Origin of the sequence: Chlorobium sp. (assembly GCF_036528655.1) — a bacterium.
In the GTDB taxonomy this organism is placed as follows: domain Bacteria; phylum Bacteroidota; class Chlorobiia; order Chlorobiales; family Chlorobiaceae; genus Chlorobium.
On the sequence record NZ_JAIGND010000006.1, the window covers coordinates 171301 to 333423 of the forward strand.

General features: G+C 52.5%; 159 protein-coding genes, 3 tRNA genes and 1 pseudogene (1 of these 163 only partly in view). 68 read left to right on the forward strand and 95 right to left on the reverse strand.

Annotation, left to right across the window (positions count from 1 at the left end; translation table 11 throughout):
* Positions 1–1002, forward strand: partial view of an o-succinylbenzoate--CoA ligase gene (gene menE / locus K4305_RS02830; RefSeq protein ID WP_331560822.1) — the 3' portion only. Its footprint begins 432 nt before the window's first position; 1002 of the gene's 1434 nt are visible here — the last part of the coding sequence; its start codon lies beyond the left edge, outside the window; the stop codon is at positions 1000–1002.
* Here the strand turns inward: menE and K4305_RS02835 are convergent.
* The 4 genes from K4305_RS02835 to K4305_RS02850 form a co-directional block, all read right to left on the reverse strand.
* Positions 999–1556 (reverse strand): hypothetical protein, encoded by a 558-nt coding sequence (locus K4305_RS02835; protein WP_331560823.1) that lies wholly within the window; start codon positions 1554–1556, stop codon positions 999–1001. The two genes, menE and K4305_RS02835, sit on opposite strands and share 4 nt — an antisense overlap.
* An 8-nt stretch (positions 1557–1564) precedes the next feature.
* On the reverse strand, positions 1565–2311 hold the full coding sequence (gene dapB / locus K4305_RS02840) for a 4-hydroxy-tetrahydrodipicolinate reductase (RefSeq protein ID WP_331560824.1): 747 nt from the start codon (positions 2309–2311) through the stop codon (positions 1565–1567).
* Positions 2312–2378: 67 nt separating this feature from the next.
* Positions 2379–3263, reverse strand: coding sequence for a ParB/RepB/Spo0J family partition protein (locus K4305_RS02845; protein ID WP_331560825.1), 885 nt, complete (start codon positions 3261–3263; stop codon positions 2379–2381).
* A gap of 26 nt (positions 3264–3289) precedes the next feature.
* Entirely contained in the window at positions 3290–4087 is a 798-nt protein-coding gene (locus K4305_RS02850; RefSeq protein ID WP_331560826.1) for a ParA family protein, read from the reverse strand.
* A 175-nt stretch (positions 4088–4262) separates the two neighbouring features.
* On the opposite strand from K4305_RS02850, the gene K4305_RS02855 reads away from it, so the two are divergent.
* From K4305_RS02855 to K4305_RS02895, 9 genes are all read left to right on the forward strand, one after another.
* A complete protein-coding gene (locus K4305_RS02855) occupies positions 4263–4940 on the forward strand; it encodes a DNA-3-methyladenine glycosylase (protein ID WP_331560827.1) in 678 nt (225 codons plus the stop codon).
* Positions 4941–5073: 133 nt separating this feature from the next.
* Positions 5074–6456: a magnesium transporter gene (gene mgtE / locus K4305_RS02860; RefSeq protein WP_331560828.1), complete on the forward strand. Its 1383-nt coding sequence runs from the start codon at positions 5074–5076 to the stop codon at positions 6454–6456.
* 39 nt (positions 6457–6495) lie between these two features.
* The gene (locus K4305_RS02865) at positions 6496–8172 is read left to right on the forward strand and encodes an electron transfer flavoprotein-ubiquinone oxidoreductase (protein ID WP_331560829.1); all 1677 of its coding nucleotides are present in this window, start codon (positions 6496–6498) and stop codon (positions 8170–8172) included.
* Positions 8173–8175: 3 nt separating this feature from the next.
* On the forward strand, positions 8176–9264 hold the full coding sequence (mnmA, locus tag K4305_RS02870) for a tRNA 2-thiouridine(34) synthase MnmA (RefSeq protein ID WP_331560830.1): 1089 nt from the start codon (positions 8176–8178) through the stop codon (positions 9262–9264).
* A 5-nt stretch (positions 9265–9269) separates the two neighbouring features.
* Positions 9270–9947, forward strand: a complete 678-nt coding sequence (locus tag K4305_RS02875) for an alpha/beta hydrolase (RefSeq protein WP_331560831.1) — start codon at positions 9270–9272, stop codon at positions 9945–9947.
* Positions 9948–10024: 77 nt separating this feature from the next.
* The gene (gene metH, locus K4305_RS02880) at positions 10025–13711 is read left to right on the forward strand and encodes a methionine synthase (protein ID WP_331560832.1); all 3687 of its coding nucleotides are present in this window, start codon (positions 10025–10027) and stop codon (positions 13709–13711) included.
* A 157-nt stretch (positions 13712–13868) separates the two neighbouring features.
* Positions 13869–14324: a peroxiredoxin gene (locus tag K4305_RS02885; RefSeq protein WP_331560833.1), complete on the forward strand. Its 456-nt coding sequence runs from the start codon at positions 13869–13871 to the stop codon at positions 14322–14324.
* Positions 14325–14541: 217 nt separating this feature from the next.
* The gene (locus tag K4305_RS02890) at positions 14542–16059 is read left to right on the forward strand and encodes a tetrathionate reductase family octaheme c-type cytochrome (RefSeq protein WP_442880418.1); all 1518 of its coding nucleotides are present in this window, start codon (positions 14542–14544) and stop codon (positions 16057–16059) included.
* Entirely contained in the window at positions 16056–16661 is a 606-nt protein-coding gene (locus tag K4305_RS02895) for a cytochrome b/b6 domain-containing protein (RefSeq protein ID WP_331560835.1), read from the forward strand. Before K4305_RS02890 ends, K4305_RS02895 begins: the two co-directional genes overlap by 4 nt.
* 11 nt (positions 16662–16672) lie before the next feature.
* Here K4305_RS02895 and K4305_RS02900 read toward each other — a convergent pair whose 3' ends face one another.
* The 10 genes from K4305_RS02900 to K4305_RS02945 all read right to left on the reverse strand — a co-directional run bounded on the left by K4305_RS02900 (position 16673) and on the right by K4305_RS02945 (position 27276).
* Entirely contained in the window at positions 16673–17731 is a 1059-nt protein-coding gene (locus K4305_RS02900; protein WP_331560836.1) for a phytase, read from the reverse strand.
* A gap of 78 nt (positions 17732–17809) precedes the next feature.
* Positions 17810–20578, reverse strand: coding sequence for a TonB-dependent receptor (locus tag K4305_RS02905; protein WP_331560837.1), 2769 nt, complete (start codon positions 20576–20578; stop codon positions 17810–17812).
* A gap of 139 nt (positions 20579–20717) precedes the next feature.
* On the reverse strand, positions 20718–21212 hold the full coding sequence (locus K4305_RS02910) for a putative molybdenum carrier protein (protein ID WP_331560838.1): 495 nt from the start codon (positions 21210–21212) through the stop codon (positions 20718–20720).
* Positions 21178–21648, reverse strand: coding sequence for an SRPBCC family protein (locus K4305_RS02915; RefSeq protein ID WP_331560839.1), 471 nt, complete (start codon positions 21646–21648; stop codon positions 21178–21180). Before K4305_RS02915 ends, K4305_RS02910 begins: the two co-directional genes overlap by 35 nt.
* A 3-nt stretch (positions 21649–21651) precedes the next feature.
* Entirely contained in the window at positions 21652–23337 is a 1686-nt protein-coding gene (locus tag K4305_RS02920) for a L,D-transpeptidase family protein (RefSeq protein WP_331560840.1), read from the reverse strand.
* A 34-nt stretch (positions 23338–23371) separates the two neighbouring features.
* Positions 23372–24097 (reverse strand): murein L,D-transpeptidase catalytic domain family protein, encoded by a 726-nt coding sequence (locus K4305_RS02925; protein ID WP_331560841.1) that lies wholly within the window; start codon positions 24095–24097, stop codon positions 23372–23374.
* Between the two features lie 215 nt (positions 24098–24312).
* Positions 24313–24930 carry a hypothetical protein gene (locus tag K4305_RS02930; RefSeq protein ID WP_331560842.1) on the reverse strand — a complete coding sequence of 206 codons (618 nt, stop codon included), beginning with the start codon at positions 24928–24930 and terminating at the stop codon, positions 24313–24315.
* Between the two features lie 43 nt (positions 24931–24973).
* A complete protein-coding gene (locus K4305_RS02935) occupies positions 24974–25705 on the reverse strand; it encodes an SIMPL domain-containing protein (protein WP_331560843.1) in 732 nt (243 codons plus the stop codon).
* A 93-nt stretch (positions 25706–25798) separates the two neighbouring features.
* On the reverse strand, positions 25799–26455 hold the full coding sequence (locus K4305_RS02940; protein WP_331560844.1) for a hypothetical protein: 657 nt from the start codon (positions 26453–26455) through the stop codon (positions 25799–25801).
* A 164-nt stretch (positions 26456–26619) separates the two neighbouring features.
* Positions 26620–27276: a YukJ family protein gene (locus tag K4305_RS02945; RefSeq protein WP_331560845.1), complete on the reverse strand. Its 657-nt coding sequence runs from the start codon at positions 27274–27276 to the stop codon at positions 26620–26622.
* A gap of 131 nt (positions 27277–27407) precedes the next feature.
* Here K4305_RS02945 and pgl point away from each other — a divergent pair, with 131 nt between their 5' ends.
* Positions 27408–28241, forward strand: coding sequence for a 6-phosphogluconolactonase (gene pgl, locus K4305_RS02950; protein ID WP_331560846.1), 834 nt, complete (start codon positions 27408–27410; stop codon positions 28239–28241).
* Here pgl and zwf read toward each other — a convergent pair.
* From zwf to K4305_RS02995, 9 genes are all read right to left on the reverse strand, one after another.
* Positions 28212–29657: a glucose-6-phosphate dehydrogenase gene (gene zwf, locus K4305_RS02955; protein ID WP_331560847.1), complete on the reverse strand. Its 1446-nt coding sequence runs from the start codon at positions 29655–29657 to the stop codon at positions 28212–28214. The two genes, pgl and zwf, sit on opposite strands and share 30 nt — an antisense overlap.
* Positions 29654–30553: a phosphogluconate dehydrogenase (NAD(+)-dependent, decarboxylating) gene (gene gnd, locus K4305_RS02960; protein WP_331560848.1), complete on the reverse strand. Its 900-nt coding sequence runs from the start codon at positions 30551–30553 to the stop codon at positions 29654–29656. The genes zwf and gnd overlap by 4 nt, the downstream gene beginning before the upstream one ends.
* Before the next feature lie 19 nt (positions 30554–30572).
* Positions 30573–30986 (reverse strand): Hpt domain-containing protein, encoded by a 414-nt coding sequence (locus K4305_RS02965; protein ID WP_331560849.1) that lies wholly within the window; start codon positions 30984–30986, stop codon positions 30573–30575.
* A 404-nt stretch (positions 30987–31390) separates the two neighbouring features.
* Positions 31391–32110, reverse strand: a complete 720-nt coding sequence (locus K4305_RS02970; protein ID WP_331560850.1) for an SIMPL domain-containing protein — start codon at positions 32108–32110, stop codon at positions 31391–31393.
* Between the two features lie 118 nt (positions 32111–32228).
* A complete protein-coding gene (locus tag K4305_RS02975; protein ID WP_331560851.1) occupies positions 32229–33371 on the reverse strand; it encodes a glycosyltransferase family 4 protein in 1143 nt (380 codons plus the stop codon).
* Positions 33372–33518: 147 nt separating this feature from the next.
* Positions 33519–33983, reverse strand: a complete 465-nt coding sequence (locus K4305_RS02980) for an aminoacyl-tRNA deacylase (protein ID WP_331560852.1) — start codon at positions 33981–33983, stop codon at positions 33519–33521.
* Between the two features lie 79 nt (positions 33984–34062).
* Positions 34063–34650 (reverse strand): outer membrane protein, encoded by a 588-nt coding sequence (locus tag K4305_RS02985; RefSeq protein ID WP_331560853.1) that lies wholly within the window; start codon positions 34648–34650, stop codon positions 34063–34065.
* Between the two features lie 134 nt (positions 34651–34784).
* Complete coding sequence (locus tag K4305_RS02990; protein ID WP_331560854.1) at positions 34785–35537, reverse strand: patatin-like phospholipase family protein; 753 nt, start codon at positions 35535–35537, stop codon at positions 34785–34787.
* Positions 35538–35580: 43 nt separating this feature from the next.
* Positions 35581–36930: an aldehyde dehydrogenase family protein gene (locus K4305_RS02995; protein ID WP_331560855.1), complete on the reverse strand. Its 1350-nt coding sequence runs from the start codon at positions 36928–36930 to the stop codon at positions 35581–35583.
* Positions 36931–37124: 194 nt separating this feature from the next.
* Here K4305_RS02995 and K4305_RS03000 point away from each other — a divergent pair, with 194 nt between their 5' ends.
* From K4305_RS03000 to K4305_RS03010, 3 genes are all read left to right on the forward strand, one after another.
* Positions 37125–37874: a TerC family protein gene (locus K4305_RS03000; RefSeq protein WP_331560856.1), complete on the forward strand. Its 750-nt coding sequence runs from the start codon at positions 37125–37127 to the stop codon at positions 37872–37874.
* Positions 37875–38012: 138 nt separating this feature from the next.
* Positions 38013–40424 carry a Lon protease family protein gene (locus tag K4305_RS03005; RefSeq protein ID WP_331560857.1) on the forward strand — a complete coding sequence of 804 codons (2412 nt, stop codon included), beginning with the start codon at positions 38013–38015 and terminating at the stop codon, positions 40422–40424.
* Positions 40425–40426: 2 nt separating this feature from the next.
* Positions 40427–41308: a universal stress protein gene (locus tag K4305_RS03010; RefSeq protein WP_331560858.1), complete on the forward strand. Its 882-nt coding sequence runs from the start codon at positions 40427–40429 to the stop codon at positions 41306–41308.
* 9 nt (positions 41309–41317) lie between these two features.
* Here the strand turns inward: K4305_RS03010 and K4305_RS03015 are convergent, their stop codons facing one another.
* From K4305_RS03015 to K4305_RS03025, 3 genes are all read right to left on the reverse strand, one after another.
* A complete protein-coding gene (locus K4305_RS03015; RefSeq protein ID WP_331560859.1) occupies positions 41318–41956 on the reverse strand; it encodes a MarC family protein in 639 nt (212 codons plus the stop codon).
* An 86-nt stretch (positions 41957–42042) separates the two neighbouring features.
* Complete coding sequence (locus K4305_RS03020; protein ID WP_331560860.1) at positions 42043–42843, reverse strand: TrmH family RNA methyltransferase; 801 nt, start codon at positions 42841–42843, stop codon at positions 42043–42045.
* The gene (locus tag K4305_RS03025) at positions 42840–43616 is read right to left on the reverse strand and encodes a hypothetical protein (RefSeq protein WP_331560861.1); all 777 of its coding nucleotides are present in this window, start codon (positions 43614–43616) and stop codon (positions 42840–42842) included. The genes K4305_RS03020 and K4305_RS03025 overlap by 4 nt, the downstream gene beginning before the upstream one ends.
* Before the next feature lie 376 nt (positions 43617–43992).
* Between K4305_RS03025 and K4305_RS03030 the strand changes: the two genes are divergently transcribed.
* The 5 genes from K4305_RS03030 (at position 43993) to K4305_RS03050 (ending at position 49463) form a co-directional block, all read left to right on the forward strand.
* The gene (locus K4305_RS03030) at positions 43993–45231 is read left to right on the forward strand and encodes a peptidase U32 family protein (RefSeq protein WP_331560862.1); all 1239 of its coding nucleotides are present in this window, start codon (positions 43993–43995) and stop codon (positions 45229–45231) included.
* A 235-nt stretch (positions 45232–45466) separates the two neighbouring features.
* The gene (locus K4305_RS03035; RefSeq protein WP_331560863.1) at positions 45467–46546 is read left to right on the forward strand and encodes a 4Fe-4S dicluster domain-containing protein; all 1080 of its coding nucleotides are present in this window, start codon (positions 45467–45469) and stop codon (positions 46544–46546) included.
* 53 nt (positions 46547–46599) lie between these two features.
* The gene (locus K4305_RS03040) at positions 46600–47424 is read left to right on the forward strand and encodes an FAD/NAD(P)-binding protein (RefSeq protein ID WP_331560985.1); all 825 of its coding nucleotides are present in this window, start codon (positions 46600–46602) and stop codon (positions 47422–47424) included.
* Between the two features lie 10 nt (positions 47425–47434).
* A complete protein-coding gene (locus tag K4305_RS03045; RefSeq protein ID WP_331560864.1) occupies positions 47435–48199 on the forward strand; it encodes an NADH:ubiquinone oxidoreductase in 765 nt (254 codons plus the stop codon).
* On the forward strand, positions 48189–49463 hold the full coding sequence (locus K4305_RS03050) for a Ni/Fe hydrogenase subunit alpha (RefSeq protein ID WP_331560865.1): 1275 nt from the start codon (positions 48189–48191) through the stop codon (positions 49461–49463). The genes K4305_RS03045 and K4305_RS03050 overlap by 11 nt, the downstream gene beginning before the upstream one ends.
* A gap of 8 nt (positions 49464–49471) precedes the next feature.
* On the opposite strand, the gene K4305_RS03055 is transcribed toward K4305_RS03050, so the two are convergent.
* Both K4305_RS03055 and K4305_RS03060 read right to left on the reverse strand, forming a co-directional pair.
* Positions 49472–50278, reverse strand: a complete 807-nt coding sequence (locus tag K4305_RS03055) for an SDR family NAD(P)-dependent oxidoreductase (RefSeq protein ID WP_331560866.1) — start codon at positions 50276–50278, stop codon at positions 49472–49474.
* Positions 50279–50453: 175 nt separating this feature from the next.
* Positions 50454–50930 carry a four helix bundle suffix domain-containing protein gene (locus K4305_RS03060; RefSeq protein ID WP_331560867.1) on the reverse strand — a complete coding sequence of 159 codons (477 nt, stop codon included), beginning with the start codon at positions 50928–50930 and terminating at the stop codon, positions 50454–50456.
* A 245-nt stretch (positions 50931–51175) separates the two neighbouring features.
* Here K4305_RS03060 and K4305_RS03065 point away from each other — a divergent pair, with 245 nt between their 5' ends.
* On the forward strand, positions 51176–51349 hold the full coding sequence (locus K4305_RS03065) for a type II toxin-antitoxin system TacA family antitoxin (protein WP_331560868.1): 174 nt from the start codon (positions 51176–51178) through the stop codon (positions 51347–51349).
* Positions 51350–51525: 176 nt separating this feature from the next.
* Entirely contained in the window at positions 51526–51786 is a 261-nt protein-coding gene (locus K4305_RS03070; RefSeq protein ID WP_331560869.1) for a GNAT family N-acetyltransferase, read from the forward strand.
* A gap of 507 nt (positions 51787–52293) precedes the next feature.
* On the opposite strand, the gene K4305_RS03075 is transcribed toward K4305_RS03070, so the two are convergent.
* The gene (locus K4305_RS03075; protein WP_331560986.1) at positions 52294–52674 is read right to left on the reverse strand and encodes a four helix bundle suffix domain-containing protein; all 381 of its coding nucleotides are present in this window, start codon (positions 52672–52674) and stop codon (positions 52294–52296) included.
* 42 nt (positions 52675–52716) lie between these two features.
* Entirely contained in the window at positions 52717–53058 is a 342-nt protein-coding gene (locus K4305_RS03080; protein WP_331560870.1) for a four helix bundle protein, read from the reverse strand.
* 639 nt (positions 53059–53697) lie between these two features.
* Here K4305_RS03080 and K4305_RS03085 point away from each other — a divergent pair.
* Together K4305_RS03085 and K4305_RS03090 are read left to right on the forward strand one after the other, a co-directional pair.
* Positions 53698–54834, forward strand: a complete 1137-nt coding sequence (locus tag K4305_RS03085; RefSeq protein WP_331560871.1) for an AAA family ATPase — start codon at positions 53698–53700, stop codon at positions 54832–54834.
* Positions 54827–55501 (forward strand): DUF4276 family protein, encoded by a 675-nt coding sequence (locus tag K4305_RS03090; protein ID WP_331560872.1) that lies wholly within the window; start codon positions 54827–54829, stop codon positions 55499–55501. The genes K4305_RS03085 and K4305_RS03090 overlap by 8 nt, the downstream gene beginning before the upstream one ends.
* 234 nt (positions 55502–55735) lie before the next feature.
* On the opposite strand, the gene K4305_RS03095 is transcribed toward K4305_RS03090, so the two are convergent.
* The 7 genes from K4305_RS03095 to K4305_RS03125 all read right to left on the reverse strand — a co-directional run bounded on the left by K4305_RS03095 (position 55736) and on the right by K4305_RS03125 (position 62062).
* Positions 55736–56599 (reverse strand): DUF4349 domain-containing protein, encoded by an 864-nt coding sequence (locus K4305_RS03095; RefSeq protein ID WP_331560873.1) that lies wholly within the window; start codon positions 56597–56599, stop codon positions 55736–55738.
* 58 nt (positions 56600–56657) lie between these two features.
* Entirely contained in the window at positions 56658–57344 is a 687-nt protein-coding gene (locus tag K4305_RS03100) for a DUF3307 domain-containing protein (RefSeq protein WP_331560875.1), read from the reverse strand.
* 87 nt (positions 57345–57431) lie between these two features.
* Positions 57432–58199 (reverse strand): hypothetical protein, encoded by a 768-nt coding sequence (locus tag K4305_RS03105; protein ID WP_331560876.1) that lies wholly within the window; start codon positions 58197–58199, stop codon positions 57432–57434.
* A 107-nt stretch (positions 58200–58306) separates the two neighbouring features.
* A complete protein-coding gene (locus K4305_RS03110; protein ID WP_331560877.1) occupies positions 58307–58735 on the reverse strand; it encodes an FKBP-type peptidyl-prolyl cis-trans isomerase in 429 nt (142 codons plus the stop codon).
* A 284-nt stretch (positions 58736–59019) separates the two neighbouring features.
* Positions 59020–60114, reverse strand: coding sequence for a mechanosensitive ion channel family protein (locus tag K4305_RS03115; protein ID WP_331560878.1), 1095 nt, complete (start codon positions 60112–60114; stop codon positions 59020–59022).
* 26 nt (positions 60115–60140) lie between these two features.
* Positions 60141–61334: a protoporphyrinogen/coproporphyrinogen oxidase gene (locus K4305_RS03120; protein ID WP_331560879.1), complete on the reverse strand. Its 1194-nt coding sequence runs from the start codon at positions 61332–61334 to the stop codon at positions 60141–60143.
* A gap of 200 nt (positions 61335–61534) precedes the next feature.
* Positions 61535–62062, reverse strand: coding sequence for a gamma carbonic anhydrase family protein (locus K4305_RS03125; protein ID WP_331560880.1), 528 nt, complete (start codon positions 62060–62062; stop codon positions 61535–61537).
* Positions 62063–62145: 83 nt separating this feature from the next.
* Here K4305_RS03125 and lptB point away from each other — a divergent pair, with 83 nt between their 5' ends.
* The 5 genes from lptB to K4305_RS03150 all read left to right on the forward strand — a co-directional run bounded on the left by lptB (position 62146) and on the right by K4305_RS03150 (position 66089).
* Complete coding sequence (gene lptB, locus K4305_RS03130) at positions 62146–62880, forward strand: LPS export ABC transporter ATP-binding protein (RefSeq protein WP_331560881.1); 735 nt, start codon at positions 62146–62148, stop codon at positions 62878–62880.
* A gap of 202 nt (positions 62881–63082) precedes the next feature.
* Positions 63083–63355: an RNA recognition motif domain-containing protein gene (locus tag K4305_RS03135; RefSeq protein WP_292000818.1), complete on the forward strand. Its 273-nt coding sequence runs from the start codon at positions 63083–63085 to the stop codon at positions 63353–63355.
* A gap of 167 nt (positions 63356–63522) precedes the next feature.
* Positions 63523–64926 (forward strand): HD domain-containing protein, encoded by a 1404-nt coding sequence (locus K4305_RS03140; RefSeq protein WP_331560882.1) that lies wholly within the window; start codon positions 63523–63525, stop codon positions 64924–64926.
* Positions 64927–64967: 41 nt separating this feature from the next.
* Complete coding sequence (locus K4305_RS03145; protein WP_331560883.1) at positions 64968–65294, forward strand: YtxH domain-containing protein; 327 nt, start codon at positions 64968–64970, stop codon at positions 65292–65294.
* Positions 65295–65297: 3 nt separating this feature from the next.
* On the forward strand, positions 65298–66089 hold the full coding sequence (locus K4305_RS03150) for an alpha/beta fold hydrolase (protein ID WP_331560884.1): 792 nt from the start codon (positions 65298–65300) through the stop codon (positions 66087–66089).
* 39 nt (positions 66090–66128) lie between these two features.
* Here K4305_RS03150 and aroA read toward each other — a convergent pair whose 3' ends face one another.
* The 10 genes from aroA to gltX form a co-directional block, all read right to left on the reverse strand.
* On the reverse strand, positions 66129–67433 hold the full coding sequence (gene aroA / locus K4305_RS03155; protein WP_331560885.1) for a 3-phosphoshikimate 1-carboxyvinyltransferase: 1305 nt from the start codon (positions 67431–67433) through the stop codon (positions 66129–66131).
* An 88-nt stretch (positions 67434–67521) separates the two neighbouring features.
* Positions 67522–67719 (reverse strand): 30S ribosomal protein S21, encoded by a 198-nt coding sequence (gene rpsU / locus K4305_RS03160; RefSeq protein ID WP_292000813.1) that lies wholly within the window; start codon positions 67717–67719, stop codon positions 67522–67524.
* Between the two features lie 30 nt (positions 67720–67749).
* Positions 67750–68310 (reverse strand): hypothetical protein, encoded by a 561-nt coding sequence (locus tag K4305_RS03165; protein ID WP_331560887.1) that lies wholly within the window; start codon positions 68308–68310, stop codon positions 67750–67752.
* 217 nt (positions 68311–68527) lie between these two features.
* Positions 68528–69901 carry a pyridoxal-phosphate dependent enzyme gene (locus tag K4305_RS03170; protein ID WP_331560888.1) on the reverse strand — a complete coding sequence of 458 codons (1374 nt, stop codon included), beginning with the start codon at positions 69899–69901 and terminating at the stop codon, positions 68528–68530.
* A gap of 94 nt (positions 69902–69995) precedes the next feature.
* Positions 69996–70145, reverse strand: coding sequence for a hypothetical protein (locus tag K4305_RS03175; protein ID WP_331560889.1), 150 nt, complete (start codon positions 70143–70145; stop codon positions 69996–69998).
* 22 nt (positions 70146–70167) lie between these two features.
* A complete protein-coding gene (locus K4305_RS03180; RefSeq protein ID WP_331560890.1) occupies positions 70168–71454 on the reverse strand; it encodes a cytochrome b in 1287 nt (428 codons plus the stop codon).
* A gap of 38 nt (positions 71455–71492) precedes the next feature.
* Positions 71493–72038: a QcrA and Rieske domain-containing protein gene (locus tag K4305_RS03185; protein ID WP_331560891.1), complete on the reverse strand. Its 546-nt coding sequence runs from the start codon at positions 72036–72038 to the stop codon at positions 71493–71495.
* 141 nt (positions 72039–72179) lie between these two features.
* Positions 72180–73310, reverse strand: coding sequence for a carotenoid 1,2-hydratase (locus tag K4305_RS03190; RefSeq protein ID WP_331560892.1), 1131 nt, complete (start codon positions 73308–73310; stop codon positions 72180–72182).
* 140 nt (positions 73311–73450) lie between these two features.
* A tRNA-Phe gene (locus tag K4305_RS03195) sits at positions 73451–73526 on the reverse strand.
* Between the two features lie 117 nt (positions 73527–73643).
* Complete coding sequence (gene gltX / locus K4305_RS03200) at positions 73644–75152, reverse strand: glutamate--tRNA ligase (RefSeq protein WP_331560893.1); 1509 nt, start codon at positions 75150–75152, stop codon at positions 73644–73646.
* Between the two features lie 271 nt (positions 75153–75423).
* Between gltX and ftsH the strand changes: the two genes are divergently transcribed.
* Genes ftsH through K4305_RS03215 form a run of 3 tightly spaced genes read left to right on the forward strand, consistent with a single transcriptional unit; the run spans position 75424 to position 78133 of the window.
* On the forward strand, positions 75424–77385 hold the full coding sequence (gene ftsH / locus K4305_RS03205; protein WP_331560894.1) for an ATP-dependent zinc metalloprotease FtsH: 1962 nt from the start codon (positions 75424–75426) through the stop codon (positions 77383–77385).
* A 39-nt stretch (positions 77386–77424) separates the two neighbouring features.
* Positions 77425–77790 (forward strand): sulfite exporter TauE/SafE family protein, encoded by a 366-nt coding sequence (locus tag K4305_RS03210; protein ID WP_331560895.1) that lies wholly within the window; start codon positions 77425–77427, stop codon positions 77788–77790.
* Positions 77791–77824: 34 nt separating this feature from the next.
* Positions 77825–78133 (forward strand): HU family DNA-binding protein, encoded by a 309-nt coding sequence (locus tag K4305_RS03215; RefSeq protein WP_331560896.1) that lies wholly within the window; start codon positions 77825–77827, stop codon positions 78131–78133.
* A 69-nt stretch (positions 78134–78202) separates the two neighbouring features.
* Here the strand turns inward: K4305_RS03215 and K4305_RS03220 are convergent, their stop codons facing one another.
* The 4 genes from K4305_RS03220 to K4305_RS03235 are packed head-to-tail and all read right to left on the reverse strand — an operon-like array spanning position 78203 to position 82010.
* Positions 78203–78598: a hypothetical protein gene (locus K4305_RS03220; RefSeq protein ID WP_331560897.1), complete on the reverse strand. Its 396-nt coding sequence runs from the start codon at positions 78596–78598 to the stop codon at positions 78203–78205.
* Between the two features lie 13 nt (positions 78599–78611).
* Positions 78612–80000, reverse strand: coding sequence for a sodium:proton antiporter (locus K4305_RS03225; RefSeq protein WP_331560987.1), 1389 nt, complete (start codon positions 79998–80000; stop codon positions 78612–78614).
* Between the two features lie 57 nt (positions 80001–80057).
* The gene (locus tag K4305_RS03230; protein ID WP_331560898.1) at positions 80058–80591 is read right to left on the reverse strand and encodes an adenine phosphoribosyltransferase; all 534 of its coding nucleotides are present in this window, start codon (positions 80589–80591) and stop codon (positions 80058–80060) included.
* 54 nt (positions 80592–80645) lie between these two features.
* Positions 80646–82010 (reverse strand): MiaB/RimO family radical SAM methylthiotransferase, encoded by a 1365-nt coding sequence (locus K4305_RS03235; protein WP_331560899.1) that lies wholly within the window; start codon positions 82008–82010, stop codon positions 80646–80648.
* A 160-nt stretch (positions 82011–82170) separates the two neighbouring features.
* Between K4305_RS03235 and K4305_RS03240 the strand changes: the two genes are divergently transcribed.
* Positions 82171–82626 carry a hypothetical protein gene (locus K4305_RS03240; RefSeq protein WP_331560900.1) on the forward strand — a complete coding sequence of 152 codons (456 nt, stop codon included), beginning with the start codon at positions 82171–82173 and terminating at the stop codon, positions 82624–82626.
* Positions 82627–82746: 120 nt separating this feature from the next.
* On the opposite strand, the gene rodA is transcribed toward K4305_RS03240, so the two are convergent.
* Positions 82747–83970: a rod shape-determining protein RodA gene (rodA, locus tag K4305_RS03245; protein ID WP_331560901.1), complete on the reverse strand. Its 1224-nt coding sequence runs from the start codon at positions 83968–83970 to the stop codon at positions 82747–82749.
* Between the two features lie 96 nt (positions 83971–84066).
* Here rodA and era point away from each other — a divergent pair, with 96 nt between their 5' ends.
* A complete protein-coding gene (era, locus tag K4305_RS03250) occupies positions 84067–84984 on the forward strand; it encodes a GTPase Era (protein WP_331560902.1) in 918 nt (305 codons plus the stop codon).
* Positions 84985–85100: 116 nt separating this feature from the next.
* On the opposite strand, the gene rpsA is transcribed toward era, so the two are convergent.
* Positions 85101–86861 carry a 30S ribosomal protein S1 gene (gene rpsA, locus K4305_RS03255; RefSeq protein ID WP_331560903.1) on the reverse strand — a complete coding sequence of 587 codons (1761 nt, stop codon included), beginning with the start codon at positions 86859–86861 and terminating at the stop codon, positions 85101–85103.
* 110 nt (positions 86862–86971) lie between these two features.
* Positions 86972–87685 (reverse strand): (d)CMP kinase, encoded by a 714-nt coding sequence (cmk, locus tag K4305_RS03260; protein ID WP_331560904.1) that lies wholly within the window; start codon positions 87683–87685, stop codon positions 86972–86974.
* Positions 87686–87806: 121 nt separating this feature from the next.
* Here cmk and ychF point away from each other — a divergent pair, with 121 nt between their 5' ends.
* The 4 genes from ychF to K4305_RS03280 all read left to right on the forward strand — a co-directional run bounded on the left by ychF (position 87807) and on the right by K4305_RS03280 (position 92820).
* A complete protein-coding gene (ychF, locus tag K4305_RS03265) occupies positions 87807–88898 on the forward strand; it encodes a redox-regulated ATPase YchF (RefSeq protein ID WP_331560905.1) in 1092 nt (363 codons plus the stop codon).
* A 4-nt stretch (positions 88899–88902) separates the two neighbouring features.
* A complete protein-coding gene (murI, locus tag K4305_RS03270) occupies positions 88903–89721 on the forward strand; it encodes a glutamate racemase (RefSeq protein ID WP_331560906.1) in 819 nt (272 codons plus the stop codon).
* Positions 89722–89836: 115 nt separating this feature from the next.
* Positions 89837–90802, forward strand: coding sequence for a 4-hydroxy-3-methylbut-2-enyl diphosphate reductase (locus K4305_RS03275; RefSeq protein ID WP_331560907.1), 966 nt, complete (start codon positions 89837–89839; stop codon positions 90800–90802).
* Between the two features lie 41 nt (positions 90803–90843).
* Positions 90844–92820 (forward strand): FAD-dependent oxidoreductase, encoded by a 1977-nt coding sequence (locus tag K4305_RS03280; protein ID WP_331560908.1) that lies wholly within the window; start codon positions 90844–90846, stop codon positions 92818–92820.
* Positions 92821–92836: 16 nt separating this feature from the next.
* Here the strand turns inward: K4305_RS03280 and K4305_RS03285 are convergent, their stop codons facing one another.
* Positions 92837–93115 carry a hypothetical protein gene (locus K4305_RS03285; RefSeq protein WP_331560909.1) on the reverse strand — a complete coding sequence of 93 codons (279 nt, stop codon included), beginning with the start codon at positions 93113–93115 and terminating at the stop codon, positions 92837–92839.
* A gap of 7 nt (positions 93116–93122) precedes the next feature.
* Entirely contained in the window at positions 93123–94265 is a 1143-nt protein-coding gene (lpxB, locus tag K4305_RS03290; protein WP_331560910.1) for a lipid-A-disaccharide synthase, read from the reverse strand.
* A gap of 110 nt (positions 94266–94375) precedes the next feature.
* Here lpxB and K4305_RS03295 point away from each other — a divergent pair, with 110 nt between their 5' ends.
* From K4305_RS03295 to K4305_RS03315, 5 genes are all read left to right on the forward strand, one after another.
* Positions 94376–95758 carry a phosphoglucomutase/phosphomannomutase family protein gene (locus K4305_RS03295; RefSeq protein WP_331560911.1) on the forward strand — a complete coding sequence of 461 codons (1383 nt, stop codon included), beginning with the start codon at positions 94376–94378 and terminating at the stop codon, positions 95756–95758.
* Between the two features lie 160 nt (positions 95759–95918).
* Entirely contained in the window at positions 95919–96527 is a 609-nt protein-coding gene (locus tag K4305_RS03300; RefSeq protein ID WP_331560912.1) for an RNA polymerase sigma factor, read from the forward strand.
* 75 nt (positions 96528–96602) lie between these two features.
* Positions 96603–97007 (forward strand): hypothetical protein, encoded by a 405-nt coding sequence (locus K4305_RS03305; RefSeq protein ID WP_331560913.1) that lies wholly within the window; start codon positions 96603–96605, stop codon positions 97005–97007.
* A 53-nt stretch (positions 97008–97060) separates the two neighbouring features.
* Positions 97061–97642, forward strand: a complete 582-nt coding sequence (locus K4305_RS03310) for a Spy/CpxP family protein refolding chaperone (RefSeq protein WP_331560914.1) — start codon at positions 97061–97063, stop codon at positions 97640–97642.
* A 118-nt stretch (positions 97643–97760) separates the two neighbouring features.
* Complete coding sequence (locus K4305_RS03315; protein WP_331560915.1) at positions 97761–98306, forward strand: periplasmic heavy metal sensor; 546 nt, start codon at positions 97761–97763, stop codon at positions 98304–98306.
* A gap of 24 nt (positions 98307–98330) precedes the next feature.
* On the opposite strand, the gene K4305_RS03320 is transcribed toward K4305_RS03315, so the two are convergent.
* The gene (locus tag K4305_RS03320; protein ID WP_331560916.1) at positions 98331–99851 is read right to left on the reverse strand and encodes a lipopolysaccharide biosynthesis protein; all 1521 of its coding nucleotides are present in this window, start codon (positions 99849–99851) and stop codon (positions 98331–98333) included.
* A gap of 20 nt (positions 99852–99871) precedes the next feature.
* Positions 99872–100219 (reverse strand): hypothetical protein, encoded by a 348-nt coding sequence (locus K4305_RS03325; RefSeq protein WP_331560917.1) that lies wholly within the window; start codon positions 100217–100219, stop codon positions 99872–99874.
* Positions 100220–100337: 118 nt separating this feature from the next.
* On the opposite strand from K4305_RS03325, the gene K4305_RS03330 reads away from it, so the two are divergent.
* Positions 100338–101318 (forward strand): KpsF/GutQ family sugar-phosphate isomerase, encoded by a 981-nt coding sequence (locus tag K4305_RS03330; RefSeq protein WP_331560918.1) that lies wholly within the window; start codon positions 100338–100340, stop codon positions 101316–101318.
* A 97-nt stretch (positions 101319–101415) separates the two neighbouring features.
* Here the strand turns inward: K4305_RS03330 and sucD are convergent, their stop codons facing one another.
* Positions 101416–102315, reverse strand: a complete 900-nt coding sequence (gene sucD, locus K4305_RS03335; RefSeq protein WP_331560919.1) for a succinate--CoA ligase subunit alpha — start codon at positions 102313–102315, stop codon at positions 101416–101418.
* A gap of 46 nt (positions 102316–102361) precedes the next feature.
* Positions 102362–103786 carry an Asp-tRNA(Asn)/Glu-tRNA(Gln) amidotransferase subunit GatA gene (gene gatA, locus K4305_RS03340; RefSeq protein WP_331560920.1) on the reverse strand — a complete coding sequence of 475 codons (1425 nt, stop codon included), beginning with the start codon at positions 103784–103786 and terminating at the stop codon, positions 102362–102364.
* Between the two features lie 220 nt (positions 103787–104006).
* On the opposite strand from gatA, the gene K4305_RS03345 reads away from it, so the two are divergent.
* Genes K4305_RS03345 through K4305_RS03355 form a run of 3 tightly spaced genes read left to right on the forward strand, consistent with a single transcriptional unit; the run spans position 104007 to position 108260 of the window.
* On the forward strand, positions 104007–104849 hold the full coding sequence (locus K4305_RS03345) for an isoprenyl transferase (protein WP_331560921.1): 843 nt from the start codon (positions 104007–104009) through the stop codon (positions 104847–104849).
* Between the two features lie 30 nt (positions 104850–104879).
* Positions 104880–107369, forward strand: coding sequence for an outer membrane protein assembly factor BamA (bamA, locus tag K4305_RS03350; protein ID WP_331560922.1), 2490 nt, complete (start codon positions 104880–104882; stop codon positions 107367–107369).
* A 30-nt stretch (positions 107370–107399) separates the two neighbouring features.
* Entirely contained in the window at positions 107400–108260 is an 861-nt protein-coding gene (locus tag K4305_RS03355) for an outer membrane protein (RefSeq protein ID WP_331560923.1), read from the forward strand.
* Positions 108261–108413: 153 nt separating this feature from the next.
* On the opposite strand, the gene K4305_RS03360 is transcribed toward K4305_RS03355, so the two are convergent.
* From K4305_RS03360 to rpsT, 9 genes are all read right to left on the reverse strand, one after another.
* A complete protein-coding gene (locus tag K4305_RS03360; protein ID WP_331560924.1) occupies positions 108414–109022 on the reverse strand; it encodes a bifunctional nuclease family protein in 609 nt (202 codons plus the stop codon).
* Between the two features lie 88 nt (positions 109023–109110).
* Complete coding sequence (locus K4305_RS03365; RefSeq protein WP_331560925.1) at positions 109111–110085, reverse strand: electron transfer flavoprotein subunit alpha/FixB family protein; 975 nt, start codon at positions 110083–110085, stop codon at positions 109111–109113.
* Positions 110082–110858 (reverse strand): electron transfer flavoprotein subunit beta/FixA family protein, encoded by a 777-nt coding sequence (locus K4305_RS03370; protein ID WP_331560926.1) that lies wholly within the window; start codon positions 110856–110858, stop codon positions 110082–110084. Before K4305_RS03370 ends, K4305_RS03365 begins: the two co-directional genes overlap by 4 nt.
* Positions 110859–110923: 65 nt before the next feature.
* Positions 110924–111005 (reverse strand) — tRNA-Leu (locus K4305_RS03375).
* Between the two features lie 32 nt (positions 111006–111037).
* Positions 111038–111110, reverse strand: a tRNA-Lys gene (locus tag K4305_RS03380).
* Between the two features lie 248 nt (positions 111111–111358).
* Positions 111359–112648: a transcription termination factor Rho gene (gene rho, locus K4305_RS03385; RefSeq protein ID WP_442880419.1), complete on the reverse strand. Its 1290-nt coding sequence runs from the start codon at positions 112646–112648 to the stop codon at positions 111359–111361.
* Between the two features lie 299 nt (positions 112649–112947).
* Positions 112948–114219 carry a bifunctional folylpolyglutamate synthase/dihydrofolate synthase gene (locus K4305_RS03390; RefSeq protein ID WP_331560927.1) on the reverse strand — a complete coding sequence of 424 codons (1272 nt, stop codon included), beginning with the start codon at positions 114217–114219 and terminating at the stop codon, positions 112948–112950.
* Between the two features lie 13 nt (positions 114220–114232).
* A complete protein-coding gene (gene ruvA / locus K4305_RS03395) occupies positions 114233–114847 on the reverse strand; it encodes a Holliday junction branch migration protein RuvA (RefSeq protein ID WP_331560928.1) in 615 nt (204 codons plus the stop codon).
* Positions 114848–114952: 105 nt separating this feature from the next.
* Entirely contained in the window at positions 114953–115228 is a 276-nt protein-coding gene (gene rpsT, locus K4305_RS03400) for a 30S ribosomal protein S20 (protein WP_331560929.1), read from the reverse strand.
* A 222-nt stretch (positions 115229–115450) separates the two neighbouring features.
* Between rpsT and glmM the strand changes: the two genes are divergently transcribed.
* Positions 115451–116872 (forward strand): phosphoglucosamine mutase, encoded by a 1422-nt coding sequence (gene glmM, locus K4305_RS03405; protein WP_331560930.1) that lies wholly within the window; start codon positions 115451–115453, stop codon positions 116870–116872.
* A gap of 21 nt (positions 116873–116893) precedes the next feature.
* A complete protein-coding gene (locus tag K4305_RS03410; RefSeq protein WP_331560931.1) occupies positions 116894–118708 on the forward strand; it encodes an ABC transporter ATP-binding protein in 1815 nt (604 codons plus the stop codon).
* Between the two features lie 76 nt (positions 118709–118784).
* Here K4305_RS03410 and K4305_RS03415 read toward each other — a convergent pair whose 3' ends face one another.
* Positions 118785–120053, reverse strand: a complete 1269-nt coding sequence (locus K4305_RS03415; protein ID WP_331560932.1) for an ABC transporter permease — start codon at positions 120051–120053, stop codon at positions 118785–118787.
* A 102-nt stretch (positions 120054–120155) separates the two neighbouring features.
* Here K4305_RS03415 and fni point away from each other — a divergent pair, with 102 nt between their 5' ends.
* The 7 genes from fni to K4305_RS03450 all read left to right on the forward strand — a co-directional run bounded on the left by fni (position 120156) and on the right by K4305_RS03450 (position 125958).
* On the forward strand, positions 120156–121241 hold the full coding sequence (fni, locus tag K4305_RS03420; RefSeq protein WP_331560933.1) for a type 2 isopentenyl-diphosphate Delta-isomerase: 1086 nt from the start codon (positions 120156–120158) through the stop codon (positions 121239–121241).
* Complete coding sequence (locus K4305_RS03425) at positions 121238–122236, forward strand: polyprenyl synthetase family protein (protein ID WP_331560934.1); 999 nt, start codon at positions 121238–121240, stop codon at positions 122234–122236. Before fni ends, K4305_RS03425 begins: the two co-directional genes overlap by 4 nt.
* Positions 122237–122246: 10 nt before the next feature.
* Positions 122247–123395, forward strand: coding sequence for a DNA-processing protein DprA (dprA, locus tag K4305_RS03430; RefSeq protein WP_331560935.1), 1149 nt, complete (start codon positions 122247–122249; stop codon positions 123393–123395).
* A gap of 250 nt (positions 123396–123645) precedes the next feature.
* Complete coding sequence (locus K4305_RS03435) at positions 123646–124206, forward strand: OmpH family outer membrane protein (RefSeq protein ID WP_331560936.1); 561 nt, start codon at positions 123646–123648, stop codon at positions 124204–124206.
* Positions 124207–124224: 18 nt separating this feature from the next.
* Positions 124225–124767 (forward strand): LPS export ABC transporter periplasmic protein LptC, encoded by a 543-nt coding sequence (lptC, locus tag K4305_RS03440; protein WP_331560937.1) that lies wholly within the window; start codon positions 124225–124227, stop codon positions 124765–124767.
* Positions 124768–124794: 27 nt separating this feature from the next.
* A complete protein-coding gene (panD, locus tag K4305_RS03445; RefSeq protein WP_331560938.1) occupies positions 124795–125181 on the forward strand; it encodes an aspartate 1-decarboxylase in 387 nt (128 codons plus the stop codon).
* 27 nt (positions 125182–125208) lie between these two features.
* Complete coding sequence (locus K4305_RS03450) at positions 125209–125958, forward strand: sugar phosphate nucleotidyltransferase (RefSeq protein ID WP_331560939.1); 750 nt, start codon at positions 125209–125211, stop codon at positions 125956–125958.
* Between the two features lie 6 nt (positions 125959–125964).
* Here the strand turns inward: K4305_RS03450 and K4305_RS03455 are convergent, their stop codons facing one another.
* The 17 genes from K4305_RS03455 to K4305_RS03535 form a co-directional block, all read right to left on the reverse strand.
* On the reverse strand, positions 125965–126462 hold the full coding sequence (locus K4305_RS03455) for a VOC family protein (RefSeq protein WP_331560989.1): 498 nt from the start codon (positions 126460–126462) through the stop codon (positions 125965–125967).
* Positions 126440–126793 (reverse strand): DNA-directed RNA polymerase subunit omega, encoded by a 354-nt coding sequence (locus tag K4305_RS03460; protein WP_331560940.1) that lies wholly within the window; start codon positions 126791–126793, stop codon positions 126440–126442. Before K4305_RS03460 ends, K4305_RS03455 begins: the two co-directional genes overlap by 23 nt.
* Before the next feature lie 12 nt (positions 126794–126805).
* Positions 126806–127387: a guanylate kinase gene (gmk, locus tag K4305_RS03465; RefSeq protein ID WP_331560941.1), complete on the reverse strand. Its 582-nt coding sequence runs from the start codon at positions 127385–127387 to the stop codon at positions 126806–126808.
* Between the two features lie 6 nt (positions 127388–127393).
* On the reverse strand, positions 127394–128281 hold the full coding sequence (locus tag K4305_RS03470) for a YicC/YloC family endoribonuclease (RefSeq protein WP_331560942.1): 888 nt from the start codon (positions 128279–128281) through the stop codon (positions 127394–127396).
* A 78-nt stretch (positions 128282–128359) separates the two neighbouring features.
* Positions 128360–128629 (reverse strand): 30S ribosomal protein S15, encoded by a 270-nt coding sequence (rpsO, locus tag K4305_RS03475; protein WP_331560943.1) that lies wholly within the window; start codon positions 128627–128629, stop codon positions 128360–128362.
* A gap of 45 nt (positions 128630–128674) precedes the next feature.
* On the reverse strand, positions 128675–129643 hold the full coding sequence (locus K4305_RS03480) for a bifunctional riboflavin kinase/FAD synthetase (RefSeq protein ID WP_331560944.1): 969 nt from the start codon (positions 129641–129643) through the stop codon (positions 128675–128677).
* A gap of 7 nt (positions 129644–129650) precedes the next feature.
* Positions 129651–130382 carry a tRNA pseudouridine(55) synthase TruB gene (truB, locus tag K4305_RS03485; RefSeq protein ID WP_331560945.1) on the reverse strand — a complete coding sequence of 244 codons (732 nt, stop codon included), beginning with the start codon at positions 130380–130382 and terminating at the stop codon, positions 129651–129653.
* A 27-nt stretch (positions 130383–130409) separates the two neighbouring features.
* Positions 130410–130769, reverse strand: coding sequence for a 30S ribosome-binding factor RbfA (gene rbfA / locus K4305_RS03490; RefSeq protein ID WP_331560946.1), 360 nt, complete (start codon positions 130767–130769; stop codon positions 130410–130412).
* A gap of 17 nt (positions 130770–130786) precedes the next feature.
* Complete coding sequence (infB, locus tag K4305_RS03495; RefSeq protein WP_331560947.1) at positions 130787–133564, reverse strand: translation initiation factor IF-2; 2778 nt, start codon at positions 133562–133564, stop codon at positions 130787–130789.
* Between the two features lie 66 nt (positions 133565–133630).
* The gene (nusA, locus tag K4305_RS03500; RefSeq protein WP_331560948.1) at positions 133631–135166 is read right to left on the reverse strand and encodes a transcription termination factor NusA; all 1536 of its coding nucleotides are present in this window, start codon (positions 135164–135166) and stop codon (positions 133631–133633) included.
* Between the two features lie 56 nt (positions 135167–135222).
* The gene (rimP, locus tag K4305_RS03505) at positions 135223–135753 is read right to left on the reverse strand and encodes a ribosome maturation factor RimP (RefSeq protein WP_331560950.1); all 531 of its coding nucleotides are present in this window, start codon (positions 135751–135753) and stop codon (positions 135223–135225) included.
* A 131-nt stretch (positions 135754–135884) separates the two neighbouring features.
* Positions 135885–136109 (reverse strand): hypothetical protein, encoded by a 225-nt coding sequence (locus tag K4305_RS03510; RefSeq protein WP_331560951.1) that lies wholly within the window; start codon positions 136107–136109, stop codon positions 135885–135887.
* A gap of 21 nt (positions 136110–136130) precedes the next feature.
* Positions 136131–136427 (reverse strand): glutaredoxin family protein, encoded by a 297-nt coding sequence (locus K4305_RS03515; RefSeq protein WP_331560953.1) that lies wholly within the window; start codon positions 136425–136427, stop codon positions 136131–136133.
* Positions 136424–137716 carry a histidine--tRNA ligase gene (gene hisS, locus K4305_RS03520; RefSeq protein WP_331560954.1) on the reverse strand — a complete coding sequence of 431 codons (1293 nt, stop codon included), beginning with the start codon at positions 137714–137716 and terminating at the stop codon, positions 136424–136426. The genes K4305_RS03515 and hisS overlap by 4 nt, the downstream gene beginning before the upstream one ends.
* Before the next feature lie 131 nt (positions 137717–137847).
* Positions 137848–138318: a PTS sugar transporter subunit IIA gene (locus K4305_RS03525; RefSeq protein WP_331560955.1), complete on the reverse strand. Its 471-nt coding sequence runs from the start codon at positions 138316–138318 to the stop codon at positions 137848–137850.
* A gap of 125 nt (positions 138319–138443) precedes the next feature.
* Complete coding sequence (locus tag K4305_RS03530; RefSeq protein ID WP_331560956.1) at positions 138444–139265, reverse strand: phosphatidate cytidylyltransferase; 822 nt, start codon at positions 139263–139265, stop codon at positions 138444–138446.
* A gap of 34 nt (positions 139266–139299) precedes the next feature.
* Positions 139300–140199: a CPBP family intramembrane glutamic endopeptidase gene (locus tag K4305_RS03535; protein ID WP_331560957.1), complete on the reverse strand. Its 900-nt coding sequence runs from the start codon at positions 140197–140199 to the stop codon at positions 139300–139302.
* 156 nt (positions 140200–140355) lie between these two features.
* Here K4305_RS03535 and K4305_RS03540 point away from each other — a divergent pair, with 156 nt between their 5' ends.
* Positions 140356–141426 (forward strand): glycosyltransferase, encoded by a 1071-nt coding sequence (locus tag K4305_RS03540; protein WP_331560958.1) that lies wholly within the window; start codon positions 140356–140358, stop codon positions 141424–141426.
* A gap of 37 nt (positions 141427–141463) precedes the next feature.
* Here K4305_RS03540 and K4305_RS03545 read toward each other — a convergent pair whose 3' ends face one another.
* Positions 141464–142072 (reverse strand): YrbL family protein, encoded by a 609-nt coding sequence (locus K4305_RS03545; RefSeq protein ID WP_331560959.1) that lies wholly within the window; start codon positions 142070–142072, stop codon positions 141464–141466.
* 157 nt (positions 142073–142229) lie between these two features.
* On the opposite strand from K4305_RS03545, the gene K4305_RS03550 reads away from it, so the two are divergent.
* Positions 142230–143309: a glycosyltransferase gene (locus K4305_RS03550; protein ID WP_331560960.1), complete on the forward strand. Its 1080-nt coding sequence runs from the start codon at positions 142230–142232 to the stop codon at positions 143307–143309.
* Entirely contained in the window at positions 143306–144436 is a 1131-nt protein-coding gene (locus K4305_RS03555; RefSeq protein ID WP_331560961.1) for a glycosyltransferase, read from the forward strand. Before K4305_RS03550 ends, K4305_RS03555 begins: the two co-directional genes overlap by 4 nt.
* Before the next feature lie 74 nt (positions 144437–144510).
* Here the strand turns inward: K4305_RS03555 and K4305_RS03560 are convergent, their stop codons facing one another.
* The 3 genes from K4305_RS03560 to K4305_RS03570 form a co-directional block, all read right to left on the reverse strand.
* A complete protein-coding gene (locus tag K4305_RS03560) occupies positions 144511–145278 on the reverse strand; it encodes a hypothetical protein (RefSeq protein ID WP_331560962.1) in 768 nt (255 codons plus the stop codon).
* Between the two features lie 361 nt (positions 145279–145639).
* Entirely contained in the window at positions 145640–145792 is a 153-nt protein-coding gene (locus K4305_RS03565) for a hypothetical protein (RefSeq protein ID WP_331560963.1), read from the reverse strand.
* 12 nt (positions 145793–145804) lie between these two features.
* Positions 145805–146566 (reverse strand): hypothetical protein, encoded by a 762-nt coding sequence (locus K4305_RS03570; RefSeq protein ID WP_331560964.1) that lies wholly within the window; start codon positions 146564–146566, stop codon positions 145805–145807.
* A gap of 314 nt (positions 146567–146880) precedes the next feature.
* Between K4305_RS03570 and K4305_RS03575 the strand changes: the two genes are divergently transcribed.
* From K4305_RS03575 to K4305_RS03615, 10 genes and pseudogenes are all read left to right on the forward strand, one after another.
* Complete coding sequence (locus tag K4305_RS03575; protein ID WP_331560965.1) at positions 146881–147918, forward strand: glycosyltransferase family 9 protein; 1038 nt, start codon at positions 146881–146883, stop codon at positions 147916–147918.
* A 204-nt stretch (positions 147919–148122) separates the two neighbouring features.
* Positions 148123–148332 (forward strand): hypothetical protein, encoded by a 210-nt coding sequence (locus K4305_RS12275; RefSeq protein WP_442880420.1) that lies wholly within the window; start codon positions 148123–148125, stop codon positions 148330–148332.
* Between the two features lie 402 nt (positions 148333–148734).
* Positions 148735–149709, forward strand: a complete 975-nt coding sequence (locus tag K4305_RS03580) for an ATP-grasp fold amidoligase family protein (RefSeq protein ID WP_331560967.1) — start codon at positions 148735–148737, stop codon at positions 149707–149709.
* Between the two features lie 59 nt (positions 149710–149768).
* Positions 149769–150785: a hypothetical protein gene (locus K4305_RS03585; RefSeq protein WP_331560968.1), complete on the forward strand. Its 1017-nt coding sequence runs from the start codon at positions 149769–149771 to the stop codon at positions 150783–150785.
* The gene (locus K4305_RS03590; RefSeq protein WP_331560969.1) at positions 150775–151521 is read left to right on the forward strand and encodes a 7-cyano-7-deazaguanine synthase; all 747 of its coding nucleotides are present in this window, start codon (positions 150775–150777) and stop codon (positions 151519–151521) included. Before K4305_RS03585 ends, K4305_RS03590 begins: the two co-directional genes overlap by 11 nt.
* Positions 151522–152519: 998 nt before the next feature.
* Positions 152520–152905, forward strand: a pseudogene (locus tag K4305_RS03595) (glycosyltransferase); the annotation flags it as partial.
* A 638-nt stretch (positions 152906–153543) separates the two neighbouring features.
* Complete coding sequence (locus tag K4305_RS03600) at positions 153544–154545, forward strand: glucosamine inositolphosphorylceramide transferase family protein (RefSeq protein ID WP_331560970.1); 1002 nt, start codon at positions 153544–153546, stop codon at positions 154543–154545.
* 11 nt (positions 154546–154556) lie between these two features.
* A complete protein-coding gene (locus tag K4305_RS03605; protein ID WP_331560971.1) occupies positions 154557–155870 on the forward strand; it encodes a nucleotide sugar dehydrogenase in 1314 nt (437 codons plus the stop codon).
* 63 nt (positions 155871–155933) lie between these two features.
* Entirely contained in the window at positions 155934–156971 is a 1038-nt protein-coding gene (locus tag K4305_RS03610; RefSeq protein ID WP_331560972.1) for a glycosyltransferase, read from the forward strand.
* Between the two features lie 384 nt (positions 156972–157355).
* Positions 157356–158369, forward strand: coding sequence for a GNAT family N-acetyltransferase (locus K4305_RS03615; protein ID WP_331560973.1), 1014 nt, complete (start codon positions 157356–157358; stop codon positions 158367–158369).
* Between the two features lie 77 nt (positions 158370–158446).
* Here K4305_RS03615 and K4305_RS03620 read toward each other — a convergent pair whose 3' ends face one another.
* From K4305_RS03620 to K4305_RS03635, 4 genes are all read right to left on the reverse strand, one after another.
* Positions 158447–159274 carry a glycosyltransferase domain-containing protein gene (locus K4305_RS03620; RefSeq protein WP_331560974.1) on the reverse strand — a complete coding sequence of 276 codons (828 nt, stop codon included), beginning with the start codon at positions 159272–159274 and terminating at the stop codon, positions 158447–158449.
* Positions 159275–159369: 95 nt separating this feature from the next.
* Positions 159370–160527 (reverse strand): glycosyltransferase, encoded by a 1158-nt coding sequence (locus K4305_RS03625; protein WP_331560976.1) that lies wholly within the window; start codon positions 160525–160527, stop codon positions 159370–159372.
* On the reverse strand, positions 160527–161684 hold the full coding sequence (locus K4305_RS03630) for a DegT/DnrJ/EryC1/StrS family aminotransferase (RefSeq protein ID WP_331560977.1): 1158 nt from the start codon (positions 161682–161684) through the stop codon (positions 160527–160529). Before K4305_RS03630 ends, K4305_RS03625 begins: the two co-directional genes overlap by 1 nt.
* Before the next feature lie 267 nt (positions 161685–161951).
* A partial coding sequence (locus tag K4305_RS03635) for an LpxL/LpxP family acyltransferase (protein WP_442880421.1) occupies positions 161952–162123 on the reverse strand: 172 nt, incomplete at its 5' end.

Consider the following 162123-nt stretch of genomic DNA (forward strand, 5'->3'; position numbering starts at 1 on the left):
ACCATAATCCACACCTCGGCCAGTTCGGGTAAACCGAAAGCTGCGGCACACAGCTTCGGCAACCACTGGTACAACGCTCTCGGAGCCCTCAGCAACATCCCTCTCGGCCCCGGAGATTGCTCGCTGCTGTCGCTGCCTCTATTTCACGTCGGCGGATATGCCGTTCTTTTCAGAGCACTCGCTTCAGGGTCCGCTGTAGCGGTTCCCGAACCCGATGAACCGCTTGAACGATCGCTCGAACGTTTTCCTGTAACCCACCTCTCGCTCGTACCGACACAGTTGCACCGCCTGCTTCGCAACCCGGCAGTACTGCAGCAGCTCAGAAAGCTCAAAGCCGTTCTGCTCGGAGGCAGTGCCGCGCCCCTGCCGCTGCTCGAAGAAGGTCTTCGTCTCGGCCTCCCCCTGTATCTTACGTATGGCTCAACCGAGATGAGCTCCCAGACCGCAACGGCTGACAGGCCGTATTGCGCAGACCGGAAAACCAGCGTCAGGCCCCTTCCCCACCGTGAACTTTCCATTGCCGATGACGGGGAAATTCTGGTCAAGGGCCCCTGCCTCTTTCAGGGCTACCTGATCGAAGGCAAACCGGTACTCCCGGTTGACGCTCAGGGATGGTTCCATACAGGCGACGACGGAACCATTGACCGGAATGGAAACCTCTCGGTACTCGGTCGCAAGGATAACATGTTCATTTCAGGGGGCGAAAACCTCCATCCGGAAGATATCGAGTGTGCGCTTGCCTCGATCGAGGGAATCGAAGCTGCCATCGTGGTGCCTGTCGCTGACAGGGAATTCGGCTGGAAGCCCGCGGCATTCATTAAAACAACGCTGCCGGAACAACCCGCGGACAGCATTATTACCGAAGCGATGCTCAGAACCGTCGGCAGACTGAAAACGCCCGTGCGCTACATAAGGATCTGCCAGTGGGTGACGCTTCCGGGATCGCAGAAAATCGACCGGAAATGGTATATCGGGCAGATCGGCAAAGAATGCTCCTGTTAGGACGTCTTCCTGCTCTTCGCAGCCTTGCGTTTCAGCCTGAACACCATGAAAATGCCCCCCAGACCGGCTACCGGAGCGTAGAACATCGCGGCTAAAAACATACCGGTCAGAAGATCGGCAAAAGTAAGCTGCACCGGAGCGAGGGCAAGCGCCTCCATTTCGGCAAGCACCCGCATCTGCTCTGCCAGCTCAGGTTTACCTGCCGCCATGCCACTTGCCCAGTCAAGCAGCAGCGTCAGACTTTCAGTGCCCGGGCGGTACCCCGTCAGCACGACAAGCAGATAACTGATGGTCTCCGACAGCATTCCGCCTGCCAGACCGCTGAAACTTCCGAGAAGAAAAGCCTCGCTGAAGGAGAGCCGAACCTGATAATTGATTACCGCGTAATAAATTGCCGCCATACCAGCAAGAAAAACGCCGGAAAAGAAAAACGCATTGAGCAGGGTGAGATATGGCACCGTGCTCGTCAGGGAGATCAGCACGGCTCCGATCGCAATGGCTGTCAGTTTTCCCGAAAACGGCAAAGACGAACCTGACGCCGACTCTGTACCCATCTTTTCCTTCATGCAAGCATCTCGTCAAGAAAATCGTCCATGGTGTAGAATCCGGGCGAAGTGGTATGGCGTGCCGCAAGCCATTTCGCAGTCTGCACTGCCCCCGACGCGAACCCCTCGCGATTCTTTGCGGTATGCGACACGGTGATTTCATCCATATCGGAATCGATATACGCCGTATGTTTTCCGAAAACACTGCCCAGACGGAGAGCCGATACCTGCAGTTCTTCGGGCGCTATTTTCCGGTCTTCGGAAAGTTCGCGGACAACGGATTTCTTCCTCTGATTGACGGACATAATCATATCCGCAGCCCTGAGCGCGGTACCGCTGGGAAAATCGGCCTTGCCGGTATGATGATGCTCGGAAAATGCGATATCGAAATGATCGAAGGGAGCGATCAGTCGCGCCGCCTCCCTGACCGTACGCAGAAAAATGTTGACACCAAGGGAAAAATTCGCAGAATACAGCAGCGACGAACCGCTATCCTGCACCCTGAGTCTGACATCCCCCATCACATCATCCCATCCCGTGGTACCCACGACAACCGGTACGCGCGACTGCAGTATGGCCGAAAGGTTCTGCAGAAACGCATCCCTGACGGTAAAATCGATTATGGCGTCGCTGCCCAGAAAACTCTCTGCACTGATGCTGTTCCGATCATCAAGCATCGAAGCGATTTCATGGATTCCGGAGCGCTTGATCACTCCGGCGACCTGCTGCCCCATCCGTCCGCTGCCAATCAATGTGAATTTCATAAAACCTGAAAATCGTCCTTGTAATTAACTGTATGCAATGAAAATCCGGCAATCTTTCCGGAAGACTCTACCCTTCCCCCATGATGTCGAGAATACGTTCGAGATCGTCATGGGAGAAATACTGGATGTGTATCTCACCTTTACCGGCTTTTTTTTCGACGATCTTTACTTTGGTCGCCAGCCGGGAACGCAGTCTCGATTCAAGCTGATCGATATGCGGAGCGCTCTCTGCTGCTGCAGGCGGAAGTTTAGACTGCTCCTTGAACATCCGGTTCACCAGCATTTCAGTCTGGCGAACTGAAAGCTGACGAGCGAGAATCTGTTTCCACGCCTTGATCTGCTGCTGTTCCCCCGGAAGATTTACGAGCGCGCGGGCATGACCCGAAGAAATCTCCCGATTGCGGATACTGTCCTGGATAGCCATCGGCAGCTTCAGAAGCCTGAGAAAATTGCTCACCGTAGAACGGTTCTTGCCTACTTTCTGAGCAATCTCGTCCTGGGTAAGACGGCATTTCGTGGTAAGGCTTTTCAGGGCAAGAGCCACCTCGATGGCATTCAGATCCTCGCGCTGGATATTTTCGATGAGGGCGAGTTCCAGCTTGCTGGAATCCTCATGCACTTCGATAATATAAGCGGGTATATACTTGAACCCCGCCTGAGTGACCGCGCGGAGGCGCCGCTCGCCGCTGATGAGCTGGTAGGCATCGCCGTCACGGCAGACCGTCACGGGCTGAATCACCCCGTTTTCGATAATGGAGTTCTTCAGTTCCTCCAGAGCGGTTTCATCGAACTCTTTTCGGGGCTGGAAGGGGTTCGTCCTGATTTTCTCGACAGGAAGGCTGCCGACAGACCCCTCACTTGCCGGTGCTTCCGCTTCTTCCTTCGGGGAAGCGACAAACCCTTCATCCGGAATAAGGGCTTTGAGGCCTTTTCCTAACGCTTTCTTTGTCATACCATCCATCATGCTTCCATGGCCGGCTACTGCTTCCGTACCTTGAATTTTTTAATATTGCCGTCCCTTTCAAATATCTCCCGTGCCAGATCGAGGTAATCCTTGGAACCGAGGCTCTGCGCATCATAGAGCAGCGCAGGCTTGCCGTGACTCGGCGCTTCGGAAAGACGCACGTTCCTGCGGATATAGGTTTTGTAGACCTTGTCCTTGAAGTACTTCTTCACCTCTTCTGCCACCTGCGTCGCAAGTCTCAGGCGTGCGTCGAACATGGTAACCAGCACTCCTTCGATTTCGAGCTTCGGATTCAGGTGCTTGCGCACGATGCTGATTGTATTGAGCAGCTTGCCAAGCCCTTCGAGAGCATAGTATTCGGCCTGCACCGGAATGAGTACGGAATCCGCTGCCGTAAGAGAGTTCAGGGTTATGAGGCCGAGCGACGGAGGACAGTCGATTATGACGTAATCATAGCGGTTCCGTACATCCCGGAGCGCTTTCTGCATCACATACTCGCGTTCCCGCATGTTCACCAGTTCGACCTCCATGCCGACGAGATTCACGTTCGAGGGCAGCACGTCGAGATATTCCAGGCTCGACTGGTGAATGGCGTCTTCGATATTGCCGCCCTTGACCATCACCTGATAAAAGGTATTATCGATCTCGTCCCCCGTTTCGATGCCGAATCCGGAGGTTGCGTTTGCCTGGGGATCTATGTCGATAAGAAGCGTCCTGAACTCGGAAATGGCAATCGACGCGGCTATATTTACAGCGGTGGTTGTTTTACCAACCCCTCCTTTCTGGTTTGCAATCGCAATAACTCTGCCCATGTAACAAGCAGGTAATTTTACAGCTGTTAAAGGGAACCCTTCCCGCTTTTTCATCTGTGCGGCATCGCAAAAGGCCGGACAATGAAACAAAGCATCGGGGATCTCCCGAAGATCAGTCATGACTTGTTACATTATAATACTTACCCGCACTTTTACAAACAGGAATAACCGATGCATGAGGCGCCTTGAAAAACCCTTCTTCGATCGTCCGACTCTCGAGCTTGCAGAAAAGCTCCTCGGCAAAATTTTCGTGCGACGGCTGAAAGGCGGACTTGAGCTCAGAGGCATGATCGTCGAAACCGAAGCCTATCTCGGTATCGGGGACGAAGCCTGCCATGCATGGCGGGGTAAAACGGAAAGAAACAGCATGATGTTCGCCGAACCGGGCAGACTCTACGTCTACTTTACCTACGGCAGCCACTACATGCTCAATATCGTCAGCGAACCCGAGCACACCGCTGGCGCCGTGCTGATTCGGGCCATGGAACCGCTTGCAGGAGAAGCGTTCATGCAGGAACGGCGCAAAACTGCGCTTGCCGCCAACCTCATGAGCGGCCCCGGCAAGCTGACGCAGGCAATGGCAATCGATCTGAGCTGCAACGGCAGTTCGCTTTTCGGCGACGAATTCCATATCGGGAACGCTCCGGAACTTCGGGAGGATGCCATAGGAAAAAGCCCGCGAACAGGCATTACCAGAAGCCGCAACCTGCCCTGGCGGAGATTCATCATCGGCAATCCGCACGTATCGAGAGCAAAGATACCGGAGTACCGGAGCCGTCCGATTGACTCCTCCGGTACGTCCGGCGTCGATAGAAAGACGGGCCATGGAAAAATCGGTTCCGGCGGATTATGAAAAAAACGTGAAAATGTTCTGAAAATCGATTATAAATCACTATAAATAAGGACGCTACGGCATCGAAGCCTCTGCTGTTGGAAAGTTCGGAAAAAGTTTCTTTTTTTCGGCTGAACTCTAAACCCTTTACAGCATGATCGGGACCCCTATACTTCCGGAAATCAGGGAACTGATCGAGCGCCGCAATTTCAGCGCGCTTCAGCGGATTTTCAATGACTGGATGCCTGCCGATCTGGCGGAGCTGATCTCCGACCTGCCGGAAAACGAACAGGCCATCCTCTACCGACTGCTGCCCAAGGAACTCGCTACGGAGACGTTCGAATACCTCGATTTCGATTCGCAGCAGAACCTGCTCACCGCGCTCACGAAGAAAGATGTCACCCATATCCTCAACAGCATGTCGGCGGACGACCGTACCGCCCTGCTCGAGGAACTGCCCGGTCCGGTAGCCCAGGAACTGCTCAAGCTGCTCTCGTTCAAGGAGTTCAAGATCGCCAAGACCCTGCTGGCCTACGCGGAAGGCAGCGTGGGAAGGCTTATGTCGCCGGACTACCTCAGCGTCAAGAAAGACTGGGACATGAACCAGGTGCTCGAGTATATCCGCACCTACGGCCATGAGAGCGAAACCCTGAACGTCATATACGTGGTCGATGACCATGGAAAACTCAAGGGGGAACTGCTGGCAAGGGAGCTGCTGCTCTCCCAGCCGGACAAAAAGGTGCGCGATATCATATCCGAGGATAAAATCGTCACCCTTACGGCAACGCAGGACCAGTCGGACGCCCTCGAAGCCTTCAAGCGTTACGACAACGTGGCGCTACCCGTAGTGGACTCGAACGGATACCTTATCGGTGTGGTCACGGTAGATGATATGCTCGATGTGGCTGAGGAGGAAGAGACCGAAGATATCCAGAAGTTCGGCGGTATCGAAGCTCTCGATGAACCCTATATGGACCTGCCGCTCCACGAAGTTATCAGAAAACGGGCGGTCTGGCTTGTTGTGCTGTTCATCGGCGAAATGCTCACGGCTTCGGCCATGGCCTTTTTCGAGGATGAACTCTCCAAAGCAATCGTGCTGGCCACCTATATTCCGCTTATCATTTCCAGCGGCGGCAATTCCGGATCTCAGACGGCTACGCTCATCATCCGTTCACTTGCGCTTGGTGAAATCACCATCAGGGACTGGCTCGCCGTCATGCGCAGAGAGATCGTTTCGGGACTTGCCCTCGGCAGTATTCTCGGCCTCATCGGATTTTTCAGGGTGATAACATGGTCTCATATCCTCGGCATCTACGACCCTTCGTGGCTGGCCGTAGGCATAACGGTCGGGGTCGCGCTTATCTGCATCGTGCTGCTCGGAACCCTTGCAGGATCGATGCTGCCGCTGCTCCTGCAGCGCGTCGGGCTCGATCCGGCAACATCTTCGGCTCCGTTCGTAGCCACCATCGTCGATGTGACCGGAATCGTCATCTATTTCAGCGTCGCATCAATGCTCCTGCGCGGCATCCTGCTGTGAAAGGGACGAAACCCGCTGATAATGAAAACGGAGCTACCCTTGAAAGAAGAACGCGAATCACTTGCCTTCGATATTGTTTTTGCCGGCGGCGGCCCCGCAAACCTCGCTTCGGCCATCCGCCTGAAACAGCTCGTTTCCCTCCATAACGAACAACACCCGGCAGAACCGCTCGATCCGGCAATAGCCGTAGTCGACAAGGGCAGACATGCAGGCTCTCACCTGCTGTCCGGCGCGGTGCTCGATACGAAAGCGCTGACCGAGCTCCTGCCTGATTTCCGTGACAGAAATTGCCCTCTCGATACAATCGTATCCCGAGACCGGATCCTGTTCCTTACCGCAAAAAGATCTTTTTCTGTTCCAGCGATTCCCGAACCGTTCCGTAACAGCGGCCACCCTCTCGTCTCGCTCAGCCGACTCGGCTACTGGATGGCGGGAGAGGCTGAAACAGCGGGAGTCGAGCTGTTCACGAACACGGCAGCCGTGAAACCGATCGTTGAAAACGGCTCTGTATGCGGACTGCTGACCGGCGACCTCGGCATCGACCGTCTCGGAAAACAGAAGCCGGATTACCTGCCGGGCGCCGAACTGAGAGCAAAGATCACGGTAATCGGAGAGGGGGTTGCAGGAACGCTCGCAACCGAACTGCAGAACATATTTTCTCTGCGGCGCGGGTCGGCGCCGCAGCATTATGAAACCGGAGTGAAAGAGGTATGGAAAATACCGGAAGGCACGATCGAAGCCGGCGAGGCATGGCACACCTTCGGCTATCCCCTCGCTCCTGATACCTACGGCGGAGGCTGGCTTTACGCATTTTCCCCTACGGAGGTTTCTGTCGGCTACGTAACGGCTATAGACCCGCAAGCCCCGGAATCCGACCCGCACGCAAACCTCCAGCTCTTCAAACAGCATCCGGCAATCGCAGCCGTGCTCAAAGGCGGCACGCTTCTTGAGTACGGCGCAAAAACCATCACCTCGGGCGGGCTCGATGCCATGGGACAGATGTCCGGACCGGGGTTTCTTTTCACCGGTGAATCCGCAGGGATGCTGAACATGCAGCGGCTCAAGGGTATACACCTTGCCATGAAGTCAGGCATGCTGGCCGCCGATACCATCTTCGAGGCGCTGCTCCGCAACGACTTTTCCGCTTCTGCGCTTCAGGGTTACGAGGAACGGTTCAGATGCTCCTGGGCATACGATGAACTGCATGCCGCAAGACATTTCAGGCAGGCTTTCGATAAAGGACTCTATCATGGACTCCTGCAGACAGGGATGCAGCTGAAATTTCCCGGTCTGTCTCTCGCATCCCCCTTTCTCTTTAAAAAAAACAACTCCACCCGGTCCGGACACGCAAAAAAAACAAGACAGGAACCCCCGCAACCTCCTGTTCGTGCCGACGGACAGCTCTCCTTCGGCAAGGAGGAGTGCCTCTTCCGTTCCGGAACCAAGCACGAGGAAAACCAGCCCTGCCACCTGCGCATCGCCCCTGCCGATATGGCGGAAATATGCCTTCGAAAGTGTACGGAGGAATACGGGAATCCCTGTACACGGTTCTGCCCGGCAAACGTCTACGCATTCACGCGGACGCCGGAACCGGCACTCAGGATAAGCGCATCGAACTGCCTGCACTGCAAAACCTGCGCCCTTGCCGATCCTTACGGCGTCATCACCTGGATACCTCCTGAAGGCGGCGGGGGGCCAGGATACAAACTTGGTTAGATCATGCCAGAAGAACAAACCGTCGTAGCCGGAATATCAGGCGGTGTCGATTCCGCCGTAGCCGCCTGCCTGCTCAAACAGCAGGGGTACAAGGTCATCGGGCTGAACATCAGGGTGCTCGACGCTCCTGTTGCGGAACCATGCATCGAACCCTCGCCGCTCGTCATCAGCGACCACCCGGACTTTCAGATTCCGGTATACAGCCTGAACCTGAGCTCCCGGTTTTTCGACGAGGTCATCGGCTATTTCCGTACTGACTACCTTGAAGGAAGGACGCCGAACCCCTGTATGGTCTGCAACAAACGCGTCAAATGGCATGGGTTGCTTGAAGGCGCCGGGATGCTCGGCGCAGAATTCATCGCTACCGGCCACTACGCCCGCACCGCATTCAGCGAAGGACGGCACCGGCTTTTCAAGGGCACCGACCGGCAGAAAGACCAGAGCTACTTCCTCTGGATGCTTGCACAGAAAGAGCTTTCGAAAACCCTCCTCCCGCTCGGCGGTCTCTGCAAGCCGGAAGTGCGCGAGCTTGCCCGGCAGTTCGGAGTTCGGGCTGCCGAAAAAAAGGAGAGCCAGGAGATCTGCTTCGTACCGCACGACGACTACTGCAGCTACCTCTGCAACTCGATTCCCGGGCTCGAACAACAGGTTGCGGGAGGCGAGATCGTCGACCGGAAGGGCAACGTACTCGGACGGCACCGCGGTTACCCGTTCTACACCATCGGGCAGCGCCGGGGGCTCGGCATCTCCGCTCCGGAACCGCTCTATGTAACGGGGCTCGATCCTCTCGGAAATCGCATCACTGTCGGCCCGAAATCCGATCTCGAATGCCGCACTCTTCTGGCTGCCGGACTCAACTGGATAGGGATCGATCCCCCGTCCGCATCGTTCGAATCGCTCGCCAGGATCCGGTATCGCGACCGGGAGGCCCCATGCATCATCGAACCACAGGAAAAAAACCAGGCTCTCGTCACCTTCCTCGAACCGAAACATGCCGTAACTCCGGGACAGGCAGTAGTCTTCTACCATACCGACGAAGTACTCGGGGGAGGATTCATCAGCCATGTACATCAACCCCTGAAATCACGATAGCTCCTATGATCCAGAGAAAACAACGGTCGCTCGTCAGTCTCGACCTCGCACCTCGCGAACCCGAAAACGCAGATATCATGATCATGCTGCACGGTTACGGCAGCAACGAAAAAGATCTCATTCAGCTTGGCCCGATACTGAACGAAAAACTCCGGTACGTCAGCGCAAGAGCGCCTCACACGCTTGACTTCGGCATGTTCGGCTGGTTCCCCATCGAATTCACGGCCAACGGCATTACCGTCGATTACCAGGCCGCAAAGGAGGCCGGAACGCAACTGATCGGCTTTATCGAAGAGATTCTCGAAGAATACCGCCCGAAAGGAAACCGCGTCTGGCTCATGGGATTCAGTCAGGGATCGGTGATGAGCTATCTTGCGGCATTCGAACGCCCCGACCTGCTGCACGGCGTGATAGCCTGTTCAGGCCAGTTGCCCCGACGCGAAACGGTTCCCGAAAGCAGCATCGAACAACTCCGGCAGTTGCCTTTCCTCGTGATACACGGCCTGTTCGACGATGTGCTGCCCATTGCGAAAGGAGAAGAGGCGAACAACTTCCTTAAAGAAATCGTCGCCGACCTGACCTATCGGGAGTTTCCGATGGCACACGAAATCAGCCCCGCCGCACTCAGTCTCGCTTCGGAGTGGCTCCGGGCAAGGGCCGGAAGAGCGAACAGGGAAGTATGAATGCGTTCCCTGAAAACCGATTCTCCCGGGAGAATCGTATATTCTTCTTTTTTTCTAACGCCGCTATGCCGTAACGAATGAAGGACACACTCTTGAACCTGCTCGAAGAGCGCATTCTCGTGCTCGACGGCGCCATGGGCACCATGATCCAGCGCCACAAACTCCAGGAAGCCGATTACCGGGGCGAGCGGTTCGCTGCGCACGACCATCCGCTCATCGGCAACAACGACATGCTGGTGCTGACCCAGCCCGACATCATCCACGCCATCCACTGCGACTTTCTCGAAGCGGGCTCGGACATCATCGAAACCAACAGTTTCAATGCAAATCCGATTTCCCAGGCCGACTACAACGCCGTCGGCCTGGTAAAGGAACTGAACCTCGCCGCAGCCCGGCTTGCACGAAAAGCCGCCGACGAATACACTGCGAAAACCCCGGACAAACCGCGCTTCGTGGCTGGTTCCATCGGTCCGACTAACAAAACCCTCTCGCTCTCTCCGGACGTCAACAACCCCGGATACCGGGCGGTCACCTTCCGCGAAGTGGTCGACAACTATATCGTGCAGCTCGAAGGGCTCATGGAAGGCGGCGTCGATCTGCTGCTCATCGAAACCGTTTTCGATACCCTGAACTGCAAAGCCGCGCTTTTTGCCGTCGAGGAATATTTCAACGCAACCGGAAAACGGGTGCCGGTCATGGTCTCCGGCACTGTGGTTGACGCCAGCGGCCGTACGCTCTCGGGCCAGACCACCGAAGCGTTCTGGATATCAATCGCGCACATGCCCGACCTGCTCTCGGTCGGCCTGAACTGCGCGCTCGGCTCGAAACAGATGCGCCCTTTCATCGAAGCGATGTCCGCCGTAGCGGAAAGCTACGTGAGCGTCTATCCCAACGCCGGACTCCCCAACGAGTTCGGAGAGTACGACGACTCGCCTGAGTACATGGCCGCGCAGATAGCCGGCTTCGCCCAATCGGGCTTCGTCAACATTGTAGGAGGCTGCTGCGGCACCACTCCCGACCACATCAGGGCGATTGCCGAAGCCGTAAAAACCCTGAAGCCGCGACGGAAACCCGAACCGAAACATGAACTCCAGCTATCCGGACTCGAACCCCTTATGGTCAACCGGACGACCGGATTCATCAACGTGGGCGAACGCACCAACGTGACCGGATCGCGAAAATTCGCCCGTCTCATCAAGGAAGGCAATTACGACGAAGCGCTTTCCATCGCCCGCCAGCAGGTCGAAAGCGGAGCCCAGGTGATCGACGTGAACGTTGACGAAGGCATGCTCGACAGCGAGAAGGTGATGAAGGAGTTCCTTAACCTTATCGCTTCAGAACCCGAAATAGCGCGTGTACCGGTCATGATCGACAGCTCGAAATGGTCGGTTATAGAAGAGGGACTGCAGTGCGTGCAGGGAAAAAGCATCGTGAACTCCATCAGCCTCAAGGAAGGCGAAGAACCTTTCAGGGACCGGGCACGCAAAATCCTGCAGTACGGAGCGGCAACCGTGGTGATGGCCTTCGACGAACAGGGCCAGGCCGACAGCCTCGAACGTCGCAAGCAGATCTGCGGCAGGGCATACGACATTCTGACCCGCGAAGTCGGCTTCCCTCCCGAAGACATCATTTTCGATCCGAACGTGCTGACCGTGGCGACCGGAATAGAAGAGCACAACAACTACGCAGTTGACTTCATCGAGTCGGTACGATGGATCAAGGAGAACCTTCCTCACGCGAAAGTCTCCGGCGGCATCAGCAACGTCTCATTCTCTTTCCGCGGCAACGAGCCGGTACGCGAAGCCATGCACGCAGCATTCCTGTACCACGCCATAAAAGCCGGACTCGACATGGGCATCGTCAACGCCGGCCAGCTTGCGATCTACGAGGATATCGAGCCAGAACTGCTCCTGCGCGTCGAGGATGTGCTGCTGAACCGGCGCGAGGACGCCACCGAACGGCTGGTAAGCTTCGCCGAAACCATCCGTGAAGGCGGCGAGAAAATCGAAGCCAAAGCCGCGGAATGGAGAAGCCTGCCGGTCGAGGAACGGCTGCGCCACGCGCTCGTCAAGGGTATCGTCGAGTACATCGACGAGGATACCGAAGAAGCTCGCCAGCTCTACCCCAGCCCGCTGCAGGTGATCGAAGGACCGCTCATGGACGGCATGAACACCATCGGCGACCTCTTTGCCGAAGGCAAGATGTTCCTGCCGCAGGTAGTCAAGAGCGCCCGCGTCATGAAACGCTCGGTAGCATGGCTGATTCCATACATCGAAGAGGAGAAAACCCGGCAGAAAAACAGCAAACCTGCCGCCAGGGTGCTGCTTGCCACCGTCAAGGGCGACGTGCACGACATCGGCAAGAACATCGTCTCCGTCGTGCTCTCCTGCAACAACTACGAGGTTATCGATATCGGCGTCATGATGCCTTGCGAAAAGATCCTCGAAGCCGTGGAACGCGAAAAAGCCGACCTTCTCGGTCTGTCGGGTCTCATCACCCCGTCGCTTGACGAGATGGTGCACGTTGCCCGCGAAATGGAACGCCTCGGTATGAAGATCCCCCTCCTGATCGGCGGCGCAACAACGTCGCGCATGCATACCGCGGTAAAGATCGCTCCGGCATATTCCGGCGCCGTTGTGCAGGTGCTCGACGCATCACGCAGCGTACCCGTGGTGAACAGCCTGCTCAACCCCTCGCTTTCCGACGACTACATCGGCAAACTGAAAGCGGATCAGGCCGCCCTCCGGGAGAGCCACGCCTCGCGCATGACTGAAAAAAAGTATATCTCGCTTGAAGCCGCGCGCGCCAACCGCCCCTCGCTCGACTGGAACGACGAATCACTGCAAACGCCCCTGAAACCAGGAATCACCCTCTTCGAAGAGGTGACGGCGGAAGCTCTCAGGCCCTACATCGACTGGACGCCGTTCTTCCTGACCTGGGAACTCCACGGACGCTACCCGCAGATTTTCGAAAACGTGAAATTCGGCGACGAAGCAAGAAAACTGTTCGACGACGCATCGAAGCTGCTCGACCGTATCGGCAGCGAAAAGCTGCTCGCTTTCAGAGGTGTTGCGGGCCTCTTCCCGGCCAACAGCACCGGAGACGATATCGAAGTTTACGTCGATGAAACCCGCTCAACGGTGCTCATGACCATCCACACCCTGCGCCAGCAGCAGGAAAAACCGGCCGGAGAACCCAATCTCGCGCTTGCCGATTTCATAGCCCCGAAAGAGAGCGGCAGAAAGGACTACATCGGCGGCTTCGCCGTTACCGCAGGACTCGGTATCGAGCGGCTGCTCAGGAAGTTCACCGACGAACACGACGACTACCACCGCATCATGGCGCAAGCGCTTGCCGACCGCCTTGCCGAAGCCTTCGCTGAAATGCTGCACGAAAAAGTGCGTCGCGAACTATGGGGATACGCCCCCGACGAAATCCTCGGCTCGGAAGAACTCCTTGCAGAGAAATACCGCGGCATCCGTCCGGCACCAGGATATCCGGCATGCCCCGACCATACGGAAAAAGCCGAACTCTTCACGCTGCTCAACGCCGAAACAAACACCGGCATCACCCTTACCGAAACCTGTGCGATGAACCCCGCGGCCTCGGTGAGCGGCTTCTACTTCGCCCATCCCCAATCCCGCTACTTCATGCTCGGCAAAATCGGAAGGGATCAGGTCGAAGATTACGCAGCACGCAAAGGCATGAGCGTCCATGAAACCGAAAAATGGCTCGCACCGGCGCTCAACTACGACCCGGAGTAAAGGAAAAGCACTGACGCACACGGACAGGCACGCACAACCACCGTTGCCTGTCCACATCGTCCAAAAGCTCCATCACGCTTTTTCCGCGCCGCTGAAACCACGAAGCCCTCGATGCTGTTTCAACTGAAACACTCGGTTCAACTCAAATAAAACACCGATGATCGCCGAAAACACCAAGGCCCCGGATTTCACCCTTCCCGATTCGGAAGGAAACATGATCTCACTGTCGGACTATACAGGCAAAAAAGTTCTGCTTGTCTTCTACCCCGGCGACGACACGCCGGTCTGCACAACGCAGCTCTGCAGCTACCGCGACAACTATACAGAGTTCACCAAACGGGATATCACCATACTTGCCGTCAGTACCGACACCATCGATTCGCACAAGCAGTTCGGCGAAAAGAACAGCCTTCCTTTTACCCTGCTCAGCGACCATGACAAACAGGTAAGCCGTCTCTACGACGCAATGGACTTCCTCGGCATGTCGAAACGGGCATACGTTCTCATCGATGAACAAGGCATGGTACGTCTTGCGTTCAACGACCTCCTGCCCCTTTTTTACCAGTCCACCCGGGACCTGCTGGCAAAAATTGATGCGATGAAACCGGAATAACCCTACAGGCAATAATCGGAAAACAGCGGCATAACAATCGTTAAGTGTCGATATTTCATAAAGTTAATTGTACATTACAGGAGTAGGTTCGGTCTATCCTCTCTGAAACCTGACTCCTGGTGCCATGAAAAAACTGCTGTTCTCCGGGATCTGTCTTCTTCTTGCCGCCATTTATGCATTTCCGCAGACGCTTCCGGCAAAAACCTTCCACCTCCAGATGGATTCTCTCATGATTTCAACTGCGGACCACACAAAGTTCAAGGTCCTGCAGCAGGAGTTCAAAAACGGTCCGGAGGTCACGAAAGCCTGCCTTACCTGCCATACCGAAGCCTCGAAACAGTTGCATCGCACCAAGCACTGGACCTGGGACGTGCCGATGAAAGACGGCAAGCGGCTCGGAAAAAAACATGTGGTCAACAACTTCTGCATTTCAGTCGAAGGCAACGAGCCGAGATGTACCTCTTGCCATATAGGCTATAACTGGAAGGATAAAAGCTTCGATTTTAAAAGCGAACTCAACGTAGACTGCCTCGTGTGCCATGATATGACAGGAACCTACAAAAAGCTGCCCGCAGGAGCCGGTCATCCCGCCTATGAGGTTACGGTATTCGAGAAAAAAACCTTTCCGAAAGTCGATCTCTCCTTCGTGGCTCAGCATGTCGGACATCCCGACCGGCATAATTGCGGCATCTGCCATTTCGAGGGCGGCGGCGCCGATGCCGTCAAGCACGGAGACCTTGACAACTCGCTGCTCAAACCCGGTAAATCGCTCGACGTGCACATGGCCGTCGGCAAGAACGAGCTGAACATGACCTGCACCGACTGCCACAAAACCGAAGGGCATCAGGTTCCCGGAAGCCGCTACGAACCTCAGGCCCGTGACGTGCATGGATTCGACTATCCTCTTCCTGACGACTACCCGACCACATGCAGCTCTTGCCACGGACTGAAACCGCACAAACAGAACAAAAAGCTCGATGACCATATCGACAAGGTTGCCTGCCAGACCTGCCATATACCGGCCATCGCAAAGGAAAGACCGACAAAGATGTGGTGGGACTGGTCGAAAGCCGGAAAGTTCGACAGAAGCGGCAAGGAAATAACACGCAAGGACGTTTCGGGAAATCCTGTTTACGTCACTAAAAAAGGCGAGTTCAGATGGGCTGAAAACATCGAACCGGAATACCGCTGGTTCAACGGGGAGATGAACTACATCACATTCCTCACGAAAATCGACGACAAAAGCGTTGTAGCCATCAATCACCCGGACGGGTATTCCGGAGATACCTTGTCAAGAATATGGCCCTTCAAGGTGCACCGCGGTCTGCAACCCTACGATCCGGTACACAAACGGTTCGTCAAGCCGAAACTTTTCGGCCCGAAAGGTTCAGGGGCCTACTGGTCGGACTTCAACTGGGGAATTGCCATACAGAAAGGCATGGAATATGCCGGAATGGAGTACAGCGGAAAATACGGATTCGTGGAAACCGAAATGTACTGGCCGATTTCCCATATGGTTTCTCCCAAAGAGGATGCCCTCGGCTGCGTTGAGTGCCATGCCCGCGACGGCAGACTCAAGAACCTCAGCGGCTTCTACCTTCCCGGCAGGGATACAAACCCGATCGTAGAAATCACCGGCCTTCTGGTCATAGTTGGTTCGCTTTTCGGGGTTATGGCCCATGCGATCATGAGATATCTTGCCAACAAAAAATCCCTCAGCGGAGGTGCAGCATGAGAAAAGTCTACCTTTATGCCAGATTTCAGCGCTTCTGGCACTGGATGCAGGCCATCATCATCTTCGCGCTGCTCTTCACCGGACTCGAAGTGCACGGACTCTTCAAACTCATGGGTTACGAGACCGCATTCAATATCCATAATTTCTTCGCATGGGGGTTGATGGGATTCATCCTGCTGGCTTTTTTCTGGTATATCACAACCGGCGATTTCCGACAGTACCTGACCGAAGGAAACCTGCTCGAAAAGATCATGATGCAGGTTCGCTACTACATGGTTGGAATTTTCATGAACGAACCGCACCCTTTCAAAAAAAACGAGATATCACGACTCAACCCTTTGCAGAGAATAACCTATCTGATGCTCACGCTTGTCGGTTTGCCGCTGCAGATCATTTTCGGGTTTGCCTATTACTATTTTAATGAACTGGTGGCGCTCGGCATGAATCCGGGCTGGCTCGAGCCCATAGCCCTTATCCATACCCTTCTTGCCTATATGCTGATAGGTTTCGTGATCATGCACGTCTACATGACAACCACAGGCCATACACTGACATCAAACATCAAGGCCATGATAACCGGCTGGGAGGAGGTTGACGACTGAAGGATAAATGTCTATAATCCCAGGTCCCTGATCGAATAATAGTGAAACGTACTGTCGTCAGACATGGCAACAAACAGTCCGTCGGGAAAATCCGCCGTCCGGATGACAGATGAAGCATCGATTCCGTCGGTATTTCTTGCGCTTATCGTTACGTTATGAACGAAACGGTGCAACACCCTGGTGTCCCCGTCACTTCCGGCCCCGCTGAAAAATTGCAGTTTTCCTGCCCCCTGATCGGAAACCGCAACAATCCGTTTGCCGTCGTTTCCGGAAAAAACGGCAATACCTTCATGGTCTGCAGCGAAACCCGTCTCTGCAAACAGGTCAAGCTCCCTCTCGGCATCGTTACTTCGCGGATCAGCATGATATACCCTTACGCCATAACCCTCATCAGAATAATAGACGTAACCGGTACTATCGTCAACGGCAACTGCCTCGATCTCCTTTTTTCCGCTCCAGTTACCGAATTTCCTGACCAGGGTGGCCCGTACTCCCCCTCTTCCATTATCTTCAAGCCGATACTGCCAGAGATAACCCCCATTGACAGGCCCGTTTTTTCGACTAACCACGGCATAGATCGCTCCATCCTGCTGACGTTTGTACAATGCCACCCCCATCGGAGCATCATCCTTTTCTCCGGCAAAGACCGGAATCCCTCCCGAATCGACAGCCTTCATATCCGGTAGAGTGAACACACGCAGCTTGCCGGCAAGTCTTTCGGTAAAGACCGCGATATCGACAGACTTGCCATCGAGCAGAAGGCCGTATTCGACATCGATATTGTTCGGACGCTTTATGCCATGAATGCACTTGTGTTTCAGTATTCGCCCCTGAAGATCAAAAACACAGATCGCGCCATCCTCATCCTTGTCCGTTCCGAGAATCAGGCTCCGGCTGTGATCGGAGAAATCGATCCATATGGCCGGATCGTCAGAATCATGGGAAACTTTTTCGGTTATGACTACAGGCCTTAAAACCCCTTCTTTTTTCTCCCTCTCATTTTCGGAACAAGCCGAAACAGTGCAGCAGATCAGGGCCAGAAAGCATGCCTTCAGTTGTTTTCCCGTCATAGCAGTAATCGAAAACCATTAATAAAAAGGGCGGAACAAAGGGACGGTTCCGCCCTGAGATCAATCGAATGTCGGCGTTCAGAAATCCGCTTTCAGACCAACCAGGAATTTCCGGTCGTACCACTCTTCCTGGGCCACATACTGCTTCTCTCCCTGATAAAAACGCATTGGCTGGTTGGTAAGGTTACTGATTTCAAAAAACAGCTGCAACTCCTTGCCGAGACGATAGGCTCCATTGAAGTCAAGGGTGAACGAGCTGTCGTAGTAGCGATCTTCCCAGCTCTCCTCTCCGATCGAGCCCTCTTCGGAATCGATGAAATCACTATGGTAATTACCCGAAAGCCTCACGGTCAAGGGGCCTGTTTCGTAGGAGACCGAAGCGTTGAACAGATGCTCGGGACTGCCGGGAAGCGGCAGATCGTCATCCTCCCGTCCATCGATATTGAAATTGTCGATCTCCGATTGTGTCCAGGTGTAGTTCAGGTAAAGACCGAGCCCTTTCAGAAAGGGCATCTGGAACTGAGCCGCAAGTTCGATGCCTGTGAGCGATCCATCCCCGCCGTTGACCGGCTGATAGAGATCGTAACCGGTTGCCGTATCTTCTGTTTTGCGGGTAACTATGAAATCGGATATATCCTTGTAAAACAGACCCGCCGAAAGCACGCCTACATTGCCGAGGTACCGTTCGACCATAACATCGATATTCTTCGAAAGCGTCGGTTCGAGCGACGGATTGCCGATATAAATCTCCTCATCGTCTCTTATAAGCTGACGATACGGAGCAAGATCGAAATAATCCGGCCTTGCCAGCGAGTGCGTGTAAGCCAGCCGGATATTGGTGCGATCGTCGATACGGTAAAGAAAATGAATATAGGGCAGAATGCTGGTATACTCCTTCGGCGTGCCGGAAACAGGAGTCAGGGATTCATCTTCGTCATCGTAATAAAAGGCGTCGTACTCGTTGCGGGTATGCTCCATCCTGACGCCGCCGATAATGCGAAGCTTGTCGGTAGCATCCCAGGTTGCCATGGCGTAAGCCGCCTTGATCTGCTCAGTAGCCGTAAAGTTTTCCGCAAGCTCTTCGGGAGCATCTTCTTTTTCGAAATCGTCCGAATCGAGATCGAGGGAACCAACGAACTCGCTGCTGACAAAATTGCCTGGCTGGTATATCTCTCCGGGCAGGAAATGATCCTTGTCAAGATCGGAAAGATTGTCATAGACGGAATCCATGAATGCGGCATCATCAACAGGTTCATACTCGAAAAACTCGTTGTCACGTTTCTTCGATTTGTCCCGTATACGCCCGCCGAATTTCAGCTGTAGGGCATCGGATACCTTGTACTTGAGATTCAGGGCGAAATTCGTATCGATATCCTCGGTGTACTGGTACTCTTCCGTCAGTTCGTCGAGCTCCCACTCTCCATTATCCGAAATGCCTCCGCGAAGGGCATCGGAAACGGAAACGAACGGCTTTCCCGGGTTCGACGCATCGACGGAGAAATCCCCGGTTTTCGCAACCATTTCGATATACCGCTCGTTTGGGCGCTCTTCTGAAGCCTTTGCATAGGATGCCTGCCAATCGACCGAAAGGCGACCGAATTCGTGTTCGCCGCCCAGAGCGAACGACATCATCTTCTGATCTTCGAGTCGGGCGTTCTTGTCGACTCCCGCCTTGTCCTGATAAACGATTTCCGCTTTTTTTTCAAGAAGATCCTTGTAGGTTACACGATACCGGTTCTCCCAGTCTTCGCGCCAGTTGTAGATGCCGGTAAATTTCAGAACGTGGTTTTCGTTGAAGCGATAGTCGAGTCCGGCAGAGAGGCTCCTGCGTATGCGCTGAATCTCGTAGGTTCGGATTTCGAATTCGTCGAGAACGGGCTTGTCGTCTTCGTCCCTGTCCCAGACCGCTTCAATATCGTCCGAACCGAAAGAGTTGTCGTAATACGAGGCGCTCACCACGACGCCGAGCTTGCCGTCGAAAAAACGATCGCCGTAGGTGCCGGCGAACTGGTAGCGACCACCGCCGTTTTCCTCGATCAGGTTAGCGCCGCCTGCGGCAAGGACTGAAATGCGTTTTCCTGCGGGAACCTTGGTGACAAGATTGATCGAACCACCGATTGCATCGGCATCCATGTCCGGCGTCAATGTTTTATTGACTTCGATTGTCTGAATCATATCGGCAGGCACAAGATCGAGCTGTACGCTTCGGCCTTCGGCTTCAGCCGACGGAATTCTTTCGCCGTTGATCATCACCGAATTGAATCGGGGTTCAGTACCGCGGATATGAGCGAACCGGGCTTCGCCCTGGTCGCCGAAAACGCTTATACCCGGAATTCGTTTCAGGGCGTCGCCTGTATTGGAATCGGGAAATTTTCCGATCTGGTCGGCAGCAATGATATTGGCGATATTATCGCTGTTTTTCTGCTGGTTAAGCGCCTTCGCCTGACCCTTGAGCTGCTCGCCGATAACGACAACCTCCCGGCCCATCAGCACTCCGGGTTTCAAGCCGACAGCAAGCGTCGATGGATTGCCCGACAGAAACGAAACCGGATACTCCGCAGAAACGTAGCCAAGATAGGAGACCGCTATGATGGCCGAACCGCCTGCAATATTGTCTATCCTGAAATACCCGGCCTGATCGGTGACGGCGCCCTGACTTGTTCCCTTTACCGTTACGCTGACCCCTGGCAGCGGCATGCCGTCCGACTGATCGAGCACCCTGCCGGTAAGCACATGACGCGATACAACACCGGTTTTCGGCTCCGCGGCCTGAACCGTTCCGTTAACAGTACCGCCGATAAGCGCCAGAAAACAGAAGGCGAAAACCTTTCGCATTTTTTTCTTCATGAAAAACCCCTTTTCTTTGTTGAGCAACCACCGGGAGACCATTGCAAGACCGGCAGAATGTTAGGATTTAAAAGGGGTTAAAAAAAGAAGCGGCGAGTTACGTTTCTGTAAATTTCGGGCGTGAAAAAGGGCTGACGGTTCAGAACTTTCGGAAAAGATCGCTGATCCAGCGAAAAGATTCTTCGTAAATGCCGGGTTCCGAACTCTCCCTCGGACCGGCAACATTAAGAACGGTAATAGCATGGTCGCTCATCCAGCCGATAGCAGCCTCGACCGGCAAAGCTTCAGGCAGGCGGATCATCAATAAGGGTTTTCCGGCTTTTTCAGCGCACCGGACGGTATAGAGCGTTCCTCCCTGCAGTCGATTGCGCAGAATCACCAGCGTTCCGTCCGAATCGCGAACATTCCTGGAAGTTCTGATATGGTATGCCGTGGCTGATGTTTCGCTTAAAAGGTAGCGCATCGGAAGGGGACCATCCTCGGCTCGCCGGTTTTTCGGGCACCAGCCGCCATGAGGCAGGCCTGCCTCAAGAGCCGCATCTAGAGCCGCCCGATCAACTCCGGTCTGGCCTCCGGAAATAATCCTGTGCGGCAGAATACTACCGGGCAGAGAAAGTTGTCCTGAGGTTTTCAATATAGCGGTCGACCATTCCGGTAAATTCCATTACAATAAGCGGAGAAAGCATAAACTGCAGAAAAGAGGGAAAGTCAACGGAAAGAACTCCTCTGGTCTTCAGGGTAACCGCCGTACCTGCACCATCGGGCCGAACAATCCATTCCCCTTCGACAGCGGCATTGCCGACGCCATCAACCGGAACCCAGGAAACCACGCCTGCAGCCTCGTCAGCACGATACCGGCAGGCATAGACCGTCTGCTGGAGGGTATAACCGGCGATGCCGATTTTATGCATCTCCCAGCGAAACGCATTTTCCCCGAGATCGACAAGAGTCTCAACATTCGGAAAATGCGATGCTGAACGGGGAACATCGGCCAGAAGCGAAAACACCCCCTCCGGACTTTCCGGAACAGCCATATCGCGCGTAAGCGCTATGTCAACGGTAAATGCCATGGTTCAGAGTCTGCAACTTTCTATTTTATATTCAGGTACAGGCGTATCGAGTGCATTGAGAAGCCTGCTGTCGCGATTGTAGACATCCTGGCGGAACAGCACAGAATCCCCCTCGGCGAACGCAGTGAGATAGAGAAGAAATACCGGAATCCTGCGCGGCAGCCAGACCGTGCCTGTTTTTCCTGAAGCAATGGCTGATTCGATAGCCGACCGGCTCCATTTCACGCTGTCCTGCAGCACGAGTTCGGCGAGTTCGAGAGGATTTTCGACCCTGATGCACCCCGAACTGAACGTACGGCTGCTTTTTTCGAAAAGATCCTTCGTCGGCGTATCGTGCAGGTAAATAATATGTTTGTTAGGCATCATGAACTTGATCCTGCCCAGCGCGCCATGGTCTCCTGCCGACTGCTGAAGACGGTAGGGAAAATTCGAGCCGGTATACTGCGACCAGTTAATGGATGCGGGATTGACCACCCTTCCTTTCGAATCGATTACCTGCAGCCTTTTCCTGTCGAGATATGAGCGGTTCTTGCGAATTGCAGGCAGCGCATCCTTGGCAAGAATGGTTGGCGGAATGACCCACTGCGGATTAAAGACGATATACTGCATATCCGCCTTGAAAACGGGAGTCTCCCTGTAGGGCTGTCCGACAATCACCCGCGTAACCCAGCGAATTCGGCCGTTTTCAACGTACTGCAGCGTGAATCCCGGTATGTTGACCAGCAGATGGGTCGGCGCGATATCGCCGATAAACCAGCGGTATCGCTCAAGATTGAGCCGGATCTGCCCGACACGCTCTGTTGCGGAAATATTCAGTTCATGTACCGTTGCCGGACCGGCGATACCATCAACCTCAAGCCCGTTCCGCTTCTGAAAACGCTTGACCGCCCCGACCATCGCCGCGCTGTAGACGTTCGATGTATCGACGAGAGCGGACGAGAGGTCGCCGGACGCACGAAGACGCTTGCGCAGGAGAGGAACGCGGCTGTCAGTTGTTCCTTCCCTGAACGATACTCCCTCGGGAATTCGCTGCCAGCCGCCCGCCTTCGCGATCGAGCGATACAGGGCAAGGCCTTTTTTCAACTGCGTATATTCCGGATGCCGGGGTCGAAGTTCGTCGAGAGCCCCCCTGACGCGTCCTCCGGTTATCGCCTGTTGCAGCCTGTATTCAATAGCTGCGCGACGTACCGATACGTCGAGATTCCAGTCAGGATCTATGCGTTCCGGATCGACCTTTCCGAAACGCAGATGATAGGCCAGGGTAAGAAAGGCATCGGTCAGAAGCAGATCGTCGCCAACCTGCTCTGCGGGCGTCCGGGAAGGGTTTCCGTAAAGTCGGCGCAATTTGCCGATATGATAATCGTCAGGATTGAGGCCATCGTCGCCGGCATCCTCAACAGCCTGAAGAAGTTCGACTATCATTCGCTGATCCGTCCATACCGGCAGGTATTGCCGCGTAGCGTAAAAACGTCCAAGCTGGCTCTTGAACGACTTTGATGAGGTTGTACCGGACCCGACGCTGCGGGTACGATCCTCGAAATGGCACCGCAGCAGGGCAGCAATTGCAGAACCCGCTTCGGGGGACCTGACGGCCGTGCTCCTGACCTTACCCTGATCGACCGCTCCAGTCTCAGCCTGGATGGCAGGAGATGGAACAAGTACGAGAAACAGCAGAAAAATAATAGCCATGGAAACGACGCCGGTTAAAAAACGCATGATATTTCTATGATGCCGATCGTCCGAACACTCTTGTTCCTGAGGCAAAATCAGGATTGGCAAGTCTGGAGAAGGACGAATAATCGGTATTTCTGTGATAGATGAACAGGCAGCTTCCGTCCTTGATAAGATCTATGACATGCTGTGAATTATCGAACGAAAGTGCCGGACAACCCTGACTTCTGCCAAGACGGCCATGCTGCCTTATAAAATCGTATGAAACATAGTTGGCTCCATGGATGACAATGCTTCTCGATTCGGCATTATCGTTGATGCCGGGTTCCATACCCTGAAGCCTGAGCGAATAACCGTGTTTTCCGTCATAAGTCACGCCTGTGGTAAAGAATCCGAGACTGCTTTTATGAGAACCCGGGGTATTCGAAAAACTGTAAGCATAATTCTCGCCGCTGCCGCTGCCATGAGCCACAAGACCGGAATAAAGCAATCTGCCTCGATTAAGATCGATAACGAACATGCGCTCATCGACAGACGGCTTGTTGAAATCGATCACGGTCAGAATGCCGTCGCGGCTTACCTTGCCCTGCTCTTTGAGCGAATGATAGCCGACAAGCGCCATATTGAGCACTTTGGGATCTATTTTATGTCTGATTTCGGGAGACTGGGAAATAGTGGTAATCTGGTGACGAAGCGAGGGCTTCCGGAAAGGGTATGCATGCCCGGGAACCGGGAGCAGCGCAACGATAAACAAAAGCATGACAATAGAACGAATCATAAGCAACCTCTTCTGGTTTTCAGCCTGCGTTACAGTAACGATCGGCACTTGAATATAAACAACACATGATACGGAACCGGATAATATGCCCGTAAGCGAAACGATAGCATCGCCCGCAAGGCATAAGAGAATGGAAAACCGAAAAACAGGAACCCGGTCCGATTTGAACACATTTGCAATACATAAAACAACTGATAAAGATAGGCCTTTTTTCGTTAAGGGCAAACACGAGGAAGGAGATCGATGCCATCCTGGCCGGTATGACCCGATGGGCCGATACTTACGGGCGCTGCCGCAAGCCACCGGAAAACACGGATACGGTAAAGGTGGGGAGTAAAGTTCAGAAGAAACGTTGCCAAACCTTCCCAGATGGAGACCCAGGCAACAATGGTAAGGCCCTCAAAAAAAAACCTGTCAGAAAATGAACCATTTCCGTTCAGCAAAAAAACACGGCTCACCCAAAGGGATACGGCAAGAATGACAATACCCGAGAGAAGCAGCAGCGCGGATGTGCGGATCATCTTTTTCATGGCCGCATATTCAACTTCCATCCTGTACAAGAAAAAGGAGTGCATGCCGGAACGCACCATCTCCATAAGCTCCTTTGAAAGACCCTGCTCGATCGTGAAACGTACGATAAACGCAGGTCCCCCGATTTCACGGACGCATCCGGCAAGATACTCAACAAGATCGTCATCGAAGTCCTTGCGATGATAAGGGGCGCGTTTGTCGAAATTCTCGTAGAGATCTTCAACGCGACGGGCTGCGACATCGATGATGACATTGCCGTCCGGCATCCTTTCATAGCGATCGAGAATCCGCTTCTTCACCATCCGCTCCTTTAATGAAGGGAAAAAAGGGCATGACAGCCGACAGCTACTTTACAGCCCCCCGAACAAATCGCCACCGCGAGCTGACCGTAACCTCGATATCCTGCTCGGCTGGAGCTATCTCCGTAGGAGGAGCCGCCTCCGGAGCTGCAGCTTTCAATGACATCATATCCATTGCTGGCAGGGGCCTGTAGTGCGGCTGAGCGACCGTCAGCTCTATAACGCCGCCAAGACGCCCGCCGGCAGCTTTCGCCATTATTTCAGCATCACCCCGGGCATTCGACACCGCTGCTGCAAGCGCCTGTCGCCGCAGCTCGTCATACCGGCTCGACGAGAAGCTGATCTGATGCACCTCATCGGCGCCAGCCTGCACCGCAGCATCGACCGCCTTGCCGGTAAGCGCGAGATTACGCACTTTTACCATAACAAGATGCCGGGCAGCATACCCTTTCAGAACGCTTCTGCTTTCCGATTGCACCCATTCCCACTGAGGAGTGACGGTATAACTCGCCGTTGGTGCATCCTCCGCAGGAATACCTGCGGCACGAAGCGCCTGCTGCACAGCCCTGTATTTTTCGGCAGTACGAACAACCGCCTGATCGGCATTTTTTTCAACCGTCTTCACCATTACGCCGAACTCCGCCGTATCGGGCTTGACCGAAACCCTGCCCGTCGCCGATACGACGAGCTGGTTCTCTTCAGGCTGTGCCGCATATGAACTCCCTGCTGATAGCGCATAACAGCAAATCGCAAAAAACAACACTCTGAACGACTTCATGATTACCCCCATTGTTAACATGCTTATCATTTCCGGCTCACTGCACTATAACATTCCTTCCCGGCGCAACCTTCGCAAAACCTCTCAACTACCCTACCACTCCGAAGCGTGCAATCCGGCAATATCCCTGTAAGCGACGGCAGCCGCACAGGAGGTAACCGGTATGGTTACCAGCAGGCCGACCACAAGAGCCAGCATGCCGAGCAGATTAACTGCAAAAAGAGCGAACGCAAAACCGAAAACAGCAAACCAGTTTTTCGTTACGATCTTGCGGCTGGTTTCCATGGCATCCCAGAACTCCATCCGGTGATCGATAATGAGATGCATCACGAACATATAACAGACCGCAAGATAAATACCGGGCAGGATAAGCAGGAACAAACCGATGCTGACAAGAACACCGGTGGCCAGACCAGCAAGGAACAGCGGAAGAAAATAGTTGAAGCCTTTGAAAAAATCGCCAAACTGCAGCGATTTTCCCGTAAGAAGATTGAATGCCACAATGGCAAAACCTGCGGAAAAAGGAGCAGCTACTGCCGTACCGAGAATCGAGCCGAACGTTCCGAATTTGGAAAAGAGCGCCGATACCGCAAAAATAACCAGGGTGAACCCTACGAATTCCCCTATATGCTGTTTGAACATCTCCCACCCCTGACGGATAGACCCCTGCACATCTATCTGGTAATCGCCGGCCATCGGCTTTTCAAACAAAGCCGGATCGGCCTTTATTCCGTAATCGAAAGCTGCCATTATTTTCTCCTGTTTATTGAGGATTAAACGAAACAGAACACCATTTTACCGACCGTTAGCATAGTAATTTGCCCTGCAAGTTACACAAGGACTGTATATGCAGCAACAGAAAAATCCATAACCCGCAATCAATAAAACAGTTGCAATTTTCATTCCCGGGCTTCTCAGGAAAGGCGCGGCTGATCGGCAGCGAAACGCTGGGTTTTGAATTTGCAGAGGAAAGCCGCCAGAGTGCGGTTCCATCGTTCGGAGACAACGCATCCATCCTGCCACACGCCGTTCTCGCCATGCCATCTGCTCTCCGGCGGATCTCCCTGATTCTGGTGAATATTGTGCACCCCTTTTCCGTTCCTGAACGGTTCGCCGAATACATATACTCTGCGGGCATGTTTAAGAAGCGGTTCCAGATCCCGAAAAGCATCAGCGCCGGTTCCAAAAAACCATGGCATACATCCTGATCGCACATGGTCCTTCACCTGGCCGAACCTCGACTCATCGGCCTCTACGCACTCTTTTGTGGGCATCAGCTCATCCGTCCGATAATAATCAATCGCCCCGGAATGCGGGTTTGAACGCAACGCATGCCATCCGTCCTTCAGTCCGGTAATTCCCTTCAGCGACGTCCTGCCGAGTTCCACGACTCTCCATTGAATGCCGTCCGAAGTATTCTTGCTGTCAAGATCCACAGGGCAGCGATAGAACACCGACCCTGCCTTTACCTTGAGATTGCAATGGTAGTACTCCCTCTCCTGCCGGGGCCGATCGCATGAATAGCTGTGCAATGACCCGACAAGAACACCATAACCGTCATGAAGCGGCATATATTGCTGTTTGATTACATAAAAATACGCATTATTGCAAGATAGCGCAGTTTCGGCGGGATGGCAAATGAGGAGAGAGGAGGTTTGCTCCGGGAATCAAGCATCAATAAACCCGAACAGGAAAGAAGATCATGAAACACGACGATGATTTTTTCACAGGAAGCGAAAGCGATATTACCGGTCATGCGGCGGCGTTTGTCGTCAGCGAAGCATGGAGAGCCGTTGCCGAACGCGGGCGCTTCACGCTCGCGCTTTCAGGCGGACGCACTCCCGCAGGATTGTATCGTAAACTCGCTTCGGGTATAGAACCGGAATTACCGGATCGGCATGGCATTCCAACCCCGGAACCTGCGGAAGCATTTCAGGGGGGGCTGATTGTCATGCCCTGGACGCAAACATTTCTTTTCTGGGGAGACGAGAGATGCGTGTCCGGGGATCATCCCGACAGCAACTACAGAATGGCCAGAGAAGCTCTCCTCGACGCACCGGCTACGGAAGGCGTAAAGGCATTCAGGATGCCATGCGACGACCTTCCGCCCCACGAAGCGGCAAAAAAGTATGAACACACGATACGCACCATACTGGGCGATACACAAACCCCGGAATCCGATAACATCCCGGTTTTCGATTTCATCCTGCTTGGTCTTGGAGAAGACGGACATACCGCATCGCTCTTTCCCGGTGATCGGGGCGCTCTCGAAGAAACGCGGTGTCTGGTGGTTGCCGTAACACCTGCTCTGGCTACACCGCCGGTATCCCGACTGACCATGACCCTTCCGCTCATCAACAGGGCAAAAACGATCTGTTTTTTCACATCCGGAACAAAAAGAGCTGCTATGGCAGAAGCAATACGCAGGAAAACGGCGCATGTTTCGTGGCCGGCCCGGCTCGTACGACCGGTGAACGGCAGAATGGTATGGTTCATATCGCTCCCGTCACCCGACAGTCCGCGCCGGTCCCCATGATCCTGCCGGATATATTTCAGGCATTTTTCCGCTGACGGCATCGCGTATCGCATCGATGACAGCCCAGGAATATTCCACGCTGTCCTGACGGATGAAATTCATCTGATTACCCTCGACAGCATCGAGCAGCAGCCTGTGATAGGGCGTCATACCGGGGTTCGTAAACGAATCCCGATAATTGAAACGCATGTAAACCGGATCGGTAATGACCGATTCCCCCGGTCGCTTGGCCCCGAACCGGATGGCGATGGTCTCTTCAGGCTGGATGCGAAGAATAACCTGGTTGGCTGTATAGCTGCAGCTTTCCGGAGGCCCGAAAAAGTTCTGAGGAGGGCAGGCAAAGGTTATGACGATCTCGGTAAGGGTCTCTGCAAGATTCTTTCCGGCCCTTATAAAAAAAGGCACCCCTTTCCATCGCCAGTTGTCCACAAAAAAATCAACGGCGGCGAAGGTTTCGGTCATGGAGTCCTCAGCCACCTGCCGCTCGGCACGATACCCTTCATACTGCCCCAGCACAACAGATCGTTCAACGCTCCCGGGTGACACCCTGCGGATCGAACGCAGCACCTTGGCCTTTTCATCGCGAACCGAGTCCGCAGAAAGATCCACCGGGGGCTCCATTGCGATGGACGCGAGCAGCTGCAGCCCATGGTTCTGTACGATATCCCTGAGCAAACCGGTCTGGTCGTAGAAGGCTCCCCTGTCCCGGATACCGAAATTCTCGGCTATGGTAATGTCGACACGCGCAATATGATGCCGATTCCAGAGCGGCTCGAAAATACCGTTCGAAAACCTGAATACAAGAATGTTCTGGACGGTCTCCTTGCCGAGGTAGTGGTCGATGCGGAAAATCTGTTCCTCGCTGAATACCGAACCTATCTCCGCATTCAGTTCCTTTGCAGAACGCAGGTCAGTCCCGTATGGCTTCTCGACGACAATCTTGCGCCATCCGCCGCACTCCATGTTCTTTCCGCCGAGCCCGGCCTCCCGGAGATGACGAACAATGACGGAAGCGAGAGATGGCGGCGTGGAAAGATAGAAAAGCAGATGACTGCAGAGACCGGGCTCTCCCGAAACACGCATGATCTCTTTCTGCAGGCTGCAGTAATCCTCAACTCTTTCGATATCGAGCCGCACATGAAAAAATCTGCTGCAGAAATATTCCAGGTGACCCATGTCATCAATGGCTCCCGAAGAAAACATGAGAATCTTCTCCCGAACCTGACGGCGGAACTCCTCATGAGTCAGATCCCGCCTGCCAACGCCTATAATCCTGTAGGCGCCGGGCAGATGCCCCCAGAGCACCAGCTGGTAGAGCGACGGATAAAGCTTGCGTGCGGCCAGGTCTCCATTGGCTCCGAAAAGCACCATGGTAAAATTCAGAGGCTCATCCTTTACAGGCTCAAAACCGTTCATGATTCAGGAGTAAAACCATGGCCGCCGAACTCATGGCGAAGAGCCGCAACGACCTTGTCAGAAAAATTATCGTCGCTTCGTGAGCGGTAACGCCGGAAGAGCGAAGCCCCGATAACCGGTATGGCGACCTGCTGCTCGAGCGCAGTTTCCACCGTCCAGCGGCCCTCGCCGGAATCGGCTATCCTGCCGGCAAGATAGCCGAGCCTGCTGTCTTTTCTGAATGCCTGAGCGGCAAGCTCCATAAGCCAGCCCCTGATGACCGAACCATGTGACCATACCGAGGCTATCTGTTCATGATCGAGCCTGAATTCGCTTGTTTCCAGAAGATCGAATCCTTCTCCGATCGCCTGCATCATACCATACTCGATACCGTTGTGGATCATTTTCACGTAATGGCCGGATCCGGACGGACCCATATGACCGTAACCTCCGGGAACGCACATGTCCCTGAGCAGCGGCTCTATGACGGCAAAACCTTCAGGATCGCCGCCAACCATGATGCAGGCTCCGTGCCTGGCGCCCTCGATACCGCCACTCGTGCCCGCGTCGAGAAAATAAATCCCGTTTTCGAGCAACCGGAGGGATCTTCTCTGCGAATCGCTGAAGCGGGAATTCCCGCCGTCAACGACTACATCACCCGGTTCGAGAGAGGGCACGAGAGTCTGCAGTACGTCATCTACCGGCCTCCCTGCCGGAACCATGATCCAGACGACCCTCGGACGCTGCAGAATGGCCGCAAGATGATCAAAGGAATCAGCAGGCACCGCTCCCTTTCGGGCCAGTGCATCAACCGCCTCCGACGAAATATCGTAAACAGCGACTTCACGGCCCACCTCCAGGAGATGCTCCGCCATATTGAAGCCCATTTTTCCAAGACCAACAAAACCAGTATTCACTCGGTAACCTCCAAAAGTGTTACTCCGGACTCTCACGATACCAACCGCTTGTCGAAACCTCATCGGCATAACGGATGAATGCGGCCGGCAGTTCCCGAAGCTCGCTCCGAGCCTCTTCGACATTGCCGTTTTTGGCCGACTGCTCGATCGTGGAAGACAGCGCCCGTAACTCTTCAGCCGCCACCGTCGCTGCGGATCCCTTGATGGTATGGGATATATGACGAATCCGATCGGTCTGGCCACTCGTTACAGCCTCCTGCAGTTCGCGTATCTGCACTGGAGTATCGAGCATAAACTGAGCAATGATGATCCTGATGATCTCCTCGTCGTTCTGAAGGCGCAATAAAAGCTCGTCGATCTGAAAAACCGGCCCGTCATATACGCTGCCCCCTCCGCCGGATGAACCGGTCTTACTCTGGTTTTGATTCTCCATATGCCTGCACATGATAAATGTTTAACATACAACCAGCATCCCCGCTCTGTTCGGGCCCGGCAAGGTAATCAGTCAACAGATGGCCACGGGATCCTTTTGCCTGGCAGTACCTTGAGCGACAGCCCTCCATGAGGAGTTTCCCGACGGAACGAAACGTCCGGAGTGAATCAAAGCAATGAGGTCTATCGCTTTCATGTCTGCCGAAAACATGATTTTCATGAGGGATAATCCGCGGGTGCGGATTTTAAAACCAATATACACATGGAGTTGCTGGAGGACAAAAAAACGGCTTATTTTCTATAAAAAACAGAGCGCCCGGTAATATAAAGGAACTATCGGCGACAAACCAGAGTAAACATATCCGTCACATATCCGTCACCCGGAAATAGGAACAGCTCTTTTTCTCAGTCTGTCAGGTAATATTCGAGTGTCGATACCACCCTGATTTTCTTGATATGCGGCGTATTGCTGTCGCGATTCTCTATGGTGAACTGACCCTGAGTCGCACTTTTTATCTTCCCGAGGCGGCTTTTGGAGTCGCTGGCGAATTTTTCGGCAACCGCGCGGGCATTCATGGTCGCCTCCTCGATCATTGCCGGCTTCAGTCTGTTCAGTCCGGTGTAGAGAAACTCGGTTTTCGCGTCGTAATTCTCTCCTGAAACCGCAACCCCGAGCTTGCCGAGATCGACAAGCTTCCTGATCGTCTTTCGAACAAGCTGGACCTCCCCGGTATAGACGCTGACAGTAGAGCTTCCCGCATATCTGAACGCAAAGCGGTTCGCATCGCCATATCCCTGCGCCTGCCGGTCGATAACCGCTGGAGCCGATATCGAAATATCCTTCGCGTCGAATCCGGCGGAGATCAGAAAATCGTACACCAACCTGTTTTTTTCCTCGATAGCGCTTACCAGGGCGCCGAGATCGTCTGCGGCAACTTCGAACTTGATCGGCCATATGGCTACATCCGCAGTAACTTCCTTCTCGGAAAGCCCCTTTACGGATACGGAACGCTCGAGCGATTTGAGTTTGGTAACCCCTGATGAAAGGAGAAATCCTGCAATCACAAGACCGGCGCAAAGAAAAGCGCCGAGAATGAATGCTTCAGCAGTGCGTCTGTTATTCATCGATCGTCTGTAATTGATTTTTTATTGCGCTTGTGCCCCGGTTCTGCCTTACAAGGCTTCCGGCAAGGAAAAAGTTCCTCTGCTGGCAAGGACTGCGGATATGCTGTCGAAGGAACAATTATCCTGCATTGACGGATCCGCGATTTTCGACAAGCGAAAGATAACGGTCTATCAACGCGCCGTTCACCGCAGCCCATGACTGTCCGTCGGCATAATCGAGACCTTTCTGCCGCATGACCGAAAAGTTCATGGTATCTTCGAGCAGATTCCGGCAGTGAACATAGAAATGATCGATATCGCCTGCTCTGGCAACCTGTCCGGCTCCCGATTTTCTTACCAGTTCCATGCATCCGCCGACATCGGAAACGACTGCAGGCAACCCTGTTGCAAAGGCTTCAAGCACGACGTTGCCGAATGCCTCTGTCGTTGAGGGAAAAAGAAAAACATCACCGCATGCGTATGCTTCAGGCAGCGATACGCCTGTCAGATAACCGGTGAATACCGCATCAGGCATCCTTCTGCGCATCTCGGCTTCTTCAGGACCTGAACCGATCATGACAAAACGCACCCTGTCCCCATACCCGTCTTTCATGAAACGTTCGTAAACGCTCATAACCACCTCGATATCCTTGTACAGCACGAACCGTCCGGCATAGACGAACACGGTTCTGCCCGGAGCACCCCATTCCCGGCGAAGCGCTTCGGAGCGCCGTAACGGATTGAACAGCTCCCTGTCGATACCTCTCGACCATATTTCCACATTCCGGATGCCCTGCCGCTGCAGGTTCTGCCTGACGATATCGTTTGGCGCAAAAAGCAGATCACATGTATTGTAGAACCAGCGGAGATACTTCCAGACAGGTTTTTCTGCCAGTCCCAGCTTGTAATAGCCGAGATAGGAAGGGAAATCGGTATGATAAACCGATACAACGGGAAGCTTTTTCTTCTTCGCATAAAGCAGGAACCTTCGGCCGACAATATCGGGCGTGGAGATGTGCACGATATCCGGAGCAAATGCGTCGAGCTGCTTTTCAGTCGCAGAACCGAAAAAGCCGAATTTATAATCGGGATAGAGCGGAATGGGAACCGAGGGAAGGCGGTTGACTTTCAGGGAGCCATGACTGTCCTGTTCCGATACGTCCGGAGACCATACGACAACCTCATGGCCGTGTTTCCTGAACGAGGCGACAAGCTGGTAAATGGAGCGTACCGCGCCGTCCTTGTCCTTGACGTATGTCCCCGCATACAAGGCAATCTTCATGGCATTCCGGAAAACCGGATCATAGCAGTTTACCAGGCACACCTATTCCATGGTGTCATCAGTGACAACATGATCGGCTGCCGGCAGTAAAAAAGCTAAAGTAACATTTCCGCGGAAAAAACCATCGTGCCGCAGCAAGAGGAACCATCACTTCATGCAGAGATCAACCACCACCGGATTGACCAGTCGCTTGAAGTCACGGTAAGCAAGTCTGACAAGTTCGGTATGAAAACCGGCATTGAAGGCTATATCGTCGTCTTCTTCAAGTTCTTCGGCAACATAAACGTCCAGACCGTAAAGATTTCCGAAGGGAGGCATTGCGCCTATCTCGCATTCCAGAAAAAGAATGGCGAACTCCTGCTCTCCGGCAAGTTCCACATCCCTCGTACCGATGAAATCCCTGAGACGTTCAAGATCGAGCTGCCTTGAAGCCGGAAGCACCGCCATGGCCAATTTCCCTTCAATGGAAACCATAACCGTTTTTGCGAGTTCTTTTCCCGGCACATGAGCCGCTGCGGCAATCTCCTGGGCGGTATACGCTGGAGAGTGACTCACCACGAAGTATTTCACGCCATGGCTGTCAAGAAATTCCCTCAATCTGCGAATAGGCATGTTCATGCTCCTGGTTGAAGTTATATTTGGATTTGCGAACAACGATACACTCCTCCTGAAGACACCTGTCGGTTTCTCTTCAGAAGCTCACCCTGAATCCAAACAGCAGATTGTGGCTGTTTATGTCCATTTCGTATGTTTTCGTACCAAGCTCGATGTCAGGATCGGCAGAAGCGAAGTAACGATATTTGGCATCGATTGTAACATGGGAGGAGACCTGAAAACCAACCCCGGCACCAACCTGAACCGCAAGAACACCGTCGCTGCCGTCCTCTCCGAGAGCATCTACGTCAACCTTCGCATAGCTGAGACCGGCGCTCACGAACGGAACGATTCTGCTCCGCTCGAGCTGAAAATCAAGGTAGCCGTTAGCCATGAAAGAGAGCACTGAAACGTCGCTGCCGAGATTGTCGATCTCGTTTTTCTGGTATGCAACCTCACCTTCTACCCGATACCCGTCGTAATCCATGCCGAGAGCGCCGCTGAAAGCCGCTCCGGAATCATATTCCGGATCACCGAGATACGGCCCGTTAATGGTGAGCTTGTCGCCGCTCAGAAAAGCGAAACCGGTCGATCCCCCCACATAGGGCGTGGCCGCCCGGGCATGTGAAGAAAAGAATAAAACAAACGCTGAAATGAAGAACAACCCCCGAAGAACCCGCATCATAATTGACTCCAGTTAGTATTAGTTAAGGGGTAAAACACATTTGAAGCACAATAGAGATAAAAGCTTCGTAAATGAAAGTTACATATTTCAGATACAAGCCTCAACTGCTTTTTTAACAGGGCACCGGCTGAATGCTATCGGCACAACGTCCGGAGAAGAGGCAATGCCGCATCATAGCCCGCCTTGATAATATCGGGAACCTGCGCTGTATCGACAAGGTTGAACGCCGACAGGTCCGGGGTAATGCAGAGATCAGCATCTTCGATCTGTACTGCGGTAGCACTCGCTATAGCGCTGTAGAACGCATTGAGCAGCACGGCAACGATATGCTGCGGCTGCCGGAAAACATGCTTTCCCAGTAGATCAACGCAGATCGCCTTCCTTGCTCCGATAGAACGGACTGACGATACAGGCACATTTTCAACCAGAACGCCGTCGACAAGCATTCTGCCGTTATACTCCACCGGCCTGAAAACTCCCGGTATGCAACTGCTCGCCATCACAGCCGACGCGACATCTCCTTCGGTGAAAACGACCTTGTCTCCGGTAGATATGTCGGTCGCCACAATGGCAAGAGGTACAATGGCGTCCTCGATATTTTTCCGTCCGAGAAGGTCCGTTACGATTCCTCCGAACTTCCTGTTGGAAAGAAGTCCATACTGGGAGAGCGAAATACCCGACAGATTCAGCCAGTCAAGATCGAGTGCGACCTCCCGGATCTCCAGCGGTGACTTGCCGAAGGCATAGAGAGCGCCTATAAATGCACCTATACTCGTTCCGCTTACAAATTCAACGGGTATGGCGAGCTCTTCTGCAGCCTGCAGGACTCCCACATGCGCAGCCCCGAGAACAGCGCCGCCTCCAAGCGCAAGACCGTATGCTTTCATCCGTCAAAACAACATGTTACGAACAATGCCAGCTTGCTGCGATTCAGCCCAGATAACGTACAATCTCTTTCAGAAAGAGGTATTTTTTCCGGTTGTACGGCGGATAGCGCAGTCCCGGGTCGGGAAATACTGATTTAACAAGAACGCTTCTCGATACCGAAAAAGTTTCAAAACCGGCTCTGCCATGGTATCTGCCAAAACCGCTCACGCCGGAACCTCCGAAAGGCAGCGTATGGATTGCCGACTGAAAAAGAATGTCGTTACAGCAGAAACCGCCGGATCGAGTCTGGCGAAGTACCTGTTCAATCACGGCCCGGCTTCGCGTAAAAAGATATACGGCAAGAGGATCGCTCCGTTGCCGTATACAGGCAATGGCCTGATCGATTGCCGTATAGGTCATAACAGGAAGCAGCGGCCCGAATATTTCCTCCTGCATCAGCGGCGAATCAGCTGAGACCCGAAGAATAGTCGGGGCAATAAAACGGTCAGACCGGTCGCGTTGCCCCCCCGAAACAATCTCGTCAGACTGCATCAGGCTTTCGAGCCGAAGAAAATGCCGATCATTGACGATCCTCGAATAATCAGGGCTTGAGGCGGGATCGGGACCGTAAAACTTTGAAACGGCCTGCTGCATGAGCGCAAGCAGAGGCTCCCGGATCTTTTCATGCACAAGCAGATAGTCGGGGGCGATGCATGTCTGCCCTGCGTTGAGGAACTTCGCCCACACGATACGGCGGGCTGCGGCAGCAAGATCGGCATCGCATTCGACAATACAGGGGTTCTTGCCTCCCAGTTCAAGAACCACCGGAACGATATGGCGGGCTGCGGCAAGCATTACATCGCTCCCGCCCGACCGGCTTCCCGTATAAAAAATGAAATCGAACGGCAGTTCGAGCAGGGCGCGAGTTTCCTCGATCCCCCCTTCCACAACCCGTACCGCCCTGCCGTCGAGATAGGTTCCGAGAAGCCCTGCAATAAGCGCAGAAGTATGCGGCGCAGACTCCGAAGGCTTCAGCACAGCGCAATTTCCCGCTGCCAGCGCTGAAACCAGAGGGGCAAGCACCAGCTGCAATGGATAGTTCCATGCACCGATGATCAGTACCACGCCATGCGGTTCGGGGCATACCGACGCGCGTCCGAAAAGATAGTGCAGCGGCACGCTCCGGCCTTCAGGCCGCATCCAGCGCCTCAGATGCCTCAATGCCTGGCGGATTTCACCGGAAACAAAGGAGAGTTCCGTAAGATATGTCTCCTCTGCCGATTTGCCGAGATCGGCAGAGACCGCAGCGTAAAGTTCCTCTTCCCGCTCGACGAGAAGTCGTCGAAGAGCAAGCAACTGACCGCGGCGCCACGCATAAGAGCTGAAGAGGCCGCTCCTGAAAGCCGATCTCATCCCATCGAGAATCGGTCGAAAACAACTGTTTTCCATAGGTTTCAAAGACTATAAAAATGATTCCCGGTACACCGGAAACATCAGAGGCGTCCGTTACCGGACTTTCGAAGCGCCCGGAAGACACACTTGGCAATCCCGCCGCTTTTTCGCTACATTACCACAATTTTTCTTATCAAATAATAACAACACTTCTCATGGACTGGATAACCCGGCCTGAAGCATGGGCCGCACTGGCTACGCTTACGGCTCTCGAAATCGTGCTCGGCATAGACAACATCATTTTCATCTCGATCATTTCCGGACGGCTGCCTGAATCTCAGCGAGACAGAGGAAGGGTGCTCGGCCTCGGCATCGCCATGATTTCGCGCATCATCCTTCTGCTCTCGATCACCTGGGTCATGAGCCTCACGGTCTCCCTCTTCACCGTTGCGGGACACGATATTTCAGGCCGCGATATCATTCTGCTTACAGGAGGCCTCTTCCTGCTTGCAAAAAGCACCCATGAAATCCACCAGAGTCTCGAAGGAAGCGAATCCGCACGCAAACAGTCCGCAACTGCAGGATTTCTCGTAACGCTCCTGCAGATAGCTGTCATAGACATCGTATTCTCCCTTGATTCGGTCATCACGGCAATCGGACTTGCCGAAGATGTGGAAGTCATGATCATCGCCATCGTCATATCGGTAGGCATTATGATGCTCGCGGCAAAAGCAATCAGCGAGTTCGTCGAACAGCATCCTACCATCAAGATGCTCGCGCTCAGCTTCCTGATCCTTGTCGGCGTCACCCTGCTTGCCGAAGGCGCCGATTATGAAATCCCGAGAGGGTACATCTACTTCGCCATGGCGTTCTCCGTAACCGTCGAAATGCTCAATATACGCCTGAGAAAAAAAGAAGCTGAGCCTGTACACCTGCACCACAGAAACCTGGATATGGAAGGGTGAACGGCATACGTCGCAGAAACCAGTCAAAGGCGACCTCAGACATACCCATGTAATACGCACGGATGTTGCCGGGGTTTTGTACATTTGAATGTTAGCCATGAGCCCGGCGCAACAGGTCAATGCAACAAAGCGATCGATATGCCCATACCATCCGCACTGCCCCCCGAGAAAGTCTACAGGAAATGCGATCCTGCAGAATTTCGCTTCGACACCACCGAAGAACTCGACGGAACCCTTGAAATAACAGGTCAGGAGCGCGCGCTCGACGCCATAAGCTTCAGCATCGGCATGCTTCATGACGGATTCAATCTCTTTGCTCTCGGCCCGAACGGCACCGGCAAGGAAACCGCCGTCATGCACTATCTCGACACAATTGCGCCCGATGCCGGCATACCCGATGACTGGTGCTATGTCTACAATTTTGAAAAACCGCGGCACCCGTCAGCGCTCCAGCTGCCTCCGGGAAAAGCCTGCAAGCTCTCTTCCGATATGGACCGGATGGTAGAAGCGCTCTTCAGCGTCCTGCCGACAGCGTTCAGCAGCGAAAACTACCAGGCGCAGGAAAAAATCATCAGGGAAACGTTCCAGGATCAGCAGTCATCCTCGATCGAAGAGATTGAAAAACGCGCTGCCAAAAGCGATATCGCGCTCATCCGTACCCCTGCAGGCTTCGCCTTCGCTCCGGTAAAAAACGGCGAAGTGCTCAAGCCTGAAGAGTTCATGCTGCTCGGCGAGAACGAACGGGAAAAAATAGAAAAAGAAATCGAATCACTCAAAAACGCCATGCAGTCCGTCATGGCGCAGATACCGAAATGGCAGCGTGAAGCTCAGGATAAAATCAAGGAACTCAACCGTCAGATCGCGGGTTTCGCCATCCGGCCGCTGTTCACAGAACTTAAATCCGGTTTCGGCTCAATCGAACAGGTCTCGGCCTATCTCGACAAGGCTGAAAAGGATATCATCGACCATTTCGACCACTTTCTTGAAAAAGAAAGCACGCACCAGGAGTTCCTCCCCGGCATTTCGGCCATGAAAGGCAGTTTCTTCAACCGCTACAAGGTTAACGTACTGGTCGACAACGGAACGGCAACAGGAGCGCCGGTCATCATCGAGGAGAAACCAGCCTGTCAGAACCTGCTCGGCGACATAGAACATCTCTCGCAGATGGGTACACTCGTCACCGACTTCACGCTCATAAAACCGGGTGCTCTGCACCGGGCCAACGGAGGCTATCTGCTCATCGACGCACGAAGGCTGCTCATGGAACCTCTCGCCTGGGAAACGCTGAAAAAAGCCCTGCGCACCCGGCAGATCCGCATCGAGTCCCTTGCCCAGCTCTACAGCCTGATCAGTACCGTATCTCTCGATCCCGAGCCCATTCCACTCAACGTGAAGGTGATCCTGCTCGGCGAACGCATGCTCTATTACCTTCTTTCGAACTACGATCCGGACTTCGGCGAGCTGTTCAAGGTTGAGGCCGACTTCGAGGACGACCTCAGAAACACTCCCGAAAACCGAATGGGCTATGCCCGCATCATTGCCGCTGTTGCCATGGAAGGAAAGCTGTGTCATTTCGAGCGCAGCGCCGTAGCGCGAATCATCGAACACGGAAGCCGCCTGTCGGGCGATGCCGAAAAAGTGAGCGCACATATGCAGAGCATCGCCGATCTTGTCCGCGAAACCGATTTCTTTGCCAGAAAAAACAACAGACAGCATGCAACGGCCGAAGATGTACAGAAAGCAATAGATGCCCGTATCATGCGGGCATCCCGCACCCGTGAACGCATTCGCGAAGCCACTCTCCGAAACACCATTCTCATCGACACGGACTCTGAAAAAACCGGTCAGATAAACGGTCTCGCAGTGTACGGCCTCGGTGGCCTGAGCTTCGGACACCCCGGCAGAATAACGGCAAGAGTAAGCATCGGCAAGGGCGAAGTGCTCGATATAGAGCGGGAGGTCGAAATGGGCGGACCGATCCACTCGAAAGGGGTACTGATCCTTTCGGGCTTCCTTGCCGCACGCTTCGGCATCGAGCTACCGCTCTCGCTCTCCGCCACGCTGGTTTTCGAACAGTCTTACAGCAGTGTTGAAGGCGACAGCGCCTCATCGGCCGAACTCTACGCGCTGCTCTCCGCCCTTTCGGAAACGCCCATCCGGCAGTGGCTTGCCGTAACAGGATCAGTAAACCAGCACGGAGAAGTTCAGGCCATCGGCGGCGTCAACGAAAAGATCGAGGGATTCTTCGACCTTTGCCGGGCTCGCGGACTCAACGGCAGACACGGCGTGCTCATACCGGCCTCGAATATCGATAACCTCATGCTCCGCTCCGACGTAGTCGATGCCGTCCGGCAGGGCATCTTTTCAATCTATCCGGTTCGTCATATCGACGAAGGCATCGAACTGCTTACCGGAATACCCGCCGGAGAACCCGACAAGAACGGCCTGTACCCCGAGAAAAGCATCAACGGCAAAGTCAGCTTCCGACTGAAAGAGATGGCGCTGAAGATGAAAAAATACAGTTCGGAATACAATGGAAACGGAGAGTGATCATGCAGGAAAGAACGCACAGCAACCTGAAAAATCATGAAAATCCCGGCCCGCCTGAAATACGGAGCATCGCCGTCGGCATCGACTGCTCTCCTCACAGCCTGGCGTCACTGAAAACCGCAGCAGACCTTGCATCCAGAATGCACGCCGAGCTGCTCGGAATCTTCGTCGAGGATATCAATCTTCTCCGCCTGACCGAACTGCCCTTCTGCCAGGAAATACGTCAGTACAGCCCTGAACCTGAAAAGATCGAGAGTATGGAACTCGAAAGAATGCTCCGTTCGCAGGCCAGACAGGCTGAAGCGTCGCTGCAGCGCGAAGCGGAAATCTTCAGGGTCCGCCATACATTCAGCGTCCGAAGGGGTAATGTTCCCAAAGAGGTCGTAGCCGCCGCTCTCGAAGCTGACCTGCTCGTACTCGGAAGGAGCGGCCGATCGCCAACCTGCCGCAAGGGACTCGGCTCGACAGCAAGAAACGCACTGTCCGGCAGCCTGAAAAACATTCTGCTGATGCGCACGGGTTATGCTGCGGAAAACGAAGCCGTACTGGTGCTCTGCGACGGATCCGACGCTTCGAAAGCAGCCCTTGCCATTGCCATCAGGATGCTGCATCCCGGCAACACTCTGCATATATTGCTTTTGCCGCAATATGAAGGACATGAACATCTTCTTGAAACCGAACTGGCCCGACAGCTTCCCCCCGGTATGCTCCGGGTTGAATACCATGTGCTTCCGCCCGTATCCGACAGCCGGATCCTTGCAAGATACATCCGTATGGCCGATTCCGGCCTCCTGGTACTCAGCGACCGCATGAACCTGCCTGCCGAAACCGTGCACAGCCTCATCAACGATATCGATTACCCGATTCTGCTGGTGAGAACGTAGAATATGGTTTCAGGCAGCCGGAAACAATCCGCTTTCGCGCAATCCGTCGATCATGAACTGGACGGCAAGCGCCGAGAGGATAATGCCGATAGTCCGGCTGATAACATGAAGCCCTGTCACGCCAAGCAGTTTCCGCACCTGCCCGGATACCATAAGGAAAAGCATGGTAAGAAAAAGCACCGCAATCAGCGCGGCTGTAACCGATGCCTGCCGCTCCAGGTCTCCGCCGGCATCGGCCATCAGGAGCACTGTCGCGCCGATGGTTGCAGGGCCGGCGATAAGGGGCATGGCGAGGGGAAAAACCGACAGATCGCTTTTCTGCATAGCCTCCATTTTCTCCTCGTCCGACGACCGGCCCCCTCCGCCTGCCCCACCTCCGAACACCATGTCGATAGCGAACAGCAGAAGCAGAACACCGCCCGAAATCCTCAGTGCAGCAAGGGATATGCCGAGATAGTCAAGCAGCGCCGTACCGAATAAAGCGAAAAAAAGCAATATCACCGCAGCGATCAGGGTGCCCTTGAACGCTGCAGCCCGTCTTTCGGTTTCGGAATAGTAAGGAGTGAGCGCCGCAAAAAGCGCGGCCAGATCAAGAGGCCCTATAGTGGCGAAAAACGTCGCAAAAGCAACAGCAAAACTCTTCAGCATAACCATCCCCCCATCTGTAAGTGCGCCGTTAACCTCCCATCATAACTCATAACGCCTCACGTCTCACCGCTCACAGCCAACGCCCGTCAACGCATCGCTATCCGCTCCATCAGAATCGCCGCGGATACCGATGCGTTGAGCGATTCGACGCGCGGCTTCTCGCCTGCATGGGGTATTCTCACCAGCCGGTGAGCAAGCGCCTGAACCGCAGGACTCACCCCGTTAGCTTCGTTACCGATCACCAGCACCACTTTCCGGGGCCAGGAGCCGTACTCGCGAAAATCGTGCCCGTCGAGAGACGAAGCGGCAACAGAGTAGCCTGCGTCGGCAAGCCGTTGAAGTTCAAGATATATTGAATCCACGCCGTAATGCGGTAATGCATAAATGCTTCCTGCAGAAGAACGCACCGTTTTCGGATTGTATCGATCTGCGCAACCCGGGCTGCAGATCATTGCATCGGCGCCGAACCAGGCCGCGGTTCGCAGAATCGTACCCACGTTACCGGGATCCTGAACCTCGTCGAGAGCCACGATCAAAGAACATCGGGTTATTTGTTCAGGTTCGAAAGGAACAAACCGCTGCTTGCGGAAAACGCCGAAAATCCCGGCAGGCGTTGCGGTCTGGCTCAACCGGGCGCACTCCTTTTCAGTCAGCACGAATACTTTGCCGGGATATCTTGAATGAAACACCTCGGCGTTTTGTTCCTCCAGCCTGAACAGCAGGGCATGCAGAAGATCGGGATCCGGCAGGTGTTCAAGAAGTTCGCTGACTGTACGCAATCCTTCGGCAAGAAACAGTGCTTCGGCATCGCGATGTCTTTTCTGGTGCAGTTTGCCGTAAATCTTCAATTCAGCCTTGCTTACAGGCGGCACGTCTTGCTGTCTCACGGCCTTGCCCCAGGCTTCTTCAGCTTCGCAATTACGGATTTCGGATCATGCGACCAGTCGGAGGGCGGAGCGCTGCTTCCCTGCGAAAGTCCGGCGACATCGAGGTCGACTGTAAACCCGTCATCGCCGGCTTCATCCCCGCGATCCGGAGAGGTCATGCACCGCCGTATATAGTCGTCGAAACTGCCGCGATCAAGCGAAAAAGCCTTGATGGTATCTTCGAGCGAACGGCTGACGTTCTCGCGAATCTCCTCCTTCTCCCCGCATGCCATCATGCGGATTTTTTCCATAACCTCGACCCGGCTCACGCCGCTGATGCCCGCTTTTCCGGCAAGCTCCTGAAACGCCTTCTCATCGAACCGTTCGATGGCCTCATGCAGCTTTTCGAGCCCTCCGAACAGATCGGCATGCGCCCTGATGGCCTGCTCGAGCGGCATGGAGGAAGGGGCGGCATTCGGTTTGCCCTCCTGCGGTTTTGCCTGCCTCCCGCGAAGAAACTCTTCGTCAACCTCGTAACCCGCCAGGAGGTCCTTCATACCCTCCTCGCGCATCGCTCTTGCACGCCGCATGGAAACCGACTCTATAGCCGCTCCGCCTCCCTGTTCCCTCATCATGCCAGCTGAAAACATCATGCCGCAAAGCGCGACGTATATCACCAGAGCGAGCAGCATCCATCCGGTATCCATGCCGCCGAAAGCCGCAACGGCAAGCTCCGCGACAAGCAGAACAGCCGAAAGCGCAAAAAGAAGTTTTCCCGTGAGGCGTTCGTCCATAGACTGTAATCCTTGTTTTCGGTTCTTCGTAATAAAATGAATGTACATGTTATGCGGGAAAATAACACAACCTCTCCGGAAAGGCTGCTACTGGTTGTGACGATGAGAAGAACGCTCGCGGTACAGTCGCCCGGTGAATCCCCCGTCTCTTTCGAACGATTGCGCAAGCGCCTGAATCTGCCGGTGGAAGAGCGCAGGCCACCGCAATGAGCGTCAATGCAGCGTTGGCTGCGATTTCCGGAAGAATCGACGAGGTTGACCTGGTGGGCGTTGTGGACAGAACTTTTTCTCTTCGTCCACCTCGTCGATTCTTGCTCCTAAAAGTTACAATAACCACCATCATTTTGCTATTATCCCCTGAATCCACAACTACACCATGCACAGGAACACCATAGAACTCATCTCCCCGGCAGGCGACTGGACCTGCCTTCGTACTGCGCTGCAGGCTGGCGCCGATGCCGTCTACTTCGGCGCTGAAGGGTACAACATGCGCGCGGCGAGCCGCAGTTTCACGCCGGAGGAGTTGCCCGAAGTCGCGAATGCCTGCCGCGAGTATGGCGCGAAGGCGTACCTTGCGCTCAATACGCTGATCTACGATAACGAAATATCGGGTATGCTCGAAACCGTAACTGCCGCTAAATCAGCCGGTATAGACGCGGTAATCTGCTGGGACATGGCGGTGATCGAGACATGCCGCGCAGAGGAAATGCCTTTCCACATCTCTACGCAAGCTTCGATCAGCAACTACGCTGCCGTGCGGCACTTTGCCGCTCTGGGGGCATCGATGATCGTGCTTGCCCGGGAACTGACGATTGAACAGATAACAGCCATCACGGAATCTATCCGTCGGGACGACCTGCCGGTAAAGATCGAATGCTTCGTACACGGCGCGATGTGCGTGGCAGTCTCTGGCCGGTGCTTCATGTCGCAGGATCTCTTCGGCAAGTCGGCCAACCGCGGCGAGTGTCTGCAACCCTGCCGACGCAAGTACAGTATCACCGATACTGATGAAAAATTCGAGCTGGAGCTCGGCGAGGATTACGTCATGAGCCCTGAAGATCTATGCGCAATCGAGTTCATTGACGTGCTCGTCGATGCCGGCATATCAGGTTTCAAGATTGAAGGCCGGAATCGCAGCCCGGAGTATGTTCAGTTCACTACAGCTGCATACCGCAGGGCTATCGATGCCTTTTTTGCTGAAGAAAACACGGCTGAAGGCAGGAAAAGGTTCAGAAAAACGGCGGAAAAATTCAAAGAGGATCTTTCGCGAGTCTACAACCGGGGATTTTCCGAAGGTTTCTATTTCGGTCAGCCGTTCGATGCCTGGGCAAAACGATACGGCTCTCTGGGTACCGAAAAGAAAACCTACATCGGCATCGTGCAGAAATACTACCCGAAAGCAGAAGTGGCGGAAATCCTGATCCATGCGCGCGGCCTGCAATCGGGCGAAACCCTCTCGATCCAGGGACCCGAAACCGGACTGGTGCTTTTCGATGATACACGGTTCTACTGTAACGAAGAGCCTGCGGAACAGGCCGGAAAAGGTGACCTCGTCACCCTCAGATGCGACCGCGTCCGCAAGGGCGACAAGGTGTATGTTATTGAAAAGAGGTGATCGATAATCAGTGGGCAGTGGGCCGGAAAGCAGTGCAGCGCTGTTTATGTTTTTTTGTCCTTTTGGCCCTTTTTGTCCCTTTCATCCTTGATATCCTTTTTCTCCTTTTTCCGAAAACCGCAACTACAGCTTGCTTTGCCGGGCTGCTTTTCCGTAATTTGACTGAAGACCTCCCGAAAGCGAAACGCCATTCGCACCATTCAGGCATAACGTAATAAAGAGGAGCCGCTGGATCATGATCTACAAAGTCATTTCCAAGCCGGAGTTCAGAAAGTTCATCGACGCGCTCGTCCGAGAGAACACGTCGTTCGGACCGCGCCAGGTGGACACTGCGGCCAACGGCGATCCGGTATACAAGTTCATGCCGGTTGCCTCCGCAGACGAAATCGAGTTCGATTACACGGCTACAGCCTCGTCCGCCAAACACTTTTTTCTGCCCTTCCGCGAAGAGCTTTCCCGGTTCTCCTTTCACGATTGCAGCTTTGAACAGCATATCGCCTACAACGCCGATCCGGTTGTGCTTATCGGGCTCAGACCATGCGATATCAGCGCGCTGAACATCCTCGACGACGTGCTGCTCAACGGCCGCTACCCGTCGCCCTACTATCTGGCAAAGCGCAAGAACACCTTCGTGATCGGCATGGACCATCTGCCGCTTCCCGACTGTTTCTGCAAATCGCTTGCCCACCATACGGTGTCAACCGGCTTCAACCTCTTCTGCTCGGACATCGGCGAGAAATACTATCTTTCCATCAATTCATCGAAAGCGTTCACCTATCTCGAGGAATTTCAGACCGAAGAGCCTTCCTACGAAGACAACTGCCTCATGACCCGGAGGCGCAAACTGATCTCCGAAAGCTTCAGAACCGAAGTCGACGTCACCAGCCTGCCAAGCATCCTCGACATCGAGTTCGAATCCCCTGTCTGGGATAAATGGGGAGCCAAATGCCTGAACTGCGGCACCTGCGCCATGGTCTGCCCTACCTGTTACTGTTATTCGGTAGATGAACATTTCGACATCGACCTGAAAGGCGCATCGAGACACCGGCAACTCTACTCATGCAATCTCGTGGATTTCGCCGTGGTGGCTGGCGGGCACAACTTCCGTCCGAAAAATGGTGACCGGCTTAAATACCGATACTACCACCAGCACCGGGGATTTGCCGAAAACGCCAACCAGCAGATCTGCGTCGGCTGCAACCGATGCGGCAGAGCATGCCTCACCGGCATAAACCCGAAAGCGGTTATCAATGACCTCAGAATGGAGAAAGAATCATGCATGACTTGCGTTTCACCATCCCCCGACAGGACCTGAACCGCGAAGCGTTTGCCTCTTCGGTGCCCGATTTCAACCTGAAATCGGATCTCATGAAAACCGATATGGGCTATAAATGCCGAATCACCAACATCGTCAGTCTGACGGAACAGGAAAAACTCTTTCGACTCCGCATCGTCGATCCGGAGGAACGCCGTATTTTCCGGTTCAAACCCGGCCAGTTCATCATGCTCGAACTTCCCGGGTTCGGCGACGTGCCGATTTCCATATCGAGCTCCAACAGCAATCACGAGTTCATCGAACTCTGCATCCGTAAAGCGGGACATGTAACTTCGGCACTCTTCAGAATCGAACCCGGCATGCACGTAGCCATCCGCGGCCCCTTCGGCTCCTCGTTTCCCATGGACGAGATGGCTGGTCACCATGTACTGCTCATCGCAGGAGGCCTCGGCATAGCACCGCTTCGTGCGCCGCTCTTCTGGATCAACGAGCACCGCGACCGGTTCCGGGATGTACACCTGCTCTATGGAGCCAAAGAACCATCGCAGCTCCTTTTTTCCTACCAGTTCGAGGAGTGGAAAACCATCAGCCATATCCGGCTGCAAACGATCGTCGAACATGCGGATGCGGAATGGAAGGGCAGTACCGGCATGATCACCGAACTCTTCGGGGATATCAGCATCGACGCGAAAAACACCTATGCCATCGTTTGCGGGCCACCGGTCATGTTCAAGTTCGTCTGCAGCTGCCTCGACCGGCTCGGCATACCAATGAACAGGATGTTCGTTTCTCTTGAACGGAGGATGCACTGCGGAATGGGCAAATGCTGCCGCTGCATGGTAGGCTCGACCTTCACCTGCATCGACGGCCCGGTTTTCGACTACTGGTCGGTCATGAACCTCAAGGAAGCCATTTAACGTAACCGGTATGAACCAACAGGGCATGCATTTCGAAAAACTGAAGATCGCCTCGTTCGACTTCACCTGCTGCGAAGGGTGCCAGCTCCAGCTCGCCAACAACGAGTCGTCGCTTCCCGCGTTCTTCGAGCTGCTTGACGTGCGCGCCTTCAGGGAGATCTCATCGGAGAAGCATGACGACTACGACATCGCGCTCGTGGAAGGCAGCATCAGCCGAAGCGACGAAATCGATCGGCTTCTGGCCATAAGGAAGCAGGCGAAAATTCTTGTGGCATTCGGAACATGTGCCTGTTTCGGCGGAGTCAACAGCCTGAAAAACCGCATTCCCATAGAAGAAAGCGTCGTTGAAGTCTACGGAGAGCACCAGGTTGAAACCCTTCCGGTACGTAAAATAAGCGACATCGTGCAGGTGGACATCTCCATCCCGGGCTGCCCTGTCGCAAAGGAGGAGGTCGAACGGATCGTGGTGAGCCTCGTAACCGGCTCTAAAGTCAACCTGCCTAAATACCCCGTCTGCGTTGAGTGCAAGCAGCAGATCAATACATGCCTGTTCGATCTTGGCGAAATCTGCCTCGGCTCGATCACGAGAGCGGGCTGCAGCGCCGTCTGCACATCCGGCAAAACCCCCTGCCTCGGATGCCGCGGTCCGGCGGAGGACATCAACTTTCCCGCGTTCACGGAACTGGTGAAGGAGCGAGGACTCAGCGAAAGCGATCTTCAGGAAAAACTCGGATTCTACAATGCATTCGAAACGTACCGCACCGATGAAACTTGACTGTTCCATTGATATACACCATCTGACCAGAGTTGAAGGCCACGGAAACATCCATATACGGGTGGAACAGGGAATGCTTGCGGAGGCTCGCTGGGATGTTGTGGAAACGCCGAGATTTTTCGAGGTCATGGTAAAAGGCATGAGCGCCGAGCGCGTGCCGTTTCTCACCTCGCGCATCTGCGGCATCTGTTCGATCAGCCACGCCCTTGCAAGCATCCGCTCACTCGAACGCGCCATGCAGGTGACGCCTCCTCCCGCCGCCGAAGCCGTAAGGCTGCTGGCCATGCACGGCGAAACCCTGCAGAGCCACGCCCTGCATCTCTTCTTCCTTGCAGCGCCCGATTTCGCGGGCACGCCGAGCGTCTTGCCGCTCTTGCAGTCGCATCCCGAACTCGTCAAGGCAGGACTGCAGCTCAAGGAACTGGGCAATGAAATCAGCATTGTAACTACGGGCCGGTGCACCCACCCGGTCAGCCTCGTCGTTGGAGGGCTCAGCAAGGCGCCGGACAAAGATCGGCTGAAGCTCCTGCTCGGTATGATCGGCGAACGCAAAACCGCGCTCGCGGTTGCCTGCGACTTCTTCGCCTCTCTCGATATTCCGAAATTCGAGCGTGAAACCGAATTCATCTCGCTCCACAACGGCGTCAGCTACCCCTTCATCGGCGGCGATCTCCGCTCCACCGACGGAGTCCTCCGGAATGAAAACGACTACCTCCTGATGACCAACGAGTACCTCGCGGAACCCTCCACCTCGAAATTCACCCGCTGCAGCCGGGAATCGTCGGCAGCAGGCGCGCTCGCCCGTTTCAACAACAACAGCGCCTTCCTGCATCCAGAAGCACGAAAAGCCTCTGAGCACCTTGGTCTTCGACCGGTATGCCACAACCCCTTCATGTGCAACATCGCGCAGCTCGTCGAATGCGTGCACATCCTCAACGATGCGGAAACACTCATCGCGAAATTGATCGACATGGATCAGCCGGAGATCCGCACGCAGTTCACTCCGAAAGCCGGCTCGGCAACGGGAGCCGTCGAGGCACCGCGCGGCATTCTCTACCACCACATGGAAACCGATGAGGAAGGCAAGGTAGTGAAAGCCGACTGCATCATTCCCACCACACAGAACAACGCCAACATCCACTACGATCTCGGGGCCCTTGCCCGGCAGGCGCTCGAAGAGGGAAAAAATGACCGGGAAATCGAAAAGCTCGCAACCATGCTGGTGCGCTCTTACGATCCCTGCATTTCATGCTCGGTGCATTAGGGGCTTTGTCAGAATCCAAAGCGCTTCAGCATCCTGCCGGTCAGTGCCGCAAGCTCCTGTCTGGCCCCGGGATCTCCGGCGACCGAAGAGTAGCGTGCAGGCCGGAGGTTCTCGAAATACTCGCCGTTACAGCCGCCCCGTGCAATCTCAATGACCGTCCCGTACACCTCTTCGCCGCCCTGCGAAACATCGTCGCCGCCGAGTGACCATCCCGCATGCAGGAGCTTCGTGGCAATCACGCCGGGATCGAGCGAATTCGAGCGCAGCGGATCAGCGCCGCAGGCAGAGTCAATCGTGAACATGATATTGAACAGCTTGCTCCGCGCATAGGCGTCGTACCCCGACCAGCTCCGCTCGCCCTGCATGTTGCCGGGATCGAACCCCGCACTGTGGTGATCAACGGAGCTGACGTTGAGAACCGAGCCGCAGTTTGCAAGCAGCACCGGCCTGACAACGTTCGTCAGCAAAACATGTGCGAGGTAATTGACCGAGAACGTCGTCTCGTACCCTTCCTGCACAAGCGTCCGAACGGGCATATAGACCGCCGCGTTGTTGATCAGAAGATCGATACCGGAGTAACGTTCGCACAGCTTTTGACCCATGGCATACACAGCGTCGAGATCGGTAAAATCGGCTTCGATCGCTCCGAACGGCTCCCTGCCTGTGCTCCGTAAAATATCCGCGCATGCAGCCCGGATTCTCGAAGCACTGCGGCCATGCACGATCACCCGGTGACCCGCAGAAGCGAACCGCTTCGCCGCGGCAAGCCCGATACCGTCGGTGCTGCCGGTTATGCAGAGTGTCAGCGCTTTCATACTATTTGCTCCTCATGTATGCACAGTCAGGGGTCATTCCTGACGGTGCAGGTCTACTGAAAACGATACCCGAAATTTCCCGCCCCATGGACGATGACACCGGCAGACATGATACGGTTGTTATTCTCCGTCTCCGGTACAGCAAAGAAAGCAGAATGCAGCGCCTTATCATCGGTCACACCTTCACCACCCCACGGCACTCGGGATAGCCTGTACAGCCCCGGAACTGCTGCCCCTCGTTATTGCCGGCCCTGGCCGTTCGCAAAACCATGGGACCGCCGCATTGCGGACATGATGGTATTACAGTTCCAGGTTCAGGTTGCCGGGAGATCTCCCTGCGCCTGCGTTCCCGCTCGGCGAGACGGGCTGCAGCAAGTTGCTCGCTGTACCCACCCTCTTCAACAAACGCCGCCTCCAGCGCGGCAATCTGTCGGTCGAGCAGATAGTTCGCCTGATGGATCAGGCAGATGATAGCATTTGCCCGAACATCGGCACTCTCATGCTCCAGCCAGAAAGCATACAGCGCCCAGCGCTCCTGATCGGTCAGATCAGTCAGATCCGACTGATTTGACTGATCTGACCGATCTCTTCTGAACCGCTGCGGAACTTCGCGAACAGCACTCGCTTCAGCGCTCGAGGATGCCCACTGCATCAGATGCTGATGGCGCAGGAATATATGGATGACCAGTGGCAATATGTTCAGCTTCTGACTTTTTCAGATCAGCATAGATAGCCCGCAAGTCATGGCCAAATTTGGCTGCGTGACGCCGAACCATTTCCCTATCTGCATCGCTCTCAGAGGTAATCTCTTTTTTGCCGTTTGCACCCTGAGAAACAAACGTGAGGCACAGCTCCTTGTGAATAGTTTATGTATCGTAATTCGTATTTTCCGTTAAATTGCCGTACAAAACAAGAGCCGCCATAAAGACAATAGAAGAGAATTTTGTCGTTCAGTTGTCAGTGGAAGGGCAAGAGGCTTTTGCCGAAGCCCTGCTGAACCCACCGAAACCAAATAACGCTCTTCGACGAGCATTCGAAAGGCATTCGGCACTTACAGGCAGACACGACTGACCCGCCTTTTTCGATCATCCCCCCGTCAACCGGCGAACATCAGAAATCCGGATTCTGCTGCGGTTCAAGCCTGCTTGACCGATATTTTTTCCAGTCACGAACGAATTGCAGGTTTCTACACGCTTTCAGCAGCCCAGATCCCGTTGCTGTAACTGCCTGAAAAACTGGCCGACAAGATGCCCCATTATCATGCAGTACCGGCATCGAGACCGGGACGACTCGCCATCGATAAAAACTATCAGGGAGAGGGACTTGGGAGCACGCTCATTGCAGACGCACTGATGCGCTCATCAAGTTCTTCAATGGCTGTTTATGCCTTGCTGGTCGATGCAAAAGACGAAAGTGCAGCGAGGTTTTACCTGCACCATGGATTCATTCCCTGTGTCGGTGCACCTCATACATTGTTTCTGCCAATAGGCACACTCAGAAAACTCTGACAGCTCATCAGCAGCAACCGTCAACTACGGGCCGAACCGTTTCGCCACCGGCATCAGTCTCAAAGGTTGCATCTTTTTTTCGGCTATTTTTATACTCGATGATAAAATCAGCCGAACCGGGCTGTACACAACAACCTCCCATCATGCTGCTGACCGGACCTCGCCAAATCGGCAAGTCCGGGAAAAGATGCCACTGGCCATTTTAAGGCCCTTCAAACCCTGAAACAACCGATCGGGCAGGGATGCATCGTCTCGCTTACCCCCATGTATCTCCCGATCACATCTACCATCGATAACGGACCTGCAGGAATGGTGTAACCCGAAATCAGCAATACAGGTCATGATTGCTATGTGAACCGCGCCAGCATGCAGTACCTGTTATTGGTATGGAACAGGAAAAGCGAGAGATGTGTGACAAGGAACGGTGACAGTGTGCCCTTCGTCATTCTTCCGGAGATTTTCATGGATCAGTCCGATCAGTCGGCTCCATCGGATCCGACTGATCTTTTACACCTTCACCACCCCACGGCACTCGGGATAGCCTGTACAGCCCCAGAACTGCTGCCCCTCGTTTTTGCCAGCCCTGGCCGTTCGCAACACCATGGGGCTGCCGCATTGCGGACACGAGGGAATGGCCCCGGCTGGCATCAGATGTCGGGAGGTCTCGCTGCGCCTTCGTTCCCGCTCGGCGAGACGGGCTGCAGCAAGTTGCTCGCTGTACCCACCCTCTTCAACAAACGCCGCCTCCAGCGAGGCAATCTGCCGGTCGAGCAGATAGTTCGCCTGATGGATCAGGCAGATGATAGCATTTGCCCGAACCTCGGCACTCTCATGCTCCAGCCAGAAAGCATACAGCGCCCAGCGCTCCTGATCGGTCAGATCAGTCAGATCCGACTGATTTGACTGATCTGACCGATCTCGTCTGAACCGTTACGGAACTTCGCGAACAGCACTCGATTCAGCGCTCGACGATGCCCACTGCCTCAGATGCCGATGGCGCAGGTAGTCTTCATAGTCAAGAAGAAGCTCTTCGAGGCTCGATCGCGCAACATTGACCAATCTCAGTTCAGTCTGCGAAGAGGTCGCCGCAGCGCGACTGCCTTCCGCGATGTTCTGCCGACCTGAACGTGCGGTCTGAATCATCTGGTCGAGCGTCCGCGATCTCGAATCGATGAACTTCTCGCAAAACCAGTACGTGGCATCGTAAATCAGAGTAGCCGTCTGAAAACTGGCAGCTTTACGATAGCCGCCGCTTGGTCTCAGCTTCTTCATGGTATTCCGTGAAAAATCGTCCCTTTTCGCATACCAGGTTTAACGGTACAGGATTGCGCAAAGAACGTCAGGTTTTGAACGATTATACCTTGTAAAGGTACAGGTTTCTCCTCGGATTTTGAACCGGCGCAGCATCTCGCCGGGCAAGCAGATCTCCGGCGACCGATGAGTAGCGTGCGAGCGGAGGTTCTCGAAATACTCGCCATTCCAGCGGTTTTATGCAATCTCCCTCACCGTCTCATAAACCTCTTCACCGACGGGAGACCATCAGGCGAAATGAAAAACTTCTGAGTCTTTCAAACAGTTTAAGCCGTTGTGTGCGTCTCGTCATCTCGCTCAAAATCAAGCGATTATCGAAGCTTTTCGTTACTTTTCCTTTCAGATGAGCAAAAGAACCTGAATACCGGGCCACTCACGACTTTTCGGATTACATCGGACTGAAAAAAACACCGGAACCGCCATTTTACCGTTCATTAACCCAATGCTGAAAGCCATTTCGCCACATATTCACGAACTGACGCCAATGCGCCTCAACGTGCCTGTCAACGAACGACCAGAGCCCTTCCATCTTCGGCAGGTCGGCACTCATGATATCGGCAACTCTTCTTCCTGTGAACAACGCCTCCAACCACATGCGACATGAAAGGAGCAATCAGAAAAATAAGCATCAACGGATATAAGTCGATTCGTGAGTTGAAGGAGTTTGAACTCCGTGATCTGAACATCATCATCGGGGCCAATGGCTCCGGAAAAAGCAATCTTGTACAGGTTTTTCAGTTGCTGATGGCGATGTCCCGCAAAGAGATGCAGAAGTTTGTCCTTGAAAACGGAGGGGCTGACAATTTTCTCTACAATGGCCCCAGGAACACTCCCGCAATACTGATGGAGTTTGAATTCGAATCCCATAGTGAATACAGACAAGGATCGAACTTCTACCGTTTAGAATTGACTCCTACCGTAGAGGATACATTTCTTGTCAGTGAAGAACGAAAATATGTTACGACGAATTGGCGGCCTTATGGCAGCCCGTCACTCGAAAGCCGACTGGAGGACGAGCGGGAAGAGCCATCCGCTACGGGAGGACATGGGGTGGGCTATTTCGTTTATGAGTCGATTGCAAACTGGATGGTCTATCACTTCCATGACACCAGTTCCACGGCTCCTATGCGCCGCTACCAGGCCATCGAAGACAATGCAAAACTCAGAAGCGACGGCGGCAATATCGCCCCGTTTCTCTTGAAATTGAAAACCGGCAACAAATTTCCTTCCCCTTCATATTATCGGGATATAGTCAATTCCATCCGACTGGTCATACCTTTTTTTGACGACTTCCGTCTTGATGTTATCAATAAGGGTGATAAAGATATGGTCAGACTGAGTTGGCAACAAAAAGGCTCCGATTTTCCGATGCAGCCCTATCATTTTTCCGATGGCTCCATTCGGTTCATCTGCCTGGCTACTGCATTGTTGAATCCATATCCGCCTTCCGTCATTGTCATTGACGAACCGGAACTGGGCCTGCATCCGGAGGCCATAAGGATTCTCGGAGAACTGATTCGTGATGCGGCCAAACGAACGCAGATCATTGTCGCAACGCAGTCCCCCCTGCTGCTCGATCAGTTTTCCATCGAAGATATCGTGGTGGTAAACCGCAAAGAAGGACAATCGGTATTTGAACGCTTGCAACGTGCCGATTTCGATGAATGGCTGAATAATTATTCTGTCGGGGAGCTCTGGTCAAGGAATATCATTGCCGGGGGCACTTGTCATGAATGAGTACGCGGAAGTGATTGTGCTTTCAGAGGGGCTGACAGAGATGCTCTTCGTCAAGCAGTTACTGGCTCCGTATCTGGCTCAGCAAGGTATCTATATCACCCCTGTCATTCTTGATAAACCCGGTGAAAAAGGTGGTGACGTGAAATTTGCACGTGCCCGGAACGACATCGGGAAACATCTGAAACAAAGAAACAACACATTTGTGACGCTCTTTGTCGATTACTATGGCATTGACAGTGATTGGCCGGGATACGCGGAATCAAAAAAGCAAGCGCAGCACACCCGTAAGGCCCAGATCATGAACCAGGCTACGGCTGAAGAGATCAATACCCTGTTTTCAGGGTTCGATGCCGCCCGGCGTTTCATTCCTTATCTCTCCATGTATGAGATCGAAGCCCTCTACTTCAGTGACCCGCCTGGTCTTGCCGAACAGTCTGGAGTGCCGCAAAAAGCTATCGAGCAGATTCTGGCCGCATGCGACGAGCCGGAGAACATCAACGATCACTCAACAACCGCTCCTTCAAAAAGGCTGGAAAAACTATCGAGCCGGTTCAAAAAAACCACAACCGGCATTGCCATAGCAACTGCTATAGGCATCCCTAAAATGCGGGAATCATGCCCGTTATTCAATAACTGGGTAACAAAACTCGAAAATCTCTCGCACTGACAATTCAGGGCACATCTGAGTAATATTCCATGATCCGAACGTTACTTTTTCGATGTAACCTTGAATCAGAACCTGAAGCAATGCAGCATGCTGCCGGACAATAACGCAAGCTCAATTATCAGAAGCACATCTCTGGTATGAAATCAATCAACCGAAATGGCCGAATTCTGATGAATTTATTTTCGATACTGTTGCACGCATATCGCCTCTGATTTAAAATGGATTGTTACACCCTCACTTCCTCAGTTTCAGAAGAAACCTGACAACCCCGATAATCGCCGCGCCGGCAATGAGGAACGGCCAGAGAGAGATGGCGCCAAGCAGAAACGAAAGGAAGTTGTTCCACCCTTCGCTGAAGGCCAGGCCGAAGCGGGATGCGAAGCCCTGCATTTCGGGTTTGAGCTGGTAGAAGGTAACGGTGAGGGTACTGAGGCCGATGCGGTTCCGGAGGTATTTCAGGCGACCTTCGAGGGATTCGATTTCAGAACGAACCTCCGAGATATACTTTTCGGTTTCAAGCACGTCGCGCACCGAGGCAGCTTTCGCAAGCAGGGCAATATAGCGTTCCTCGGTGGCTTTCTTGACCTTGAGCCTTTGGGAGATATCGATGAACTCTTCGGTGACGTCGGTAGCTGTGATGCTCTTGCTGTCGAACCGGACGACTCCTTTTTCGAGGTCACCGAGAAAAGCGTCGAACCTGTCGGCGGGAATGCGGAGCGTCATGCGCTGTTCGATGCGGTCCGAGCCCTTGTTCTGCTCGTCATTGGAAATGTACGCCTTGTGACTCCTGACAAGGCTCTCTATCCATGTTTTCGTCTTTTTCAGATCGGAGGTTTCGAATACGGCCTGCCCTTCTCGGATGATCTGCTGGGCGACCTGAGGAATAGCGGCCGGTTGCGTCGATCCTGCGCTGACGTCCTCGGCTGCGACCTCGGGAGAGGGCGCCACAGGCGACTCGGCTGCCACCCTGCTCTCCACAGCCGATCCGGCTGCCGGCATGTCGGAGATCGCAGCCTCGTACTGTTTGTCCTGTCCGCTGCAGGCCGTCATGGCGAGCAGGAGAAGCAGGCTGAGGAGATATCTGAACGGTGTTTTCATATCGGAGAAGTGGCAATTATTTGGTTATAGCAAGTATTGTTCAGGTTCACGAACATATTCAGAGCCCCATCGCATACTGAGTGAGTGACGAGAGGGCAATGGCAATCGAAAAGCTCAGCAATGTACCGATAATGATGTATTCGGCCTGTTTCTGTTTTTTGGCTTCTTCGAAGCGCAGTATCGATTTTGCCGCGACGAGAAAGCCGATGCCCTCCGGTTGCCCGATCATGGTAAGAAGGAAAATCAAGGCACGTTCGAGGTAACCGATATACCTGCCGCCCCCTGGCAGCCCGTCGAAATCCAGATTATTGTTGCGAAGAAGGTTGCCACAGAACCAGGCTACAGGAAAACCGCCACCTCTGACAACTGCGAAAAACCCGGCGACTTCGACGATATACCTGTACCCGATTCCCGAAAACTCCGGAATAATAGCGTTCTTAACCAGTAACGAGGCGAGAATCAGGAGGCTCATGAGATGCAGCGCCTGATCGATGAGAAACATGTTCAGGTCTTCCCGCTGATAGCGCTGTTTGAACAGGTCGATCGCGCCGTGGGCGAGCATGACGAAGAGAGGCACCTGCCAGCATCCGAAAGTCTGCAGCAGCAGCCAGGCAAGCAGTCCGTGAATTGCCGCATGCAGCAGCATGGGAAACGGCTGCCGTTTGCTCCTTACCATATGGTCCGGCTGAAAAACAAAATCCCCAAGTATATGAGCGGATATGAGGATGACTGCTATCTTTTCCATCTATCAGATATGAATCCATCTTGTTCATCCGACAGGACAAGGCCAGAAAAGCAAGCTTTTAAGCTTTCTTTCGATGTTTGCAAGCCCTCATGCTTGCACATATCCAGCATGCAATGATCCGGCAATCTTCTTTTCCAGCCGCGCCAGCACATCATGCACCGTACCCCAATGCGCTCTCGACAACGAATCGCCTATTGCCTGCCGGGTAGGAACAGCCTCCTGTTTTGAAAGCAGATAATCAGCAGTTTGAACCTGCGTTTTTCCAAGAAGCGCTGCCGACACCACACCGGATTCGACTGGAGTCCAATCGGTAACCACGCAGTCGAGAAGCGGTACGACGCCAAGCGAAACGTCATGCCAGTCGTCCGCATCCGCAAATGATCCATCGAAAGCAAGATGTGCGGTTTTCATTCCGTCCAGGCCCCTGCCTGAAAGAGTAAATGCGATACCGCGAGAATCAGATATCCGGTTTTCCGCCACGAAATCGACGGAACCGATGCCGATTGAAATGCGGGTATCATACTTGATGCCGGCACTGGACTTCATTTTGAGTATGCAACGGAGAAAAAGGGCGACCCTGAAAGCTAAAACAGGATTATTGAGCAGGAGTTGCCAGCTGTCGTGCCGGAAGGTATCCATTTCCTTGTGGATTGCTCCGGGATAAACCGCATTGAATGTGCATGCGGCGGATTTCAGCCCGTCCATGGCCTCACGGCTCTGATCGCTCGTCAGACGCGACGATCTGACCAGGTCGCCGGTCAGAACGGCATGGATATTTCCGGTAACGATCATAGGAATAAAACATGAAAATTCTTTTGCTTCAAGATACGCAAAAGAGACGATGGTCAAATGCATTCCGGCTTGCTGGAACAGGAGGTGGGCAGGAAGAAGAGCAGAAAGTTGCACGTCCACTCTGTCTTTGGCATAAATCGTGAACAGAGTGGACGGCTCTCATGAAAAGCTCAGGCAATCTCGACCAGCTCTATCTCGAAGGTCAACTGCTGGCCTGCAAGCGGATGGTTGGCGTCAAGCGTAACGGCTTCGTCGGAAAGATCCACAATCATCACGATTGCCTGCTGGCCGTCTGCAAGCCCTACCTGCAGCTGCTGGCCGACTTCAAGTTCCATATCCGCTGGAAACCTGTCGCGGCCGACTTCAGTTACAAGCTCGATACTGTGCTGACCGTAGGCGTCATCAGGCTCGATAACGGTCGTGCGGATCTGACCGGTTTCCATGCCGAGCACCGCGATATCGAATCCAGGAATGACCTGTCCTCCTCCGATGGTGAACTGCAAGGGTTCGCGGTTTGCCGACGTATCGAACATGGTGCCGTCATCGAGCGTGCCGGTGTAATGGACTTTGACGGTATCTCCCTGTTTGGCTTGAGCCATATCTACTCTCCTTTTGAAACAATGATCGAAATTTTTCATACGGTGCCGAACCATCACCGGTAGCTTATGGGAACCTCTAAAAAGTGTGATGAGCGAACAAAGTGCAAGGCGGACGGAGCGGAGAAACCGGAGTGTACACCACAGTACATGAGGATTTCGAGCACCGACCAACCCGAGCAATTTGAGTGCGTAATACTTTTCAGAGGTTCCCTTATGTAACAGCAATGCCCCCGACAGCCAGTAAAGCTATGGAAAAAAGTACAAAAATCACACCAGGAAAGAGTTCACATCTCCCCGGCAGCTGCGGCGGCGGCCTCCGTGCCGCCTTCACCCACATCCATTCGCACTTTGGGAAGCCCGCCGGGAAATTTCGTCCTTATGAATTCGATAAGGTGTTCCCTTACCAGACAGCGCAACTCCCAGGCATCCGAAGAGTTTGCCGCGCTCATCAGCGCACGCACTTCGACGGATTTTTCCGTCGTATTGGTAACATGCATTTTCACCACACGGCCGTCCCATAGGGATGAAGCAGCCACTATGCGCTCCAGTTCGCGTCGCAATGCGTCGATCGGTATTGCGTAATCCGTGTAGAGATAAACCGTGCCGAGCAGTTCGGCCGAAATCCTTGTCCAATTCTCGAAAGGACGATCGATAAACCAGGTGATTGGCACGATGAGCCGCCTCTGATCCCACAGCTGTACAACGACATAGGTCAACGTAATCTCCTCGATGCGTCCCCACTCGCTTTCGACCACCACGACATCGCCGATCCTTATTGGCTGCGTAATCGCTATCTGGATGCCTGCTATCAGAGTGGCGAGACTCTTCTGCGCGGCAAAGCCGAGAATAACGCCGGCGATACCGGCCGAAGCAAGAATGCTGAGTCCCACCTGCCTGACGGTATCGAAGGTCATCAGCACGCCCGAAACGGCAATCAGTACTATCAGCACATTGAAAATCTTTCTTGCAAGGCTCACGTGCGTCGCAATTTTTCTCGACTCTTCTGTCAGGCCGTCGTCCGCTGAATAATGCTGCAGCATGAACTGCTCGCCGACCATGAGCAGACGCAGGAGGAACCAGGCAAAACCGATGATGGAAACGATCAGGAGCGCATGACGGAGAAGATCTCCGAGATCCGTTGAAAGCGGAATGTAGTGCAGGAACGCGCCGAGACCTATGAGCGCTGTAAAGAGCCTGAAAGGCCAGACCAGCAATTCGAACGGAATGCCGATCTCCCTGATCGAGGACCGGACTCTCCTGATCACCTTTCCGAATACCGAATTCGATACCAGATAGAAGAGTACCGCAAGCGCCACAATCAGCAAGGGCACCAGATAGGTGCCCCGCATCAGATCACTGAAAAAATCTGCTCTATCCATCTCCATGAAGTTTCAGAAATGAACGGTTACCCTTTGAGTCGCTCACACTCGGCTTTTGAACGGATGACGCAATCCTCAATGGCCATGCCGCCGAAATAGTTGCCGCAGAGAAGCAGATTCTTTTTACCCTGAAGAAGGGCATTGGTTTTCTCAAGCCATTGCGCATGGGTCATGCGCAGCGACGGCACCGTATTGACTCTGGTGACAGTATGCTCGATTTTCGAAAAACCGACGCCGAGAACGCTGGTGATCCGATCGCGTTTGGTTTTCTCGTCGAGCCCCGGCCTGAAATGGAATGCGAACCCGCGGAAGGTATCGTCCGGCACCGTATCGCGGGAGACTGCGGAGAAGAAAACGTCGCCCGGCGAGATCAGCGCCGCTACCGGCTTGAGAGAAATATTCTCCTTGCGGACGATGACGCCGACCGAATCCACCGTAGCCGCCTTCAGTTGGCCGAGATGGTTGGCGATATCGGGATTGACGTCCCGCAGCAGGAAAGAGGAGATTGCCGATGGCATGGCAAGGGCGAGGGTAGAAGCAATAAACTCACCACCCCCGGCGGTTCTGAGCAGATACTTTCCACTCTCGAGCCGAACGTTCTGCACATCCATACCGGTAAAAATGCTGATGCCCTTCCGGGCGGCAATGGCATAAGCCACGCTCTGCAGACCATCCTGGAAAGTATAGTTTTTCAGCACGTCCTTTCGCTTTTCACGGCTCTTGAACATCATGTCCGCCGGAAAATCGTCGGTCGGCTGTGAAGGTACGGCATTGAAGAAATGGCTGACGACATCCCGGTAATTGTGTTCGCCGACTATCTTCGAATAATACGACTTCACGCTCTGACCGGTCTTCTTCAGCTTGAAGAGGTTCGGGGCCGACATGAGCAGTTCGGGAATGCTCAGCTGCGAAACGATTGACTTGATCTGACCGTCGATCATCAGGGAAAACGGTACCTTGGCCCTCGGTATGATGGCATCCATCATGCCGCATCCTTCGACGATATCGAGCAGGTTCTGATAGGAACTGTAGCAGGTATGGGCTCCGAGTTCAAGCCAGAAATCTCTTCCCGACGAAGAATATTTCGGAGAAGCGAACGAACCGCCGACCTCGCTGTTCTTTTCAAGCAGGGCGGTCTTCATTCCGGCCTGAGCGCAGTACCAGGCAAGGCTCAAGCCGCTTATACCGGCTCCGACGACGACAACATCATGTTCCTTCATGGCAGAATAAATATTCAGGAAAAGCATTAAAGAGACTGCCGGCGACCTGGCAGAAGCCTTTCAGCAGAATGCCCCGGCAACAACAACCGGGACAATTTAGCTAAAACGGGCAAGAACGCCAGTGAAAAAAACGGCAGAGCAACCCGGAGAGGCCATCGGCGCAAAAAAGAAAGTCAGTTGAAACAAGGCAGAAAAACCCGTTATGATCGAACTTCGCCGATGCGATAGTTCTCTGCATAACGCACATAATTCTCGGGAGACTCCTCAATGTTCCGTCGTTCCGCATCGGTAACCGGACGGATCACTTTGGCCGGAACGCCGGCTGCCAGCATTCCGGAAGGCACCCTGAACCCCTGCTTCACCAGCGAGCCCGCCGCGACTAACGACCAGGGTTCCACCACGCAATCGTCAAGCAGCACCGCGCCCATGCCGATCAGCACGTAATCCTGCACCGTGCAGGCATGAAGCACCGCCCCATGGCCGATCGTAACGCAATCGCCGATGTTCAGAGGCCCGGTATCATGGGTCACATGCAGCGTCGCATTGTCCTGCACGCTGCACTTCCGGCCAATGCGGATCGGACATACGTCGCCCCTCACCACGGCATTGAACCAGATGCTCGACTGCTCGCCGATCTCGACGTCACCTATCACGAAAGCGCCTTCGGTCATGAATACCGATTCATGGATCCGGGGCCAGACACCCTTGTAAGGCATTACTTTTCCCATGCTATTGCACCGATTAATTGTAAATTCATAATCATCGACACAGTATAGCAAAATAGAGCTAAAGACACTCACATCGCACGACAATGAAATCCGTACTGAGCTGCAGCGGACTGAAAAAAATATATAACAAGCGAGAAGTAGTTAAAAGCTCCTCGCTGGAAGTCCGGCAGGGAGAAATAGTCGGCCTCCTGGGACCGAACGGCGCCGGAAAAACCACGACGTTCTACATGATCGTCGGCCTTGTGAAACCCGACGGCGGCAAGGTAATGTTTGACCAGGCGGAAATAACCCTGCTGCCCATGTACAAACGCTCCCGGCTCGGCATCGGATACCTGCCTCAGGAAGCATCTGTCTTCCGCAAACTGAGCGTCGAAGAGAATATCCTCGGCGTACTCGAGTTCACACCTCTCTCCAGAGCCGAAAGGAAGGAAAAAACCGAAAAATTGCTCGAAGACCTCGGCATTGCGCACATCCGCAAAAGCATGGGCTACGCCCTTTCAGGCGGCGAGCGCCGACGGACCGAAATCGCCAGGGCACTTGCGCTCGATCCGAAATTCATCCTGCTCGACGAACCGTTCGCCGGCGTCGACCCGATTGCGGTTGAAGACATCCAGGATATCGTCGAGGGACTGAAGAAGCGCGACATCGGCGTACTCATTACCGACCACAACGTGCACGAAACCCTCTCGATCACCAATCACGCCTATCTGCTCTTCGACGGCAGCATCTTCATGCAGGGCACCCCTCAGGAGATCGCAGACAACCCCGAAGCCCGAAAACACTATCTTGGCGAAAAGTTCACCCTCGAACGCTACTGAACAGAATCAGCCGGCACCTGCATGCGTCTTTTACACGGCAGAAAAAAGAGTTGGATATTTTATATTTTTTTCTTCGAAAAATAAAGGGTATCATGTCCTTTCAGACCAACAGTTGGCCTGAAAGCTTTCAAGTGATTTGTGCTTTTGGTTATTTGACAGCCTTTCTCTTTTCGATCAAAGCACGAATACTATTTGCTACACTATGAACATTTACATTGGCAACCTTGATTACGGCGTAACCGAATCCGATCTCCGCGAAACTTTCGGCGAATTCGGCGAAGTATCAAGCTCAAGCGTCATCACCGACAAGTTCACCGGCCGCTCCAAAGGTTTCGGCTTCGTTGAAATGCCCAACAATGCGGAAGCTTCAGAAGCTATTTCGGCACTGAACGACACCGACATGAACGGCAGAACCATCAAGGTAAACGAGGCAAAACCCCGCGAACAGCGTCCGATGTCACGCCCGAGGTATTGAGCCATACCGTTTGATAAAAAAGCCGCCGTTTCAACACAGCGGCTTTTTTATTGTCCTCCCGCCGCATTACCGGAAAATACCGTCTGTAACTTTTCTTGCCTCCTCCAGTCCGATGGTGTATCTTTCCGTAAAAGCTGATTTCAGCATACGTTTCCATATTGAGTCCTATGATTGCCGAACAATTCCTGTTCCGCGCCGAAGGGGAGTTCATCCGGCTCCCGGTATGGGGGCACATCCCCCTGAGCAACCCGATGAAACATATTCTCTCCCACCCCTCGTTTCTCCGGCTCAAAGGCATAAGGCAGCTTTCGTTTTCGCAGCAGGTATACCCGGGAGCGACGCATACCCGATTCGAGCACTCGATCGGTGTCTACCACCTTATGAAGCTGATACTGCAGCGCATGGTAAGCAATCCGCTGGCCGGAAACCTGCAGGACGATCGGCTCCGTTTCGACGACCGGAACTGTCGCCTGCTGCTTGCAACCTGCCTCCTGCACGATATCGGCCACTACCCGCATGCGCATGTGATTGAGGAACGGATACCTTCCGGCGGTTCCGGCCCGGTATTCGAGCATCACGAAAATCTCTCCGCACGCTTCATCTATCAGGAAAAACCGGGATTTCCCTCTATAGCGGAAACCCTGCTGGAAGAGTGGAAGGTTGACCCGGAAGAGGTAATCGCGCTGATCCGGGGCACATCGCAGAGCGGACCGGGAAAGCTTATCAGCGGCACCCTCGATCCCGATAAAATGGACTACCTGATGCGCGATGCGCATCATTGCAACATCCCCTACGGCAGCATCGACATCGAACGACTGATCGAGTCTTTCGTACCCGATCCCGAACGGCAGCGATTCGCCATTACGGAAAAAGGTATCGCGCCGCTCGAAAGCCTGCTGTTCGCCAAATACATGATGATGCGAAACGTCTATTGGCACCATACCGGGCGCGCGCTTTCAGTCATGCTCCGCCGTCTGCTTCAGGCGGTAATCGACGAAGATCTGCTCGATAGCCGGCAGCTTGGAGATCTCTTCTACGACAATGCGGACGACCGGGTGCTCTTCGAACTCAAAACGCTGCTGTCCGGCAGATCGACAGAGATACACCGTCTGCTTGACGACATCCTGCAGCGCAGGGTATACAAACGGGCAATAACCATTCAGCCATACACGGACGGCATTCCGGATGAACGCTGGTTTGCTTTCGCCTCTGACAATACGCTATGCAGGCAGAAAGAACTTGAAATATGCGGCCTGCTCGAAAAGCGATGCGGCATCAGTCTGAGCGGTCTCGAAGTACTGATCGACGCTCCTTCGGGCAAGGACATATTCGACTACAATGATCTCCGGGAATTAAGGGTCTACCCTACCCGATCGAAACATCTGCACTATTCGCTGGAGCTCACCTCCGAATACTGCCGTTTCGACGATTTCGGCGAATCGGTATTCCGCTCGGATTTTATTCTCTCGTTCGAACGTTACACTAAAAAATTCCGGTTGCTCTGCCGCGACGATCTTGTCGAAAGGGTATCGCAACACATGAACACGATTGTCGACATCCTGCAACCGTAATTATGGTATATTGCAAAGATAAACTCAAACACATACCTGATATGGAACAGCAACAGGACAAATTCTACAAGGGACTTTTCTTCGGAGCAGCGCTCGGAGCCGCAGCAGGGACCATCATGGGACTGCTTTTCGCCCCGCACAAGGGAACGGAAACCCAGCAGATCATCTCGGGAAAAGTAAAACATGCGATCGACAAGGCATCGGACTATTACGAAAGCTCCGAACCTGACAGCACCTACTCAAACGAGGCAAAGAAACGCTCTCAGGAGATCATCGATACGGCACGCGACGAAGCGAAAAAAATCCTTAACGAGGCGAACAATCTCATCCGCGAAATCAAGGGTCACGCAAAACAGGAAAACGACTGAACGATGCTGACCTGCAAAAAAACAACAGCCGCTCAGGACTGCAACCACGGTTACGCTGTCATGCTCCTCCATGCCTTTCCGGTATCTTCAGACATGTGGGTTCAGCAGCTCGATGCGCTTGAAAAGGATAAAACAGCCGCAATCGCGCCCAACTCCTACGGCATAGAAGGATCTGAAGAACGCGCCTCATGGAACTTCAGGGAGTATGCGGAAGAACTTGCCGGAATGCTCGACGCCATAGGATGCCGTAAAGCCACAATCGTCGGACTCTCCATGGGAGGCTATCAGGCACTCGCCTTTTACAGGCTGTTCCCTGAACGAACGGCATCGCTCGTACTCTGCGATACCAGGGCGGAAGCCGATGCTGCCGATGCCGCAATACAGCGGCAGGAGTTCATCGATGCCGTGGAGCGCGGAGGCCCGGAGGAAGCCGTGAAACGCATGATTCCGAACTACTTCACTCCCGAAACACACAACGGCAATCCTCAGCTGGTGAAGCGAGCCGAAACGATGATAGCCGCACAGTCCGTTACCGCCATCACTTCGGCTATGAAAGCCATCATGAGCCGCGAGGATTCGAGAGCGCTTCTGCCTCAAATCTCATGCCCGGTTCTGGTGCTGAACGGACTGGAAGACCGGCTCACCACGCCTGAAACCGCCGAAGGGATTGCTGCAGGAATCCCCGGAGCCGCTATAGAGCTGATCGAAAATGCCGCTCACCTCTCGAACATGGAACAGCCCGATCGCTTCAACCGGGCGCTGCTCGATCATATCCGGCAGGTAACGCGAGGCTGAAGCATCTGTCGAATCATGAACAGTTACCCCGGGCGCATGTCAGGCCTCGAGGGAATCGATGATTTCGAAGAAATTCGGGAAGGAAACTCCTACGACAGCGCTATCGGAAAGCTCGATTGACTCACCGGAAGCCCGGGCAGCCACGGCAAAGCTCATTGCGATGCGATGGTCGTCGAAACACTCGACAGTTACCGTTCCGGACGGCCTGCTCCTGCGCCGGATAACCCTGAATCCGTCGGGAAACTGCTCGCACTCGAAGCCGAGTCGTTCGAGATTCACCACGACGGCATCGATACGGTCGCTCTCTTTCGTGCGCAGCTCTTCGGCATTATGCAGCTCGAACTCGCCAGTCACAAAAGCAGAGAGTACCGAAAGCATGGGCAGCTCATCGATCACCCCCGCAACGACAACCTTGTCGCCGATAACAAGCGGCTTCATGTCCGCCGTACTGCGAACGAGGATATCGCCGATATATTCTCCGCCGATAAGTCTGCCGTTTTCGATGGTAATATCCGCTCCCGCTTCCGAAAGCACCGAAATGAATTCGACCCTTGTCGGGTTGAGGCAAACGTCCCTGATTATAATTTCAGAGTTGCGGCCAAGCAGGCCGAGAGCGACAAGAAAACATGCTGCCGAAGGATCGGCGGGAATATAAAACGGTTTCGCATCAATGGATTTCCTGCCGGGAATCACAATCACCCGACCGCCGTCAGGCCGATCGATGGTTTCGAGGCCAAGCATCAGCTCGGTATGGTCACGCGAACGGACAGGTTCGATAATGCGCGTTTCACCATCGGCATGCAAGGCGGCAAATGCCACAAGCGACTTTACCTGGGCGGAAGGAACCGGCAGAGCGTACTCTATCGGCTTCAGGTCCCTGGTACCCCGGATGCGTACGGGAGCCGTTCCGGATGGAGAAAGCTCTATACCGGCGCCCATCATGCGCAGCGGTTCGGCAATTCGCTTCATGGGACGTTTCATCAGGGAACTGTCGCCAACAAGCTCGCTTTCGAAAGGCTGTGCAGCAAGAATTCCGGCAAACATCCTCATGGTACTTCCCGAATTATCGCACATCAGCTGTTTTTCCGGTGCCGTAAAGCTCCAGAGCCCCCCTGACCTGATAACGACCTTTCTGATAGAGCGCCCATAGGCACCCATAATCTCTTCCTGACCGACAACAATGCCGGCAGCACGAAGAACCCCGAGCGTTGACTGGTTATCGAAACCCGCAGAAAAGTTCGTAATCTCCGTAACGCCCGCAGAGAGCGCGCCGATAAGCGCCGCACGATGTGAGATCGATTTATCGGGAGGCAATGCCGTCACTTCACCAGTAAAAAAGCCCATCTGTCTGTTTTTTTATCTTGCAAAAAAAAAGCAGCCCCCTTTTTCGGAAAGGAGCTGCTTGTAACACTCACCCTGCAAACCTTTACGATCAGGAATTGCGCTCTTCATTCGCTCTCTGAGCTCTGCGCTTGCTTCTCGAACGTTTCAGACGGCTGTCCACCGACGGTTTTACAAAGTATGCTTTCTTACGGAACTCCTTCAACACGCCCGCTCTTTCGTACTTCTTCTTGAAGCGTTTGAGCATTTTGTCGATGGATTCGTTATCATTAATCTGCACACTGACCAAAAGAAATCACCCCCTTCGATAAAGATAAGATCAACGTCTTAATTTCAGTTTGATAAGATCGGTCAGGCTTTCGGCGCTTTTATGCTTTCCGGAATTCACCTGAACGTTTTCAAGCAGCTGCTTTCTGCCGCTTTTACAAAATTCCACTATAATCACATAGGCTCCGCTTCCTGTCGCCTGTTTCTCGCGGACGACGCCGACTTCATCAAGAGCCTGATGATAAAGGGCATCTCCTTTGGCGTAGATTCCGTGAGGAGAATAGACCTGGCAATCTTCGGGATTCAGCTCGTCGGGATTCAGTTCCCTGTCGATCTGTATCTGCCACTCCTTAAGCAGATGCACCTGATTGCAGACCGAACACCGGATCCAGTACTGATTCTCGGCAGAAGACGGAACTTCTTCTGCCCCTGATTTCGCTTCTTTCGACTTTTTAGCGGGTTTAGCAGAGAGAAGATCGTCAACTTTCGGCTTGTCACTCGGTATCCATTCGCCAACAAAAACCTTATCCGTCACCTGCCCGCACCCTTCACAGAATCCGGGCTTTATTTTACCCTCCAAAATATACTGCCTTTTTCTGGACTCTGCCTTCATAACACTTCGCTGATTGATACTGTACCACGAGAAAACGGTGCATTTAAAAACCGCACCGAAGGAAACGCCAGTTTACGCCGATCGTACCTGATGAAAACCCGAGATCCGGAAACTTCAGGACAGCTTAAATAAGTAAATATCCAAAAAAAAACAACCAGATAATGTCACAATTTTCAACCCGGAAAAAGAGACTGAAACAACCCTGTCTCATCTCTCCTCACTTATGCGTCAGCGCATCGATAAGGTCGGATTTGGTCAGCAACTGCAGCCTGCCGTCAGAAAGGCCGATAAGCACGCCTGATGAACTTTCCTGCAACCTGCCCGAAAGCTCCGATATCGTCGCGTCCGGCTGACAGACCGGAAACGGCTGCTCCATGAAACCGACCACCTTCGAATTCATGGCATCGTCGTTCTCAATGAGAATCGAGAGAATCTTGTTCTCACTGATGCTGCCGATAGGTGTTCCGTATGAAACAATAGGAAGCTGCGACACGTCGTTCTGCTTCATCATCTCAAACACTTCGGCAAGTGTGGATTCAGGGTTTGCCGAAATCAGATCCTTGCGTGCCTTAAGCTGCAGGATATCTTCGGCGGTAATCTTTTCAAGAGCGGTTTTTGCCTTCCGGTAAAATCCTTTCTGTTTCATCCATGCATCCCTGAACATTTTGCTGAGATAATATCCCCCGAAATCGTTCAGCACGGCAACAACACAGTCTCCTTCGCCATATCCGGCTGACGAACGAAGCGCTGCAGCCATAACCGCTCCCGACGAACCACCGGCAAAAACGGCCTCGGCCCTGAACAACTCGCGTCCGCAATTGAAGGCTTCGTCATCGGAGACCTGTACGATTTCGTCAATAACAGAGGGATCCCAGAATCCCGACGGTTCCGGAGCGCCGATCTCTTCAAGTTCGTATACCGAGGGTCTGATCGGACCTTCATTCATGAACAGGCCGCGATAAACCGATCCTTCCGGCTCGACGCCGATAATTTTAACAGATGGCTTTTCCGCCTTGAGATAACTGCCGATACCGGAAATCATCGCGCCGGAAATCATAGGCACGAAAACATGCGAAACCCTGCCTTCCGTCTGCCGCAGTATCTCGTCGCCGGTAGAGGAGGCATGAACATCGCGACTGACAGGATTTTCATACATGTTGGCAAAAAATGCATTGGAAATATTCCTTACGAGGCTTTCTGCGACTTTAACGCAGCTTCGGGGTTCACCCGGCAGCGCATCGGAAGGAGTAATCACCAGTTCGGCACCAAGGGCTCTGAGAACATCCTGTTTTTCCCGCGATATTTTATCCGGAGCTGCAAGGAGCAGTTTGTAACCGCGGCTGACTCCGGCCATGGCGAGCGCAATGCCGCTGTTGCCATATGTCCAGTCAACAAGCGTCATGCCGGGGTGGATGAGCCTCCGATCCTCTGCATCGCGGATCACCGCCGATGCCGCCCGGTAGTAATGCGAACAGGCGGGGTTCATATACTCAAGTTTCGCCATCAGTTGAGGCTTGATATTGCGCGCCATCTGCCCTATCAGCACCAGAGGAGTCTCTGTTGAAATTCCGAAGATATCGTGGTTCGACATAATTATGGTAGTAAGAAATTGCGTCCGTACCCTCGAGTAGCATGCTTCCGCTTAAGATAGACATTAATTGACGAATACAAGATATGCAAGAGCGTTAGCAAAGCTGCCGCAACAGTCCGAAAAAAAGTCGATCCCTGAGCAGCAGGAATGCCACGGTTATCTCCCGCCACTCCATCCGACTGTTGTAAAAAGCGAAAGGGCCGCCTTTCAGGCAGCCCTTTCGCTTTATCGGTACAGACAGCAATCCACTCTGCCTGTATACATCCTTATAACTGGCTGTACTCGGCGTAAACCCTGTAGGTATTGATAATAAGGAACGCAAGTACGAGAAGGCCAAGAATGGTGAAGATCGGGCTTCTCTGTTCTTTCGACGCCTGGCGATCGAGGAACGGAACGAGAATCCATACGATTGCGCCGACCGTGAAGAGTACAATAGCCAGCAACTCGCCGCCCTCGAACGTGAAGTCCTTGAGCAACTGGAACTGGGCCCAGAAGTACCACTCAGGCTTGATGCCGACAGGTGCAGAACCCAGAGGATTGGCTTCCACGCCGATTTCCCAGGGGAACACTGCAGCCAGATAAATCAGGAGAGCGAAACCGATCATCCAGCCGATAGCATCCTTTGCAAGGAAGGTCGGGAAGAATTTTTCGTAACCCTTGATAAGACCGGCTTCCTTGTATCCGATAGGAGAAGAAGTGCCGAGAACCTGAACCAGCAGGAGGTGGGCGGAAAGCACAAGCAGCAGAAGGCCGGGAAGCAGCACGACGTGCAGGGAGAACATTCGGGTAAGGGTTTCAGCGCTGACATCCTTGCCGCCGCGGAGAATATCGACAAGCAGAGCTCCGCCAGGCATAACCTTGGGCACTTCGGTACCGACCTGGGTAGCAAAGAAAGCAAGCTCGTTCCAGGGAAGAAGATATCCGGTGAAACCGAAACCGAGTGCGAGCACGAGCAGTACGAAACCGCTGACCCACATCAGTTCACGCGGTTTGCGATAGGACTTCATGAAGAAGGTGCTGAACATGTGAATGAACGCCATGCCGATCATGAGATTCGCCGACCATGCATGCACCTGACGTATCAGCCAGCCGAAAGGCACCTCTTTCTGAATGAAGACGAACGAAGAAAACGCTTCCGCGCCGGTCGGTTTGTAGTACTGCAGAAGAAGAAGACCGGTGACGACCTGGATGATAAAGAAGAAAAGTGTAAGACCGCCGAAATAGTACCAGAAGGAAAGGCGATGCAGAGGAACCTCTTTCTTCTTCAGGTAATCGATGACGGGAATAAGGACATAGAAACGCTCCTGGAACCACGAGCCAAGCGCACTGACCCTGTTATCGCCGTAAGGATTGGGATCCGGACGATCTACTGGCGGCTTGTAAACGCCGCTACTTGCGGCCGCGGATTTACCGGCTGCAGGTGCTGCTGGCTTGGCGGCGCCGGCAACTGGTTTTGCTGCAGCAGATGCTGCCGGCTTGGCGACGCCCGGTGCAGGAGGTTTCGGCTTGGCAGGAGCTGTTCCTGCGGCAGCGTTCTGATTGTTCTCGGCCATATTTTCTGACTCCCTTGGTTTTCAACAACGTTTTATAATTAAGCTTTGGATACAATGAGATCATCACCTTCGACTCTGACACCGTACTGCACAAGCGGCAAGGGCTGCGGTCCGGAAATAATCTCGCCGGTCTGTTTGTACTTTGCGCCGTGGCAGGGGCAGAACAGAATATTATCCTTATCCTCCCAGCGAACAAGGCAGCCGAGATGGGTGCATATTGCGCTGCACGCGGTCAGCTGGCCATTGTCGTTGACGACAATAACCTTATCCTGGTTGAAAGGATAGATTTTACCGGTATTTTCAGGAACTTCGGAAGCTTTGCCGACAACCATTTCGTTTACCTCTTTCACTTCTTTTACGGGAGGAATGATGTACTTCACTACAGGATAAAGCGTCGATACCGCAACTGCGGCACCGACGCCGCCGACAACCTTGCCCAGAAAACTGCGACGTTCGAAATTTACGCCCTTAAGCCCATCTTCCCTCGGTTTCCCGCCGGAAACCGCCCCGGAAGAAGAAACTGACGCACCCTCTTCAAGTCCGCCCATTCTGGCCGGGCTCTTGAAATTACCTTGTTGTGCCATTACGATCTATCTCCTTTTTTTAAAGCGATTGTTAAGAAGTCAATGCCTGGTCGGCAACGCCTGTCTGAAAATCCTGCCGAGACAGGTACCCGTACCTTTCATATCAAGGGCAGTACAAATAAATTCTGAAGATATTATTTTTTACCGTTTAAACCAATCAGAACGGCTTTTAAAATAATTATAGGAATCATACATGAACGAAGGCTGCCCTTCTCTCCATACCCTGCTCCGGGTAAAAAACCGCATGAATCGCGACTGCAGCCTTACCGGATTCAGATACTCGGATATGCCGCTGATGCCATTGAGTTGTTCTCCGCCGATCCTTAAAGAGATGTTCGATGCAAACCTGAGATAGAAAGGACCGGCATCGAGCGCTTTTTTCTGGGAAATGGTTACCGACGCAACGCTGGAAAAAAGTTCGAGCGTCCTGCCATGAGGGGGCGAAAACAAACCGACAGCATAATCCCGCTCATTGAACTGCAGCGAATCTATGACGGATGATTTTCCTTCCATGTTATCATGCAGCATCAACAGGCTCAATGGCCTGAAACCGCCGTTCCTGAAAAAAACCATGTAGTAGATGAGATCGTACCGATCGGAAAACGCCCTGCCCCAGTACCACCGCGAAATGTATTCCTGCATGGGCATGGTACCGAGATTATGATCATGGTATCCGTCCCCCGAGAATACGATATGCCGCGAACCGCCTCCGTTTTCGCCGACTATGTCGATAAAACCGCTCACATCGGCTTTCGGAACGCTCAGAAGCCACTGGTGACACGATCCCGGCTCAACGCTGTTTCCGTCTTTTTTTGAATATCGAACGCGACGTCGCGTCCTGAACAGCAAACCGGCCCGTACCTGTCGATTCCTTGAAGGAAAGGAAAAATCGATATCGAGCCGATATTCGTCCCTCTCTTTATCGTAGCTGAAACGGTTGTTTTCAAACCCGATACCGATACCCTCACGGTCGGCATGAAAAAGGCCACTGCCTCCCTCTCTGATGAAATTGAGCGTTTCCCGACCCTGTTCATAAAGCTGAAAACTGAAACCCGCATGATCGGAAGGCAAGGGTAATGCGTTGCTCCCGCTGCGTTTCCACTCATCATAGCGATGCATGTAGTATGGGGAGAACGGAAAACCGGAAAACCAGATAAGTACTACGGATATGCCCCTGACCTTATCTTCCGCGTCGAAATACCACCACTCATAGGCGCCCGGCTCCTGCATGTCGTGCCAGACTTCCTGTTGTGATTCGGTGGTGATATTCATACAGGAAACAAAACGGTTCTGTCATGAAAAGCGACTGCAACCCGTACAGGCTTTGCCGGGAACATAAATGATAACGAGAAGGAAATGAAGGCGGATATGTTTTTTTTGTACCGGCAGCAGATGACCTCTGCGGGAACAACTGGTGGACAGAGAGGGAATCGAACCCCCGACACAAGGATTTTCAGTCCTTTGCTCTACCAACTGAGCTATCTGTCCGTGTTTGTGACGCTTATAATAACAAAAGCGAACTACAATTCAAAAAAGAAAAAAACGATTCATGCGGAAACCGCAAACAGCGCCGGGAAGAAGGATTCCCTCCCGGCATACATGCGGTTAAGCGGAAACAACGATCCGTTCCATCCCTCTTTCAATCCTGCGAAACACGGTTTCCCGGCCAAGAACTTCGAGCATATGATAGAGGCTCGGACCGAAACTCACGCCCGAAGCGAGTATTCTCAGGGGGTGAATGAGCGCCGCGGCCTTCAGCCCGCGAGGAGCGACAAACTCTTTAAGTGCCGCCTCGATCGACTCCGCGGTGAAAGGCTCCAGCGTTTCGAGTACCGTCATAAACTCGCGAAGCAGATCATTTGTCTCGGGCGTCCAGCGCTTTTTCACCGCTTCCTCCTCATAGGCATCGGGTTCGAAGAAAAAATAGGAGGAAAAGGTCACAAACTCATGCTCAAAACCGACCCGCTCGCGCATCAGTTCGATAACCTGGCTGAGATAACTGTCGCCGGTTATCGTTTCGCGTTTCATGAGCGTCTCTTTTTTATCGAGCTCTTCGGCAAGAATTGGCCTGATGGTGTCGATGATCTGAGCCGCGGGGCGGTTCTTGATATACTGTTTTTCAAGCCAGTTCAGTTTTTCCGTATTGAATACCGCTCCAGCCTTGCCGACCCGCTCAAGAGAAAATTTATCGATCAGTTCCTGGAGACTGTAGACCTCCTGTTCGGTGCCTTCTCCCTCGTTCCAGCCGAGCATTGCCACGAAATTCACGATGGCGTCGGCGCTGTACCCCTTGCGTATATAATCCTCTACAGCCACATCGCCCTGTCGTTTGCTGAGTTTGGAGCGATCCGGATTCAGCAGAAGGGGAAGATGCGCGAATTTCGGAGGTTCCCAGCCGAAAAACTCGTAGAGAAGCAGGTGTTTCGGCATTGAAGGCAACCACTCTTCTCCCCTGATGATATGGGTAAACTCCATAAGATGGTCATCGATGACGCTCGCAAAATGATAGGTGGGAAAACCATCCGATTTCATAAGAACCTGATCATCGATAGTAGAGGAATCAAACTCTACCGGCCCCCTGATCATATCCTCGAACCAGACGGAAACATAATCCGGCACCTTCATGCGAATTACATAGGGAGCCCCCTCTTCAAGCTTTCTGCGGATCTCGCCGGAAGGCATGGAACCACCCATCTCTTCGGGAAGCCATTTCCGGTTGTATTTCGGCTGGAGCCCCTGTTTGAGCTGCAACTGGCGATTCTCCTCGAGTTCCTCTGAGGTCGAGAAACAGTAATATGCGTTGTTATCTTCGAGCAGCCGGGTGCAGTATTTGCCATAGATATGCAGGCGTTCCGACTGGACATAGGGACCGAAATTCCCGCCGCGCTCCGGACTTTCATCCGCGACGATACCGGCCCATTCAAGGGTCTTGACAAGATTCTGCTGCGCACCCTCCACTTTCCGGCTCTGATCGGTATCTTCGATCCTGATGACGAAATCCCCTTTCATCCTTTTTGCAAACAGGTAGTTGTAAAGAGCGGTACGAAGACCGCCGACATGAAGATAACCTGTCGGTGAAGGCGCAAACCTGGTTCTGACCCTATGACCAACCATAATGTGACGTGAATACTGTTTAATAAATGTTATTGACAGGAATAATGACCGGTGTCAGGAGCACGGAATTTAAAAAAAAACGCTGTCTTTTGAAGTGACAAAATCTCATGGCGCCTCGGCAGAAAAAAAACGCCTGAAACCCGTAAAAGCCCGCTGACGGTATTCGTTTATGGATAAACTTTTTGCATTCGATCGCAGTTTACTTTTAATTACTTTTAAAGTAGCAAGTTACCTCAAGAGCGCCATTTTGCCTCAACCACTCAGTCATCTTATGTCAGAAACGAAGAAAAAAATCGCAGCAAAAGTTAAAGATCCGGTCAGAAACGTATTCAAACCAGTGCGCGACGAGGACAACCCTGGACGTGATCCGCAGCAGAACAACCCCAATCCTGTGAGGTTTCCGGGTTTTCTTGTCGTCATGATGCTCGGTCTTCTGTCGCTTTTCGTGTTCCAGAGATTTTTCGCATCAGCCCAGAACCCTGAAATCACCTATAACCAGTACAGAACGGTTCTTGAAAACGGTCTCGTAACAGATATAAAGGTAAAGACATATGCCGACAGATCGGCCGTACTCGAAGGGGTACTGAAAGCTCCTTCGCAACTGGAGCTCAAGAACAAACGTTTCCTGCAGACAGACCGTTTCAGCGTTACGATTCCCGCCTTCACTCTCGAACAGGCCGACCTGCTCGCGACAAAAGGCATACAGGTAACCGTCGAGGAAGGATCAAGCGGCGTTGATACCTTTTTGATTCTGTTCGCCCCATGGATTATTTTCGGACTGATCTACTTCTTCATGTTCCGGCGCATGGCCCAGCAGAATGGAGGAGCGGCTAAAAACATGTTCAGCTTCGGCAAAAGCCGCGCAAAGATGATCAGCGAATTCGACGTGAAGGTAACCTTCAAGGATGTTGCGGGAGTTGAAGAAGCCGTAGAAGAACTCAAAGAGACGGTCGAATTCCTCACCAATCCGGAAAGATTCCAGAAAATCGGTGGAAAAATCCCCAAAGGCGTACTGCTGCTCGGCCCTCCGGGAACAGGCAAAACCCTTCTTGCAAAAGCGATTGCAGGCGAAGCCAGGGTACCCTTCTTCTCGATTTCAGGAGCCGATTTCGTCGAGATGTTTGTAGGCGTCGGCGCCGCACGGGTGAGGGATCTTTTTGAGCAGGCAAAGAAAAACTCGCCGTGCATCGTCTTCATCGACGAGATCGATGCAGTCGGCAGAAGCCGGGGAGCCGGCCTCGGCGGCGGTCATGACGAGCGCGAACAGACACTCAACCAGCTCCTCGTCGAAATGGACGGATTCACCACCACCGACAATGTCATTCTTATTGCCGCGACAAACCGCCCTGACGTGCTCGACAGCGCATTGCTCAGACCCGGACGCTTCGACCGGCAGATAACCATCGACAAACCGGATATCCGCGGCAGAGAGGCCATTCTTGCCATACACACACGTAAAACGCCCCTGGCTGAAGACGTTAGCATCTCCGTGCTGGCCAAAAGCACCCCGGGGTTTTCCGGAGCCGACCTTGCCAATCTCGTCAATGAAGCGGCATTGATCGCATCGAGAAGCGATCAGGAAACCATCACTGCTGAAGATTTCGAGCAGGCGCGCGACAAGGTGCTGATGGGACCGGAACGCAGAAGCATGTTCATTACTGAGGAACAGAAAAGGCTTACCGCCTATCACGAGGCCGGACATGTGCTGGTTGCAGCCTTTACGCAGGGCTCCGATCCCATCCACAAGGTCACGATCATTCCGAGAGGCCGCAGCCTTGGCCTTACTGCTTACCTGCCTATCGAAGACCGGTACACGCAGAACCGTCAGTACCTGCGCGCAATGATCACCTATGCCCTCGGAGGAAGAGTTGCTGAAGAACTGGTTTTCAACGAAATCACGACCGGAGCAGCCAACGATATAGAACGCGCAACCGATCTCGCCCGAAGGATGGTCAGGCAATGGGGCATGAGCGAAAAACTCGGGCCGATAAACTACGGAGACAGTCATAAAGAGGTCTTCCTCGGCAAGGATTACTCGCACATCCGGGAATACAGCGAAGAAACCGCGATGCAGATCGACAATGAAGTCCGGAAAATAATCATCGAGTGCATGGATAATGCAAAAGCCATTCTCCATGAAAAAAAGGAACTGCTCGACAGACTCGCCGTTTCGCTCATTGAAAAAGAAACGCTGAACGCGAAGGAAATAGAAGCTATCATTGGAACCGCATAACGCCAGACCGTTGCTTCAGCGTATACAAACGTCACCTGTATGCATACGGTAATGATGTTTTTCATAGGCATTGCCGCCGGCCTGCTGTCCGGAATGTTCGGCGTGGGAGGAGGCGTCATCATCGTACCTGCGCTGGTTCTCATGCTTGGCATGAACCAGCACAGCGCAACAGCCACATCGCTGGTCGCGCTGTTATTGCCGGTGGGGATTCTCGGGGTGCTGGAATACTATCGGGCAGGAAAAATCTCGGTCGATAACATCTGGATCGGGCTCGTCATCGCAGCCGGGCTTTTTGCCGGAGCATTTTTCGGGGCAAAAATAGCAGGATCACTGTCTGGAGACATCCTTCGAAAAGCTTTTGCTGTTTTTATTGGAATTGTTGCCCTTCGTTTATGGTTTAAATAACTACATACACCACAACAACCTAAGCCACATCACCATGGGAAACACAACCACAAAAGCTGATCTGGTCAATGTTATCGCTCACAAAACCGGCATGACGAAAAATGAAACCGAATCCGTGGTTGACTGTCTGTTCGAAAGCATCATAGAGTCTCTGAAAGCAGGCAAAAGAATCGAAATAAGAGGATTCGGTTCGTTCAATATCCGTCATAAAAACCTGCGTCAGGCCAGAAACCCGAGAACAGGAGAAAAGGTCACGGTAGATCCCAAGAACGTGCCTACTTTTAAAATCTCCAAGGAATTCAAACATGCGGTCAGCGAGAGCCTGAAAAACGGCGTCGTCTGAGTGTGCGCGACTCAGGGTTCACCCCGATGGACGGCCAGAGGCTTTCTCATCGGGGAGATGCGGATAATCTCAAAGCGAAAAAGGATCGTCTATCAGTTCGAAGACAACATCACGGTAGGTTTTCGTATCCCGAAAGCACACTTTGATGTAATGGAGGTTATCCTTGTTGAAAATATCATCGCCCTTCTCTGCAGCATGCAGGATGACGTGCCCCTTATGATGACCGAGCTCCTTGCCGAGATCGCCCCATCTCCTGAATACGATATTGGTATATCCGGCCCCTTCCCTTATTGCGAGTAAATGGGGATCGGCAATATCGGTGATAAGTTCAGGAGCCGAGAGCAGCGACATCTCCTTGCCGAGCCATATGCTGATCAACTCGAAATGAAAAGGAAAAAAAAGGGAATTACGGATATAGAACCCCTTGTTCCCGTTCCTGACAGCATCGGTGAAACGTTTCGTCATACCACAGGAATAGTTAATAGTTGAAAAACAGGAACCAGAGCACGCCAAAAACAGGTATCAGCACCGGCACTGAATATTTATAGACATACTCAAGAAAATCAGGCACGTTGACGCCTGACTGTGCCGCGATATTCTTGACCATGAAATTCGGGGCATTGCCGATATAGGTCATTGCGCCGAAAAACACCGAGGCAATTGAAATCGCCATCAGATAGACTCCGGACTGCACATCGCCCTCGATGGACGAAGCCTTGCCCGAGGCAAATTCAATGACATGTTGCGGATCGGTCATCTCGAGACCGAACTTTCCGAGCGCGCCGGCTAAAAAGTTCAGATAGGTCGGCGCATTGTCGAGCACGCCCGAAAGCGCGCCGGTCATCCAGTAAAACGTCGTTACCGAAAACTCGGCCGCATGAGTTGCTGCGTATGCCCCTATAAGTTCGAGAGCCGGAATCATGGTTGCAAAAATGCCGACAAACAGGAATGCGACCTCCTTGATCGGCTCGAAGTTGAATTCGTTGCCACCGAGGGCGTCGGGATTCGCGGTCCTGTATGCGGCTATGGCAACGCCGAACATGATCAGTTCGCGAATGCCGAGCGGCAGATGGAAAAGCTCCTGCAGACTCGGAAATCCGTTGATGACTGCAGGATCGAGAAACACAGAAACGATTATGATGCCGAGATAGACGAAATTGGTTTTACCGATAATTGAAATCCCCCGTTCAGCCGATTTTTCGGCACCTTCCGACTTTTCCGCCCTCGCATCGAGGAGCATGAAAACAGAGACAAGACAGATAACCGTCAGAAGCCACGGCAACCATACTTTGGATATCACCCAGAAAAAAGGAACCCCTTTGAGAAATCCGAGAAAAAGAGGGGGATCACCGATAGGTGTGAGTCCTCCACCGATATTGCTGACAATAAAAATAAAAAACACGACATGAAACGGCTTCAGGCGACCCGCATTCATCCGCATGAACGGCCGGATAAGCAGCATTGAGGCACCGGTCGTACCGATAAGGTTGGCAAGTACCGCACCGAACGCCAGCAGCATACCGTTCACGAGCGGCGTTCCCCGCCGCTCGATCCTGATGAGAATGCCGCCGGAAACCACAAACAGCGATGAAACCAACGCGATAAAAGAAAGATACTCCTCGAGGGTATGTTCGAGAACATGCCATCCATGGTCCATCATAAACCCGTAATAGACCGCCACAAAAGAGGCAAGCCCCAACGAGACCCTGGGATAGTTATGCTCCCAGAAGCGATGGTAAAACAACGGACCGGTTGCGATCATCAGCAGAAGAAGCACAAAAGGGATAACCAGCCAGACCGGAGGAAGTTGTATTGCCGCCGCTTCATGTCCACCGGCGGCAAACAGCGGAGTGCTGCAGGCTGCCAACAGAAAGAGACCCGCGGGGATGGAAAGAAGAACAGTCGTATATTTTCTCACGTTATATCATTCCCCCTCGAATTCGGTGAGCGAATAGAGTCTGTAGCCCTTTTCCCTGATTTTCCTTTCTCCGCCTACATCCGGGAGATTGACGATGAATGCCATTTCGGCAACAACGCCGCCTACTTTCTCAACCAGAGCGGCAGCGGCAAGAGCCGTACCTCCGGTAGCAAGAAGATCATCGACCAGCAGCACCCGTTTCCCTTTTTCCAGCGCATCCATGTGGATTTCGATCTTGTCGCTGCCGTACTCGAGATCATACTCCTGCGAAACGACATCCGCAGGCAGCTTTCCCGGCTTTCTGACAGGAACGAACCCCTTGCCCAGCGTATAGGAGAGAGCCCCTCCGATAATGAACCCGCGAGCCTCGATGCCGACTATAGCATCGAAATCGACGCCGTTCTGCAGATAGTGCTGCGTGAGGCTGTCGATCACGAGGCGAAAACCTACCGGATCCTTGATAAGGGTGGTAATATCGCGAAACATGATACCTTTCTTCGGGTAATCCGGAATCGAACGGATTCGTGACTTGATATGCATGGAGCAGATGGATTAAAGGGTTGCGGGCAACAGGAGCGAAACAACTCGAAGGTATTAAAATAACAGTCTCCCGTTCAAATTCAAATCATTGTCCGCCTCGCCGGCGAGCACCCGGAGCACCCTGCCCTTAAGACTTGGCACATCGGCAGGAGCACTCTCGGCCACGGCCGTAACATGCAGATAATTTCCTGTATATCCGGCGCATATCACCGCTCCTCCCGGCCCTTCGGAGCACTCCTCTACGAGTATGGAACACTCCTTTCCGGCAAAACGCGAAAGAAAAGCGGATCGTTTGCGCTTGTCGAGTTCCATAAGCGCCTTGCTTCTCCGGTCAGCCTCCGAAGGAGGAACAATTTTCCTCAGACCGGTAGCCACCTGATGCGCAAGCCGCGTTCCGGGACGGACAGAACATGAAAAGACGTGGAGATAAGCCGCCGGCAACTCCTCCAGGAAATGGTACATATGCAGAAACTCCCCGGGTGTTTCACCGGGATATGCGGCAATGACATCGATGCCGACGGCACAATCCGGAATTGCCTCGACGGCCGCTCTGATGCGATGCCTGTAACCCTCAACGCTATAGCGGCGACCCATGGCCTTCAGAACGCTGTCCGAACCGCCCTGCAAGGGAACATGAAAATGCGGCGCAATTATTCTCGACGATGCGACAACCCGCAGCAAGGAATCATCGAGAATATCGGGTTCAAGAGAACTTATTCTTATCCGCTCGACCGCCACCGCTTCGAGTCGCTGCAGCAATCCGGCCAGCCCCTCGCCATTGAAACGGTAATCGCCTATATTGACGCCTGTCAGCACGATTTCGCGATAACCGGAAGCCGCGAGAAAATTGGCCCGATCGACAATCATGTCCGGCGAGAGTGAACGCGAACGGCCTCGCGCAAGAGGTATCGCGCAATAGGCACAGCCATAATCGCACCCATCCTGAATCTTCAGAAACGCCCTCGTCCTTGCCTCGGCATAACTGCCGGCGAAGGAGTATCCCGGATGAATCTCTCCGCTTTCCGGGACGCAGGAAACCCTTACGAGAGCCGGATCGGGCCGGGTTTCAACCGCATGGCGGTAAGAATCGATCCTGAATTTATCATTACTGCCAAGCACGGCATGCACACCCCGGATGCCCGCAAGATGTTCCGGGCGAAGCTGCGCATAGCAGCCGATAACAACCACGCAGCTCCCGGGATAACGTCTGATCATGCGCCGTATTGCCTGACGGCATTTCTGTTCCGCCTGTCCGGTCACCGCGCAGGTATGGACAATGATCAGATCCGCGCCATCTTCAATCGAAGAAATCCGCCAACCTGCGGAAGAAAGTCTGTCGAGTATAGCCGACGTTTCCGAATAATTCAGTTTACATCCCAATGTTACTGCAGCAACACTCGGCATATGCCTTCCAGTCATAATAGTATCAATGATGTATATCATTAAAAAAGAAACACAGGAATAGAATCATTACCATGAAACAAAAATCTCATCATGGCCATTTGCATACATATCGCGATTAAATTATATTTCCCGTTGTATTCATATCCGATTATCATTTCAATCCAAAAGACAATATATGAACATGCTGAAAAAAGATGCCACATCTCCGGACAAGTATGATCTTTTTGTTCAGAAAATCGATCATTTTCAATCGCTTGTAAAAGAGAAACAAAATCTCCAGGAACAGATCGCTTTCATGTATCAGCAGTTCCAGGAAAAGATGAAACCTCTTGAAGACGAGCTTGCCGCAGTCATGAGGAAACTCGAGCAGAACCTTCCCAGGCTTGAAGAAACCGTACCCTCGTCAACTGGAACGGCCAAGTACGCAAGAGGCCAGCTCGGCGCATCCATCAAGGAACTTCTGCGATCGAATCCTGACCGCGCATTCAAACCAAAAGATATGGCCGACGCACTCAATACCAAAAGCACCACGGTAAGTCTCTGGCTTAACAAATACGGTATGTCGGATGAAGAAATAGAACGCATTCCGGCCGGCGCAGGCGGAAAACGATTTGTTTACAAAATCAGGTAACCATTTCGCACGATTTATCATTCAAAACAGAAAAAGCGCATCCTGCGCTTTTTCTGTTTTATTCCCATGATATCCACAAAAATACAACGTAGAAAACCCCTGCATCAAAAGCAATAGCGTTCAATAGCCGATATTCCGTCTGTTCCTGACGAAATTCAATCCAAGCGCGACCATAATCATATTTCCCAGCAGCGAAGAACCGCCATAAGAAACAAAAGGCAGCGGCACGCCGATAACCGGAATAAGGCCAAGCGTCATACCGATATTAATGACGACATGCACCATCAGCAGAGCCGCATACCCGGCAAATGTCAGCTCGACGAACCGGTTCTTGATAGAAAAAACAATGGAAATGAACCGAAGAATCAGTACAAGAAAAAAACCTATCAGGAGAGCCGATCCTATAAAACCAAGCTCTTCGGCAATAACGCAGAATATGAAATCGGTCCACTGCGCAGGAATAAAACGAAGCTGGGTCTGGGTACCCTCAAGAAACCCCTTTCCGAATAACCCCCCCGAACTGATGGCGATTTTAGCCTGAAGCGCATTGTAACCCGCTCCCTGGGGATCCGACATGGGATCGAGAAAGGTCTGAATCCTTTTCAACTGATGCGGCTTCAGGATTTCCGCAGCAAAACGGTGCGTAAGCAACGCAGCCGCGAGCCCGGCCGATGTTACCGCAAACTGATGGAAATGAACCTTTTTCTTCATGTAGACAAGCGAAAAAAACAGCAGCAAAGCAAAACCGAAAATAAAAAACAGGTTGAAAAAGCCGCTGAGCATAAGCACGACGGGAATGGCCAATAAAAGAAGCAGATAGAAATTGAATCCGGCCATAATGATCATAGGCGCAATAAAAGACAGACAGGTAAGAGCCGTACCCATATCTGGCTGCAGCATGATAAGCATCGCCGGAAAAATCGGTATGGCAAGAGCTATCGCAAGATGGGGAATGGAACGGATGTCGGTCTCATCGTCCGAAAGAAATCGCGCCAGGGCGAGAATAGTCGTCATCTTGGCAATTTCAGAAGGCTGAAAACTGAAAAAGCCTATACGAACCCAGCTTGTCTGCCCGGCAATTTTTTTACCGAAAACAAGCACCGCCACAAGCAGTATCACGCCGATGACATAAAAGATATAGGAATTGTCGCGGATAAACCGGTAATCGTTGAAATACACGAACAGCATCACAACGGCGCCTATGCACCCCCATGCCAGCTGCCGGTAAAACAGGACGGTCTCGCCGGCGCCGTTTGTGGCGCTGTAAATGGCCATCAGTCCGAATACGATCAGACCGGTCATCGAACCGAGAAGCCAGAGATCAAGTTTGCCTTGTTGTTCCATGCTCATCTTCCGTTACATCTTTTTCTTCACCATCCGCAAGGATTTCTGTATTGTACACATAGATGCACCCGACACCATTCAAACGTTGTTCCGATCATGGACACACCAGCATTTTCCTGCGGTTTCGCCGTTATTGCCGGACCGCCCAACGCAGGCAAATCGACCCTGCTGAACAGGCTGCTTGACTGTAAACTCTCTATTGTAACACCTAAACCACAAACTACAAGAAAAAAAATAACCGGCATCTATCACGACGACCGCTGCCAGATCATCTTCCTTGACACACCGGGCATCATGCAGCCGCAGCAGAAGCTTCACGAATCCATGCTCTCCATCGTCCGCCAGACACTCCAGGAAGCAGACATCGTTATAGCTCTTATACCCTACTGCAAAGGAACGGAGCATATCGACCGCGACTTCGTTACGGAACTTTTCGAAAAATGGATCAGGCCCGCCTCGAAACCGGTCGTCGCCGTACTCAATAAATCGGATCTGGTCATCCCCGAAACGCAGCGGCAGATCGAAACCTGGATCTCCGGCACATTTTCACCCCTGTCGGCCATATCTGTTTCGGCAAAGGAGGGAACCGGCCTTGAAGAGCTGATCGACGCTCTTATTCCCTTTCTGCCAATGGATGAACCGCTTTACCCCGAAGAGATGCTGAGCACTGCTCCGGAACGGTTTTTCGTCTCGGAAATCATCCGGGAAAAAATCTTTCTGCAATACGGTAAAGAGGTTCCATACGCTACTGAAGTGGTTATCGACGAGTTCAGAGAGCAGCACGAAAACGATCCTTCCAGAAAAGACCTCATCCGCTGTTCGGTCATCGTCGAACGCGATACGCAGAAACAGATTCTCATCGGCAATCGCGGCAGCGCCCTGAAAAAACTCGGCCAGGCAGCAAGAAGTGACATCGAGGAGCTGCTGGGGCGTCCGGTATTCCTTGAAATATTCATCAAGGTACGTCCGGACTGGAGAAAAAAACAGCATCTCCTGAAAAGCTATGGATATTGAAAGGAAGATGCGGACAAGTACGATAGAATAGTGTACCTGGCTGACGATTTTCAGGTAACAGAAAACCCTTCCGCAGAGGAAGGGTTTTCTGTTGGTTTTTTCCTGCCGGAAGGCGGTTACTTGCTGCCTTTGGGCTGAGGCTCAAGCTCTGCGGTTGCATCCTCGATCTCTTTCTTTTCGTTCGGATGTGCCTGCAGGTAGGCTTCGATCTCCTCCTTGCTCTTGTCCTTGAAATATTCGAGGGCCGAAAGAATGATGCGCTTGTTCTCCTTGTCGAACTCGATGACCCGGAGCGGCAGGTCATTGCCGACGGCGAACGAAGAATGAATATCCTTCACGCCGCCCTGAAGCAGGTGCGATACCGGCACAAAGCCGTCAACATCTCCGGGAAGGATAACGATGACGCCTTTCTCGATGATCTGCGAAATGCTGCCGGGAGTTTCCGCGCCTACGGCATACTTCTGCTCGAATTCGTCCCACGGATCCGGATTGATCTGTTTATGGCCGAGCGCTATGCGGCGTGCATTGACGTCGAACTTGAGCACCTTGACGTCGAGCTCCTGATTTTTCTTCACCAGTTCGCTCGGATGGCGAATCTTCTTGGTCCAGGAAAGATCGGAGATATGCACAAGACCGTCGACTCCTGCTTCAAGTTCCACGAACACGCCGAAATCGGTGATATTGCTGACGGTACCTTTATGCAGCGAACCTTCAACATATTTTTCGGAAAGCGCGATCCACGGATCCTCGTTCACCCGTTTCATGGAGAGGGAAAGCTTGGTGTGATCCTTGTCGATGTTCAGGATCACGCACTCCACCTCCTGGCCGAGAGTGACGAACTGACCCGGATGCTTTATATGCTGCGTCCAGCTCATCTCTGAAATATGGACCAGACCTTCGATGCCTTTCTCGATCTCGACGAATGCGCCGTAATCGGTGATTGACACCACACGGCCGTTGGCTTTCGAACCGACAGGATATTTGATTTCGATATTTTCCCAGGGATGCGACTCAAGCTGCTTCATGCCGAGCGAGACACGCTTGGTATTTTCATCGAAGCCGACAACAACGACCTTTATCGGCTGGTCGAGTTCGACGACTTCAGAAGGATGGTTGATGCGACCCCAGGTGATATCGGTGATGTGCACAAGGCCGTCGAGACCGCCGAGATCGACGAAGATACCGAAATCGGTGATATTCTTGACAGTACCTTCGAGCACCATGCCAACCTTGATATTGGCCAGCATCTCCTCGCGCCGCGCCGCATACTCCTCTTCGAGGATGACCTTGTGGCTGACGACGATGTTCTGGGTAACGGGATTGATCTTGACGACCCTGAAGTCCATGGTCTGGCCGACGAGAGCGTCGAAGTCGCGCACAGGCTTGACATCGATCTGCGAACCGGGAAGAAAGGCCTCCACACCGGAGAGAGAGACCGTCATGCCGCCCTTGACGCGATTGATGATCTTGCCGCTGATGATGGTATCGTTTTCGATTGAATCGTAAATCTTGTCCCAGATTCTCAGGACGTCGGCTTTCTTCTTGGAAAGAATGAGCTGACCCATCTTGTCCTCGATATTCTCGAGATAGACCTCCACTTCATCACCGACTTTCACTGCCTCGGCGTCCTCGTCGCGGAACTCAAGCAGGGAAACGATACCCTCCGACTTGTATCCCACGTCGATGGTGACGTCCTTGTTGGAAATCGAGACAATGCGTCCCTTCACGATTTCATCTTCGGTGATTTCGCTCAGCGTGCTCGTGTAGAGCTTTTCCATCTCGGCAAGTGCCGACGGCTCGTAGTGCGCGAATACCTTGACCTTCTTTCTTGCAGGCCGTTCCTGAATCTTCTTCTCCAGCGTTACTGTTTCTGCCATTAAATGTTTTCCTTCCTCTCTTGTGATTTACCCTCGGCGCCGCGAGAGATTTCAGCGCCCGGTTTTATGGTTGATAAGAACTGCAAACAAAAAAATCCTGACATCCGGGCTCAGTTCCCGCATCCGGGAATCCGCATCGCAAGATCGAGAACCATCGCCACCTGTTCATCGATGCCGAGGGTCGAAGTGTCGATCTCCACCGCATCGGGATGCTTTTTCAGAGGGGCGAGAGTCCTTTCGGCATCGGCCCTGTCGCGCTCGACGATCTCCTTTTCAAGGGTGGCAAGATCCGGCAGGCCGTTCCCTGAGGCCCCCTTTGCCGCAAGCTCGGCATAACGCCGTTTCGCCCGTTCATGCGCGTCTGCGATCAGAAAAATCTTCAGTTCCGCCTCAGGAAAAACGACGGTGCCGATATCCCGCCCATCCATCACGACACCCTTCTGCCGGCCCATCTCCTGCTGCAGCAGCCGGAGCTTTTCCCGTACGGAAGCAAGCGAACTGATAAAGCTCACCTCCCGGCTTACGCGGTTCTCCCTTATGGCTGATGAAACATCGGCTCCGTCGAGAAAAATCCGGTCGTCGTTGAACGTGATATCGATATCCTTCAGCAGAGGTTCGATGGAATCGGGATGAAGCCTGACGCGGTCGATCAGGCCCAGTTCCAGTACCTTCAGGGTAACGGAACGGAACATTGCGCCGGTATCGATATAGGTGTAACCCAGCTGTTCGGCCACCTTTCGGGCCGTCGTACTTTTACCCGAAGCCGCCGGGCCGTCGATGGCGATGATGATGCGTCTGTTCCCCGATATCTGTTTCACAAGCATTTTGACTTAGCCTGCAATTTTATAAAATAAATTTGCTTTTTCCAAACTTAATGATTACATGTTAACAACCCGCGCCTGTTGGGCGCGAATTCATCCAACACCTCTTTTCACTATAGCTGCCATGTCTCTCCGCTGCGGGATCGTCGGTCTGCCGAACGTCGGAAAATCAACACTTTTCAACGCCATTACCGCCAAACAGGCCGAAGCTGCGAACTATCCGTTCTGCACCATCGAGCCCAACGTCGGCACGGTACTCGTTCCGGACGAACGGATGCCGCTGATCGCCGCAGTCGTCAAAACGCCCACCCTCGTACCGACGACGCTCGAGATCGTAGACATAGCCGGCCTGGTCAGGGGAGCGAGCAAAGGGGAAGGCCTCGGCAACCAGTTCCTGTCGCATATCAGGGAGGTCGATGCCATCGTGCATGTCGTTCGCTGTTTCGACGACAGCAACATCATTCATGTCGAAGGGAAAATCGATCCTGCCGACGATATAGCGACCATTGAAACCGAACTCATGCTCGCCGATCTCGACAGCATGGAAAGAAGGATCGAAAAGCTCCGGAAAAACGCGCGAAAGGAAAAAGAGCTGCTTCAGCAGGTCGATCTTGCCGAACGCATCATCGAGGGACTTTCCGAAGGTGTTCCTGCGAGGAACATCATACAGACCGCGGAGGAACAGGCGCTTGCCCGGCAGTTCTTCCTGCTCACCACCAAACCCATTCTCTACGCAGCCAACGTATCCGAATCCGACCTGCCGGACGGCAACGCCTATACCCGGCAGGTGGAGGAAATTGCTGCCGGATCAGGCTCGAAAATGCTCATCATCAGCGCGAAAACCGAAGCTGAAATCGCCGAACTGCCCGAAGAGGAGCGCCCGGAATTCCTCGAAAGCCTCGGCCTCGACATGTCAGGCCTCGACAGGCTCATCAGAACTGCCTACGATCTGCTCGGCCTGCAGACATACTTCACCGCGGGCGAAAAGGAGGTCCATGCCTGGACCATCCGCAAAGGCGCTGCAGCTCCCGAAGCCGCAGGCGCCATCCATTCGGATTTCGAAAAAGGGTTCATCCGGGCCGAAGTCATGTCATACCGCGACCTTATCGAACTCGGCTCTGAACTGAAAGTGAAAGAGGCCGGCAAGCTCCGGTCGGAAGGACGCGACTATATCGTAAAAGACGGCGACGTCATTGTTTTCAGGTTTAACGTCTGATCAGGTGCACCAGCATAAAACAACGCCGGAGAGCCCTATAGGCATTTTCGACTCGGGAGTGGGCGGCCTGACTGTCGTCAGGGCGATCCAGTCAATCCTGCCATCCGAACGGATCATCTATTTCGGCGATACCGCCAGGGTTCCCTACGGCTCCAAGTCGCAGGTCACCATAAGGAAGTATGCGCAGGACGACACATCGATCCTGATGCGATACCAGCCTAAAATGATCATCGTCGCCTGCAATACCGTTTCAGCCCTCGCGCTTGACGTCGTCAGGAAAACAAGCGGCAGCATTCCGGTCATAGGCGTTCTCGAAGCCGGCGCGGAACTGGCCGTCGGCATGACGGCGAAAAAACGCATCGGAGTCATCGGCACCCAGGCCACCGTCTGCTCGAACGCTTATGCATGCGCCATCAACGATCTCGATCCCGACATAGAGGTATACTCCAAAGCATGTCCGCTCTTTGTACCGCTTGCCGAAGAAGGATTCGTCGATCATCCCGCGGCACAACTCATTGCCGGCGAGTACCTCGCGGATTTCGACGAACGACACATCGATACGCTTGTGCTCGGCTGCACCCACTACCCTATCCTGCGGCGTATGATCGAAAACACGGTCGGTCCAGGCATCGCCATCATCGATTCCGCGGAAGCCGTCGCCCGTCGGGCAAAGGAGACGCTTCAGGAACGAGGCATGCTGAACCCATCGAGCGCAACCGGAACGCCGCACCTTCTTGTCAGCGACCTCCCGCAGAAATTCAGCACACTCTACAGGCTTTTCATGGGCGCCGACATGCCCGATGTCGAACTTGTAGACGTCTGAAATGACGCGCACATGCCGCAGATGGCGGCCGGTCTTTGACTTGATGCCGGAGGATGTTACCTTTGACAATGCGGGAATGCATCCCTGAACAGTTACCATAGATTCCGTTATCAGCGTGAAAATCAACCTCGACAGGACATCATCGGGATTCTGCATAGGCGTGCAGGGCACCATCCATGTTGCCGAAGAAAAACTCTCGGCAAAAGAAAAACTCTTCTCGCTCGGCGATGTGGTCCACAACGAAGTGGAGGTCAGAAGGCTTGAAAACCTCGGACTCCGCACCATCGACGAAGCGGCATTCGAGGCGCTGCGGAATTCCAGCGTCCTGATACGGGCTCACGGAGAGCCTCCCGAAACCTATGCCAGGGCGAAAAGAAACAACCTCGAAATAACCGATACCACCTGCCCCGTCGTCTCGAAACTGCAGAGGACGGCCCGGCTGCTGCACCAGTTGGGATACCAGATCGTCATCTACGGAAAACGCACACACCCTGAAGTCGTCGGAATCAACGGCCATTGCGGAAATCAAGCCGTCATCATCAAACATGCCGACCTCTCCGACCCCGAAGAGCTCCGGGATCTCGATACCCGAAAAAAAACCGCGCTGATCTCCCAGACAACCATGGACGTACCCGGGTTCCATGAGCTGAAAACCAGTCTCGAAACCCTCTTTGCCGCCGCTGCCGAACAGAGCGTCCGTCCCTGGAGACCCGTTCGCGATATAGACATCACAGCCGCCATGACCGGTCAGCAGGAGATGGAGCGCAACGTATTCAAGGACACCATCTGTCGGCAGGTATCGAGCAGAAACCGGAAACTGCACGATTTCGCGCTCGCCAACAGCTGCATCGTATTCGTCGCAGGAAAAAAAAGCTCGAACGGCCAGGTACTCTACGGCATATGCCGCGCAGCCAATCCGCGGAGTTATTTCATCGAAGATATCCAGGACATCGAAGACTCCTGGTTCGAAGAACGCCCTGGTGTAACAGTCGAAAGCGTCGGCATCTGCGGCGCCACCTCCACGCCCATGTGGCTCCTCGAAAAGGTAGCCGGATTCCTCGACAAACGATTCAACCACTGAAAACCCTGTGCGGGGCTTTCCCGAAACGCGCTTCACCAACCATGAACAATCTGACGCTTACCATAAACGGCACCACCCTCACGGCACCTGTCGGGATGTCGATTCTTCAGGCAGCACATTCGGCGGGCATTTCCATTCCTACCCTCTGTTTCGATAAAACCCTCGAATCGACCGGCTCCTGCTGGATGTGCATCGTCGAACTCAAGGGAAAAAACCTTTTCGTACCCGCCTGCAGCACAGCCGTTTCACCCGGAATGGTCGTAGAAACCGAAAACAGCGAACTGCAGGCCATGCGTCGCCAGAACCTCGAACGCATCATAGACGAACACTGCGGCGACTGCCTGGGCCCCTGCGAAATCTCCTGCCCGGCCGGATGCAACATTCCGGGATTCATAACGGCAATAGCCGAAGGAAACGACCATGAAGCGATCCGCATCATAAAGGAGAGCATTCCGCTGCCGGGCATTCTCGGCAGGGTCTGTCCCGCCCCCTGCGAAGACGAATGCCGGCGGCACGGTCTGGACGAGCCGGTCTCGATCTGCGCGCTAAAACGCTACGCAGCCGATCGCGACATGCAGAACGAGCCTCGCTGCATGCCGGAACCAGCCGAAAAAACCGGCAGGCAGGTCGCCGTAGTGGGCGCCGGCCCCGCCGGTCTTACGGCCGCCTATTACCTGCTGGCTCTCGGTCATGACGTCACGATATTCGACGCCCATCCGGAACCCGGTGGCATGATGCGCTACGGCATACCCCGCTTCAGGCTGCCCGAAGCGGTCATAGAAAGCGATATCGGACCGCTCCGCAGCATGGGAGCCCGCTTCCGGATGAACACCCGCTTCGGCAGAGAAATTTCTCTCGATACCCTCAAAGCGGAATACGATGCCGCACTCCTCGCTCTTGGCGCACAGAAAGCCTCGCCGATGGGCATACCGGGCGAAGAGCTGCCCGCAGTGAAAAGCGGCATAACCTTTCTTCGCGATGCGGCATGCGGCATCGCGGCAAAACCCGGAAAAAAGGTGCTGGTTGTCGGAGGCGGCAATACCGCTATCGACACCGCACGAACAGCCCTCCGGCTGGGAGCGGACGAAGTGTCCATCCTTTATCGGAGAACTCGCCAGGAGATGCCTGCCAACCGCGCTGAAACAGAGGACGCGCTGCGGGAAGGCATCGAGCTTCTGACGCTTGTCGCTCCGTCAGCAATATCGGCCGACGGTCAGGGCATCTCGGTAACCGTGCAGACCATGCGACAGGGAGAGCCCGACGGCAGCGGAAGAAGACGACCGGTACCGGTTCCCGGCGCGATATACACGATACTTGCCGACACGCTCATAACCGCTACAGGGCAGCATGTGGACTGTCCGGCGGAAACGGCCGGGGAACTGGGCCTGAATACAGACCACACTGTTGCTGTCGATCCCGATACCCTTGAAACCGGCGTCGCCGGTATTTTTGCAGGGGGAGACTGCGTTACCGGCGCCGATCTTGCCATCCGCGCCGTCGAACAGGGAAAAAAAGCCGCGCAAAACATCGACCGTTACCTGCGAAAAATACCGGCGACGCAACCGGCACCGGCATTCAACTCATCCTGCGGCCCGAAAGAGAAAACTCCTGCCGCATTATACGCCGGCAGGGTGCCGATGCCCAGAATAGGGGTGCCTGAAATTCCCCCGGAAATGAGAGTTCCCGGATTCCTGGAAATAGTTTCCGGATACAATCCTTCCGATGCCCGCGCCGAAGCATCGCGCTGTCTCCGGTGCCGCTGCATAGCCGTGGAGAACTGCCGCCTGCGGGAACTGGCCGCACGCTACCTCCCCGACCATACGTGCCGGCATGAGGATCACCCGGAGTTCGGCATTGCAGCCACGGCAAACATCCGGCTTGAACGGGAAAAATGCGTTGACTGCGGAATCTGCGTAAGAACGCTTGAAGAGCTGGAAAACAGAGAAACTCCCGATTACCGCAAACTGGCGGCATCATGCCCGACAGGGGCCATGAGCGAACCGCTGCAGCAGAGATGATCGCTGCAGGAAAATCTCACTGCAACAGTTTCAGAAGCTCGAACAGTGGCCGGATGGCGGCCATAAGACGCTCGAACGATTGCCGGAGCACATCGAGCACATGGCCGAACGTTTCAGCAAAATCGCCGCCGCCGCTTGCCTGAAGCCAGCCGGCATACAGCACGACTGCCGCAGCAGCAACGACCAGCAGTTTCAGCGCCGTCCTGAAAAACGAGAGAAGAAGCATCACTGCCGCTATGGCAACAAGAGCAGTCACCAGCGGATTGCCTGAAAAAAAACCTGTAACCTGTTCCATAATTATCTTATAAGTATTCCAGAACAACCGAGGAGACCGCTTTCGATGGTACCCTGCCGGCAAGCGTTCCCCTGGCTTCAAGCAGTTCGGCACGCATCGCATCGAGCTTCGGGCGATCATCGAGCAGCTGCATGGCCAACTCTGCCATCCGCCCGGCGGACGCCTCATGCTGAATCAGTTCAGGCACAGCCTGTCCTTCAGCCCCGAGCCCCCTCGCAACGATATTTGCGAGCGAAATGTTCCGGAGTCTGACAAGGCGCTTGCCGATCTGATAATTCAGCCATCCGGTTCTATAGACGACAATCATCGGAAGTCCGAAACAGAGCGCTTCGAGGGTCGCGGTTCCCGAAGTCACGAAAGCCAGCGAACTGCAGCGCATCACCTCATGGCTGCCACACTCTACAACCCTCAGGGAACTCTTCTCCGGCGCATGATCCTGCCAGCGATAATCCAGATGCGGCGCCCGACCGAGCAGAAAAACGACCTTGCGGCTTTCCGCAAGCATGGCGGCAGCGCCGAGCATTTCAGGCAGCAGCATCGATATCTCCTGCCTCCGGCTGCCGGGCAGCAGACCTATCAGGAGATCGTCATCCCCGATGCCGTGCTGCCGTCTGAATACTTCCGAAGGAGGAATAACCGCCTCGCCAAGTTCTTCTATAACCGGATTGCCGACAAATTCCGCTTTCATCCCGTGCCGTCCGTAAAAATCCACCTCGAAATCGAAAATAACCAGCAGCCGGTCGACGGTTTCCCTTATCTTCCTGACCCGCCCCTCTTTCCAAGCCCAGACCTGCGGCGCGATATAGTAGATCACCGGAACGCCGAGATCGCGAAGGAAGCGGGCCATTATAAGGTTCATGCCCGGATAATCGACCAGCAGGGCTGCATCGGGTTTTTCCTTAAGGATAAGAGCCCGCATCTCCCTGATGACCCTCCTGAGAAAACCGGCATGGCGCAGCACGTCGACAAAGCCCATGATACTCATACTCCGCGTATCGTATGCCAGCTCCGCTCCGAGCGCGCGGAGCTTCTGGCCGCCTATACCGAACACCCGCAAGTCCGGTTTCCGTTTCAGCAGTTCCGCCACCACTCCCGCCGCATGCATATCGCCGGAAACCTCTCCGGCCAGAATAAAAAGCTTCCTCGACATCGGGAGCTGCAGATAATTGGATGAACGAAAACGAAAGAGTATTTTACAACTCATTCAAACATAAGGTCCCGGGCACTATTCAAACCCCATTATATCAAAAACAGAAAAGAATGCAAGTTAAATTCGGTACCGACGGATGGCGCGCGATTATCGCGAAAGACTACACGTTCGACAACCTGAAACTGGCCGCGCTGGCTACCGCGCGATACATCCTCACCCGACCCGAAAAGTCCGAAGGGGTCTGCATCGGGTACGACACCCGCTTCATGTCGAAAGAGTTCGCCGAATTCACCGCCGATGTGATCTCCTCGCAGGGAATCAGGGTATTTCTTGCAGACAGCTTCGTCTCCACGCCGGCTGTTTCGCTCTTCACGAAAGCCATGCAGCTTGCCGGAGGCATCGTCATCACAGCATCCCACAACCCGCCGATCTACAACGGGTTCAAGGTCAAAGCCGCATACGGAGGGCCGGCGCATCCCGAAGCGATAGCAGAAATCGAAACGTACATCGCAGAGATCGATCCCGCCGCGGAAATAGTCCCGCAGCGAAATCTCATCGAAACCGCCGACCTCAGGACCTTCTATCTGAACCATCTCAAGGCAAGCATCGACCTGCAGCTCATCCGCGATTCGCATATAAAAATAGCGCACAACGCCATGTACGGAGCCGGACAGGATATCATCACCAGCCTGTTCGACGAATCCATGGTCAACTGCTACCACTGTTCTGTAAATCCAGGTTTCGGCGGCATCAACCCTGAACCGATGCCGCAGTATATAGGCGAATTCGTGGAATTCTTCCGGGAGGTCGAAACGGACGTCGCCATCATCAACGACGGCGATGCAGACCGGGTCGGGATGCTCGACGAAAACGGCGAATTCGTGGACTCCCATAAACTCTTCGCCATTCTCCTCAAATACCTCGTCGAAGAGCGGAACCAGCGAGGAGAGGTGGCAAAAACCTTCGCGCTCACCGACCTCATCGACAGGATATGCCGCAAACACTCCCTTGTCATGCACGAACTGCCCGTCGGATTCAAGTACGTCAGCCAGCTCATGGCCTCCCGCGACATCCTGATAGGAGGCGAAGAGTCGGGCGGCATCGGCATTACGGCATTCCTGCCGGAACGCGATGGCGTATACATCGGGCTGCTGACCCTTGAAATCATGACCCGCAAGGGAAAAAGCCTTTCGAAACTCGTTCAGGAGCTCTACGACGAATACGGCTTCTTCTGTTACAGGCGCAACGACCTGCATGTAAGCGAAGAGAAAAAACAGGCAATCATCGCCCGTGCGGCTGCCGGAGATCTCGCCGATATCGCAGGATACAAAGTGCTCGGGTTCAACGATCTCGACGGATGCAAATATCACTTCGAAGGCGGGTGGCTGCTCATACGGGCATCCGGCACCGAGCCGGTTCTGCGGCTCTATTGCGAAGCGGACGCTCCCGAAAAGCTCGATCAGGTTCTGGCCTTTGCCGCTTCGCTTGCCTGACCGGTTTATTTCAAAAAAAGCGAGCAGGAATAACGCGCGTTTTAACGTCTGACTCCTTGAGTGTGCGCTTATTTCAAGGACACCGTGCCCGGGGACCTCTTCGAAGGTCCCCGGCACGGAGCCTCAACGCTTAACCGGATCTGCAGGTTAGTATACGTTCATGGAGGAATCGGCACAGGCGGCCGCACTGGCCGCTGCAAAAATCGGAAGCTTGGAAAACAATCCCGCAACATCGGGCGACAGGCTCTTCAAAGCCCTTGTAAGCGAACATCAGGACATGGTGCTCAATACCTGCTACCGTTTCGTAATGAACAGGGAAGACGCCGAAGATCTCGCCCAGGAGGTATTTGTCGAAGTCTATCGTTCTCTCGATAAGTTCCGGGAGGAATCGAAGCTTTCGACATGGATCTACCGGATAGCCGTAACCAAATCCCTTGACCACCTCAGGCGAATGAAAAGAAAAAAACGGTTCTCGTCGCTCAAACGCATCATCGGCATCGACGACCCGGCAGAAGATCTTCCCTCGTCTTCAAGCGATAACCCCGAACAGACTCTTGCGGAAAAAGAAAACCTCGCAGTGCTGCAGCATGCGCTCAACGCCCTGCCCGAAAACCAGAAAACGGCATTTCTCCTGAGCAAGCAGGACGGCTACAGCAACAGCGAAATCGCCGAGATCCTGCAAACCTCCGTATCGGCTGTAGAATCTCTGGTGCACCGTGCCAAGAAAAACCTGCATGACAGACTTCATGACTACTATCAGAACAGGTAACTGAAAGAACGCCCGACAACCCCGCGCAAGGTTTTCCCAAGGCTGTCGTCATAATAACTGAAACGGATAAACACGATGAAACGATACGACAAACAGATAGAAGAACAGATCGGAGAAACCATGCGGATTCTCGACAGCCTGCCTTCGCTGAAAGCATCGCCCCTCTTCAGGGTTCGCGTTATGGAGAGAATCGACGCCCTGCAGCGCAAAGAGTTCGAATCCGGAGGCATAAGAGGAGGCTTCAATGTCCGTCTGGCGCTCGGAGCGATGCTCGTTGCCGTAAATATCGGATCCGCAGCGCTGTTTTTCACCTCTTCCGGTCATATCGGGGGAATATCGGACGCTTCCGGTACGATAGAACAGCTTCGCGACGATTACGCCGGACCGGAACTGGCATACTATGTGGAAACGGTCGATCAATCCGGTGCCTTATCCGGCAGCAAAGACAATCCGAAAGAAAGCGGGCAACCGCGACGTTAGAGTTTTTTTCCGGGACAACGTAAACGATGACGACATAACAAAACGATACCACGATGAAAAAACAGATGATGACGATGATGGCCGCACTGCTCATAGGAAGCGCCGGCACGGCTTCAGCCGCAGACTACAGCCGTTATTCCAACGATGAACTTTCGCGGATGAGGGGTACAATGCAGAATGCGGATGCACAGGAACGCGCATCTTACCGCACGGAGTGGTGTAAAAGAATTGCTTCGATGAACCCCGAAGAACGCCGGCTGCAGGCAAAAAAGAACTTCCGGCAGTATAACCGTTGCGGGCCCGCGGCAATGAAAGATGCTCTGGGCCTCAGCGACGCCCAGCAGAACAGGCTGCAGAAACTGCGCGACAAGCAGTTCGCAGCGGCGGCAAAAGAACGCAGCAAGCTCATGTCGCTCAGGGAAGAAATGCTGAACGAATCGATGAAAAAGCATCCCGACAACCGTAAAATCGACATGCTGACCCAAAAAATCGGCACGACTCATGCCGGTCTTGCACGCATGCGCAGCGGCCATCTCCAGGATATGGCATCTATCCTCACGACGGACCAGATGGAAAAAATGAAAACCTTCATGCAGAACAAGCCGGGGAAAAAACACGGAAGAATGATGCTCTGAACACTCCGATCGGATTGCAGGGTCGCGGATTTCCGACTTTCAGCTTCCGCGACCCGCACCAGGGACCCGTTCTTCACAACAATCAGCGGCCCGATGCCGCAAGCAATCGAAAGCAGCCATGGACTTTCTGACATCAAAACGATTCATAACCATAACGCTCGCAATACTTGTCGTGCTCAATGTCACATTGCTCGGCATACTCTGGTGGCAGAATATCCGTAAACCCGAACCGCCTCCATACCGGATAACCCGCCAGTACAGCAAGCATATCTATTTCACCCGGCCGCTCTCCCTTTCCGAAGAACAGGCGCTTGCATTCCGGGAGCTCCGCAGAAAGCACTTCAACAAAGTAACGCCAGAGCTGCGATCCATTTCGGTACTGAAAAAAGAGCTGATTGCGGAATCTGTCAGGGAAAATCCGGACAGCGCAAAAATCGCTGCCCTTGCCGGAGCGATCGGAGTCCGCCAGACCGCGATCGAAAAAGAGCAGTCGGCGCATTTCCATGAACTTGCCATGGTCTGCACCCCCGCACAGCGCGATTCGCTGCGCACCGTTCTCGAGCAGATTGCAGTCAGAAAAATTCGCTTCCGAAACAATCGGACACATGAAGAACCAGGTGCCTCAAGAGAACTCGCTCCCGCCGGCATCAGGGAAGACCGATAAAAAACCGGCGCTTGTCGAGTAAGCCTATCTGCGATCTCGCAGCATCCTTCCGATCCTGCCGATAGCAGCAATGCTCTCTTCCCTGAAAAGCGCCGCCGCCAGAAATGCATAGAAGAACAGCAAAAGCAGCCGCCAGAGAACGCCCGTCAAGGAACCATCGCCGAATCCGGCGGCAACATGATTCCCCAGCGGAACAGCGGCAATACCACCAACAAGCAGAACCAGCAACCTGCCCCAATGGTAGCTGTTGGGAAACACCCTGAGCGAATAACCGGCCATGACGAGACACATGGCGGCCGTACCGGCCACGATCGCGTAAGCAGCCCCATCCATCCCGCTGACGGGAATCAGCAGCCAGCATCCCAGCCCGGTTACCGCTGCGCCCGTAAACGTAACGACCGGAAGATACCGGGTATTGCCGGTTACAAGTATCCCTGAAGAAAGATTGGTGGATACCATGTCGAAAACATAACTCAGGAAGATCCAGGGAAGCACCGATAGCCCTATCCAGTATTTCGGCGGCAGGATATGGAAACTTCCCCCGTAATGGTACCGGACGAGATCGGGCACGAAAAAAGTCGCCGCCAGTGCAGCAAACATGGTGACGACGGTTGAAATGCTCAAAACATAGCGGAACAGCCGTTTCACGTCAGGATCGCTGGAATGCTGAAGGAAAAAGGGCTGCCAGGCGAACCTGAAAACCTGGATAAGAAGCTGCAGAATAATGCCGAATGCCGCCACCCGTCCGTAAATACCCACAATGTCCGAAGCGACATACCCGTTACCATAGATCCTCTCGATATCGGAGGGCGAAATCCTTATCAGCAGGTTGCGGTCGATCAGGTGGATCAGAAGCCCTGCTATGCCGGCAGGCACGTAAGGCAGGCCGATGCGCAGCATTTCGCGCAGATAGGCAAAAGAAAAAAACGGCTTCAGACCGCGCAGAAGCGGCAGTACAACGACAAAGCTCACCAGAGAACCGAGGATATTTGCATAAAACGCCCCGGGAAGGCCTGCCTCGAAAGGAACGAGCAGAATGACCGCGCTGACGACGACCGCGACCACGCCGATAATGCGGGCTGCAGCGAACCGCAGCGCCTTGCGTTTCAGGCGAAGCTCGGCAAACGGAATCACCAGCAGCGTATCGATCCAGAGTATGAGCGCCGCATAGGTAACGAACTCCCCTTCCGTCGGCCCGAGTCCGATAAGCCGGGCGATCGGCTCCGAAAAAAACGCCATAACCGCCGCAAAAATCGTCGATGTAACAAGCAGGCTGAAAAACGCTGTCGAAAAATATCCTTTCGCGTCGCCCGAGCGATGCAGCATATCGGACGCCGACTTCAGGTAGGAGGTTTCGAGCCCGTAAGAAAAAAGCACATTGGCAAGCGCGATATTGGCATACACCAGCGTCTGAACACCGTTATCGAAGGTGGAAAGCGTATTGGCGTAAAGCGGAACGAGAAGATAGTTAAGGCTCCGGGCGATGATGGTGCTCGCACCATAAATGACCGTATCCTGGGCAAGCAGTTTTAACTTCGCAAGCATGAATCTCCGCTGCGGATAACTTACCGGGGATCCTTTCCGGCCTTATCGGAAGCGCCGTTTACCAGCCCGGAAGATTTTCTCCTCCGGATCTCCTCCTCATCGACCTGAAAACGGCCATCCTTCTGCACCACCGGAATCCTTGCGATAACCTCACGGAGATGGCGCTGAGCCTCCGCCTGCTGATCCTTGAGCTTCTGCAGCTCCTCCCCCGTCAGTCCGACCGGGTTATCCTTGTCGATAAGGGTATCCCTGAACGACTCGATTTCCATATTCTGCTCTTTTTTCATATATCCGACAAAACGTGAGAGCAGAAAAAGCAGCACGAAAAAAAAAGCGAGAGAAAAAACAAAAAGCACGACCCAGCTCATAACCAAAGGTTTAAACGTGGACAAAGATACTCAGACGTATAGTAATTTACTTGATAGTATCGTTTATTAAAAGACCATTCACCCCTTAAAAAAGCACGCGCGCAAAAGAACGAGCAGCATGAACACAATACCTGCACCAACGGACCTCGTAAGCCGAGGCAGAACCATTCTCGAACAGGAAGCCGCGGCACTCATGCAGATAGCCGGCCGTCTCGATGGAGCATTCAGTCAGGCGGTACGGGCCATGCAGGCATGTCAGGGCAAAATCATCCTTTCCGGCATGGGAAAATCGGGCATCATCGCTCAGAAAACAGCCGCATCCCTGGCATCGACCGGCACAACCGCACTCTTTCTGCATCCGGCAGACGCAGCCCACGGCGATCTCGGCATCGTCTCTGCGGGAGACGTCGTCATCTGCCTCTCGAAAAGCGGCACCACCGAAGAGCTGAACTTCATCATACCCGCACTGAAGCGGATCGAAGTCACCATCATAGCCATGACCGGAAACCCCCGCTCCTATCTCGGTCAGAACGCCGACATCCTGCTCGACACCGGCATCGATCAGGAAGCCTGCCCCTTCGACCTTGCTCCGACGACCTCGACGACGGCCATGCTGGCCATGGGCGACGCCCTTGCCATCACGCTCATGCAGGAAAAACGGTTCACTCACCGCGACTTCGCCCTCACCCACCCCAAAGGTGCGCTCGGCAGGCGGCTTACCATGAAAGCATCGGATATCATGGTTACGGGCGAGGCCATGCCTGTCGTTACGGAGGACGCGCCCATCAGCAGGGTCATTCTTGAAATGACTTCGAAGCGTTACGGCGTTACGGCTGTCGTCGATGAAGACGGCCGGCTCAGCGGCATCTTCACCGACGGAGACCTGCGGAGGATCGTCCAGAAAGGTTCAGAATTTCTCCACCTTCCGGCACGCGCCGTCATGACAGCAAAGCCGAAAAGCATATCGCCGGAAACCATGGCTACAGAGTGTCTCGAGCTGCTTGAAACCTACCGGATAACCCAGCTCCTGGTCTGCGATTCCGGCAACAGGCCGATCGGAATCATCCATATTCACGATCTGGTAGCCATGGGCCTGTAAGTCCGGCAAAAGCGGTTCATGAAATGACGAAAGGGCGCTCCGCGGCGCCCTTTCTGTCATTGTCTGAACCGAAGCGTCCGATACGGGCGCATAGCTGTTATCGCCCCAGCGCCTTCAGCATGGCTTCTCCGATATCTCCGGGGTTGTCCACAACATGGATACCCGCCGCCTCCATGGCCCGGATCTTGTCCTCGGCAGTCCCTTTGCCGCCCGATACGATAGCGCCGGCATGGCCCATCCGGCGGCCAGGAGGCGCAGTCCTGCCGGCAATGAAACCTACCACCGGTTTCCTGAAATACTTCCTGATGTACTCTGCCGCTTCCTCCTCCGCGCTACCGCCTATCTCGCCGATCATCACAAGCCCTTCGGTGTCGTCATCCTTTGCGAACAGTTTGACGGCATCTATGAAACGGGTACCGATAATGGGATCTCCGCCGATACCGATGCAGGTGGACTGACCGAGACCGACAGCCGTCAGCTGGTGCACGGCTTCATAGGTAAGAGTTCCGCTGCGCGATACCACGCCGATGGTGCCCTTCTTGTGGATGAAACCCGGCATAATGCCGATTTTGGCCTCGCCGGGCGTAATCACGCCGGGACAGTTGGGACCTACGAGCACCGCGCCTTTCTCCCTGACGAACGCATACGCCTTCATCATATCGTTCACCGGAACGCCCTCGGTAATGCAGATGATCACCTTCAGACCGGCATCGGCCGCCTCCATGATCGCATCGCCCGCAAAAGGAGCCGGCACGAAAATAACCGACGTGTTCGCTTCGGTTTTTTCAACAGCCTCCTTCACGGTATTGAACACCGGCACCGGACGGCAGAAACGGTCCTTATCGTTGCCGTGATAAAGCACGCCGCCCTTGCCAGGCGTCACGCCGGCAACGACATTGGTGCCGTACTCGAGAATCTGCGAAGTGTGGAAGGTGCCCTCGCCTCCGGTAATGCCCTGCACGAGCAGGCGCGTATCCTTATCGACTAAAACGCTCATAGAAGTGGTGGTATTTATATGTTAAGGTGGAAACTGTACGGGAACGCTACCGGCGCTGCATGTGACGGGCAATACCCATGAGCTTTCCCTCTTCGAAGAAATCGCAGATCAGATGCATGCCCACAGGCAGATTCCGGCTGTCGAGCCCGACAGGCACGCTTACGGCGGGCATCCCGACGATGCTGGCCGGCACAGTGAACACATCGGCAAGATACATCTCGAGCGGATCGGAGGTTTTCTCTCCGATGCCGAAAGGCGGAAACGGCGATGTGGGACCGGCAATCACATCGACCTTCTGCAAAGCTTCGCGGTACCGATCCTGGAAAACGCGCCTCACCTGCTGAGCCTTTTTGTAGTAGGTATCGTAGTACCCGGCCGAAAGCACGTAAGTGCCGAGCATGATGCGGCGCTTGACCTCCCTGCCGAAACCCTCTGTTCTCGAGTTCACGTACATGGCCTGCACATCCGGACAATCGTCCGAACGATAGCCGTAACGGGCGCCGTCGAAACGGGCAAGGTTAGAGGACGCCTCCGCCGTTACGAGAATATAATATGCGGCGATCGCATAATCGCTTTCGGGAAGCGTAATATCGACCAGTTCCGCTCCGCGATCCCTGAGCTCGCGCAGCTTGCCCATAACGATGCCGCCTACTTCACGGTTGAGGCTCTCATGGAAATACTCTTTCGGAACCCCTATTTTCAGCCCTTCGACCACCACGCCATCCATAGCCGCAGCATAATCCGGAACGGCATGAGCAGAAGAGGTCGCGTCATGGCCGTCCTTTCCGGCCATTACGCCGAGCACAAGCGCAGCGTCGTCGCAGGTACGGGCAAGCACACCGATCTGATCGAACGAAGAGGCGAAAGCCACAAGCCCGTAACGGGAAATCCTGCCATAGGTAGGCTTCAACCCGACGATATCGCAGAACCCTGCCGGCTGGCGTACCGATCCGCCCGTATCGGAACCGAGAGCAACAAGAGCAAGGTCTGCGGCGACGGCCGCCGCGGAGCCGCCGGAACTGCCTCCCGGAACCCTTGTTTTATCGAACGGATTGGGCACGGCCCCGAAGGCCGAATTCTCGTTCGAGCTGCCCATGGCGAACTCGTCCATATTGGTCTTGCCCAGAAAAATCGCGTCTTCGGCATCGAGCCTCCGAACCGCGGTGGCATCGTAGACGCTTTCGTAGGATTCGAGAATCTTCGACGCGCAGGTCAGCCGGGCCCCTTTCATGGAAATGTTATCCTTTATGGCCATCGGCATGCCGAACAGCCTTCCTGGCTCGCCGCCTTCGGCGAGCTTATGGTCGAGTTCCCGGGCCCTTGCGAGGGCTCCTTCATGAAAAACCGTTATATAGATATTGTCCCCGCCATGCCGGCCTATCCGTTCGAGATAACCGGACACAACCTCTTCGCAGGTGACGCGACGGGAGATCAGCGCCTCGCGCAGATCCTTATAGCTACTGAATTGCACGTCTGTACTGTATTGTTTTTGAGAAAGACAGGAAAACCGGACGGCAGGTCCGGGTCATGAATCGCCGGCAGGCGGAAGCCTCAATCCATGTAAGGTTTGTATAATAAGAAATAACTGCATATTATTCAATTTGAAGTGTTTTCTAATTCTTGCGGCTGAACGCATCTGTACGTGCAGAGCAAACTGCTCCTACGGGGCTGTCAACAAGCGATTTCACCCTATGTCCCGCATTGCAACAATGGACCTCTCATCAGCCTTCAAGCCTCACTGGTTCTCATCGGACATCGATTCGCTCGACACTGAAGCCCAGGCCGATCTGAAAAACACCTGCGAACTTCCGCGTCACATAGCCGTCATCATGGACGGCAACGGACGCTGGGCGCGACTCAAGGGGAAAACGCGGGTCGAGGGACATGCCGCAGGGGTGGACTCGGTCAGGGACGTGGTCGAAGCCTGCGCCCAGCTCGGCATCGGCTATCTCACCCTCTTCACCTTTTCGACCGAAAACTGGAAACGGCCCGAAAAAGAGGTATCCGCGCTCATGCAGCTCCTCATCCGGGTACTCCGCAAGGAGACCAGGGAACTGCACGACAACAACATCCGGCTGAACGTGATCGGGAACCTGAACCTGCTGCCCGATAAGGTTCGTCACGTACTCAGGGAAACCATGGAACTCACCAAAAACAACAGTCGCCTGGTGCTCAGCATCGCCCTGAGCTACAGCGGCAAATGGGACATCGTACAGGCCTGCCGTTCGATAGCCTTCGACGTGCAGAACGGACGGCTCGAAGCGAAAGATATAGACGAGCAGTTATTCAACTCATGCCTCTCGACGGCATCCATTCCCGATCCCGAACTCCTTATCCGCACCAGCGGAGAATTCAGAATCAGCAACTTCATGCTCTGGCAGAGCGCATACACCGAAATCTACTTCACCAACACCTACTGGCCCGATTTCCGCCGAAGCCAGCTCTACGAAGCGATCCGGGACTTTCAGAGCCGGGAGCGCAGGTTCGGCCAGACCAGCGAGCAGATCAATACAAAAAAAACAGCAACCAAGTAAGACTTTAAACCTGACCGACACGGAAGTTCAATGAAAAAAATGCGCAAACTGATAGCCCTGGTTCTTGTTGCTCTCGCTCTCGACGCAACCGGCACGCCTGTTGAAGCAAAAACGATGAATGCTCCGAAAGCTCCGGCATCGCTGCAGCGGAACAACGCCCCGGCTCCGCAATCGCTCTACACGGTAACCGGCATCACCTTCAGTGGCCTCGAATCGCTCAAACCCGAAGAGCTGGCCGCCAGTCTCCCCGTCAAACCGCTTGACAGAATCGCAATTCCCGGTCCGGAACTCACAGCCGCCATGCAGTACCTCTGGCAGCTGCAGCTCTTCTCGGATATCAGCGTAGAAAAAACCGAGCAGGCCGGAAGAAACGTCACCCTGAACTTCGTGGTTCGCGAACTCCCGCTGCTCGAATCGGTTTCGTTCGAAGGCAACGACAAATTCGACAGCGATGAACTGCAGCGTACGGCAGAAATAAGAACCGGCAAAAAAGTCAGCGAACAGGAACTGCTCACCGCTGTCAACAAAATCGAAAAACTCTACGCAGGAAAGGGATACCTCACGGCAGGAGCCGAATACCGTTTTGAGGAAACCGGAAGGAACAAGGTCAAGGCAATCGTAAGCATACGCGAAGGCAGCAAGGTTGCCATCGAAAAAATCCGCTTCCACGGCAACAACGCATTCAGCCAGGGTAAACTCAGGGGAGTCTTCAAGGAGACCGCGCAGAACTCATGGTGGAGGAAAATTTTCGGCTCGCCGAAACTCGACAAAGACAAATTCGACGAAGACAAAAACCTCCTCGTCGATTTCTACCGCGAAAACGGCTATCGCGACGCTAAAGTCGTGAGCGACTCGATCTCCTACACCGACGACAAAAAGGGTCTCTTCCTCGATATCCATATCGAGGAAGGGCCGCTCTACTCCATCGGCAACGTCACCTTTACCGGCAACACCAGGGATTTCGCCACGACGGAAATCCTCGAAAAAACATTCAGAATCAAAAGCGGCGACCAATACAACGCAAAACTCATCCAGGAAAGGCTTAACTTCTCGCAGGACAACTCCGACGTCAGCTCCCTCTACCTCGACCGCGGCTACCTCGGCTTCAGAGCGAACCTCGAGGAACAGGTCACCGAACCCGGCAAGGTCGATCTTCTGATCTATTTACGCGAAGGAGAACAGTTTCAGCTTAACTTGGTAAACATCAAGGGAAACACCAAAACGAAGGACCATGTCATACGCAGGGAGCTTTACACCATTCCCGGCGACATGTTCAGCCGCAAGAACGTGGTGCGCAGCATCAGGGAGATCAACATGCTCGGCTATTTCGATCCCGAATCGCTCAAGCCGGACATCCAGCCCGACGAGCGAAACAATAGCGTGGACATCACCTACGCCGTCACCGAAAAACAGACCGACACCTTCAACGCGTCCGTCGGCTACAGCGGTTCGAGCGGATTTACCGGCGCTCTCGGCGTCACCTTCAACAACTTCTCGCTGCAGGATATCTTCAACCCCGAAGCATACCGTCCGCTGCCGCACGGCGACGGACAGAAGCTCTCGCTGCAATGGCAGTTCGGAAACGACGACTACAGCACCCTCGGCCTCTCGTTCACCGAACCCTGGGCTTTCGGCGGCCCGACAGCCGTAGGATTCTCGGTCTTCAAGACGCACCGCACCTACGACTTCACCGACGACGGCATCGAAGAAAACGAAAAAACCATCGACCAGTACGGCGCAACGCTCAGCGTCGGCCGCCGCCTCACCTGGCCCGACAACTACTTCACGATCAACTGGAGGCTGAAATACCTGCACAGCGAAGGCGGTTTCGTGAGCTTCATCGAAGACGAAGGCGATGCTCCGGAAGAGGCGGACGAGTTTTCGATCACGCAGACCATTTCGCGCAACAGCATCGACAACCCCATCTATCCGCGCCACGGCAGCAAAAATTCGCTCACTGCCCAGCTCGCCGGCGGACCGCTGCCCGGCACGATCAACTTCTATAAATTCACGCTCAACTCGAGCTGGTACCTGCCGGTAACAAGAAACCTGATCTTCAACTTCTCGACCCAGCACGGCTACCTCTCAACCTTCGACAAGGACGACTACCTGCCCTACACCGACTACTTCTACATGGGCGGAAGCGGACTTTCGTCGCTGCCGACCATTCCGATGCGCGGTTACGACGACCGCAGCTTCGGCACGCAGCTCGACGACGACTCGGAGCTTTACGGCGGCACCGTCTATTCGAAATTCAGCACCGAATTGCGATACCCGCTGACGCTCTCGCCCTCCGTCAGCGTCTACGCGCTCGCATTCTTCGAAGCCGGCAACCTCTGGGAAAATATTGAGGCGGTCAACTACAGCGACATGAAAAAAGCCGCGGGTCTCGGCCTGCGCCTCTACCTGCCGATCATCGGCCTCGTCGGTCTCGACTACGGCTACGGCTTCGACCAGGTGCCCGGCGACGACGAAAAAGGATGGAAGTTCATGTTCACCTTCGGCACGAGCGCCGAGTAGGCAACAATGCGGCATCCGGCACGCAGTTGCATGCCGGATGCTAATACTTTGAGATGTAATGGAAATAGTGTATCTTTATTTTATATAGAGCATGCTCTTGCGAGCATAGCTGCTCTGTGTTTTTTTGTACAGCATTCCTACGTAACAAAACCTAAGGAGGAAACAATGAAAAAAACTCTCTCTCTCTTGGCAGTATTCGCCGTTGCCGGCATGATGAGCGCACCCGCACAGGCTGCAGACCACTACATCAGCGGTATGGCCGGTATGTCCTGGTTCCAGGATTATACTGCCAATGAGTCAAACGACTGGTCAGTCGGACGCGAAGAGCTTGGCATGAAGTTTGACGGCGGCTTGAGCCTGGCTGGCGCTATTGGATGCGATTATGGCTCGACCAGACTCGAAGCTGAAGTTGGCTACCAGAGCGGTGACCTCAAAAGCGGTTCTTTTACTCAAAGATGGGCAAGACAAGAATCTGTAGGAGAAGATATTGATACCGCTGATTTGACCGGTGACATGAGCGTACTTACTCTTATGGGTAACGGCTACTACGATATCGATCTCGGCGGCGTTGATCTTTATGTCTTTGCCGGTGTCGGTATCGCGCAGGTCAGCCTTGATGATGTAGCCGAGGTTTGGGAAGGCGGCGAAGAAGATGATTACAACTGGAACGTTGCTGAAACAACTCTGGCCTACCAGCTCGGTGCAGGTCTTGCCATTCCGATCAGCGACGGTGTTATGCTCGATGCACGCTACCGCTACTTTGCAACCACCGACTTCACCATGAGTGATGATCTCAGCGAGAGATATAATGAATCTCCTGGTTATGACAGAGAGTGGACCGGCAACGTATCCAGCCACAGCGCTCTGCTCGGCCTGAGAGTCAGCCTCTGATATCCGTCACAGGATTGAAGACAACAGAAAAAGGAGGCAACAGCCTCCTTTTTCTGTTATATACACCGATGTTTCATTTCCAGACCCTGACCCGCACGCTCTTCCCTCTTCGTCATTCACCTCTTCAGGCCCACATCACTCATCACTCATCACTCATCCAATCCCCTTCAATCGCGATATCTCGTCGCGCACTCTTGCAGCCTCTTCGTAATCCTCCCGCTTCACCGCATCGTCGAGACGGGCCTGAAGCTCTTCAAGCTTGCTTTCGGGCGAGTTCTGCATAGCGACGGACTCTTCTGGTTCAGGCTCCTCTTCCGGCTCTCCCGGAACGTCGTCGCCCTCATCCTCCTTCTGTTCCTCCTTTATGCCGGCTTCGTCCATGATCTCCTCCGAAACGAATACCGGGGCGTTGAAGCGTACGGCGATGGCGATGGCGTCGCTCGGACGCGCGTCTATTTCGTGTGTTTCGCCATTGAGCTCGCAGATGACCTTGGCGTAGAAGGTTTCGTTGTGCAGTTCGTCGATATAAATTTCGTTGACGCGCAGTCCGAAAGCGTCGGAAATGTTCTTGAAAAGATCGTGCGTGAAGGGGCGGGGCGGCTTGATGTTCTCGAGCTTGAGCGCTATGGCCTGCGCTTCGAAACCGCCTATGATGATGGGAAGCTTGCGCTTGCCTTCGACTTCGTAAAGAATGAGGGCGTATGCCCCGTTTGTATGCGGACTTGTTGAAAGACCGAGTATGTCTACCTGTAATTTACGCATTGCTGGAATGAAAATAGTGAAATACCGCTTTCCGGCTTCCGGAGGATAATGCAATCCATGAACCAGTATAACCGCAAAGCCGGGTTAATCATTTCTTCTTCAGCAGATCCCTCGCGGCGGCGATAATGCCGGGCAGAATCGCCTTCACGTCGCCAATGATGCCGTAATCGGCGACGCCGAATATCGGAGCGTCCGGATCGCTGTTGACGGCAACGACGCTGCGCGCCGCGCTGATGCCGGCAAGATGCTGCAGGGCGCCGGAAATGCCGCAGGCGATATAGAGGTCGGGTGCTATCCGTTTGCCGCTCTGGCCGATCTGTTCGCCATGCGGCCGCCACCCTTCGTCGACCGCCGATCGGCTCGCCCCGACGCCCCCCCCGAACAGGGCGGCCAGCTCTTCGAGCAGGCCGAACGCCTCCGCGCCTCCCATGCCGCGCCCTCCGGCAACGACAACCGAAGCTTCGGCGATATCCCTGCCCTGCATGCTCTTGCAAAGGGCAACTGCCATCGGGTTGATTCCTGAAACAAGATAAGGAGCCGCATCGAACGCTTCGATACGCGGTTTTGCGGCAGAAGTGAAACCGGAAGCTGCAAGTTCACGACCCTGCAGATATACCGTAACCGGAGAAGCGGACGAATATGATGCCACGACGGCGCCCGAGTGAATCAGGCGGCGACATACCCCTTCATCGGCATCGAAATCGGTGCATCCGCCGAAAAGCGCCGCGCCGAGCCGGCCGGCAAGCAGCGGTGCGAGCCGGCGGCCCATCGCCGTCGAAGCGAAGGCAATGCCGGTTATCTCCTGCTCTCCGGCCAGCGTTTCGATCATGCCGCGCACCGCCTCGTCGCAGGCAAAGCCGAAAGCCTCCGCTCCGGCATGGTGGAGGGTGCCGCTGCCCTGCAGGAGATCGAACGCGCCTTCCGCAGCCGGACCTGCCGCAAAACCCGAAACCCTTCCGCCTCGTTCCGAGGCGAGTTGCTGAAAGCGGTTCCAGACTCCAATGGAGGGTTTTGCTATCGCTCCGCTGCGCAGTTCGAGAAAAACCAGATAGTGTTTCGTCATGCTCTCAGCTCCTCCCGATCGGGTATACGGCCGTCGTTCTGAAGCATCCGCAGGAGTTCGGCGGAATCTGCCGCGAACCGGCAGCTCTTTCTGGCCGATGCCTGTTCGACGCCGCAGAGGTTGATGCGCGGAGCCGGCAGCTCCCCGGCTGAAATGGTTTCTATCGGTTTTTTACGGGCCTCCATCACCTGCCTGATACCGGTTTTTCGCGGCGTGTTCAGCCCTTTCCCGGCGCTGACAACCACCGGAAAGCTTGCCCGAAGGCATTCCATGCCGCATTCGGTCTCCCGTTCGAGTTCGAGGCCCCCTTCCTCGGCCCTGAGCGCCGCCACCGGTCCGGCAAAGGGGATATCGAGCAGGGAGGCAAGCATGGCAGGGACGGCTCCGTTCTGATGGTCGAACGACTCCTTACCGCACAGCACCAGGTCGGGCGGCATTTGCAGATACCGATTCCGTATGGCTCCGGCAAGCGCTGAAGCTATACCGAACGAGTCCGGAGCCGATGGAGCCGATAGGGCAAGGAGTTCTACCGCCCTGTCCGCACCCATGGCAAGAGCTTTCTGCAGCAGCTCCCTGGCAGGCCCCTCCGTTACCGTCATGACAACGACTTCGGATCCGGTAAACTGCTCTTTCAGCCTTACGGCCTCTTCCACGGCGTACTCGTCGTATGGGTTCATGACCCATGAGACTCTGGCAAGGTCAAGCTCGCCTTCTGCCACCGCAATGGCGGCGGCGGTATCGGGAACCTGGCAGATACAGACAACGATGCGCATAGGCTATCGCTCGATATTTATCAGAAAAAAAAAGCCGCTTGAAAGCGGCTTTCTGTATGACGATGTGCCCGAGAGGAGATTCGAACTCCTACACCTCGCGGCGCTACCCCCTCAAGATAGTGTGTCTACCAATTCCACCACTCGGGCATCGATCAATAATAAAAGAACCATATGGAGCGTGAGAATAGAAGGACTCGAACCTTCGACCCACTGCTTAAAAGGCAGTTGCTCTACCGACTGAGCTATATTCTCGACCTGAAACAACAGTACGGAAGCAATCCGGAACTTACTTGTTCTGGTAGCGCAGGCGCTTCTTATGCCTGTTCTTCCGGCGCATCTTCTTGCGCTTGTGTACGGCCATCTTATGGCGTTTTCTCTTTTTTCCGCAGGGCATAGAGCAAAATTCCTCTTGTTTTAAAGGCTGATAATATAGGATTAATTTTCAAATCTGCAAACACTTCCTTGTTTTTCTTTCCTTTTTCTCCGCTCTTCTGTTCTCATCAGGCGTTCATGTGCTTGAAAAACTCCTTGTTGTCCCTTGTCTCCCCCATCTTTTCGCGCATGAACTCCATGCATTCGATCGGGTTCTTGTCGGCAAGGTATTTCCGCAGCAGCCATGTCCTGGAGAGTTCCTCCTGGCTGAAGAGCAGCTCCTCCTTGCGGGTGCCGGAACGCAGAATGTCGATAGCGGGAAAAATCCGTCGTTCCGAGAGCCTGCGGTCGAGCACAAGCTCCATGTTGCCGGTCCCCTTGAACTCCTCGAAAATAACGTCGTCCATTCGCGAGCCGGTATCTACCAGCGCCGTGGCGATGATGGTGAGGCTTCCTCCCTCCTCGATATTGCGGGCCGCACCGAAAAAGCGTTTCGGCTTGGTTAGCGCGTTGGCGTCTATACCGCCGGAAAGAATCTTGCCGGAGTGCGGAATGATGGTATTGTGCGCGCGTGCAAGCCTGGTGATGGAGTCGAGCAGGATGACGACGTCGCGTCCGACCTCGACGAGGCGTTTCGCTTTTTCGAGCACCATATCGGCAACCTGCACGTGGCGTTCCGGATCCTCGTCGAAGGTGGAGCTCACCACTTCGGCCTCGACGCTGCGCGCCATGTCGGTAACCTCTTCGGGACGCTCATCGATCAGAAGGACAATGAGAAACACTTCCGGATGGTTTTTAATGATGGCATTGGCTATCATCTGCAGAAGCATGGTCTTTCCGGTTTTCGGCTGCGCCACGATCAGTCCGCGCTGTCCTTTGCCGATAGGAGTGAATATGTCCATGATCCTGCCGCAATACTCGTTGTGCCGGGTTTCGAGCTTGAGCCGTTCGTTGGGAAACAGAGGGGTGAGATTTTCGAAGAACGGACGCTCCTTGGTGATTTCGGGATCGTTGCCGTCGATGGTGTTGATCTTGAGCAGCGCAAAAAAGCGTTCCCCCTCTTTCGGAGCCCGCACCTGGCCGGAAACCGTATCGCCGGTGCGCATGTTGAATCGCTTTATCTGGGAGGGCGATACGTAAATATCGTCCGGGGAGGAGAGGTAATTGTAATTGGCCGATCGCAGGAATCCGTATCCTTCGGGAATAACCTGCAGCACGCCTGTATTGACCATCACATGGCCGCTCTCCTGATCGGCGTTTTTCTGCGACTGCGCCTCGATAATCTTGAATATAAGCTCCTCTTTCCTCAGGCCGGCTGCGGACACTCCTATCTCTTTGGCAAGAGCGTTCAACTCATAGACCTTTTTCTTCTGGAGCACATTGATGTCCAGGCCCTTGGAAACCGAATTGTTCGACATGGTATTGGTAATTGTATTCACATCATGGTGGTTAATAAATCGGCTGTATGCGGCACGAAGCCGTGCGGCAGCCTGTACGGCGTTGACCGTCCGACGGCTTCAAAGGCGGAATCCCGCTATTCGACATGAAAGCCACGAATGGATAAACGGAGCTGACGGCACACCGCAGAGGAAACAGAAATGTAAATGGGATCTGTCAAAAGGGTCGTTCCGGACGGATACACGAAGATTTCTTGTAGTTAGCACAAATATATAATTTTTTCCGATAAAAAAATATCGGCGCTTTGCCGGCTTGTAAACTATGGCATCCCGAGACGGAGAATCTCTCCGGCAAGATAAAACGATCCGGTTACGAGTATCAGGTCATCGGAACCTGCCTCCCGCATAATGCGGCGCAGGGCCTCTCGAGGCTCGTCGAAAACCGGCGCTTCGAGGCCTTCGCTTTTCAGCAGCGCACCGAGTTCCGCCGGAGGAATGCTCCTGCCGGAAGGAATGGCCGCTGCGGTGAAGCGCGCATCGAGCGGCAGAAGAGTGCGTATGACGGCACGGGCATCCTTGTCGGAAGCCATGCCGACAAGCACGTGCACTCTCCGGTACCGATTCCGGAAAACCATGATGGCCTCGACTGTTCGCTGCATGCCGTCAGGGTTATGGGACACGTCGAGAAGCAGATCGGGTTTCGAACCGATTTTTTCAAGCCTCGCCCTGTAACCGGTCCGCAGCATACCGGCAAGCCCTTCGCGAATGACATCCTCTCCTGCTCCCCACCGCTCGGCGACCATGACTGCCAGCGAGAGATTCGAGGCGTGGAAAGCCCCGGTAAGAGGCGCCTCCAGATCGACGTACCTGCCGGCTGGAGTCGAAAGCGAGAAACAGAGCCTCCCGGGATCCGCAGAGGCAACCGTTGCGAACGCATCGTTGCCAAGCATAAAAAGAGGGGCGCCACAACTTGCGGCGGCACGGGTGACCACTTCGACGGAGTCAGGATCGCCGAGGGAAGCATAGGCCGTCGAACCGCTCTTGATGATAGCAGCTTTTTCGGCGGCGATGAGGGCGGTCGTGCTGCCAAGCCACTCCGTATGGTCGAGGCCTATGGAGGTGATGACCGCATAGGTGGAGGCGACGACATTTGTTGCGTCAAGCCTGCCGCCCATCCCGGTTTCGATGACGGCCGCATCGACACCTTCGTCGGCGAACCATGCGAAAGCAAGCGCCGTGGTAGCCTCGAAAAAAGTTGCGCGAAGTTCGATGACGGCATCCTTCATCATCGTGCAGTAAGCAGCGACCTTTTGAGGGGATATCGGAACCCCGTCAATGCGCATCCGCTCGGTAAAATCCAGCAGATGGGGTGAGGTGTAGAGGGCTGTCTTTCTGCCTGCAGCCTGAAAAATCGATACAAGTGCCGCAGCGGTCGTGCCTTTGCCGTTTGTGCCGGCAATATGCGCAATGGTGCCGAGCCGTTCCTGGGGCGCGCCGAACACGTCGAGCAACTGCCGTACACGGTCCAGACCGGGTTTCATGCCGAACCGGTGCAGCGGAAAGAGAAAATCGAGAGCTTCCTGGTAGTCCAACGTGATCCTGAGGCTAACTGTTGCGGATGGCGACAAGCGCCGATTTTATAACTTCTTCAGCAGTGAAGTGCGGATGCTCTGCAAGAATGTCCGTTACGGCATTCTGCGCCGCCTGCCTTGCAAAACCGAGGGTCAGAAGAGCACTGAGAGCATCGTCCCTGACCTGCGCCGAAGAAGCTGCAGGAGCGCCCGCCACGGCCGTGAGACCGGAAGAACCGGGCGGCAGCTTCAGAATCCTGTCCCTCAGTTCGAGAATGATTCTGGCCGCGGTTTTTTTGCCGACACCTGTGATGCCGTAGAGTTTTTCGGGAGCGTTTGTCATGATGGCCTCATGCACCTCATGCACAGGAAGACCGGAGAGCACGGCAAGAGCGAGTTTTGGCCCTACCCCGGTAGTCAGGAGGAGAAGACGGAACAACTGCCGTTCGGCCTCGCTGGAAAAACCGTACAGATGCATGGCGTCCTCCCGGACGGACAGGTGCGAGTAAAGAAGAATCTCTTCGCCCGGAAGGGGAAGCTGGCGATAGGTCGATGTGGAAATCAGGAGCCTGTATCCGACGCCGGATACGTCGATGACCGCTTCCTCAGGCACCGCCGAAGCGAGCCGGCCGCGAAAATATGCGAACATGGGTGGTGAGTCTGAACCCGCCCGGCACGCGAGAACGCGGATGCCGGACGGATACGTAACAAGGTGAACCTTTATGGACGGCAGAAGGAACGGATATGATCCCTCTTACTCGCCCTGGGCGTAACTGTTGAACAGCCGGGTCAGCTGCGCCTTCTTGCGGGATGCTTTATTTGCATGGATGTAACGCTTCACGCCAAGGCGGTCGAGCTTCTGTACCGCGGCACGGTATGCCACCTCGACTGCGCTCTTATCCGCGCGCGAGTCGATCAGCTTCTGCATGTTTTTCAGAAGCACTTTCAGTTCTTTCTTTCTTGCCCGATTCCTGGCGTTTCTTCTCTCTGACTGACGGAGTCTTTTCTCAGCCGATTTGTGTAGAGGCATAAACGGATGCTGTTAGAGTATTGGTCTGCAACGTTGCTGATAATCAAAAGGCATATAATATACAGGAAAAGCGGATATTTCAAAAAACTAAAAACATCCCGTCCTCGGGACGCGCGTCTTTCTGCCCGGGGTCGGGAGTGGAAAGGCGCAACGGAATGAATGGCGGGTTTTTTATTTATATTGCGGCAGTTTTTTTCTGACCGAAATGATAAACATCCTGCTATGAGCCTGATGATCAGCGTCTCCGGTATCCGGGGAGTAGTCGGCGAAAGCCTTACGCCTAAAAACCTGACGGCTTTCGCCATGGCCTTTGCCGCATGGACGAAGCGTTCGATGCAAAAGCGGACGGAGCGGACCGGAGAGAAACCCCGGATCGTGATCGGCAGGGACACCCGGCCTACCGGCAGCCGGATTGCCGGACTGGTCGGCAATGCTCTCGTGCTCTGCGGATGCGATGTGCTCGACCTCGGCATCGCGACGACGCCTACCGTAGAAATCGCTGCGGCAGCCGAACATGCCGACGGCGGACTCATCATCACGGCTTCGCACAATCCGGTCGAATGGAACGCCCTGAAAATGCTGAACCATCGAGGAGAATTCCTTACCGCCGAAGAGGTTGACGAACTGCTCGAAATAGCCGACAGGGAATCGTTCAGTCCTGCACGCTGGGACGGAATCGGGACAATCGCATCGAATGACCGTTACGATGGGGCACACATCGACAGCATTCTTTCCCTTCCCTGCATCGATACGAAAGCCATCGCCGGCGAAGGCTACCGGGTGCTCGTGGATTGCGTGGAAGGCGCGGGTTACAGAATCGTGCCTGAACTCTGCCGGAAGCTCGGCATCGGCCAGCTCACCCTCTCTGCCTGCAACGGTACCGGACTTTTTCCGAGAAATCCCGAGCCGATAGAAGAGAACCTGCAGGAGACCATCGGGCTCATGCGGAATGCCGGCTGCGATTTCGGTCTCGTGGTCGATCCGGACGTCGACCGGCTTGCCGTAATCTGCGAAGACGGAACGCTCTTCGGCGAAGAGTACACGCTGGTGGCCTGCGCGGACTTCTGGCTGGGCATCAGCAGGGGGCCGGTCGTAAACAATCTTTCGAGCAGCCGCGCGCTCGCAGATATTGCGGCAAAACACGGCGTAAGCTGCAGCAGCGCAAAAGTCGGAGAAGCAAACGTTACGGCCGTGATGAAAGAAACCGGCGCTGTTATCGGCGGCGAGGGCAACGGGGGAATCATCCTTCCGGATCTGCACTACGGCAGGGACGCTCTTATAGGTATCGCGCTCTTCGTTCAGGCGTTCACCGCATGGCGGATGAAGCACAAAGGCGGCAGATTGTCCGAATTCCGGCTCGGGTTTCCGAACTATGCCATGGCAAAGGAAAAAATCCGTCTCGGTTCGCTCGACAGCAAGGCCCTCGACGCACTGTTCGAAAGTATAGCGGCTGACTACCCCGACGCGACAGCGAACCGGCTTGACGGACTGAAGCTCGATTTCCGGAACAGCTGGGCACATCTCCGCCCGTCCAATACCGAACCGGTCGTTCGCATCTATACCGAGGCGCCGACAATGGAGGAAGCTCAATCCCTGGCGGCGGAGATGATGTCGGAAATCGCCCGACGCTCTCCCGCCCGCTGAGGCAATTCCCGGGCAATCCTTATGAGCACCGTTCCGCGAGCAGCAAAAAGCTTCACGACGCAGCAGGACGAAACCCTGAAAAAAAAGAAAGGGTCGATCGACCTCTATATCATAGCAAAGCTGCTGGGCTATCTCAGACCCTACAGAGGGCTCGTCACCGCGGCAATCGTCATCACGCTTGCCGGTTCGGTCTTCGGACCGCTTCGCCCCTACCTCACCAAGGTCGCGATCGACGACAACATTCTCGGAAACGACCTGAACGGGCTCTTCGTTACCAGCATGCTGCTTCTGGGCGTCATCCTGCTCGAGGGAATCAAACAGTACGCAGCCACCTGGATCACGCAGATAATCGGGCAGAAAGCCGTGTTCGACATCAGAATGGATGTGTTCGGCCACCTGCAGAAACTGCCGGCAAGGTTTTTCGACCGGAACCCGATCGGAAGGCTGATTACCAGAACGACCAACGACGTCGAATCGCTCAATGAAATGCTCTCGAGCGGGGTGGTCTCCATTATGGGCGATATCGCCCAGATCTTCTTTATCGTGGCGCTCATGTTCTGGCTCGACTGGCAGCTCACGCTCATCGTGCTCGGCGTACTTCCGCTGATGATCTATACGACCGTCACGTTCAAGAACCGGGTACGCAAGGCGTTTATGGACGTTCGCACGCATCTTGCCCGCCTGAACACGTTTTTCCAGGAACATATCGCCGGCATGAACATCGTGCAGCTTTTCAGTCGCGAGCAGCATGAATTCAGCGCCTATGCGACAATCAATGCCGACCATCGCGATGCCAATATCCGGACGGTGTTCTATTTCTCGCTCTACTATCCGGCCATAGAACTGCTCAGTGCGGTTGCTGCCGGCCTGGTCATCTGGTACAGCGGCGTCAGGCTGCTCAAAGCCGATCTCACCATCGGCGTGGTTATTTCCTTCGTTCAGTATATCTGGCTTTTTTTCCGACCGCTGCAGCATCTCTCCGACAAATTCAACATTCTGCAGACTGCGCTGACGAGTTCCGACCGGATTTTCAGACTGCTCGAAGAACCTGTCGAACAGGCAGATTCCGTGGACCGGGCCGTCGATGCCACCTTCAGGGAGAGCATGGCGTTCCGGAACGTCTGGTTCGCCTACGACGACGAAAACTGGGTGCTCAGGGATCTGTCGTTCGACATCCGCCATGGAGAGAAAATCGCCATTGTGGGGGCTACCGGAAGCGGAAAAACCACCATCATCAATATCCTCTCGGGCCTCTACCCCTACGGCAGGGGCTCGGTGCAGATCGACGGCGTCGAACTTCGCGACATACCGGTTCATAAGCTGCGCAAACTCGTCGGTGTCGTCATGCAGGACGTCGTCCTTTTTTCAGGATCGCTCAGGGAGAATCTCGCATTCGCCAACCCCGGAGTCACCGACGAAGAGATAGCCGAAGCCGCACGCATAGTAGGAGCTGACCGATTCATCAGCCGGTTGCCGGGGGAATACTCCTATATGGTGAGGGAAAACGGCAGCGGGCTCTCAACCGGACAGAAACAGCTGATTGCATTCGTTCGCGCCCTACTTTACAATCCGCAGGTTCTCGTGCTCGACGAAGCCACCAGCTCCGTCGATACGGAAACCGAACAGCTCATCGAAGCGGCGACCGCCCAGCTTATGGAAGGAAGAACCTCGATCATGATCGCCCACCGACTCTCGACCGTCCAGAAAGCCGACAGGATCATCGTGCTGCATAAAGGCCGCATCAGGGAAACCGGCAGCCACCAGGAACTGCTCGCCCGGAAAGGACTGTACTACAAACTCTACCTGCTGCAGCACCCTGAAAGAAAGCAGGAATAGCACCGATAGAACAAAAAACTCCGCTTCATGATCTTAACTCTTCCATTCGTCCCATAAGTCCCATTCCTGAGGCTCCCTACAAACTGCTGTCGCGCAGCACTTTTACCGGCTCCAGTCTGGCGGCTTTGGCGGAAGGCAGGATGGCCGCGATGGTGCTTATAAAGACGGTTACCCCGATAACATAGAAAAAATACATCGGGTTCCGGGACATGCTGAATCCCGTTTTTGTGATGGGGCCCTGGGCGTTCTCGACCGGTATGCTGGCGAAGAGATCGATCGATCCGACAGCCAGCACTCCTCCGGCAAGCGCTCCGGCAAGGCCGACGAGAAATCCTTCGAGAATGAACATGGCGACCAGTTGCAGGGCAGAGAAACCGAGCGACTTCATGATGGCGATATCGCGGCTCTTTTCGAAAACCGTCGTCACAAGAATATTGGCCACTCCGAAACCCGACACGACGCCGACGAAGGCTACCAGCGAAAAAACGATATAGCCTATCCGGGTAAAAAGGGAAAGCACGCTCGCGTTCTGTTCCTGCCAGGTCACGGCCCGATAACCGGTAATGTTCTGCAGATCCCCCGCAAGCCTGCTGTTGTTCATGGGATCTCTCACTTTCAGGGCTATGCCTGTAACCTTGTTCGAAGGCATGCCTTCGATGATCTGGCCGAGTTTGAGCGATCCTACAATGCTGTTATCGACGGCGTTGACACCGGTAAAGAAGATTCCCGCCACCTTGCACTGACGGCTTTTTCCCGATGCCGGAATGATGATGACTTCGTCGTTTATGGCAAGTTTCATGTCTCGGGCAACGGTCCTGCCTACAAGCACCGCATTCGCGGTATTCCTGAATATGCCGATATCGCCGCTTTCGAGCTTTCCGCCAATGCCGCTGATCCGGTCTTCGCGATCGATATCGACGCCTTTGAGAAGCACCGGTTCGTTTCGGTTTCCCTTGAGGGCCATAACCTGCGATTCGACATAGGGCGAAACGGCAAGCACTTCGTCACGATAAAGCGACGAGGCGAACAGATCCTGAATCTGGCGGAAGTTGCGAACCTCCTCCCGCTCCTGTTTTTTTATATTGTCCTCGACAATCGCGGTACCGCCGGCCACCGCCAGACCGGGCAGCTCTACCGGAACCGGATCGATCCGTTCCCCCCTGATGGTAATATGGGGAGCCACATTGACGATAATTTCCACAAACGAATCCAGAAGACCCCGGGTTAGCGAAATGGTGGTTATGAGCACCATGGTGCTCACCGCCACGCCGGCGACGGTGGTCAGGGTCTGCCGGCGGCGGCCTGAAAGATGGCGCAACGCAATATCGAACAGCGTTTTCAGCATGACGGCAAGCCAATGACTGGCTGAAAAGTTGGGATATTTTTATTAAGTTTTATTTTTATGCTCACGTATACAAAATCATGAAGGAACCAGATGCAGAACCGCATGAACGACGCACCCTCCAATATAACAATTGAACGCAAGCATAACCATGTGGAGCTGTGCCTTCGGGACGATGTCCTGTTTGACGGGACAACATCGGGGTTCGAGACGCTCGGATTCCGCCACAACGCATTGCCGGAACTGCGTTTTTCCGATATCGGGCTGACGGCAACCTTTCTCGGCAGAAAAATAGGCGCGCCGCTCATGATCTCGTCCATGACCGGCGGCTTCGACAAGGCGGTCATGCTCAACCGCCGATTTGCCGAAGCCGCCGAACATTTCGGCATCCCGCTCGGTATCGGCAGCATGCGCCAGGCTCTGGAAAACGGCTCTCAGCGCGAAAGCTATGCCGTCGTAAGAAAATATGCTCCCTCAATCCCGGTGCTGGCCAATATCGGTGCGCCGGAAGTTGCCAAAGGGTTGAGCGCCGCCGACATCCTTACCCTGCTTGAGCTGGTTGAAGCGGATGCGCTGATCATACACCTGAACCCCGCGCAGGAGATGTTCCAGCCCGAGGGCGATACCGATTTCAGACGAGTACTTGACGAAATAGCAAGACTTGCCGCTGCCGTTCCGGTCCCCCTCATCGCCAAGGAGGTTGGTTGCGGCATCTCCGGCGATTGCGCAGGAAAACTGCTCGATGCCGGAGTCAGAGTAATCGATGTTGCGGGTGCGGGAGGCATCAGCTGGCAGAAAGTGGAAGAATTACGCTATATCCGCCAGTCGGGCAATGAAAACCGGTTCAGTCGCGAAGCACTCGGAGAACTCCTGAACTGGGGTATACCTACCGCCCGATGCATTGCCGAAGTAGCGAAACTGAAAGAACTGCCGGCATACGGATCATTCGAAATCATCGCGTCCGGCGGTATCAGAAGCGGTATCGATATAGCCAAATCGCTTGCCCTCGGCGCCGGCATTGCGGCATCGGCTGGCCAACTGCTAAGGGCTTTGCACGAAAACCGTCTCGAAGAAACCATAGAAACCTGGCTGAACGATCTGAGGGCTGTCCTGTTTCTGACCGGAACGCCGTCGCCCGGACAGCTTGGCCAACAGCATCTCATCTATAAACACCGACCGATCCTCTCATGACAATCACCCTCGAGCAGACACTCGTCGAAGAAAAATATCGCCGCTACCACAAGCGCATCAACGAGGCACTTTCCGGATGCTTCAGCTCCGACAATCCGAAAACCCTTTACGCTCCGGCAAGGTACATTCTCGAAGGAAAAGGAAAAAGAATCCGGCCGTTTCTTACCCTGCTTGCCGCGGAATCGGTCTGCGGCTCCTCTGAAGAGGCCCTCAACGCAGCGCTGGCCGTCGAAATCCTGCATAACTTCACCCTGATGCACGACGACATCATGGATCAGGCCGATCTGCGGCACGGACGCCCGACCGTCCACAAGCAGTGGAATACGAATGCCGCGATCCTGTCGGGAGATATGATGATCGCCTATGCCTATGAACTGGCCCTGCAATCGAAGACCCTGCGGCACAGGGAACTTATCCACATCCTCAATCACGCCAACATCACGATCTGCGAAGGCCAGGCTCTCGATATGGAACTCGAGGAGAAAAAAAACGCCACGATCGCCGACTATCTCGACATGATCGCAAAAAAAACCGGCCGGCTGATCTCTGCAGCCCTCGAAGCAGGAGGAGTAGCCGGAAACGGAACAGAGGAGCAGCTGAACTCGCTGGTAACCTTCGGCGAAAAAATCGGAAGGGCGTTCCAGATCCAGGACGATTTCCTCGACATTATGGCAGATAACGGGAAGTCAGGCAAAATAGCCGGAGGCGACGTGATAAACGGGAAAAAAACCTACCTGCTCCTGCGCTCCATAGAGCTCTCCTCCGGCAGCGACAGGGAGTTGCTGCAGTCCATCATCGACAACAACGGAATCGGAGCCGAACGCGTAACCGAAGTGCGCGAAATATTCGAAAAAAGCGGAGTACTCGACGAAACCCGCGCGATGATCAACCGCGACACGGAGGATGCGCTTGCGGCGTTGGAACCGTTGCCCTATGCCGAGGGACGAGAATATCTGAAAGGGTTTGCAGGTATTCTCATGAAGCGCGATTTCTGACATCCAGCCGATGAAGGAGCCGCATGAGGGACTGGAGGCCGGGCTTTTTCTGCTGACGCTCTCCGGCATTCCGGGACTCGGTCCGGCAAGAATCAAAGCTGTCATCGACCGGTTCGGCTGCCGGCCCGATCTGCTTCGGGCATCGGCTGATGTTTTTCTGGAGGTTCCCGGTATCGGACGCTCGCTGGCCGAAGAGATAGCCGGATTCCTTTCCTGCGCCGGGAAAAGACGGGAAGCCGAAGAAGCCGCTCTTCTCCAGCTTGAAGAGCTGGAACGCCATCAGGCCGCGCTGGTGACGATTGTCGATCCAGCTTACCCGGCCCTTCTGAAAGAAATTTACGATCCGCCGCCCTTTCTGTTCGTACGGGGATCCCTTTCCGATCCCGATCATCCGTCGATAGCGGTGGTAGGAACCAGGCGGGCATCGACATACGGAAAACAGGCTGCCGCGCAGTTCTCTGGCGAACTGGCTGCCCGTGGAGTGGAAATCGTCAGCGGTCTTGCTTACGGAATCGATACGGCTGCGCATGATGCCGCAATCAGGGCCGGAGGACGAACCATCGCCGTGCTTGCCTCGGGCGTCAACCAGATCTATACCGATCCGAAGGGAAAAATCTGGCCTGAAATCGTTGAACGGGGCGCCCTCGTATCGGAAGAGCGGTTCGGCTCCGAACTGCTCCCCGCAAAATTCCCCAAACGGAACCGGATAATCGCGGGCATGACGCTCGGCACCATTATCGTGGAATCCGACCTGAAAGGAGGCGCGCTCATCACGGCCTCATGCGCGCTTGAACAGAACAGGGAGGTATTCGCCGTACCGGGAACCATCTACTCTCACAATTCGCGAGGAACGAACCGGCTGATCCAGACAGGTCAGGCAAAAGCGGTTCTTGCAACGGAGGATGTGCTTGATGAGCTGAACATTCCCGCACTCAGAGGTACGGCCATTGCCTCAACCCGTACCGGCAGCGCGGCTCTCGCTATTTCCGAAGAGGAGCGACGACTGCTCTCAAGCCTGGATACCGATCCGGTACACCTCGATGCCCTTTCCATGCTGACCGGATACGACACTTCTGAACTGCTCGTCCTGTTATTCGATCTTGAACTGAAAAAGGCCGTCGTCCAGCTGCCCGGCCAGTTCTTCTGCAGGAACAGATAACAGATGAAAAGAATAGTCATCATCGGCTTGCGAAACGGTATCGCCTGTTTACTGCGGCACAGGAACTCATGCCATATCGTGCCATGGGATCGGCAATGCTGATAATGCCGTTTTTTGGTCATCCTGTTTCGGCTTGTTGCGTTTCTCTGCCTTTTTATGGATTTTATCGGGGAATTATTACCTTTGATGGGTGTAAACTACCCTTACCGGGTCTTCCCGGCAATAAATAACAACCAAACAAAGAAGGTACATGATGAACATGATGCATTGCGCAGGAAAAGTGATGAAGAGGACGCGCCGATTTGTGCCGGCAATGGTTCTCGGCTTGCTCCTTGCCGCACCATCGGCTTTCGCGGCCCCGGGCGCGGAGCGGATAGGCGTGGTTGATTTCGGAAGGATCATGCAGCAGATGCCGGAAACCAAACAGGCAGAAGCAAGCCTGCAGGCAACAGCTGCCCCCTTGCAGAAAGAACTGGAGCGCATGAAAAGCGACTTCGAAAAAGCAGTTGGAGCATACAAGCAGCAGGCGCCTTCCATGGCAAAAGCCGCAAGAGATCAGAAAGAAAAGGAACTGAACCTGAAAGGCCAGGCAATACAGAAATATCAGCAGGACAAGTTTGGACGTGGAGGCATCGTGGACAAGAAAGAACAGGAACTGATCGCTCCGATCCGACAGAAAGCTCTCGGCGCCGTACAGTCACTTGCACAGAAAGACGGGTTCACGCTTGTGCTCGACAAATCCGTCATGATCTACGGTACTGCCGACCACGATCTCACGTTCAAGGTGATGAATCAGCTGAACATTAAATAATTTCCTGTTGATTTCGCGTTGAAACGCTTTGCAATTTTTCTGAACCTGACGGCTTTTCTGCTCTCAGGCGGCTGCGGCGCTCCCCCTGAGGAGCGCCGTTCGCTTGAGACGCCTTTCGAGGCAGATAAACAACCCGTACAGGAGAGCTGGAACCTCGATCTCGCGCTTACGGACGCCGGCATTAAAAAAGCATCCCTCAGGGCCGCACATGCCGAGGAATTCCAGAGAGAGGGAAAGAGCGTCTATATCCTTGAGGGCGGAGTTGCCGTTGCGTTTTACGGCAATACCGGCAATCCCCCGACCACCATAACGGCCGACAGGGCTGTGGTACATGAAAATCAGGATATCGAAGCATACGGCAACGTGGTCGCCACGTCCGGACAGACCGTGCTGAAAACGACTTACCTCAAACGTACGGCTGAAGACAGGCTGATCCGTTCGAACAGCCGCGTCGCCATATCAGATCCCGATGGAACCGTTCAGGGCATCGGTTTCGAAAGCGACGAGGCCCTGAAAAAGTACAGAATTTTCAAAGCCAGCGGCGAAGCTCTTGTCAAGTAACCGATAAACCAACCGTCTAATCTGTTCATGAAATTACATCTGCTGAAATCAAAAATACATAACGCGATCGTAACAAGCGGAGACCTTGAATATGAGGGAAGCATCACCATAGACAGCGAACTGCTCGAGCTTGCCGAAATGATTCCGAACGAAAAGGTTCTCGTCGTCAATAACAACAACGGCGAACGCTTCGAAACCTACATCATAAAGGGGGCTCACGGTTCAAGAGAGATACAGCTCAATGGCGCTGCAGCGCGTTGCGCGCTGCCCGGCGATGAAATCATCATCATGACATTCGCCCTTATCGATCAGGAAAAGGCGTTGCAGCATAAACCGATGGTGCTTATCGTAGACCGGAGCAATAATCCGAAACGCAGGCACCGCGTCGGCGAAGAAGACGAACCGCTGTCGTAACCCCCTTATAAACGAAATGTAGCGACTATGGCGCTTGCAATCATCATCATGGCGGCAGGAAAAGGAACCCGTATGCAATCCGATCTGCCGAAAGTACTGCATCCTGCGAATGGAAAACCGATAGTAGAATATGTGATTCATACTGCGGAAAGCCTCATGCCTGAAAAAACGGTACTTATCGTCGGCCATCGGGCCGAACAGGTTATTGAGGCGATGGCTATGTTTCCTGTCGTCCCTGTCCTGCAGCAGCCTCAACTCGGCACAGGACATGCCGTCATGCAGGCTGAGCCGGCTCTTGGCGGGTTTTCGGGCGACGTGCTGATTCTTTCGGGTGACGCACCGCTTGTGCGAAGGAAAACGCTTGCGGAACTGATCGCATTCCACCGTCAGGAGCAGGCAAGGGCAACCGTGCTGACGGCAGAACTTGACGATCCTTCCGGATACGGAAGAATCGTGAGAAACCCGGATAACGGCGAGGTCTTGCGAATCGTCGAGCACAAGGATGCAACCGCTGAAGAACGCATGGTGCATGAAATCAATTCCGGCGTCTATGTATTCGATGCGGAGGTGCTGTTCGAAGCGCTGAAAGAGATCAGGGCCGATAACGCCCAGGGTGAGTACTATCTTACCGACGTTTTCGGCATCTGTTTCGACAAAGGCAGAAAGGTATGCGCATGGAAAACGGGGCATGCCGATGAAATCCGCGGCATCAATACGCCGGAGCAGCTTCTCGAAGCGGAACGGATCCTGAAGCTGCCCGGATACGAAAGAGGGTGATTCCTGTTATTTTCTTGAGCGACGGGGCTTTTTCACATCCGACTCGTCGGCTATTTTCTGCCTGCTGCCGGCGGCCAGACGCGACGGAGAGGCATCTTCGACAGCCCTGTCGTCGATCTGAATTCCGGTAGTGTGCATGGAGTAGAACTCGATGAGGTTGCCGTCAGGATCCATGACGAAAAATGCCCTCCCCTCGCGTCTCTGAGCCGGACGGGTAATCAGGTGCACGCCGCGGTCGTCGAGATAAACCGCCGCCTCATCGACCTCCGAATCGGAAGCGAGGCGAAAACCGAAATGGTCTACCCTGATGTCTCTCGCTTCGGGAGCTCCGGGCGTTTCGGCCTTGACAAGCACCAGCATATCAGAATTGAGCCTCAGGTAGGTGATATTGGCGCCGACCCTGTGATCGATTTTCATCCCGAGTATGCCTGCATAAAAATCCTCGGCGAGCCGCAGGTCGTTGACGCGCAGGGTTATCTGGTTAATCCCCGTCAGTTTCATCATCATCTTCAACCTGCACCGGTTTTTGTTCTGCCGCCTTTTCGATAGTATAGTCGTACCTGCCGTTCAGATACTCTGAAACCGCCTTGTGCGAGGCTTTCTCCCGGCCTTCGAATTCAAGGCTTATGGCGATCTGCTCCGGGAAAATCCTGTCCGATTCAGACTCGCTTGCCGGATTGCGGATCATCTCCTTGTATGGCAGCAGTTTTTCTTCGAGTTCGGAGCGTTCATCTTCATGTATCTGGCGCGCTCTTTTCGAAATAGCGACCACCGTTTCGTAGAGGTTTGCATGCGCGCTCCTCAACCTGTTCAAATCAACGGGTTTAACCGACATGTATCTTGTGATTTACGTAGTTGAAAGGAATTTCGTGATTATTGCCGTCACCTCGTCGGCAGCTCTTTGCAGATCGTCGTTCACGACGACCTCGTCGAACGATGAGGCATATCCAAGCTCGAGTTCCGCCCTCTGGAGCCGCTCCTGGATGCCGACAGGGTTTTCGCCGTCCCTCGCCGTCAGCCGGGTTTTGAGCGTTTCCATATCGGGAGGCCTGATGAAAATCAGGAGAGCATTGCCGGGAAACAGCTTTTTGAGGTTCATAGCCCCCTTCACATCGAGATCGAGCAGAAGATTGCGTCCGGCATTGACCGCTTCGAGAGTTTTGTCAAGCAGCGTACCATAGTAATTGCCGAAAAAGTACTCGTACTCGATAAATCCGCCGTTTGCGATACGCTCTTCGAAATCCTGCCGATCAAGAAAATAGTAATGCACGCCATGCTCTTCGCCTGGACGTTTCGGGCGAGTCGTAGCAGAAACGGAAAAAGCGAGTCCGGCGATCCGCTTGAGAACTTTTCCCGCAATCGTTGATTTTCCGGTACCTGACGGTGCCGAAAACACAATAAGTTTTCCGTTCGCGATACACTCTGGCATGGCTTGTCACTCAATATTCTGCAACTGCTCGCGGATCTTTTCGAGTTCCTCCTTTATATGGACTACCCGCTGGGATATATCCGCGCTCTGCGATTTGGACGCAATGGTATTGGCCTCGCGCAGTTGTTCCTGAAGAAGGAAGTTGAGCTTCCTTCCCGTACCGCTTTCGCTGTTATGCAGTTCTTCGAGAAAAAATTTGTTGTGGCTTGCAAACCTGGTCAGCTCCTCGGTAATATCGAGTTTATCCGCGGCAAGCACCAGCTCCATTTCAAGACGATCGCGACTGTAAGCCATATCGCGAGCCGCAAGGCTTTCGACTTTTGCTGCAAGCCGTTTCCTGGTCTGGTCGAGATTATCGGCGGCCATCCGCCTTATATCAGCAAGCGTGCCATCAATTCCGGCTATGCGGGCGGAGAAATCCTGCGAAAGCTCCTCGCCCTCGCGACGCCGCATGCTTTTCAATGCATCGGCAGCCTCCGGCAGAAGCTCCCGAACTATCGACCACAACCACTCGACGTTCTCTTCGCTGCCGGTTTCGGAATCGAATATTTCCGAAAACCTCAACAGGTGCTCCAGCGAAACCGGAGCCGCAATGCCCGCTTCGGTCCTTACGGTTTCGAGCAGTTCTCTGTAGGCTCTCACTTTCGAAGCATTGACTACAACGGGAATGGACTGGTCGCGTTCCGTCTGCAACTGAATGAATACCGATATTTTTCCACGCTGAAACCTCGAACGCACAAGATCCCTGACGTCGAGCTCGTAGGCCGATAGCTGACGGGGAAGCTTGACGCTGATTTCCGCAAACCGGTTATTGACCGAACGAAGCTCGGCAAGAATCCTCACACCGCCTTCCACACGTTCTGCGCTGCCGTACCCGGTCATGCTTTCCAACATGGCATCTCCCTCGCTTCGTACTTTTTATTAAGAGCCGCTGCAGGGAACACCCCTGCAGGAATCAGGCAAAAACAGGGATTACTTGCGAAGATCGAGCTCGGCAATGACTTTGCGGTAGCGGTCGATATCGACGTTCTTGAGGTAGTTAAGAACTTTTTTGCGCTTTCCGACGAGCATGAGCAGGCCCCGACGGGAGTGCTTATCCTTGGGATGCTGCTGCAGGTGGCCGGTAAGATCGGTAATCCTGCGACTGAACAGCGCAACCTGAACCTCGGCTTTGCCGGTATTCCCGGCAGCTCCGCCAAACTGGGCAATAATTTCGCTCTTGTTCTCTTTTGTCAGACTCATATCGATGCATTTAGTAAGTTAAATCAACTGACCTGTAATATAATATTATTCAAAAAACAACTCGACGGTTTTTTTATCTTTTTCAAGCTGTTCCTGCAGCTCGGCAAGAGACCCGAATTTTTTTTCGTCGCGAAGAAATGCATGAAGGCTGAACCTGAGATCCCTTCCGTACAGCAGCCCCGAATATCCGAGAATGTGCGCTTCGATCTGTTTGCCTCTTTCTCCCGGTATGGTCGGCTGGCTGCCGATGTTCATCATGGCTTTGTATCGCTGAGCGGCGATTATTGTTGTCGCAGCATAGACCCCGGTATGGGGAAGCAGCTTCCTCGGGTCGGGAATCGAGAGATTGACGGTAGGATAACCCAGTGCGCGACCAAGTTTCCGACCGTCGACAACCTGCCCGCTCACCATATACGGCGCGCCGAGAAAACTGTTAGCCTCGACTATCGCTCCATTATGGAGCAGGGTTCGTATTCTTGTGCTTGAAATATGTGCACCGTCGATACGCAGCTCGCCGACAACCTGAACGGCAAAACCATGAGCCACGCCAAGCTCGGCAAGTGTGGCGCCGCTGCCTCTGCGGTTCCTGCCGAACCCGTGATCGTATCCTACCGTCACCTGTTTAGCAGAAAGCGTCCGAACCAGAAGCTCCCCGATAAACTCTTCTGAACTCCAGGCGGCAAGTTCCGGTGTAAAACGCACAACCACAAGCAGGTCCACTCCGAGCGAGCCTATCTGCCCGATCTTCTCGTCGATCGTCGTCAGGATTTCGAGTTTTTCGCCGTCTCCTCCTTTAAGCACCAGTCTCGGATGCGGATCGAAGGTCACGACCACGCTCCTGAGCGACTGCCGGCGAGCAGTTTCGAGCATGCTCGAAATGATTTTTCTGTGCCCCAGATGCACGCCGTCGAAAGAACCGACGGTCACGGCGGAATCCTCCCTCGCGTCAGATATGAGCGCATCGGGCGTACCGTACGGACACAACTGGCGATTATGGTAAACTAAAACCTGCATGGGACAATCAACTCCTTTGTACAGACGGAAGCGCGCAACCGAAAAGAATGGCTGCGACCGTTTCTTCTACGCTCAGCGAACCGCTGAGGGCATACGAACCGATCGAGGTTCTGCGGAGCGAAGCAAGATAGCCCCCGACGCCGAGCATGCGGCCGAACTCATGGGCTATCACCCTGATATAGGCTCCTTTCGAAACTTCGAGCACGAACGAAACATACGGAAGATCGACGGCGGTGATTTCAAAACGATGTATCACGATCTCCCGTGCCTTGCGCTCATTGACAACCTGCCCTTTCCTGGCCAGTTCGTAAAGACGTTTGCCGTTATGCCGGACAGCCGAATGCATGGGCGGCTGCTGGAGAGACGGGCCTGTAAAAGCCGCGGCTGCGGCATGTATGGAGCGTAAATCGAGATGTGCCGTATCGCAATGGCCGTATTCCGGCGTTTCGGTATCGTGGCTTTCGGTTTGAGCGCCAAGTCTGATAGTACCTTCATAGACCTTGTCCAATGCCTCCAGCCCGGATATTTCGCGTGTTTTTCTGCCGGTGGCAAGAATAAGCAGCCCGGTAGCCCTGGGATCGAGCGTACCGCAGTGCCCCACCTTGCGTTTCATCCCGCTTTTACGGTATGCGTTTCTCACTTTGGCCACGACATCGAACGATGTCCAGTCCAGCGGCTTGTCTACCAGAAGAAACGCTCCGTTATCGCTGTTCAGCTGTTCGCTGCCATGTTCGTGCATCCCGCCGTCCTGTTTTTCCGCAAGCGTTCATTCATGCCCTTCCGGCGATTTTCTGACCTCTCTGAGCAACTGCTCGATGCGGTTTGCTTTTTCATAGAGCCGGTCCTCATAAAACTCTATCTCGGGTATTCTTCTGAAATGATGGCGGATAACCGTCGAGAGCGACTTTCGGATATTTTTAGTCTCATCGTGCAGCCATGCCATGATATCCGCCTGCTGCTCCGCGGATCCGATAATGGAAACATAGATGCGGGCGATACCGAGATCGGCGGTGACTTTGACATCGACAATCGTCAGAAGCGCACCGCTCCTCGGAAGCTCTTTTTCGAGAATGGCGCCAAGCTCATGCTGGAGCAGCGAAGCAACTTTTTCGGTTCGTATCGACATTACCCGTTTCCCGATGTTCAGAGTTTACGTTTCTTTTCAACGATACGGTATGCCTCGACAATATCGCCGTTCTTAATGTCGTCGTAATTCTTCAGTGAGACGCCGCATTCGTAGCCTGCATCGACCTCCTTGACGTCATCCTTGAAGCGCTTGAGCGTATCGAGCTGCCCGTCGTATATCTGCACGCCTTCACGCAGCAGCCTGACTTTCGAATCCCGGATAATTTTGCCTTCGAGCACATAACATCCTCCGACGTTGCCGACTTTCGGAACCCGGAATACCTGACGGATTTCCAGCGAGCCGAGACTCTCCTCGTGAAGTTCCGGAGAGAGCATGCCTTCGAGCGCTTTCTCCACGTCTTCGAGCACATGATAGATGACGCTGTAGAAGCGGACATCGAGATCCTCTTTTTCCGCAAGCTTTTTGGCATTGACGTTCGGACGAACCCTGAATCCGATGATGATGGCATCCGAAGCCGCGGCAAGCAGCACGTCTGTTTCGGTGATCTGACCGACCCCCTGGTGGATGATCTGCACTTTCACCTCTTCGTTCTGGATCTTCATGAGGCCGTCGGCCAGAGCCTGGATCGAACCGTCCGTATCGGCCTTGATGATCACGTTCAGCTCTTTCATGAGGCCCTCCTTGATCTGGCGGGCAATGCTGTCGAGCTTCACGCGGGTACTGCGGCGGAACTCGTGCTCACGGCGGATGATCTGGCGTTTCTGGGCAAGCTCCCGTGCATCCCGGTCTGAGTCCATGACGGTCAGTACATCGCCGGACTGGGGGAGATCTTCGAACCCGAGCACTCTGACCGGCTGGGAAGGACCGGCAAAAAGAATCCGTTTGCCACGTTCGTCCATGAGTGCGCGAACCTTGCCCATCGTGTTTCCGGCGACGAAAGGATCGCCGACCTTCAGGAAGCCGCGCTGCACGAGCACCGTTGATATAACGCCCTTGCCCTTGTCGAGCTCGGACTCCACAATAATACCGTGGGCGTTGACCTCTCGCGAGAAATTCCCCCGCAACTCGCGGATTTCCGCCTCGGTCAGCACCTTTTCCATCAGTTCGGATATACCGATTCCCTTCTTTGCGGAAATCTCCTGGCACTGGTGCTCTCCGCCCCACTCTTCGACAAGCACTCCGGCTTCGGAAAGCTGGGTCTTGATCTTGTCGGGGTTGGCTTCGGGTTTGTCGATCTTGTTGATGGCAACAACAATCGGGACGCCGGCAGCCTTGGCATGATTGATCGCCTCGATGGTCTGCGGCATAACGCTGTCGTCCGCAGCTACCACGAGAATGACGATATCGGTTACCTGGGCTCCTCGCGCCCTCATGGCGGTAAAAGCCTCATGACCCGGAGTATCGAGGAAGGTAATCCTGCGCCGACCTTCCACGGTCACCTCATACGCTCCGATATGCTGGGTGATGCCGCCCGACTCGCCGGCGACGACATTGCTGTTGCGAATATAGTCGAGCAGCGAGGTCTTGCCGTGATCGACATGGCCCATGATCGTCACGACCGGTGGACGTACCTGCAGATCTTCGGGCTCGTCCGCCTCTTCGACAACAGCAGTTGCCTCTACTTCGGAAATGAACTCGGCTTCGAAACCGAATTCAAGCGCTATCAGCTCGATGCTTTCCTTGTCGAGGCGCTGATTGATGGTAACGAATTTGCCGAGCTGAAAGCATTTCTGGATGATATCCCTTGCGGTGACACCCATAAGTTCGGCAAGTTCATGCGGAGAAGCGAACTCGGTAACCCTGACGATCGTCTGCTGCGACTCGCGAAACGCGTCGGCAGCTTCCTGCTCGCGCTCGCGCTCGATCTTGCGCATCTTGCGGAATTTCTGACGGGAAGCTGATCCTCCGCTGTCGTCCATGCCGCTGATGGTAGTCCTGATATTGGCTGATATAACCTTGTCATCCACCTCAGGCTTTTTCTTCTTCTTGCCCTTCTTCTTTTTCGCTGCATCGTCGGTCGCCGCAGCCGCAGCGCCCTCTTCGCCGGCAGGCTTGACCACTTTCTTTTTTACGGTACCGTCTTCGGCGACGGTCGTTTCGAATTCCCCCTTGAGCTCGTCGGCCTGTTCCTGGAAATTCTTTTTACGGCCCTTCTTTTTCTTGTCGGCCTCGCTGCCGCGCTCGAAGGGGGACTGCATGTCGAGAGTGCCGATGACCGTGAGACCTCCGATATTTCTGGGAGCGGCAAAAGAAACAAGCTGCTCGTTCACCGAAGGAGTTTCGGGAACAACAGGAGCAGGTGCGGGTTCCTGAACCGCAGGAGCTTCAGGCTGCACATCCTCGATAGCGGCCGCAACGACCTCCTCCGGCCTGGCAGGCTCTTCATCAGCAGCCTGCGCTTCAGGCTCGGCATGAAAGAGTGCCGCGGCAAGGGCATCCAGTTCTTCCGTTCTGACATGTTCGGGCACGACCGGCTTTGCCTGCAGAACGGCTCCCTCTTTTTTAACGTCCTGGCCTGCCGCCGAAGTCACTCCGCTGCTGAGAGTTTCCTTCAGCTGGCGTTCCTTTTCATAGGTTTTCCTGGACTGCTCTTCGAGCCTTGAAAGCCTGCGCTGCTTTTCCTGCCTGATTTTCAACGTCTCATCGACCATTTTCTTCTCATCGCTGAAATGGCCGAAAATCAACTCGCGAGTACCCTGATCGACCATAGAGGATGTAGACGCCACGCGGCCCCCTTCCTGTTTGACAAACTGCAGGACTTCCTGGGGACTGACCTGAAGTTCCCTTGCTATGTCGCTGATACGAAATCGTTTTTCCATCTCCTCAATGGCCATTACATCCTCCTGTCGATTTTATAGACTCTTAATCCTCTCTCTGTTATCTCCGGGGTACCGCTCCGCTTACTCTTCCGTATCCGGAAAAATCGACTCCTTTTCGTCGAACAGGTCGCACAGATCGGCATCTGTGAACTGATCCCTGACCGTACGGTAGATATTGTCGGCGATCTTCTTCCAGTATCGCTTTTCCTCGTCGGTGACTTTGCGTTCTCTCGGTTTGAGCGGCGTCTTCCGGCTGCTTTTTCCGAAAACCAGCACCTCCTCGATCCTTACCGGTCCTACAAGCGCCTGCTCGATCTCTTCGACGCCGGCTTTGAGCACTTTTTTGGCAGTATCGAGTCCTGCATCGAGAAGCTGGTAAATCATGTCGTCGCCAAACTCCTCGCGGAATTCGATGATATCGATATCCGTGGGATCCTCCATCGACTTGTCGATAACATCCCGGTAGACGTCGATCTCGTAACCCGTAAGTTTTTCTGCCAGATGGATATTGTTGCCATTCTTGCCGATAGCGTACTTGATCTGATCGGGCTTGAGCATCACCCTTGCCTTGCGTGTTTTCATGTCTGCATGCACCGTAAGCGGATCGATCTTTGCCGGCTGCAGCGCCCTGGCAATAAAGATCTGCGGCTCGTCGGTATAGTAGATAACGTCGATATTTTCGTTATTGAGCTCTTTGACGATGCTCTGTATGCGCTTGCCGCGATATCCGACGCTCGCGCCAACCGGATCGATACGCGAACTGGTCGATTCCACTGCGACTTTAGCGCGTTCTCCAGGCACGCGGGCAATTCCCTTGATGACAATGAGTCCATCGAGAATCTCCGGAACTTCGTGTTCGAACAATTTATACAGGAACCTGTCGTCAACCCTCGAAACGATCACTTTCATGCCGCCGTCCGGCTTTTCGCGCTCTACTATTTCCCCGTCATCGAGGCGAACCTTGACCTTCTCGCGCTCTATCCGCTTGACGTAGAGCTTCATCCTCGGAGTGCGGCGCGGATTATCCTTCTTCATCATTTCCGATTTCGGAAGCACCAGCTCGACCCGATGGTCCTTTGAGGTATTGTAGGTGAAAATAACCTCGTTAGACCGGACCTGATAGACCTCGCCGGCTACAACCTCCCCCACTTTTTCAAGGCACTCCTCGTAAACGACGAGACGTTCGAGATCGCGGACTTTCTTCTGAACGGACTGCTTGATGATCTGTATTGATTTTCTGCTCAGATAATCCTCAAGACGAATGGGCCCCTCTTCATAGTAATCCCCGAGTTCAAGGGAATCGTCGATTTTCCTTACTTCGTCCAGACTGATTTCGATAGCGGGAATATCGACTTCGCTGACAATCTTTCTGAGAATATAGACTTCGAAATCGCCCCGTTCAGGATTGATGAAAATATTGGCCTCGACCTCAGGATCATAATCCTTGCGGAGCTGCTTCTGGATAATATCCTTGAGAAGATCAGCAATATCCATCTTGACAGCCGCACTCTCCACTTTCTTGTCAAGAAAAATCTTCGACTGCTCGATCTCGCCGAACGCACCTGCAATCTGCGCCCTCCTGTCCTGACCTTCCGCTTTTACCTGCTTTCTCGCCATCTCATTTGCTGATTGTGCTTATAAAAAGTAAAAATTCTCCCGTTATGCCTGAACCGCTACCATTCAACTTCCGGAACCGCCCTGACGATGCGCCCGAGCGCAAGCTCAATGAGCTCCGGCCTGACGCCTGTCTTTTTTTTACCTGTTTTCAACAAGGCGAGTTCCAGCGACGTCACGCTATCGGCAGCCATAATAACCCTGACCAGCCGACCGGTAACTGTTGCCTCTTCACCCTGCTCTCCGGTATAAACAACCCGCAGCAGCCTGCCGGTATGCCGGATATACTGCCTTGGATTAATGATAGCTTCGCCAAGTCCCGGAGAAGAAACTTCAAGATCGAAATCCTCGCCGGTCAATAGCGGTAGCTCAACATCGGTTTCGAGCAGTTCCCGTATCCTTCGGCTGAAAAATGAACACTGGTCAATGCGTATACCCTTGTCGCTGTCCAGCAGCACCTCGATTTTCCTGTGCCTTCCGGCCCCTTTCACCTGCAGCCGGACAAGGTAGACGCCCTCGCCCCGGGTACCGGCAGACGATTCCAGCACCTGATGAATACAACGTTTGATTTTTTCTTCCACCCCTTGCATCGCCGCCTTTCGCCCTTTCTCGTTTTATCCTGAAAACAAAAAAGTGGGGTTAGCCCCACTTGTCACCTCTTTCGATCGATCTGCGCCTGTTCGAACCCTGATATGTAATGTAGCAAAAAATGGCTGAATAGTCAAGCCTCCTTGCGTGAAGAAGAATCGCTCTCTCTCAACTGCGTTCCGATCACTTCATAATCGGCGTCCTCTGTTTTTTTCCGGAAATCCGGACGCGAAACCCTCCCGTTCCCTTTTCCGGGAAGATCGACGCGATACCTGATGAAGAAACTCCTGCCCAGCAACTTAAGCACCAGGCGGACCAGAAGAATGAGCACCAGAGCGAGCAGTATGAATTTAAGCATATCGAGTAATGATGATTGCATTCAGGAAATAATGCCGCGTTCCTTTCCGGTATTATTTCCTGTATAGGGAACATTGCCGGAAAGCAGCTCGAGAAGCCGTTCTTCACGAATGCGGTAACGGAACGCCTCGACGCCGTCGACAGCAATGACGGGTATTCTGGCGCCGTAACGCTCAAGGAGATCCTCCCTGTACGAAATATCGACTTTTTCAAGGACGAAAGGCTCTGCCGACTGTACTTTATACAACACAGCCATCGCCTGATCGCACAGACAGCAATCCGGTTTTCCGTAAACCGTTACCGTATGCAGCCGGCTCATGGCTGTTGGGTTTTTATTATCGAAGCATGACGCAGACGCCCGATCACCGCATCCAGAGAAAGCGCCTCCTGGGTGGATGAAGCGAGATCCTTGAGCGGGAACAGCCCCGATGCGATTTCGTCGCCCCCAACGAACAGCGCCGATGCTGCCCGCATTCTGTTTGCTTCGCGCAACTGAGCCTTCATGCTTCTTCCTGCCAGATCGATCGTCGTGCCGACTCCAGCGCTCCGCAATCGAGCCGCTATATCGAACGCCTGGTCGAAATACTCCTGCTGCGGAACAATAATAAATACCTCCGGACCCGGCGGCACCGCCTCGGGCAGAAGCCTCTGCTTCTGCATGGCAATCAGCAGTCGCTCCATACCGACAGCGAACCCGGCGGCAGGAACCTCTTTCGGGCTGCCGAGTTCCAGAGCAAGGGAATCGTATCTTCCTCCGCCGCCAAGCGCATCCTGCGCGCCAAGCGCCGTACATGAAACCTCAAACGCAGTATAGCTGTAGTAATCAAGACCGCGAACCAGAAGATGATCGATACTGAAATCGATACCCCGTCCGGCGAGGTAACCGAGGACCTGATCGAAATCCCTGCGAGCCTCATCGCCCAGATGCTCATGCAGTTTGGGAGCGCCGGAAACGATCTCCTGCATATCGGGATTTTTCGAATCGAGTATCCTCAGCGGATTCTTTTCGAACCGTTCCCTGGATGCCTGGTCAAGCATTCCGTAATGCGGCGCCAGGTATGAACGCAGCTCCTCCCTGTACATCCTCCGGTCATCGGCGCTTCCAAGCGAATTGATCCTCAGCCGCAGACCCGAGAGGCCAAGCTCACCGAATACCTGCATCATGAACATGATAACCTCGGCAACGGCCGCAGGAGATGATGCCCCGAGCAGTTCCGCGCCGAACTGCGTAAACTGACGCTGACGTCCCGCCTGGGGTCGCTCCTTCCGGAACAGTTCGCTGATATAGTAGAGCTTCTGTACCGGAGCCGAAACAAGCAGATTTTTCTGCAGCACCGCACGCATCACGCCTGCGGTCATCTCGGGCCTGAGCGTTATCGAGCGTTCGGAGCCATCGGGACAGAAGGTGAACATCTCCTTGCCGACAATATCGGTAGAGGCGCCTATGCTCCGCTGAAACAGCTCGGTATACTCAAAAACCGGAGTGCGTATCTCGCTGAAACCGAAAACACCGGCAAGCCGGCGTATCACTTCCTCGACATATTTCCATTGCACCATCTCATCGGGAAAAATATCCCGCGCTCCCTTTACGACCTGATAACTCGACATACGATTCTCTGGCAAACCTGTTCTGTTAATCCACTATTCAATTCCATCACGAAATCTTTCCTCCGCCATTCCCACATTTCCCTCCCATCTTTTATCTCCTGACTCCCATCTCCTATCTCCTGTTTCCTTCCTCATATCTGCGGAAAATCCTTCTCTTCCTCGCGGAACAACGCCAAAACGCCATCCGGAGAACCCTCGGCGATAAGCCGTTCCCTGAAATCGTTGCGACCCGCAAGCCTCGTAATGCGTCCGAGCAGCTTCAGGTGCTCGGCAAGCATCTCTTCCGGCGTGGCAAGAAGAAAAACGATCCTGACCGGTTCGTTATCGATAGCATCGAAATCGAGATCATGCTTCAAGGTGGCAAGGGCGAGCACCGGCTGCGTAACCGAAGCGGTTTTGGCATGCGGCAGGGCGATCTTCTTGCCGATCCCTGTCGACATTTCCTGCTCACGACGCAGGACATCGCTGCGCAGCCTCGCGGCATCCTTCACGCCGGGATGGCCGGAAACAATCGAGAGCATGGCATCGATAACCTGGCTTTTTGTTTCCAGTTCGAGATTCAGGGCGATATAGCCGGCGGAAAGAAGAGTTTCGATTTTCATTGTCACACAACCTTGCAATTATGATCCAGTCCGTTTCGAGTCCGGATCACTCTCCAGCCTCGTGAAAACAAGCTTGTAATATAAAAAAAATTGATCGGGTACTGTACAACCCTTTCTGTGGATTGCTAAAGCCGGGAAGATAAAAAATAAACAATCGGGGAAACGAACATGATGGTGTCGAACCGGTCGAGCACGCCCCCATGGCCGGGAATAAGCGAAGAGGAATCCTTGACCCCGGCGTCGCGCTTGAACATCGATTCGATAAGATCGCCTGCGGGACTTACCGCGCCGATCAGAACGCCTGTAAAAAAAACTGCTGCCGGAGAAAGCTGCGTCATCAGCTGAAAGCAGACCGCCGAAGCCGCAACGCTTCCGGCAAGCCCCGCCATATATCCCTCCCACGTCTTGCTCGGGCTGAGCCGCTCGAAAAGTTTCCTTCTGATAAACCGTCCCCCGAGCATGCTCCCGCCGAAATAAGCCGAAATATCGGCAGCCCAGACGCAAACGAACATCAGCAGAACCAGCGCTTCGCCCTCGCCGTCATGCCCATGGCGACGCAGCTGCAGCAAGGCTCCGAAACAGAGGTTCACGTAAAGAAGTGCCGTCAGAACGGAACCGAGATTGAGCAGAGGGGAACCATCCTTTCGAAACAGCTCGATCACGAAAAGCAGCAGAACAACTCCGAGCAGCAGTTCCCAGGTATCTACCGTACCGGTATAGAAATTAAGCTGCAGAAGAACCGTCAGAAACAACGCGAGCCAGAGCGGAGGAGGCGCCGCCTTGTGCATTGCGAGCCGGTAGAACTCATAGGTAGCCGCAAGCGAAAGCACAAGAAGCAGCAGAAAAAAAGCCAATCCTCCGAGTTTGATTACCCAGACCAGAACCGGTATGCCTGCAATGGCCACCAGAACACGCTGCAGAAGATTGATGCCGAGAAGCTTTCCCATAGAAATCGATTAACGAAAAAAACTGCTTGCCGATTCAGGAGCACGAGGCCCTGAACCGGCGCATGAAAAACGCAAATAGAAACAGACTGCCGGCAACGGCAGACCACCACCAGAACGACAAAACCAGCCCGTAGGGCTCTTCCGGTGACGGCCCGAAAGCATGAATAACGGCAAGTGCCGCAATATTATTGAAAAGATGTACGAAAACCGGCACGGCAAGGTTATCGCTTTTCAGGAAAATATACCCAATATACCACCCCAGAATCGTAAGCGGAACAAGATTGGCCGCACTGAGGTGAAAAACCGCAAAAACGAATCCGGTGAAAAGCACGGAACCTGACGGGGTAAGCGCCTTATACCAGTTCTGCTGCAGATATCCCCTGAACAGCAGCTCCTCGCATAAAGCCGGCGTCAGGGCAAGCACAATGGCGACAACGGCGGCCTCGCCGGGCGAATGCACTCCCGCGAGCCTCTGAATTACGGCATCGAGCAGCTTGCGGCTCTCGACCACCCCCGCGCCGGCCGGGCCGAGAGCAGGCCATAAAAAAAGATCCTGAAGTTCGATAACGGAATAAAGCAGCGGCTGCAGCGAAATCATTCCGAGAACAGCATACAGAACCTGCCGAAGGGAAACCGTTTCCTTTACGCCCAGAAACTGCAGCGATGTCCTCGATACCGGCAGCGGACTCCGCGTATGCACCCATGCAAGCAGCAGTACCGGCAGCCCGAGAACAAGCACCTGAGCGGCAACCTGTGAAAAACGCAAAGCCCCAACCATCCCGGCTCCACCCTGCACAGGATCGTGAACCGCCGATATGCCGCCGGGCAGAACCATCAGCAGAACACTGCCGGCAATTGCATAAAACGCCATCAGGGCCAGCAGCACGAAAGCGCTGAACAGAAACGACGGCCTGTCATCCAGCTTAAGCAACATGCAGATGAACGGAGGATAATTGAAAAAAACATCTAATTTTAACGAAGGCCGGTTACGGCGAACCGAAGCTGAGTATACGAAACACCGGTATCAAACCTCCCGAAAAATACGCAAGGCATTTCCGGTTGCCCGCACAACAAACAATATGGTTTCTCCATGAGAATTCTCCTCATGAACTCCGCAAGAACCTGGGGCGGAACGGAAAAATGGACCTGCATGGCGGCAGAATCGCTTGCAGAAGCAGGCCATCAAACAATGCTGGTCTATCGGCGCGAGGTCGTCGGGAACCGGTTCAGCATAAAAAAATACCGCCTTCCCTGCCTGAGCCATATCGACATGTATACGCTCTACAAACTTGTGCGCCTGATCAGAAAAGAGAAAATCGAAGTCGTCATTCCTACAAAGCGAAAGGACTATTTCCTGGCCGGCATAGCTGGGCGAATCACCGAAACGCCTGTCATCGCCCGACTTGGGGCAGACCGCAGACTTCGCTGGCCATGGCAACGATTCATGTATGCCACCCTCCCCGAAGCTCTCATCGTAAACGCAGAAAAAATCAGGGATACCCTTCTCCGTACCGGCTGGTTCCGGAAAGCGCGGATCAAGGTCATATATAACGGACTTGACACGAAAGAAATCGATCGCCTGAAGCATGAACCCGCTGAAAAACCTTATCCGTTCACCATAGGAGCGCTCGGCCGGGTAACCAGAAACAAAGGATTCGACTATCTGATCCGCTCCTTTGCACTTTTCATCAGGAGCAACCCGAATGCAGATGCAGGACTCGTTATCATGGGAGAAGGAGCCGATCAGCCGGAATTCGAAACTCTGGCAAGTAAACTTGGCATAGCAGACCGGGTACGTTTCACCGGCTTCATCGCAAATCCTTACCCGATGCTGCGGCAATGCGACATCTTTGCCATGACGTCAACGAATGAAGGGCTTTCCAACGCATTGCTCGAAGCCATGTACCTCGAATGCGCTCCTGTCAGCACATTTGCCGGCGGTGTACAAGAAGTCATTGATGAAGAAAGTAACGGCTTTCTGGTTGACTACGGCAACGAAGAACGCCTTGCCTCCATCATCGAACGGCTTTACCGGAACGAAAACGAAAGGCAAATCATTGCCCACCGGGCAAAAGAGACCGTCATCCGACAATTCAGCATCCCTGTCATGACTGAAAGCATTGTAACATTCTGTAAAGAAATCTATGACCAGGCAGTGTAAAATCAACAAAAACCTGCCGACATTAGATCGCATCATATCAAAGATACAGCAGCAGGGTACCAGAGAAAGAACTGCCGGAATAGAGTTCGCGAAGATCACGTTCAAAAGTAGCCCACTTACGATTGATAACCCTGCGACCAAATCGTTTGAGGTATGTCGCGACTGAAATAAACTGGTTATTGCCGATCCCGTCGGCCAGAATGAATCGACCGTGACATTCACCTGCTCGACACCAGACAAGATTCTCCGGTTTCAACTCTCTGATGATAATGTTCTGTTTCAACAGGTATCGCTTAAGATCCATAAGTGCCGACGCCATGATAACAGCAATCCGGGAGTTGCTCTCGTCCGACAGGAGATAATGATGCAAAGTTCGTGAAACGTTGCCATCGAAGTCGCGAGGCATATCGAAAACTGCTCCAGGCCCCTGGTCTGTCAGTACCGTTTCATGGTACCTTGCGACCATCTCCCAGGATATCCCTCGCCGGATGAACTTTCGATAATGTTTCACCTCCTCGGAAGTAATGTTCAGGGCAGGGTTCTTCTGTATCTTTATACATTTACAGCGGTCGGACGGATGCTGATAACAAAAACGGGAAGATCCTTTCCCGATGAGCCCGGCTTTGTCAAGTGAGATAAAACCCATTGTAAAACAGACAAGTAAATCAATGTTTAATGGTAAGAAATAGTAAAATTAATTTTCAAAACCGCAACAATTCCTGAGCAGTTGAAGCATACTGACCGAAAATCAGTATTTTTCGCACGATGTCATTTTTTATCATGACGAAGCGCTCGTTCACAGAATGAATATCCTTTTCCTGAATTCCGCCAGGCGCGGCTGGGGCGGCAACGAAAAATGGACCCTGCTTGCCGCTGAAACGATTGCCGGAAAGCACAACACCTTTCTTGCGTATCGCGACACGCGAATCGCAAGAAGATTCGGCATCAGAACGTTTCGGCTGCCCTTTATAGCCGAAATCGATCCCGTTACCATCGTCAGGCTTATAGGCATCATCAGGAAAGAGCATATCGATATACTGATACCAACAAAGCGGAAGGATTATGTTATTGCCGGCATTGTCAGCCGGATATGCGGTACCGTTAACATCCTGCGGCTCGGCATCAACCGGCCTCTCAAGGACACCTTCTGGCATAAACTTGTCTATCGAACCCTGGCCGACGGCATCATCGTTAATTCACGCAAAATCAGGGAGACACTTGCTGTCACAAAATGGATTGAACCGGAAAAGATACGGGTAATCTACAATGGTCTTGATTGCCGCCAACTCGACATTCGTTCCAACGAACCCTTTCCAAAACCCGCATCATTCATTATCGCAGCAGCAGGCTCCCTGACCGCCCGAAAAGGTTTCGATATGCTAATCCGCTCATTCGCGGCATTCCTCAGGAACTCTCCTGACGCGGATGCAGCGCTTATCATTGCCGGTGACGGCCAGCAACTCATAGAACTGAAACAACTTGTCAAAACGCTCAACATAGATGACAAGGTCGTGCTGACCGGATTTCTTGACAATCCCTACCCACTCTACAAGACATGTGATATATTTGTGTCTACATCGAGTTCCGAAGGCATTTCAAACGCATTGCTCGAAGCCATGTACCTCGGCTCAGTACCGGTAAGTACGCCATCAGGAGGAATTGAGGAAATCATATTGGATGGCGAAAACGGCTTTCTGGTGCCTTTCGCCGACGAAAAAAAACTTGCAGCAGTCATCGGCAAACTGTACCATAACCCGCAACACCGGAACGCTGTCGGTTCGGCTGCCCATATAACAGTCACACAGCTTTTTTCGATACCCCGTATGGATAAGGAACTGCTCGAATTCTTAACTGAAATGACCCTGAACAGGCAACGCTCATGAACGTTCTTTTCGTCAACTCCATAGGCCGCAACAAGTTCGGCGGCGGCGAAAAATGGATGGTCAATGCCGCCAGGGGGCTGGGAGCAAGAAACCATAACGTCGTTATCGCAAGCAAAAAGAACTCCCGAACTATCGAGTACGCCAGATCAAAAGGCGTCAGTACGAAAGTCTTCGAAATCCGGGGAGACCTGAGCCCGCTGACCACACTGAGAATCGCACACTACCTCAAACAGCACAACATCGATATTCTGATCTGCAACCTCAACAAGGATGTTCGCGTCGCCGGCCTTGCCGCACGATTGGCAAAAACCCCTATTGTTCTTGCCCGCCATGGCATGCTGCTCTGCAGTCGCAAATGGAAACATAAAGTAACGATCACCAACCTTACCGACGGCATCATCACCAACAGCAGAACCATCAGGGACACCTACTCGCAGTACGGCTGGTTCCCCGCCGATTTCGTCAAGGTGATATACAACGGGCTTGATATTCCCGAAAAGGTCGAACCGTATAATTTTGCCGCCCGTTTCTCCAGAAAAAAAATCATTTACAGCGCAGGACGCCTCTCCGGGCAGAAAGGGTTCAATTATCTGATCGAAGCGGCTGCCATCCTCAGAAAAGAACGCAGCGACCTGCTCTTTGCCATCTCAGGAGACGGCAAGCTTGAGGATGATCTCACTAACCAGATCCGTCGGTTGAAACTCGAAGATACAGTCGCATTGCTGGGCTTCAGCGACGATATTAACCCCATGCTCAAAGGTTGCGACCTGTTCGTCCTGGCATCGCTTTTCGAAGGCATGCCTAACGTTGTCATGGAGGCGATGGCCATGGGAAAACCTGTCGTCGCCACGGATGTCAACGGCGCCCGGGAGCTTATGGGAACAAACGAATCCGGTACGGAGTGCAATACAGGCATCATCATCCCTCCAAGGGATCCACAGGCCATTGCAGATGCGATCAGATCCATCATCGATAGCCCTTCAGCACTCTATACCCTCGGCCAAGCCGGCTATGAGCGGGTTAAGAACACGTTCACTACCGAGGCTATGGTAAGCAACCTCGAACGCTATCTCTTGCAGACACTGTCTGAAAAAACAGCTCCCATATCAGGACTTCGCTCGTATTGATCGATCGGAAAATGACCAGAACATGAGAGAAATCATCACGACTCAGCATTGACCAGGAAACAATGATGCATATTTTATGTATCGTCTCGAGTCTGGTAAGCCGGGAGCATATGCATAATTTCTGGCTCTGTCGTTGAAAGATGGTAACGCCGAGACAGTTTTTTCAGTACCTTGCTATCGGCAAAGACATGCTGGGGAAGGTCTCGCTTGTGTTTATTGTTTGCTCCCAGATATTCACTCCTTTTTCGTATACCAATGCCGCAAATGACATATTCGGCATCAGCGCCATAATCAGCGATAGCGAATAACAGAGCCAGAATACCAGTTGATGGCCTGAATGCAGAGCCGCAATCCTTTCGTTTGTTCAGTAACCTTTTCAGAAATGTACTTGTCAATGAACCTGCATACCTGAATTTTTTTGCAAGCGGCAAGTAAAAAAAATCATGTGTCAAGATCGGGTCATAACAGCCGCTGAGCTTGCCGACAAGCATTCGTCGATCTTCAACTGAAATCGCCGTCAACTGTGGATTGAACCCTGCATCAGCAAGCACATCCCTGAGCAACCCGAAACTGCCCGTTCTTGTCAGAATAACCCGTTCAGGCTTGGATGCAATAATCATTTCGAACTGTCTCGTAAAAAAATCCCTTCCCGAAGCGCCCTCCTTACGTTCTTTCGGGTGAATCACGTCAGGATTGAGCACACTGACCACGATCGGGAATCGACAAACTGTTTCTGCATAATAACCAATGGCAGCATTGGCGCAGTAAATTGCATCACCGTAAGGAATTACAGCGCCAGGCTTTGAGCCGAGCACAACGACCAGCTTTTTCTTCCCACTCATTATCTAACTTATTACCCCCATATTATATATGGCAGGCTCGGTTTATCCGGCCACGCAGGTAGTGACCGTTAAAAATCTTAGCGTTATGACCGTTTCAGGATTTTCATCGATTAGCAGTATAGCCAATTGCAACGGCAGAATCGAACAGTATGTATCACAAAATATACGCATCCGATGAAATTGATTACTTATCTCATCAGGAGTATTATGCTTTGAGATTGTACTATTGCTTTTCAGCCGGAACGAGATATGAATCTCAACACAAACTACAGGATGAAGCTGATATACGCCAATAGGCACGACACGCATGCTGTGATGTTTCATCACTTTCATAATAAACATCACCCCCGTATCCCAGGGATCAATCTCCGGCAAAGAGTTTGGCCTGATGATCGACTGACTTTCGGAACGATACCGGATGCTGAATGCTGATGAATACATCGACAAGCTTGGCCGTAATTCGCTGAAACCATACGACATTTGCCTCATCTTCGACGACGCATTGCTGTGCCATCGCAGCCCATAATCACCGGCGTGTAAATTGGCGCAAAATGCTTGCCAACTCAGGTTCCGTTGTCGTGATGCGGTATTTTGTCGAGAGCATCCTCAGAATTTTGCGATCCGCAAATACATGATGCGGAATGGATGTATCGGAAGACCGTATTGCCGAAGATAGTTTGGTATGAATATACTCGCTCCGATTATTCAGTCCGATGCCTGCGACGACATACTCACAGTCAGCTCCGTTTTCTGCGATGGCGTACAATAAAGAGATTACACCTGTCGATGGCCTGAAGATAGCATTGGAGGTCTTGCTCTGATCGAATATCCTTTTCAGAATGATACTTGTGGCGGAACCGGCATACCTGACTTTCAGTTTTGGCGAAAGACGGATAAAATCGGCAGATAAAATCGGATCGTCACATCCGGAAACCTTAGCAACAAGCTTTCGGCGCTCCTGGTCGCTTATAAGGGTTATCGGAGCATCGTATCCGAAATGTCGTAAATCATTGATCATATTATCTGCGTCACTGCTCTTCAGAATAACAAGTCGAGCCCGACTTGTTTTTAACATCATTTTCCACTGTCTACGGTATAGGGAACTCTTGCTGAAGCTGTTTTGTGGCACCTGATCTTCGATGGCCTTGGGCGTGATGAGATTTACTATCTGTTTGAAACGGGATACCTGGCCGGCATAATACACTATTGAGACATTAGCACAATAGATCGCGTCTCCATCAGGAATAAAAGCATTCGGCTTTGATCCGATAACTATAATTTTTTTCATACTTTGACTTTATTTTCCGATGTTGAAGCACAAGGTTTTTGAGGGAAAAATTACTTTTTTTTCAGAAATTTCAGCAATGCATCAACAAATCAATTTCAGTACCTCCCATGACCCTGACATAAGGCCTTCATATATCGACCGTGAAGACGTCTTTCGCACAGTGCAGATTCGCTTTCGAAAAGCCATTAAAGCATACAAAAGAAAAAATGATGTACATTGCGTCCTCAAGATCTCTGTTGACTAACATACATTCTATGCAGAACAAACACGAAAGTCCATATCAATAGCCGTTCTCAAAAACAAATAGCTCGGAAATGAAACCCCGAAAGAAAAAAAAACGTCAGTTTCGTCAGGCTTTCGCCCGTTTTCTGCAGTTGCTGCTTCCAAGCAGAAATGGCGCAACAACATTCAATGGCAAGCTTAACTCTGTAGCAATCCTTGCCCAAGAAAAACTAGGTGACTGTGTTTTACTCACACCACTGATCCGAAACCTGCGCCGAGCATACCCCGACCTTGAAATTCACATCATCGCCTTCAGCCGGGAATCGGCAACGTTTTTTATGAATGACCCGGATGTCACAGCCATACATCTGGCAAAAAAAAAGCCGACAGATTTCATCAGGAACGTACTTTCCCGAAAGTTCGACCTGCTGTTTAACACGAAGGATCACCCATCAGCACATTTTCTGCTTCAGTCCGTACTCATTCCGGCAAATTTCAGGGTCGGCCATAGAAATCCTTTCCATGAACATCTCTATGACCGGTTGATCGATTTGGACTATCACACCCACATGTCACTGAAAAATTGCGCGCTCCTTGACGTGCTGGGTATACATTACGGTCTGGAAGAATGTCGTCCGTCCCTCTCACCTCAACCGCTATCTGATGCACTGCATCATTTCCTCAGCCAACTCAGTGATAAAAAGGTTACAGGTATCAACATAAGCGCAGGCGAACCTAACCGAACATGGCCGGAAAAAAACTGGACACAACTCCTGGAACGTTTTCCGAACCGTATGTTTGTAGTCCTCTCTGGTCCAACTGAAACAGAACTGAAAATAAACATTGAACGGAAGTGCCGCAATACGCTTGCATCACCTCCGACGGCAAACCTCTTCGAGGTTCTTCGTATTGTTGAAAAGCTTGATCTGCTCATTACTCCGGACACCTCTCTCATTCATATTGCATCCGCGACAAAAACCCCCATCGTCGGACTCTACCGCCAAGCGCCACATGATATTACACGTTTCGGACCTTACCGCATTCAGAATGAACTCACCATATCGAACACTGGCGATGTCTCTGGAATTCAAATCAGCACCGTAGTAAGTGCCATTAAAAAAATGGTTTAGCTTTTTTTGGAAAACAACCTTAAAATCGGCTTAATTTAGGCCAAGCTGCCAATGACGAAACATACGATCTGTTATGGAAGCTGAACTAATGATAGCGTTTTTGATTACGTTTTTCGCATTGCTGATAGCTGAAGGATGGCTTGTTCATGAGAAAATGAAGCTCCTACGGAGGATAATCTGCGAAAGGGATGTGAAATCTGGTCTATCGGCATTTATGAAGGCCCTGATCCAATCACGCTCGTTCCCGCTTCAGGCATAACCAATCCGATCCTGACAGCTCATGACGTGACCGAAGCAAAAACGCGCTTTGTCGCAGACCCGTTTATGACGATTCATGAAGGCAGATACCATCTCTTTTTTGAACTCCTCAACATCAATATGACAAGTCGGATAAATAGGACACGCCATAAGTGAGGATCTCAAATCATGGAAATACACCTGCGTTGTCCTGGAAATGGGGAGGGCTCATATTCTAAGCGTAATGTCATGGCGAAAATGGATTAACTTCGAACACTTTTTATATTTTTTTCTGCAGAAAGAATGATGAGCGTTTAATGTTCGATGTTTTCCGGACAACCTGTTCGAACTCGCCGGATGATAGATCTTTTAATTATTTGTGGCGCTCAAGAAGAGCCATATTCGTCAAAAAGACCGAGAGGATTGATATCTTTAATGACAGTACAGGCAAAATGATGACAATTGACATAAAATACTGCTTGCCAGTCTTTTATCAATACCATATGATTTTTTTTAATACTTTATAGTGTTTAAGACTTTTTCGAGATTGCCGTTTTTATCACACTTTTATAATAGGCCATGATTTATACATTTAGTTTATTCAAGGAATTATTTCGATACGCAAACTGGATTATCTTTTCCGCAAGAGAGAATATGACTTCCTTCCAAAAAGAAAAAAAACGTTTTTTTGATAAACTTGGCTATCAACTTGATATTGACAATCCAAAAAGCCTGAATCAGAAAATTGTCTGGAAAAAACTATTTGACAGAAACCCACTATTAACAATTACATCTGACAAATATAGAGTCAGAGAATATGTGCGATTAATCCTTGGTGATAAAACTGCAAACGAAATCCTTGTTCCGTTATTATATGTTGGTAATGATCCCACAAAGATTCCTTTTCAGAGACTTCCTGAAGAATATGTCATAAAAACAAATCATGCATCAAAAACTAACATCCTGATTGACAGAAAGCATCCGGCTGAAATAAAATTATTAACAAAACAACTGCATCATTGGCTTACAAAACCTTATGGCCTTTTTGCATATGAATGGGCTTATCAAAAAATCAAACGATTGGTCATTATAGAAAAGTTCCTTCGGGATTCTTTCGGCAAACCCCCGAAAGACTATAAATTTCTGATGATACACGGCAAATGCGAACTTATCCAGGTTTACACCAATCGAGAGGATGAACTATCTTGCAGTTTTTACGATACTGACTGGAATCACCAAGATATTCAATGGAAAAACACTTATGGACCAGTCATAGAAAAACCGGAAATGCTTCAGATAATGATCGATATATCTGAAAAGCTATCGGCTCCATTTGACTTTGTAAGAGTTGATCTTTATACTCTTGATGGCAGAATATTTTTCGGTGAGTTAACACATTATCCTGCATCAGGCAGACTTGAATTATCACCTATAAGTGTCGACTTTTTTCTTGGCTCAAAATGGATAAACAAAAAAAATTACTGGAAAGATAACAACAACTCCTCTATAAACATTTACAAAAGATATACAAACAATCTTATCTACAATAAATAATGATCAGGAGCACGTTGCTTCCCATATTTTTTTCATCCTCTTCAAACCCGATTAAATCAATGCTTAAAAAGCTCAATGCCTGGCTTATATCGGGCACAGAAAAAGAATGTGGGGCAAATATATGCATATTATATATTGGAGAAGAATCAACAAAGAAATATATCACAGAACTCATTTTCAGAAGAATTCATAAAGAAATATTCTACCAAAATAAAACAAAAACAGAACTATTTACTTTATATTTTATAAACAAAGAAAATATTGATATTCTATTCATTGAGGCCATCGGGGATCTATTTAAAAAAAGTCACCATAAAAAGTATTTCTCTACTCCAATATGGATTAAAAGCAAGACAGATCTCCCACTTGATGAGTCAACAAAATCAATAAAAAGCGACATAAGAAAAATCCATAAATATCGACTCGGCTATAGAATAACCACAGACATCGAAGAAATTATAAATTTTTACCATGAAATGCTTATACCTTATATGCAATCTCGTCATAATGAAAAAGCCATCACATTAGATTTTAAAACAATACAGAATAAAATCGATAAAAAGGAGTGCTCGTTATTACTTATAGAGATGGGAAACGAAAGCATTTCAGGTGTTCTGATTATACAGGAAGACAACAAAACTCCTATATTATGGCGAAATGGATTAAAAAATGGCAATACAGCATACTGGAATACAGGAGCAATTTTTGCCACTTATTATTTCTCGTCCAAGTATCTTCACAAACTTGGACATAAAGATTTGAATTTAGGAAACACACGAAGTTTTCTCAATGACGGAGTTCTTAATTTCAAGAAAAAGTGGCCTCTCACCATAAAAAGCTCCAACAAAAGCCATCTCCTTATCATTCCATTCAAAATCACAGAAAGCACTATATCTTTTCTTATAAAGAATCCCTTTATTATTCATATAAACAAAAATAAGCTTGCATGCGCTATTTTTCACGCACAAATTATGGAAAAAAATTTTTCATCGCTTGGAGACATTAGTGAAAATCGGTATTTTTTAATTAAAAACAGCAAAATAACATTGAAGCAAATTCAAGTTCATGACAGATAATAAAAAGGCAGACCTTTTCTGGTCGGGAGGTTGGGATTCAACATACAGATTATGCGAGCTAATAAGATCTGGCTATACTGTTCAAACCTTCTATATTTTGGATTATACCAGAAAATCGATTCGTTACGAACTTAAAGCAATGGATAAAATTAAAACCGCATTATCAGAAAAATATCCAGCGCATCACAAGCATATATTACCGACAAAATATATCGACAAATCCGATATAATTATCGACACAGAGACAAGTACCAGATTTAGAAATATCTCTTCAGTACATCATATAGGCAGACAATTTGAGTGGCTGGCATCATATGCAATAACAAATAATCTATCCCAAATAGAAATTGCAGTTGAAAAAAATAACTTCAGACAACGAGATCCTTTTTTCTTCTATCTTGGACAACACCTGACAACAATATCCGGCAATACTGTTTTATCTGTAGAATGTCCAGATCATGACCTTCATTTATTCAATAACTTCAGCTTTCCTGTATTCAATATCACAAAAATTGAAATGCTTGCCGATGCAAAAAAACACAGTTACGAAAACATTATGGGGTTGACCTGGTTCTGTCATAACCCTATTTATGACAAACCATGCGGCATGTGCAGCCCTTGCGTTGATGCAATAGAAGAAGGTTTTGCTTATCGTGTACCGAAATTGGGATTGATTCGCTATCACATTAAAAAACATCACAAACTCATAAAATCGAGAGTGAATATAAATAAATAGATATTTGAAAATTATAAGACCGTGATCGCTAATTATTATGCAAACGACTCAAACCTCATAATTCCAAGCCCCTCAATGATTGGTTTGAAAAACACAGAGACAAGATCGAAGATTTCAGTTTGCCTGCCTTTTACCTGAATTGAGTTCCAATGAATATCTGAACAACGGGTTCTTCCCAGAATTTAATGACGATTAAAATCTCGCATTCCCTGGAAGCAATTTTGTGTTGCACGCACATAATATACGATTCAGAAAAAGACCATTTTGCATTTGAGGCATCTGCAGTAAACACCGAAAAAGGATGAATAACTATTTAATCACCCAGGTATCCGGTATGAGAAGGACTGAGTCCTTTAATAACCGCAGTAATAAACATATTTGATGATTTCCAAGTAATTGATCCGTATATAGAACAAAATCTGTACTTTTAGCACTATATCATTTTGTCCCGACGAAACACTCGTTCACAAAATGAATATCCTTTTCCTTAATTCCGCCAATCGAGGCTGGGGCGAAACGAACAATCGATTGTTATTACAGCTGATATTCTCTGAAACAGGCATCGGGTAGTACTCTCCTATCGCAATGAAGATATCGGAAACCATTTTTCGTATAAAAAATATCGTCTGCCATTCCTCTTCGAGGGCGACCTCTATACGATCGCATACTTGGTGGCCATATTCAGAAAACATCATTTCGACGTCATCATTCCTTCTAAACGCAAGGATTAAGCCATCGTGGGCGTAGTCAGCCGTATTTGCGGAATCATCAATATCGTCTGGATCGGGGCACGACGCGAGCTGAAAAACAACTGTTTAAACACGCTCGTTTACCGATCACTGGCAGACGGTATGATCGTCAACGCTTGGCAAATCAGGGAAATAGTGACCTCTGACGGGCTCATTTCCGAACGGAATATCAAGGTACTTTACCGTGGAATCAATTCAACAATGCTTGACAGGTACCGCATATCACCCCCACAGAAATGCGGAACAATGATGGTGATTACGACGATAGGACGTTTTGATAGAAACAAAAGCCATGATCTGCTGCTGCGCGGATTTGCGCGCTTCCTCATCCTGAGGCCCGGCATAGAAGAACGGCTGCAGATCCTTGGAGAAGGAAACGAGAGAACCAGGCTCGAACAGCTTATCGGTAAACTGGGCATCGGTGAGCAAGTCCAGCTTCGAGGATTTATCTCCGATCCATATCCCGTCTGGCAAAAAGCGATGTATTCGCCATAACCTCAGAAAGTGAGGGACTCTCAATCGCCCTTCTTGAAGCAATGTACCTTGGAAACGCGCCTGTCAGCTTCTTTGCCGGAGGAGGCGTCACCGAAATCATAACCGACGGCCATAACGGCCTCCTCTTCGAGTACGGTGACGACGAAGCCCTTGCAAATCACTTCATAAAACTCTACATTGATCCGGAATGGCGGCAAATGATTGTGTAAAAGCGGCCTAAAGCAGTGTATCGGAAAAATATTCAGCAACCCGGATAGAACAGTAATTCGTGACATTCTGCAAAGAAATCAAAGCAACCAGGCACAAATAAACATTATCTTATCAACTCCATCAGGAGGAACAAATTTGATGGAGAGTGGTCCTATTGATGGCAAATTCCAGCAGGCTAATTTCAAAGGAAAACGTAGCGTACCATACTGTATGGTTATAACGGTTTCCGCATCATCGATTACGTCAGTCACAGGGCATCAATAGAGAAATCATCGAAATCCGGGCCACCTGTTCGATCCTGCCGGATCACACATCCCTCAGTTGGGAATTTTGGGAAACAACCTTAAAATCAGCTACATTGAAAACTGAAAGGAACCTCTGAAATGTGTTTAGAGCTATCAATGATTCAAACTCCACCACACTGGTGAGCGAGTATTGAAATGCGGAAAAGCACAGAAACAGGATTGTACACCACATCCGAGCTTCCAACAATGAAGCAATCTGGGAGCGCAATAACTCTCAGGAAAAGTCCCCTGAAATCAATACTGACGAAACATGCCATCGGCCAATGGCTCCTGAAGTGATCCTCACACTCTTTGCTCTGTTGCTTGCTCTCGGGTGGCTTGTCAATTACAGATTGAAACGGCTACATCTGAAAACAAAGCGCAGGGAAAACCAAATCTGGTCTATCGGCATCTATGAAGGCCCTGATCCAATCACGCTCGCTCCCGCTTCAGGCATAACCAATCCGATCCTGACAGCTCATGACGTGACCGATCCAAAAGCTCGCTTTGTCGCAGATCCGTTCATGACGATTCATGAAGGCAGATACCATCTCTTTTTTGAACTCCTCAACAGCAAAAGACAAGTCGGAGAAATAGGACATGCCATAAGTGAGGATCTCAAAACATGGAAATACACCGGCGTTGTCCTGAAAGAAAAATTCCACCTCTCCTATCCATATGTATTCAAGCATGAAGGGACAACCTACATGCTGCCGGAATGCGCCAAATCGAATGCCATACGCCTTTACAAAGCCCTCGTATTTCCGGAGCGGTGGGAACTTGCAGCTGTACTTCTGAAAGGAAACAAAAAACAGGTTCCGCTTCTCGACCCCTCAGTCGTATTCCATAATGGTTACTGGTATCTTTTCAGTTACAAAAGAAAAGCCAACAATCTTCACCTCTTTGTTGCTGAAAACATTACAGGCCCCTGGAAAGAGCATCCAAAAAGCCCGATAGTACAAGGCAGCGATCATTTTGCCAGGCCTGGAGGACGAATTGTAAAAGCTGACGAAGTACTCTACCGTTACACACAGGACGGAGTCCCGCGATACGGCAGCAAAGCGTGGGGATTCAGGATCACTGAGCTCACTCCTGCAAGCTATCGCGAGGAACCTGCCTCCGAAACCCCGGTAGTGCAGGCAGGAAACGACTCATGGAATAACCTGGGAATGCACACGGTAGACCCCCACAGAATGCCGGATGGAAGGTGGATTGCCTTCGTTGACGGGCTTGAACATCGCACAGTCACAAAGGAAAATGATACGACGCCTATCGTTAACCCATGAAGAAAAAGAACATGCAAACAATTAATGCCTTACCTGATCTCCGGCTTGCAATTATCGGGCTCGGCTACGTCGGCCTGCCTCTGGCCGTCGAGTTTGCAAAACACTATCCTGTCGTCGGCTTCGACATCAAGCAGCACAGGATCGAAGAACTACGAAATGGATACGACTCCACGCTTGAAACAGAAGAAGCCTCCCTTCGCGATTGTACCCTGACGACAAACCCGTTCACAACCCGTAACAAGGGATTGTATGTCACCGCCGATCTGCAGGACCTAACGGAAGCAACGATCTATATTGTCACCGTCCCCACCCCGACAGACAGACACAACCGACCAGATCTCACGCCGCTTGTAAGCGCAAGTCAAAGCGTTGGTAACGTACTGAAACGCGGAGACATTGTCATCTACGAATCGACCGTCTATCCCGGAGCAACGGAGGAGGACTGCGTTCCTGTTCTGGAACGGATTTCGGGTCTGAAAATGAACAAAGACTTTTCAGTAGGCTATTCTCCCGAACGCATCAATCCGGGCGACAAGCTTCATACGGTGACAAAAATCAAAAAGATCACTTCCGGCTCCAACCCTCATGCGGCAGAAACGATCGACACGCTTTACCGTTCTGTCATAGAGGCAGGAACGCACCTCGCACCGTCGATCAAGGTCGCCGAAGCTGCCAAGGTCATCGAAAATTCTCAGCGTGACATCAACATCGCTTTCGTCAACGAGCTGGCAATGATCTTCAACCGCATGGGCATCGACACCCTCGACGTGCTTGAAGCAGCAGGCACCAAATGGAACTTTCTTCCTTTCAGACCAGGGCTGGTAGGCGGCCATTGCATCGGCGTCGACCCATATTATCTGGCACAGAAGGCTCAGGAATATGGATACCACCCCGAAATCATTCTGGCTGGACGTCGACTGAACGACAACATGGGCAGATATGTCGCTTCTGAGGTGGTAAAACTGATGATCGCCAAAGATCTCAGGGTCAAAGGATCGAAAATACTCATGCTCGGCATCACTTTCAAGGAAAACTGTCCGGACATCCGCAACACCAGAGCAGTCGATATCATCAGCGAGCTGCGCCATTACAACGCTGATGTGCATATTTTCGATCCCTGGGCCAATCCGGCAGAATTACGGGATGAATATGGCCTTGACTGCATCGAGTCTCCCGTCGATACAGGTTACGATGCGATTATCCTTGCGGTAGCACACAAGGTTTTCCTCGAACTGAATATCCGTTCACTCTGCTCGACCAACAAATCCGTGGTGTATGACGTCAAAGGAGTGCTCAGAACTTCTGATATAGACGGCAGATTATAAACTCCAACTTGTCAGTTTTCTGAATAAATATATCTCTTCGCAACAAGACCACAACCTCATTTCATGATCAGGATACTATGTCTGCACATTGCCGAAAATCAGGCCAGTTACCGTTACCGCGTCGAGCAGTTCCTTCCCTACTGGAAGAAGTACGGCATCGATATGCAGCCACTTCGCATCACCAGCAAAAGCTATCCTGAAAAACTCTCGATTGCGCTGCGAAGCGGCAAATACGATTATGTCTGGTTGCAGCGCAAACCACTCGCGCCTATCTTCATCTCGATCATCGCCAGAAATACCCGGCTAATCTACGACTATGACGACGCGCTTTACGCCATTGAAAGCTATCTGAAGAGAAAACCAAAACCGACCCAGCCTGGCTCAAAGCAGATAATCCGGCGACTGAACACCACGTTGAAAAAATCGTCGATCATCTTTGCCGGTAGCCCCATTCTGGCGAACTATGCCCGCAGTTTCAATCCTGTCAATACATTCATTATCCCGACATCATACTCCAAGCTTCCCGAACAATCGCCGACTGCAAAAAATGGACAAACGCTCACCATCGGCTGGATCGGAAACAGCGGAAACCTCTATTTCCTCTCAATGATCGACCATGCTGCATCGGCGATACAGCAGCGCTACCCCTCGGTCCGTTTTTCGGTCATGAGCGGAAAAGCGCCGGAAGGGCTTAAAACGAAATGGGAGTTCGTCAAATGGTCGAAAGAGGGTGAAAACGCATGGCTCGACGCTATCGATGTCGGCATCATGCCGCTGGAGGACGACGAGTGGAGCCGTGGCAAATGCGCCTTCAAACTGCTTCAGTACATGGCCCACGGAAAACCAGTAGTAGCATCTGCGGTAGGAGCGAATCTATATGCCGTGCTCAACGGAAAAAGCGGATTTCTGGCAAGTACCGAAGCTGAATGGGAAACAGCATTCGAATCGCTCGTTTCCAGCCAGCAACTCCGACTCGACATGGGAGAAACGAGCCTTAAGCACTTCCTCACAGCCTATGAACGTCAGCAGGTGCAGGAACAGATGGCAACCATCCTGCACAAGCATTACAAGCAAATCGTTCAAATTCCCGGAAACAGATAATAATCAGACCTGCTTGCTTCATATTGGCAAAAAAACCACCTTGACTTTGCAATAAGCCGGTTGCTTACCACCAAAGCACCTCGCTGGTAAAAATAATTTTTATTCGGTTGCATTATATTTAGTCATGAGGCCAACATCACCAGAGCGAGCGCACTTTACAACGCATCTGAAAAAGTGTTTCAGCAAGCCACCGGTTATGCTATGAAAAATCCTACGGAGTCGGTTGTCGCCCTTCGCCGTTCAGCTATTAAAAAAGCTACATGACATCCGGTTTGCAAATAAACTGGTGGAACAATTGGCATCACCTCGGCTTAAAGAATCTCCTAACGTACCAATATTTCAAGATCAGCTGGCATTAACCCCACATAACATACCACTAAAGGAATGCCGTTAAAAATTATTAAAACATGGGTTCCATCATCGGATGAATGGGATGATGCCTGGTGTAACTGTCCGTTTTCAACCTATTTCCACAGCAGAGAATGGGCAGAGATATGGGCGGATTACAGTAAAGGGAAGATTAGCCCCGACCCATTGGCAATAGAGCTTTCTGATGGAACAGAGATTATTTTGCCGTTCAGCAAACAGAAAATAAAAAAATATATTTATGCCTGGCTGGTGAAGAAACATATTTCATCGCCAGCAGGAACATTTGGCGGATGGCTATCGAACGCCTCACTTGATCAACGTAAACAGGCATTGTTGATAAATTTTATTGCAAAGCGTTATCCTGATTTGACGTGGCGTTTTAATCCTTATGAAAAGGTTTTGTTCCCTATCGAAAATTTTTGTCTAACAGAGGATGAAACACATACTCTGGATTTATCTGTCGGTTTTGAAGATATCTATAATCGCTGGACGAAGGGACATGCATCAGCTGCACGCAAAGCACGCAGGGCCGGGATTGAGATCAGTGTTGCCAAAACTATTGATGACTGGAAAAGCTATTTCCGAACGTATGAAGATTCTTTGAGCCGTTGGGGAGAAAAAGCCTCATCAATTTACTCATGGTATCTTTTTGAAACAATTTTTCTGCGCAACTCATCACATATAAAACTTTGGCTTGCACGGCATGATGAATTTGTAATAGCAGGTGCGCTATGTTTTTATTCGTCCACACATGTTGTTTATTGGCATGGAGCTGCTGTATCAGATTATTTTTACATGCGCCCGGTAAATCTTTTAATGCATGATATTATTAAAGATGCATGTAATAATAATTATCTCTGGTTTGACTTCAACCCAAGCGGAGAACATGATGGCGTTAAATCGTTTAAAAATAGTTTTGGTTGTGAGTTGAGATCTTGTAGCATTTATGTCAGCGAATCCCGGCTTGTAAAAGCAACGAACAATGCTTCAAAACTAATTAAGGCAGTAAAATATCAATTGACTTCATAAAGGACATTTCATTTACCTATAGTCGTCTTGATTACAGCTGCGAAAGCACACTTAAATTATAAAATGCATCATCAATACTAATATCTCTTTTTCAAACGATACAATCTTTTTGTTACTGATTTTTTAATCTTATGAAAAGGCTTGATTACTCGCCAACACAGAGAATCTTTAAACCTTTTTACCTCTGCTTCAAGCTCTTCTTTTTGTTTAATCAGCTCTTCTTTCGTTATATGATAACGATCATATCGAAACCTTATATCTTTGCTATACCTGTATGGAACAGGAGATAATAGTCCAGCTTTATAGTTATGCTTCCAGAGAACAAAGGTCAAACTGAGCTGATCTCTCCTTGAATACGTTTCAATCCAAAACCACCAGTCATCCATAATCTTAATAACCAATGGTTGAGAGTGCCTTCTGAGAGTTATGCCCGTTTCAAACAAACCCTTTTTTCGCGGATACCCATCTTTCCTTATCAGATACTCCTGCTTATTTATAAGTGCAATATCATCCTTATTCCTTTCCCTACAAACCTCAAATTCTTCATAAATACATTTCCTGTCTGGGTGTATGGCACAAGATATCAAATAATTTTTTTTTAGTGCCATTTCAATATCAGAAAATATCTTACTATTTAGAATATCAACATTTCCATCAACCCAAAGACTTACTTCATACTCAGGAAACAATATGTGAGGATGAATCTTGTGCCATCGCTGATTTCTGACATTATCCAGCTTATCAAAAAACAACGGTCTAATAATCCATTGAGAGTTTTTTTTATTTTTAATACCCATGTTATCAGAAAAACAGACATAATCCCAGTCAGAACTGATAAAAGTATGATTTAACAACTCATCATAATCACCGGTAATACAGGTGTAAATAATTTTATTTTTACTCATCCCCATAGCGAAATCGTTTCGGTGTAGCTCTAATCATTTCTTCAATAAATCAAAAAGAGTAAAAAATACCGATATATTTGCAAACAATATTTCTACTATAAAAGCTCCTGGTAAATAGCCTTCAATCTTGATGCTTGCAATACAACATTATGCCGAGACTCTACATGCTCTCTCAACTTAAACACAATATTCCCAACATCACCATGATGCTCTACAAGAAACTTTATACAATTAAAAAGTGCCTCCGCATCTCTTTCCGGAGCAAGCAAACAATGATGAAATTCAGCAGGTATAATGTCTGGTATATCACAATGATACGAACTGATTACCGGCATACCGGTGGCCATCATCTCTATAATACTTACAGGAGCACCACCTTCCGTATCACCATCACTTGCCGTAATACTTGACTGTATAAATACATGATGATTATAACTTTCTTTTATCATTGCGTCATGCGACAAATATCCAAGCAGTTTTGTTTTTTTAAAAAGACTATTTACTTGTAATACCTGCATAATTTTTTTCTTCTCCACATCAGAATCCGGCGCATCGCCAATAATAGTCAATTCTACATTATAGTGCTGACTTGCCATTCCCACTGCACTAATAGCATAGGGGATGCCTTTCTTTTCCCTGAATGAAGCAGCAATAAGAATTCTGATTGGCTTATCAATATCAAATTTTCTTGGAATAAATGGAAACTCACTCAGATTGATCCCTATTCTTTGAATAACAACTTTTTCAGCAGGACAGCCGAGTTTTATGAGCGAGGCTGCCATGAATGGACCTTCACACAAAACAATATCAGTTTTCTTAAAAAGCTGACTGTATCTATCGACCCACTTGGGATTAGAAGAAGGCAAACAGTTGACATCACGCCCGTAAAACGTCACAACATGTTTTGCCTTTACCTTATGCGGAACACCCATGTCTTTCCACCCCTCATTACCAAAATGAGAGTGAATGATATCCGCTTTTAAAGCTCGACCTGTTTTAACATAAAAATGAAGATGTTTCCTGAAGCCAATTTTCCTGATTTTTTGATCGATTCTTCTCAGCAATGCATTTTGATTATCAAAGCTGTAAAGATTCTTAATCGAAAAATATTCGATATTTTCTCTAAGCTCGCACACGACTGATACATTTGGCATCTGCATTTGAGACTGACTGATCAGATTAAACAGCCAGGTATGCGTCAAAGGAAGCCATATCCGAGATATATGAAGAATTTTTGGATCCATAAAATCCATTATTTAAATCTTTTTTTCAGCGTACAAATAACATCCTCAACATCACCATCCGAAAGTTTTGGAGATATTGGCAAGCTAATTGTACTATCTCCTATTAATTTGGCATTTGGATAATCAAAAGGATTCCATTTCATTATTTTTTGGTAATACGGATGATCCGGAATACTTATATAATGAACGCCAACACCAATTTCATTGCGAGTCAAAAAATTTATCAGTTCATCCCGTCCAACACCAGAAATCTTTTCATTTACCAAAATAGTATAAAGATGAAACGCATGCTTTTCGTGTTCCTGAATCGGAGATGGCAATTCGATTGGCAAACCAGCAAGTTCATCTGTGTATCTTTTCCAAAGAATTCTCCGCCGCTCCCAATATTCGTCAATTTTTTTGATTTGATGAATACCTATTGCGGCTTGCAAATCCATCATATTATATTTGTACCCACATTCCACGACCTTATAATGCTTATAACCATCATCACCATATCGTCCCCAGGCGTCCGCACTCATACCATGCAACGAAAGAGTTTTAATCCTCTGCAAATCCTTATAAGATTTTGTAACAACCATACCCCCCTCACCAGTTGTGATATTTTTTGTAGCATAAAAACTGAAACAGGAAAAGTCACCAAAAGTCCCCGTTTTCTTATTTTTATATTCAGCTTCAATTGCATGCGCGCAGTCTTCTATAACAATAAGATTATTTTTTTTCGCAATCGAGCAAATGGCATCCATATTACATGGACGTCCTGCAAAATGAACAGGAAGTATTGCCTTTGTTCTTTTTGTGATTTTATTCTCAATCTTATCCGGATCAATATTAAACGAATATCTATCAACATCAGCAAGAACAGGTGTTGCTCCTGTATGTAATATAGCATTTATGGTCGCACAAAATGTGAGGGGTGTTGTGATAACTTCATCCCCGGGACCGACACCACTGACAAGTAAACTTAAATGCAATGCTGCAGTACAGGAATTTACCGCCGCTGTATTTTCCACATTTTTATAATCCGCAAAAGCTTTTTCAAACTCATTTACACGAGGGCCTGTACCAATCCAGCTACTTTTTAAACAAGCTATTACATCGTTAATCTCATCTTCTTCAATCAACGGAGAGCCGAAAACGAGAAAATTATCTTTTGTACGAGCCATTTTGCAAAGCAATTCCTTTTAAATTGAATTAAATTACTCACTCTCTTTACAGAGCAATAACAACCACATCTGTAGTGATTTTTTTAATTAATTATATAAAATCCGCCTACCGTTGTATCAATAGCAAACATGACTGAATCCCCGTCAGCTCACTTTTGACACCCCTTTCCCCTAAAATGAAGATTCAACTTATATAATTAAAATGATCTATCAAGCAACAAGCTTCTCTTTCTTATAATTTAAAAGTATGCTATATACACTGGTTTCTTAAAGAAAACTTCTCTGGGAAGCTCGCTCTGCACTGCCATCCTTCTTCCACCGGTTGTGCAGCCAGAACCACTCTTCGGGCCGGCGTCGAATTTCATCTTCGATCATTCTGGTATAGCGTGCGGCAAGGAGAGCGGTATCCGCTTTGCTGAAGGAGAGATCAGAGGTATCA

Coding starts and splice junctions, on each gene's coding strand:
- K4305_RS03105 (WP_331560876.1), bottom strand. CDS start 58,199: ATGCATTTGACCATCGTCTCTTTTGCGTATCTTGAAGCAAAAGAATTT.
- K4305_RS03435 (WP_331560936.1), top strand. CDS start 123,646: ATGATGAACATGATGCATTGCGCAGGAAAAGTGATGAAGAGGACGCGC.
- K4305_RS03240 (WP_331560900.1), top strand. CDS start 82,171: ATGAACATGCTGAAAAAAGATGCCACATCTCCGGACAAGTATGATCTT.
- dapB (WP_331560824.1), bottom strand. CDS start 2,311: ATGAAATTCACATTGATTGGCAGCGGACGGATGGGGCAGCAGGTCGCC.
- K4305_RS03305 (WP_331560913.1), top strand. CDS start 96,603: ATGAAACGATACGACAAACAGATAGAAGAACAGATCGGAGAAACCATG.
- K4305_RS03110 (WP_331560877.1), bottom strand. CDS start 58,735: ATGGCTCAAGCCAAACAGGGAGATACCGTCAAAGTCCATTACACCGGC.
- nusA (WP_331560948.1), bottom strand. CDS start 135,166: ATGGCGAGAAAGCAGGTAAAAGCGGAAGGTCAGGACAGGAGGGCGCAG.
- K4305_RS03630 (WP_331560977.1), bottom strand. CDS start 161,684: ATGGCTCGTACAAAAGATAATTTTCTCGTTTTCGGCTCTCCGTTGATT.
- K4305_RS02930 (WP_331560842.1), bottom strand. CDS start 24,930: ATGGTGAAGAAGCGGATTCTCGATCGCTATGAAAGGATGCCGGACGGC.
- K4305_RS03045 (WP_331560864.1), top strand. CDS start 47,435: ATGAACCAACAGGGCATGCATTTCGAAAAACTGAAGATCGCCTCGTTC.
- K4305_RS02925 (WP_331560841.1), bottom strand. CDS start 24,097: ATGATTCGTTCTATTGTCATGCTTTTGTTTATCGTTGCGCTGCTCCCG.
- K4305_RS02935 (WP_331560843.1), bottom strand. CDS start 25,705: ATGAAGTCGTTCAGAGTGTTGTTTTTTGCGATTTGCTGTTATGCGCTA.
- K4305_RS03425 (WP_331560934.1), top strand. CDS start 121,238: ATGACAATCACCCTCGAGCAGACACTCGTCGAAGAAAAATATCGCCGC.
- K4305_RS03325 (WP_331560917.1), bottom strand. CDS start 100,219: ATGAGCTGGGTCGTGCTTTTTGTTTTTTCTCTCGCTTTTTTTTTCGTG.
- rpsO (WP_331560943.1), bottom strand. CDS start 128,629: ATGAGTCTGACAAAAGAGAACAAGAGCGAAATTATTGCCCAGTTTGGC.
- K4305_RS02890 (WP_442880418.1), top strand. CDS start 14,542: ATGGATTCTCTCATGATTTCAACTGCGGACCACACAAAGTTCAAGGTC.
- K4305_RS03120 (WP_331560879.1), bottom strand. CDS start 61,334: ATGAAGGAACATGATGTTGTCGTCGTCGGAGCCGGTATAAGCGGCTTG.
- K4305_RS03620 (WP_331560974.1), bottom strand. CDS start 159,274: ATGAGTAAAAATAAAATTATTTACACCTGTATTACCGGTGATTATGAT.
- K4305_RS02985 (WP_331560853.1), bottom strand. CDS start 34,650: ATGATGCGGGTTCTTCGGGGGTTGTTCTTCATTTCAGCGTTTGTTTTA.
- K4305_RS03165 (WP_331560887.1), bottom strand. CDS start 68,310: ATGAAGGCAGAGTCCAGAAAAAGGCAGTATATTTTGGAGGGTAAAATA.
- K4305_RS03580 (WP_331560967.1), top strand. CDS start 148,735: ATGATTTATACATTTAGTTTATTCAAGGAATTATTTCGATACGCAAAC.
- K4305_RS02845 (WP_331560825.1), bottom strand. CDS start 3,263: ATGACAAAGAAAGCGTTAGGAAAAGGCCTCAAAGCCCTTATTCCGGAT.
- K4305_RS03550 (WP_331560960.1), top strand. CDS start 142,230: ATGAATATCCTTTTCCTGAATTCCGCCAGGCGCGGCTGGGGCGGCAAC.
- K4305_RS03005 (WP_331560857.1), top strand. CDS start 38,013: ATGCCCATACCATCCGCACTGCCCCCCGAGAAAGTCTACAGGAAATGC.
- K4305_RS03095 (WP_331560873.1), bottom strand. CDS start 56,599: ATGAAAACACCGTTCAGATATCTCCTCAGCCTGCTTCTCCTGCTCGCC.
- hisS (WP_331560954.1), bottom strand. CDS start 137,716: ATGTCGAGTTATCAGGTCGTAAAGGGAGCGCGGGATATTTTTCCCGAT.
- K4305_RS03535 (WP_331560957.1), bottom strand. CDS start 140,199: ATGTTGCTTAAGCTGGATGACAGGCCGTCGTTTCTGTTCAGCGCTTTC.
- mnmA (WP_331560830.1), top strand. CDS start 8,176: ATGCCAGAAGAACAAACCGTCGTAGCCGGAATATCAGGCGGTGTCGAT.
- K4305_RS03280 (WP_331560908.1), top strand. CDS start 90,844: ATGAACAATCTGACGCTTACCATAAACGGCACCACCCTCACGGCACCT.
- K4305_RS03295 (WP_331560911.1), top strand. CDS start 94,376: ATGCAAGTTAAATTCGGTACCGACGGATGGCGCGCGATTATCGCGAAA.
- K4305_RS03530 (WP_331560956.1), bottom strand. CDS start 139,265: ATGGGAAAGCTTCTCGGCATCAATCTTCTGCAGCGTGTTCTGGTGGCC.
- metH (WP_331560832.1), top strand. CDS start 10,025: ATGAAGGACACACTCTTGAACCTGCTCGAAGAGCGCATTCTCGTGCTC.
- K4305_RS03470 (WP_331560942.1), bottom strand. CDS start 128,281: ATGTTGGAAAGCATGACCGGGTACGGCAGCGCAGAACGTGTGGAAGGC.
- gmk (WP_331560941.1), bottom strand. CDS start 127,387: ATGCCAGAGTGTATCGCGAACGGAAAACTTATTGTGTTTTCGGCACCG.
- K4305_RS03365 (WP_331560925.1), bottom strand. CDS start 110,085: ATGACGAAACACTATCTGGTTTTTCTCGAACTGCGCAGCGGAGCGATA.
- K4305_RS03190 (WP_331560892.1), bottom strand. CDS start 73,310: ATGAATATCACCACCGAATCACAACAGGAAGTCTGGCACGACATGCAG.
- K4305_RS03025 (WP_331560861.1), bottom strand. CDS start 43,616: ATGGACGAACGCCTCACGGGAAAACTTCTTTTTGCGCTTTCGGCTGTT.
- K4305_RS03135 (WP_292000818.1), top strand. CDS start 63,083: ATGAACATTTACATTGGCAACCTTGATTACGGCGTAACCGAATCCGAT.
- rpsA (WP_331560903.1), bottom strand. CDS start 86,861: ATGGCAGAAACAGTAACGCTGGAGAAGAAGATTCAGGAACGGCCTGCA.
- K4305_RS03560 (WP_331560962.1), bottom strand. CDS start 145,278: ATGAGTGGGAAGAAAAAGCTGGTCGTTGTGCTCGGCTCAAAGCCTGGC.
- glmM (WP_331560930.1), top strand. CDS start 115,451: ATGAGCCTGATGATCAGCGTCTCCGGTATCCGGGGAGTAGTCGGCGAA.
- K4305_RS03210 (WP_331560895.1), top strand. CDS start 77,425: ATGCATACGGTAATGATGTTTTTCATAGGCATTGCCGCCGGCCTGCTG.
- K4305_RS03570 (WP_331560964.1), bottom strand. CDS start 146,566: ATGAAAAAAATTATAGTTATCGGATCAAAGCCGAATGCTTTTATTCCT.
- K4305_RS03300 (WP_331560912.1), top strand. CDS start 95,919: ATGGAGGAATCGGCACAGGCGGCCGCACTGGCCGCTGCAAAAATCGGA.
- K4305_RS02900 (WP_331560836.1), bottom strand. CDS start 17,731: ATGACGGGAAAACAACTGAAGGCATGCTTTCTGGCCCTGATCTGCTGC.
- K4305_RS03180 (WP_331560890.1), bottom strand. CDS start 71,454: ATGGCCGAGAACAATCAGAACGCTGCCGCAGGAACAGCTCCTGCCAAG.
- K4305_RS02875 (WP_331560831.1), top strand. CDS start 9,270: ATGATCCAGAGAAAACAACGGTCGCTCGTCAGTCTCGACCTCGCACCT.
- zwf (WP_331560847.1), bottom strand. CDS start 29,657: ATGAACGGTTTTGAGCCTGTAAAGGATGAGCCTCTGAATTTTACCATG.
- K4305_RS03015 (WP_331560859.1), bottom strand. CDS start 41,956: ATGCTGAAGAGTTTTGCTGTTGCTTTTGCGACGTTTTTCGCCACTATA.
- K4305_RS03230 (WP_331560898.1), bottom strand. CDS start 80,591: ATGCATATCAAGTCACGAATCCGTTCGATTCCGGATTACCCGAAGAAA.
- K4305_RS03145 (WP_331560883.1), top strand. CDS start 64,968: ATGGAACAGCAACAGGACAAATTCTACAAGGGACTTTTCTTCGGAGCA.
- rimP (WP_331560950.1), bottom strand. CDS start 135,753: ATGCAAGGGGTGGAAGAAAAAATCAAACGTTGTATTCATCAGGTGCTG.
- K4305_RS02885 (WP_331560833.1), top strand. CDS start 13,869: ATGATCGCCGAAAACACCAAGGCCCCGGATTTCACCCTTCCCGATTCG.
- K4305_RS03330 (WP_331560918.1), top strand. CDS start 100,338: ATGAACACAATACCTGCACCAACGGACCTCGTAAGCCGAGGCAGAACC.
- K4305_RS03185 (WP_331560891.1), bottom strand. CDS start 72,038: ATGGCACAACAAGGTAATTTCAAGAGCCCGGCCAGAATGGGCGGACTT.
- lpxB (WP_331560910.1), bottom strand. CDS start 94,265: ATGTCGAGGAAGCTTTTTATTCTGGCCGGAGAGGTTTCCGGCGATATG.
- K4305_RS03035 (WP_331560863.1), top strand. CDS start 45,467: ATGATCTACAAAGTCATTTCCAAGCCGGAGTTCAGAAAGTTCATCGAC.
- rbfA (WP_331560946.1), bottom strand. CDS start 130,769: ATGTCGATACGAACCGAAAAAGTTGCTTCGCTGCTCCAGCATGAGCTT.
- K4305_RS03320 (WP_331560916.1), bottom strand. CDS start 99,851: ATGCTTGCGAAGTTAAAACTGCTTGCCCAGGATACGGTCATTTATGGT.
- K4305_RS03460 (WP_331560940.1), bottom strand. CDS start 126,793: ATGTCGGTTAAACCCGTTGATTTGAACAGGTTGAGGAGCGCGCATGCA.
- K4305_RS03030 (WP_331560862.1), top strand. CDS start 43,993: ATGCACAGGAACACCATAGAACTCATCTCCCCGGCAGGCGACTGGACC.
- K4305_RS02915 (WP_331560839.1), bottom strand. CDS start 21,648: ATGGCATTTACCGTTGACATAGCGCTTACGCGCGATATGGCTGTTCCG.
- K4305_RS03150 (WP_331560884.1), top strand. CDS start 65,298: ATGCTGACCTGCAAAAAAACAACAGCCGCTCAGGACTGCAACCACGGT.
- lptB (WP_331560881.1), top strand. CDS start 62,146: ATGAAATCCGTACTGAGCTGCAGCGGACTGAAAAAAATATATAACAAG.
- K4305_RS03545 (WP_331560959.1), bottom strand. CDS start 142,072: ATGGGTTTTATCTCACTTGACAAAGCCGGGCTCATCGGGAAAGGATCT.
- K4305_RS03010 (WP_331560858.1), top strand. CDS start 40,427: ATGCAGGAAAGAACGCACAGCAACCTGAAAAATCATGAAAATCCCGGC.
- sucD (WP_331560919.1), bottom strand. CDS start 102,315: ATGAGCGTTTTAGTCGATAAGGATACGCGCCTGCTCGTGCAGGGCATT.
- K4305_RS03090 (WP_331560872.1), top strand. CDS start 54,827: ATGAATGAGTACGCGGAAGTGATTGTGCTTTCAGAGGGGCTGACAGAG.
- rpsT (WP_331560929.1), bottom strand. CDS start 115,228: ATGCCTCTACACAAATCGGCTGAGAAAAGACTCCGTCAGTCAGAGAGA.
- pgl (WP_331560846.1), top strand. CDS start 27,408: ATGAAACACGACGATGATTTTTTCACAGGAAGCGAAAGCGATATTACC.
- ftsH (WP_331560894.1), top strand. CDS start 75,424: ATGTCAGAAACGAAGAAAAAAATCGCAGCAAAAGTTAAAGATCCGGTC.
- K4305_RS03285 (WP_331560909.1), bottom strand. CDS start 93,115: ATGGAACAGGTTACAGGTTTTTTTTCAGGCAATCCGCTGGTGACTGCT.
- ychF (WP_331560905.1), top strand. CDS start 87,807: ATGTCTCTCCGCTGCGGGATCGTCGGTCTGCCGAACGTCGGAAAATCA.
- K4305_RS02835 (WP_331560823.1), bottom strand. CDS start 1,556: ATGGGTACAGAGTCGGCGTCAGGTTCGTCTTTGCCGTTTTCGGGAAAA.
- K4305_RS02895 (WP_331560835.1), top strand. CDS start 16,056: ATGAGAAAAGTCTACCTTTATGCCAGATTTCAGCGCTTCTGGCACTGG.
- K4305_RS03125 (WP_331560880.1), bottom strand. CDS start 62,062: ATGGGAAAAGTAATGCCTTACAAGGGTGTCTGGCCCCGGATCCATGAA.
- cmk (WP_331560904.1), bottom strand. CDS start 87,685: ATGCTTGTGAAACAGATATCGGGGAACAGACGCATCATCATCGCCATC.
- K4305_RS03060 (WP_331560867.1), bottom strand. CDS start 50,930: ATGCAGTGGGCATCCTCGAGCGCTGAAGCGAGTGCTGTTCGCGAAGTT.
- K4305_RS03515 (WP_331560953.1), bottom strand. CDS start 136,427: ATGAGCCGGCTGCATACGGTAACGGTTTACGGAAAACCGGATTGCTGT.
- truB (WP_331560945.1), bottom strand. CDS start 130,382: ATGCACGAACATGGCAGCGAACAGCTGAACAGCGATAACGGAGCGTTT.
- K4305_RS03215 (WP_331560896.1), top strand. CDS start 77,825: ATGGGAAACACAACCACAAAAGCTGATCTGGTCAATGTTATCGCTCAC.
- K4305_RS03220 (WP_331560897.1), bottom strand. CDS start 78,598: ATGACGAAACGTTTCACCGATGCTGTCAGGAACGGGAACAAGGGGTTC.
- K4305_RS02990 (WP_331560854.1), bottom strand. CDS start 35,537: ATGAAAGCATACGGTCTTGCGCTTGGAGGCGGCGCTGTTCTCGGGGCT.
- K4305_RS03000 (WP_331560856.1), top strand. CDS start 37,125: ATGGACTGGATAACCCGGCCTGAAGCATGGGCCGCACTGGCTACGCTT.
- K4305_RS03615 (WP_331560973.1), top strand. CDS start 157,356: ATGCCGTTAAAAATTATTAAAACATGGGTTCCATCATCGGATGAATGG.
- K4305_RS02850 (WP_331560826.1), bottom strand. CDS start 4,087: ATGGGCAGAGTTATTGCGATTGCAAACCAGAAAGGAGGGGTTGGTAAA.
- ruvA (WP_331560928.1), bottom strand. CDS start 114,847: ATGTTCGCATATTTTCGCGGCCGGCTCGCTTCGGCGGTGCCTGAGGAA.
- K4305_RS03100 (WP_331560875.1), bottom strand. CDS start 57,344: ATGGAAAAGATAGCAGTCATCCTCATATCCGCTCATATACTTGGGGAT.
- K4305_RS03525 (WP_331560955.1), bottom strand. CDS start 138,318: ATGAAAATCGAAACTCTTCTTTCCGCCGGCTATATCGCCCTGAATCTC.
- K4305_RS02980 (WP_331560852.1), bottom strand. CDS start 33,983: ATGCCTATTCGCAGATTGAGGGAATTTCTTGACAGCCATGGCGTGAAA.
- K4305_RS03370 (WP_331560926.1), bottom strand. CDS start 110,858: ATGCGCATCGTTGTCTGTATCTGCCAGGTTCCCGATACCGCCGCCGCC.
- K4305_RS03360 (WP_331560924.1), bottom strand. CDS start 109,022: ATGCGTAAATTACAGGTAGACATACTCGGTCTTTCAACAAGTCCGCAT.
- panD (WP_331560938.1), top strand. CDS start 124,795: ATGAAATTACATCTGCTGAAATCAAAAATACATAACGCGATCGTAACA.
- K4305_RS03540 (WP_331560958.1), top strand. CDS start 140,356: ATGAGAATTCTCCTCATGAACTCCGCAAGAACCTGGGGCGGAACGGAA.
- K4305_RS03055 (WP_331560866.1), bottom strand. CDS start 50,278: ATGAAAGCGCTGACACTCTGCATAACCGGCAGCACCGACGGTATCGGG.
- K4305_RS03415 (WP_331560932.1), bottom strand. CDS start 120,053: ATGCTGAAAACGCTGTTCGATATTGCGTTGCGCCATCTTTCAGGCCGC.
- K4305_RS03355 (WP_331560923.1), top strand. CDS start 107,400: ATGCCGGATGCTAATACTTTGAGATGTAATGGAAATAGTGTATCTTTA.
- dprA (WP_331560935.1), top strand. CDS start 122,247: ATGAAGGAGCCGCATGAGGGACTGGAGGCCGGGCTTTTTCTGCTGACG.
- K4305_RS02975 (WP_331560851.1), bottom strand. CDS start 33,371: ATGAAGATTGCCTTGTATGCGGGGACATACGTCAAGGACAAGGACGGC.
- K4305_RS03455 (WP_331560989.1), bottom strand. CDS start 126,462: ATGATGAAACTGACGGGGATTAACCAGATAACCCTGCGCGTCAACGAC.
- K4305_RS03590 (WP_331560969.1), top strand. CDS start 150,775: ATGACAGATAATAAAAAGGCAGACCTTTTCTGGTCGGGAGGTTGGGAT.
- K4305_RS02855 (WP_331560827.1), top strand. CDS start 4,263: ATGAGGCGCCTTGAAAAACCCTTCTTCGATCGTCCGACTCTCGAGCTT.
- K4305_RS03315 (WP_331560915.1), top strand. CDS start 97,761: ATGGACTTTCTGACATCAAAACGATTCATAACCATAACGCTCGCAATA.
- K4305_RS02905 (WP_331560837.1), bottom strand. CDS start 20,578: ATGAAGAAAAAAATGCGAAAGGTTTTCGCCTTCTGTTTTCTGGCGCTT.
- K4305_RS03565 (WP_331560963.1), bottom strand. CDS start 145,792: ATGGCACAGCAATGCGTCGTCGAAGATGAGGCAAATGTCGTATGGTTT.
- K4305_RS03310 (WP_331560914.1), top strand. CDS start 97,061: ATGAAAAAACAGATGATGACGATGATGGCCGCACTGCTCATAGGAAGC.
- K4305_RS03050 (WP_331560865.1), top strand. CDS start 48,189: ATGAAACTTGACTGTTCCATTGATATACACCATCTGACCAGAGTTGAA.
- gltX (WP_331560893.1), bottom strand. CDS start 75,152: ATGGTTGGTCATAGGGTCAGAACCAGGTTTGCGCCTTCACCGACAGGT.
- rho (WP_442880419.1), bottom strand. CDS start 112,648: ATGTCGAACAATTCGGTTTCCAAGGGCCTGGACATCAATGTGCTCCAG.
- K4305_RS03170 (WP_331560888.1), bottom strand. CDS start 69,901: ATGTCGAACCACGATATCTTCGGAATTTCAACAGAGACTCCTCTGGTG.
- K4305_RS03610 (WP_331560972.1), top strand. CDS start 155,934: ATGATCAGGATACTATGTCTGCACATTGCCGAAAATCAGGCCAGTTAC.
- K4305_RS03605 (WP_331560971.1), top strand. CDS start 154,557: ATGCAAACAATTAATGCCTTACCTGATCTCCGGCTTGCAATTATCGGG.
- K4305_RS02945 (WP_331560845.1), bottom strand. CDS start 27,276: ATGCCGCTTCATGACGGTTATGGTGTTCTTGTCGGGTCATTGCACAGC.
- K4305_RS03625 (WP_331560976.1), bottom strand. CDS start 160,527: ATGGATTTTATGGATCCAAAAATTCTTCATATATCTCGGATATGGCTT.
- rodA (WP_331560901.1), bottom strand. CDS start 83,970: ATGGAACAACAAGGCAAACTTGATCTCTGGCTTCTCGGTTCGATGACC.
- K4305_RS03085 (WP_331560871.1), top strand. CDS start 53,698: ATGAAAGGAGCAATCAGAAAAATAAGCATCAACGGATATAAGTCGATT.
- K4305_RS02920 (WP_331560840.1), bottom strand. CDS start 23,337: ATGGCTATTATTTTTCTGCTGTTTCTCGTACTTGTTCCATCTCCTGCC.
- K4305_RS03480 (WP_331560944.1), bottom strand. CDS start 129,643: ATGCAGGTTTTAGTTTACCATAATCGCCAGTTGTGTCCGTACGGTACG.
- K4305_RS03600 (WP_331560970.1), top strand. CDS start 153,544: ATGGCTCCTGAAGTGATCCTCACACTCTTTGCTCTGTTGCTTGCTCTC.
- K4305_RS03115 (WP_331560878.1), bottom strand. CDS start 60,114: ATGGATAGAGCAGATTTTTTCAGTGATCTGATGCGGGGCACCTATCTG.
- K4305_RS03140 (WP_331560882.1), top strand. CDS start 63,523: ATGATTGCCGAACAATTCCTGTTCCGCGCCGAAGGGGAGTTCATCCGG.
- infB (WP_331560947.1), bottom strand. CDS start 133,564: ATGGCCATTGAGGAGATGGAAAAACGATTTCGTATCAGCGACATAGCA.
- aroA (WP_331560885.1), bottom strand. CDS start 67,433: ATGGGCTTTTTTACTGGTGAAGTGACGGCATTGCCTCCCGATAAATCG.
- K4305_RS03080 (WP_331560870.1), bottom strand. CDS start 53,058: ATGAAGAAGCTGAGACCAAGCGGCGGCTATCGTAAAGCTGCCAGTTTT.
- K4305_RS03510 (WP_331560951.1), bottom strand. CDS start 136,109: ATGCTTAAATTCATACTGCTCGCTCTGGTGCTCATTCTTCTGGTCCGC.
- fni (WP_331560933.1), top strand. CDS start 120,156: ATGAACGACGCACCCTCCAATATAACAATTGAACGCAAGCATAACCAT.
- K4305_RS03555 (WP_331560961.1), top strand. CDS start 143,306: ATGAACGTTCTTTTCGTCAACTCCATAGGCCGCAACAAGTTCGGCGGC.
- K4305_RS03070 (WP_331560869.1), top strand. CDS start 51,526: ATGCCCCATTATCATGCAGTACCGGCATCGAGACCGGGACGACTCGCC.
- K4305_RS02995 (WP_331560855.1), bottom strand. CDS start 36,930: ATGAGATCGGCTTTCAGGAGCGGCCTCTTCAGCTCTTATGCGTGGCGC.
- bamA (WP_331560922.1), top strand. CDS start 104,880: ATGAAAAAAATGCGCAAACTGATAGCCCTGGTTCTTGTTGCTCTCGCT.
- K4305_RS03575 (WP_331560965.1), top strand. CDS start 146,881: ATGAAACCCCGAAAGAAAAAAAAACGTCAGTTTCGTCAGGCTTTCGCC.
- K4305_RS03235 (WP_331560899.1), bottom strand. CDS start 82,010: ATGACTGGAAGGCATATGCCGAGTGTTGCTGCAGTAACATTGGGATGT.
- K4305_RS02965 (WP_331560849.1), bottom strand. CDS start 30,986: ATGGAGAATCAAAACCAGAGTAAGACCGGTTCATCCGGCGGAGGGGGC.
- K4305_RS03450 (WP_331560939.1), top strand. CDS start 125,209: ATGGCGCTTGCAATCATCATCATGGCGGCAGGAAAAGGAACCCGTATG.
- K4305_RS03040 (WP_331560985.1), top strand. CDS start 46,600: ATGAAAACCGATATGGGCTATAAATGCCGAATCACCAACATCGTCAGT.
- K4305_RS02970 (WP_331560850.1), bottom strand. CDS start 32,110: ATGAATAACAGACGCACTGCTGAAGCATTCATTCTCGGCGCTTTTCTT.
- mgtE (WP_331560828.1), top strand. CDS start 5,074: ATGATCGGGACCCCTATACTTCCGGAAATCAGGGAACTGATCGAGCGC.
- era (WP_331560902.1), top strand. CDS start 84,067: ATGGACACACCAGCATTTTCCTGCGGTTTCGCCGTTATTGCCGGACCG.
- K4305_RS03410 (WP_331560931.1), top strand. CDS start 116,894: ATGAGCACCGTTCCGCGAGCAGCAAAAAGCTTCACGACGCAGCAGGAC.
- K4305_RS03585 (WP_331560968.1), top strand. CDS start 149,769: ATGCTTAAAAAGCTCAATGCCTGGCTTATATCGGGCACAGAAAAAGAA.
- K4305_RS02940 (WP_331560844.1), bottom strand. CDS start 26,455: ATGGCAGCTTTCGATTACGGAATAAAGGCCGATCCGGCTTTGTTTGAA.
- K4305_RS03345 (WP_331560921.1), top strand. CDS start 104,007: ATGTCCCGCATTGCAACAATGGACCTCTCATCAGCCTTCAAGCCTCAC.